The 230,686-nt window shown below is 57.3% G+C and carries 209 protein-coding genes, 2 tRNA genes and 1 other RNA gene (2 of these 212 running past the window's edge); 94 read left to right on the top strand and 118 right to left on the bottom strand.

Annotated elements, in window-relative coordinates:
- The 3 genes in view from CFT65_RS06310 to CFT65_RS06300 are tightly spaced (each overlapping or abutting the next) and all read left to right on the top strand, a layout consistent with a single transcriptional unit that may run on beyond the window.
- Positions 1-444, top strand: the 3' portion of a protein-coding gene (locus tag CFT65_RS06310) for a YeaH/YhbH family protein (protein ID WP_088827122.1). Its footprint begins 852 nt before the window's first position; the window shows 444 of its 1,296 coding nt (coding positions 853-1,296); its start codon lies off the left edge, out of view; it ends in the stop codon at positions 442-444.
- Positions 441-2,000, top strand: coding sequence for a SpoVR family protein (locus CFT65_RS06305; RefSeq protein WP_088827121.1), 1,560 nt, complete (start codon positions 441-443; stop codon positions 1,998-2,000). Before CFT65_RS06310 ends, CFT65_RS06305 begins: the two co-directional genes overlap by 4 nt.
- A complete protein-coding gene (locus tag CFT65_RS06300; protein ID WP_416376650.1) occupies positions 1,997-3,928 on the top strand; it encodes an alkaline phosphatase D family protein in 1,932 nt (643 codons plus the stop codon). The genes CFT65_RS06305 and CFT65_RS06300 overlap by 4 nt, the downstream gene beginning before the upstream one ends.
- Here CFT65_RS06300 and CFT65_RS06295 read toward each other — a convergent pair whose 3' ends face one another.
- The 5 genes from CFT65_RS06295 to CFT65_RS06275 are packed head-to-tail and all read right to left on the bottom strand — an operon-like array spanning position 3,929 to position 9,457.
- On the bottom strand, positions 3,929-5,287 hold the full coding sequence (locus tag CFT65_RS06295; RefSeq protein ID WP_088827119.1) for a TrpB-like pyridoxal phosphate-dependent enzyme: 1,359 nt from the start codon (positions 5,285-5,287) through the stop codon (positions 3,929-3,931).
- A gap of 38 nt (positions 5,288-5,325) precedes the next feature.
- Positions 5,326-7,401 carry a TonB-dependent receptor family protein gene (locus CFT65_RS06290; RefSeq protein ID WP_088827118.1) on the bottom strand — a complete coding sequence of 692 codons (2,076 nt, stop codon included), beginning with the start codon at positions 7,399-7,401 and terminating at the stop codon, positions 5,326-5,328.
- 45 nt (positions 7,402-7,446) lie between these two features.
- Positions 7,447-8,184, bottom strand: a complete 738-nt coding sequence (locus tag CFT65_RS06285) for an LrgB family protein (protein ID WP_088827117.1) — start codon at positions 8,182-8,184, stop codon at positions 7,447-7,449.
- Complete coding sequence (locus CFT65_RS06280; RefSeq protein WP_088827116.1) at positions 8,177-8,557, bottom strand: CidA/LrgA family protein; 381 nt, start codon at positions 8,555-8,557, stop codon at positions 8,177-8,179. Before CFT65_RS06280 ends, CFT65_RS06285 begins: the two co-directional genes overlap by 8 nt.
- 15 nt (positions 8,558-8,572) lie before the next feature.
- Positions 8,573-9,457, bottom strand: coding sequence for a bile acid:sodium symporter family protein (locus tag CFT65_RS06275; protein ID WP_088827115.1), 885 nt, complete (start codon positions 9,455-9,457; stop codon positions 8,573-8,575).
- 216 nt (positions 9,458-9,673) lie between these two features.
- On the opposite strand from CFT65_RS06275, the gene CFT65_RS06270 reads away from it, so the two are divergent.
- On the top strand, positions 9,674-11,125 hold the full coding sequence (locus CFT65_RS06270; protein ID WP_088827114.1) for a WS/DGAT/MGAT family O-acyltransferase: 1,452 nt from the start codon (positions 9,674-9,676) through the stop codon (positions 11,123-11,125).
- A gap of 12 nt (positions 11,126-11,137) precedes the next feature.
- On the opposite strand, the gene CFT65_RS06265 is transcribed toward CFT65_RS06270, so the two are convergent.
- Positions 11,138-11,764 carry a TetR family transcriptional regulator gene (locus CFT65_RS06265; protein WP_088827113.1) on the bottom strand — a complete coding sequence of 209 codons (627 nt, stop codon included), beginning with the start codon at positions 11,762-11,764 and terminating at the stop codon, positions 11,138-11,140.
- A gap of 196 nt (positions 11,765-11,960) precedes the next feature.
- On the opposite strand from CFT65_RS06265, the gene CFT65_RS06260 reads away from it, so the two are divergent.
- Together CFT65_RS06260 and CFT65_RS06255 are read left to right on the top strand one after the other, a co-directional pair.
- Positions 11,961-13,064: a ferredoxin reductase gene (locus CFT65_RS06260; protein WP_088827112.1), complete on the top strand. Its 1,104-nt coding sequence runs from the start codon at positions 11,961-11,963 to the stop codon at positions 13,062-13,064.
- Between the two features lie 54 nt (positions 13,065-13,118).
- Positions 13,119-14,192, top strand: coding sequence for a fatty acid desaturase family protein (locus CFT65_RS06255; protein WP_088827111.1), 1,074 nt, complete (start codon positions 13,119-13,121; stop codon positions 14,190-14,192).
- A 43-nt stretch (positions 14,193-14,235) separates the two neighbouring features.
- On the opposite strand, the gene CFT65_RS06250 is transcribed toward CFT65_RS06255, so the two are convergent.
- Together CFT65_RS06250 and CFT65_RS06245 are read right to left on the bottom strand one after the other, a co-directional pair.
- Entirely contained in the window at positions 14,236-14,673 is a 438-nt protein-coding gene (locus CFT65_RS06250; RefSeq protein WP_014578197.1) for an RrF2 family transcriptional regulator, read from the bottom strand.
- 28 nt (positions 14,674-14,701) lie between these two features.
- Positions 14,702-15,136 carry a YbaN family protein gene (locus CFT65_RS06245; protein ID WP_228705786.1) on the bottom strand — a complete coding sequence of 145 codons (435 nt, stop codon included), beginning with the start codon at positions 15,134-15,136 and terminating at the stop codon, positions 14,702-14,704.
- A gap of 112 nt (positions 15,137-15,248) precedes the next feature.
- On the opposite strand from CFT65_RS06245, the gene moaA reads away from it, so the two are divergent.
- On the top strand, positions 15,249-16,241 hold the full coding sequence (gene moaA, locus CFT65_RS06240; protein ID WP_088827110.1) for a GTP 3',8-cyclase MoaA: 993 nt from the start codon (positions 15,249-15,251) through the stop codon (positions 16,239-16,241).
- A gap of 57 nt (positions 16,242-16,298) precedes the next feature.
- On the opposite strand, the gene CFT65_RS06235 is transcribed toward moaA, so the two are convergent.
- The 14 genes from CFT65_RS06235 to CFT65_RS06170 form a co-directional block, all read right to left on the bottom strand.
- Positions 16,299-16,835, bottom strand: coding sequence for a nitrous oxide reductase accessory protein NosL (locus CFT65_RS06235; RefSeq protein WP_088827109.1), 537 nt, complete (start codon positions 16,833-16,835; stop codon positions 16,299-16,301).
- Positions 16,836-16,849: 14 nt separating this feature from the next.
- Positions 16,850-17,680, bottom strand: a complete 831-nt coding sequence (locus CFT65_RS06230; RefSeq protein ID WP_088827108.1) for an ABC transporter permease — start codon at positions 17,678-17,680, stop codon at positions 16,850-16,852.
- Complete coding sequence (locus CFT65_RS06225; RefSeq protein ID WP_088827107.1) at positions 17,677-18,609, bottom strand: ABC transporter ATP-binding protein; 933 nt, start codon at positions 18,607-18,609, stop codon at positions 17,677-17,679. Before CFT65_RS06225 ends, CFT65_RS06230 begins: the two co-directional genes overlap by 4 nt.
- Positions 18,609-19,874: a nitrous oxide reductase family maturation protein NosD gene (locus tag CFT65_RS06220; protein ID WP_088827106.1), complete on the bottom strand. Its 1,266-nt coding sequence runs from the start codon at positions 19,872-19,874 to the stop codon at positions 18,609-18,611. The genes CFT65_RS06225 and CFT65_RS06220 overlap by 1 nt, the downstream gene beginning before the upstream one ends.
- A 225-nt stretch (positions 19,875-20,099) precedes the next feature.
- A complete protein-coding gene (gene nosZ, locus CFT65_RS06215; RefSeq protein ID WP_088827105.1) occupies positions 20,100-21,995 on the bottom strand; it encodes a TAT-dependent nitrous-oxide reductase in 1,896 nt (631 codons plus the stop codon).
- Positions 21,996-22,059: 64 nt separating this feature from the next.
- Entirely contained in the window at positions 22,060-24,153 is a 2,094-nt protein-coding gene (gene nosR / locus CFT65_RS06210; RefSeq protein WP_088828172.1) for a transcriptional regulator NosR, read from the bottom strand.
- Between the two features lie 162 nt (positions 24,154-24,315).
- Positions 24,316-24,717, bottom strand: coding sequence for a ribonucleotide reductase subunit alpha (locus CFT65_RS06205; RefSeq protein WP_088827104.1), 402 nt, complete (start codon positions 24,715-24,717; stop codon positions 24,316-24,318).
- 136 nt (positions 24,718-24,853) lie between these two features.
- A complete protein-coding gene (locus CFT65_RS06200; protein WP_088827103.1) occupies positions 24,854-25,603 on the bottom strand; it encodes a Crp/Fnr family transcriptional regulator in 750 nt (249 codons plus the stop codon).
- Positions 25,604-25,732: 129 nt separating this feature from the next.
- Positions 25,733-26,539, bottom strand: coding sequence for a peptidylprolyl isomerase (locus tag CFT65_RS06195; protein ID WP_088827102.1), 807 nt, complete (start codon positions 26,537-26,539; stop codon positions 25,733-25,735).
- A gap of 131 nt (positions 26,540-26,670) precedes the next feature.
- Entirely contained in the window at positions 26,671-27,348 is a 678-nt protein-coding gene (narI, locus tag CFT65_RS06190) for a respiratory nitrate reductase subunit gamma (RefSeq protein ID WP_088828171.1), read from the bottom strand.
- A 23-nt stretch (positions 27,349-27,371) separates the two neighbouring features.
- Positions 27,372-28,112, bottom strand: coding sequence for a nitrate reductase molybdenum cofactor assembly chaperone (gene narJ / locus CFT65_RS06185; RefSeq protein ID WP_088827101.1), 741 nt, complete (start codon positions 28,110-28,112; stop codon positions 27,372-27,374).
- 10 nt (positions 28,113-28,122) lie between these two features.
- The gene (gene narH, locus CFT65_RS06180; RefSeq protein WP_088827100.1) at positions 28,123-29,697 is read right to left on the bottom strand and encodes a nitrate reductase subunit beta; all 1,575 of its coding nucleotides are present in this window, start codon (positions 29,695-29,697) and stop codon (positions 28,123-28,125) included.
- A complete protein-coding gene (locus tag CFT65_RS06175) occupies positions 29,694-33,437 on the bottom strand; it encodes a nitrate reductase subunit alpha (protein ID WP_088827099.1) in 3,744 nt (1,247 codons plus the stop codon). The genes narH and CFT65_RS06175 overlap by 4 nt, the downstream gene beginning before the upstream one ends.
- A gap of 120 nt (positions 33,438-33,557) precedes the next feature.
- Positions 33,558-34,826 carry an MFS transporter gene (locus CFT65_RS06170; protein ID WP_088827098.1) on the bottom strand — a complete coding sequence of 423 codons (1,269 nt, stop codon included), beginning with the start codon at positions 34,824-34,826 and terminating at the stop codon, positions 33,558-33,560.
- A gap of 181 nt (positions 34,827-35,007) precedes the next feature.
- On the opposite strand from CFT65_RS06170, the gene CFT65_RS06165 reads away from it, so the two are divergent.
- The 5 genes from CFT65_RS06165 to CFT65_RS06145 all read left to right on the top strand — a co-directional run bounded on the left by CFT65_RS06165 (position 35,008) and on the right by CFT65_RS06145 (position 40,539).
- Positions 35,008-36,867 (top strand): ATP-binding protein, encoded by a 1,860-nt coding sequence (locus tag CFT65_RS06165; RefSeq protein ID WP_088827097.1) that lies wholly within the window; start codon positions 35,008-35,010, stop codon positions 36,865-36,867.
- Positions 36,868-36,884: 17 nt separating this feature from the next.
- Positions 36,885-37,544 (top strand): two-component system response regulator NarL, encoded by a 660-nt coding sequence (narL, locus tag CFT65_RS06160; RefSeq protein WP_088827096.1) that lies wholly within the window; start codon positions 36,885-36,887, stop codon positions 37,542-37,544.
- Between the two features lie 191 nt (positions 37,545-37,735).
- Entirely contained in the window at positions 37,736-38,059 is a 324-nt protein-coding gene (gene ubiT / locus CFT65_RS06155) for a ubiquinone anaerobic biosynthesis accessory factor UbiT (protein WP_228705785.1), read from the top strand.
- A gap of 468 nt (positions 38,060-38,527) precedes the next feature.
- Positions 38,528-40,021: a diguanylate cyclase gene (locus CFT65_RS06150; protein ID WP_172408427.1), complete on the top strand. Its 1,494-nt coding sequence runs from the start codon at positions 38,528-38,530 to the stop codon at positions 40,019-40,021.
- 191 nt (positions 40,022-40,212) lie between these two features.
- Positions 40,213-40,539, top strand: coding sequence for a carboxymuconolactone decarboxylase family protein (locus CFT65_RS06145; RefSeq protein ID WP_088827094.1), 327 nt, complete (start codon positions 40,213-40,215; stop codon positions 40,537-40,539).
- Between the two features lie 62 nt (positions 40,540-40,601).
- On the opposite strand, the gene CFT65_RS06140 is transcribed toward CFT65_RS06145, so the two are convergent.
- Positions 40,602-40,805: a DUF2892 domain-containing protein gene (locus CFT65_RS06140; RefSeq protein WP_088827093.1), complete on the bottom strand. Its 204-nt coding sequence runs from the start codon at positions 40,803-40,805 to the stop codon at positions 40,602-40,604.
- Between the two features lie 735 nt (positions 40,806-41,540).
- Here CFT65_RS06140 and CFT65_RS19105 point away from each other — a divergent pair.
- A complete protein-coding gene (locus CFT65_RS19105) occupies positions 41,541-41,894 on the top strand; it encodes a hypothetical protein (RefSeq protein WP_216360411.1) in 354 nt (117 codons plus the stop codon).
- A gap of 50 nt (positions 41,895-41,944) precedes the next feature.
- Here the strand turns inward: CFT65_RS19105 and hemN are convergent, their stop codons facing one another.
- Positions 41,945-43,363: an oxygen-independent coproporphyrinogen III oxidase gene (gene hemN, locus CFT65_RS06125; RefSeq protein ID WP_088827092.1), complete on the bottom strand. Its 1,419-nt coding sequence runs from the start codon at positions 43,361-43,363 to the stop codon at positions 41,945-41,947.
- A gap of 250 nt (positions 43,364-43,613) precedes the next feature.
- On the opposite strand from hemN, the gene CFT65_RS06120 reads away from it, so the two are divergent.
- Positions 43,614-45,146, top strand: coding sequence for a cryptochrome/photolyase family protein (locus CFT65_RS06120; RefSeq protein ID WP_088827091.1), 1,533 nt, complete (start codon positions 43,614-43,616; stop codon positions 45,144-45,146).
- Between the two features lie 128 nt (positions 45,147-45,274).
- Positions 45,275-46,519 (top strand): substrate-binding periplasmic protein, encoded by a 1,245-nt coding sequence (locus tag CFT65_RS06115; RefSeq protein ID WP_088827090.1) that lies wholly within the window; start codon positions 45,275-45,277, stop codon positions 46,517-46,519.
- A 2-nt stretch (positions 46,520-46,521) separates the two neighbouring features.
- On the opposite strand, the gene CFT65_RS06110 is transcribed toward CFT65_RS06115, so the two are convergent.
- Positions 46,522-48,210 (bottom strand): HAD family hydrolase, encoded by a 1,689-nt coding sequence (locus CFT65_RS06110; protein ID WP_088827089.1) that lies wholly within the window; start codon positions 48,208-48,210, stop codon positions 46,522-46,524.
- A gap of 126 nt (positions 48,211-48,336) precedes the next feature.
- Here CFT65_RS06110 and CFT65_RS06105 point away from each other — a divergent pair, with 126 nt between their 5' ends.
- The 4 genes from CFT65_RS06105 (at position 48,337) to CFT65_RS06090 (ending at position 51,515) form a co-directional block, all read left to right on the top strand.
- Positions 48,337-49,176 (top strand): cytochrome c oxidase assembly protein, encoded by an 840-nt coding sequence (locus CFT65_RS06105; protein WP_088827088.1) that lies wholly within the window; start codon positions 48,337-48,339, stop codon positions 49,174-49,176.
- A complete protein-coding gene (locus CFT65_RS06100; protein ID WP_088827087.1) occupies positions 49,173-49,769 on the top strand; it encodes an SCO family protein in 597 nt (198 codons plus the stop codon). Before CFT65_RS06105 ends, CFT65_RS06100 begins: the two co-directional genes overlap by 4 nt.
- A gap of 85 nt (positions 49,770-49,854) precedes the next feature.
- Positions 49,855-50,001 carry a DUF2256 domain-containing protein gene (locus tag CFT65_RS19435; protein WP_088827086.1) on the top strand — a complete coding sequence of 49 codons (147 nt, stop codon included), beginning with the start codon at positions 49,855-49,857 and terminating at the stop codon, positions 49,999-50,001.
- Positions 49,998-51,515, top strand: coding sequence for an FAD-binding domain-containing protein (locus tag CFT65_RS06090; protein ID WP_088827085.1), 1,518 nt, complete (start codon positions 49,998-50,000; stop codon positions 51,513-51,515). Before CFT65_RS19435 ends, CFT65_RS06090 begins: the two co-directional genes overlap by 4 nt.
- On the opposite strand, the gene CFT65_RS06085 is transcribed toward CFT65_RS06090, so the two are convergent.
- The 7 genes from CFT65_RS06085 to CFT65_RS06055 form a co-directional block, all read right to left on the bottom strand.
- The gene (locus CFT65_RS06085; RefSeq protein WP_088828170.1) at positions 51,516-51,980 is read right to left on the bottom strand and encodes a universal stress protein; all 465 of its coding nucleotides are present in this window, start codon (positions 51,978-51,980) and stop codon (positions 51,516-51,518) included.
- Complete coding sequence (locus CFT65_RS06080; protein WP_088827084.1) at positions 51,952-53,571, bottom strand: BCCT family transporter; 1,620 nt, start codon at positions 53,569-53,571, stop codon at positions 51,952-51,954. Before CFT65_RS06080 ends, CFT65_RS06085 begins: the two co-directional genes overlap by 29 nt.
- A 78-nt stretch (positions 53,572-53,649) precedes the next feature.
- Positions 53,650-54,141, bottom strand: coding sequence for a hypothetical protein (locus tag CFT65_RS06075; protein ID WP_228705784.1), 492 nt, complete (start codon positions 54,139-54,141; stop codon positions 53,650-53,652).
- Positions 54,142-54,302: 161 nt separating this feature from the next.
- Entirely contained in the window at positions 54,303-54,530 is a 228-nt protein-coding gene (locus CFT65_RS06070; protein WP_088827082.1) for a hypothetical protein, read from the bottom strand.
- 75 nt (positions 54,531-54,605) lie between these two features.
- On the bottom strand, positions 54,606-55,352 hold the full coding sequence (locus CFT65_RS06065; protein ID WP_088827081.1) for a copper resistance protein B: 747 nt from the start codon (positions 55,350-55,352) through the stop codon (positions 54,606-54,608).
- The gene (locus CFT65_RS06060; protein ID WP_088827080.1) at positions 55,349-57,058 is read right to left on the bottom strand and encodes a copper resistance system multicopper oxidase; all 1,710 of its coding nucleotides are present in this window, start codon (positions 57,056-57,058) and stop codon (positions 55,349-55,351) included. Before CFT65_RS06060 ends, CFT65_RS06065 begins: the two co-directional genes overlap by 4 nt.
- A 95-nt stretch (positions 57,059-57,153) precedes the next feature.
- Entirely contained in the window at positions 57,154-57,681 is a 528-nt protein-coding gene (locus CFT65_RS06055; protein WP_088827079.1) for a cupredoxin domain-containing protein, read from the bottom strand.
- 201 nt (positions 57,682-57,882) lie between these two features.
- On the opposite strand from CFT65_RS06055, the gene CFT65_RS06050 reads away from it, so the two are divergent.
- The 4 genes from CFT65_RS06050 (at position 57,883) to CFT65_RS06035 (ending at position 61,084) form a co-directional block, all read left to right on the top strand.
- Positions 57,883-58,548 (top strand): response regulator transcription factor, encoded by a 666-nt coding sequence (locus CFT65_RS06050; RefSeq protein ID WP_088827078.1) that lies wholly within the window; start codon positions 57,883-57,885, stop codon positions 58,546-58,548.
- Positions 58,535-59,929 (top strand): sensor histidine kinase, encoded by a 1,395-nt coding sequence (locus CFT65_RS06045; protein WP_088827077.1) that lies wholly within the window; start codon positions 58,535-58,537, stop codon positions 59,927-59,929. The genes CFT65_RS06050 and CFT65_RS06045 overlap by 14 nt, the downstream gene beginning before the upstream one ends.
- On the top strand, positions 59,886-60,344 hold the full coding sequence (cadR, locus tag CFT65_RS06040) for a Cd(II)/Pb(II)-responsive transcriptional regulator (protein WP_088827076.1): 459 nt from the start codon (positions 59,886-59,888) through the stop codon (positions 60,342-60,344). Before CFT65_RS06045 ends, cadR begins: the two co-directional genes overlap by 44 nt.
- 86 nt (positions 60,345-60,430) lie before the next feature.
- Positions 60,431-61,084 (top strand): cation transporter, encoded by a 654-nt coding sequence (locus CFT65_RS06035; RefSeq protein ID WP_088827075.1) that lies wholly within the window; start codon positions 60,431-60,433, stop codon positions 61,082-61,084.
- Here CFT65_RS06035 and CFT65_RS06030 read toward each other — a convergent pair.
- The gene (locus CFT65_RS06030; RefSeq protein ID WP_088827074.1) at positions 61,081-61,998 is read right to left on the bottom strand and encodes an AEC family transporter; all 918 of its coding nucleotides are present in this window, start codon (positions 61,996-61,998) and stop codon (positions 61,081-61,083) included. The genes CFT65_RS06035 and CFT65_RS06030 overlap by 4 nt on opposite strands.
- Positions 61,999-62,171: 173 nt before the next feature.
- Between CFT65_RS06030 and CFT65_RS06025 the strand changes: the two genes are divergently transcribed.
- Positions 62,172-62,879, top strand: a complete 708-nt coding sequence (locus tag CFT65_RS06025; RefSeq protein ID WP_088827073.1) for a Crp/Fnr family transcriptional regulator — start codon at positions 62,172-62,174, stop codon at positions 62,877-62,879.
- 93 nt (positions 62,880-62,972) lie between these two features.
- On the opposite strand, the gene wrbA is transcribed toward CFT65_RS06025, so the two are convergent.
- Positions 62,973-63,572, bottom strand: coding sequence for an NAD(P)H:quinone oxidoreductase (gene wrbA, locus CFT65_RS06020; protein WP_088827072.1), 600 nt, complete (start codon positions 63,570-63,572; stop codon positions 62,973-62,975).
- A 166-nt stretch (positions 63,573-63,738) separates the two neighbouring features.
- On the opposite strand from wrbA, the gene trhA reads away from it, so the two are divergent.
- The 3 genes from trhA to CFT65_RS06005 all read left to right on the top strand — a co-directional run bounded on the left by trhA (position 63,739) and on the right by CFT65_RS06005 (position 66,918).
- Positions 63,739-64,428, top strand: a complete 690-nt coding sequence (gene trhA, locus CFT65_RS06015) for a PAQR family membrane homeostasis protein TrhA (protein WP_088827071.1) — start codon at positions 63,739-63,741, stop codon at positions 64,426-64,428.
- Positions 64,429-64,747: 319 nt separating this feature from the next.
- The gene (locus CFT65_RS06010; protein ID WP_088827070.1) at positions 64,748-66,340 is read left to right on the top strand and encodes an antiporter; all 1,593 of its coding nucleotides are present in this window, start codon (positions 64,748-64,750) and stop codon (positions 66,338-66,340) included.
- A gap of 161 nt (positions 66,341-66,501) precedes the next feature.
- A complete protein-coding gene (locus CFT65_RS06005; RefSeq protein ID WP_088827069.1) occupies positions 66,502-66,918 on the top strand; it encodes a globin in 417 nt (138 codons plus the stop codon).
- A gap of 161 nt (positions 66,919-67,079) precedes the next feature.
- Here CFT65_RS06005 and CFT65_RS06000 read toward each other — a convergent pair whose 3' ends face one another.
- On the bottom strand, positions 67,080-68,582 hold the full coding sequence (locus CFT65_RS06000; RefSeq protein WP_088827068.1) for an MFS transporter: 1,503 nt from the start codon (positions 68,580-68,582) through the stop codon (positions 67,080-67,082).
- A gap of 47 nt (positions 68,583-68,629) precedes the next feature.
- On the bottom strand, positions 68,630-69,091 hold the full coding sequence (locus tag CFT65_RS05995; RefSeq protein ID WP_088828169.1) for a universal stress protein: 462 nt from the start codon (positions 69,089-69,091) through the stop codon (positions 68,630-68,632).
- A gap of 310 nt (positions 69,092-69,401) precedes the next feature.
- Between CFT65_RS05995 and CFT65_RS05990 the strand changes: the two genes are divergently transcribed.
- Together CFT65_RS05990 and CFT65_RS05985 are read left to right on the top strand one after the other, a co-directional pair.
- Positions 69,402-70,763 carry an MFS transporter gene (locus tag CFT65_RS05990; RefSeq protein WP_088827067.1) on the top strand — a complete coding sequence of 454 codons (1,362 nt, stop codon included), beginning with the start codon at positions 69,402-69,404 and terminating at the stop codon, positions 70,761-70,763.
- 99 nt (positions 70,764-70,862) lie between these two features.
- A complete protein-coding gene (locus CFT65_RS05985) occupies positions 70,863-71,321 on the top strand; it encodes an EVE domain-containing protein (protein WP_088827066.1) in 459 nt (152 codons plus the stop codon).
- Positions 71,322-71,345: 24 nt separating this feature from the next.
- Here CFT65_RS05985 and CFT65_RS05980 read toward each other — a convergent pair whose 3' ends face one another.
- The gene (locus CFT65_RS05980) at positions 71,346-72,698 is read right to left on the bottom strand and encodes a hypothetical protein (RefSeq protein WP_088827065.1); all 1,353 of its coding nucleotides are present in this window, start codon (positions 72,696-72,698) and stop codon (positions 71,346-71,348) included.
- 220 nt (positions 72,699-72,918) lie between these two features.
- On the opposite strand from CFT65_RS05980, the gene CFT65_RS05975 reads away from it, so the two are divergent.
- A complete protein-coding gene (locus tag CFT65_RS05975) occupies positions 72,919-73,740 on the top strand; it encodes an ion transporter (RefSeq protein WP_088827064.1) in 822 nt (273 codons plus the stop codon).
- Between the two features lies 1 nt (position 73,741).
- Here the strand turns inward: CFT65_RS05975 and CFT65_RS05970 are convergent, their stop codons facing one another.
- Positions 73,742-74,113 carry a SirB2 family protein gene (locus CFT65_RS05970; RefSeq protein WP_088827063.1) on the bottom strand — a complete coding sequence of 124 codons (372 nt, stop codon included), beginning with the start codon at positions 74,111-74,113 and terminating at the stop codon, positions 73,742-73,744.
- Positions 74,114-74,235: 122 nt separating this feature from the next.
- On the opposite strand from CFT65_RS05970, the gene CFT65_RS05965 reads away from it, so the two are divergent.
- From CFT65_RS05965 to fabB, 3 genes are all read left to right on the top strand, one after another.
- Positions 74,236-75,420 carry an NnrS family protein gene (locus CFT65_RS05965; RefSeq protein WP_088827062.1) on the top strand — a complete coding sequence of 395 codons (1,185 nt, stop codon included), beginning with the start codon at positions 74,236-74,238 and terminating at the stop codon, positions 75,418-75,420.
- Between the two features lie 155 nt (positions 75,421-75,575).
- Positions 75,576-76,085, top strand: coding sequence for a bifunctional 3-hydroxydecanoyl-ACP dehydratase/trans-2-decenoyl-ACP isomerase (fabA, locus tag CFT65_RS05960; protein ID WP_008169354.1), 510 nt, complete (start codon positions 75,576-75,578; stop codon positions 76,083-76,085).
- 11 nt (positions 76,086-76,096) lie between these two features.
- A complete protein-coding gene (gene fabB, locus CFT65_RS05955; RefSeq protein ID WP_088827061.1) occupies positions 76,097-77,308 on the top strand; it encodes a beta-ketoacyl-ACP synthase I in 1,212 nt (403 codons plus the stop codon).
- Positions 77,309-77,314: 6 nt separating this feature from the next.
- Here the strand turns inward: fabB and CFT65_RS05950 are convergent, their stop codons facing one another.
- Positions 77,315-77,671, bottom strand: a complete 357-nt coding sequence (locus CFT65_RS05950) for a helix-turn-helix transcriptional regulator (protein WP_088827060.1) — start codon at positions 77,669-77,671, stop codon at positions 77,315-77,317.
- 158 nt (positions 77,672-77,829) lie between these two features.
- Between CFT65_RS05950 and yegQ the strand changes: the two genes are divergently transcribed.
- The 8 genes from yegQ (at position 77,830) to CFT65_RS05910 (ending at position 85,948) form a co-directional block, all read left to right on the top strand.
- Positions 77,830-79,143, top strand: a complete 1,314-nt coding sequence (gene yegQ / locus CFT65_RS05945) for a tRNA 5-hydroxyuridine modification protein YegQ (protein WP_088827059.1) — start codon at positions 77,830-77,832, stop codon at positions 79,141-79,143.
- Positions 79,144-79,657: 514 nt separating this feature from the next.
- On the top strand, positions 79,658-81,106 hold the full coding sequence (gene sufB, locus CFT65_RS05940; RefSeq protein WP_008169346.1) for a Fe-S cluster assembly protein SufB: 1,449 nt from the start codon (positions 79,658-79,660) through the stop codon (positions 81,104-81,106).
- A 73-nt stretch (positions 81,107-81,179) separates the two neighbouring features.
- Entirely contained in the window at positions 81,180-81,965 is a 786-nt protein-coding gene (gene sufC, locus CFT65_RS05935) for a Fe-S cluster assembly ATPase SufC (RefSeq protein ID WP_088827058.1), read from the top strand.
- Between the two features lie 15 nt (positions 81,966-81,980).
- Positions 81,981-83,267 carry a Fe-S cluster assembly protein SufD gene (gene sufD, locus CFT65_RS05930; RefSeq protein ID WP_088827057.1) on the top strand — a complete coding sequence of 429 codons (1,287 nt, stop codon included), beginning with the start codon at positions 81,981-81,983 and terminating at the stop codon, positions 83,265-83,267.
- A gap of 6 nt (positions 83,268-83,273) precedes the next feature.
- Positions 83,274-84,527 (top strand): aminotransferase class V-fold PLP-dependent enzyme, encoded by a 1,254-nt coding sequence (locus CFT65_RS05925; protein WP_088827056.1) that lies wholly within the window; start codon positions 83,274-83,276, stop codon positions 84,525-84,527.
- 13 nt (positions 84,528-84,540) lie between these two features.
- Positions 84,541-84,894: a HesB/IscA family protein gene (locus CFT65_RS05920; protein WP_088827055.1), complete on the top strand. Its 354-nt coding sequence runs from the start codon at positions 84,541-84,543 to the stop codon at positions 84,892-84,894.
- 40 nt (positions 84,895-84,934) lie between these two features.
- Positions 84,935-85,477: a putative Fe-S cluster assembly protein SufT gene (gene sufT / locus CFT65_RS05915; RefSeq protein ID WP_088827054.1), complete on the top strand. Its 543-nt coding sequence runs from the start codon at positions 84,935-84,937 to the stop codon at positions 85,475-85,477.
- A complete protein-coding gene (locus CFT65_RS05910) occupies positions 85,478-85,948 on the top strand; it encodes a SufE family protein (protein WP_088827053.1) in 471 nt (156 codons plus the stop codon).
- Between the two features lie 15 nt (positions 85,949-85,963).
- On the opposite strand, the gene CFT65_RS05905 is transcribed toward CFT65_RS05910, so the two are convergent.
- Together CFT65_RS05905 and CFT65_RS05900 are read right to left on the bottom strand one after the other, a co-directional pair.
- Complete coding sequence (locus tag CFT65_RS05905; protein ID WP_088827052.1) at positions 85,964-87,169, bottom strand: flagellar assembly protein T N-terminal domain-containing protein; 1,206 nt, start codon at positions 87,167-87,169, stop codon at positions 85,964-85,966.
- A gap of 18 nt (positions 87,170-87,187) precedes the next feature.
- Entirely contained in the window at positions 87,188-87,736 is a 549-nt protein-coding gene (locus tag CFT65_RS05900) for an LPP20 family lipoprotein (RefSeq protein WP_088827051.1), read from the bottom strand.
- 248 nt (positions 87,737-87,984) lie between these two features.
- Here CFT65_RS05900 and traF point away from each other — a divergent pair, with 248 nt between their 5' ends.
- From traF to trmL, 5 genes are all read left to right on the top strand, one after another.
- On the top strand, positions 87,985-89,307 hold the full coding sequence (traF, locus tag CFT65_RS05895; protein ID WP_088827050.1) for a conjugal transfer protein TraF: 1,323 nt from the start codon (positions 87,985-87,987) through the stop codon (positions 89,305-89,307).
- Positions 89,308-89,442: 135 nt separating this feature from the next.
- On the top strand, positions 89,443-90,564 hold the full coding sequence (locus CFT65_RS05890; RefSeq protein ID WP_088827049.1) for a multifunctional CCA tRNA nucleotidyl transferase/2'3'-cyclic phosphodiesterase/2'nucleotidase/phosphatase: 1,122 nt from the start codon (positions 89,443-89,445) through the stop codon (positions 90,562-90,564).
- Between the two features lie 9 nt (positions 90,565-90,573).
- Positions 90,574-91,320, top strand: coding sequence for a pteridine reductase (locus CFT65_RS05885; protein ID WP_088827048.1), 747 nt, complete (start codon positions 90,574-90,576; stop codon positions 91,318-91,320).
- Between the two features lie 126 nt (positions 91,321-91,446).
- Complete coding sequence (locus CFT65_RS05880; RefSeq protein WP_088827047.1) at positions 91,447-92,625, top strand: acetyl-CoA C-acetyltransferase; 1,179 nt, start codon at positions 91,447-91,449, stop codon at positions 92,623-92,625.
- A 5-nt stretch (positions 92,626-92,630) separates the two neighbouring features.
- Positions 92,631-93,095 (top strand): tRNA (uridine(34)/cytosine(34)/5-carboxymethylaminomethyluridine(34)-2'-O)-methyltransferase TrmL, encoded by a 465-nt coding sequence (gene trmL, locus CFT65_RS05875; RefSeq protein WP_088827046.1) that lies wholly within the window; start codon positions 92,631-92,633, stop codon positions 93,093-93,095.
- Between the two features lie 49 nt (positions 93,096-93,144).
- On the opposite strand, the gene secB is transcribed toward trmL, so the two are convergent.
- Together secB and CFT65_RS05865 are read right to left on the bottom strand one after the other, a co-directional pair.
- Positions 93,145-93,648 (bottom strand): protein-export chaperone SecB, encoded by a 504-nt coding sequence (secB, locus tag CFT65_RS05870; protein ID WP_064227537.1) that lies wholly within the window; start codon positions 93,646-93,648, stop codon positions 93,145-93,147.
- A gap of 145 nt (positions 93,649-93,793) precedes the next feature.
- On the bottom strand, positions 93,794-94,210 hold the full coding sequence (locus tag CFT65_RS05865; RefSeq protein WP_088827045.1) for a rhodanese-like domain-containing protein: 417 nt from the start codon (positions 94,208-94,210) through the stop codon (positions 93,794-93,796).
- A 147-nt stretch (positions 94,211-94,357) separates the two neighbouring features.
- Here CFT65_RS05865 and gpmM point away from each other — a divergent pair, with 147 nt between their 5' ends.
- From gpmM to CFT65_RS05845, 4 genes are all read left to right on the top strand, one after another.
- The gene (gene gpmM / locus CFT65_RS05860; protein WP_088827044.1) at positions 94,358-95,905 is read left to right on the top strand and encodes a 2,3-bisphosphoglycerate-independent phosphoglycerate mutase; all 1,548 of its coding nucleotides are present in this window, start codon (positions 94,358-94,360) and stop codon (positions 95,903-95,905) included.
- Positions 95,906-95,925: 20 nt separating this feature from the next.
- Positions 95,926-97,059, top strand: a complete 1,134-nt coding sequence (locus CFT65_RS05855; protein ID WP_088827043.1) for a murein hydrolase activator EnvC family protein — start codon at positions 95,926-95,928, stop codon at positions 97,057-97,059.
- Positions 97,060-97,156: 97 nt separating this feature from the next.
- On the top strand, positions 97,157-98,563 hold the full coding sequence (locus CFT65_RS05850) for a S41 family peptidase (RefSeq protein ID WP_088827042.1): 1,407 nt from the start codon (positions 97,157-97,159) through the stop codon (positions 98,561-98,563).
- A complete protein-coding gene (locus CFT65_RS05845) occupies positions 98,560-99,375 on the top strand; it encodes a divergent polysaccharide deacetylase family protein (RefSeq protein ID WP_088827041.1) in 816 nt (271 codons plus the stop codon). Before CFT65_RS05850 ends, CFT65_RS05845 begins: the two co-directional genes overlap by 4 nt.
- A gap of 107 nt (positions 99,376-99,482) precedes the next feature.
- Here CFT65_RS05845 and hisF read toward each other — a convergent pair whose 3' ends face one another.
- The 5 genes from hisF to CFT65_RS05820 all read right to left on the bottom strand — a co-directional run bounded on the left by hisF (position 99,483) and on the right by CFT65_RS05820 (position 102,903).
- Positions 99,483-100,256: an imidazole glycerol phosphate synthase subunit HisF gene (gene hisF, locus CFT65_RS05840; RefSeq protein ID WP_088827040.1), complete on the bottom strand. Its 774-nt coding sequence runs from the start codon at positions 100,254-100,256 to the stop codon at positions 99,483-99,485.
- 9 nt (positions 100,257-100,265) lie between these two features.
- Entirely contained in the window at positions 100,266-101,003 is a 738-nt protein-coding gene (hisA, locus tag CFT65_RS05835) for a 1-(5-phosphoribosyl)-5-[(5-phosphoribosylamino)methylideneamino]imidazole-4-carboxamide isomerase (protein WP_088827039.1), read from the bottom strand.
- Complete coding sequence (hisH, locus tag CFT65_RS05830) at positions 100,997-101,638, bottom strand: imidazole glycerol phosphate synthase subunit HisH (RefSeq protein WP_088827038.1); 642 nt, start codon at positions 101,636-101,638, stop codon at positions 100,997-100,999. Before hisH ends, hisA begins: the two co-directional genes overlap by 7 nt.
- A gap of 71 nt (positions 101,639-101,709) precedes the next feature.
- Positions 101,710-102,303 (bottom strand): imidazoleglycerol-phosphate dehydratase HisB, encoded by a 594-nt coding sequence (hisB, locus tag CFT65_RS05825; protein WP_088827037.1) that lies wholly within the window; start codon positions 102,301-102,303, stop codon positions 101,710-101,712.
- A gap of 138 nt (positions 102,304-102,441) precedes the next feature.
- On the bottom strand, positions 102,442-102,903 hold the full coding sequence (locus CFT65_RS05820) for an SRPBCC family protein (protein WP_008169307.1): 462 nt from the start codon (positions 102,901-102,903) through the stop codon (positions 102,442-102,444).
- A 193-nt stretch (positions 102,904-103,096) separates the two neighbouring features.
- On the opposite strand from CFT65_RS05820, the gene CFT65_RS05815 reads away from it, so the two are divergent.
- The 4 genes from CFT65_RS05815 (at position 103,097) to CFT65_RS05800 (ending at position 106,874) form a co-directional block, all read left to right on the top strand.
- On the top strand, positions 103,097-105,262 hold the full coding sequence (locus tag CFT65_RS05815) for an AsmA family protein (RefSeq protein WP_088827036.1): 2,166 nt from the start codon (positions 103,097-103,099) through the stop codon (positions 105,260-105,262).
- A complete protein-coding gene (mutY, locus tag CFT65_RS05810; RefSeq protein WP_088827035.1) occupies positions 105,262-106,329 on the top strand; it encodes an A/G-specific adenine glycosylase in 1,068 nt (355 codons plus the stop codon). The genes CFT65_RS05815 and mutY overlap by 1 nt, the downstream gene beginning before the upstream one ends.
- A gap of 75 nt (positions 106,330-106,404) precedes the next feature.
- Positions 106,405-106,677 (top strand): oxidative damage protection protein, encoded by a 273-nt coding sequence (locus tag CFT65_RS05805; RefSeq protein WP_088827034.1) that lies wholly within the window; start codon positions 106,405-106,407, stop codon positions 106,675-106,677.
- Positions 106,678-106,798: 121 nt separating this feature from the next.
- Positions 106,799-106,874: transfer RNA gene (locus tag CFT65_RS05800), tRNA-Phe, on the top strand.
- A gap of 65 nt (positions 106,875-106,939) precedes the next feature.
- Here the strand turns inward: CFT65_RS05800 and CFT65_RS18925 are convergent.
- Positions 106,940-107,128 (bottom strand): hypothetical protein, encoded by a 189-nt coding sequence (locus tag CFT65_RS18925; RefSeq protein ID WP_141103802.1) that lies wholly within the window; start codon positions 107,126-107,128, stop codon positions 106,940-106,942.
- Between the two features lie 318 nt (positions 107,129-107,446).
- Here CFT65_RS18925 and CFT65_RS05795 point away from each other — a divergent pair, with 318 nt between their 5' ends.
- On the top strand, positions 107,447-109,255 hold the full coding sequence (locus CFT65_RS05795) for a Na/Pi cotransporter family protein (protein WP_088827033.1): 1,809 nt from the start codon (positions 107,447-107,449) through the stop codon (positions 109,253-109,255).
- A 62-nt stretch (positions 109,256-109,317) separates the two neighbouring features.
- Complete coding sequence (locus CFT65_RS05790; protein ID WP_088827032.1) at positions 109,318-109,563, top strand: hypothetical protein; 246 nt, start codon at positions 109,318-109,320, stop codon at positions 109,561-109,563.
- Here the strand turns inward: CFT65_RS05790 and CFT65_RS05785 are convergent.
- On the bottom strand, positions 109,541-111,112 hold the full coding sequence (locus CFT65_RS05785) for an inorganic phosphate transporter (RefSeq protein ID WP_088827031.1): 1,572 nt from the start codon (positions 111,110-111,112) through the stop codon (positions 109,541-109,543). The genes CFT65_RS05790 and CFT65_RS05785 overlap by 23 nt on opposite strands.
- A gap of 92 nt (positions 111,113-111,204) precedes the next feature.
- Positions 111,205-111,645, bottom strand: a complete 441-nt coding sequence (locus CFT65_RS05780; RefSeq protein ID WP_088827030.1) for a universal stress protein — start codon at positions 111,643-111,645, stop codon at positions 111,205-111,207.
- A 314-nt stretch (positions 111,646-111,959) separates the two neighbouring features.
- Here CFT65_RS05780 and rhtB point away from each other — a divergent pair, with 314 nt between their 5' ends.
- Positions 111,960-112,580 (top strand): homoserine/homoserine lactone efflux protein, encoded by a 621-nt coding sequence (gene rhtB / locus CFT65_RS05775; protein WP_088827029.1) that lies wholly within the window; start codon positions 111,960-111,962, stop codon positions 112,578-112,580.
- Positions 112,581-112,592: 12 nt separating this feature from the next.
- Here the strand turns inward: rhtB and CFT65_RS05770 are convergent, their stop codons facing one another.
- The 8 genes from CFT65_RS05770 to dctP (CFT65_RS05735) form a co-directional block, all read right to left on the bottom strand.
- Positions 112,593-113,033 carry a DUF4124 domain-containing protein gene (locus CFT65_RS05770; protein WP_088827028.1) on the bottom strand — a complete coding sequence of 147 codons (441 nt, stop codon included), beginning with the start codon at positions 113,031-113,033 and terminating at the stop codon, positions 112,593-112,595.
- Between the two features lie 129 nt (positions 113,034-113,162).
- Positions 113,163-114,371, bottom strand: a complete 1,209-nt coding sequence (gene glcF / locus CFT65_RS05765; protein WP_088827027.1) for a glycolate oxidase subunit GlcF — start codon at positions 114,369-114,371, stop codon at positions 113,163-113,165.
- Between the two features lie 2 nt (positions 114,372-114,373).
- Positions 114,374-115,441, bottom strand: coding sequence for a glycolate oxidase subunit GlcE (gene glcE / locus CFT65_RS05760; RefSeq protein ID WP_088827026.1), 1,068 nt, complete (start codon positions 115,439-115,441; stop codon positions 114,374-114,376).
- A complete protein-coding gene (locus CFT65_RS05755) occupies positions 115,434-116,906 on the bottom strand; it encodes an FAD-linked oxidase C-terminal domain-containing protein (protein WP_088827025.1) in 1,473 nt (490 codons plus the stop codon). Before CFT65_RS05755 ends, glcE begins: the two co-directional genes overlap by 8 nt.
- A gap of 39 nt (positions 116,907-116,945) precedes the next feature.
- Complete coding sequence (locus CFT65_RS05750) at positions 116,946-117,371, bottom strand: GlcG/HbpS family heme-binding protein (protein WP_088827024.1); 426 nt, start codon at positions 117,369-117,371, stop codon at positions 116,946-116,948.
- Between the two features lie 22 nt (positions 117,372-117,393).
- On the bottom strand, positions 117,394-118,929 hold the full coding sequence (locus tag CFT65_RS05745; protein WP_088827023.1) for a TRAP transporter large permease: 1,536 nt from the start codon (positions 118,927-118,929) through the stop codon (positions 117,394-117,396).
- On the bottom strand, positions 118,926-119,630 hold the full coding sequence (locus tag CFT65_RS05740) for a TRAP transporter small permease subunit (RefSeq protein ID WP_088827022.1): 705 nt from the start codon (positions 119,628-119,630) through the stop codon (positions 118,926-118,928). Before CFT65_RS05740 ends, CFT65_RS05745 begins: the two co-directional genes overlap by 4 nt.
- A gap of 99 nt (positions 119,631-119,729) precedes the next feature.
- Complete coding sequence (gene dctP / locus CFT65_RS05735) at positions 119,730-120,866, bottom strand: TRAP transporter substrate-binding protein DctP (protein ID WP_088828168.1); 1,137 nt, start codon at positions 120,864-120,866, stop codon at positions 119,730-119,732.
- 263 nt (positions 120,867-121,129) lie between these two features.
- On the opposite strand from dctP (CFT65_RS05735), the gene CFT65_RS05730 reads away from it, so the two are divergent.
- The 5 genes from CFT65_RS05730 (at position 121,130) to astE (ending at position 125,961) form a co-directional block, all read left to right on the top strand.
- Positions 121,130-121,888, top strand: a complete 759-nt coding sequence (locus tag CFT65_RS05730) for an FCD domain-containing protein (RefSeq protein ID WP_088827021.1) — start codon at positions 121,130-121,132, stop codon at positions 121,886-121,888.
- A gap of 155 nt (positions 121,889-122,043) precedes the next feature.
- Complete coding sequence (locus CFT65_RS05725) at positions 122,044-122,814, top strand: ABC transporter ATP-binding protein (RefSeq protein ID WP_088827020.1); 771 nt, start codon at positions 122,044-122,046, stop codon at positions 122,812-122,814.
- Between the two features lie 100 nt (positions 122,815-122,914).
- Entirely contained in the window at positions 122,915-123,667 is a 753-nt protein-coding gene (locus CFT65_RS05720; RefSeq protein ID WP_088827019.1) for a transporter substrate-binding domain-containing protein, read from the top strand.
- A 51-nt stretch (positions 123,668-123,718) separates the two neighbouring features.
- Complete coding sequence (locus CFT65_RS19190) at positions 123,719-124,747, top strand: ABC transporter permease subunit (RefSeq protein ID WP_088827018.1); 1,029 nt, start codon at positions 123,719-123,721, stop codon at positions 124,745-124,747.
- A 158-nt stretch (positions 124,748-124,905) separates the two neighbouring features.
- Complete coding sequence (astE, locus tag CFT65_RS05710) at positions 124,906-125,961, top strand: succinylglutamate desuccinylase (RefSeq protein WP_088827017.1); 1,056 nt, start codon at positions 124,906-124,908, stop codon at positions 125,959-125,961.
- Between the two features lie 16 nt (positions 125,962-125,977).
- Here the strand turns inward: astE and CFT65_RS05705 are convergent, their stop codons facing one another.
- Both CFT65_RS05705 and CFT65_RS05700 read right to left on the bottom strand, forming a co-directional pair.
- Positions 125,978-129,004, bottom strand: coding sequence for an efflux RND transporter permease subunit (locus CFT65_RS05705; protein WP_088827016.1), 3,027 nt, complete (start codon positions 129,002-129,004; stop codon positions 125,978-125,980).
- The gene (locus CFT65_RS05700; RefSeq protein ID WP_088827015.1) at positions 129,004-130,083 is read right to left on the bottom strand and encodes an efflux RND transporter periplasmic adaptor subunit; all 1,080 of its coding nucleotides are present in this window, start codon (positions 130,081-130,083) and stop codon (positions 129,004-129,006) included. The genes CFT65_RS05705 and CFT65_RS05700 overlap by 1 nt, the downstream gene beginning before the upstream one ends.
- A 166-nt stretch (positions 130,084-130,249) precedes the next feature.
- Here CFT65_RS05700 and CFT65_RS05695 point away from each other — a divergent pair, with 166 nt between their 5' ends.
- Positions 130,250-130,885 (top strand): TetR/AcrR family transcriptional regulator, encoded by a 636-nt coding sequence (locus CFT65_RS05695; RefSeq protein WP_088827014.1) that lies wholly within the window; start codon positions 130,250-130,252, stop codon positions 130,883-130,885.
- Positions 130,886-130,904: 19 nt separating this feature from the next.
- Here CFT65_RS05695 and astB read toward each other — a convergent pair whose 3' ends face one another.
- From astB to CFT65_RS05665, 6 genes are all read right to left on the bottom strand, one after another.
- On the bottom strand, positions 130,905-132,245 hold the full coding sequence (astB, locus tag CFT65_RS05690; protein ID WP_088827013.1) for an N-succinylarginine dihydrolase: 1,341 nt from the start codon (positions 132,243-132,245) through the stop codon (positions 130,905-130,907).
- A 14-nt stretch (positions 132,246-132,259) separates the two neighbouring features.
- Positions 132,260-133,735, bottom strand: a complete 1,476-nt coding sequence (astD, locus tag CFT65_RS05685; protein WP_088827012.1) for a succinylglutamate-semialdehyde dehydrogenase — start codon at positions 133,733-133,735, stop codon at positions 132,260-132,262.
- The gene (astA, locus tag CFT65_RS05680; protein ID WP_088827011.1) at positions 133,723-134,823 is read right to left on the bottom strand and encodes an arginine N-succinyltransferase; all 1,101 of its coding nucleotides are present in this window, start codon (positions 134,821-134,823) and stop codon (positions 133,723-133,725) included. Before astA ends, astD begins: the two co-directional genes overlap by 13 nt.
- Positions 134,824-134,875: 52 nt before the next feature.
- Positions 134,876-135,895: an arginine N-succinyltransferase gene (locus CFT65_RS05675; RefSeq protein WP_088827010.1), complete on the bottom strand. Its 1,020-nt coding sequence runs from the start codon at positions 135,893-135,895 to the stop codon at positions 134,876-134,878.
- Between the two features lie 9 nt (positions 135,896-135,904).
- Entirely contained in the window at positions 135,905-137,119 is a 1,215-nt protein-coding gene (locus tag CFT65_RS05670) for an aspartate aminotransferase family protein (protein ID WP_088827009.1), read from the bottom strand.
- Between the two features lie 99 nt (positions 137,120-137,218).
- On the bottom strand, positions 137,219-138,679 hold the full coding sequence (locus CFT65_RS05665; RefSeq protein WP_088827008.1) for an exonuclease domain-containing protein: 1,461 nt from the start codon (positions 138,677-138,679) through the stop codon (positions 137,219-137,221).
- 162 nt (positions 138,680-138,841) lie between these two features.
- Between CFT65_RS05665 and CFT65_RS05660 the strand changes: the two genes are divergently transcribed.
- Complete coding sequence (locus CFT65_RS05660) at positions 138,842-139,978, top strand: DcaP family trimeric outer membrane transporter (protein WP_088827007.1); 1,137 nt, start codon at positions 138,842-138,844, stop codon at positions 139,976-139,978.
- A 339-nt stretch (positions 139,979-140,317) separates the two neighbouring features.
- Here the strand turns inward: CFT65_RS05660 and CFT65_RS05655 are convergent, their stop codons facing one another.
- Together CFT65_RS05655 and CFT65_RS05650 are read right to left on the bottom strand one after the other, a co-directional pair.
- The gene (locus CFT65_RS05655) at positions 140,318-141,529 is read right to left on the bottom strand and encodes a CaiB/BaiF CoA transferase family protein (protein WP_088827006.1); all 1,212 of its coding nucleotides are present in this window, start codon (positions 141,527-141,529) and stop codon (positions 140,318-140,320) included.
- Between the two features lie 51 nt (positions 141,530-141,580).
- Positions 141,581-142,768 (bottom strand): acyl-CoA dehydrogenase, encoded by a 1,188-nt coding sequence (locus tag CFT65_RS05650; RefSeq protein ID WP_088827005.1) that lies wholly within the window; start codon positions 142,766-142,768, stop codon positions 141,581-141,583.
- 164 nt (positions 142,769-142,932) lie between these two features.
- Here CFT65_RS05650 and CFT65_RS05645 point away from each other — a divergent pair, with 164 nt between their 5' ends.
- Positions 142,933-143,709 (top strand): FadR/GntR family transcriptional regulator, encoded by a 777-nt coding sequence (locus CFT65_RS05645; RefSeq protein ID WP_088827004.1) that lies wholly within the window; start codon positions 142,933-142,935, stop codon positions 143,707-143,709.
- A 48-nt stretch (positions 143,710-143,757) separates the two neighbouring features.
- On the opposite strand, the gene CFT65_RS05640 is transcribed toward CFT65_RS05645, so the two are convergent.
- From CFT65_RS05640 to CFT65_RS05615, 6 genes are all read right to left on the bottom strand, one after another.
- The gene (locus tag CFT65_RS05640) at positions 143,758-145,074 is read right to left on the bottom strand and encodes a TRAP transporter large permease (protein ID WP_088827003.1); all 1,317 of its coding nucleotides are present in this window, start codon (positions 145,072-145,074) and stop codon (positions 143,758-143,760) included.
- A gap of 1 nt (position 145,075) precedes the next feature.
- The gene (locus tag CFT65_RS05635; RefSeq protein ID WP_088827002.1) at positions 145,076-145,579 is read right to left on the bottom strand and encodes a TRAP transporter small permease; all 504 of its coding nucleotides are present in this window, start codon (positions 145,577-145,579) and stop codon (positions 145,076-145,078) included.
- 56 nt (positions 145,580-145,635) lie between these two features.
- Positions 145,636-146,649, bottom strand: a complete 1,014-nt coding sequence (dctP, locus tag CFT65_RS05630; RefSeq protein ID WP_172408425.1) for a TRAP transporter substrate-binding protein DctP — start codon at positions 146,647-146,649, stop codon at positions 145,636-145,638.
- Positions 146,650-146,708: 59 nt separating this feature from the next.
- Positions 146,709-147,308: a 3-isopropylmalate dehydratase small subunit gene (leuD, locus tag CFT65_RS05625; RefSeq protein ID WP_088828166.1), complete on the bottom strand. Its 600-nt coding sequence runs from the start codon at positions 147,306-147,308 to the stop codon at positions 146,709-146,711.
- Positions 147,309-147,314: 6 nt separating this feature from the next.
- Positions 147,315-148,712, bottom strand: a complete 1,398-nt coding sequence (leuC, locus tag CFT65_RS05620; protein ID WP_088827001.1) for a 3-isopropylmalate dehydratase large subunit — start codon at positions 148,710-148,712, stop codon at positions 147,315-147,317.
- Between the two features lie 199 nt (positions 148,713-148,911).
- Positions 148,912-149,697 carry a GntR family transcriptional regulator gene (locus CFT65_RS05615; RefSeq protein WP_088827000.1) on the bottom strand — a complete coding sequence of 262 codons (786 nt, stop codon included), beginning with the start codon at positions 149,695-149,697 and terminating at the stop codon, positions 148,912-148,914.
- Positions 149,698-149,834: 137 nt separating this feature from the next.
- On the opposite strand from CFT65_RS05615, the gene CFT65_RS05610 reads away from it, so the two are divergent.
- The 6 genes from CFT65_RS05610 (at position 149,835) to CFT65_RS05585 (ending at position 155,433) form a co-directional block, all read left to right on the top strand.
- Positions 149,835-150,392 carry a nuclear transport factor 2 family protein gene (locus CFT65_RS05610; RefSeq protein ID WP_088826999.1) on the top strand — a complete coding sequence of 186 codons (558 nt, stop codon included), beginning with the start codon at positions 149,835-149,837 and terminating at the stop codon, positions 150,390-150,392.
- Between the two features lie 75 nt (positions 150,393-150,467).
- A complete protein-coding gene (locus CFT65_RS05605; RefSeq protein WP_088826998.1) occupies positions 150,468-151,364 on the top strand; it encodes an isocitrate lyase/PEP mutase family protein in 897 nt (298 codons plus the stop codon).
- A 32-nt stretch (positions 151,365-151,396) separates the two neighbouring features.
- A complete protein-coding gene (locus CFT65_RS05600) occupies positions 151,397-152,074 on the top strand; it encodes an isochorismatase family protein (protein ID WP_088826997.1) in 678 nt (225 codons plus the stop codon).
- A 78-nt stretch (positions 152,075-152,152) separates the two neighbouring features.
- The gene (locus CFT65_RS05595; protein WP_088826996.1) at positions 152,153-153,097 is read left to right on the top strand and encodes a polysaccharide deacetylase family protein; all 945 of its coding nucleotides are present in this window, start codon (positions 152,153-152,155) and stop codon (positions 153,095-153,097) included.
- The gene (locus CFT65_RS05590) at positions 153,094-154,029 is read left to right on the top strand and encodes a polysaccharide deacetylase family protein (RefSeq protein WP_088826995.1); all 936 of its coding nucleotides are present in this window, start codon (positions 153,094-153,096) and stop codon (positions 154,027-154,029) included. The genes CFT65_RS05595 and CFT65_RS05590 overlap by 4 nt, the downstream gene beginning before the upstream one ends.
- 3 nt (positions 154,030-154,032) lie before the next feature.
- Positions 154,033-155,433 carry an FAD-dependent oxidoreductase gene (locus CFT65_RS05585; protein ID WP_088826994.1) on the top strand — a complete coding sequence of 467 codons (1,401 nt, stop codon included), beginning with the start codon at positions 154,033-154,035 and terminating at the stop codon, positions 155,431-155,433.
- Between the two features lie 116 nt (positions 155,434-155,549).
- Here CFT65_RS05585 and aceF read toward each other — a convergent pair whose 3' ends face one another.
- Both aceF and aceE read right to left on the bottom strand, forming a co-directional pair.
- Positions 155,550-157,229 carry a dihydrolipoyllysine-residue acetyltransferase gene (aceF, locus tag CFT65_RS05580; RefSeq protein ID WP_088826993.1) on the bottom strand — a complete coding sequence of 560 codons (1,680 nt, stop codon included), beginning with the start codon at positions 157,227-157,229 and terminating at the stop codon, positions 155,550-155,552.
- Positions 157,230-157,239: 10 nt separating this feature from the next.
- Entirely contained in the window at positions 157,240-159,903 is a 2,664-nt protein-coding gene (aceE, locus tag CFT65_RS05575) for a pyruvate dehydrogenase (acetyl-transferring), homodimeric type (RefSeq protein WP_088826992.1), read from the bottom strand.
- A gap of 662 nt (positions 159,904-160,565) precedes the next feature.
- On the opposite strand from aceE, the gene CFT65_RS05570 reads away from it, so the two are divergent.
- The gene (locus tag CFT65_RS05570; RefSeq protein WP_088826991.1) at positions 160,566-161,930 is read left to right on the top strand and encodes a KamA family radical SAM protein; all 1,365 of its coding nucleotides are present in this window, start codon (positions 160,566-160,568) and stop codon (positions 161,928-161,930) included.
- A 48-nt stretch (positions 161,931-161,978) separates the two neighbouring features.
- Here the strand turns inward: CFT65_RS05570 and CFT65_RS18920 are convergent, their stop codons facing one another.
- The 3 genes from CFT65_RS18920 to trxA form a co-directional block, all read right to left on the bottom strand.
- On the bottom strand, positions 161,979-162,212 hold the full coding sequence (locus tag CFT65_RS18920; RefSeq protein ID WP_141103801.1) for a hypothetical protein: 234 nt from the start codon (positions 162,210-162,212) through the stop codon (positions 161,979-161,981).
- Between the two features lie 64 nt (positions 162,213-162,276).
- Positions 162,277-162,603, bottom strand: a complete 327-nt coding sequence (locus tag CFT65_RS05565) for a hypothetical protein (protein ID WP_088826990.1) — start codon at positions 162,601-162,603, stop codon at positions 162,277-162,279.
- A 71-nt stretch (positions 162,604-162,674) separates the two neighbouring features.
- Positions 162,675-163,538: a thioredoxin gene (gene trxA, locus CFT65_RS05560; protein WP_088826989.1), complete on the bottom strand. Its 864-nt coding sequence runs from the start codon at positions 163,536-163,538 to the stop codon at positions 162,675-162,677.
- 207 nt (positions 163,539-163,745) lie between these two features.
- Here trxA and lon point away from each other — a divergent pair, with 207 nt between their 5' ends.
- Entirely contained in the window at positions 163,746-166,199 is a 2,454-nt protein-coding gene (lon, locus tag CFT65_RS05555; protein ID WP_088828165.1) for an endopeptidase La, read from the top strand.
- A 105-nt stretch (positions 166,200-166,304) separates the two neighbouring features.
- Here lon and CFT65_RS05550 read toward each other — a convergent pair whose 3' ends face one another.
- Positions 166,305-166,799, bottom strand: a complete 495-nt coding sequence (locus CFT65_RS05550; protein ID WP_088826988.1) for a MarR family winged helix-turn-helix transcriptional regulator — start codon at positions 166,797-166,799, stop codon at positions 166,305-166,307.
- Between the two features lie 165 nt (positions 166,800-166,964).
- On the opposite strand from CFT65_RS05550, the gene CFT65_RS05545 reads away from it, so the two are divergent.
- The 9 genes from CFT65_RS05545 to CFT65_RS05505 all read left to right on the top strand — a co-directional run bounded on the left by CFT65_RS05545 (position 166,965) and on the right by CFT65_RS05505 (position 176,482).
- The gene (locus CFT65_RS05545) at positions 166,965-167,873 is read left to right on the top strand and encodes a tetratricopeptide repeat protein (RefSeq protein WP_088826987.1); all 909 of its coding nucleotides are present in this window, start codon (positions 166,965-166,967) and stop codon (positions 167,871-167,873) included.
- Between the two features lie 154 nt (positions 167,874-168,027).
- Entirely contained in the window at positions 168,028-169,140 is a 1,113-nt protein-coding gene (locus CFT65_RS05540; protein ID WP_088826986.1) for a branched-chain amino acid ABC transporter substrate-binding protein, read from the top strand.
- A 162-nt stretch (positions 169,141-169,302) separates the two neighbouring features.
- On the top strand, positions 169,303-170,226 hold the full coding sequence (gene livH / locus CFT65_RS05535; RefSeq protein WP_088826985.1) for a high-affinity branched-chain amino acid ABC transporter permease LivH: 924 nt from the start codon (positions 169,303-169,305) through the stop codon (positions 170,224-170,226).
- Positions 170,226-171,497 carry a high-affinity branched-chain amino acid ABC transporter permease LivM gene (locus tag CFT65_RS05530; RefSeq protein ID WP_088826984.1) on the top strand — a complete coding sequence of 424 codons (1,272 nt, stop codon included), beginning with the start codon at positions 170,226-170,228 and terminating at the stop codon, positions 171,495-171,497. Before livH ends, CFT65_RS05530 begins: the two co-directional genes overlap by 1 nt.
- A 6-nt stretch (positions 171,498-171,503) precedes the next feature.
- Positions 171,504-172,259, top strand: coding sequence for a high-affinity branched-chain amino acid ABC transporter ATP-binding protein LivG (gene livG, locus CFT65_RS05525; protein WP_088826983.1), 756 nt, complete (start codon positions 171,504-171,506; stop codon positions 172,257-172,259).
- 9 nt (positions 172,260-172,268) lie between these two features.
- Positions 172,269-172,970, top strand: a complete 702-nt coding sequence (locus CFT65_RS05520) for an ABC transporter ATP-binding protein (protein ID WP_088826982.1) — start codon at positions 172,269-172,271, stop codon at positions 172,968-172,970.
- Between the two features lie 241 nt (positions 172,971-173,211).
- Positions 173,212-173,676: a DUF3015 domain-containing protein gene (locus CFT65_RS05515; protein ID WP_088826981.1), complete on the top strand. Its 465-nt coding sequence runs from the start codon at positions 173,212-173,214 to the stop codon at positions 173,674-173,676.
- 89 nt (positions 173,677-173,765) lie between these two features.
- Positions 173,766-175,631: a DUF4105 domain-containing protein gene (locus CFT65_RS05510; protein WP_088826980.1), complete on the top strand. Its 1,866-nt coding sequence runs from the start codon at positions 173,766-173,768 to the stop codon at positions 175,629-175,631.
- Positions 175,601-176,482 carry an alpha/beta hydrolase gene (locus CFT65_RS05505; protein WP_088826979.1) on the top strand — a complete coding sequence of 294 codons (882 nt, stop codon included), beginning with the start codon at positions 175,601-175,603 and terminating at the stop codon, positions 176,480-176,482. Before CFT65_RS05510 ends, CFT65_RS05505 begins: the two co-directional genes overlap by 31 nt.
- A gap of 329 nt (positions 176,483-176,811) precedes the next feature.
- On the opposite strand, the gene pnp is transcribed toward CFT65_RS05505, so the two are convergent.
- The 13 genes from pnp to ftsH all read right to left on the bottom strand — a co-directional run bounded on the left by pnp (position 176,812) and on the right by ftsH (position 191,448).
- On the bottom strand, positions 176,812-178,926 hold the full coding sequence (gene pnp, locus CFT65_RS05500; RefSeq protein WP_416376649.1) for a polyribonucleotide nucleotidyltransferase: 2,115 nt from the start codon (positions 178,924-178,926) through the stop codon (positions 176,812-176,814).
- 358 nt (positions 178,927-179,284) lie between these two features.
- Positions 179,285-179,554 (bottom strand): 30S ribosomal protein S15, encoded by a 270-nt coding sequence (rpsO, locus tag CFT65_RS05495; RefSeq protein ID WP_088826977.1) that lies wholly within the window; start codon positions 179,552-179,554, stop codon positions 179,285-179,287.
- Positions 179,555-179,632: 78 nt separating this feature from the next.
- A complete protein-coding gene (truB, locus tag CFT65_RS05490) occupies positions 179,633-180,574 on the bottom strand; it encodes a tRNA pseudouridine(55) synthase TruB (RefSeq protein ID WP_088826976.1) in 942 nt (313 codons plus the stop codon).
- Positions 180,571-180,993, bottom strand: a complete 423-nt coding sequence (gene rbfA / locus CFT65_RS05485; RefSeq protein ID WP_088826975.1) for a 30S ribosome-binding factor RbfA — start codon at positions 180,991-180,993, stop codon at positions 180,571-180,573. The genes truB and rbfA overlap by 4 nt, the downstream gene beginning before the upstream one ends.
- A 25-nt stretch (positions 180,994-181,018) precedes the next feature.
- Positions 181,019-183,556, bottom strand: a complete 2,538-nt coding sequence (infB, locus tag CFT65_RS05480) for a translation initiation factor IF-2 (protein WP_088826974.1) — start codon at positions 183,554-183,556, stop codon at positions 181,019-181,021.
- A gap of 18 nt (positions 183,557-183,574) precedes the next feature.
- Positions 183,575-185,068, bottom strand: a complete 1,494-nt coding sequence (nusA, locus tag CFT65_RS05475; protein WP_088826973.1) for a transcription termination factor NusA — start codon at positions 185,066-185,068, stop codon at positions 183,575-183,577.
- A 55-nt stretch (positions 185,069-185,123) separates the two neighbouring features.
- Positions 185,124-185,585: a ribosome maturation factor RimP gene (rimP, locus tag CFT65_RS05470; RefSeq protein WP_088559066.1), complete on the bottom strand. Its 462-nt coding sequence runs from the start codon at positions 185,583-185,585 to the stop codon at positions 185,124-185,126.
- 320 nt (positions 185,586-185,905) lie between these two features.
- Positions 185,906-185,990 (bottom strand) — tRNA-Leu (locus CFT65_RS05465).
- A 7-nt stretch (positions 185,991-185,997) separates the two neighbouring features.
- Positions 185,998-186,378, bottom strand: coding sequence for a preprotein translocase subunit SecG (secG, locus tag CFT65_RS05460; protein ID WP_008171532.1), 381 nt, complete (start codon positions 186,376-186,378; stop codon positions 185,998-186,000).
- 24 nt (positions 186,379-186,402) lie between these two features.
- Positions 186,403-187,161, bottom strand: coding sequence for a triose-phosphate isomerase (gene tpiA / locus CFT65_RS05455; RefSeq protein ID WP_088826972.1), 759 nt, complete (start codon positions 187,159-187,161; stop codon positions 186,403-186,405).
- A gap of 75 nt (positions 187,162-187,236) precedes the next feature.
- Entirely contained in the window at positions 187,237-188,580 is a 1,344-nt protein-coding gene (gene glmM, locus CFT65_RS05450; protein ID WP_088826971.1) for a phosphoglucosamine mutase, read from the bottom strand.
- Positions 188,580-189,410, bottom strand: coding sequence for a dihydropteroate synthase (gene folP / locus CFT65_RS05445; protein ID WP_088826970.1), 831 nt, complete (start codon positions 189,408-189,410; stop codon positions 188,580-188,582). Before folP ends, glmM begins: the two co-directional genes overlap by 1 nt.
- A gap of 94 nt (positions 189,411-189,504) precedes the next feature.
- Positions 189,505-191,448, bottom strand: coding sequence for an ATP-dependent zinc metalloprotease FtsH (gene ftsH, locus CFT65_RS05440; RefSeq protein WP_216360409.1), 1,944 nt, complete (start codon positions 191,446-191,448; stop codon positions 189,505-189,507).
- Positions 191,449-191,833: 385 nt separating this feature from the next.
- Here ftsH and yhbY point away from each other — a divergent pair, with 385 nt between their 5' ends.
- Positions 191,834-192,145, top strand: coding sequence for a ribosome assembly RNA-binding protein YhbY (yhbY, locus tag CFT65_RS05435; RefSeq protein WP_008171523.1), 312 nt, complete (start codon positions 191,834-191,836; stop codon positions 192,143-192,145).
- A gap of 77 nt (positions 192,146-192,222) precedes the next feature.
- On the opposite strand, the gene greA is transcribed toward yhbY, so the two are convergent.
- The 7 genes from greA to grpE all read right to left on the bottom strand — a co-directional run bounded on the left by greA (position 192,223) and on the right by grpE (position 201,984).
- Positions 192,223-192,702, bottom strand: coding sequence for a transcription elongation factor GreA (gene greA / locus CFT65_RS05430; RefSeq protein WP_088826969.1), 480 nt, complete (start codon positions 192,700-192,702; stop codon positions 192,223-192,225).
- A gap of 4 nt (positions 192,703-192,706) precedes the next feature.
- Positions 192,707-195,925 carry a carbamoyl-phosphate synthase large subunit gene (gene carB, locus CFT65_RS05425; protein WP_088826968.1) on the bottom strand — a complete coding sequence of 1,073 codons (3,219 nt, stop codon included), beginning with the start codon at positions 195,923-195,925 and terminating at the stop codon, positions 192,707-192,709.
- A gap of 80 nt (positions 195,926-196,005) precedes the next feature.
- Complete coding sequence (gene carA / locus CFT65_RS05420) at positions 196,006-197,136, bottom strand: glutamine-hydrolyzing carbamoyl-phosphate synthase small subunit (protein WP_172408424.1); 1,131 nt, start codon at positions 197,134-197,136, stop codon at positions 196,006-196,008.
- A 194-nt stretch (positions 197,137-197,330) separates the two neighbouring features.
- Positions 197,331-198,131, bottom strand: coding sequence for a 4-hydroxy-tetrahydrodipicolinate reductase (gene dapB / locus CFT65_RS05415; protein WP_088826966.1), 801 nt, complete (start codon positions 198,129-198,131; stop codon positions 197,331-197,333).
- Positions 198,132-198,157: 26 nt separating this feature from the next.
- Positions 198,158-199,288, bottom strand: a complete 1,131-nt coding sequence (dnaJ, locus tag CFT65_RS05410) for a molecular chaperone DnaJ (protein WP_088826965.1) — start codon at positions 199,286-199,288, stop codon at positions 198,158-198,160.
- Positions 199,289-199,366: 78 nt separating this feature from the next.
- Positions 199,367-201,292, bottom strand: coding sequence for a molecular chaperone DnaK (gene dnaK / locus CFT65_RS05405; RefSeq protein ID WP_088826964.1), 1,926 nt, complete (start codon positions 201,290-201,292; stop codon positions 199,367-199,369).
- Positions 201,293-201,384: 92 nt separating this feature from the next.
- Positions 201,385-201,984 carry a nucleotide exchange factor GrpE gene (grpE, locus tag CFT65_RS05400; protein ID WP_088826963.1) on the bottom strand — a complete coding sequence of 200 codons (600 nt, stop codon included), beginning with the start codon at positions 201,982-201,984 and terminating at the stop codon, positions 201,385-201,387.
- Between the two features lie 255 nt (positions 201,985-202,239).
- Between grpE and recN the strand changes: the two genes are divergently transcribed.
- The gene (gene recN, locus CFT65_RS05395) at positions 202,240-203,919 is read left to right on the top strand and encodes a DNA repair protein RecN (protein ID WP_088828163.1); all 1,680 of its coding nucleotides are present in this window, start codon (positions 202,240-202,242) and stop codon (positions 203,917-203,919) included.
- A gap of 95 nt (positions 203,920-204,014) precedes the next feature.
- On the opposite strand, the gene fur is transcribed toward recN, so the two are convergent.
- Positions 204,015-204,425, bottom strand: a complete 411-nt coding sequence (gene fur, locus CFT65_RS05390) for a ferric iron uptake transcriptional regulator (protein ID WP_088826962.1) — start codon at positions 204,423-204,425, stop codon at positions 204,015-204,017.
- A 122-nt stretch (positions 204,426-204,547) separates the two neighbouring features.
- Here fur and CFT65_RS05385 point away from each other — a divergent pair, with 122 nt between their 5' ends.
- Positions 204,548-204,874, top strand: coding sequence for an outer membrane protein assembly factor BamE (locus tag CFT65_RS05385; RefSeq protein WP_088826961.1), 327 nt, complete (start codon positions 204,548-204,550; stop codon positions 204,872-204,874).
- On the opposite strand, the gene CFT65_RS05380 is transcribed toward CFT65_RS05385, so the two are convergent.
- The 3 genes from CFT65_RS05380 to CFT65_RS05370 all read right to left on the bottom strand — a co-directional run bounded on the left by CFT65_RS05380 (position 204,868) and on the right by CFT65_RS05370 (position 207,299).
- Positions 204,868-205,155: an RnfH family protein gene (locus CFT65_RS05380; RefSeq protein ID WP_064229987.1), complete on the bottom strand. Its 288-nt coding sequence runs from the start codon at positions 205,153-205,155 to the stop codon at positions 204,868-204,870. The genes CFT65_RS05385 and CFT65_RS05380 overlap by 7 nt on opposite strands.
- A complete protein-coding gene (locus CFT65_RS05375; protein WP_088826960.1) occupies positions 205,155-205,601 on the bottom strand; it encodes a type II toxin-antitoxin system RatA family toxin in 447 nt (148 codons plus the stop codon). Before CFT65_RS05375 ends, CFT65_RS05380 begins: the two co-directional genes overlap by 1 nt.
- Before the next feature lie 72 nt (positions 205,602-205,673).
- Positions 205,674-207,299 carry a sodium-dependent transporter gene (locus CFT65_RS05370; protein ID WP_088826959.1) on the bottom strand — a complete coding sequence of 542 codons (1,626 nt, stop codon included), beginning with the start codon at positions 207,297-207,299 and terminating at the stop codon, positions 205,674-205,676.
- Between the two features lie 199 nt (positions 207,300-207,498).
- Here CFT65_RS05370 and smpB point away from each other — a divergent pair, with 199 nt between their 5' ends.
- The 6 genes from smpB (at position 207,499) to CFT65_RS05340 (ending at position 212,561) form a co-directional block, all read left to right on the top strand.
- On the top strand, positions 207,499-207,978 hold the full coding sequence (gene smpB / locus CFT65_RS05365) for an SsrA-binding protein SmpB (protein WP_088826958.1): 480 nt from the start codon (positions 207,499-207,501) through the stop codon (positions 207,976-207,978).
- A gap of 140 nt (positions 207,979-208,118) precedes the next feature.
- On the top strand, positions 208,119-209,537 hold the full coding sequence (locus CFT65_RS05360) for a wax ester/triacylglycerol synthase family O-acyltransferase (protein WP_088826957.1): 1,419 nt from the start codon (positions 208,119-208,121) through the stop codon (positions 209,535-209,537).
- Between the two features lie 90 nt (positions 209,538-209,627).
- Positions 209,628-209,992, top strand: a transfer-messenger RNA (tmRNA) gene (ssrA, locus tag CFT65_RS05355).
- A 145-nt stretch (positions 209,993-210,137) separates the two neighbouring features.
- Positions 210,138-210,734, top strand: a complete 597-nt coding sequence (locus CFT65_RS05350) for an exopolysaccharide biosynthesis protein (RefSeq protein ID WP_088826956.1) — start codon at positions 210,138-210,140, stop codon at positions 210,732-210,734.
- 69 nt (positions 210,735-210,803) lie between these two features.
- Positions 210,804-211,460, top strand: a complete 657-nt coding sequence (locus CFT65_RS05345) for an SDR family NAD(P)-dependent oxidoreductase (RefSeq protein WP_088826955.1) — start codon at positions 210,804-210,806, stop codon at positions 211,458-211,460.
- Between the two features lie 213 nt (positions 211,461-211,673).
- Positions 211,674-212,561 carry a chemotaxis protein gene (locus CFT65_RS05340; RefSeq protein ID WP_088826954.1) on the top strand — a complete coding sequence of 296 codons (888 nt, stop codon included), beginning with the start codon at positions 211,674-211,676 and terminating at the stop codon, positions 212,559-212,561.
- On the opposite strand, the gene CFT65_RS05335 is transcribed toward CFT65_RS05340, so the two are convergent.
- From CFT65_RS05335 to mqo, 5 genes are all read right to left on the bottom strand, one after another.
- The gene (locus CFT65_RS05335) at positions 212,558-213,421 is read right to left on the bottom strand and encodes a hypothetical protein (protein ID WP_088826953.1); all 864 of its coding nucleotides are present in this window, start codon (positions 213,419-213,421) and stop codon (positions 212,558-212,560) included. The genes CFT65_RS05340 and CFT65_RS05335 overlap by 4 nt on opposite strands.
- 46 nt (positions 213,422-213,467) lie before the next feature.
- Entirely contained in the window at positions 213,468-215,138 is a 1,671-nt protein-coding gene (locus CFT65_RS05330; protein WP_088826952.1) for an acetolactate synthase large subunit, read from the bottom strand.
- A gap of 48 nt (positions 215,139-215,186) precedes the next feature.
- On the bottom strand, positions 215,187-217,211 hold the full coding sequence (locus CFT65_RS05325; RefSeq protein WP_088828162.1) for a hypothetical protein: 2,025 nt from the start codon (positions 217,209-217,211) through the stop codon (positions 215,187-215,189).
- A 55-nt stretch (positions 217,212-217,266) separates the two neighbouring features.
- Positions 217,267-218,499 (bottom strand): ATP-grasp domain-containing protein, encoded by a 1,233-nt coding sequence (locus CFT65_RS05320; protein WP_088826951.1) that lies wholly within the window; start codon positions 218,497-218,499, stop codon positions 217,267-217,269.
- Positions 218,500-218,655: 156 nt separating this feature from the next.
- Positions 218,656-220,137 (bottom strand): malate dehydrogenase (quinone), encoded by a 1,482-nt coding sequence (gene mqo / locus CFT65_RS05315; protein ID WP_088826950.1) that lies wholly within the window; start codon positions 220,135-220,137, stop codon positions 218,656-218,658.
- Between the two features lie 324 nt (positions 220,138-220,461).
- On the opposite strand from mqo, the gene nhaD reads away from it, so the two are divergent.
- Together nhaD and CFT65_RS05305 are read left to right on the top strand one after the other, a co-directional pair.
- Positions 220,462-221,712 carry a sodium:proton antiporter NhaD gene (nhaD, locus tag CFT65_RS05310; protein ID WP_088826949.1) on the top strand — a complete coding sequence of 417 codons (1,251 nt, stop codon included), beginning with the start codon at positions 220,462-220,464 and terminating at the stop codon, positions 221,710-221,712.
- Between the two features lie 9 nt (positions 221,713-221,721).
- Entirely contained in the window at positions 221,722-222,705 is a 984-nt protein-coding gene (locus CFT65_RS05305; protein ID WP_172408423.1) for a calcium/sodium antiporter, read from the top strand.
- Between the two features lie 26 nt (positions 222,706-222,731).
- Here the strand turns inward: CFT65_RS05305 and CFT65_RS05300 are convergent, their stop codons facing one another.
- From CFT65_RS05300 to chrA, 4 genes are all read right to left on the bottom strand, one after another.
- Entirely contained in the window at positions 222,732-223,481 is a 750-nt protein-coding gene (locus tag CFT65_RS05300; RefSeq protein WP_416376648.1) for a lysophospholipid acyltransferase family protein, read from the bottom strand.
- 113 nt (positions 223,482-223,594) lie between these two features.
- Positions 223,595-224,020 (bottom strand): peptide-methionine (R)-S-oxide reductase MsrB, encoded by a 426-nt coding sequence (gene msrB, locus CFT65_RS05295; protein ID WP_088826947.1) that lies wholly within the window; start codon positions 224,018-224,020, stop codon positions 223,595-223,597.
- A gap of 11 nt (positions 224,021-224,031) precedes the next feature.
- A complete protein-coding gene (gene msrA / locus CFT65_RS05290; RefSeq protein WP_088826946.1) occupies positions 224,032-224,685 on the bottom strand; it encodes a peptide-methionine (S)-S-oxide reductase MsrA in 654 nt (217 codons plus the stop codon).
- Positions 224,686-224,797: 112 nt separating this feature from the next.
- On the bottom strand, positions 224,798-225,979 hold the full coding sequence (gene chrA / locus CFT65_RS05285) for a chromate efflux transporter (protein WP_088826945.1): 1,182 nt from the start codon (positions 225,977-225,979) through the stop codon (positions 224,798-224,800).
- Positions 225,980-226,144: 165 nt separating this feature from the next.
- Here chrA and CFT65_RS05280 point away from each other — a divergent pair, with 165 nt between their 5' ends.
- A complete protein-coding gene (locus CFT65_RS05280) occupies positions 226,145-227,119 on the top strand; it encodes a metallophosphoesterase (RefSeq protein WP_088826944.1) in 975 nt (324 codons plus the stop codon).
- Here the strand turns inward: CFT65_RS05280 and CFT65_RS05275 are convergent.
- From CFT65_RS05275 to CFT65_RS05260, 4 genes are all read right to left on the bottom strand, one after another.
- Positions 227,116-227,598 carry a CDP-archaeol synthase gene (locus CFT65_RS05275; RefSeq protein ID WP_088826943.1) on the bottom strand — a complete coding sequence of 161 codons (483 nt, stop codon included), beginning with the start codon at positions 227,596-227,598 and terminating at the stop codon, positions 227,116-227,118. The two genes, CFT65_RS05280 and CFT65_RS05275, sit on opposite strands and share 4 nt — an antisense overlap.
- Before the next feature lie 27 nt (positions 227,599-227,625).
- Positions 227,626-229,002: a class II fumarate hydratase gene (locus CFT65_RS05270; protein ID WP_088826942.1), complete on the bottom strand. Its 1,377-nt coding sequence runs from the start codon at positions 229,000-229,002 to the stop codon at positions 227,626-227,628.
- Between the two features lie 67 nt (positions 229,003-229,069).
- A complete protein-coding gene (locus tag CFT65_RS05265) occupies positions 229,070-229,354 on the bottom strand; it encodes a hypothetical protein (protein ID WP_088826941.1) in 285 nt (94 codons plus the stop codon).
- Positions 229,355-229,445: 91 nt separating this feature from the next.
- Positions 229,446-230,686 carry the 3' portion of a NahK/ErcS family hybrid sensor histidine kinase/response regulator gene (locus CFT65_RS05260; RefSeq protein WP_088826940.1) on the bottom strand. The gene runs 526 nt beyond the window's last position, so 1,241 of the gene's 1,767 nt are visible here — the last part of the coding sequence; its start codon lies beyond the right edge, outside the window — the gene reads right to left on this strand; the stop codon is at positions 229,446-229,448.

Raw genomic sequence — 230,686 nt, 5'->3', positions numbered from 1 at the left:
CTGTTCCTGAAGAAGAACTACAAGAAGATCGAAGTGGTCTTCATCCGGCACCACACCAGCGCCAAGGAAGTGGACGAGGAAGAGTTCTTCTATTCCCGTGAAACCGGGGGCACCATCGTCTCCAGTGCCCTGAAGCTGATGCACAAGATTATTGAATCCCGCTATTCCCCGGCCGAATGGAACATCTACGCGGCCCAGGCATCAGACGGTGATAACTGGAACGATGACTCCCCGGTGTGCGGCAAGATCCTGGCCGACAACATCCTGCCCCTGGTGCAGTATTTTGCCTATGTGGAAATCACACCGCAGGACCATCAGATGCTCTGGTACGAATACGAGAAGATCCAGGAGCAGTTCCCTCACGCCTTCGCCTTGCAACAGATCGCCGACCCCGGCGAAATCTATCCGGTGTTCCGCCAGTTGTTTGAGAGGAAAGCCGCATGACTAACCTCATGGACCGCCCCAATCTGCCGAAAAGTGACCAGCCCAGAGCCCGGGAGCCTATCTCGACCGGTTCTGAATGGACGTTCGAGCTGATCCAGACATACGACGACGAGATTGCCAAGTGCGCCGCCGAGTTCGGTCTGGACACCTACCCGAATCAGGTCGAGGTGATCAGCGCGGAGCAGATGATGGACGCCTACAGCTCCGTAGGCATGCCGGTTGGCTACCATCACTGGTCCTTCGGCAAGCAGTTTCTCAGTACGTCCAAGGGCTATCAGCGCGGGCAGATGGGCCTGGCCTACGAGATCGTGATCAACTCCAATCCCTGCATCGCCTACCTGATGGAGGAGAACACCCTGCCGATGCAGGCGCTGGTTATTGCCCACGCGTCCTATGGCCACAACTCCTTCTTCAAGGGCAACTACCTGTTCCGCACCTGGACCGACGCCAGCGCGATCATTGATTACCTGGTGTTCGCACGCCATTACGTTGCTGAATGCGAGGAGCGATACGGCGTGGATGCGGTGGAGGAAATCCTGGATTCCTGCCATGCCCTGATGAACTATGGTGTGGACCGTTACAAGCGACCGGCACCGATATCGGCATCGGAAGAACTACGTCGTCAGAAGGAGCGTGAAGAGTACCAGCAACGGCGTATCAACGATCTCTGGCGCACCATTCCAAAACCGGACGACGACGATGACCCGGTAAGGCGCGGCAAGCGCTATCCGGAAGAGCCCCAGGAAAACATTCTCTATTTCATCGAGAAGAACGCGCCCTTGCTGGAAACCTGGCAACGGGAAATCATTCGTATCGTGCGCAAGCTGGGCCAGTACTTCTACCCCCAGCGCCAGACCCAGGTGATGAACGAAGGCTGGGCCACTTTCTGGCACTATACCCTGCTGCATCGCATGTACGACAAGGGTCTGGTGAACGATGGCTTCATGCTCGAGTTTCTCCAGAGCCACTCGGCAGTCGTTTACCAGCCGCCGTTCAACAGCCCATGGTATTCAGGCATTAACCCATACACCCTGGGATTCTCGATCTTTACGGATCTCCGCCGAATCTGCGAGAACCCCACCGAGGAAGACCGTGAATGGTTCCCCGACATCGCCGGAAGCGACTGGCTGGAAACCCTGCATTTTGCGATGAAGAACTTCAAGGACGAGAGCTTTATCCAGCAATTCCTCTCTCCCAAGGTAATGCGGGATCTGAAACTCTTCGCGATCCAGAATGATGATCAGGAAGACGTGTACCGGGTAACCGCCATTCACGATGACCCCGGGTACCGGGACCTGCGCGAGAAACTGGCGCGGCAGTACAACCTGAGTTATCGGGAACCCAACATTCAGGTATGGAATGTGGATGTCCGTGGCGACCGCTCACTGACACTGCGCCACATTCCCGTGGACCGCGTCCCCCTGGGCAAGGAAACCGACGAGGTCCTGCGGCACGTGCATCGGCTATGGGGCTTTGATGTGCACCTGGAGAGTGTGGACGATGGCACCGTTGTGGAGGATCACCACTGCCCGCCAAGGGAGCTTGAGGAGGACTGATTCTGGAGCCTGATGACAAATTCGGGCCGGCACTGGCCGGCCCGATTCTACGTCATGCCGCGCCGGACTCGATCGTCCTTTGGCTGGTAACCTGCGAGCCGGTTACCTTTGCCGTGCGGATCTTCGATGGTGAGAATCAGCTGCTGGATCGTCCGGTAGCCGATTCAGAGCTTTTCCAGCTCAGAGTTGGCGCCCGTGCCTGGCTGAACCTGCTGACAATTACGCCCGAGTCCGCCTTGCCCCGTAACACACGACTGGAATACGACCTGGGGCTTACCGGCGACGGATCCGACGCCCCCCGGTGGATCCGGGCATGGGCCCCTCACCTCTGCCCCGAAGGCCGGGAACGCCCGGGCTTTACCCTGAAGTCGAAACTGGATCGCATACTCCATGGCTCCTGCCGAAGACCCCACCATCCTTCCCGGGACGGGCTGGTTCGGGTGGACGAGGAACTGCAGACGGCAGAAAAACTTGAGGACGTTCCGTCCCTGCTCCTGATGACCGGCGACCAGGTCTACGCCGACGATGTGGCCGGCCCCATGCTCCATGCCATCCAGTGCGTCATTCACCAGCTGGGTCTTTACCAGGAAACGCTGGAAGGCGCCTCGCTCAAACACAGCAAGGAACTGACCTCGGTGGCGAATGCCTATTACCACCGGGATGAACTGCTGCCGGAATCCGAATTCAATGAGGACCTGACCGAGCGCTTTTTCGGTGGCGTTCGAAAGCCCGTTTTCACCACCGCCAACGCCGGCAATCACCTGATCTCGTTTGCCGAGGTGATGGCCATGTACCTGCTGGTGTGGTCGCCGGAACCCTGGGCTTTTGTTACCAGCACCGAGCCGGTCGATGACCCGGACGAACTGGCGCGCTACCGGAAAGAACAGGCCGCCATCGACGAGTTCCGCAGGAGCCTGCCTCGGGCAGCTCGCGCCATGGCCAACGTGCCCGTCTACATGATCTTTGATGATCATGACGTCACAGACGACTGGAACCTCTCGGCCCTCTGGGAAACCACCGCTTACGAACACCCCTTTTCCCGGCGCATCATTGGCAATGCCCTGCTGGGCTATCTTTTGTGCCAGGGCTGGGGCAACCAGCCTGGCAATTTCGGGCAGTTAATCGAACAGTGTCAGAGGCTGTTCGAGTCCAGCAACGGGCAACACGAGCTGGACACGGCTATTCAGGATGATCTGATCGACCAGCTGTTCCACTTTCAACACTGGCACTACAGCCTGCCAACATCACCCAGACTGGTGGTGCTGGACACCCGCACCCATCGCTGGCGGAGTGAAATCCGGCGCAGTCACCCCTCTGGACTGATGGACTGGGAATCACTGACCGATTTCCAACACGAAATCATGGGCGAGGATGCTGTCGTGGTGGTTTCGCCGGCGCCGATGTTCGGGGTAAAGCTCATCGAGATGATCCAGCGGGTGTTTACCTTCTTTGGCAAGCCGCTGTTGGTGGATGCTGAAAACTGGATGGCGCATCGGGGCGCGGCCAGTGTGCTACTGAATATTTTCGGCCACCCCCGAACGCCCAGGCACTTCGTGATTCTCTCAGGCGATGTTCACTATTCGTTTGCTTACGATGTGCGGCTGCGCCACAAACAGAACGGCCCCCGTGTCTGGCAGATCACCAGTAGCGGTATCAAGAACGAATTCCCCAACACCCTGCTGGAATGGCTGGACCGGCTCAATCGCTGGCTGTTCGCACCCTGGTCGCCCCTCAACTGGTTCACCAAGAGACGGCGCATGTGGATTTCACCCAGGCTGCCCGAGGGCCGGGAGGCCGGTGAGCGGTTGTGGAATGGGTCTGGCATCGGGGACGTACGGCTGAATAACGAAGGCGCTCCCACCGCCATCCGGCAATTGAATGCCGGAGGCGGCGGTACGGTGTTTCAGCAGCGGGCTAAAGACGACTGATCAGGCGTTGACCGAGGGCAGTCCGGAAAGAGCCATAGCCAGTTCCTGTTCGTCGTATTCGTGGTCGCTCAGTTCACCGGCGAAGTAGGAGGTGTAGGCCGCCATATCGAAATGGCCGTGGCCGCAGAGGTTGAACAGGATTACCTCTTCCTTGCCTTCCCGCTTGCAGCGCAGGGCTTCGTCGATGGCGCCCTTGACCGCATGATTGGCCTCTGGAGCCGGCACAATCCCCTCGTTCCTGGCGAACAGAACACCGGCCTCGAAGCACTCCCGCTGGGTGTAGGACACCGCATCAAACAGGCCCAGTTCCTTGGCATGGGACACCAGCGGCGCCATGCCATGATAGCGAAGACCGCCGGCGTGGAATCCTGGCGGCGTGAACCCCGAACCCAGGGTATGCATCTTGGTGAGCGGCGTCATATGGGCAGTATCGCCATAATCGTAGGCGTATTTGCCGCGGGTCAGGGTTGGGCAGGCCGAGGGCTCTACCGCAACAATCCGGGATTTCTCACCACCTCTCAGGGCGTGTCCCATAAACGGGAAGGCGATACCTGCAAAGTTGGAACCACCGCCGGTACAACCAACAATCACATCTGGCCAGCAGTCTGCCATTTCCATCTGTTGCATGGCTTCCAGGCCGATGATGCTCTGGTGCAGCAACACATGGTTGAGAACCGAGCCCAGGGCATACTTCGTGTTCGGGTCCTGCACCGCCAGCTCCACCGCTTCGGAGATGGCTATGCCCAGACTGCCGGTGTGATCCGGTGTCTCAGCCAGCACCTTGCGGCCAAACTCGGTCAGTTCCGAGGGCGAAGCCACACATTTGGCGCCGTAGGTTTCCATGACCGCCCGACGGTAGGGCTTCTGGTTGTAGGAAACCCGCACCTGAAACACGGTAACATCTATATCAAACAGGGAACCGGCGAAGGAAAGCGATGTGCCCCACTGCCCTGCACCGGTTTCGGTGGTGAGGGTGCGAATGCCCGCTTCCCGGTTGTAGAAGGCTTGCGGAATCGCGGTGTTGGGCTTGTGGCTGCCCGCCGGGCTAACGCCTTCGTATTTGTAAAAGATTTTTGCCGGCGTACCGAGCGCCTTCTCGAGGCGATGGGCGCGGTAAAGAGGCGCCGGGCGCCACAGGTTGTAGACATCACGCACCGGCTCCGGAATGTCGATTTCCCGCTCGGTGGTTACTTCCTGTTCGATCAGCGCCATCGGAAACAGCGGCTCAAGATCCGACGGGCCCACCGGCTGCTGGGTGCCCGGGTGCAGCACGGCCGGCAACGGCTCAGGCAGGTCCGCCTGAAGGTTGTACCAGTATTTCGGCATCTGGCTTTCTTCGAGAAGAAACTTGGTTTGCATGAATTAAAAATCCCTACGGTTTATGTTGTTATCACTGCTCAGAATACCCATTCCAGGCCCGCATAAAAAGTTCTTCCCGCGGCGGGCTCAAAATAGCCGCGCTCCTCTACGGGCCGATCCGCGTTGGCATTGATACGGATATTGCTGAAGTAGTCTTCATCCAACAGGTTGCGGACGCCACCATAGAAATTCAGGCTCTGACGTCCAATACGCACGCTATCGCCGGCCCGGATACCAAGCAACCAATAGTCACTGACGTTTGTCTGGTTACTGTTCTCAGCGTACAGATCGCCAACGTACTGCCATTCCAGCGCTGCGAACCGCTGGCCGCCACTACGCCATTCCACTTCCGTAACCCACTGCTCACGGGGCAGACCGGGCAGTCGGTTGCCATAGGCGTCGTTGCCCTGTTCGTCAGTGAAATTCCTGAGCTTGTAATCGGCAAGAGTCAGGGCGCTGGTGATTCGCCACGCGTATGAAATATCCCAGCTGAGGCCGAGTTCGATACCATTGCGTTCAGTGCGCCCGGCATTCTCATAAAACGTGCGGTTGTCGATTTCATAAGGCAGGATTTCATCATCCACCCGGATTGAGAACAGCGCCAGGTCATAACTCAAGCCCTGCCCAAAACCGCCTCGCACCCCGACTTCCCGGTTGAGGGCCTGTTGAGGGCCGATATCGGGGTTGAACCCACCGCTGCCATCGGGGTTGGCAAATTCGGTAAAGGTGGGCGACTCGAACGCCGTGCCTATCGTTGCGTACAACTGCTGGCGAGGTGCCAGCCGGTAACTGACACCGGCAAAGCCACTAAACTCATCGTAGGTGCGGCTTCCGGAATCGTCCCCGTCATCCAGTTTTTGGTCATCCACAGACAGCCTCAGGCGGTCAAAGCGGGTACCGATAGAGACGTTGAAACGGTCGGTCAGGGCAAGATCACCCTGTGCGAATACCGCCGCTGTTGTGGCATTCTGGGTTTCCATTTGCGTCTGTGCGGTCACCTCACCATTGAACGACACCGAGTAGCGGCGACGCTTGTCCGACTGGCGGTGCAAGTCGACACCCACTACCCAGGTCAGCGGCCGACCGGCAAGCTCACTGCCCTGCTGATAATCCGAGCTGATGCCGTAAAATTGCCGATCGTAAGCAATAAGGCTGGGGCCGGGAAACGGTAATTGCTGTCTGAAATCGCGACGGGTAAAGAAGGTGCTTACGGTCAGGTTCCCGGCATCGCCGGCAGGGGCTTCATACAACAGCCCGAGCGTCTGCTGATCAACGTCCTGACCCGAGTCCAGCCTCTTGGCATTGTCAGTAGCCTGGCGCCGGTCCTCCGCGACCTGCTCAGCGGTCAGGCCTGCGGGATCTTCCGCCCTTGGCGTGTGCAGGGCATTGAGAGTGGCGGTCACCCTTTGCCCTTCGCCCCATTCATGGGACAAGCGGCCATTGAACAGCCCCTTCTCAACCTCACTCTGTTCGCGGTAGCCGTTGTAGTTCAGCCATGACATGGTGGCAATACCACTTGTATTGCCCTGGGTACCGTTGGCCTGTGCTGTGGTCTTGTAATAATCATCACTTCCCACATCCTGTCGGAGCCGCGCACCCGGTGGCTGATCGTCTCCCCGGGCTGTAGTGATATCTATGACGCCACCGGAGGCATTGCCATACTGAACAGACGAGGGCCCGCGAATCACTTCGATACGCTGAGCCGAATCCAGGTCAACCGCATCAATCTGGGATTGGCCATCCGGCAGAGTGTAGGGAATTCCGTCTACCTGGATGCGAATACCCCGTATACCGAAAGGCGACCGGGCCCCAAAGCCACGGGTGGAAAGACGAAGGTTCTGAGCAAAGTTATAGCGGTTCTGGAAAAACAGGCCGGGGACCGTATCCAGCGATTCATCCAATTGCAGGCGTTGCTGACCTTCGCGGATGTCTGGAGCGTTCACCACAGAGACCGCCGCGGGCGTTTCATAGAGATCCCGAACCAGCCGTGGCGCCGTGACTTTCAACACCAGCTCATCGTCATTGTCTGATGGCGACTGGCCAATCGCGGGAAGCGAGACTGAAAAACAGACCGGCACCAATACAACCGCTGCAAGGTAATGGTTTTTGTGCAAAGGGCCTCCTCAGAGTTCGCTATTCAAGGTATCACGGTAGCGAAATCAGGCGGGGATCCAGGCCTCAAGCAGATCAACCAGCCAGGGCACAAGCAAGGCGGTGGCAAAGGCGGAAAGCGCCATCGCCAGGCCAGAAAAAGCGCCCATCTGCGAGCTTACCTGAAATGCCCTGGCAGTCCCGATACCGTGTGCCGCGACACCCATGGCAATGCCCTTGGCGGTGTCATCGCGAACCCGGATCCATTCAAACAGTTTGGTGCCCAGAACGGCGCCCGTGATGCCAGTGATGACCACCAATACGGCAGTCAGTGACGGAAGCCCGCCTATTTTTTCAGAAATACCCATGGCCACCGGCGCCGTTGCCGATTTCGGTGCCAGGGACATCTGGATCTCCGTGGAGCCGCCCAGAAGACGGGCCAGGCCAATGGAGCTGCCAGCGGCGATCACCACGCCGCAAAAGAGCGAAATGGTCACCGGCAACCACAGCTGTCTAAGCCTGGAAAACTGCTGATACAGGGGAACGGCCAATGCCACCGTCGCAGGCCCCAGCAGGAAGTGAACAAACTGCCCCCCTTCAAAATAATCACTGTAGGAGGTACCTGTTGCCAGCAACAGGATGATCAGCATGGCAACAGAGGTGACCACCGGGTTGGCCAGAGGGTTGGAGTTGGTTTTCAGATAAAGCCGGTAGGCCAGGCCATAGGCCACCAGGGTGATCGTCAACCCCAATAGCGGTGATGCGGAGAGATATACCCAGATGTCTTTCAGGCCCGGCTCATTCATCGCTGCCCTCCTTTTCAGCAAGCGGCTTGGCGAACCAGCGGGTGGTCACCTGCATAATCAGGGCGGTTGCGACCATGGTAATTACCGTGCTCAACAGCAGCGCCAGGGTTATCGGAAGCCACTCGTCGGCGATGCGGCCAAAATGCGCCATCATGCCCACGCCAGCCGGAACGAACAGAAGTGAGAGATGACTGAGCAAGGCCGTGGAGGCCTGATCAACGGACTCCGGGGCCTTGCCCCGGATCATCAGGGTGATGAACAGCATCACCATACCAAGCACTGGCCCGGGAATGGGTAGGCCCAACAATCGAACCGTAATTTCACCCACCAGCTGATACACCAGTAGCAGGGTAATGCCGTTCAGGAACTGCATGACGCAGGACTCCAGTCAGTTTTTCTTCTGTACCGTCGAAATAGGAATGATGCTTCGGCCGTACATGGCCAGAACAAAGCCGATCGGGAACATCAGCACGCCGTATACAGCGGCCGGAATGGACATGGCGCTGGACTCCAGCAGCGTCAGGGTAACCATGAGGGCAATGGTACCGTTCTTTACGCCCAGTTCCACCGCCACCGCCAGCGATTCCCGCTGGGTCAGACCCGCCACACGGCCCGCAGCAAGGCCCAGACCGATACCGGCCACGTTCAACAGAATGGTCGCCGGCCCCGCCTGTTTCAGAAGCTCCCAGATCTGGTCACGAACCCCATAAACCAGGGCCACAATCAGCAACGCCAGCACAATACCGCCGAAGATACTCACAATGCTTTCTGCCTTACGGGCAACTTCCGGCTTGCGGGTACGAACCACCATTCCGATCGCTACCGGGAAGAGCACGATGCCGATCAGCATCCCCACGGTTTTCCAGACCGGCAGCACAATGTCTTCTTCGGTTCCCATGTAGTACTGAAGGGCAATGTTGGTAAACAACGGCAGGGTAAGGATGGTGATCAGGCTGGCGCTGACGGTCAGCACGATGGATAGCGCAATGTTACCCCGCGAGAGCAGCACAAACAGGTTCGAGGTTGTGCCCCCGGGACAGGCGGCGATGATTACAAGTCCGACGGCTATGGCCGGCGGCACTGCCAGCAACGTGGCCAGCATGAAGGCGATGAGAGGCATGACAAGGATCTGGGCAATGGTGCCCACAATCATCCCTTTGGGATACACCGCAACCTGGCGGAAGTCTCGTATCGTCAGGGTCATGCCGATACCAATCATAATAATGAACAGAGCAATCGGCAGTCCTGCCGAGATAAGCGGGCTGGATTCCACAACGCCTCCGGATGTTTTTGTTTTTACTACAACCAACCGATGAAAAGTAGCACACACTCGCCTCTTTCGGGAGACTAAAACGGCAAACGTTTGAGGCAATAAAGCACTGCAAAACCGGGGAACTTTATGACCTGAAACATCGTGTCACGAAGCAGTTGCAAGTATACTTGCAACAGATAACTAAAATACGTGAACACTGGTGGAGACACACAAGGAATGAAACGCCTGGGAACCCTGGATGCCTCTTGGCTGGCCGTAGAATCTGAAGATACTCCCATGCACGTGGGCAACCTGCAGATCTTTTCGCTACCGGAGGGCGCCCCTGAAACCTTCCTTCGGGACATGGTGACCCGCATGAAGGAAACCGGTGACGTAGCGCCCCCCTGGGGTTTAAAGCTTGCCTGGTCCGGACTGTTGGGTCGGGTACTGGCGCCGGGCTGGAAAGTCGACAAGAAAATCGATCTGGATTACCACGTGCGTCACTCGGCGCTGCCGCGTCCCGGCGGTGAACGGGAACTGGGCATACTGGTGTCCCGCCTGCATTCCAACCCTCTGGATTTTGCCCGCCCGCTCTGGGAATGCCACGTTATTGAAGGACTGGAAAACAACCGGTTTGCGCTTTACACCAAGATGCATCATTCCATGATTGATGGCATCAGCGGTGTGCGCCTGATGCAACGGGTGCTGACAACCGACCCCGACAAACGGGACATGCCACCACCCTGGTCGGTTCGGCCGGAGCGCCGTCGCGGCAGCAAATCCGATTCCGAGGCCAGCGTGCCCGGCGCGGTCTCACAGGCCATGGAGGCCCTGAAACTGCAGGCGGATATGGCGCCACGTTTGTTGCAAGCAGGCAACAGGCTGGTGCATTCAGTCCGTCACCCCGAGGATGGCCTCACGGCACCGTTCACCGGGCCCATATCCAAGATCAATCACCGGGTTACCGGCCAGCGCCGATTTGCCACCCAGCATTACCAGCTGGACCGGATCAAGGAGCTTGCCCACGTTTCCGGCGGCTCCCTAAACGATATCGTTCTGTACCTGTGCGGAACTGCCCTCAGACGCTTCCTGCTGGAACAGAATGAACTGCCGGACGTTCCCCTCACCGCGGGCATCCCGGTCAACATCCGGCCGTCCGATGACGAGGGGACAGGCACCCAGATCAGTTTCATGATCTCTTCGCTTGCGACCGACGAAGCGGATCCACTGACCCGCCTGCAAAACATCAAGGCATCCACCCGCAGAGCCAAAGAGCATTTGCAGAAGCTGCCCAAAAGCGCGCTCACCCAGTACACCATGCTCCTGATGTCGCCCTACATACTGCAACTGATGTCCGGCCTTGGCGGTCGGATGCGTCCGGTATTTAACGTCACGATTTCCAATGTCCCGGGGCCCCAGAGAACGCTTTACTACGAGGGCGCGAAACTGGAAGCCATGTACCCTGTCTCGCTGATTACTCACGGTGGCGCCTTGAACATCACCTGCCTGAGCTATGACGGATCGCTGAACTTCGGCTACACGGGCTGCAGGGACACCCTGCCAAGCATGCAGAGACTTGCGGTTTACACGGGTGAAGCACTGGACGAACTGGAAAGCCTTATTCTGCCGCCTAAAGCCAAGCCCAGGGCGCCACGAAAGCAGTCGACGAGAAAGAGTAAAGCGGACTGATAGAGCGGACGATCAGCCCGCACTTTGCCAGTGGGCGGCGCCCACGAAGATCAATTGCAGGAAGCGGGTCGTCCGCTTCCGGATCTGTTCGATCTGGTAGTCGTCGTCGGCGGATACGCCGAGCAGATCAGTCAGGCTGAAGGCAACACTGCGCACCACCAGATCACAGGTCATATCCAGATCCTGGTCGGTCAGATGATCCACCAGCCTCAGCCTCCGCAGATCGTTGGCGAGCTCACTGGCAAAGAAACGCATCTCGCTCCGGATACCCTCCTGCACGGCCCTGCTCTCACCCGCCAGCCCCTGGGCCATGAACAGAAAAAAACTCCGGTTGGCCTGCGCGTGACTGATAAAGATGGCAACCGACTCTTCAATCAGTTTGTCCGCCTGCAACACATTCGCCCGGGCCTCCCGCATCATTCTGCGTAGCACCAGCCCCAACTCATCCACAAGCTGCAACCCCAGATCGTCCATATTGCGGAAATGCCGGTAAAACGAGGTCGGAACCACGCCCGCCTGACGTGTCACTTCCCGAATCCCAAGACTGGCGAAATGCCGCCCCTTGCCAACCAGTGTTAACGCCGCGCTCATCAGCTTCTCTCGCGTTTCACCGGGCTTTCGTCGTTGTTTTTCCGCCATCTTGGGTCCGCACCGCCTGCCGCTAGCCAATGGCTCACAAGTGTACACACTCGAAAAAATAAAAGTACAGAATGCTTGTCATTTTGAGCCATTACCCATCGGACCGTTGTATCCCTCCATAGCCGTGTGTACAGTCGTACACATTGGTGAACACTTGTACACACGGATAACCGAAAGCCTCAGGGAGGCACCCAGCATGTTAGCAAAACACACCCAGCATAAAGCCCTTCAATGGCTTGGCAGGCAGCTTTTCAACCGGAACGATCCAGAGGCATTCTTCGACCCTCTGCTCGAGCGCATCAACCCCATGTGGGTACAAGAGTACACACCCGCCAGGGTGGAGCAGGTCCTGTCCGAAACCCGGGACACCAAAACCCTGGTATTGAAACCAGCCCGGCGTTGGTCCGGTTTCGGTGCGGGCCAACATGTGAACATCTGTGTTGAAGTTGATGGAATTCGCCGGAACCGCACATTCAGTCTCTCGAGCTCGCCGCTGCTCTGGCAGGAACAGGGGCTGGTCACGCTGACCATCAAACGTCTTCCGGGCGGGCTGGTGACCAACTGGATCCACGATAACCTGCAAGCCGGTGCAATTATCGGTATAGGTGAGGCCTTTGGCGACTTTCAGATACCTGAACCAGCCCGGCCGGTCCTGTTCATTGCCGGCGGCAGCGGGATCACGCCAGTACTGAGCCAGCTTGAAACCATGGCGGCCAGGGATTACCGGGCGCCTGTGACATTGCTGTATTTCGTTCGAACCACTGATGATGTGATCGCCCGGGAAAAACTGCTGGCGCTGGAGGCACGTTACAGCTCCCTGACGCTTGATATCATTGCCACCAACGAGTCACAGGAACCTCGCTATCTGAGTGACCAGGATCTGGACGCAGTTCCGGGCATCAAAGCCCGCCAGGTCTATCTCTGCGGCCCAAAGGGCCTGATGGATCTGGCCCAGAAGCTCCTCTACGAGCGAGGCTTTGCTGATGCAGATATCCACAGCACTTTTTTCTCCGTGCCAAGTGCAGATCTGGGAAACGAAACCCTCGGTGGCGAGATTCAGTTTGAAGGCAGCCAGCTGGAGGTCGGTTCCAAGGGCGATGCCACCTTGCTGGAAATCGCCGAGGCGGCCGGGCTGACCCCGCGCCACGGTTGCCGTATGGGCATTTGCCACCAATGCAGCTGCCGGAAAACCACGGGGACCGTTGTCAACCGTCTGACCGGGCAGGCCTCTGGTCCCGGCGAGGAGAGCATTCAGCTTTGTATCTCCGTACCCCGTGGCCCGGTCTCACTCGACCTTTAAGAATCCTCACCCTATTTCATCGCGGAGCCTCAGTGCACCGCAGGGAGTACCACCATGAAAAAGATGACCGAAGCACAGCTCGGAGAACTTGAAACAGATCTGAACGCGATCCGGGATGAGGTCCTTGCGGACCTCGGCGAACGGGACGCCCGATACATCCGGCGGATGGTTCGCCTGCACCGAAGCCTCGAGGCAGGGGGCCGGATCATGATGCCCCTCGGTTTCATACCGCCGGTATTCGTTGCCGCCACCGCAACCCTGGGCATTGCCAAGATCCTGGAAAATATGGAGATCGGCCATAATGTCATGCACGGCCAGTACGACTGGATGAACGACCCGAGCCTGCATTCCCAGACCTACGAGTGGGATACGGTCTGCACAGGTGATTCCTGGCGCCGCACCCATAACTATGAACATCACACCTACACCAACATTATCGGCAAGGACCGTGACTACGGCTACGCCGTGTTACGACTGACCGATGACGAACCCTGGAAACCCTGGCACACACTGCAGTTCATCAATTACATCCTGCTGAGCGTGTTCTTCCAGTGGGGCGTGGGCCTGCACGAACTTGAAACCGAGAAGCTGCGGAGCCGGGAAATAAGTTGGCGGGAAAAACTGCCGTTTCTGGAGGAATTCGCCCGCAAGGGTGGCCGCCAGGCCTTCAAGGATTACGTGTTCTTTCCACTGCTCACCTTGCCGGTGGCGCCCATTGTTCTGGCAGGAAATGTTGGCGCCAACCTGATCCGCAACCTCTGGTCATCCACCGTGATTTTCTGCGGCCATTTCACACAGGATGCGGAAACCTTTACCAAGGAGGAGTGCGAGGGCGAGAGCAAAGGCCACTGGTACCTGCGCCAACTCACCGGGTCTTCAAACTTCACCGGTGGTCGTTGGCTGCACATCCTGAGCGGGCACCTCAGTTACCAGGTAGAGCATCACGTGTTTCCCGACCTGCCTGCCCACCGATATCCGGAAATTGCCGGGAAGGTGCAGGCGGTATGTCAAAAGCACGGCATACATTACAACACCGGCAGTTTTGCCAGTCAGTACGGAACAGTCATCAAGAGGATACTCAATCATTCCCTGCCCGGAAAGATGGCGGGGGTTGCCAGAGCGGCCTGACCGGGTTGAACCGGCCAGGCAAGCTAAAGGCAACCTGGCCGGTTCAGGCTATCTGAAGCAACCTCAAAAGCTGGGGTCTGTGCTGTTCCTGGATAACGTCGGCAAGCGTGTACTTGTCGAGCACCTCCAGAAACGCTTTCAGCGCTTCCCCAAACATTGATTTAAGACCGCACACCGGTGTTATCTTGCAAGCATTCTTGGAGGAGAAGCACTCCACGATGCTCAGATCCTGTTCGGTTTCCCGCACCAGGATGCCGATGCTGATATCCGAAGGCGAACGGTGCAGACGCATGCCACCCTTTTTGCCACGGATAGTCTCGATATAGCCTTTTTTGTTCAACTGGTGCACCACCTTCATAAGGTGGTTTTTGGAGATATCATAACTGTCGGCGATTTCCTGTATGGTCGCCAGACGATCACCCTGTACTGCCAGATAAATCAGTACGCGAAGTGAATAATCCGTGTAACGGGTGATGTGCATTCAAAACTCCAGTTGTTAATACAAGCCGTTAATAAGAAGGTCGAGTCACCAGATAACAAGCGGTGCCGCACAAAAATACGCCAGATATCCCCAATACCAGTCCAGATGCTCCAAGCACGAACAGCATCCCCCAACTGAGCGCCATCATGCTGCAGGCGAGCACCTTGGCCCTCATCGGCACCGCCCGACGTGTACGCCACTGATCGATTGCCGGGCCAAACCTGGGGTGCTCTTCAAGCCATTGAGCAAAGGCCGGAGATCCCTTACTGGCAAAAAACGCTGCCAACAACACAAAGACTGTTGTCGGCAAAAGCGGCAGAACAACTCCGGCCAGTGCCAACGTAATTGAAATATACGCAAGAATTCGAAATCCGGTTTTCCCAAAACGATCGCCCATAATGGCGCTCTCACCACGATTGATAATTGCATCTAGTTTACAAGGATAGACCTCAGCGGTCTCCACCCAGACAGTTCCCGACGGCCTACCTCCCGAGGGGTATCGGAATTGTTGATCCGATCTGCAATACTTGGTCTATACTCAGGTTAAAAAAACAATCGGCAACAGGACCAACCCGATGCCCCAGAACAAACTGACAGACCGTTTTGGTCGCACCGTCAACTACGTGCGTCTGTCCGTCACTGACCGGTGCGACTTCCGCTGCGTGTACTGTATGGCCGAGGACATGACCTTCCTGCCCCGCCAGCAGGTTCTGACTCTCGAGGAAATTGCCCGCGTTGCCCGCAACTTTGTTGACCTTGGCACCGAAAAGATTCGCCTGACCGGTGGCGAGCCTCTGGTACGCAAGGACATTCTGGAACTGGTAAAAGAGATTGGCACCTACGGGCTGCGGGACTTCGCCATGACCACCAACGGCAGCCAGCTCACGACCATGGCAGAGCCCCTGCGCAAGGCGGGCATGCATCGTCTGAACATCAGCCTGGATTCCCTGGACCCGGAGAAATTCCGCAACATTACCCGCACGGGCAAGCTGAGCCATGTGCTGGACGGTATTGATGCTGCCCGTGAGGCCGGCTTCCGGGGTATCAAGATCAATACGGTGGTGATGAAGGGGCGGAATGATGAGGAAATTCCCGAGCTGATCGAGTTCGCCCGGAAGAAGCAGGTGGATATCAGCTTTATCGAAGAGATGCCCCTGGGTGAAATATCCGAACACGATCGGGGCCTGGCGCTCTGCACCAGCGAGGAGGTGCGGGACATCATCCGGAAACACCACGAGCTGGTTCCGGCAACCGAGGATTCCGGCGGCCCCGCCCGCTATTACCGTATGGAGGATAGCGAGACCCGGGTCGGTTTCATTTCCCCCCATTCCCACAACTTCTGTTCTACCTGCAATCGGGTGAGAGTGACTGTTGAAGGTCGGCTGCTTCTTTGCCTGGGCAACGAGCACTCAGTGGATCTGCGCCGGGTGCTGCGCGGCAACCCGGTGACCGACGACAAACTGCGGGAGACCATTATCAACGCCATGGATCTGAAGCCGGAGCGACATCACTTTTCAACAAATGGCGATGTGCAGATTCTGCGATTCATGAATATGACCGGCGGCTAAGCGGCCAATTTAACGAAGGGGTCAGATGAAGGCTTTCATCTGACCCCTTTTTCATTTCTAGTGGTCCATTCCATCCATACTATGCATCGCCATGCCGCTATTAAGGTGGTCCATGGTGATTCCTGCAAAAGCCACCACCTTCCCACCATGTTCGCTGGCAAAATCGTCTGCATCGGCCTGACTAGAAAAGGATGCCAGGGTTGGGCCCATCGCGCCCTTACGGCTGGAACCGATCACATAGAAAGCTTCACGGGCATCAATAAGAGCGGTGTCGTTGGGGCTTTGCCATTCGGTCTGCGCCATATCGTGGACGTAAAGGGTGTGATCCCGATTTACATTCTCTGGCTGCAAGGCCCACGCGAACATGTCTCTAGTGGAGCAGAATTTGCGCACGTGCTGTTCTTTTTCGGTGATGGCTTCGCCTTTCGGCCCCGGGAAGCTGGTGATGACCATGCCGCAGACGTGGCACTCATCGCCAGTTACAAAATTGACCGGAGCGGCTTTGGCAGTGGTTTGTTCTTCGCTACCTGAGCAGGCTGTCAATGTGAGAACTGCCAGGGCGGCCAGGAGCCAGTTGAGTTTGCTTGTGTTCATCGGGACAACTCCGTTCAGATACGGCGGTTTCGGAAAAGTAACAAGGCGCCTGCCAGCGGGATGGCAAACCACAGCACCAGGCCAAACCACAGGCCGGTGGCACCAATGGGGAGGTCGGCACCGAGACTGAGGACGCCACTGAGCTGGGCGCTGTCGCCGAAGGCAACGATATTGAGCAGACGGTAGATGTCCGTTGGATTGAGCATCAACAGCCAGGGCAACAGTTCAGCGCTGAACTGGCCTTCGCTGGCCACGAGAGTGCCCAGCAGCATCAGGTCGAATATCAGCACGAAGAAGAACCAGATCGCCAGGGCCAGTCCGGCGGCAATGGGCTTTTCGCTGACCCGAACACTGATCACGTAGGCAAGGGCAATAAAGCCCCACCCCAAAAGCACGGTGGAAACAATGAACCGCAGCATGGCTGCCGCGAGACTGGCAATGGCAACTTCTTCCACCAGCACTGCAATGGCCACACCGGCGACGCCGAAACCAATCACGGTAGCGAGAGCCAGGGTCAGGCCATGGCCCAGGAACTTGCCGAGCAGCAACTGGCTGCGGCTGAGCGGGTAGGTCAGCAGTAACAGCAGGGTTCCACCCTCTTCCTCACCAACGATGGCATCGTAGGCAAGCAGCAATGCAATCAATGGGATCAGGAAGATTCCAAGGCTCGCAAGGCTGGCAATGGTGGCAGGCGTGGAGGCATACCCCACCTGCCCGGAGGCTGCGGCGCCAAACCAGGCGATGCCCAAAGCCAGGGTGGCGAAAACCAGAGAAATGGCCATCAGCCAACGATTGCGCAGACTATCACTGAATTCCTTACGGGCAATGGTCCAGATACTGTTCATTTACTGCCTCCCCGGTGGGCCAGGCCACCAGAACCAATAAAGTGCACGTAGATGTCTTCCAGGCTGGGCTGATGAATGCTGATATCTGCCACTTCACCCGATGCCATCACTGCATTCAGCAAGGCCATTTTCTCCCTCGGCTGCACATCCACCCGCAAGCGCCCGCTATCGGTCTTGATGATCAAACCACTGTTGCTCGATGCCCTGTCGATCACATGTTCCAGCGCCGAGATACTGTTGGCTGGATCCAGAGACAGGGTCACCGGCATGTTGGCCTGCCGCCTTAATGCGGCCAGATCCCCGGCAGCCCTCAGGGCCCCACCGGTGAGAATGGCTGCACGATCAATGTAGGGCTCGACACCGGGCAGCACATGCGAACACAGCACAATGCCCGTCCCTCCATCACGCAGCTCCCGGAGCAACCGGTACAGATCTGCCGTGGCGACCGGATCCAGACCCACGGTAGGCTCGTCCAGCATCAGCAGCTTCGGCTTGCCCAACAGCGCCTGGGCCAGACCAAGACGCTGGCGCATGCCTTTTGAGTAGGTCTTGGTGCGGGCATCCATGGCATCGCCAAGGCCAACCTGTTCGAGCAGTTGAGGCACCTGTTGCAGGGACGCGCCTTTCAGCCGGGCGAAATGGTTCAGAATCTCCCGCCCGGTCAGCTGCGGGTAGAACATCACATTTTCCGGCAGGTAACCGATGTGCTGGGTCACCTGCGGATCACCAGCCTGGCCGCCAAGCACGGAAACCGATCCCTGATTGGGAGTCATAAGCCCCAGGATCAGCTTGATACAAGTTGTCTTACCGGCACCGTTATGGCCAAACAAACCCAGGATCTCACCCGGCTCCAGAGTCAGATCGATCCCCGTAAGGACCGGGCTCTTGTCGTACCGGTAACTCACATTCTCAAGACGAAAACAGCTCATCAGTTCTCCGGTTGAAGCTCTGCGGGCATCCGCATCAGGGGATGGGAATCGGTCACACCGGCGGACTTGACCACCGGAAACGCATCCTGCACCCAGCGCAGGGTATCCACCGCCGGGCTGAACATCAGGACCTTGGCTTCCGGATACTTCCACAGCAGCCGGTCCACGTTGTCGTTGGGTTCATAGGGCACATCGCCAACGCCATCCTGGTTCCGATCCCAGCCCAGGTAATCACTCCAGAAATTGCCGCTGTTTCCCTTCGACCACTCCTGGGTGCGGGTGGCCACATACTTTACCTGGCGTTGATTGTTCACGAACGCGTTGCCGAACACCTCGTTGTCTTCAGAACCGGCGGTCAGGTGAATGCCGATGTTGCTATCCGCAAACAGATTGCCTTCGAACGTGTTGTAAAGGGAGTTATAGATAAAAACCGCCTTGCCTTCGGCTCCCTCAATCGTCACCCCTCCGGTCCGCCCCTGGGACACCCCGGTCACCACATTACCCCGCAACTCCGACTGGGTAATGAAATTCATCAGAATCCCGTAGTTCTCATCGTTGACCGACTGGTTGTTAATCACCTTCAACCGCTTGCTCTGCATCAGTGCATAACCGGTTCGCGTGTTTCGGGTGACATTGCTCTCCAGCAGATTATTCATCGAGTACATGTAATGGATGCCATAACGCAGATCCGCCATCTCATTGCCACGGATCGTGTTGTTATCCGCCGTCTCGATATAGATCGCATCCCGGGTCTGACGAATGTCATTGCCCTCAATCAGCGCGCCGGTGGTATTGAACAGATGAATCCCATTGCCCCGGTCATTCGGACGCAGACTGTCATCACCGCGAATCGTATTATTTCGGACCGTCACATCCGGCGTCGCATCCAGCCAGACCCCGAACGCAGGGCCCTGCAATCGGTTGTTCTCAACCACCGCACCTCTGGCTTCGCGAGCCACGAAAATCCCCGCATCCAGCTCGTTCAGATCTCGGCCCCAGTTGCGCACGTCACACCCGGAAAACGTCACTGCTTCGGCAACAATATCCACCGCATTCCCCTGCCCGCCCGGGTCAATCACCGTCTCTTCATGGCATGACACAGACACCCCGGGCACCCGGATAGTCAGAGACGAAATCTGCTCAGGGGGAAGCTCAAAGCTCGCGCCCGGCTTCAGGGCATCAAGCTGTTCTTGCAGGTCCGCTTGCGCGGTCAGCGATAACAGAGCGACGGTCAGGGCCACTCCATAACGCAAGGTTCGATACATCAATTTATCTCGAGAGTTCATATGTTGGAGGACTGCACCTTGCTCTGTGCAAATCGATGGTAAAGGGCTTTCCGAAACCGTTGAGGGCCACGGATGGCCCGATTCGAGCCCTACAGGGAAGTACTCGCGGGCGTGTTTCGGAAAGCCCTTTACCATCGGTTTGCCATACCCGACCAGCAGGCCTGCCAGGACCCACACAGGAGCCCTGACAGGAACCTCAATGGATCAGGCCTTCTCTACAATCATGCGACCCCGCATCTCCATATGCAGCGCATGACAGAACCAGTTGCAGTAGTACCAGTGCACCCCTGGACGATCCGCCTTGAAGGTCACCGAAGCTGTCTGCTGCGGACTGACCTCCATGCTCACACCATGGTTCACCATACAGAAACCGTGGGTCACATCTTCAATAGTGTCCAGGTTGGTCACATACACCGTCACTTCATCACCCTGTTTCACCTTGAACTCGGTCATCCCGTACTGCGGCGCAATCGAGGTCATGTATACACGAACCTTGTTGCCATCGCGGATAACTTTGTTGTCGGCTTCCAGAGTCACGCCATCCTTCCTGGCCTGCTCAACGGCAGAGGCAAAGAACGGATCGTCGCGATCGTAGATCTTCTTGGTCTTGATCTGATCACGACGCACCAGAATACAGTCGTGAGGCTCGGCGAAAGTCGGGCCATCGTGAACCAGCTTCATCTCCTCACCGGAGATATCGATCAACTGGTCGTTCTCTGCATGCAGAGGTCCAACCGGCAGGAACCGGTCCTTGGAGAACTTCGACAGCACAACCAGCCACTTGCCATCGGCATCTCGGGATTCGGTCAGGGACGCATGGTTGTGGCCCGGCTGATAATGCACGTCCAGCTTCTGACGGATGTAGTTCACATCCTCGCCGTTGTAGTGCTTGATGGCATCCGCGATGTTCCACTTCGCCACCTGGCTGTCGATAAACAGTGTGGTATAGGCATTGCCACGGCCATCGAAGGTTGTATGCAGAGGCCCAAGACCCAGCTCGGGCTCGCCCACCACGGTATCGCGCGGCGCGATCTTGCCGTCGAACAGATCGTCCAGCTTGTCGATGGCAATGATGGACACGGTCGGTGACAGCTTGCCGTTGGCAATAAAGTATTTGCCGTCCGGCGAGGTATTCAGGCCATGGGGGTTCTTGGGAACAGGGATGTAACGGGTCAGTTCCGAGCCTGCACGACCGTCTACCACCGGAACCTTGGAGTCACCCAGAGTCTTGTAGTTGCCGTTCTTCACCGCCTGCTCGATGCGTTCGATATTGAACACCACCGCCCAGTCGCGATCATTGCGCATGGTACCGGCCAGATCCAGCGCCTTCTCCGAGTTGTAGCAGGTGGAGCAGGCGTACTTGCCGGTGTAGTCGGCGTCGGTGTTGTCCAGGTTGCCGTCAACAATTACCTGGAAGGCTACCTCCATGGTCTCCGCATCAACCGCATTGAACATGGTGAAGCTGCTTTCAAGGCTGGTATCGCTGCCATCATTGGGATGCGGAATCACGTATTCCGCGTTGCAGAAGACGTACTTGGTTTTTGGCACCTTCTGCAGTCGCAGACCATGAATGGCCTGCACATTGGGGATGGTGGTGATCTTGTCACACTTCATGATGTCCAGGCGGATCCGGGCCACACGGGTATTGGCCTTGTCATTGATGAACAGGTACTTGCCATCGTAACGGCCATCCGTCATGGAAATATGGGGGTGGTGGGAATCGCCATTCAGGTGGGTATTGTCATGGCCCAGCACGTCCTTACTCTCGTTGCTGATGCCCCATCCGGTCGCAGAGTCCACATTGAACACCGGAATGCGCATAAGCTCGCGCATGGAGGGCACACCCAAAACCCTTACTTCACCAGAGTGACCACCACTCCAGAAACCGTAGTACTCGTCCAGCTCCCCCGGATGTATCACGTATTTGTTGCGGGCCTCCTCGGCGGCGGCCGCGAATGCCTCGCGCGACATTACTGCGGTGCCAAGCCCGGTTGCACCGGCAACGCCCGCAAGGGCAGCAGCGCCCATAAACCGGCGGCGGCTCTGGCCGCTTTCCGGAAGCTCCGGCATGTCCTTGGTCAGATCATCTCTTTTTTTCATAACATCCAACTCCGTTATTGGTAATGGCGGTTTTGCTTCTCATGCTTTCTTTTTATGGGACTACTCAAGTCACCTGAACCACGGGTATTTCCTCCGGGTGGCCCGGTGCGTTATGACCACGGCGCTTGCCGCGTCGCTTGACGATCAGCGGCGGGCACTTGTGATCATCGAAATAGGTCATCTGGCAGTCCAGGCAGTAATGGCATTCCATATAGTTGATGTGGCCGTCCGGATGGATTGCCTGAACTTCACACTCGTGGTCACACAACCGGCAGGGATTGCCACACTCCTTCCGGCGTTTGAGCCAGTCGAACACCCGAAGTTTGGTCGGCAGTGCCAAGGCTGCGCCCAGGGGACACATGTAGCGGCAGAACACTTTGCGGGTGAATAGATTCACCACCAGCAACACACCGGCGTAGGTGACAAAAGGCCAGCTGCGGTCAAATTTCAGCGTGATGGCGGTTTTGAACGGCTCCACCTCGGCAAGCCGTTCGGCGGTTGCCATGGAATCCAGCGACACTCCGAAAAGCACCAGCAGAATGATGTACTTGATGGCCCAAAGCCGCTCGTGCACGGCGAACGGCACGGTGTATTGGGGCACCTTGAGTTTGCGGGCTATCTCGTTCAGCAATTCCTGGAGGGCGCCAAATGGGCATAACCAGCCGCAGTACACCGCCCTGCCCCAGAGCAGGATGATGGCGGCCACCACGGCCCAGAGGATGAACAGCATCGGATCGATCAGGAACGTGCTCCAACTGAAGCCACTGATCAGGCTGTTGGCAAACGTGAGCACGTTGACGATGGAAAGCTGACCCATGGCATACCAGCCGATGAAGAACAGCGTGTAGGTCAGGAAGGCGTGGCGGATCCAGCGCATCATCTTCGGCTTTTTCACCAGCCAGTCCTGGAAAAACAGGATGAACATCAGCACACCGATTCCGATACCGAGCACCACAATCTGGAATTCACGCTGGTACCATACCTGCACCCACATGGGCTGGCTTTCCAGCCATTCTTCCTCGGAGACGACCGGCTCCGGACGGGTATAAAACTGCTCCGGCAGTTGATACTCGAGGGGGAAGACCTGGAATTCGCTGTCCAGCGGTCCAGTCTGGCGCTTCACCGTGAGTTCAAGTGTCCATGGAGTGCCAGGATCGAAGTTGTATTGCTGGCGAATGATGAAAATCGCCATCTCGGTGAATTTCGGCATGCCCTCGGCATAAACGTCGCTTAGCCGGTAGAAATCCAGGTCACGGAAATTGAAGGTGTCACCGAACTGACGAATCTGGATGCGATCAAAGATGCCGCCACGCACATAGCCCGACCCCTTGAAGGAATACTCACCGTCGGCCATCACGGCAATTGCATGCTCGCCTTCCTGCAGCTCGGATGTCAGCCACTGATACTGGCTTTCTCCCAGCATGTTCCGGCCAATGGTGGGCACATCCAGGTAGGCAGTATAGAGTTCAATCAGCGGCTCGTTTCTTTCTTCCGGGCCTGCGGTATCAACACCCTCGGCTTCCGTGCCTTTGAACGAATCATCCACCTGGCCCTTGGTGAGCAGCAACCGGCGCACAGAGCCGTCACCAGTCAGTTCCTGCCAGGTTTTCTGTTCGTAAGCCTGTTTGTCCACGGTGGCCATCGGCGGACGGGTTCCATCCTCGCCTTCAACCATGCCCAGCTCCACGGCCACCCGGTGGGCGGTGCGCATAATCACTTCATTGATCACCATCACGGTGACCGTGGCACCGGACAAACCATCAACGGCAACCTTGCGTTCGGAGGAAGTTCCACCCACGGTTACCCGCTGGTCGGCTTTCAGGCCCGTGTACTGATCGGTAAAGGCGTGCATTTTGCTTTCGGGAATACCCACCAGAAGAATGGGCTCATCGTGGTGGATTACCTTGGCGGCCTTGATGGTGCCTTCGGTATCCAGCAATACCATGGCATTGACCGGTTTGCCCGAGTAGGCGGGAGTCTGTACAAAATCCAGGGACTGATAGGCGTAGCCCACCAATTCCTTGCGAACATAGAGCTCCTGGATGGCTCGATTGCCTTCCCTGGGAATAACCCTGGTGACATCCGGAAACGTCTGCTTGATGACCTGACGACCGGCAACAGGCTCATACTTACCTAGAGGCGCGGCATTCAGGGCCATAGCCAGGACCAACGTGGAAAACAGGAAAGCGAAGCGGAAAAAAACGGACACTGAAGACTCCCTGGAAAAAGCGTCTTATTGCTTCAGCCTAGGCAAATTAGAGGAAACTCAAATACCTCTTATTGAATACGCCTGGCCGATGAAGTGAACGGATTCTCGCTGTCAGCCCAGGCTGACAGCGTTGCCCTGGGAATCGAGGGGTAGATAATTGTTGATATGGCCGAGGCGAATTGACTCCACCATCATGGTCAACGGCTGCTGCGCTTCATCAGTGGATGGAGGCGTACCGCCGCGGCCGGACATGGCGGCAACAAACACCACATCCCATGGTTGGCCCGTGGCCTGTGATTCTTTATGCAGGACCCCGAAATCCGGTGCTTCATCGGGAGTCTTGTCGACACAAACCACCGGCGTCAGGGCGCCACCCTCGCCGCGTTCAAAGGCAACCCTTTCTTCAGGGGAAGCCTCGTCCGGCAACTCGGCCCGGCAGAAAACGAATAGCAGGCGCTGTGGTTCCTGCTGGTTGTAGGAGGCCTGAATCAGGTCACTGTAACTGCTGATCATCTTGATAAATCCTTACTGGTGCCGGGCCGCTGCGATTTACGCCTGGCGGGCAATGAGCCGGGCGGACGAGGTTAGCCTTCGAACTCCGTCGCACAATCCTGCCACTTCGAGAACCGAGAGGCTTGAGTGTGGGATGTTACTGGCTGATTTCGATCAGGCGCTGTGGATCCGAGATAAACAGCCGGCTGCGGTTGACACGCACCAGACCGTTGGCCTTCAGATCCGCCAGAATCCGGGAAAAGGTTTCCGGCTGCATGGCCAGCCTGGAGGCCACCAGGCACTTGGGTAGCGGCAACTCCACTTCCCCACCCTCTTCTGCGCCGTTGGGCAACAGATCAATCAGGTAGCGGATCAGACGGTCACGGGCGTTCTGGACGGTCATGATTTCCAAGTCATGAAATCGCGAAACCGCACGTTTGGCGTAATGCCGCAGTGCGGCCTGGGCGTATCTTGGCTTGCTTTCCAGCATGTCCTGGTAGGCTTTGACCGGGATCATCAGAACTTCGCTGGATTTCAGAGCCTCGGCGTAACAGGCGTACCTGGGCGGATCGGCGTAGATCATGACCTCGGCGAAGCAGTCGCCGGGGGCAATGCTATCGAGGGTTCGGTCGATGCCGGAGGAGTCCAGGCGGTAAAGACGCAGGCGGCCGGAGATCACGAAGAAGAAATGGTGCGCCGGCATATCCTGGCGGTAAAGCAACTGGTGATGGCCAAGCCGAATTCTCCGGGATTGCTGGATCAGGTGCTCAAGATCTTTGCTACTGAGTTCCAAGAACAATGGATGGCTGCGCAGTGCCTGGAGACCGTCCTCGTCATCAAATGGTTTGTTGATGGCGACGAGAACTGGTTTGGTGTAGCAAGTTTCGGCCGTTTGGGTCAGTGCCATGGGAGTATCCTCTTTGCACATTCATGCATTCGAAATCATATTTTAAATAGTAGAAGGATACTGGGTGAAAATCGCTCCCCCCATGGGGGTAGTTGGGGGGCTATTCGGGAGTAATTGGCGTCACGCCCCTCATTGCATCAGAGGCGAATCCGGGAGTTCGAGATCTACCCCCTCCACTCCGGTTTCCGCCGCCATAACCTGCAGATACTGACGAAATGCCCGGCGGGTTACGCTCTCACTCAGGTATTGTCGGATTTGCGGTTTTACATGCTCATACGGGAGCTGATGGCCGTCGATGCGCTGGTCGACCCGAACGATGTGCCAGCCGTAGCGGGTTTCGATCAGTTCCGGATTCAGGCCTTCCTGGAGGGCAAGAACCGGACGCTCAAATTCATCTACTGTCTGGCCTTTGCTGATCTGGCCAAGACTGCCGCCCTGGTGGCGGGATTCGCAGGCGGAGTATTGTTTGGCAAGTTCGGCGAATTGGGAGCGGCCGTCAATAAGGGACGACAGCAATTGATCGCCAGCTTCTTCCTGGCGGATGCGTTCCTGGACGTCGTCCGGGGCGGCGGCAAGCAGGATGTGGCTGACGGCCATCAGTGTCGGGCTGCGGAAGCGGGCCGGGTTAGCGTTATAGAAGCGTTCGCAGTCCTGTTCGGTGGGGTCCGGAACATTGAGTTCGAGTTCCAGTACCCGGGCAATGCGGTCTTCTTCGTCGGCGATGTCATCGAGTTTCAGGCGACTGGCCTGCTGCAGGAGCAATTCCCGGATGACAAGACTTGTGGCGGCTTCATGCCAGGCTTCGGCGACTTCTTCGGCCGGGTGGTGCTGCATTTCCCGGGCGATATCATCTTCGGCGATGAGTGTTTCACCCACGTAGACCGGCGGGAACTGGTTTCTGGGTTTTTCGGCTTCGCCGACGGGGATGAGTTGCATTGTGATCACCTTTTGATTCTGTTGTCGGATTACGGCTTCGCCTAATCCGACCTACGTTTTCTGCTCTCGGGCTCGAGTAGGTCGGATTAGCGTGGCTCCGCCAAGCGTAATCCGACACTCTTGAAACCCAATTACGCCCGCTTGCGCACCACCTGGTACTTCCGTCCGAAATACTCCACCGGCACGCTGAGCATGTGCACCAGGCGGGTGAACGGGAAGAGTACGAAGATGGTCAGGCCCAGGAAGATGTGGGTCTTGTAGATCCAGTGCACGTCGGCAACGTAGCCGGCCACGCCGCCCTGTAGGGTGACGACACCCTGCGCCCAGGCGGAGAACTTGAGCATGGTGCTGCCATCCAGATGGCCCATGGTGGGCAGGATGGTGAGCATACCCAGGACCAGCTGGACCACCAGGATGATAATGATCATATTGTCAGCAAAGGTGCTGCTGGCCTTCACGCGCGGGTCAGTGAGCCGGCGCCAGGCAAGCATGGCACCGCCAATGATCGCCATCACGCCGGCAATTCCACCAACCACGATCGCCATCACCTGCTTGGTGCCGGGAGTCATGAACGGTTCATAGAACGCATGAGGCGTCAGCAGGCCCACCAGGTGGCCGAAGAAGATCACCAGTACGCCCACATGGAACAGTACACTGGCCATCACCATGTTTTTCTTGCGCAGAATCTGGCTGGAATGGGCTTTCCATGTGAACTGCCCCTGGTCATACCGGGCCCAGGTACCAAGCACCAGGATCGCGATAGCAATGTAGGGATAAACCCCGAACAATAGTGTATTCAGATAGGACATCATTTCTGTTTCCTCCTGCGCCCTCAGGCGCGCCCTGCCTGACGGGGTGTGGCATCCGTCATCAGCTGATCACTCAGGTGAATGGTCTGGGTCTGCTCCAGTTCGCGACGGCGCTGGCCTACAACGCTGCCGGTACTGCAGGAACTGCCCTGATCATCAACAAACTTCACCATTTCCTCTTCCCAGACTTTGTCCAGTGCCTCCGGGGTGTCGTCGCGCTCTTCCGAAGCGACGATCTGGGCCAGCTCCTGGCGGTTTGCCGCGCGCCCGGAGAGGGTCAGCAGCGAATCCATCACCACGTGATAGAAACTTTCCCTCTGGTACAGGCGCTCACCCAGCAAGCCCAGGATATGGTGGATATCCTCCAGCCAGTTCTGGATCTCGTCCCGGGGGCGGGTGGAGAGGTATTCCAGGAACAGCGGCAGATAATCCGGCAATTCCCTGGCGTCGATTTCCAGACCGTTAGTGCGGTATTCCTCCATCAGGTCCACCATGGCCTGACCACGGTCGCGGGATTCCCCGTGCACGTGTTCGAACAGCAGCAGGGACGTGGCCCGGCCCTTGTCGAACAGGCCGACGTAGTTCTCCTGCATGTCCAGCAGATCGCCATCGCACAGCATTTCCAGACAGCGCAGCAGTTGCTCCTTGTTCTGCCGGGGCAGCCGGCTGTCCTCGAGGACAGCGGCAATGAGGGCGTCTTTGGAGGCCTGAAGTTCTTCGGTCGGGTACTCAAGCACCCGTGCCAGTACTTTTAAGAGTTGCATGTCGGCCTCCTTATTCCTGCAGCTGTTTCGGGTCAACCTGCTTCACGGTCGACAACTTCTGGACCATGCTGGTGGTCTGTTTGCGGCCACCGAACATGTTGAATTTGCTGTCGCCGTTGCAGCCTTCACCGAAGCTGAAGCCGCAGCCGTTGCGCTCACCATGGGCGGTAGCATCGGGGAAGGCTTCCTTCGCCAGCTCGCGGTGGCTGGTGGGAATCACGAAGCGGTCCTCATAGTTGGCAATGGCCAGGTAACGATACATTTCATCCGCCTGGGCCTTCGTCAGACCGGCTTCCTCAAGGGCGCGCAGGTCTTCTTTGCCTTCCACGGTTTCGGCACGCTTGTAAAGGCGCATGGCCATGATCCGCTTTAGGGCCCGGACAATCGGCTTCTCGTCACCGGCGGTGAGCAGGTTGGCCAGGTATTTCACAGGGATCCTCAGGCTCTCGATCTTGGGCAGTATGCCGTCAAACTCGACCTTGCCGGCTTCCGCCGCAGACTGGATTGGGCTCAGCGGTGGCACGTACCAGACCATGGGCAGGGTGCGGTATTCCGGATGCAGCGGCAGGGCCAGCTTCCAGTCCACTGCCATTTTGTAGACCGGGCTCTGCTGGGCGGCTTCGATCACGTTCATCGGAATGCCGTCTTTCTTGGCCTGTTCGATCACTTTCGGATCGAACGGGTCCAGGAAGATTTCCAGCTGCTTTTCGTACAGCTCATGCTCTCCCGGTGCGCTGGCCACTTCTTCGATGCGGTCTGCGTCATACAGCAGCACGCCGAGGTAGCGAATCCGGCCGACACAGGTCTCGGAGCAAACAGTGGGCATACCGGCTTCGATCCGCGGGTAGCAGAAAATGCACTTCTCGGATTTGCCGGTCTTCCAGTTGAAGTAGATCTTCTTGTATGGGCAGCCGGAGACACACATCCGCCAGCCACGACACTTGTCCTGGTCGATCAGGACGATGCCGTCTTCCTCACGCTTGTAGATGGCGCCGCTCGGGCAGCTGGCCACACAGGTGGGATTCAGACAGTGCTCGCACAGGCGCGGCAGATACATCATGAAGGTGTTTTCGAACTGCCCATAGATATCCGCCTGCACCTGGTCAAAGTTCTTGTCCTTGCGGCGCTTGGCGAACTCGGTACCGAGAATCTCTTCCCAGTTCGGGCCCCATTCGATTTTCTGCATGCGCTGGCCGGAGATCAGCGAGCGCGGCCGTGCAACCGGCTGGTGCTTGGTATCGCCGGCGGTGTGGAGGTGCTGGTAATCGAAATCAAACGGCTCATAGTAGTCGTCGATCTGGGGCAGATCGGGGTTGGCGAAGATGTTCGCCAGTACCCGGAAACGGCCACCGATCTTCGGACGGATCTTGCCAGAGCTGTCACGCATCCAGCCGCCCTTCCACTTGTCCTGGTTCTCCCACTCTTTCGGGTAGCCGATACCAGGCTTGGTCTCGACGTTGTTGAACCAGGCGTATTCCATGCCTTCACGGCTGGTCCATACGTTTTTGCAGGTTACTGAACAGGTGTGGCAACCGATGCACTTGTCCAGGTTCAGCACCATGCCGACTTGGGAACGGATTTTCATTTTACAGCCTCCTGAACAGTGTCATTGCCTTCGCCGTCGAGCCAGTCGACGTTGTGCATCTTGCGAACCACCACGAATTCGTCGCGGTTGGAACCTACGGTGCCGTAGTAATTGAAACCGTAGGAATACTGGGCGTAGCCGCCGATCATGTGGGTCGGCTTCGGGCACACCCGGGTGACCGAGTTGTGGATACCGCCACGGGTACCGGTGATTTCCGAGCCCGGAATGTTCACGATCCGCTCCTGGGCGTGGTACATCATCACCATGCCCGGCATCACGCGTTGGCTTACCACCGCGCGGGCGGCGATGGCGCCGTTGGCGTTGAACAGTTCGATCCAGTCGTTGTCCTCGATATTCAGTTCTTTCGCATCGTCTTCGCTCAGCCAAACAATCGGACCACCGCGGGACAGGGTCAGCATCAACAGGTTGTCGCTGTAGGTGCTGTGGATACCCCACTTCTGGTGCGGCGTTATCCAGTTCAGCGCTTTCTCGGCATTGCCGTTGCTGCGCTGGTTCAGCATGCTGCTGACCGTCTTGGTGTTGATCGGCGGGCGGTAGACCAGCAGGCTTTCACCAAAGGCGCGCATCCACTCGTGGTCCTGGTAGAACTGCTGACGACCGGTCAGTGTGCGCCAGGGGATCAGTTCGTGGACGTTGGTATAGCCGGCGTTGTAGGACACATGCTCGTCTTCCAGGCCGGACCAGGTCGGGCTGGAGATGATCTTGCGCGGCTGAGCCACAACGTCCCGGAAGCGGATTTTTTCCTCTTCCTTGTTCTTCGCCAGGTGGGTGTGATCCAGTCCGGTAAACTCGGACAGGGCCGCCCAGGCCTTTACAGCAACCTGGCCATTGGTTTCCGGCGCCAGGGTCAGGATCACTTCCGCTGCGTCAATGGCACTTTCAATTTTCGGACGGCCCGCGTTAGCGCCGTCGATGTGCTTGTAGTTCAGCTCACCCAGGAACTTCACTTCTTTCTCGGTATTCCAGTTGATGCCCTTGCCACCGTTACCCAGCTTGTCGAGCAGCGGCCCGAGCGAGGTGAAACGTGCGTAGGTGTTCGGGTAGTCCCGCTCAACGGTGATGAAGTTGGGCGCGGTCTTGCCCGGGATCAGGTCGCACTCACCGCGCTTCCAGTCCTTCACATCGAACGGCTGACCAAGCTCCGCCGGTGCGTCGTGCAGCAACGGCAGGGTAACCACGTCTTTCTCGACACCCAGGTGGCCTTCGGTCGCCTTTGAGAATGCTTTGGCAATGCCCTTATAGATTTCCCAGTCACTACGCGCTTCCCAGGCCGGATCGGTGGCTGCGGTCAGCGGGTGGATGAACGGGTGCATGTCCGATGTGTTCAGGTCGTTCTTCTCATACCAGGTGGCCGTCGGCAGAACGATGTCTGAATACAGACAGGTGGTGGACATACGGAAGTCCAGAGTCACCAACAGGTCGAGCTTGCCTTCCGGCGCCTCGTCATGCCATTTGACCTCTTTCGGCTTGGCGCCACCTTCGTGCCCCAGGTCCTTGCCCTGCAGGCCACTCTTGGTGCCCAGCAGATACTTGAGCATGTACTCGTGGCCCTTGCCTGAGGAACCCAGCAGGTTGGAGCGCCAGATAAACAGGTTGCGCGGATGGTTCTGGGGCGCTTCCGGATCCTCACTGGCAAACGCCAGGGAACCGTCCTTCATGGACTGGGCTACGTAATCCGCCACATCCATGCCTGCCTTCTCGGCTTCGGCGGCAATACCCAACGGATTGCGATTCAACTGTGGAGCAGACGGCAACCAACCCATGCGCTCGGCACGTACGTTGTAGTCGATCAGGCTGCCACCGAATTTGGACTTGTCCGCCAGCGGTGACAGGATCTCGTCGACGCCCAGCTTCTCATAGCGCCACTGACCGGAGTGGGCGTAGAAGAAGGAGGTAGAGTTCATATGGCGGGGTGGACGCTGCCAGTCCAGACCGAACGCCAGGGGCTGCCAGCCGGTCTGCGGACGCAGTTTTTCCTGGCCAACGTAGTGGGCCCAGCCGCCACCGCTCTGGCCGATACAGCCACACATGATCAGCATGTTGATCAGGCCGCGGTAGTTCATATCCATGTGGTACCAGTGGTTCATACCAGCACCCACGATGACCATGGAGCGACCCTTGGTCTTGTCGGCGTTGTCGGCAAACTCACGGGCAATGCGGATCACCTTCTCGGCGGGCACGCCGGTGATCTTTTCCTGCCAGGCCGGGGTATAGGGCTTCACTTCGTCGTAGGAGGTGGCGCCATCATCCTCGCCCAGACCACGGCTGATGCCGTAGTTGGCGACCATCAGGTCATAGACGGTGACCACGCGACCTTCGGAGCCATCCACCAGCTGCACCTTTCGGCTACCCAGCTTGTGCTTGAGGATGTCCTTGATTTCGACGTGCTTGAAGTGGTCGTGCTCGATACCACCGAAGTACGGGAAGGCAACGTCCACAACGTCATCGTGCTTTTCGACCATGGACAACTGCAGGTTGACGTCGGAGCCCTTGGCAGTCTGCTTCAGGTTCCACTTGCCCTTCTCACCCCAGCGGTAGCCGATGGAGCCATTGGGAGCCGTCAGTTCACCGGAGGCTTCATCAATGGCGATGGTTTTCCACTCGGGGTTGTTCTCTTCACCCAATCCGTCGACCAGATCACTGGCGCGGAGGAAACGGCCCGGCACGAAGCTGCCATCGTCCTTTTCTTCCAGCATGACCAGGTAGGGCATGTCTGTGTAGCGACGTACATAGTCGGTGAAGTACTCACTGGGCTTGTCGACGTGGAACTCTTTCAGGATCACATGCCCCATGGCCATACCCAGAGCGGCATCGGTACCCTGCTTGGGGTTCATCCACTCGTCGGACAGCTTGGAGACTTCGGCGTAGTCCGGCGTAATGGCGACGGTCTTGGTGCCCTTGTAGCGCACTTCGGTGAAGAAGTGGGCATCCGGGGTACGGGTCTGGGGCACGTTGGAGCCCCAGGCAATGATGTAGCCGGAGTTGTACCAGTCGGCGGATTCCGGCACGTCGGTCTGCTCACCCCAGGTTTGCGGCGAGGCCGGTGGCAGGTCGCAGTACCAGTCGTAGAAGCTCATGCACACGCCACCGATCATGGACAGATAGCGGCTGCCCGCGGCGTAGGACACCATGGACATGGCGGGAATCGGCGAAAAGCCGATGATGCGGTCCGGACCGTGCTTCTTGGCGGTGTAGACGTTGGAGGCGCCAATCAGCTCGTTGACTTCGTTCCAGCTGGAGCGCACAAATCCACCCATACCACGGCGGGGCTTGTACTCAGCGGTTTTCTTGGGGTCTTCGACGATAGAAGCCCAGGCTTCCACCGGGTCATTGAACTGCATGCGCGCGGCACGCCAGAGCTTCATCAGATGCTTGCGCATCAGCGGGTACTTCAGGCGGTTGGCACTGTACATGTACCAGGAATAGCTGGCACCACGTGGGCAGCCGCGAGGCTCGTGGTTGGGCAGATCCGGGCGGGTACGGGGATAGTCGGTTTGCTGGGTTTCCCAGGTAACCAGGCCGTTCTTGACGTAAATTTTCCAGCTGCAGGAGCCGGTGCAGTTTACGCCGTGGGTGGAGCGCACGATCTTGTCATGCTGCCAGCGCTGGCGGTAGCTGTCTTCCCACTCGCGGCTGACTTCGTGGGTTTCGCCATGGCCGTTGGAGAACGGCTCGCGCTTCTTCCTGAAGTAATTCAGTTTATCTATCAAATGACTCATGGTCTCTCTCCGTCTGCCGGATCGTTTCTCCGATTTGAGACCATTGTGTGTGAGAAAAACCGCGAAATCTGCGTGGTTACTACCTCATAACCCGTTTCTACCACCCTGGGGGTAGGTGGCTTATATCCCCGGATGGAGAAGGTGTTCACGCTCGTGCCGTCGACTTTCCCGGGCGAACAGGAACAGACAGCCTACAAGCAGCAGGAAGAGAATCATGAAGACTGCACTACGGACGCCCAGCCAGTGATTAACGCTGCTGAAAATCACCGGCAGCACAAAGGCAACCGAACAAGCGCTAACCAGAAGCAGCCCGGCGACAAAAGCCGCCACCGGACGGTTTTCAATAATCACCAGCCGCTGGAGACTGCCCATGGTGCAGCCCATGGCAAGCCCAAGGGTAACGACAAACACACCCTCCACCCGCATGGGCAAAGCGAATTCAACGCGTATCGTGGCGTCAACGCCCTGAATAAACAGCGTCATGGGTGGGTAGGACAAGACAAACAGTGCAATCAGACAGACCATCAGTGCGCGACTGACAACCCTTGCGCTGCCGAAGCGATCGGAAAACCCTCCCCCCACGATTTGCGCCAGGGCACCCGGAATAACAAACCATTGCGCCAGCCGCGCGCCAGAGTCCACTGGCAGGTCAAATTGTGAAGACAGATAATCCGGCAGCCACAAAGCCAGCGCAAAGAAGCTGCCGGCGACGACGCCAAAATAGCCACAAAGCTGAACGGCCCGCCTGGTCTGCATACGACGCAGCAATACCCGGACCGATGTTTCAGCGGTCGGGTCCGCCGCCGCGTCTTCCGGATCGGTCAGCATGATCAACAAGGCAATTACCAGCACCAGCACGATGAGATAGGCCAGTGGTACCCCGTGCCAGGAAAAGGCCTCATGAAACAGGGGCACCAGATAGTAATTGAATCCCGCGCCGGTCACGCCAGCGCCAAACACCCCCAGCACAAGGCCCAGGTGTGGGGATTCACAGTGTCCCGTCACAAATTGCAGCCCGGCACTGTAGAATCCGCCAGCGAGCCCGAGGCCGCCGGCGGCAATGAGGTAGCCGGGGAAGGTATCAGTGGTCAGAAGTATCACCATGCAGCCGGCCAGCCCGGCCAGACAGCCCAGCATGATTCGGCGGGCACCGAATTTCTGCGCCGCCAGACCAGCCGGGACCGCCAGCGCCGCTCCCACCGCCATCGGCATTGCCAGCAGGAATCCAAACTGAAAATTGCTGAGATCGAGTTCCGAGCGTAGATGCACCCCGGCCACCGCAAACAGAGTCCAGCACCCGGCCGCGACAACAAAGCCCGCCACCGCCAACGGCAGCACCACTGCCAATGACGCCAGCCGGTCATCTGCACGATCCGTTTCGGACTTCATTACTGTCGCTCTTCTGGAAACCTGCTTTTCAGTTTCATCTTTTGATCATAAAAGGGTCAAAGATTATGATGGGTTACCAACCATTGGGGTAATTGACTATCCTCAAGGAGGTATCAGGGAATGTTCTGGCCGGGCATAATTCATTCTGACCAGCCAAACACATCGATGCGCAAAAGATTAAATGACACCAAGAAGCCCGCTTGTAACCCGAATCGCCATCGTCGTTGGCGCCGTGGTACTGACAGCCCTTGTCAGCATGGCGACCACGCTTGCGGTGTCCAAAAGCATCGAAGGCAACGCCACCGCGATCAATCTGGCGGGTGCCCTCCGCATGGGGGCTTTCCAGCTGCTTGCCCGGAGCGCAGGTCCTGTCGTCTCAGGGTCCGATCAGGACTCAATCGGACACATGCTGGACCGTTACGAAACCAAGCTGGGTGACGCCAGCATCTCCAACGCCATCCCGGAGAGCCGTGGCCATCCGCTCGCCACCCAGTACCAAACCATTCTGGAATCCTGGGCGACTATGCTCCGGCCTGCCCTGCAGGAACACGACCAGGGCACACCTGTTTCCGCAGCCATGCTGGCCTCAACCCAGAATTACGTGAATGACGTGGACCAGCTAGTGAAGATGCTGGAACAGCGAACCGAAGCCCGCATTGACCTCCTGCACCTGATTCAGATCATCAGCCTGGCCTTCTCTATCCTGATCATTGTGGCGCTGTTCATTGACCTGAAGAACCGTATCTTGCAGCCACTACGCAAGCTGGTCGGTATCGCCATTGCTGTTGGCGATCAGGACTTTTCCCGTAAGGCCAACCTGGGTGGCTCCGACGAGCTGGCACAGCTGGGGCAGGCCTTTGATCAGATGACCAGCGAGCTCGCGCTTACCTACTATGAGCTGGAAGAAAGGGCTCGCCTGAAAACAGAAGAGTTGGAAAAGAGCCACACCGCGCTTCAACTACTGCACTCTGCAAGTCGCGACCTGTTTGCGAATCACGACTTGTGCCATGGGGCTATCCCCATGCTTCAGGAGCTTGAAGAGTTACTGGGCATAGGGCCTATCCGCCTTTACCTCCATGATAAGGAGTTCACCGAGCCAGTGGAGGCGATTGCAACGGCCAACCGGGAACGCCCCTTCTATTGCCGAGACCACCACTGCAATGCTTGTCTGGTAACGCCGGAGGTTTACGATGAGCTTCCAGTAGAAAACAACGACGGCCGTCGCCTGCTTTTGCCGATCCGGACACCCGGGCAGCTGCTGGGCACGCTGGAGGTCTGGTACCCAGCCGAAGAAGGCCTGTCAAAAACCTCTCGACGGCTGCTGGAAACTCTCAGCGACCAGCTGGCCACTGCCATTTTCCTCGAGCGGCAAATTACCGAGGAGCAGCAGCGGACACTTGCCGAAGAGCGTACCGTGATCGCCCGCGAACTTCATGATTCGCTGGCCCAGTCGTTGTCCTACCTGAAAATGCAGGTGGCCCGGTTGCGCCGCCTTAACATCCAAGGCGAGCAGAGAGGCATTCACGAGGGCATTCTGGATGAGCTGAGTACAGGCCTGAACAGCGCCTACCGCCAGCTTCGGGAATTGCTGGCCACCTTCCGATTGAAACTGGACACACCCGATCTTGCGACCGCCTTGGAAAAGACCATTGAAGAGTTTTCCGAGCGACTGGGTAAGCCCGTCGGATTGCAGTACAATCTGCCGCTTCAGACCTTGTCGCCGAATGAAGAGATCCATACCCTGCAGATCGTGAGGGAAGGTCTGGCCAACGCGGTTAAACATGCGGATGCCACAGACATAAGCGTGGATGTTCTGTTCGAATCGCCGCAGGTGAGGGTTCGGATTCGAGACAATGGCAAGGGGCTGCCTGGCACTGACCAGCCGATTAACCATTACGGCCTGATCATCATGCAGGACCGTGCCCGAACTCTGGGCGGTAAGGTGGAAGTACAGAACCACGAACAAGGGGGCGTGGAAGTCACTCTGTCTTTTGTTCCAAAAAGCCGCAATCTGATTCCCACAACAGCGTCAAACGCCTGATAACAAGAGAGAAACCGATGTCTGAGTCACCCGCAAACATCCTGCTGATTGATGATCATCCGCTTCTTCGCCAGGGCATCAAACAGCTGATCGAGATGGAAGACGATATGGTCGTGGCCGGTGAGGCCAGTAACGCTGCCGACGGCATACGGCTGGCAACCGAGCTGGAGCCCGATCTGATCCTGATGGACCTGAACATGCCGGAGATGGACGGCATCGAAGCCCTCAAGAAGTTGCGGGAACAAAACATCAGCTCCCGCATCGTAATGTTCACGGTCTCTGACCAGGAAGACGACGTGGTGGCGGCGCTTCGGGCCGGCGCAGACGGCTACCTGCTGAAGGACATGGAGCCGGAAGACATGATCACCCAGCTTCATCAGGCGGCGGTCGGCAAAATGGTGATCAGCGAGCGACTCACCACGCTGCTTGCACAGGCGCTGCGCTCCAACAAACCTCAGCAGGCTTCACGCCCGGATTTCGACAGCCTGACGCCGCGGGAAAAGGATATTCTGCGCCTGATCGCCGAGGGCCTGTCCAACAAGATGATTGGTCGCAAACTCGATATCAGCGACGGCACCGTAAAGGTCCACGTAAAGCACCTGCTGAAGAAATTGAACCTGCGCTCACGAGTGGAGGTTGCCGTCTGGGCTGTAGAGGAAGGCCTTCACAAAGGCTGAGCTATCTCGAATCATTCCGAACGGCTTGCTTCACTCTGTTCAGGTTTCTGACCGCCAGGAGTAAAGCATGCCCTTTTCGCTACCCACCGTTGCATCTATATGCTCCCCCCTGCTTGGGCAAACACTCTCGGTTCTTCGGTAATACCTGCCCCCCCGTGCCGATGCTTGGCTCCATTGATCGCAGAATCCCGATGCCTCTAAAGCAACTGGCTGCCGAGGCACCCCTGAATCGCCTGTTTGCTCAAGCCATCAGTGACGGAGAATTCGATGACTTCGAGGGCCGCCGCATTCGGCAAGAAGTAAATGGCGGGCAACCCGGTATCACCATTGGCTTCTGGGCCGGTCGTCTTCGCGTGATCGACGGCACCTGGGAGGCAACGATCCGTGGCTCACTGGCTGCATTCAAAACCCTGGCAGAGCGAAGACAGGATCCCGATCAGCTGTTTTTTCAACGTCACCTGATAATCGAAAGCGATACTGAACTGGGACTGGCTCCAAAAAAATCTGTTGGATAGCCTGGAATGGAATGTCAGTCTGCAATATCTGTTGCACTCGTAGTTTTCCAATATTAGCGGTGATTATTCACCATTTCCGAATTTCCGAGGGCTGGTTTCGAAATCTTTGTCTAAGGGGAGGATCTCGAAAGTCGTTGGTTCGTCGAAGTGTGCTTTTACCAAATGGAATATCCTCTGTCGAAACGACGATACTGGCAAAATAGACCATTGCACAGCCAATAACCTGCCAAATTGCTCAACGCGATTATTTGCGTTAGGTTTGCGTTTACTCATGATTAGGTAGCCCTGATATAGGTATCGCAACGACTTTAATAGTGGGCGACAATTAACCGGTTAACTCTGAAAACTGATCCCGTTGAGCCGATGAGCCGTCTATCCAAAACGCCCCATGATTCAGCACAACACCCGACTATGGTGGCTGATCTTTTACAAACTCCTCTCTGGGTTTTTGATATAGAGCATCTCACGATGATCTGGGCCAATGCCGCGGGCGTTAACCTCTGGGGCGCCAAGGATCTGGATGAGCTGTGCGCCAGGGATTTCAGTGCCGAAGTATCGGTGTCGGTACGAACGCGTCTTCATGACTATTTGGCGAGGTTTCGACGAGGCGAAACCGTGGTCGAAACCTGGACCCTGTACCCTAATGGCGAGCCCTTGACCTTGCGTTGTTTATGCTCCGGCTATGAACTGCAAGATGGTGTTGGAATGCTGGTTGAAGCTCAGCCTGTCACAGAGCCGGATCTTCAGGCGCTTCGCGCCCAGGAGGCACTCCGCCATGTGCCCACTCTTTTGTCCGTCTTCGACACACAAGGCAACCTTCTTACCAGGAATCCATCAGCGCTGGCGAAACTCCCTGACGGTAATCGTTTGACGGACTGCTTTAGTCGTGAAGTGGATCAGAACCAAGTACGCTGTTGGTCAGAAAGTGGAAAAGAAAGCCTCTCACTGGAGGCGCCTGTACACACAACCTTCGGAGAGTGTTGGCACCGCCTGGATCTGCGTCGCACGATAGATCCGGCGACTGGGAAACAGGTGATACTGGTCAGTGAAACTGACATAACGTCCCGAGTAGAGAGCGAAACCGCTCTGAAAAATGCCCATGAGCGGTTCGCTGCGCTATTAAAAAACCTCCGGGGAGGCATAGTGGTTGAAGACGAAAACCGCAAAATGCTTCTTGCAAACCAGAGCTTCTGTGATCTGTTCAAGATCCCCGCGCCGCCGGAAGCCCTGAAGGGGATGGATTGCGCCTCAGCTGCAGAGCAAAGCAAAGCTCTGTTTCGCGACCCCGACGCTTTTCTCGCAGGCATTAATGGCGCCCTCACTACACGCAGAACCGCTACAGACGAGCTGTATCTCTCGGATGGCCGAATCCTCGAGCGGACTTATGTGCCCGTCTTTAACGAACAGACTTACCTCGGACACCTCTGGCAATATTGGGATATAACCAACCAGAAAAACACCATGGCCAAGCTTGAGCACGAAGCCTTCCATGACCCGCTAACCGGATTATGGAACCGGCGCCGCTTCGAGCAGTCGCTCCTCGAAACCCATGAAGAAGCGATCCGGTACAGCCAACCCTATTCCGTCGCCATGATTGATATCGACTACTTCAAAAAGGTCAATGATGAGTTTGGCCACGACGCGGGAGATGTGACATTACGGCTCCTGACTGAAGAAGTACGCCAGCGCCTGAGACAGGCGGACCGAATGGCAAGGTGGGGCGGGGAAGAGTTTGTGGTGCTACTCCCCCAAACCTCACTGGAGGGCGCACTGCTGTTGGCAGATGCCTTGCGAAAAAAGATTAAGGAAGTGTCGTTTCCTCTGATCGGCCACCAGACGATTAGCCTGGGGGTTGCAGAAGTTTCCCCCGATGAGCTTCCTCACCAGGCGTTAATGCGAGCGGATGTAGCTTTGTTCAAAGCCAAAGCCAATGGGCGGGACCGAGTAGAAGCCGCCGCCTGAAGTTCCCTGAATCGCGGTAATTTCTCTGAATCGTCGCATCAGATCTATGGCAGGGGCTGCATTATTTGCATGCACTCACCGGTTCTATAATACCGCAATGTCAGATAAGGTTTTGGCTCCATGTCAAAATCTGTCCACCGGTTTGAAACCGACCACGAACACGTGGCGGAACCCACAAACGAGGCAATCTAATGGATAAAAATGACAGCGAACTCCCCAAAACCTTCGTTGCCTTCAGCGAACGATTCCCAGAGCTGCAACGAGCGCACAAACAGCTCGGTAAAGCCCTTGCCGATGCCGGTCCTCTGGATGAGAAAAAGCGCGCTCTGGTAAAGCTTGGCGTTTGCGTTGGTGCGGGTCGCGAATCCGCGTTGAAATCCCACATTCGTCGCAGTCTGGAACTGGGCCTCACACGCGAGGATATAGAGCACGCGCTGGTGCTGGGCATGAATTCAATAGGCTTTCCAGCGACTGTCGCCGCCTGGCAGTGGGCTCAAGAAGCGCTCAGCCAGGAATAAGGTTTCGCTGAGAGATCAAAAGACGCAGAACCTGAAAGCCCAGGCTTTTACCGCGAAACACCTCAGCTGACCGGCCTTTCCTCTTTCAGGCCCATCTTTTTGAGGATCATCATGGCCGGGCACCATTTGGTGAACGAAGACTGGATTAGGTTAAGGGCAATAAACCCGGTAAAGAAAAGCCAGTAAGAGCTTACATAGTGAGCGAGAAGAATGGATATCAGGGTGAATACACCTGCCATCAGGCGAAGGCCTTCATTGATAGTCATAACGCGGCTCCTTAAGGGGACAATGTTATACCGTTTACTAATTGCGACTGTTTGGCAATGACACAAATCAGTTTCGGGAAAACCAACATTGAGGATCTTGGCTGAGCCAACACTGTGGAGTCATGAACGGCAAAGCCAGACCTTCACTTTTCAGCCCCTGTTTTGCCAGTACTTTGAGCGTAGCCACGTTGTAGACATTCACTGAAGGGCCGGTAATAAAGGGGATGCTGCTACGGATCGCAACCTGAAGGGCACTTTGATCATTCGCTTCCACCGCTAACTCGTTCTGATCACAGATTCGCCGCAAGCGTCTTCCGCCATTGGGGTTCAACAGTGAACCCTTGGGCACGAGCTTCGAGATTGTCCAGAGCATGGCGCCAGGTTTGGGCGACTGGCTGGCGGCGCGCTTATCGTTGAAGTTCAGGCCGGCAGGCTACCGACCGGGCAGACAAGTTCCATAGCACTCTCCACTGCAAGACTGCCCCTATCTTACCGTCACTTAGGCAGTAACTGCCTTGACCTTTGTCAGCGCCTCAGAATGCTCCTTTCTGTTCGCCGGCACATCGAAGGTGAGACTACCCCAGAGGAGGTACTCTGCGCACTACTACTTACCTGCGTTATTTCTTGATGTTTATCAGTCTATTAACAAACGATCACAGCAACTTACACGCCTGAAACTACCTCGCCGGCTACCCCGTCACGATTATGGCACCCGCCCGGGAGACCCCGGGATGTTTGCCGCAGCATACAATCAAACAAGGCAAGGTTACGAAACTCATAAACAACCTCTCCATGCGGGGCAAACCGATCACTCTGGTGGTACCGGCCCTGTTGGTTATTGTCTTTTTCGCGGTTGAAAGCCTAGCGCTGAACTACGGTGAGCCAAGCAACATGCGACAACTGCTCTCAAAGGTCGAACTGGCTGAAGCCGGCGATCCCCTGACTGATGCCCTGCATGGGGAACATGGCCGATCCGCTGTGTTTCTCGCCAGCAGTCCGGGAACTGATGCCGGCCTACAGCTGATGCCAGCAAGACGCAAAAGGGGCTATCCGGAAACGGACAGCCCCCTTTTTTCGCTCTGGAAATGAACATTGGGTCAGAAGAACGCGTTCTTCTGGCCCCGACTTCGCCGCTGCTGTCAGATAATCCGGGAAAACCGCTGGCTGGCGCCCTCTTTGCGGTACAGGTCGAAGATCTGGCAGATGGCCCGGATCAGCAACCGGCCCGCGGGCTGAACCTGCAGTGCACTGCCATCATCGGCAATCAATTCATCCTGAACCATGGGCTTCAGACGGCTGAGCTCATCGGCAAAATAACGGTTCAGATCTTCGTTCCAGACGTCTGCGAACAGCTGGCGATCCAGACGGAACTGGCAGATCAGCTGGCCGATTACCCAGCGGCGGATCCGGTCGTCCCGGGTCAGGTTCACGCCTTTGGTGATCGCCAGCTGGCCAGCATCGATGGCCGCTTCCCAGGAAGGCAGGTCGTGATTGTTCTGGAAATAGGCGTCGTCGGTCTGGCCGATGGCGGAAACACCCAGGGAAACAAGATCGCATTCGGAGTGGGTGGTGTAGCCCTGGAAGTTCCGGTGCAGACGGCCTTCCCGTTGCGCCACGGCCAGGCTGTCGTCCGGCTTGGCGAAGTGGTCCATGCCAATGTATTCGTACCCGGCGTCCAGCAGGCGGTTTATGGTGTTGTGCAGGATGGTCAGCTTCTGCTGCGGACTGGGCAAGGTATCACCCTGAATCCGGGTCTGCGGATAGAACCGGTCGGGCAGGTGCGCGTAGCTGAACACAGAGAGCCGGTCCGGGGACATTTCAATCACCGCTTCCAGGGTTTCGGCAAAGCTTTCCGGGGTCTGATGCGGCAGGCCGTAGATCAGGTCTAGGTTAATGGACCGGAAGCCGATTCGACGCGTTTCATTCAGCACGGCTTCGGTCATCTCTCTCGGCTGAATGCGATTCACCGCTTTCTGGACCTGGGGATTCACATCCTGAACGCCCAGACTGATCCGGTTGAAACCCAGTTTCCAGAGGGTTGGCAGGGTGTCCTGGTCCACTTCCCGTGGGTCGATCTCCACACTGTAATCCCGCTCATCACCGGTTTGCAGGTTAAACAGCTCCCCGTATCCCGCCATCAGGTGTTCCATCACATCTTTTGGCAAAAATGTCGGCGTACCACCGCCCCAATGCAGCTGGGTCACCGGTCGGTCAGCCCCGAACAGTTTTGACTGAATGGCCGCCTCTTTCAGCACCCGCTCCACGTAGGGCATGGCCTTGTCGCGCTTTTTGGTGATGACCTTATTGCAGGCACAGTAGTAGCAAAGGTGCGCGCAAAACGGCAGGTGGGTGTAGAGCGACAGCGGCCGACCACTGACCTTGCTGCGAGCTGCGGCTTTGACCATATCTTCAACAGGGTAGTTCTGGTTGAACTCAACAGCCGTGGGGTAGGAAGTGTACCTTGGACCACTGAGATCATAGCGGCGGATCAAGGCGTCATCCCAGATGAATTCTGGCAGTGTTGAGTCTTGCGTTCTGAGTGCGGGGATGGAGGTCATGGCAAACTCGGGGTCAGATGAAATCGGGGTCAGATGAACGTTTCATCTGACCCCATGTTCAGGGAAGCTGACGCATTTTAGGACAATCCCTGACGTCTCTTTTTGATGCGTGTCAGCTGAACGTTGGTTTCAGTTTACCAGCGCTGTTTATGAACCACCCTTGGGCTCTTGGCGTACTTGGATTACCCCTTTGTAGGCATTGGCTGATGTCATTGCACCCGCAACTTTTAAGACTGGAGAAATCTTCACTATGGCAAACCTGATCCTGATCCTCGGCGACCAATTAACGAGAGACATCAGCGCCCTCGATGACGCCGACCGAGACCGGGATCTGGTGGTGATGGCGGAGGTTCATGACGAGGCGAGCTACACCAACCACCACAAGAAGAAAATCGTGCTGCTGTTCAGCGCCATGCGCCACTTCGCACAGCAACTGGAGAGCGATGGCTGGCACGTTCATTACCAGGCCTATCACCCGGACAACGAACACCAGAGCCTTGAAGCAGTGGTTGGCGAACAGGTAAAGCGGATCGGTGCAGAGAAAGTGATCACCACTGAGTGTGGCGAATGGCGGTTGCATGAACAGATCAGTGGATGGCATGAACGCCTTGGGGTGCCGGTGGAGATCCGGCCGGATGCACGGTTTATTGCCACCAAACGGGAATTTGCCGACTGGGCGGAAGGCCGCAAGCAATTGCGTATGGAGTTTTTCTACCGGGAGATGCGTCGCAAGACCGGTTTGCTGATGACCGCCGAGGGCGAACCGGAGGGCGGGCAGTGGAACTTTGACGCAGATAACCGGAAGAAATGGACCGGGAAGCCGCCGGCACCCGCGCCATTCCGGATAGAGCCAGATGGCATGACTCAGGATGTGATCAGCCTGGTGGACGAGCATTTCAGAGATCACTTCGGCACTACAGACGACTTCCACTTTGCCGTGACGGCCGAGGACGCGCAGGCGGCGCTCGAGCACTTCATCGACTTTGCCCTGCCCTGCTTCGGCGACTATCAGGACGCGATTTCAGACACCGAAGACTGGCTGTTCCATTCCATTCTGTCGCCCTACATTAATTCCGGGCTGCAGGATCCGGTGACGGTTTGCGAGGCTGCGGCCCAGGCGTGGTATTCGGGCCGGGCTCCGATCAATGCCGTGGAAGGGTTTATCCGGCAGATTCTGGGCTGGCGCGAATTCGTGCGGGGTATCTACTGGATGAACATGCCGGGGTATGCGAAAGAGAACCGCCTGGGCAACACCCGTGCCCTGCCCTGGTTCTACTGGACCGGTGACACAAAAATGCGCTGCATGCACAAGGCCATCGATGCCACCCGCCGCAACGCCTACGCCCACCACATCCAACGATTAATGGTTACCGGCAACTTCGCGTTGCTGGCGGGCATCAAGCCGGAGGAAATCTGCGACTGGTACCTGGCGGTGTACGCCGATGCCTACGACTGGGTGGAACTGCCCAACGTTCTGGGCATGGTGATGCATGCCGATGGCGGCTATCTGGGCTCAAAGCCCTACGCCGCCAGCGGCAAGTATATCCAGCGCATGTCCGACCACTGCGCCAACTGCCACTACAAAGTGAACAAGGCCACCGAAGATGACGCCTGCCCGTTCAACGCCCTGTACTGGCATTTCATCGATCGCCATCGGGACGACTTCGCCAAAAACCCGCGGATGGGCATGATGTACCGGAACTGGGAAAAGCAGAAACCGGAAAAGCGGGAGGCGCTGCTCCGGCGCGCCGGGGATTTACTGGCGAATCTGGAGCAGCTCTAGACGAATCTCCACAGAAGAGTTCTGGAAAGATTCGTTAACGACATGTGAACTAACGTTGTGCAGCAAAAGCCCCGCATTGGTGCTAGCCTGACATAAGGATTGTAAACACCACGGACGCGGCCCTTACCATGAACCTTCGACTCGCTCTGAGTCTGACACTGATACTGGCTTCACCCGTGTGTCAGGCCCAGCCTCCGACACTGAACCTATACACCTTCGAAAGCCCACCCTATCAGGTGGCAAGCCAGGGGAAGGATGGAGCCAATCGAATTTCCGGTGAAACCGCAGACACGGTGGTTTGTGCCGCTAATCGCGCTGGCTGGGCGACACGCATCCGGATTACGCCCCAGAATCGCGCCATGCACTCGCTGGAACGCAACATGATCGATGGCTATTTTGCCATTGATCCCTCTGCAGAGCTGGACAACATAGCAAAACGCAGCGATCCGGTGGCTCTGGAGAAGTGGTACTTCTTTACCAGAGGCGACCAACTCGTCAGCGATAATCTGAGGATCGGGGTTGTTGATGGCAGCAATGAAGAAGCCTGGCTGGAAGCCAATGACTATTCGGTTTTTCTCAGCGTTACCTCGGCTTCGCAACTTCTCGCCCTTCTGAAGCGTGAGCGTATTGATGCGGCTCTGATGGATGAACGTGTCATGAACGGCCTGCTCCTGGAAAACGGAGGGCCTGGCATGGTTCTGGAGCGACATTTCGTTCGCTACGCGCCGCTTTACCTTTATCTCAGCGAATCCTTTGCTTCCAGCTATCCGGAGTTTCTTGGCACCTTCAATCGCACGCTGAACAGTTGCATGGCCGGTCACCTCGCCCTGTCGGACGAGGAAGAACGTCGTATCCGGACCCTCTCGGAAAACCTGATCAGCGAGGTCAGCAGCGCTCTGGATATCCCACAGATTATCGCTTCGGGCCCGAGACAGGAAAGCTTCACAGACGTGATGACTCAGGACAGCATGTGGCAGGCTATGGCACCGTTTGCCTCCACGCAACTGGCCGACCGGATTCTTGCTCTGGCGGGCTCGCGAACCTTGCATGGCTGGAAAGTGGCGCAAGGCGGCCTCGTTACGGAGGCCATGATCATGAATAGCATGGGAACTCTGGCGGCGATGAGCCAACTTACCACCGATTACTGGCAAGGAGATGAAGCCAAGTTTCAGAAAGTGCTGGACGCCACCCGCCAAGGTCTCAAGGGAATGGAGGCGCTGTATATTTCACCAATCCGCTACGACGCCTCCACGTCCCGATTTCAGGTCACCGTAAGCGCTCCGGTCAGCCCGATTTCCGATGGCGTTCCTCTCGGCGTCCTCATGTTGGGGCTGGATGCCGAAGACGCATTACGTGCCCTCGAACGCCCCTGACCTTATGGCGGCCCCACTTCGCAGGCCAACACGAGAGCCCAGAACTCCGAGAAATCATTAACCACCACATCCGGCTTGTCCGGGTGTTTGTGGGTGCCGGGGAAAATCTTGTTCAGCCAGGGTAAATCCCACTGGGCCCCGTTGAAAAACACCGAGGTCAGGCCCGCTCGTTTTGCAGCGATCACATCGGTGGTGCTGTCGCCCACGTACCAGACGCTCGGGTCCGGAGGATAATCCAGTTTCTGAACCGCCAGCAGAAGCTGATCCGGATGGGGTTTGCGCAGGGGCGTGTCGTCGCCGCAGACGTCGACATCAAAAAGATGGGTCCAGCCGGTGTCTTCCACGGCCGCCAGTTCATGCTCGAAAAACTCGCGATCCCGGTTGGTAATGACACCCACCTGGATGCCCATGCGCCTCAATCCGTCCAGAACTTCGCGCACCTTCGGTTCATAGGCTTTTACGGTTCCGTAGTGTTTTCGATAGTGGTGATTAAACGCCTGGTGGGCGATCTGTTTGGCTTCCTGATCGTCTCCGAACAGCACCTCGAAGATATCGGTTCGGGAAATTTTCCGGTCCGCTTTCACTTTTGGATGCAACTTCGCAAACTCCCGGACATACGCAACCAGCTTCACATCTTCCGGGGTTTTGCTGTCTTCCGGCGCCACCATACGGTCCATCAAGTTCAGCTTGTGAAAATCCGGCAGCATGTCATCCACCGCGTGGTACATGGCGTCCAGAGTATCCACCAGTGTGGCGTGCCAGTCGAACAGGATGACCGCAGGGCGAATGAGCTTGACGACTGCCGGGTGCCAGTCCGGCTCGATCCTTGGCTCCGGGCGCGGGGGTGGCGGGAAAGGCCGCGGCCGAACTTCTGCCGGCGCCTGCTCAAAGGCTTCCGGCTGGTTCCGCTCGAGCAGGGCCAGCAGATCCAGCAGGTCCTCAAAACTGTCCAGAATGGCCGCAGGCGCGTCTCTATGAGAAAACCAACTGTCGATTCGGCCGGATTCCCAACAGGCACCATTGTAGAACACGCCGGACACGCCGGCCTTGTTGGCGGTGAGCATGTCGACATAACTGTCACCGACATACCAGGCTCTTTCATCCGCTGGCAAGTCGAGCTTCTCGAGCGCTTTGAGAATCACCTCGGGGTCAGGTTTGTACTCGGTTACGTCATCGGCACACACTGTGGCATCAAACAGTTTCCGCCACCGGCCCTCATCCACCGTTTGAAGCTCCCGGTCCAGAAACTCCCGGTTCCGATTGGTGGATACCGCCAGCCGGATACCCATGGCTTTCAGGGATGAAAGGTATTCGTAGGCACCAGGCTGGAACGGCTTTACCTGACCGAAGTATCGCCGATAGGCCTCGTTATAGGCCTTGTGGGCGATCAGTTTGGCTTCTTTGTCATCGCCGAAGATGGCATTAAAAATGTCTGTCCGCGATACTCGGCGTTCCGCCAGAATACGCGGATGCAGGCGCCGGAAAATACGGATGTAACGCACCAGGCGCGCGTCGTCTGCCGTGCGGCATTTATCCTCCGGCAGCAGCCGTTCCACCAGACCCAGGTCCTCGAGCTGCGGCAACATGTCCTCCATGGCACTGAACATGGCATCGTGGGTGTCTACCAGCGTGCCGTGCCAGTCAAAGATCAGCACCGACGGCGCTGAAATGGAATCGCAGAATCGGGCCATGCCCCGCCTCCATCAGAAGTTTCCTGAAGCCGGCCTTGAAATCCGCCGCCGGGCCGGCAAAACTCGACGGTACTGACAAGAAAGATAAACCCGGTTTCCACTGCGTGCACGCATCGAGTCTGATCCATGCCAGTATCGAGCTACCTGCTGCCCTACGATTTTTCGCCTCTGACCCTGCTCAGTTACATGCTGGTGCTCGGGTTCTATGGTGTTGCGCTGCTGAGAATGCCAGAGCAAGACCGGCCGGGATCGGGCCGGATCGTCACTTTTACGCTCGGGGTCATGCTCTGCTATGCAGTGATGCAGACCCGCTTTGACTACTACTCCCAGTACATGTTTTTCGTCCATCGGGGGCAGCATCTGATTCTTCACCACCTGGGGCCCATTCTGATTGCGCTGTCCAATCCGCTGCCCGTGATGCGATTCTGGTATCAGAAGATGTCACCGCCGGTGCGTTACTGGCTGCAGCCGCTGGGCTGGATTTACCGGATCCTGCAGCAACCCCTCATCGCCTCGGTTCTGTTCGTGGGGCTGATCTATTTCTGGCTCTGGCCGCCCATCCATTTTGACGCCATGCTCAGCCGGCAGCTCTACTGGATCATGAACTGGAGCATGCTACTGGATGGCCTGCTGTTCTGGTGGCTGATCTTCGATCCCCGCAGTCCTGCAGTCACAAATGCGCTTGGCTACGGAAAACGTATCCTGCTGCTGGCGTTGGTGGCGATACCCCAGATGATTCTTGGCGCCTGGATCGTGTTTTCCAGGGGCATGGTGTATGACGTCTACGAAGTCTGCGGCCGGGCATGGCCCATGCCTCCGGAAACGGACCAGTTGCTGGGCGGCCTGCTGACCTGGATTCCCCCGGCCATGATGAGCATCGTAGGCATCCTGATTGTGCTTCGCCGGGCCATGCATGAAGATGGCAAATTCCCGAAAAGACGCTCTCTGGCGGGAGGTAACGCATGAGCAGAATACGGCTACTCTGGCTGATTTTCGTGGCACTGATGTTCACCGGCTGCGCCGGAAATGAAAAAGGCTGGCATGGCAAGGACATCTCAGGCCTGATGCCCGAGCTTGAGTTCAAGCTCGAGGGCACCGATGGGAATACCGTGACCCCGGCTGACTCACGAGGCACCATTCGGCTGCTCTACTTCGGCTTCACCTCCTGCCCGGATGTTTGTCCGACCACGCTGACCGATCTTCGCCGGTCCGTTCGGCAACTGCCCGAAGAGTACCGGGACGATGTAACAACCCTGTTCGTCAGCGTTGACCCGCGCAGGGATACCCCGGAACGCCTCGGCAGCTACGTGGATTTTTTCGGTGATCGGGTTGTTGGCATGACAGCGGAAGAGCCCGCGCTTCGAGAGCTCACCAAACGCTATCGAACAACCTTCGGTTACGACAAGCCCGACGCCAGTGGCAACTACAACGTCTCCCACAGCAGCGCCGTTTATGTGTTCGATCGCAGTGGCAACGCCCGGCTGCTGCTACGCCCCGGCCTGTCGCCCGAGCAGATCAGTGAAGATCTGGCCCAACTTGCCCGGGAATCAAACTCCTGAGTCCCGTACCTCGCGCCGCCCTGGGCGTTGATCCCGCCCTGCGGGGCAGACGTAGAAAGCCATACATCCCGAACGGAAGAGCCTGGTGCCCCACAAAAAACTCAATCTCCCGGAGAAAATCTGCCCGGTTTGCCAGCGCCCCTTTGCCTGGCGCAAAAAATGGGCGAAAGACTGGGACAACGTCCGCTATTGCAGTGAACGCTGCCGACGAGACAGGAATCCACAGCCATGACGACCTTGGTCTGGTTCAAACGCGATCTGCGTACCCGGGATCATGCACCCCTTGTGGCAGCAGCCAGTCTGGACGAATCGGTGATACCGCTGTATGTCATCGAGGACGAGTACTGGCAACTGCCGGACACCAGCGGTCGACAGTGGGCGTTTATCAGGGACTCTCTGGACGATCTGGATCGACAGCTGCGAAAGGCCGGTAGCCAGCTGCTGGTGATGCGAGGGTCAGTAATCGATGCGCTGAAGCAGCTTCGGACCCATCACGGCATCAACCGGATATTCTGCCATCAGGAAACCGGCGGACAATGGACCTTCGAGCGTGACAAGGCGGTCATTGGCTGGTGCTCGGAGAACCAGGTGGAATTCCGGGAGTGGAACCAGTTCGGTGTGGTTCGACGCCTGAGTGACCGGGATGTCTGGGACAGGGCCTGGACCGAGCTGATGCGGCAACCAGTGCTCGAGGCTCCGGCTGCAATCCCGAAATCGGCCACCCTTCAGGCCGTTTCCACTGGCAACACTGGCCAGGGCTTCGCAGTGCCTGATGAGTGTCCGGACCGCCAGATTGGCGGCAGTGCGAGAGGCGAAAAGCTTCTCGCCTCTTTCCTGGATCGCCGCTGCGTCGGCTACCAGTTCAACATTTCCAGCCCGAATACTGCGGTCTGGGCCTGCTCGCGCCTGAGCCCCCATATCGCCTATGGCACCGTCAGCCTGAGGGAAATCTACCAGCAGGCAAAGGCTACCGGCAATCACCGCAATACCCTGCCCCGGAAAAAGAAAAGCCTGACCAGTTTCCGGTCCCGGCTGCACTGGCACTGCCACTTCATCCAGAAACTGGAGGACGAACCGGACCTGGAATTCCGGGCGATGCACCGTGAAATGGAGGCACTGAAAGCGGGGCCCAATGATACCGAACGGCTGCAGCGCTGGCGGGAAGGCCAGACCGGCTGGCCTCTGGTGGACGCCAGCATGCGCGCTCTCAGCCATAGCGGCTGGATCAACTTCCGGATGAGGGCCATGCTGATGGCAATCGCCAGCTATCAGCTGTGGCTACACTGGCGCGATCCGGCCCTTCATCTTGCCCAGCTGTTTACCGATTTCGAGCCGGGCATTCACTACTCCCAGACCCAGATGCAGTCCGGCCTGACCGGCATCAACGCCTTGAGAATCTACAACCCGGTGTTGCAGAGCCAGAAACTGGACCCGGACGGTGAGTTTATCCGGCAGTGGCTACCGGAACTGGCCGGCGTGCCCAGAGAAATGATCCACACACCCTGGTTGATGACACCGGTCCAGAAAGAGCGTTACGGCGGCAACACCTACATCTCGCCGGTGTGTGATCACGAGCAGGCCGCCCGGGTCGCTCGCAAGGCGGTTGGCGACTTTCGCAAGCAGCAGGTCAGCCAGGAAGAAACCCGGCGGGTTCTGAATCGCCATGGCAGCCGCAAAGGTCTCGTTCAGAAGCGACCCAAAGTGCAATCTGAAACCCATTCTGATCAGTTGTCGCTCTTCGACTAGTCAGTCGCTGTGCTCTTCCCGTGCCTCCGGCTCGGCCTTTTCCAGCGACGGCAGTACCAGTACCGAACAAGGGGCATTCACCGAGACGTACTCAACAGTGGCCCGGCGCAGTGGCCAGTGCCCGCTGCTGCCACGGGATATAAGCAACAGCAAGTCGGCACATAGTTGACCGGCCAGACCCACCAGTTTTTCGCCCGTGTTTCCTGCAACAACATGAAGGCTCGCATTGCGGTTCAGGGGTAGATATTTTCGAACGAGAAGATCCAGCACTTCCCGGACCTCGGCCTCTTTCTGCTCCGGAGACTCCTCCGTTACATGTGGGAAGAACCCCGCGCCGCCGGGGCTGTAGACACTGGCCAAGTGGAGTTCACCATCTTCGGCCAGCAAATCCATGGCGGCCTCCAGGGCCCGCTTGCCCTCGCCGTCGTCCTCAGGATCAATTGCGATCAACAGTTTCCGATACATAGTCTTTCTCCTGTGTGGTTTCGGGGATGGCTTCCACCTCCGGGAAGGCCCGTCCCCGAACCAGTTCGCTCATGCTGTAGCCTCGATAATCTGCCCGAAGCGCCTTGAAAAGGGCCACCGCCATGAAAATCAGCAAAATGCAGAAAGGCAAACCCAGCGAGGTAATCACGTTCTGCAAGGCGTCCAGCCCGCCAGCCAGCAAAAGGGTAGCAGCAATAACCCCCTGCGCTGCCGCCCAAAATATGCGTTGGCGCACCAGCGACGGTTGGTCATCCCGGCGAGTCAGCATATCGATTACCAGGGAGGCAGAATCGGACGACGTCGTAAAGAAAATGACGATGATGACAACACTTAGCGCAGATGCCACGTCGGCAAACGGAAAAGCCTCAAGGAAGGCAAAAATTGCCACGGAAGGATCCTGCTGCACCTGCTCTGCCAGCGCAATCTGACCCGTCATTTCCACCTGGATGGCCGATAAACCGAAGATCCCGAACCACACCAGCGTAAAGGCCGTGGGGGCAAACAGCACACCCGCAACAAACTCGCGGATGGTCCGACCCCGGGAAATCCGGGCAATGAAAATGCCTACATAGGGCGCCCAGGAGATAGTCCAGGCCCAGTAGAACAGCGTCCACTGCCGTTGCCAGTCAGTCTCCCGAAAGGTCTCGGTCCAGAATGCCAGCCACGGCAGCGCGTCAAAATAGTTCCCGACGCCCTGAACCATACCCTCGGCAATAAATACCGTGGGCCCGACAGCAAGCACAAACGCAAGCAGGGCCATGGCCAGTAAAATGTTGAGCTGGGATAGCCGGCGAACGCCCTTATCCAGACCCAAGGCCACCGAGGTGGCCGCGATGCTGGTGATGACCGCGATAAGCAGGACCTGAATCACGCCGGTGGAGGGCGTCCCAAACAGATAGTTCAGTCCACTGTTCAATTGCAGAGTCCCGAGCCCCAGAGAGGTTGCCACACCAAATAGAGTGCCTAGGACAGCTATGACATCGACGGCCCAACCCCAGGGACCAAACGCGCGCTTTCCGAGGATAGGATAAAACAGACTGCTGATCCGCATGGGCAAGTTGTGACGGTAGGCGAAGTAACCTATCGCCAGCCCCGGCATGGCAAAGATGGTCCAGGTATGCAGGCCAAAGTGGTAGAGCGCGATGGTCATGGCATCACTGGCCGCCCGCTCCGACCCCGACTTCACGCCCTCAAAAGGCGGGTTGGCAAAATGGGACACCGGCTCTGCCACACCCCAGAACATGAGTATAGTGCCGATACCCGCGGCGAACAGCATGGTGAACCAGGTCAGGTTGGAATAATCAGGACGGCTGTCATCCGCGCCGAGACGGATATTGCCATAACGACTGACCGCTAGCCCAAGCAGAAATATCAGCAGGGCGCTGACGGCGAGAATATAAAACCAGCCAAGGTTTCGGGCTACCCAGCCAGTGAGCAGTTCGAAACTGTTTGCGACGACCTGATCAAACGGGACGGCCAAAGCGACAAAAAAGGTCGCTATCCCGGCCGAAGTGAAAAACACCCCCGGTATGGTCTGCAGTCCCAATCGGCGTTGCAGCCGCTCCAGCACGTAAGCCTCCGCTTATTCATAAAGAATCCACAAGCGGCCTTACGCTACCACACCAAAGCTACCGTTGCGGGACGGAGATCAATTCTGGTTCAGTTGCCGCTGATGCTGGAGCATCTGTTCCATCATGAGCTGCATCTGGTTCATGCGGTTCTCCATCATTTCCAGGCGCTGCTCGCTATCCATCCCGGGACCACCGGACCGATTCCCCTGAGCATTGCCAGGCTGCCTCTTGCCCTGCCCCTGGTTATTCATCATTCCCTGATTATTCATCATGCTCTGATTGTTGCCCATCATTCCTGGCCCCATCATGCCGCCACGCATCATCTGCATATGCTCCTGCATGTACTCCATGTGCTGTTGGCGCAGCCGCTGACGTTCAGCATTGGAATCAGCGTTCCGCATTTCCTGCATCATTGCCTGCATGCGGGCCATATTTTCATTCATCTGCTGCATTTGTTCCTGGTTCATCATGCCACCGCCGGGCATTTTCCCGGCATTGCCCTGAGCGAGGGCAATAGCAGGCAAAGCGACAAAAACGGAACAGGCAACGAAACGACTTAATCTGTTCATGAGATCCTCCTTATTGGCTGCAACAATGTGCATCACCATGAGTAAAGACCATGAAACTGAATCGAAGCTGAAAAATAGCCAATCACTTGCCCTTAAGCAGTCTCATGTTGATCTGTGTCATCTACAGGCCCAAGACGTTTTCCTTTCGCCTGCCTTACAACCTACTCCCTGTGTTCATTCGATTTGTCCGCAGGCCAAGCCGCGAACGCCAGAAAATAGAGTAGAAACAGATTTGCCAGCGGCACAAGTATGAGAATCCCCATCCAGCCCGGATAACCCGCGCGCTGGCATATGCGCCATGCCGGGATCACCACTACGATGGCTATGACCAACATCCACAGCCAGTGCCCTGCCCACATGGTATTGCCAAACATGTCGTTCCCCATCATGGTCCTCGTCTCCATCCATTTTTCAAAAGTCTGAAAGCGAGTCCAGAGCCATAGCCGGACCCACAGTAGGAAAGATCAAAAGGCCATTCGCGCGCCAATCACGGCAAACCAGTCTTCTGTGCTTCCACCCTCGGCTTCCGCCAGATCTGCGGTATCGCCGTATTTTCGTTCATGCACCACACCCACGTATGGCGAGAAGGCCCGGTCAATCAGGTCGTAACTCAACCTGAGGCCGGTTTCGGTGGAGCTCAGTCCCTTGCCCAGGCCAATTTCCCGATCCTCACTGAATGCCACGGTGGCATCGAGGGCCGCCGAGAGAATCAGGTGATTGGTCAACAGCAGCTCGTACTCGGCATCGAACTCGGCAGAGGTGTCGCCCTCGTCACTGACGTACAGGCTTGCATCCACTTCAAACCACTGCGGTGCCAGACCGGTAAGACCAAGAACAGCATAGGTACGATCCGGGCCCTCGGGGGTATCGAATCGGATGCCTGCCTTGGCATCGAAGAACTTGGAGATGGGAGTCTGTGCCACCAGCTGGTTTTCCAGACTCTCATATGCCTGCTCCTCGATTTCGTACTCACCCTTAGTCAGCCACCGAAATCTCAATTTGTCGGTGCCGTAGAAAATATCGGCGTTCCAGACACCAAGCTCTTCATTGGCGTCGCTGTAACGATACTCGAACTCCTCGAACTGGACGCCCCAGGTTGTCAGGGCCTGCTTCCGGGCGGTGGTGTCCTCCATCATTTCCTGAGCTGCTGCCGTGGTCGGCAACAGCAGTGAACTCAAGAGCCCCAGAGTCATGACTCGGACACAGCTCATGCCTCACCTCCCTTGCCAGCATCAGAGTCGGTTTTGGCCTGCGTCGTGTCGGGTCCGCCCTCGACAATCACTTTCCGGAACATGCCTGCAGCTGCGTGATAGGAAAGGTGGCAATGGAAGGCCCACTGTCCAGGCTCGTCCACTTCGGTTTCCATATACACCGTGGTACCGGGCTGGACGCTGATGGTGTGCTTGATGGGGTTCCACTGATCGGCGCCCACATCCAGGATGGACCACATGCCGTGCAGATGCATGGGGTGGGTCATCATGGTTTCGTTCACGAATTTGAAGCGTACGCGCTCTCCATATTGGAGGCGGATGGGATCCGCATCTTCGTATTTAACGCCGTTAATGCTCCAGGTGTAACGCTCCATGTTGCCGGTAAGCTTGAGTTCGATCTCGCGGGTCGGCTCGCGGTCTTCATACAGTGGATTCTGCGCCCTGAGGTCTGCGTAAGAGAGGAACTTACCACCGTTGGCGGCCACAGGCACAATACCACTACCCTTGGCGTAGAACGGATCACTGGCCCCACCTTCAGTCATCATCATGGCGCTGTGATCCATACCTGCCATGTTTGAATGATCCATACTTCCCATGGCAGAGTGATCCATATCCGCCATATCACCGGATCCGCCCATGTCCATGCTTCCGTGATCCATTCCGTGCATGCCAGCCATATCGGCCATGGTCAGGCGCGCCGGCTCTCGCAATTCGGGCACTACGCCTTCCATACCCTCTTCCGGAGCCAGAGTTGCCCTGGCAAATCCGGAACGGCCCATAGACTCTGCAAAGATGGTGTACGCCTGCTCATCCCGGGGACGGACGATGACATCATAGGTTTCCGCAACGCCGATGCGGAATTCGTCCACATTGACGGGCTGAACATTGTTGCCGTCGGCCTGAACCACGGTCATATTCAAGCCGGGAATACGGATATCAAAGTAGGTCATCGCCGAGGAGTTGATGAAACGCAGCCGAATTCTTTCTCCGGGCTCGAAAATCCCGGTCCAGTTCTGCTCCGGGCCTTTGCCGTTGATCAGTGCCGTAAATCCCTGCAAATCCTCAACATCCGCCTTCATCATGCGCATGCTGCCCCAGTCCATACGATCCTTCAGGGTATTCATGAAACCGTGCTCGGAAGCATCCGAGAAGAACTCGCCCACGGTCTGCTGTTGACGGTTGTAGTAATCGGGCATCATTTTCAGGTTGCGCATGATGCGGTCACCGGAGTGAGGATGTTTATCTGTCAGCTGAACCACGTACTCACGGTCATAGCGGAACGGCTCACGCCCCTCGGGTTCGATAACAATCGCACCATAGGCGCCGTCCGGCTCCTGGAAGCCGGAATGGCTATGAAACCAGTAAGTGCCGGCCTGTTGAATGGGAAAACGATAGGTAAAGGTTTCACCAGGCTGGATTCCCGGGAAACTGATTCCGGGCACGCCATCCTGCTGATAGGGCAGGATAAGTCCGTGCCAATGGATAGAGGTCATTTCGTCGAGGTTGTTGGTGACATTGATGGTCACATCTTCGCCCTGTTTGAAACGCAGAACGGGCCCCGGGGATTCCCCGTTATAGCCAATGCCCTCTTTGATAAATTCGCCGGTATCAATCTGAACCCGATCCACTGTCAGGTTGTATTCACCAGCCAAGCCGAGGGCCGGCATCAGCAGGGCCGCAAGGCCTGCCAGAAAGGTTTTCTTCATGGTTGACTACTCTTAAACAACGTCGTTGTCTGGGCAGACGGCGACGGCGCGGAACTCGATCCCGCACCCTGACCGCCTGATCAATCTGGAAGGTATCAGTTGAAATCCACGTCCCCGTACATACCGGCCTGGTAATGCCCCGGCACATTGCAGGCAAATTCGATATTGCCCTGCTCCGAGAGCTTCCAGACGATCTCTGACTTCTTGCCTGGTTCCAGAAGAACACTGTTGGGATCATCGTGTTTCATGGAGTGGCCGTCGCCCATATCCATATTCATCATGTCGTGATTAAGCGTGCCGCCCTGAATCACGCCATGCTCAACCATCATCTTCATCTCTTCCTGATGAGCCTCATGCATGTCGGGGGTTCCGATGTTGAACTCGTGAACAAGGTTGCCTTTGTTTTCAACAACAAAACGAACCGTTTCGCCCGGGTTCACCTCAATGGACTCTGGTTCGTAGTAGTTGTCATGCATTTCGACGTTAATGGTTCGGCTAACTTCAGAGGCTTTGCCGGGTTCGCCACTGCCACCACCATGACCACCGCTGTGTGCTCCGGCCGCAAAAGCCGTTGCTGACATGGACATGGCTGCGGCGGCGACCAGAAATGCGGATGCGTTCATCTTGTATACTCCTGTGGAATAATGTGAATCAGTGTACAAATGGCTTGCTTTTAAAGTTGAGCAATATCCAGAAACAGGGAATACCATCGCCCACCAACCTGAATCCTTTCTGAAAATGACCAATTATTTAGTGTTCAGGCAGAATTCAGTAAAAACAGGGATACTGGCGCGTCGCAAATTACACTCTGGAAGGACAGGCCCATGCGTTTACTGCTCGTCGAAGATGACCGATTATTGGCAGACGGTTTAACCGGTCAGCTGGAAAAAGCGGGCTTCAGCGTGGATTCAACGTTTACCGTCAAAGAGGCGTTAATTCTGGCCGAGCAGGAGGATTACCGCGCAGTGGTCCTGGATTTGGGGCTACCTGATGGCAATGGCCTGGATGTTCTCCGCAACTGGCGTATGAACCGGGCCAGCTTTCCGGTGTTGATCCTGACCGCCAGGGGAGACTGGCAGGACAAGGTAAATGGCCTGAAAGCCGGGGCGGACGATTACCTGGCCAAACCATTCCAGACCGAAGAGCTGATCGCACGCCTCAACGCCATCATTCGCCGAAGCGAGGGCCGGGTTCATTCTCTGGTAAAGGCTGGAAATTTCGAACTGGACGAGAATCGCCAGAGCCTGAAACTTGCCGATGGCACAGAGCACAGCCTCACCGGGACTGAGTTCCGGCTATTGCGCTGCCTGATGAGTCGGCCAGGGCATGTTTTCTCCAAAGAGCAGCTCATGGAGCAGCTGTATAATCTGAATGACAACCCCAGCGAAAACGTTATTGAGGCCTACATCCGGAGACTCCGAAAACTGGTAGGCGCAGACACCATTGCGACGCGACGTGGCCAGGGATATTTGTTCAATGACCTGGTTTAAAAAGCCGGTATCCGTCAGAGGAACACTTCTGGCATTGCTACTACCGGCGGGCATCGTCCTGATGGGACTCGCATGGCTGGTGCATGGCCTGCTGCTGGACCGGATGTCATGGGAATTTGTCGAAACCCGGCTGAAGGACGAAGTCGCCTTTCTGGAACACCAGATCCGCGATTCCAATGGCCAGCTCGACACACTGCAGACCGGTGATTATTTCCAGGAAGTCTTTCACCACGCGTTCGCCATCCATTCCTCAGCCCGGACCCTGATCTCCCCGGAAAGCTGGGCCCCCCTGCTCGTGCCCCTTCTGGAATCCGATGAAGATGGCGCCCTGCGCGTCAGCGGCGCGGATATCGCCGAAGCACCGTCTGATATTCTTGCCTACCGCAAGTCCTTTCGTGTGGGCGACAGCTCCATCGTGGTGATCGTTTCTGAAGACCTTGGCGCATTGAAGCGCAGTCAGGCAGAGCTGCATGCATGGACGGCGATTGTTTCCCTGTTACTTATCCTGCTTCTGGTTGCAGTGCTTTGGCTGGGCATTACGCTTTCGATGCGCCCCGTCGTCAACCTCAAGGCGGCCTTAAAACGGCTTCAGGATGGCGAGATTGCGCGCATTGAAGTCAAAGCCCCTGAAGAGTTTCACCCTCTCGTTCTGCAACTCAACCAGTTGCTTGACTCCCTGGACCAACGGCTGGAACGTTCCCGGGATGCCCTGGCCAACCTCTCCCACAGCGTCAAGACGCCTATCGCTGCCGTCCGGCAAATCCTTGAGGATGAGGACCGTCCGCTGACAAGCGACCTGCGACAACAGATGGCCTCGAGGCTTGATGATATCGACAGGCAACTTGAGGCAGAAATGCGTCGGAGCCGTTTCGCCGGGCCGCAGATTGGCAAAAGCGCCTATCCCCTGAAGCAGGCCAGGGACCTTCTGTGGATGCTCGGCCGGCTATATCCGGCGAAGTCCTTTGAAATGTCCACCGAGCTGACCGAGGAAAGGCGCTGGCCCATTGAGGAACACGACCTGAATGAGGTTTTGGGCAATCTTCTGGACAATGCCGGCAAATGGTCCGCCCGATTCGTTGAGCTCAGTCTGAAAGAGGACGTGAACGGACTCACCATTTCCGTTGAGGACGATGGTCCGGGTGCTCCTCCCGACGCACTGCCGACCCTCGGCACCCGCGGCCTGCGTCTGGACGAACAAACCCCGGGGCATGGACTGGGGCTGGCCATCGCGCGGGAGATCACCGAACGCTATGGTGGTACCCTGAACTTCAGCACGGGCTCGATCGGAGGGCTTAAAGCAACGGTTTGTTTTCCGGGAACCAGCGGGGGTAAAAACAGTGAAAATCGGCGAACTCGCAAAAAAAACGGCCATTCCCGTTGAAACCATCCGCTACTACGAGAAAATCGGCTTGCTGCCGGAACCAGACAGGGACAGCAGTGGCTACCGCTCGTACCGCAATGCCCATCTGGACCGCCTTCTTTTTATCAAACGTTGCCGCAACCTGGACATGGCCCAGGACGAGATCCGTGAGCTGATCCGGCTGGCCGAGCAACCGGAAGCGGATTGCAGCGAAGTGGACGCACTGCTGGCCCAGCATCTCTTGCATGTTCGCGAGAGACTGCGGGAACTGGCCAGCCTGGAACAAACTCTGGTCAGCCTCCAGAAAGCCTGTGCTGACGGTGGCACTGTCCGTGAATGCGGTATTTTAGGCGGGCTCAGTGCAGAGCTCGGGGCACTGGAAGACGAGCCCTCTCACAACCATGTACCCGGCACCCATGGCCCCGGGCAGAACTGACCGGCCTGAAAAATTTCGGCAATGACCGTTGACCCTGTAGTTACTACAGGGTTTTTAATAAGACTATCCGAACCAAGGAGGTCTCTATGGCGTGCAGTTGTTCCGCCCCCGAACCCAAATCCCCTGCCCCGGGCTTTCGCAAGGCTTTATGGATCGCCCTATGGGTGAACCTGGCCATGTTTGTGGTAGAAGGGCTGGCCAGTCTCTCATCCGGCTCCGTCTCGCTGATGGCAGATGCCATCGATTTCTTTGGCGACAGCGCCAACTACATTCTGTCTCTCACAGTCCTCTCCATGGGCATGCTCTGGCGCGGACGCGCGGCCATGGTGAAAGGTATCACCATGACAGTGTTCGGCCTGGTGGTCTGGGCCAGGGCAGTCTGGGTGGTGCAAGCGGGCATTACGCCGGAGCCGCTGACCATGGGGGCCGTCGGTCTGCTGGCTCTTGTCGCCAACGTGAGCGTCGCTGCAATACTGTTCAAATTCCGTGAAGGGGATTCCGACATGCGCTCGGTCTGGCTATGCAGCCGGAACGATGCCATCAGCAACATCGCTGTTATGGTAGCCGCACTCGGTGTGTTCGGTACCGGAACTGCCTGGCCCGACCTGATCGTTGCCGCGATCATGGGCACGCTGGCGATAACAGCCGGTATCAGCGTGGTGCGCCACGCCCGCAGTGACATTGCAGAAGCCAGAGCCTGCGACGTCGAACCGGCGCCGGCAACCTCACAGAATCGTTAAAACGCCAGGGAAATCATCACCGGGATAAACGCCAGAGCAAACAGGGTGGTGAGCAGCACCGTACCCGCCGCCTGCCTTGGCGAGGTATCCAGCAAGGTGGCGATGACCACGGTATTGGCGGCAATCGGCGTGATTGAAATCAGGAACATGGCTTTGTGCACTACCGGCTCATAAATACCGAGAAGCGTTGAATCGACCCACCAGAACACAATAGCCACCAGAGGCCAGATCACGAACTTCCCGAAAAACGCCAACGCCGTAAAACGAACGTTGCCTGCCAACCCGCGAAAGCTGGTGATGCTCATACCGATGATCATCATTCCCAGAATGCTGTAAGCCCCCCGCAGGTTATCAAACAGCGGCACGAATATATCCGGAATTCCGACCCCCACCAGATTCAGGCCCACTGCCGCCAGAAAGGCGTACACGGAGGGAAGCTTAAGTACCCGCCAGAGTGCATTCTTGATACTGTAACGCCCCCTCGCGGCAAGATAAAAACCCACGGAATTTTCAAACAGCGTGGTGCCCAGCATGCACACGATGTAAAGGCCCAGCCCCTCTTCCCCGAACAGCAAGAGTGCCACCGGAACGCCGAAGTAACCGGTATTCCCGGAGCCTACACAGAGGGGAATGATGTTGGCGCTACCATCGGTGAGAATTTTCTTTGCCAGTTTTAGCTGCACGATCCCCAGAACAGATGAGATTCCAAAAACAATAAACGGCAACAGGATGACTTCCGGCGACAACGGCGCTGCCATAACCCCCGAAAACACCACCGACGGTGTAACGATATAGAGCATGATGCCGGCGATATGACGCCCACTGGCCTCAAGATAGCGACCAGCGACCCAGCCCAGGGCGACCGTCACATAGAGCGGAATAAGCTTGGAGAAAAGGGCAAGGGCTGCAGCCATCCGGACTCCGTGAGGCAAGGGTAAACTTCCAGCAACAGGTGCCGGAGTCTACCACTGAACTTTTGTCAGTTCTCGATATCGGCTCAGTGAAGAAGCCTTAATGATTTAAGTCATTTCAAAAGATACTTCTCTGATACCATAATTGACCTGACACTCATTACAGGGTCAACGTCATGAACAGCATCTTCAGGCCAGACGTTTCCTCCGCCCCGTGCATGTTGGGAGAAAACAACCCGGAGATTATCCAGCAGGATGCGGCGCCGGAGTCGGCGGCCCTGCTGAATGGTCTCAGCCGGGTTTTCGGTATTCGTCTGGCAGGGCATGAAAATGATCCGGACGCACGGTTTCTGGCAGACCTCGCCCGCCTTTTTCATCTTTGTCGGGTTGACTCCGAAACCGCGCTGGAAAAACACGACAGACCCTGGGCAAACGTTTATCTGGTTCAGTACGGCATACTTCGACTGTTCCGGGAAGCACCCAGCGGCAAGGTGGCCGTGCACCACTTCTTTTCCGAGGGCGATATGGTCTGGCCAGTTTTTGGCCGTAGCCGGACCGTACGAAACACCCTTTGCCTGACCTCAGTAACGCCGGTAACCGCCTGGGTTGCTGACTTCGCTGCGTTCCGGTCCGCGATCCAGTCTCACGGTGAAGGGCTCTGGCCGCAGTTTGCACTTGCCCTGACGGAAGAAATTGCTGAGCTGACCAGCATGAGAGAATTCCGCAAGCACACTATGCCGGCACGAGAACGTTACATCTTATTGCTTGAAGAATACCCGGAGCTGGTAAAACGGGTGCCGGATAACCAACTGGCATCATGGCTCGGTGTTGTGCCAGCGACCTTCTCCCGTCTGAAAACCGCGACTGCGAAGAGCCGGCCCTGAGACAGGGAGCAACCGGGACAAAGCATAAAAAAGGGCAGCAAACTCTCGCCTGCTGCCCAAAAAACGCTCAACGCTTTGCTAAAAACCTCAGTTTCATCCGTGCAGTTTGACTGCCAGTTCAGCAACGTGCTTGCCCTGGAAGCGGGCAATGGCCATTTCCTTCTCGCTGGGCTGGCGTGAACCATCACCACCGGCGATTGTCGAGGCACCGTATGGTGTCCCACCGTTCATTTCAGAAATATCGAAAAACTCAGGAATGCCATAGCCCAAGGGCACAATCACCATGCCGTGGTGGGCCAGGGTGGTCCAGAATGAACTGATGGTATGTTCCTGACCGCCACCAGTGCCGGTGGAGGTGAACACGCTCGCAACCTTGCCGTGAAGTTTGCCTTCAAACCAAAGTTTCCCTGTTTGATCAAGAAAGTTACGCATCTGGCCAGCCATGTTCCCGAACCGGGTCGGTGTGCCGAAGATAATTGCATCGTAATCGGCCAGCTCTGACGGGTCAGCAACAGGAGCCTCCTGCTCCGCTTTGCCACCAGCACTCAGGAATGCCTGATCTGCCATGGTTTCCGGCACCCGCTTGATCGTGACCTCAGCCCCGTCGATATCCTTGGCGCCTTCTGCAATCGTATTCGCCATCGTTTCAATATGGCCGTACATCGAATAATAAAGAACGAGTACTTTTGCCATCGGGAGAACCTCCTCTGTCTTTGATCGGATATACGCATGCTAGCCAGCAGCAGACTCGAGAGAAATCGGAAGTTTTCCGACAGGTTATTCAGTTTTTCTGAACAGGCGCACAGGATGGTCACTATCGGCCATTGCGTACACATGTACGCTCAAGTATTTTATTACCATGACATATCAGGAAGACCATTCAGTGACAGCAACTCCATACCCCGCACCAAATATCCATCACCGCATTGAGGAGTGGCTGAACAGCGCCACCCACGGGCTCGGCGCAATATTGAGCGTTATCGGCACGGCAGCGTTGATCGTGGGCGCCAGCCAATCCGGGGATGCCTGGAAGATTGTCAGTTTCAGTATTTTCGGCGCGTCACTGATTCTGCTCTACCTGGCTTCGGCCCTGTATCACGGTGCCCGGCGTCCAGAACTGAAAAGGGCCTTCAAAACCCTTGATCATTGCGCCATTTTTCTACTGATTGCCGGTACCTATACGCCGTTTCTGCTTGTGAACATGCGCGGCACCGTGGGCTGGACACTGTTCGCGGTGATCTGGTCACTGGCGATCACCGGCGTGGTGCTCAAGGTTATTTTCAAGAACCGGTTCAAGCTTGCGAGGGTTGGCATCTATGTGGCAATGGGCTGGCTAATCACGTTCGCCTCATCCGATCTGGTGGCCAACCTGAGTGAGACAGCCCTGAATCTGACCATTGCCGGCGGCATTGTGTACACCGCCGGTGTTGCCTTCTATCTGGCCGACCGCATACCGTATATGCATGCAATCTGGCACTTGTTCGTGATCGGCGGCAGCGCCTGCCATTTCAGTGCCATCTACTATGGTGTTCTGCCTCACGTCGCCTGAAGAAGGCCCGGCAAGCGGACTCAAATCAAGCTCGGAACGGATCTAAACCACCGGAAATGAGTGGCTACCTCCACTGCGCCAACCTCCTGAACACCTACCCACTTCGAGATATCACCATCGCATCTTGTTGAATATATTGGCTTTTACGGCGGGAAAACGGGCCAGAATATTCGCCGGAAAACGGACCAGCTGACACCTCATTCTGTCCTTGAGAAATATCAAGAATTCCTCCCCGCCTCACTAAGCACAATGGCGTCGAGAAGCCTGAATGCCATCAGAAATGGGGGCCCAGGGCATGTTAAACGAGGGAGTCAAAATCATGGCCAAAACCAATGCCGACATCGAACACTGGGATGTCGAAAACGAAGAATTCTGGGAGCGGGAAGGTAAGCGCATCGCCTCCCGCAACCTGTGGATATCCATCCCCAGCCTGCTGATAGGCTTCGCCGTCTGGCTGATGTGGGGAATGATTACCACCCAGATGAAAAACCTGGGGTTCCCATTCACCATTGACCAGCTGTTTACTCTGTCTGCGATTGCCGGCCTGTCCGGGGCCACTCTCAGGATCCCGGCCTCCTTCATGATCAAGATTGCCGGCGGGCGAAACACGGTGTTCCTGACCACCGCACTGCTGATGATTCCGGCTGCCGGCACCGGCATCGCACTGATGAATCCGGACACACCGTTTATCGTGTTCCAGGCCTTGGCACTGCTCTCCGGTATCGGTGGCGGTAACTTTGCCTGCTCCATGAGCAACATCAGCACCTTCTACCCGAAAAGCAAACAGGGCTACGGTCTCGGCATGAACGCCGGCCTTGGCAACTTCGGCGTCACTACCATGCAGGTGGTCATTCCACTGGTAATGACCGTGGGCATCTTCGGCGCCCTCGCCGGTGACCCGATGCAGCTGCAGAGCCCGAGCGGCACGCTGATTGGTCGTATTGATGCAGGCACCGATACCTGGATCCAGAACGCCGGCTTTATCTGGCTGGTATTCCTGATTCCGCTGGCGTTTACCGGCTGGTTTGGTATGAACAACCTGAAAGTGGTTACCCCGAATCCCGGCAACCCACTCTCAGCCTTTGGCAAGATCCTCGGACTCTATGGTGTAGGCCTCCTTGCCTCTATCGCAGGCGTCTGGGCTCTCAGCGTCCTGAACATGTGGCTGGCCCTACCCCTGACCATTGTGCTTACGCTGATTCTCCTGCGATTGATCCCTGGCGACATCAAGCCGAACATTCAGAACCAGTTTGCCATTTTCAGCAACAAGCACACCTGGTCCATGACGGTACTTTACATCCTGACCTTTGGCTCATTCATCGGTTTCTCCGCCGCCCTACCGCTGTCCATCAGCGTCATCTTCGGCAACATGATGGAGGTGGCTGCCGACGGCACCGTAACCCGTGTGGTAAACCCTGATGCACCAAGCGCGCTGACCTGGGCCTGGATGGGACCGTTTGTGGGCGCACTGATTCGCCCCGTGGGCGGCTGGATTTCCGACAAGGTTGGTGGCTCTATCGTTACCCAGATCATCTCGGTGGTGATGGTTGCCGCCTCCGTGGCCACCGGCTATGTGATGATGCTGGCGTACAATTCCACCGATCCGAACACTTACTTTGCGCCCTTCCTGATCCTGTTCATCATCATGTTTGCGGCCAGTGGTATCGGTAACGGCTCCACCTTCCGCAGCATCGGCTTCATCTTCAACCAGCAGCAGAAAGGCCCGGTTCTGGGCTGGACCTCTGCGGTTGCCGCCTACGGTGCTTTCATTGCGCCACGGGTGATGGGCCAGGAGATCCAGGCCGGTACTCCGGAAGTGGCCATGTACGGGTTTGCGGTGTTCTACGCACTCTGCCTGGTGGTTAACTGGTGGTTCTACCTGCGCAAGAATGCGTACATAAAAAATCCCTGAGACCGGGTTCATGCAACAGCCGGCGTCCCTTAAGGGCGCCGGTTTTTTATGCCTGCGTTCTACCGAAGGCCACCTCCTTGTCCGCACCAAATGACGCGCCCGCCGACAAATGCTAGATTCAGGATATTGGATTTATTCCCGCCAGAAACAGGGAGCCTGCCATGTCCTTCGAAGAGCTCTTCGACGCAAGCTACGAGCGCGTCCTCCAGACCCCACCCGAACTCCCCGACTTCTTTGAAGCCTTCTATCGCCGGTTCCTTATGTCTTCACCTGAGGTCCGGGTACTTTTTCGCAACACGAATATGGCGGTTCAGCGAAGCATGCTGAAGAAATCCTTTTTCAGCCTCGTGGCGTTTTACGCCAGCGGCAACGTTGACGATGTCCTCCATCGAATTGCCTGCCTGCACAGCGCCCGCAACCTCAACATTAAACCCCACCTCTACGATCTCTGGCTCGACTGCCTGACGGACACCGTAAGGACCTATGACTGGGAGTGCAGCGACGATATCGAACTGGCATGGCGGTTGGTTCTGAGCCCTGGGATCACATATATGAAGTTCGGATACGATCACTTCTGATCCTCGGCAAGCATTGGTCCTGGCTGCTTGTCAGGGCTCAGATTCAGCAAGACCGACACCCGGGCCATGTGAAGCCCAACGGTGATCCCGGAAATGAGTTTCCTTGAGACGAAAAAAGGCCGCCGGGCAATGCCTCGGCGGCCTGTTGCAGAGCGGGGAGATTAGCTGGTCGCAGCAGCCTGCCGGCGACGCTCTTCCTCTTCGATCTGGAGATCGACAGAGGATACCTGGTATTCGTCAGCAAACCCTGATTCCGGCTCTTTCAGCCACATGATGCACAGCAACCAACTGACGAACGCACCACCGGCAATGATGTAGAAAAACTGGGTCGGGGTTACAAAAGTGAAGATGGTCAGGTACACCACCGCGCCCACGTTGCCATAAGCTCCGGCCATTCCGGAGATCTGACCGGTGAGGCGCCGCTTGATGGAAGGAATGATGCCAAAGGTTGCACCCTCTGCACCCTGCACGAAGAAGGAGGTGAATACAGTAATGCCCACGGCAATAATCAGCGGCCAGTTGGAGTTCATCAGTCCCATGAGCGCGAAGCCAACCGAGATACCGAACATGTAGCTGAGCATCACGAACCGGCGGTTGCCCATACGGTCGGATACCAGGCCGCCCATCGGGCGCGCTACCAGGTTCACAAAGGCAAAAGAAGCAGCGATAAGGCCGGCTGCGGTGGCACTCAGGCTCCAGGTTTCCTCAAAGAACATCGGCAGCATGGACACCACTGCCAGCTCGGCTCCAAAGTTGGCGAAGTAGGTGCTGTTCAGCGCGGCAACACTGTTGAACGGGTATTTGTCGTCTTCGGGTACGCCCTTTTTCAGTAAGGGAACGTTAACCCGGAGAATCTGGATAACCTGGTAGCACACAATGGCCACAATCACGGCGTAACAGATAGCCGCTCCGGTAACACTCAGGTACCCCATGTTCTCAATACGCCATACCAGAATGCCCAGAACTCCGACCAGGGGAATGGTCCAGAGGATCAGTTTGATCATGTCGCCCCAGCTGCTGACTTCCAGTGCCACCGCTTTGCGCGGTTTGCGATGGACCGTCCCGACAGGGCCGTCGGTAATCGCAAACCAGTAGTAAACCCCGTAAGCCGCCATCACGATAGCGCTTTGGGCAATGGCCCAGCGCCAGCCATCTTCACCACCGTACATTTGCAAGGCAATGGTCGGGAGAGTAATCGCCGCAGCAGCGGAACCGAAGTTGCCCCAACCGGCATAGAAACCCTCAGCAAAGCCGATGTCTCTGGGCTTGAACCACATGGCAGTCATATGGATGCCGACCACAAAGCTGGCACCAATGGAGCTGAGCACCAGACGGCTGACCAGCAGTTGCGTCATGGTATTACCGAAGGCAAACACCAGGGCCGGAATGGACATCAGCACCATCAGTACCGAGAACACACGCCGCGGACCGAAACGGTCCAGAGCCATGCCCACGATAATCCGGGCAGGTATGGTCAGCGCCACGTTGCAGATCGCAAACAGACGGAGATCATCGGTGGTCAGCCAATTGACGCTCTTGAGCATGCTGGATGCCAGCGGCGCCATGTTGAACCACACGTAGAACGTGATAAAGAATGCAATCCAGGTCAGGTGCAGGGCCCTGATCTCCGGACTCTTGACGTGGAAAACGTCTGCGACTTTCATGTCAGCCTCCCAGGGCTATCAGATACAGAAGCGGTTAATCGCCAGACTCAACGGCTGGGCAGAATCAGAAGTGGGCACTGGATGCGGCGGGCGAGAAAGGAGCTCACGCTGCCGAAGGTCATGTAATCCAGTTCGTCCACGAAATAGGTCAGTGAGCGGGCAATAAAGCCGCCGTCTGGCTCATGACTGTGGCGTGCGATAACCAGCATGTCCGGATGAACCTTCTTCTCCGCTGCAAACAGCAACATCTTTCGGGCATCGCCCTCCAGAAGCATGTTTTCGGCGGAAACCTGTTCCTGCTCGCAGACCTCCATGGCCTCGGCGATGTGCTTTTTCAGATCGGCCACCTCTTCCTGAAACATGTCCTCGTTTCCGGAGGTGATGTCGCGGGGGTTTTCGGCAACGGCCACGAGGGTGATCACGGGCTTGAGGTCGCGGAACATGGTGATGGTCTGGGCCAGTGCCAACCTGGCATTTCGCGAGCCGTCATAGGCAATCATGATTTTCATTTTTAGGGTCTCCAGAGGGCGTTTTCGGCGCCCCTTTTTCAGGGCATTCAAAGGGCATCCATTGATATCGGTCAGCATTAGCCCACACTCCTGCGCCTCCCATAATTGACGTAAATCAACCCTGCCAACGCGTACCCCACGAGAGAAATCCAGACTCTATCCCCTGCACCCTAAAAGCCCCGGATTACCTACCACCACTGCACCCAGCAGGAGGTACCTCCAATGCCCTGCATGGAAAAACCCTGTTTTTGGTATGGTTTAAGAGGTGCTTTCAGACAGCACTCGATGGACATCTGAAAGGAGGGGAAACATGGCCATTAGCCCGTCAAAACCCGAGCAATATCGCGCCCTGGGTCTGTCCACTTTCGCCTTCACCCTGTGCTTTGCGGTGTGGACCATTTTTTCGATCATCGGGATCCGCATCAGCGAAGATCTCGGGCTTTCAGATACCCAGCTTGGCCTGCTGATGGCCACGCCCATTCTTACCGGCTCCATCAGCCGACTGTTCCTGGGTATCTGGACAGACCGGTACGGCGGCCGCTGGGTGTTCGGCATCCTGATGCTCACTACCGCTGCTTGCGTTTACCTGCTTACCTTCGCAACCACTTACATCATGCTGCTGGTGGGCGCCCTCGGCGTGGGCCTGGCGGGCGGTGCCTTTATTGTCGGGGTGGCCTACACGGCGGCCTGGTTCGAGCCGGAACGTCAGGGCACGGCGCTGGGGATTTTTGGCGCGGGTAACGTGGGCGCTGCTGTCACTAACTTCGGAGCCCCATTCCTGCTGGTTGCATTCGGCTGGGAGAGCACTGCGCAGGTCTATGCCACAGTGTTGGCAATCATGGGTGTGGTCTTCATCCTCCTTGCCAAGGAAGACCCAATGGCGGCCGAACGGGCCGGCGACAAAGCCAAATCGTTCATGGAGCAGATGGAGCCCCTGCGGGAGCTGAGGGTCTGGCGGTTTGCCCTGTACTACTTTTTCGTGTTCGGCGCCTTTGTCGCCCTGGCACTCTGGCTGCCGCACTTCCTGATCGGCGTTTACGGCCTGGACATCAAGACCGCCGGAATCATTGCTGCACTCTACACCATTCCCGCGTCCCTATTCCGGATACTCGGAGGCTGGATGTCCGACCGTTTCGGTGCCCGCCGGGTGATGTATTGGACTTTCGGCGCTTCCGTTGTCTGCACTTTCCTGCTGAGCTATCCACCGACCGATTACGTAATCCAGGGCATTGATGGCGATATCCGCTTTACCCTGGGGATGAGCCTGCCCATGTTCGTGGCGCTGATCTTCATCCTTGGTTTCTTCATGTCCCTGGGCAAGGCAGCCGTGTACAAACACATTCCGGTTTACTATCCCATGCACGTCGGCGCAGTGGGCGGTGTGGTAGGCATGATTGGCGGTCTCGGCGGATTCATCCTGCCTCTGACATTCGGCGTGCTCAACGATCTCACCGGGATCTGGCAAAGCTGTTTCATGCTGATGTTCGTGATCGTCGCCGCTGCCCTGGTATGGATGCACTACGCGATCCGGTCTGCCGAGCGGGTGGAATGGGCCGCCAACGAAGAAAGAACTGACTTGCCGGAATTGGCCTCGCCACAGCTGTTTTACCCACTGAACCGCAAAAAGCCCAAAGGACCGCTGGCGCCGCCGCCAAAAGCCGGCCACTCCTGAAGCCACCTGATTGATTTGGCCTCGCTGCCCCGCATTGCGGGGCTTTTTCGTATAATCGTGGATCGAAACAAAGCTGATTGGGTAAAAGGGAGAAACATCATGGCCAAGTGGCTGGTTAAGTCAGAACCTGCAGAATGCGGCATCGAGGACTTTGCCAAAGCCCCGAACGGTGTGATCCCTTGGGATGGCGTGCGCAACTACCAGGCCCGGAATTTTCTGGCCAGCATGGCAGAGGGCGACGAGGTTTTTCTTTATCACTCCAGCTGCAAACACATCGGGATTGCCGGCATAGTGACGGTCGTTCGCAGCGCCTATCCCGATCCAACCCAGTTTGATCCTGAATCGCACTATTTTGATGCCAAGAGCACGGCTGAGAAGCCTCGCTGGCAAGCCGTAGACATGAAGTATGTTCGCACCCTGCCAAGACTGATCCCGCTGGATGAGTTGAAATCCATGGCCGGGCTCGAAGACCTGCCTTTGGTTCGGAAGGGTAACCGGCTCTCGGTGATGCCCGTGAGCGAGGAGGAATGGCAGATCATCCTGAGCCAGGCTGACTGACACCAGGGATCTGCCATCAGCCCGTCACTCGTCGTGGGGAATCGGGTCCGGGCTGCGATCCCAGCCCACGAGAGCCAGGGTTGCCACCACGCCGATCAACAGCCCCATCCATGGCTCAAAGAACGCCAGAGCAGCGCCGATCAGAACCACCGTGCCCCTCGAGGCATTGTCCCTTGGAATCGACATGGCAATGTAAGCACAGGCAAAACCGGTCAGCACAAGGGTCAGCGACAGCGCCACGCCCAGCAGCGGTTTCAGCCCGGTCAGCAGTGGCAGGAGAAAGAAGATGAACGGCAACCCCATCAGGTAGTAGGAGGCCAGGCCGCTATGCAGGCTGTTCATCGCCTTCGGCCCCTGCTTCCAACGCTGCACCACAATCACGTGAACGCCGGTCCAGACCGCACCCTGGGTCGGGAAGAAGGGCGCAACAATACCCATGATGGCGTTACGGATCGACAGGGAGAAATGGGTGCGGTTCAGGTTGATATCCACGTGCTCGTCCTTGCGCACCTTCAAGCCGTCCCGCAGCACTTCATTCCCGGTGACCAGATCGCCAAACAGAATGATGTAGGCAATCAGTGCCAGCGGAATACTCTGGAGAATCATCTCCTGGGACGGCCAGCCTATGGCCAGCGGAGAAACCTTCGCCAATGCCTCGCCCAGTGGTGGCACCAGGATTCCCCATTGAATATCGAAACTCACTTCACCAACCAACGGCCCGACGATGGCCGCGGCCAGGAAGCCCGGCAGCAGGCCCAGGGCTCCCAGGATAAAGAAGAACCGGCTGCGCTCCTTGAGCTTCTGCATCGGTATGGAGAAGGTGAATATGAGACAGATGGCGCAGGCAAGCCCCGTAGCAATGGGCTGCTCAAGCAGAAAACGCTCGGCATCGTCCACGAACACCCTCTTGAGCGCAGCTATCGAGGCCCCGAGAATAATGCCGGCCTTGAGCGTGTCGGGCAGCCAGATCACAAAGCGACGACCCAGGCCGGTTATCCCGAGAAACAGGACTAGCGAGGCAAATACCAGGCTCAGCGCGGTCATCGCCTGAAACCGGCTTACCGGGTCCTCGTAGCCTCCTATCACAAACGCCAGTATCAGGGGCAACGCCGGGGTAATCCAGCCTCCCGCGTAGGGTTCGCCGAAAACAATCACGGCCGAGGCAATCAACGAGGCGTGGATCATCGACAATGCGACCGCTTCTTCAAAACTGAGGCCGAAAAAGGCCGTCATCACGGGGATCAGGGCCAGGCCTGTGGCGGCCGAAACAAACAGCCCCTGCAGGAATTCGGACCAGCACAGGCGCGTATGGTAAAACGGCACGCGGAAAGTGAACGGCCCCCAGCGCCAGCCGGCTAACTCCGGTCTATCTTCCATGGAATGTCACTCGCTTTTCGGTTTTATTGTTTGCGAGTTGATTATGGAAAGGGTTTACGGATGGCACGAATGAATATTTCTGATCAAGCTGAATAAATCCTGCTAATTACGCTCAGCCACGCGCCTTGCAACAACGATCGTGTGTTGTCGAGGCTATCCAATCCTGTCCCGGCCCTTTAGAATTCGGCCTTCCCCGAATCTTCTGGAGCCGTCGTCTGCCATGCCTTCCCAACTGAACACCGCCTCCGGTTTCGAGAAACTCCGCCGCATTGAGTCCAGCAAGGTTTTCCAGGGCGCAGTCATCACCATCATCATTCTGTCTGCACTGACCATTGGCGCCAAAACCTATGATCTGCCTCCCTTGGTGGAGAAGTCGCTTATCGTGATGGACAACGGCATTACGCTGTTTTTCCTGTTGGAAATCCTTTTCCGCTTCGGTGTATGCGCCAACAAGAAACGTTTTCTGTTCGACGGCTGGAACCTGTTCGATACCCTGGTGGTAATCGGCAGTCTGATTCCTCTGGATAACTCCGAAGCGGTTCTGCTGGGGCGTCTGTTGCGGGTTTTCCGGGTGTTGCGTCTGGTGTCGGTGGTGCCGGAACTCCGGTTCCTGATCAACTCGCTGCTAAAAGCGATTCCGCGCATGGGCTACATCGCCCTGCTGATGTTCATCATTTTCTATATCTACGCGGCCATGGGCTCAATGTTCTTTGCCAGCGTCGACGAAGAACTCTGGGGCGATGTTGCCATTGCCATGCTGACACTCTTCCGGGTTGCCACCTTCGAGGACTGGACCGATGTGATGTACGCCACCATGGAGCAATACCCTCTGAGCTGGGTTTTCTACATCACGTTCATCTTCCTGACCGCGTTTGTGTTCCTGAACATGATGATCGGGGCGATCCTGGAAGTCATGAGCGAGGAGCAGAACGCCAAGCAGGCCCAGAAGGCCCACGATGAGCGGGATGAGATTGCCCGCCAGCTCCAGGCCGTTCAGGTACAACTGGGGGAGCTGACAAAGCAGATCAGCGAAAAACGCTGACTCAGAATGGCTTGGTCATTGCCAGATGCAGGATAGCGGTCACCTGCACCAGAGCGAGCACCGCGGCGGAAATTCGAACGGGCTTTCCGAGGGTGGTTTTCAGGGCGAATACGCCGGCAATAATGTAGCCGACCAGCAAGACAATTTTGGCAATCAGCCAACCCGGCATGGCCGAAGCGTACCCGGCCACAAAAACCAGAGAGATCGCCGCCACCAGCAGAATGGTGTCGTTGATGTGGGGGATAAACCTCAGCGGGGTCTGACGCCAACCCGGTCTTCCGACGGCGTCCAGGAGCAGACGCAGTGCAAAGAGGGTGATGGTGAGGTACGCGGTGGTCACGTGCAGGTGCTTCAGAATCATGTACGCGGTCATGAAAGTTCCTTTGTTAACAGGCGTTTTGCCGCATTGTACGCAATCTACCTACAAGCAGGTATGGTTAACGAGGATGTCAGGGTTTAACATATACACAGAATACATGTATATGAGAGACATCTATGCGGGCCATTCCAACTTCCCCTGAAAGGGCGTCTGCCAGCGTCAGTCAGTTATTTTCCTACCCCTTCCGGATTTTCTTTCTGTCCATGACCGTCCTGGCCCTTGCCGCCATTCCCCTCTGGGTGATGCAGGTCAATGGTGTTATCAGTCTCCCGCTGGCCATCCCCGGACTATTCTGGCACCAGCATGAGATGTTGTTCGGCTTCCTGTCGGCGGCAATCGCGGGCTTCCTGCTGACCGCTGTCTGCGTGTGGACCCAGACAGAGCGCACCCACGGGATCAGGTTAGTGCTGCTTTGGGGCGTATGGCTGGCCGGTCGGCTGCTGCTGGCGACCGGCGCAGACCTGCCTTACTGGCTGGTACAGGGAGTGAATCTGGCGTTCCTGCCCCTGGTGATGGTGGATGCCGGCTGGCGCATCTGGCACGCCCGGCAAAAACGGCAACTGATGATCATGGTGGTACTCGGCCTGCTCTGGCTGATGCAGATCGGCTTTGTCACCCGCCTCGACATGACCTTCAGCTATGGTGCCCTGATCATGGCGATGGCACTGATCAGTATTGTCGGTGGCCGCATCACTCCCGCGTTTTCCACCGACTGGTTGCGCCAGAGGGGACTCGACAGCAACGCTGTAAAGACCATTCCCGCGCTGGACATGGCAACTGTATTCAGCCTGATTCTGCTGATGGCATTCCTGGTGACTGGCTGGCAAACCGTTACCGGTTTGCTGGCGCTGCTGTCCGGTGCGCTTATGCTGGTGCGTCTGGCGGGATGGAAGGGCTGGCTCGTTCGCGAGGAACCCCTGCTCTGGATTCTGCACCTGTCCATCCTGTGGGTGCCGGTGGCCCTGTTCCTGCTGGCAGGCACACTGTTCGCAGGCTGGCCTTCCAACGCCTGGAGCCATGCCGCCGGCACCGGGGCGTTGGCGTGCCTGATTCTGGGGGTTATTGCCCGGGTCGCCCTCGGCCATAGCGGCAGACCGCTGGTGTTACCGAAGGGGATGGTGTTTGCATTCATTGCAATTCATCTGGCCGCGCTGGTACGGGTGCTCACAGCCTTCGAGATCATTCCATGGCACCCCGGCATTGGCGGCAGCGCCCTGCTCTGGCTGGTCGCCTTTGGAATATTCCTGTACCGCTACACCGCCATCCTGGCCAGCCCACGACCGGATGGCAGTGAAGGCTGAGCCGCTTCTGGCAACCAGATAGATAAGCATCAAACGGAATAAGCATACGAATCCGGGAACTCTGGAATGGCAATCATCCACTAAAGGTCAATAGCTCCTCGCGAAATTCGAGCTAAAGTATACAGATATCATTTTGTAACAGAGATACTGGCACTATGAACCCGGATCATTTTGATAAAGAAGACCTGATCAAATGCGGCCACGGAGAGCTCTTCCCCGGCTCCATGCGCCTGCCCATCAACGAGATGCTGATGTTTGACCGCGTAACGCACATCGCGGACGACGACGGCCTCTATGGTAAAGGCAGCCTTGTCGCCGAGCTCGACATCAACCCGGACCTCTGGTTCTTCAAGGTGCACTTTGTTGACGATCCCGTGATGCCGGGTTGTCTTGGCCTGGACGCCATGTGGCAGCTGGTGGGTTTCTTCCTGGCCTGGGGTGGCGGCGAAGGCAAGGGGCGCGCCCTTGGCGCCGGTGAAGTAAAGTTTACCGGCCAGGTGTTGCCTACGGCCAAAAAGGTCACCTACCGCCTGGACCTCAAGCGCGTGATCAGACGCAAGCTGACCATGGCAATCGCTGATGGCCGGATGGAAGTGGACGGCCGGGAAATCTACACTGCCAAAGACCTGCGGGTTGGCATGTTCACCTCGACCGATGATTTTTAGGAGTTAACAGGATGCGTCGTGTTGTAATCACCGGTATGGGCATTGTTTCCAGCCTTGGTACCAACCAGAAGGAAGTTGCCCAGTCACTCAGGGACTCACGTCCCGGCATCGGCTTCAGCGAAGAGGCCCGGGATAATGGTCTGCGCAGCCACATCTGCGGCCAGATCAACCTGAACCTGCCCGAACTGATTGATCGGAAACTGTGGCGCTTCATGTGCCCGGCGTCCGGCTATACCTATCTGGCGATGCTCGAAGCCATCGAACAGGCTGGACTGACCGACGAGCACATCAAGGCTGATACCACCGGTATTATCTTTGGCCAGGGTGGCGCCTCGACGGTTGAGCTGCTCGATTCGATCGATACTCATCGCGACCGAGGCATCCGCCGGGTCGGCCCTTACCGCGTGCCCCGCACCATGGGCAGTGCCATTAACGCCTCTCTCGCGACTGGATTTGGTATCCGCGGCATCAACTACGGCATTACCTCAGCCTGCGCAACCAGCGCGCACTCCATCGGCCACGCCGCCGATCTGATTGCTCTCGGGCGTCAGGATGTGATGTTTGCCGGCGGCGGCGAAGATATCCACTGGACCCTGAGCCTGCTGTTCGATGCCATGGGCGCCCTGTCGACCAAATACAACGAGACGCCGGAACTGGCTTCGCGCACCTATGACTCAAACCGGGATGGCTTTGTTATCTCTGGCGGCGGCGGTGTGCTGGCACTTGAGGCGCTGGAACACGCCGAGGCGCGGGGGGCAAACATTCTGGCCGAGATTGTCGGCTTTGGCGCCACCTCAGACGGCGCGGACATGGTCGCCCCGAGTGGCGAAGGCGCGGTGCGGTGCATGCAACAGGCCATGAAGAACCTGGATGGCGAGATCAGCTACATCAATACCCACGGCACCAGCACGCCGGCAGGGGATATTACCGAGCTCAAGGCGCTCAAAGAGACCTTTGGCGACAAGATCCCGCCGTTAAGCTCCACCAAACCCCTATGCGGCCATGCCCTGGGTGCAGCAGGCGTGCATGAGGCTATCTACAGCCTGATCATGCTGCGTGACGGCTTCATTGCTCCGTCGGCAAACATTCAGAGTCTCGACGAGGGAGCTGAAGGCTACCCGATCGTGCGGGAACGCATGGATAACCAAAAGCTCGACCTGGTGATGAGCAACAGCTTCGGCTTTGGCGGCACCAACGCTTCACTGGTGTTCAAAAAGGCCTGAACCGGATCAGGATAGCCTGACAGAGCGATATTCAGCCGGGGAAGTACCCATCCAGCGCTTGAAAGCCCGGCTGAATGCGCTCAATTCCGAAAACCCGAGCTGCTCGGCAATTTCCACCAGCGGCTTGGTCTTATCCTGCATGTAGGTAAGCGCCTGCCTGCGACGAACATCCTCAAGCAGACGGGCAAACGTCAGCCCTTCGCGCTTCAGTTTCTTGTGCAGCGTATAGCGGCTCATATGCAGCTGCGACGCCACGACTTCCACACCAACCTTGCCACGAGCAAGCTGCACACTGATCAGGGAACTGACCCTGACACTCAGCGAAGCCCGCGCCACCTCTGGCGTCAGAGGCTTTGATGCCATCTGGAACTCCTCCTTTGCAACGCTTCGGCCCGAAAAGCCGGAACCGTGAGCGTACACATGTTAGCCGAAAACAATCAATACGACCTTTGAGCAGGATCAAGGGAATGCCCATCGGTTTACGGCAAAATGCCCCGCTTTCAGAATCCCCCGGAGCCACAATGAATACCCCGGAACTGCTAGCCCCCGCGGGCACCCCCGAACACCTGGAAACCGCCTTTGCCTATGGCGCCGATGCTGTCTATGCTGGCCAGCCCCGATACTCCCTGAGAGTAAGAAACAACAGTTTCAAAGACGTTGCAGCGCTCGGCGCCGGCATCGATCGGGCCCATGATCTGGGCAAACAGTTCTACCTTGTCTCCAACATAGCACCTCACAACGACAAGGTGCGGTCCTATCTCAGGGATCTTGCCCCGGTACTGGAACAAAAACCCGACGCCCTGATCATGTCAGACCCAGGCCTGATCATGCTTGTGCGGGAAAAATGGCCAGACCAGCCCATCCACCTTTCCGTTCAGGCCAACGCGGTAAACTGGGCCACGGTGGAGTTCTGGCGCCGGCAAGGCATCAACCGGGTGATCCTGTCCCGGGAACTGGCACTAAATGAAATCCGAGAGATCCGCGACCGGGTCCCGAAAATGGAACTCGAAGTCTTCGTTCACGGTGCCCTGTGCATGGCTTATTCCGGTCGGTGCCTGCTCTCGGGTTACATGAACCACCGGGACGCCAACCAGGGCGCCTGCACCAACGCCTGCCGCTGGAGCTACAAGCAGGTCCGGCACGGCCACGACCAGACCGGCGACCTGATCGCCACCTGCGGGAGCGGTGAATTGCAGGAAGTGGCGCCAAAAGAAATCCTGCTGGAAGAGCCCAACCGTCCAGGAGGGTTCATACCCGCCTATGAAGACGAGCATGGTACCTACATCATGAACTCAAAGGATTTGAGAGCCGTTCAACACGTCGCTGAACTGGCAAAGATGGGCGTTCACTCCATGAAAATCGAAGGGCGAACAAAGAGTACCTACTACGTGGCCCGCACCACCCAGGTCTACCGCCGAGCCATCGACGAGGCGGTGCAGGGCAAGCCCTTCGACATGGGCCTGATGGACGAACTGGAAGCCCTCTCCAATCGGGGCTACACCGAAGGCTTCCTCCGCCGCCACCTGCCCCGCGAATACCAGACCTACGAACAGGGCTCCTCATTCCTTGGCACCCAGCAGGTGGTTGGTACCATTACCGACACGGATGACCAGTGGCTGACCATCGACGTGAAAAACAAATTCGCACCCGGCGACCAACTGGAACTGATCAGCCCGGCCGGCAACATCCGGTTTTCGGCCAATATCATGGAAAATCGAAACGGCCAGGCCATGGACTATGCGCCTGGCAGCGGACATATCGTTCGTATTCCGAAGCCAGAGCGCTTACCAGAATCTCTCGATTTCAGCTATCTGACGAGAATCCTCTCCAACTAGTCTTAAAGCCGGACTTAGACCTTGGTAGCGAATGGCAAAAGGTAGGGCGTGTAGGGCGGGGATCTTCTCCCAAAACCCTGTCTTGCCAAGGAGGGCAAGACGGAGCCCCCATGGATGGGTTCACGGCGTGTTTTGGGGGAAGATCGCCGCCCTGCATGCTTCACCCAAGCCAGAAGTCTCCTAGGTAAAAGCTATCAGCCCGATCACCCTCCCCTTAGTGCCCCAAAGGCCGATTAAGGTATAATCAGCTCACGCAAAAATTAATACCTGACTATTTTACTCTGGTATTGTATAATCGCTCGCCAGAAGCGATGGATCGAAGCGGCCTAATTTGCTTATTTTTCAATACCACCTTTGAAAATCCGTCATCCAAAAAGCGATTGCAGGGCGTACTCACAGGATGAGCGACCACTGCAACACACAAACTGATGACATCCGATCGACAGTCCCTTTTTGAGACCGTCGGCGACACCAAGGGCGCAAGCCCGCGATGAGAGAATACGGAGCGACGATCATGGCGACCACCGACACCGAGGTGAACGAGCTGATCAAACGGGAATACGAGTACGGATTTGTAACAGACATTGAATCCGATACGTTTGAACCCGGCCTTAATGAAGACGTTATCGCCCGCCTTTCCGGCCTCAAGAAAGAACCGGAATGGATGCTGGAGTGGCGTCTGAAAGCCTACCGTCGCTGGCTCGAGATGGACGAGCCGGACTGGGCCCATGTGGGTTACCCGAAAATCGACTATAACTCGATTTCCTACTACTCCGCGCCAAAGCGTCCGGAAGACATGCCCCAGAGCCTGGACGAAGTGGATCCGGAACTGCTGAAAACCTACGAAAAGCTGGGCATCCCCCTGCACGAGCGCGAAAAGCTGGCGGGCGTGGCTGTTGATGCAGTATTTGATTCGGTTTCCGTAGCAACCACGTTCAAGGAACCGCTGGCCAAGGCCGGCGTGATCTTCTGCTCCATCTCCGAAGCGATCCAGGATTACCCGGAGCTGGTCAAAAAATACCTGGGCTCGGTAGTGCCGGCTGGTGACAACTTCTTCGCCGGGCTGAACTCCGCAGTCTTCTCCGACGGTACCTTTGTTTACGTTCCCAAGGGTGTTCGCTGCCCGATGGAACTGTCCACCTACTTCCGCATCAACGCGGCCAACACCGGCCAGTTCGAGCGTACCCTCATTATCGCCGAAGACAGCAGCTACGTGAGCTACCTTGAAGGTTGCACCGCGCCCATGCGGGACGAGAACCAGTTGCACGCTGCAGTTGTTGAGCTGGTGGCCTTGGACGACGCCCAAATCAAGTATTCCACCGTACAGAACTGGTATCCGGGCGACGAGGAAGGCAAAGGCGGCATCTTCAACTTCGTTACCAAACGTGGCGCCGCCATCGGCAAGAACTCCAAGATCTCCTGGACCCAGGTCGAAACCGGCTCCGCGGTCACCTGGAAGTATCCGAGCTGCGTCCTGCGGGGCGAAAACAGTGTTGGTGAGTTCTATTCCGTAGCACTGACCAACAATTACCAGCAGGCAGACACCGGCACAAAGATGATCCACCTGGGCAAGAACACTTCCAGCACGATCATCTCCAAGGGTATTTCCGCCGGCAAGAGTTCCAACGCTTACCGCGGCCTGGTGAAATTCGGCCCGGGGGCGGAAGGTGCACGTAACTTTACCCAGTGCGATTCGCTGCTGATCGGCGACCGCTGCGGCGCGCACACCTTCCCGTACATCGAGAGCAAGAATAAGTCGGCCATCGTCGAGCACGAGGCAACCACCTCGAAGGTCAGCGACGAGCAGATGTTCCTTTGCCGTCAGCGCGGCATCGACCCGGAACAGGCAGTCTCCATGATCGTGAACGGCTTCTGTAAGGAAGTGTTCAAAGAGCTGCCCATGGAGTTCGCTGTCGAAGCCGGCAAGCTGCTCGAGGTAAGCCTCGAAGGGTCCGTTGGTTAACAGGACGGCGGGTCACCCCCAAGATCGGGGCGGGAAACAGAATTCAGACGGTTAAATGAGAGAGACGCTATAAATGCTGAGCATCAAGAACCTGCACGCATCCGTTGAGGGCAAAGAAATCCTCAAGGGCATCAACCTGGAAATCAAGGCCGGGGAAGTTCACGCCATCATGGGCCCCAACGGCTCTGGTAAGAGCACCCTGTCGCAGGTGCTGGCAGGCAACGAAGCATTTGAAGTTACCGAGGGTGAAATCACCCTGAACGGCGACAACCTACTGGAGCTCGAAACCGAAGAGCGTGCCCGCGAAGGCATCTTCCTGGCGTTCCAGTATCCGGTGGAGATCCCCGGGGTAAGCAACCTGCAGTTCCTGCGCACCGCCGTGAACGCCATGCGTCAGCACAAGGGCCAGGACGAGATGAACGCGGCCGAGTTCATGAAGCTCGCCAAAGAAATTTCCAAGCAGGTGGATCTGGATCCGGCGTTCCTGAAGCGCGGTGTTAACGAAGGCTTCTCCGGTGGTGAGAAAAAGCGTAACGAGATCATGCAGGCACTGCTGCTGCAGCCGAAGCTGGCGATTCTCGACGAGACCGATTCCGGCCTCGATATCGACGCCCTGAAGGTTGTTTCTGACGGCGTGAACGCTCTGCGTGCGGAAGACCGCGCCATCCTGATGGTGACCCACTACCAGCGTCTGCTGAACCACATTGTGCCGGATTACGTGCACGTGCTGGCCGGCGGCAAAATCATTAAATCTGGCGGCCGCGAACTGGCCCTGGAGCTGGAAGAACGCGGCTACGGCTGGCTGGGCATCAAGGATGAAGAAACTGCCGACAGTTCAGCCAACAGTTCTGTCAACTAATCGGGAGGTCGCGGAATGAAACCAGCACCCACGCTTTCCACCGCCTTCCTGCATCCGGCCGGTCAGTCACTGCCGGAACCCCTGCTCGCTCTGCGCAAGCAACGGGGAACCGCACTGGTCGACATGCCATTGCCGACCCGCAAGACCGAAAACTGGAAATATTCCAGCAAGTACCTGAAGCTGTCCGACGACATGGCGATTTCCCTGCCGGCGGAAGGCAAGACCGGGAGCAGCCTGGCGGTACCCGGCTACAAGGTTGCGTTTCTCAATGGCGTGATGATGCCGGAAGCCTGCGAATACCCGGATCTGGACGGTATCAGCATCAAGAGCTTCGGCGATCTGAGCGATGAGGAAGCCAGCGATCTGGCGGATCGCCTGGACAGCACCCTGGACAACAAGGCAGTACAGATGGCCAGACTGAACTCTGCGCGTTTTGAAGACGGCCTGCTGATTCGCCTGAAGCCAGACGCCGTACTCGACCAGCCGCTGTTCATTGTTCACGAAGTAACGGCCGAGGCCAGCGGTTCAGCCTTCCCACGCATTTTTGTGGATGCCGGCCGTCACAGCCAGATTACCCTCGTGGAGGAGTACATCTCCAGTGGCTCGGCCCAGGTCATGGCCAATACCGTTACTGAATTCAGTGTGGCCGACGGCGCCAACATCACCAGCATCCGCCTAAATATGGAAGGCGAGAATGTCCAGCACATTGGCTCTACCGGTGTGGTGCAGCAGCGCAGCTCCCGTTTTGAAAGCCATACGGTCGGCTTTGGTGGCCCGCTGCGCCGGCACGATCTGCAGGTTCGACTGGAGGGCGAAGGCGCGGAGTGCAAGCTCAACGGGGTGGTTGTTACCCAGGGCAAACAGCATTACGACAACCACACCACCATTGAACACGTGGCTGCCCACTGCAACAGCGAAGAAACCTATCGCAACATCGCAGCGGACCAGTCCCATGCGGTTTTCAATGGCCGGATTCATATCCATCAGGACGCCCAGAAATCCAATGCGGATATGAACAACAAGAACCTGCTGCTGTCCAATGGGGCAGAGATTGATACCAAGCCGGAGCTTGAAATCTACGCCGATGATGTAAAATGTGCTCATGGCGCAACCATCGGCCAACTTGATGAAATCTCGTTGTTTTACCTGGTTTCACGGGGCATCGGCCGGCGTCAGGCGAACGTTCTGCTCACCATGGCCTTTATCAACGAACTGGTAGAGCAGATTCCTGTTGAAGCAGTGCGGGAGACGGTCCAGGGCCGGCTGAACCACTTCTTCGAACAGACATTTCAGGAGGCGTAACCGGTTATGACCGATCTGTCCGTGGCAAGCACCGCCAAGCGCACCAGCTTCGATGTGGACTCCATTCGCCGGGACTTCCCGATCCTGTCTCAGCGGGTGAACGGCAAGCCACTGGTGTATCTGGATAACGGTGCGTCGGCCCAGAAGCCGGAAGCCGTGCTGAACGCCATGGATCGGTATTACCGCGAGATGCACTCCAATGTTCATCGTGGCGCCCATACGCTCGGAGACAGGGCCACCGCGGCCTTCGAGGGCGCCCGAGAGACCGTCCGCAACTTCCTGAATGCCGAAAGCATCCGGGAAATTATCTGGACCCGCGGCACTACCGAAGCCATCAATCTGGTTGCCAATGGCCTGGCCCCGCGCCTGAAAGCCGGCGACGAGATCCTGGTGAGCTATATGGAGCACCACGCCAACATTGTGCCCTGGCAGATGATTGCCGAGCGCACGGGTGCGAAAGTGGTTCCTGTCCAGGTGACACCGGATGGCGAGCTGGATCTGGAGTCTTTCACCAGCCTGCTCAATGAGAAAACCCGGGTTCTGGCGATTACCCACGTCTCCAACGTGCTTGGTACCGTGAACCCGGTGACAGCCCTGATTGAACAGGCCAAAGCCCACGGCATCATTACCCTGGTGGACGGTGCCCAGGCGGTACCGCATTACCAGCCGGATGTTCAGGCACTGGGCTGCGACTTCTACGTGTTTTCATCTCACAAGCTGTTCGGCCCCACCGGTATTGGAGTGCTTTACGGCAAGGCCCAGTTGCTGGAGGATATGCCGCCTTACCAGGGCGGCGGCGAGATGATTGAACGGGTCTCGTTCGAGCGGACCACCTGGAACACCCTGCCCTACAAATTCGAAGCCGGCACGCCGGCCATTGCCGAGGCAGTCGGACTGGGAGCGGCCATCGACTACCTGAACGGCCTGGACCGCCCCGCCATGGAAGCGGCCGAAGCCGCTCTGCTTGAGCGGGCCAACCAGTTGGTGGAAACGGTACCGGGCATGGAAATCATCGGCACCGCAAAACAGAAAGTGCCGGTTATGTCCTTTAAAATTGCCGGCCTGCACCCCAGTGATATAGGCACGCTGCTGGATCAGCAGGGCATTGCGATCCGCACCGGCCACCATTGCGCCATGCCGCTGATGGATTTCTATGGAGTTCCCGGTACAGCCCGGGCGTCATTCGCGTTCTACAATACACTGGACGAGGTGGATACATTGTTTACCGCCCTGCAGAAAGTCCAGCGTCTGTTTGCCTGATGGAGGTGGAATCATGACAGCCGAAGTCTTCACCCCGACCGTTGCCGTCACCATGACGCCCAGCGCGGTTAAGCACGTGCGCAAACAGCTGGAGAAAAAGCCGGACGCCAAGGGCATCCGGCTGGCCATCAAGAAGAGTGGCTGCTCCGGCTTCAAATACGAAACCCAATGGGTGGAAGACGTTGCGACCGACGACAAGGTTTTCCACATTGATGGTGTCGACGTCTTTGTTAAAGAGGAGCACCTGCCTCTGGTGAATGGCATTGAGATCGACTTTATTACCGAGGGCGTAAACTCCATGTTCCACTTCCGCAATCCGAACGCCACTGCAGAATGCGGATGCGGCGAGAGCTTTACGGTAGCGTAATTCGACACCAGAGATTGACAAAAGCGAGGCCCGAACAGGCATGCAAGAACGGGAAGTGGTCCTGACCAAACGCGAGGTGGAAGCCCGCCTCGTTCCTTCCGGAACCGAAATCATGATTCCGTCGGACACTTTTGTGACCATCACACAGTCACTGGGTGGCACGTTTACGGTCGCCGTTAACGGAAATCTCGCCCGGATTGAAGGCCACAATGCCGATGCGCTCGGCAAGAAACCCCTGGAAAGCAGCTTCGAAACGCCGGAAGACGGCACCGTCAACGAAAACCAGGTCTGGGAAGCCATGCAGAACTGCTACGACCCGGAAATTCCGGTGAACGTGGTCGATCTGGGCCTGATTTACGAGTGCAAGATTGAAAATGGCACCGAAGACGGCAACCATGTCTACGTCCTGATGACCCTGACTGCCGCCGGCTGTGGCATGGGCCCGGTGATTACCGAGGATGTGAAAACCAAGCTCGAGCACGTTCCCAACGTGGACAAGGTCACCGTTGAACTGACCTTCGATCCGCCCTGGAGCAACGACATGCTCACCGATGAAGCCAAACTCGAACTGGGAATGCTGTAAATGACTGCCAGTGAACAGGACTTTCTGAACAACCCCCTGGGTAAAGACACCACCCTCGAAGACGTTCTGGATGGCTTCGAACTGCTGGACGACTGGGAAGAGCGCTACGCCTTTATCATTGATCTGGGCAAGCAGCTTCCTGCCTTCCCGGAAGAAGCCCGGGTTGAAGATAACTATGTTCACGGCTGCCAGAGCCAGGTCTGGCTGATTCACCACTTTGATGAGGCCAGTGGACGGCTGTATCTTCTGATTGATTCAGACGCCATGATTGTCCGTGGACTGGCCGCTATCATTCTGGTCGCCCTGAACGGCAAGACCCCGAGGGATCTGCTGGCCACAGACATCGATGAGTTGTTTGAGCAGCTGGACCTGTTCCGCCACATTTCCCCGACCCGCGGCAACGGGCTCAGAGCCATGGTCGGCAAAATCCGGGACATTGCGGCCGCCGAGGTGGCCAGCGCCGGCAGTTGATGATGGCCGCCAGCCCTACCAGATAATCGCTATATCATCTCTCCGTATATTCACGATGCCGCCAAGCCTTGGCATCGTGCCCCTGCTGGAATGTGGCTGAACCTTATCCAGCGTCACAGACAGGTCACTGTCCTGCAGCTCCGGTGAGTCGTCCGGCGATTCCAGATAGCGTTTGCTGCGATAGAGTTTTAGCTCGTCGCCCGGCCGAAGACCCGCTGTAGCACCGGATTCCAGTGTTACCGAAAAGCCATCCACCCGCGCAATTCTGGTAATGAACGGCTGGCACGCCAGCGCCTCGGTTACCGCCGCCGCCATCTCCCCGATAACACCATCGACAGACTGGCCGTAGGCGGTCTTCTGGAAACCGGCTGAGCCGAACCCTGCTGAACTTCCAGGCCCGGCATCCCAGTCTGCCGCCGTTTCAAATCTCTGACGGTATACCGGCGCGCCGCTGAAGCCATCAAAGATCACGAGGTCAGCGGCAAACCGACGCCGTTGATCCACCACTCCGATGCCCCGTTGCATCCTGTCCAGTACGGAGGTGCCCCAGGCCGACGGATCAGCAACGCCAAGATCCCGAATCACACCTGTCACAACGAACTGAACGCCCATTTCACGGGCCAGTTCAAGCACGTTGCTCAATCGATTGTCGCCCCGTTGCACCGTAGGCGCGTTCAGCAGATCGGTGAACATCCTGGACGTGGTTGCACCGAAAACCTGCAATCCGCCCTGGCCCAACAAACGCTGCTGGAGTTGTTGCGGCAAGATTTCGCCGGCGTCATCGATGCGCCCTACTCTGGCCTGGTCCGGGTACAGCATCGGAAATCCGGTCACCGCAACACGCTTTTTCAGACGCCCGGCATCTCCAACCCCACATTGGCTGCGACTGTCGCTGATATCGCCCCGTACTATCACCCGCAACAGGTTGCCGCTCTGATATTCATCGACTATCCGCACATTCCGGGCTCGGGCGCTCGAGGCGAGGTCCATCCGGGACTCGGTGATAACGCCGTTTTCCATGGTGTCGTGCGTGCTTACCCTGGCCTCATACTGCAGGGAAAGGTCCCGGATCGCAGCCTTGCGGGCCTCGGCCCGGGCGGCTTCCAGGTTTCCATTGTGGATATTGGCGTGGCCCACGCCCTCCAGAACGACCGCATGGGCGCCAGAAACCACTAAAAGGGCCAGAGCCCCGAGCATAGCCAGTGACAGCAAGCGTTTCATAACTCTCGACACTCTCGATCAATCAAGGTAATACAGGGAATCCACGCCTTTGCTCTGCACATCGCCCACGCTGTCATTTTCTTGCGGCATGGGAATCGGGCAGAGATCCTGCACCTGATCATCAGCAACCTTGGCCACACAGGCCCGGAAACGTGGCTCGAGTTTCAATTCCATAACAGTTTCGAACACACCGTCGCTATGTTCGTTCACTGCAACCAGCTTGGCGCCGCGAATGTAGCTGTCGACGTAGGTTCTGAACATGTCATTACGCAAAACAAAGTCATTAACCGTGGAACTGCCATAGACCACTGTGCCGTAAACCCGTTCAACAAGGTTCCGGTAGGCATCCAGCTGGGAGGCACGCCGGGCCATCAGGCGCTTGCGGGTATCCGAACGGTCGGCTGCAACATCCTCATAGGTACCCAGACCACTCACCCGCACAGTGATTGGCTCCAGCATCGTATCCTGACGGGACTGGCTGCCGTTATTCCCCTGGTAACTGCCAACCGGCGCACAGGCCGCAACCGTTGTTGCCAGCAGAGGCATGAGTATCCAGCGAAGGTTCATTGGGTGTCTCCAAAAAGCATCATTTCCGGTTTCCCATGAAAAAATTACGCCAGTTTTCCTAACCCCCTGATATTCCATTCAACAACTGCCAACCGCGCAGTTTTGCAATCCCTATGCGGCAAAAAACTGCCTCCGTTTACACATCAAAAACAAACCGTAACCCCATGCGTCATGTGCCGGACAAGGTTCTGCATTAACCTCTCAGCTACGTCATATCTATTTTGCTTTTTTACCTGACAGGATTCCTCATGACCGGATATCGTCTGACCAAACTTTCTGTAGCCATTGGCCTATCCATTGCCACCTCCTCTGCACTGGCCAGCCCACAGTCTTTTATGTCTGCCCGCTCTTTTGCCATGGGCGGCACCGGGGTTGCTGTAGCAACGCCTTCAACTGCGCCAACAGACAACCCGGCGATGATGGCTGCGGATCACCATAGCTGGAACGATGATTTCGGGCTGATGCTCCCTTCGGTGAATGCGCGGGCTGCGGATGAGGAAGAAACGGTTGATCAGGTGGATGATATCCAGGATGTGATCGACGAATTTGATCAACTGGTTTCACAACTCGAAGTTGATCCTAGCCAGAACAATGCGGACTCCCTGGCATTAACCGCGGGCGACCTTCGAGATCGCCTGGTGGATTTCGACGGGGATACCATGCGCGCTAACGCGAGCTTGGGTCTGGCCCTGGTAGTTCCCAGCAAGTCCATTTCTGTTGGTGTATTTACCAACGCAAACCTCACAGCGACGGTTCGCGGCGAGCTCTCCAACGATGACCGATTGCTGCTCGACAATATTGTGACAGCCGCAGAAATCGGCAATGTGGGCGACGTGGAAAACGTGATCGACAACGCCGCGGTCGATCAGGACGGAAATATTCTGTTTAACTCCAGAGGCAAGATTCTCGCCTCGGCCGTTGGTGAGGTAGGCGTTTCCTTCGCCCGCCAATTCGAACTTTCCAACGGAAACAGCTTCCAGCTCGGGCTTTCCCCAAAATACGTCGAGCTCCGCACCTTCCAGTACACGGAATCTGTGTCGGGATTCGAGGACGACGAATTCGACGACGACCAGTACCAGACGAATAAGAGCGGTTTTAACCTGGATATTGGCGCGGCTTACGCGTTCGGCGATGAGAAGCAGTGGAATGCAGGTATCGTGGTCAAGAATCTCATCCCGATGGAGCTGGACTCTGCAGCCAGCCGCCCGGAGCTGGGTGAAGAGGTCCGCACACTGGAGCTCAACCCGATGGCAACGGCAGGTATTGCCCACAGGAGCGAATACCACGTGGTCACCGCAGAAATCGACCTGACCAAAAAAGAAGCCTTTGGCTATGAAGATGACACCCAGTGGCTCGCCCTGGGCGCCGAATTCGATGCCTTCCGCTACGCCCAACTGCGAGTCGGCGTTCGCCACAACCTGGCCAGCAACGATGACAACGACGGCATTGAAGAGAAAACCCAGTTCACCGCCGGTCTTGGCCTGAATATTGTTGGTGTCCGCCTTGATCTCGGCGCGCTATACAGCGATGCCGATGTCGGCGCAGCTCTGGAGCTTGGCACCGCGTTCTGACGCAAACCTCTGTCAAAGCCCGCCGGGACGATTCCGGGCGGGCTTTTTTTATGGCGAGCTGCGTCAGAGGTTTGCCTGCCCTGCCCGGGAACCGGATAATCCACCGACACACTCCCGAAAGGAATCAAAGATTTCATGCAGGCCTATCTGGTTGGCGGTGCCGTTCGTGATGAATTACTCGGCCTTGAGGTCAAGGACCGGGACTGGGTTGTGGTCGGCGCAACACCCAAGGAAATGCTTGCCAACGGCTTCAAGCAGGTAGGCGCGGACTTTCCTGTATTCCTGCACCCGCGCACCCGGGAGGAGTACGCGCTGGCCCGTACCGAGCGCAAACAGGGGCGCGGCTACCATGGGTTCACCGTCTACAGCGCACCGGATGTCACGCTTGAGCAGGATCTGAGGCGACGGGACCTGACCATCAACGCCATCGCCAAAACCGAAGACGGCGATCTGGTGGACCCTTTCCATGGCCGCGATGACATCAAAGTTCGCAAGCTTCGACATGTTTCGGAAGCGTTCTCCGAGGACCCCCTCAGAATACTGCGCACCGCCCGTTTTGCAGCGCGGTTCCGTCCGCTGGGATTTACGGTTTGCGAGCAGACAATGGCCCTGATGCAAGACATGGTGGCTACCGGTGAGGTAGACCACCTGGTGCCGGAAAGGGTCTGGCAGGAATTCCAGCGGGCGCTGCACGAGAAGGCGCCGGAGGCTTTCTTTGACGTTCTCCGCGACTGCGGAGCCCTCTCGGTGCTGGTCCCCGAAATCACGCCTCCCGCGGTATTCCCCCTGGCAATGAAGGCGCTTCGCTGCGTCGACAAGCAGACCAATACCGCAACGGAGGAACGCCTGGCAGCCCTGCTCTCGCCCCTGGATGAATCGGTAGCCCTGGAACGGGCCAAAGCTCTGAAGGTGCCCAACGACTGCCAGAATCTGGCAAGACTGGTAACAGCCTTTACACCGGAGATCCGGAGCATCGACCCGCAACAACCGGACGCCGGAACCTTGCTTGAGCTGCTCGACCAGGCGGATTTGTGGCGTCGGCCGGAGCGTTTTCTGCAACTTCTGAGCGTTCTTGAGTGCGCCCTAACTGATGAGTCCCAGACCATTGACCTGCTTCGAACAGCATCAAAGGTGGCTACCGGCGTTGATCCAAAAGCACTCCTGGCGAAGGGCTTTAAAGGCAAGGAACTGGGCAGCGCGATCCGCACCGAGCGCCTGAAACGCATCGGCGACGCCATCGCCCCGATCAACCACTGAGGAGCCATCATGCCGTCCAAAACGCCCGTCGCCCTGGTTACCGGAGCAGCCCACCGTCTTGGCGCACAGACTGCCCGGACACTCCATGCAAGAGGCTGGAACCTGGTGATTCACTTCCGGAGCCGGGACGAGCAGGCGAACTCACTCATTGAACAGATGAACAGGCAACGGCCGGACTCCGCCTGCGCCCTTCAGGCGGATCTGAGCCAGACACCCGCTGTAAATCGACTGGCCAGTGACGCCGTCGCACACTGGGGCCGACTGGACGCACTGGTGAACAATGCGTCGGTGTTCTATCCCACACCGGTGGCGGAAGCCACCGAAGACGACTGGAACACAATCCTGAACACCAACCTCAGGGCCCCATTCTTCCTGCTTCAGGCTTGTCTGACTGAACTGCGGCGAAACCGCGGCAGCGTGGTAAACCTGATCGATATTTACAGCGAAAGACCCATCGACGACCACCCGCTGTACTGCGCCAGCAAGGCCGGCCTGGCCGCCCTGACACGCTCCTGGGCCAAGGACCTGGCGCCGGATGTGCGGGTGAACGGCGTATCGCCAGGCGCAATCCTCTGGCCTGAAGGCGAAGCCGAGATGGATCAGTCCGCCCAGCAGGCGATTCTCCAAAAGACCCCACTGGCCCGCACCGGCAATCCGCATGATATTGCCGAAACCATCGCGTTCCTGATCTGCGATGCGCCGTTCATCACGGGTCAGATCATCTCGGTTGATGGGGGTCGTAGCCTGAACATGTAGGCCTTTCAGCCGTCCTCTACGCTCACTTGCTTTGGCGGAGCGCTGCTTTCCGGATACAATTAAAGAGGTTGTCAACCCTGCGCGCGCCGGCCCAAACCCCTCGCGCCACTTATCCGGAGAATTCCCATGCGTGATGTCGTTATTGTTGCCGCCCGCCGCACAGCTATCGGAACCTTTGGCGGAGGTCTCGCAAGCCTGAGCGCAGACCAGCTTGGAACCGCCGTCATCAAGGCACTACTGGAAGAAACCGGCGTCGCCGGTGACCAGATCAACGAGGTGGTTCTGGGTCAGGTTCTCACCGCCGGTGTTGGCCAGAACCCCGCTCGCCAGTCCGCCATCAACGCGGGCCTTCCGGCGTCGGTGCCAGCCATGACCATCAACAAGGTTTGCGGCTCCGGCCTTAAAGCGGTTCATATGGCAGTACAGGCCATCCGCTGTGGTGATGCTGAGATGATGATTGCCGGCGGTCAGGAGAGCATGAGCCAGGCGCCTCATGTGCTGCCCAACAGCCGCAACGGGCAGCGCATGGGTAACTGGTCCATGGTGGACACCATGATCAAGGACGGCCTGTGGGATGCCTTCAACGATTACCACATGGGCATTACGGCCGAGAACATCGTCGAGAAATACGGCATCAGCCGTAACGAGCAGGACGAATTTGCCGCGGCGTCCCAGCAGAAAGCCGCCGCCGCTCGCGAGGCCGGTTATTTCGATGGCCAGATTGTTCCGGTCTCCATTCCCCAGCGTAAGAGTGACCCGATTGTCGTTGACCGAGACGAAGGCCCCCGCGACGGCGTCACTGCCGAGGGGCTTGGCAAACTGCGTGCGGCCTTCAAAAAGGACGGCACCGTTACCGCCGGCAATGCCTCATCCCTGAACGATGGCGCCGCTGCCGTGATGGTCTGCAGTGCCGAGAAAGCCAAAGAACTGGGGCTGACTCCGATCGCCACCATCAAGGCTTACGCTAACGCCGGCGTGGACCCGAGGATTATGGGCACCGGCCCGATTCCCGCCAGTCAACGCTGCCTGAAGCTTGCCGGCTGGAGCACGGATGATCTGGACCTGGTGGAAGCCAACGAAGCCTTCGCAGCCCAGGCTATTTCTGTAAATCGCGACATGGGCTGGGACACCGGCACGGTTAACGTGAACGGCGGTGCCATTGCCCTGGGCCATCCCATCGGCGCATCCGGCTGCCGCATTCTGGTCTCCCTGCTGCATGAAATGGTTCGCCGCGATGTTCACAAGGGCCTGGCCACACTGTGCATCGGTGGCGGCATGGGTGTTGCCCTGGCCGTTGAGCGCTAAGCTTCATGCTCCACGTTGTGCTGTACGAGCCGGAAATACCGCCGAATACCGGCAATATCATCCGGCTGTGCGCCAACACCGGCTGCCAGCTGCATCTGATTGAACCGCTGGGTTTTAACCTGGAGGACAAACAGATGCGGAGGGCCGGGCTGGATTACAGCGAGTACGCCACAGTCAAGATCCACAGGAATTACCAGGACTTCCTGGCCAGCGAGCAGCCCGGACGCCTGTTCGGGCTGACCACCAAAGGCAGCACCCACTACCATCAAGTGAGCTATCAGGATGGCGACTACTTGATGTTCGGCCCGGAAACCCGAGGCCTCCCTGCCGTTGTTCGAGAGGGTCTACTGCCCGAGCACCGTTTGCGGGTTCCAATGCAACCGGAAAGCCGAAGCCTGAACCTATCCAACACCGCGGCCCTGGTGGTTTACGAAGCCTGGAGGCAACTCGGGTTTTACGGAGCGACATAAAAAAACCGGCCGAAGCCGGTTTTTTTATTTCTGAACGACGTATCGCCAATCAGTGAGTCTGCTGCTCTTCGTTTGCCTCGCCCGCCGCTTCTTCCTGCTTGCGCTTGAGCGCCTGGGCGTAGATGGCATCGAAGTTCACCGGCGCCAGCATCAGCGCCGGGAAGCTGCCCTTGTTCACGATACCGTCGATCGCTTCACGAGCATACGGGAACAGGATAGTCGGGCAGTAGGCGCCCAGCATCTGGCCCAGCTGCTGACCTTCAATGCCCTGCACCAGAAACACGCCGCCCTGCTGGATCTCGACGATGTAAGCCACCTTCTCGCCCACTTTTGCGGTGACGGTCAGGGAGAGTACAACCTCATACTGGTTGTCGCTGACCTTATTGTGGGAGGTATTCAGATCCAGGTTAACCTGCGGCTTCCACTGCTCCTGAAACACGGTGGGAGAGTTGGGCGACTCAAAAGACAGGTCCTTCACATAGATGCGCTGAAGGGCAAACTGGGGTTGGTTCTGGTTGTCACTGCCTGCTGCGGCTTGCTGATTCTCAGCCATTTTCAGTCCTTTCGTTCTCGATCATGGGCTCGGAGGCCCGTTATTATGGAATGCTATGGAGCGTGATGCCGGAACATTTTTCGTCTAGGCTGGGCCGGCTTATGTGAAACAGTGCGGCAGAATGATCTTCAGATCAAGGGCCGCCCTATTTCTTCACCAGCGGAAGATTGCTGGCTTTCCAGTCCGCAACGCCGCCGTTCAGGCGAACCACATTGCTGAAGCCTTCCCCGTTCAGCTGCTTGACCGCCATGGCGGAATGCTGACCCATCTTGTCGGCAACGATGATCTGCTTGTCCTTGAACTTGCTCAGCTCGCCAGCCCGACTCTTCAGGCTGTTCAACGGAATATTGACAGAGCCCGTGATGCGCCCCTCACCAAACTCCTTGCGATCCCGGATGTCGACTACAACGGCTTCATCCTTGTTGATCAGATTGACCGCGCCCTGGGCTGAGATCTTGGCTCCGCCACGACGGGACTCCAGAATAAGGATGGCGACCAGAAATGCCACGAAGAGCGACACGAGAATGTAGTGGTTAACGACAAATTCAAACAACCGGTCCATGAACTTACCCTGATAATGAGTTTGGCGGGATTATACACAGCCTGACTCCCTGACAGAAGGTGACGAAACTGGCCACTAAATGCGAAAATAGCTAGACTTCATCTTTGTTTTAGTAAATTTACTAATATTTCACATCCGGAACTAATGATGACTGCAAAGCGCAAGCCGACTGCACTGATTATCCTGGACGGCTGGGGCCACCGCGACCCGGCTGAAGACAACGCCATCAGCAACGCCAGCACCCCGTTCTGGGACCAGCTCTGGCAGAACCAGCCCAAGACCCTGATCAATACTTCAGGCATGTTTGTCGGGCTGCCGCAAGGGCAAATGGGTAACTCGGAAGTTGGCCATATGAACCTGGGCGCAGGGCGTGTGGTGTATCAAAGCCTGACTCGCATCGACAAGGATCTCGAAGAAGGCAGTTTCCAGAAAAACGAAGCACTCTGCTCCGCAATCGACAAAGCTGTTCAGAGCGGTCGAGCCGTTCATCTGATGGGCCTGATGTCTCCCGGTGGTGTACACAGCCACGAAGACCACATCATTGCCGCTGCCGAACTCGCCGCTGCACGCGGGGCCAAGGAAGTATACATTCATGCTTTCCTCGACGGCCGTGACATGCCCCCCCGAAGCGCCAAACCGTCGCTGGAGAAAGCCGCAGCCAAACTCCGGAGCCTCGGGGTCGGCCGCGTTGCCTCGATTGTGGGCCGTTACTATGCCATGGATCGCGATAACCGCTGGGATCGCGTTGAAGCCGCCTACAATTTGATGACCCAGGGTACTGCAGAATTCACCGCGGCCGATCCGGTTTCCGGCCTGGAGCAGGCCTACGAACGCGGGGAGAACGACGAGTTTGTAACACCAACCCGCATCCATGCCGCGGGCGAGCCAGAAGGCACCATCAACGATGGCGACACGGTGCTGTTCATGAATTTCCGTGCCGACCGCGCGCGTGAAATGACCCGCACCTTTGTAGAGAAGGACTTTGACGGTTTCGCACGCAAGAAGCATCCGGAACTGGCTGATTTTGTTATGCTGACCGAGTACGCGGCCGACATCAAAACCTCCTGCGCCTACCCGCCCGAGCAGCTTTCCAATGGCCTTGGCGAGTACATGGCGAAGCAGGGCAAAACCCAGTTGCGTATTGCCGAAACCGAGAAATACGCCCACGTTACCTTCTTCTTCAACGGCGGCCTGGAAACGCCGTTTGACGGTGAAGAGCGCATTCTTGTGCCCTCTCCCAAGGTGGCTACCTACGATCTGCAGCCGGAAATGAGCGCGCCAGAGGTTACCGACAAGCTTGTGGAGGCCATCAAGAGCGGCAAATACGACCTGGTGGTCTGCAACTACGCCAACGGCGACATGGTTGGCCACACCGGCAAGCTGGATGCGGCGATCAAGGCGGCTGAATGTCTGGACGAATGCGTGAAGCGCGTTGTCGAGGCCCTGGATGAAGCGGGCGGCGAAGCACTGATCACGGCTGACCACGGAAACTGCGAGCAGATGACCGATCCGAACTCCGGCCAGGTTCACACCGCCCACACCATTGGTCCGGTGCCGCTGGTATACACCGGCCACCGCAATGTAGTGCTGAAGAACGACGGCAGCCTGAGCGACGTTGCACCCTCTCTGCTCGCCCTGATGGGGCTAGAGCAACCGAAAGAAATGACTGGGCACAGCCTGGTTGAGATCAACTGATCCGGGAACGGAACCAACCCTTGCGACTTTCCGCAATTCTGGCGCTCACCCTCCTACTGGGTGCGGCGCCGGCACTCGCCCAACAGGATGTCACCCCGGCCCAGATCGAGGAACTCAAGGAACGCATTGAGGACATCGACGACTGGCTGGCGGACGCCGAGGAAGACCGCTCCTCCCTGGAGCGGCAGCTTGCTGCGACCGAGAAGAACATCAGCCGCCTGACCCGTGAACGCCGCTCCCTGCGACAGCAGGCAGAACAACAGCAGCAACGGCTCCGGCAACTGGAGAACGAGGCGCAGGAGCTTACCCGAACCCTTGATCGCCAGCGGGACAGCCTCAAGAAGCAGATCCGCGCCGCCTGGATGGAAGGGGACGCGCCGGCGGTAAAAGTTCTGCTCAATGAAATAGATCCGGACAAGATTGCCCGGACCATGACCTATTACGAATACCTCAGCAAGGACACCGTCGACCGCCTCGAAGCGTTCAGGCAAAGCCTGCAAGAGCTCAGAAACACACAGGCTGCCGTGCAATCGACCCGGGTCGAACTGGCGAGAACCGAGGAAAACGTCGCCAAACGCCAGCAGGAACTGACCGAATCCAGACAGAAACGCCAACAGACCCTCGCAGCACTCAAAGCCGATATCCAGAATCGCCTGAGCGAACGGGAGGAGCTGGAATCAGATCGCAAACGGCTTGAAAGCCTGCTGGCGGAAGTGCAGCAGGCGATCAACAACATCCCCTCCCCCAATGAATCCCAGCCTTTTGCCTCACTACGCAACCAACTGCCCTGGCCAGCAAAGGGCCAGGTATTAAGCCGCTACGGTGATCGCTACGCCGACGGCAAACTGCGGCGTAACGGCCTGCTTATCGAAACCCGGGACGAAGCGGAGGTTCGCGCCATACATTATGGCCGGGTCGTATTCGCCAACTGGCTTCGGGGCTTTGGCCTGATTACCATCATTGATCACGGCGATGGCTACATGACTCTGTATGGCCACAGCAGCAGCCTTTTCACCAGCCCGGGAGACTGGGTGGCCGCTGGCGAGCCCATCGCAGAGGCTGGCCGCACTGGTGGCACCGATGCCCCGGCGCTCTACTTTGAAGTCCGGCACAATGGTAAACCCGACAATCCTGGCCGATGGCTGGCAAACTGAGAGGCTCCTGGAGGGCTGACAAACGTCAAAGGTAACGCCATACTGTCCGGAGTCAGGGAAACCAGTCCAACTATCGGAATAAAAACGGGATATGTGAATGAAACGGGTCAGAAGTACACTCCACGGCTTTCCATTACGCAGCATTGCGCTCGCTACCTGTTTCGCAACCGCTTCCGGACTAGCCTGGGCCCAGGATGAAGACGCCGCCACCGAACAGCTCCTGGAAGGTATCCAGAATGGCGAACGGGTGGAAATCAGCCTGCCCGATCCCGAGAAACAGCTTCCCCTGGACGACCTCCGCAAGTTCACCGAGGTATTCAGCCGCATAAAAGATGCCTATGTCGAGGAAGTAAGCGACCGCAAACTCCTCGAAAGTGCTATCAAAGGTATGCTGTCAGACCTCGACCCTCACTCCACCTACCTGGCACCGAAGGACTACGAAGAGCTGGAAGAAAGCACCTCTGGCGAGTTTGGCGGGCTTGGCATTGAAGTGGGCATGGAAAACGGTTTTGTTAAAGTGATCGCGCCCATCGACGACACGCCGGCACAGAAGGCGGGCGTCCAGGCCGGAGACCTGATCATCAAGCTTGATGAAAAACCGGTGAAAGGCATGAGCCTGGAAGAAGCCGTCCAGTTGATGAGGGGCAAACCCGGTTCTGTGCTGACGCTGACTATCATGAGAGAGGGCGAGACCGGGCCCATTGAAATCGATGTAGAGCGCGACATCATCAAGGTCACCAGCGTGAAGTCCCGGATGCTGGAAAATGGCTACGGCTATGTCCGCATTACCCAGTTCCAGGCCGATACCGGCTCACAGTTCAAGGATGCCCTGAACGGTTTGGAAGACGAACTGGGCCGGGACCTTGACGGGCTCATCATCGATCTGCGCAACAACCCGGGAGGCGTGCTGCAGGCGGCTGTAAAGTCTGCGGATGCCCTGCTTGATGAAGGACTGATCGTCTATACTGAGGGCCGCATCCAGAGTTCGCGTCTGCGCTTCAGCGCACGGGCCGGGGATATCATGGAAGGCACGCCCATTGTGGTTCTGATCAATGGCGGCTCCGCCTCCGCCTCGGAAATCCTGGCCGGTGCCCTTCAGGACCATGAACGGGCCGTGGTTATGGGCACAAAATCCTTCGGCAAAGGCAGCGTTCAGACAGTGATTCCGCTGGATGAGACCCACGCCATCAAGATGACCACTGCGCGCTATTACACACCTGATGGCCGCTCCATCCAGGCGACCGGAATCAAGCCGGACATCGAAGTACGTCCGGCGGAGCTGAAGGAACTCGACAGCAAACCCTTCTTCACCGAAGCAGATCTGAGCGGACACCTTGAAGGCCAGAACGAGGATCAGCAACAGGACGGTGAAAACAACCCAGAGGCTGAAACCAGCTCCCTTGCAGACAGGGATTATCAGCTGCGCTCGGCACTGAACCTGCTCAAGGGCATCCAGATTCTGAACCCGAACAAAAAGGACAAGGCAGAAGGAAGCGATCAGTGAGAGTGGCTCGCTCTCTGCTGGCCCTGGCATTCTTCATTGCCGCTGGCGCGGTATCGGCAGAACCGACAAGAACGGCTCTGCCACCAACCATTGCCATCATTATTGATGATATGGGCCACAGCCTTGTTGAAGGCGAGCGACTGGCAAATCTCGACCAGCCGCTGACACTGGCATTCCTGCCCTATCGCCGGCATACGGACAGCCTTGCCCGGCTCGCCTACAAGCAGCACAAGGAAATCATGCTGCACGCCCCCATGGCCAACACCCGCAACTATGGGCTCGGGGCAGGAGGCCTGACGCCGGATATGGACGAACAGAACATGGTGACCACCCTGCGCAGGGCACTCCAGTCCATCCCCCATGTCCAGGGCGTCAACAACCACATGGGCAGTCTGCTGACCCAACAGCTGCAGCCCATGGACTGGGTGATGAAAGAGCTGTTCCGCTACCCGGTGTACTTTATCGACAGCCGCACAATCGCTTCATCCGTAGCCGGTGATGTCGCAGCCGCCTACCAGATTCCAACCATGACCCGTGACGTGTTTCTCGACCATGAGCAAACCGAGGAGTTTGTAGACCGCCAGTTCAAACTGCTGATCAAGCGTGCCCGGGAAAACGGCAGTGCCATCGGCATTGGCCATCCTCACAAGGTGACCGTGGATTACCTGGAGAAGCATCTGCCCAAACTGGATGAGCAAGGTATAGCCATTGCCACCGTCAGTGGCCTATGGGCCATGCGCAACGGCAATCGGGAGATGTTTGCAGAGGGAGAAAAGCAGACCATTCGACCTGCTTTTGCAAAGAAAAAGTAACCTGGGCTGTCGGATTACGGCTTCGCCTAATCCGACCTACGAGAGGAATGCACGCGGATAACAGTAGGTCGGATTAGACGAAGTCGTAATCCGACAAACCATTCACTCTATTCGCGAACTTCTATGCCCTGAGCCTTCATAAAGGCTTTCGCTTCTGGAATGGTGTGCTGCCCGAAGTGAAAAATCGATGCCGCCAGAACCGCATCAGCTCCGCCCCGGGTGACGCCATCGGCCAGGTGCTGCAGCTCTCCGACACCACCGGAGGCAATCACCGGCACAATCACAGCATCGCTGATGGCTTTGGTCAGCCCCAGATCAAAGCCGATCTTGGTGCCGTCGCGGTCCATGCTGGTCAGCAGTAACTCGCCTGCGCCCATTTCCACCATCTTGCGGGCCCATTCAATGGCGTCCAGCCCGGTGGGCTTGCGGCCACCGTGGGTAAAGATTTCCCAGCATGGCTCCTCGCCCTCCCGACTGACCCGCTTGGCATCAATGGCAACCACAATGCACTGGCTGCCAAAGCGCTCCGCCGCTTCCCGCACAAACTCCGGGTTGAACACGGCCGCAGTGTTGATCGAGACTTTGTCGGCGCCGGCATTCAGCAGCTTGCGAATGTCGTCTACGGTGCGCACACCGCCGCCGACGGTCAGCGGGATGAAGACTTCCGCCGCCATCCGCTCGACTGTTTCATAGGTGGTGTCACGGCTCTCGTGACTGGCCGTGATGTCCAGGAAGGTGATCTCGTCGGCACCCTGCTCGTTGTAACGACGGGCTACCTCCACCGGATCGCCGGCATCGCGGATATCAACGAAATTGACGCCCTTCACCACGCGGCCTTTGTCGACATCGAGGCAGGGAATGATGCGTTTCGCCAGAGCCATAAGTCGTCCTTAACCCTTCAGGCTGTCGCAGAAGGCCTGGGCCTCGGCCACATCCAGAGTGCCCTCGTAGATTGCACGGCCGGTGATAGCGCCAAGGATGCCCTTGTCCGCCACGGTGGCGAGGCGCTTGAGGTCATCCATATTGGTCACGCCGCCAGAGGCGATGACGGGGATCCCACCTTCTTCGGCCAATGCCGCAGTGGCTTCCACGTTCACACCCTGCATCATGCCGTCGCGGCTGATGTCGGTGTACACAATCGCGTCCACGCCGTCGTTGGCAAAGCGCTTGGCGAGGTCGGTAGCCATCACTTCCGAGACCTCTGCCCAGCCATCGGTAGCCACGCGGCCGTCTCTGGCGTCCAGGCCAACGATGATGTGGCCGGGGAATTTCTTGCACATCCCGGTCACGAATTCCGGCTCTTTCACGGCCTTGGTGCCGATAATGACCCACTGCACGCCGGCCTTCAGATAGGCCTCGATGGTTTCTGCAGACCGGATGCCACCGCCGATCTGGATCGGCAGATCCGGGTACTTGCGGGCAATAGCCTGGACAATCTCGCCGTTGACCGGCTCTCCGGCAAAGGCGCCGTTCAGGTCAACCAGGTGCAGACGGCGGGCGCCAGCCTCCACCCAGCGTGTGGCCATCTCAACAGGATCGTCACCAAACACCGTGGAGTCGTCCATCCGGCCCTGACGCAGGCGTACACATTTGCCATCTTTCAGATCGATCGCGGGAATTATCAGCATTTTCCAGTCCAGTTCGTAAAATTCTCAAGCAACTGCAAACCCGCCCGGGCACTTTTCTCCGGGTGGAATTGCACCGCAAAAATATTGTCTCGTGCCACTGCTGCTGCAAGGTCTACACCATAGTGGGTTCGGCCCGCCATATCAGCATTACCCTCGGCTTCTGCGTAAAAGCTGTGCACGAAGTAGAAACGGTCACCCTCGGGAATATTGTGCCAAAGGGGATGATCGATGGTCTGCTGTACCTGATTCCAGCCCATGTGAGGCACTTTCAGGCGCTCGCCATTTTCCGTGAGGTGGTCCCCGAAATAGCGCACTTCCGAAGGGAACAGACCGATACAGTCAACGCCGCCGTTTTCTTCACTGCGGGACATCAGGGCCTGCATGCCCACGCAGATACCAAGAAACGGGCGGTCCTGAGAGACCTCACGGACCAGATCCACTACTCCGAGACGATACATTTCTGCCATGCAGTCGCGGATGGCGCCAACGCCCGGCAGGATGACACGATCGGCTTCACGGATTTTCTCGGCGTTATCGGTGACCAGTACGGTAGTGTCCGGGGCAACGTGCTCTACCGCTTTTTTGGCAGAGTGAAGATTGCCCATGCCGTAGTCGATTATGGCAACGGTTTTCATGGTTGTTGCAGTGTCCTTGATTGACCGGTGAAAAGTGACCGGTTAAAGCGAGCCTTCTGGCGAAGAGGTGTTTACAGAGAACCCTTGGTGGACGGTGTAATGCCGGCCATCCGCTCGTCCATTTCAATCGCCATACGCAGGGCACGGCCGAAGGCCTTGAACACGGTTTCAATCTGGTGGTGGGTATTCTTGCCCTTCAGATTGTCGATGTGCAGGGTCACCATGGAGTGGTTCACAAAGCCGTGGAAGAACTCCTCGAACAGGTCAACGTCAAAGCCACCCACGGCACCGCGAGTGTATGGCACATCCATCATCAGGCCCGGGCGGCCGGACAGATCAATAACCACTCGGGAGAGAGCCTCATCCAGCGGCACATAGGCGTGGCCGTAGCGGCGGATGCCCTTTTTGTCGCCAACAGCCTGTTTGAATGCCTGGCCAAGGGTGATGCCGATGTCTTCCACGGTGTGGTGATCGTCGATGTGCAGATCGCCCCTGGAAACGATGTTCAGATCTACCAGACCATGACGGACGATCTGGTCCATCATGTGCTCCAGAAAGGGCACGCCGGTGTCGAAGCTGGATTTGCCGGTGCCGTCGAGATCAATCTCAACGGTGATCTGGGTTTCAAGGGTATTTCTTTCTACCCGAGCCTTACGTTCGGCCATGGGGACTCCGTGACAATTGAGCGGCATAACGCCGGAAAAATTCTATCCAGGGATTATACCTTTTATGTCCGCTGGAGTCCCACAACCGGTTTAATCGCTACGATAGCGAAGTGCGGGTATACGGCAGAAATGGCTTTGTCAGAAAGCCTTCTTGAGGTTGTTCATGTAGGTGTCCACGAGGCTGTTGAACTCGTGTTTGATGACAGGGCTGATGGCCAATTTGAGCAGGCTGGGCAGGGGCACAGTCAACTCTGCGCTGGTCTGGAACTTCACGGCGGTGGCATTATCGCCCTTGGACTTGATGGTCCATGAACCGCTTACAACGCCATTGCCCTCACCTTTCACCGGCTCCCAGGTAATCTTGCCGGCGTCTTTGTCCGAGTGGTATTTGCAGGCATACACCGACTGGATGGCGTGTTTGTCGACGCCCACTTTTTCCATTTCCCAGCGGTAGGCGTTGTCGCCCAGGTCGGTCAGTTTGTGGACTTTCGGGAAGTGACTGGCTGAACGTGGCACATCCGCCAGCAGATCGAACACTTCATCATAGCTGCCCGGAATCTCAAGTTCGCGGTTCAGCTCAATAGAAACGGTAATAGCCACGGCCAACTCCTTCTTGTGTTTATAGGTATCAATGTAGTCGGAAAATCAGGGTCGTGTATTCTGGCCCAACACTACCGCATTGTCATACTCCCCCGCTGTTAATTTGTTAACCCTGCGTTATCCTTTGGGTCATTAGCGTCGGTATTCAAAGCGAATACTGCAAGCTCCTAACAATAGGAAGGAAGCCTGAATCATGAAAGCCGTCCGTTATGTGCTGATTGCCATCGTTGCACTGATCGTTCTTGCCGTGGCTGCCGTTGCCATCGCCATGGCCGTGATCAACCCCAACGACTACAAGCCCCAGATTGAGCAGGCCGTTGAGGATGCAACGAACATGGATCTGGTCCTGGAAGGCGACATTGGCTGGTCTTTTATCCCGCTTGGCCTTGAGCTCAATTCCGTAGAGGCCACACTGGAAGGTGACCGCTTTGTTGCCCTTGAGCAACTGGTGGCCCAGATTGATTTCTGGTCGCTGATTGCCATGTCTCCAAGGGTAAACACCTTCGTTCTGGACGGACTGGACGCCCGCCTCGAAGTGGACGAACAGGGCAGCGGCAACTGGACCCGGATCATGCCCGAAAAGTCGGCGGAAGCCGCAGGTGAAGAGACTGCAGGCACCCAGGATGAACAGGCACAGGAAAGCGAGGGTGCCGGCGGTGAGCCTCTGAACTTCAATGTTGAAAATGTTCAGATCAGCAACGCCCAGGTGCACTATACCGACAAGAGCACCGGCCAGTCGGCCACGCTTGAGAACTTCACCGTCAACGCCAGCAACATCACTCTGGGCTCCGAATTCCCGCTGGAGATCGGGTTCCGGGTTGCCACCACCCAGCCCACGTTTGAAGTGGATGGCAGCATCAGCGCCCGCCTTGCCGCCAACGAGGCGCTCAACGAGTTCGCCGTATCCGGCCTGAATGCCGTGTTCGACATGACTGGCGAACCGTTCGGCGGTAAAGAGGTCACGGCTGAGCTTGAGGGCTCGGCCACGGCAAACCTGGAAAACGAAACCGCCAATCTGAGCGGCTTTACCGCCAGCCTGGCCAACCTGGACCTCTCCACCGATCTGAATGTTTCCGGATTCGGCGACAAGCCTACCCTGAGCGGCAAGGTATCCATCGCCGAGTTTTCGCTAAAGGATCTGCTGAACAACCTTGGCCAACCCGCGGTGGAAACCAGCGATCCAGACGTGCTAGAAGCCATCGCGTTCTCCACCGATATTGGCGGCCCCGCCGGAAAGGTGGAGCTCACCGACCTGACAATCAAACTGGATGACACCACCTTCAACGGCTCCGGCAGTTACAATCTGGCCGACACTGGCATTGTTTTTCAGCTTCAGGGCGACCAGTTGAATGCCGACCGTTACCTGCCACCTCAGGCAGAGGGAGAAGCCGAGGAAGCAGCCGCATCACAGGAAACCGTTGCAACCGGGCCGGAGGGCGACCTGCTGCCTCTGGAGACCATTCGCAGCCTGTTGCTGGATATTGATCTGGGTCTCGGCCAGCTGATCGTCAGTAACCTGACCATCAACGAAATCAAGGCCAGTACCACCGCGAAAAATGGCCTGCTCAAGGTTGATGAATTCAGCGGCAAACTCTACGAAGGCAGCTTTGGCGCCAACGTGACCATCGACGCCCGCAGCGACAATCCGAAATGGACCGTGGGTTCAGACGTCACCAACGTGCAAACCCTGCCCCTGCTCACCGATCTGGCGGAGGTAGATATGCTCGCCGGCGGCGCAAACCTGAAGGTTAATGCCACCACCACCGGTAACCGCATCTCGGCCCTGCGCAGCAATGCTGACGGCCAGATCAACTTTAACCTCGCAGAGGGCGAGTTCCGCCGCATGAACCTGACCCGTATGGCCTGCCAGGGTATCGCCCTGGTCAACCAGGATGAGCTGACAACCACAGACTGGGGTACCAGCACACCGTTCAACGACATGCGCGGCACTCTCGACATCAAAGGCAACACCCTCAACAACACAGACCTGGTGGCGGCGCTGGCCGGGATGCGCCTTGAGGGCAATGGCACAGTCGATATGGCCCAGAGCCAGCTGGACTACGAAGTGGGCCTGAGAATCGTCGGTGAAATCCACAGGGACAACGCCTGCCGTGTTACCGAATACGTGGAAAATGCAGTTATTCCGGTGGAGTGCCGCGGCAACTTCGCTGAGGACCCGGCCGGCCTTTGCTCCTTCGACGGCTCCCGCTTCCGGGACACCCTGAAAACCATCGCTGAAAATGCCGCCAAGGCAAAAGCTCGAGAGGAAGTGGACAAGGCAAAAACCAAGGCAGAGGAAAAAGTAAAAGAAAAGGTCCAGGAACAAATCGGTGACAAGCTGAAGGGCCTGTTCAACTGATGCCCGACCGTTTCGCCGACAAGCTGCTGCACTGGTACGACAGCCACGGCCGGCATGACCTGCCGTGGCACCACAACCGAAGCGCCTACCGTGTGTGGGTTTCGGAAATCATGTTGCAGCAAACCCAGGTAACTACCGTAATCCCCTACTTCGAGGCGTTCATGGAGCGCTTCCCGGACGTCCACACCCTGGCCGAGGCCCCCGTGGATGATGTACTCAGCCACTGGTCTGGCCTTGGTTACTACGCACGGGCCCGGAACCTGCAGAAAGCCGCGCAGACCATTGTTCGGGATCTTGATGGTGAGTTTCCACAAACCCAGGAAGAGCTTGAATCCCTGACCGGCATCGGCCGTTCCACGGCGGCCGCCATAATGGCCCAGGCCTTCGGCATTCGCGCAGCCATTCTGGACGGCAACGTGAAACGCGTGCTGGCCCGCTACCATGCCATTCCGGGCTGGCCCGGACAGACCGCCGTTCTCAACCAGCTCTGGCAACGGGCCGAGCAACATACGCCAGAACGAAGGGTACGTGACTACACCCAGGGCATTATGGATCTCGGCGCCACGGTGTGTACCCGTAGCCGCCCGGCCTGTGACAGTTGCCCACTGCAACACGGTTGCAAGGCCTACGCCCGGGGTGAAACCGGGCTTTACCCGGGTTCAAAGCCGAAGAAAGCCAAACCGGAGAAAACCACCTGGATGGTAATCCTTGAAGACTGCGAAGGCCGCATTCTGCTGGAACGTCGCCCGCCCAGCGGCATCTGGGGCGGCCTCTGGAGCCTGCCGGAACTGGACCCGGCCTATGGCGCCGATGAGCTTCAGGAGGCCTGCGAACAGAGCCTTGGGCTGGATTGCGGAGAGCCGGAGCTGATTAGCGGCTTCCGCCATACCTTCTCCCATTACCACCTGCACATACAGCCCGCCCGGCTGAACGTCACCGGCAGTGCCAACACCGTTGCAGACAAGGATCATCTGAAATGGCTGCACCGCCATGAAGCCCTGAATCTCGGGCTGCCGGCACCGATCCGGTCGCTGCTGACCGAACCGGAGCAAGCGGCTCTGCTTTGATCCGGTCCGCGAGAGCCTTCAACCGCAACGATCTGTTATCATCACCGCCAGCAACATTTGCCAACAGGAGCCACCATGAGCCGTACCGTTTTCTGCCGCAAATACCAGAAAGAACTGGAAGGCCTGGACTTCCCGCCCATGCCCGGCGCCAAGGGCCAGGATATTTTCGAGAATATTTCGAAACAGGCCTGGGAAGAATGGCAGGCCCAGCAGACCATGCTGATCAACGAGAAACACCTGAGCCTGATGGACCCGAACACACGCAAGTATCTGCAGGCGCAGATGGAACATTTCTTCCACAACGAACCGTTCGACAAGGCCGAAGGCTACGTTCCACCGGAACAATGACCCCGGATTGATCAAAGCCTGAGCATGCCTGAAAAGATTCAGAAATTTTTCCAGCTCAGCCTTGACTCAAAACATCGAAACCGGTTTAATAGCGCCCCGTTGCACAGCAGTAGCGCAACATGCCCGGATAGCTCAGTTGGTAGAGCAGGGGATTGAAAATCCCCGTGTCGGTGGTTCGATTCCGCCTCCGGGCACCATTAAGAATTCAGACAGAACCCGCCTTGTGCGGGTTTTGTTGTTTCCGAGGCCTGCGAAAATCGACTCACATTGAAACTCTGTGGGCATGACTCGCCCTGGGATCAATGCGCTCTTCCATCAGCAGTCGTTCACACATGGCTCGTTTCAGTTCGGTGTAGTTCGTCGGGCTGGGATCCTCTTCATAACGTCGCTGAGCCAGTCTCGCCAGGTCACATTTATCGAGCCATCTCTCAATTAATTCTGTCGTCTGCATAGCCACCTCGTTTACTTGAATTCACTGACTCAGCATAACGATCTGGGGCCGGATCCATCTCGGTTGTTTTTCGCATGAATTGTGGCAAATGATGGCATTCGTTGCGGGCCAACACTGAGGAATGCATCAGTTCGCGCAGCAAGAACGACTGCGAGAGATGCCTGCAGCTTGACTGTACAGGCCCGGAAGCACTGAGCTTACTTCCATTACATAAATGTGACAAAGTAATGTGGCAGGAGCCAAACCCTGCCAGATTCATGATCTCGCGCCCAGGCTGCGCGAAGCCAAACCCGAGCCAATTACGGGAAGGGTGAACTAATGAACTACCGCCAACTCGTTCTCATCGGAATACTCGGACTTCTGGCTTTTGCGCTTTGGGCGAGCCCAGAGTTCAAACAGATTGCCGCTGGCGTTGCCATCTTCCTGTTTGGCATGTTCTCGCTCGAGAATGGGTTTCGTCGCTTTACGGGTGGATTCCTGGAGAGGGTGTTGCGCCGGACCACGGACACGATTCCCAAGAGTCTGGGCTTTGGCATCGTCAGCACCGCCATTATGCAATCCAGTTCTCTGGTATCGATCATTACCATATCCTTCCTGAGCGCCGGCCTGCTTCCGCTGATCACAGGCATTGGCATTATTTTCGGAGCCAACCTTGGCACCACAACAGGTGCCTGGCTGTTCGCGACTATCGGCATGAAGATGAGCCTCTCCGCCTTCGCGTTGCCGATGCTGGTTTTTGGCGTGGTGCTGAATTTCCAGCAATCTCGCGTACTGAAAGCCTTCGGCGCGATTCTGGCCGGCCTGGGCTTCCTGTTTCTCGGAATAGATTTCATGAAGGAAGGATTCGAGAGCTACCAGTCGGCAGTCGATCTGCGCGACTATGCAATGACGGGCGTAACCGGACTGCTCGTTTATACCGGGCTCGGAATTCTGGCGACCGTTGTCATGCAGTCGAGCCACGCGACGCTGGCCCTGACCCTGGCTGGCCTGGCCACAGGTCAGGTAACCTACGAAAACGCTCTGGCCCTGGCGATCGGTGCCAATATTGGCACCACAGTGACCGCGCTGATCGGCGGTCTCGGTGCGAATATCGCCGGCAAGCGGCTGGCAGGCGCCCACCTCTTGTTCAATATCGCAACGGCAGCAATCGCCCTGATGCTGATCGAACCGCTACGCTGGTCAGTCGACAGCCTGTCGGCACTCATGTCGATTGCCGAGGACGATTACACAGTCAAGCTCGCCGTGTTCCACACCCTGTTCAACTGCCTGGGTGTAGCTGTAATGTTGCCTTTAATTTCCCGGATGGCGAACGCGCTGGAACACTGGCTGCCGGAAAGCGAAGAAGAGACTGAAGCGCAGCCCAAGTACCTGAATCCGGCAGCAATGGACTTCCCCGATAGCGCAAACGCCGCTGTTCGCCGTGAAGTCTGGCACCTCTTTGATCAGGCCTTCGTTATCCTTGCCCACGGTCTCCATCTTCACCGTGAGAAGATCCGCAACTGCGATGACCTGGCATGGATGATCAATCATAGCCGGGAACGCATCGACATTGACATTGATCTGGTCTATCGGCAGCGCGTCAAGCGCCTCTACAACGCCATCCTCGACTTCATTTCCGGGCGAATGGCCCGCATGTCTCCGGCCAGCTCCACTGAATCACTCTATCGTCTGCAGCATGCAGCCGCCGAGATGGTGGAAGCCATCAAGCACGTTAAACATCTGCGCAAGAATCTCACGACCTACATGGTGTCAGAGAACGCTGCTATCAGACAGGAGTACAACGATCTCCGACTGCGTGTCGCGATGGTGTTACGTGAAACCCATCGGTTTTACGAAGGCAAATTTGACGATGCCAGCACGGCAATACTGGAGCTGGACGAGATCGCGGTGCGTGCCCGAGTGGACCGTGAATCCATGGTTGCGCGCGTTACGCGACTCCTGGGAACAAAGCGGATCGATTCCGCAATGGCAACCTCCCTGCTCAACGATTCCGCCTATGCCAGCGAGACAGTGGATGCTATTCTAACGGGGACGCGGGCGCTCCTTACAGCGACAGACGTGGACGTTGCCAGAACCACAGAGGCGCTGTCTGTGGACGATGAGGGGCAGGCAGAAATCACCGTTTGAGGCGCCCATGGCTCGAGATTACATGCGGGCCGACCAACCTTCGAATGTGACGGAGTCGGACAATGGGTTTCAAAGACTTGGTGGCCAGGCTCGACGATGTACTCCGCGAGCACGACAAGGGCAAATCCCTCAAGCGTAAGGAACTGAAGCGCCTGCAGCAGGAGCTTGAAAAAAAACAGGCAAAATACCGCGATCAGCTCAAGTCCGGCTCTTCCCGGGAAACCCCCGCTCAGACCGAAGTTCGTCTGAGAGTGGTCGAGGCCCAACTCGCGAAACTGCGAGACCTCATGGAAGAAGCATCCCTCTAATGGTGAAAAACAGCACAGCGGCTAATAACCCTGATAAAGGTACCGTAATCAACCATGCCGCCACGATTCTGAGCACCGCCGATCGCTTGACGAGCTCCTGACGGTACACTTGTTTCAGACTTTTACGATCGCTTTTCGAGATCGGTGCGGAGAGGCCCTTTTGCTTTTTCAGGTTCTCGAGGATTTCACCCTTCTCTTCGAACGAGGCCTCATCAAACTCCTTGAGTAAACGCTCCACTATTGCCCGATCTTCTCCGGCATGGTGGGCCTCGATTTCGTCTATCTTCCTGCGGTAGGTGGTTTTAAGATGCTCTCGCAAAAAGCCGACTCCGAACACGCCACCTATAGCAATATGGGTCGAACTCACGGGCAGGCCCAACTGGCTTGCAATGATGACCGTAATAGCCGCGGCCATGGCCACGCAGAACGCACGCATGCGGTCGAGTTCTGTGATCTCCGAACCAACGGTCCGGATTAGCTTCGGGCCATAAAGAGCCAGACCCAGCGCAATCCCGAGCGCCCCGACCAACAACACCCAGCTGGGAATCGCCGCCTGGGCTGCGACGCCGCCCTGAAGCACAGCTTCATTGATCGCGGCCAACGGGCCCACCGCATTCGCAACATCATTCGCCCCGTGCGCAAAACTCAGAAGTGCAGCCGAAAAAATAAGCGGATAAGTGAACAGGCTATCCACCCCCGCCTTACTGTTTTCCACTTCGGCAGAGGACCGGGCAATAAGCCATTTCGTAAGCCACCATACTATGACCGCAACTACCCCACCGAACACGATGGCGGGTAGAAATCCGACTTCGATGATCTTGCCCAGCCCCTTGACCACAAGATACGTGGCAAAGGCCCAGGCCATTATTGCCACGAACAGCGGTACGTTGTACCTGGCGGCCTGAGCAATGTCTCGCTTGTAAGTAATCCGGCGCTTGATCAGATACAGCGACAGCGCTGCAATCGCCCCGCCAAGTACTGGCGATATGACCCAGCTGGCAGCTATCTGGCCAAACTGGGTCCAATCCACGATATCGACGCCACCCGCCGCTATACCCGCGCCCATGACACCGCCGACGATTGAGTGGGTCGTGGAGACCGGTGCCCCGATGTAGGTGGCGGTATTCAACCAGAGCGACGCGGCAAGTAGCGCCGCCATCATGAGCCAGATGAAAGTGTCAGAATCTCCGATCAGCGCAGGGTCGATAATCCCCTTCTTGATGGTGCCCACGACATCACCGCCGGCTATCAGCGCGCCACTGGCCTCAAAGATCGCTGCTATCGCGATTGCACCGGCCAGGGTCAGTGCTTTGGAACCAACCGCAGGGCCCACGTTATTGGCGACATCGTTCGCGCCGATGTTCATCGCCATGTACCCGCCGATCATGGCCGCTATAACCAGCATGACCATGTTCGGCGCGTCAGCCCCGATCGAGCGCACGTACAACATGATCCCGGCCAGGAATATCACCGCCAGGCCGATACGAAAAACCTCAGCTCGACCGTAACGGGTCGCCCTTTCTATGGCATTGATTTGGTCCAGTTCCATAATTGCGCCGCTATCGTGTCGATACCTAGTGCAAGCCTCTGAGCCAAAAAAACCGCGACCAAGGTCGCGGTTTTTCGGCAGTGAGACCGTTATTATTCACTTACAACCGTCACCGGACGGTGGGCGTGTCTGACCACCTTTTCGCTGACACTGCCAAGAGTGAGGCTTCTCAACATCGAGTCACCACGCCGCCCCAGAAACATATGGGCGCCGGGATTTTCGTCGAGATATTCTACGATCTCCTTGGCTGGGTCACCCTTGAGCAGGACTTCTTCAGAAGGTTCAACAATCCCGCTTACGGCTTGCTTTGCGGCATCAAATGCCTTGCGTCCGTATTCGTTTGCCTCCTCATCGATATCACTTTGCCACACGCCGCTGACAATCAGTTTTTCCACCCTTGTGCCCGGAAAAACCGCCAGCAGTTTGAGTGACTGGCCAGTCGCCTTGGCAAGCTCGGCCGCCATTTTGGCGGCCTGCAATGAATGCTCTGAACCGTCACACGCGACTACAAAGCTTTGAGTACCGTTTGCCATGGTCGTCTCTCCCTTCCTATTGGATGTATTTTCAACATAACACTGATGCGCAAGCCGGATGATTGACCCAAGTCATACACCCGGGTGACTCCTTGAGGGCTTAAATTTCCGCTGAACACCATTCATTCCTTGAACCGCTATGACTCAGTGTAGAAGACAAGGCATCAAAATCTATTCAGAAAACCCAGACACTGTTTGCAAATGGCTGTGATTCCCGTTGAACGGGAAGCATTAACCGGTTTGAGGGCTGCGTCCTGCTGCTTGCCATTGCTGCCTATTCGGTGTATTTCTTGGCCTTTTAAGGAGCGTAAATCATGTCACTTGCAGCCTGGCTGACCTTCCTTGTTGCAGCCGTTCTGATCAGTGTCTCCCCGGGTGCTGGGGCGATCAATACCATGAGCAATGGTATGCGTTACGGCGTTCGCCGATCGCTGCCGGCCATCATGGGGCTGCAGCTTGGTTTTGGGATTCAGATTCTGTTGGTGGGTGCCGGGCTAGGCGCCATCATTGCCTCCTCGAACCTTGCCCTGTCAGTCATCAAATGGCTGGGTGTGGCTTACCTGATCTGGCTGGGCATTTCCAAATGGCGAGAGCCGGTGATGGAATCCATGGACGATGACCGTCAGCCCGTTAGCGGGTACAAGCGGTTCTGGAATGCCGTGTTCGTGAACCTCACCAACCCCAAGGCCACAGTCTTTCTGGTGGCTTTATTTCCACAGTTTCTGGTAGCAGGCGCACCCCATGGCCCGCAGTTGCTCACCATGGGCGTCACACTGATTCTGGTGGATTGCCTGGTAATGCTGGGCTACGCCCTGCTCGCCAGCCAGCTGTTCCGGTTCATGACCACGGCCCGACGTCAGCGGCAAATGAACCGTGTGTTTGGGGGGCTGTTCGTGACCGCCGCCGTCGCCCTGGCCAGCTTCAAGCGCGCCTGATACCAGGCTGAATCAACGCAGGATACATTCCCGGCTCAGCTTCTGGCTGAGCGTCCTGCGCTGCCGCCTGAGCGTATTCCCCCTATCGTTGCTATAGCCCGCCCGCAGTTTGGACTGGATCCGCTCCAGCTTGCTTCTGTAGGTTGCACAGGTCTTCTCAAGCTGGGCATCGGCCTTTTCTTTCGCGGTTATTCCCGAACCTCCCGGGCGGCCCGAGGCAAGCAGGCCTTCAACGTCTTTACGAATTCCGGACACACGCTTCCCTTGCCTGAGGTTCTCCGACATCGGTACTGTCACAGGCGCCTGCACCTGAAGCTGTTTATGGGGAATCTCTCCCGGCGGGTAATCGGAGAAATGTGCCACGCCTCGGCTGTCTATCCAGGTATAGACCTCAGCGTTGGCTACTGAAGCGATAAAAAAAGACAAAACAAGACCCGCCATCATCCTTGGCATACGGTTCCACTCCCTGTGGTTCGGTATTTTGGTCGGGCAGTATAGCGAAAAAAGCGCCGGCCTTGGGGCATATGAAAAAGGGCCAGATGAGTTTGCCATCTGACCCTTTTCCAGACCCGATTTCAGGCCTTACTGATCCAGTAGCTCAACCCAGTGCTGAACCGGCACCGGCGACTTGGTCTCCAGATGCATCTGGCAGCCAATGTTGGCGGTTACGATGCGGTCCGGATTATCGACGGTCAAAGCCTTGAGTTTGTTGCCCAGCAACTTCTGGCTCATCTCGGGCTGGGTCACCGAATAGGTACCAGCAGAGCCACAGCAAAGGTGCTTGTCCTTTGTTGCCGCAAGATTGACACCGGCACGGGTCAGGACCTGTTCCACCACACCGTTCTGCTTCATGGCGTGCTGCAAGGTGCAGGGACAATGGAATGCCACCTTGCCCGGGTCCTGGCGAACCTTGAGTTTCTCCAGATCCTGTTTCAGCAGGAAGGCGCCAAGATCGGTGCACAGCTCGCTTACCTTCTGGGCCTTGGCGGCATAGACCGGATCATCTTTCAGCAGATGGCCGTAATCCTGAACCATGGCGCCACAGCCGGAAGCCGTCATGATGATCGATTCCGCACCCGCTTCGATGGCGGGCCACCAGGCATCAATGTTCTGGCGCATTCTTTCCAGGCCTCTCTCATGCTCGGAAAGGTGGTAGTTCACGGCACCACAGCAGCCAGCCTCAGGCGCTTCCACCATAGTAATACCAAGCCGGTCCAAAACCCGGGCGGCGGCGGCATTGGTGTTCGGCGTGGCGGAAGGCTGCACGCAGCCTGCCAGTGCCAGCACAATGCGGCTGTGGCTGGCTGCAGGCCAAGGGCTGGCCTGCTTTCTGGGCGGCACCTTGGTGCGCAGTTTTTCCGGCAATACCGGGCGGAACACTTGCCCCAGGCGAAGCAGAACACCGAACAACTGACGATTGGGAATGACCCGCGCCAGGGCCCAGCGCAGCCACTTGTCTTTCGGCTCCCTGGGCATCTCCTTTTCCATCAGGCCGCGACTGATGTCCACCAGGCGGCCGTACTGGACACCGGACGGACAGGTGGTCTCACAGCTGCGGCAAGTCAGGCAGCGGTCCAGGTGCTCGCGGGTTTTCTCGGTAACTTCCGCCCCTTCCAGGAACATTTTCATCAGGTAGATCCGGCCACGAGGACCGTCACGCTCGTCGTTCAGTTCCTGGTATGTGGGACAGGTCGCGGTACAGAATCCACAATGCACACAGGCCCGCAGGATGGACTCGGCTTCCTGGCCTTCCTTAGTGTTGGCAAATTGTTGAACCAGATTCGTTTGCATAATTACAACCAGCTGTATAAACGTCCGGGATTGAAGATGTTGTCCGGATCAAACGCGTTCTTGATTCGGCGCTGAATGCCTTTAAGGGCCTCCGGCTGATGGTGCATCACCTCACCGCTGCGATCGCCACCCCGGAACAGGCTGACCTGGCCACCGGCAGCACGGGCGGAAGATTCCAGATCTTTCAACTCACCTCCGCCACGGAACCAGCGCTGGGAACCGGCCCAGTCGATAAACCAGTTGCCTTCCAGTTTCGGCGTGGCAGCGGTAGAACCTACCGAGAAGCGCCAAAGCGGTACGTCGTTACCGGCAAAAAACTCGTGCTGCATGTCCTGCACCTGTTGCCAAAACTCGTCGCCCTGCTCCATCACTTCGCCTGTCCACTTTTCAGCTGTGGCTTCCACACCGGATTTCGCACCGGCCAGGCGCAGATAAACCTTACCGTCCACCCAGCAGGCGGCCGTGATTGGCTTGGGCTCTGCCGCGCGGCTGTTCATGTAATGAATCACCTCATCCATGCCCATTTCCTGAACCAGAGTCAGGGAGGCCGCCGGCTTCGGCATCACTTTCATGCTGATTTCGGTGATCACGCCCAGGGTTCCCAGGGCTCCTGCCTGCAGCCGGGATACGTCGTAACCGGCCACGTTTTTCATAACCTGACCGCCAAACCGGAGGTGCTCTCCTTTACCGTTCAGCAGCCGGATACCCAGCACCTGGTCACGCACCGAACCGGCCCAGGGGCGCCCCGGACCAGAGAGGTTACATGCCAAAGTGCCGCCGATGGTGGAGGCCGCGCCAAAATGCGGTGGCTCGAAGTGCAGGCACTGACCTTCCTCAGCCAGAGTCGCCTCGATTTCGCTCAGCGGCGTGCCGGCACGGACAGTCAGCACCAGCTCGACCGGGTGATAGTCAACGATACCGGTGTGCTCGCCCACGTTGAGGGTTCCGGCATCGGGATCGGCGGCCCGGCCCATGAAGGCCTTGGTGCCACCACCGACAATATTGAGTTTGTGCCCGCTGTCCCGGGCCTGGAGCACCTGCTCCTTCAACTGTTGGGAAATATCAGCCATGGGCGGCTTCCGTATGCTCGTGCGTGTGTTGTTTGTGCTCAAGGGAGCGGTATTCCTGGCAAAACCGCAGGGCCGGCACACCCTTGCCCGGGTTCAGGATACCGGCGGGATCAAACGCGGCCTTCACGTCGTGGAACTGCTGCAGTTCCTCGTCGTTGAACTGCACCGCCATCTGACGAATCTTCTCAACGCCAACGCCATGCTCGCCGGTAATACAGCCACCTACTTCCACACACATTTCCAGAATGCGTGAGCCAAAAGCCTCGGTGCGCTCGAATTCGCCGGGCACATTGGCATCAAACAGAATCAGCGGGTGCAGGTTGCCATCGCCGGCATGAAATACGTTGGCTACGCGCAGTCCAAATTCCTCGGACATCTTTTCCATTTCGGTGAGAACGTAAGCAATCTCGCGGCGGGGAATGGTGCCATCCATGCAGTAGTAATCCGGGGAAATCCGGCCCACGGCCGGGAAAGCGGATTTACGGCCTTTCCATAACAGCGCGCGCTCTTCCTCACTCTGGGAGGTCCGGACGGACGTCGCACCGAGTTTGCGGAAGACTTCCTCGGCCTCAGCGATATGCTCGTGAACCTCCTCCTCGGTGCCGTCCACTTCACACAGCAGCAGGGCCTTGGCATCCCTCGGATAACCGGCCTGTGCGAAATCATCCGCAGCAACAATGGCATGGCCGTCCATCATTTCCAGGCCACCGGGGATAATGCCATGGGCAATGATTCCGCCCACGGCATCACCACCCTTCTGAACGTCATCAAACCCGGCCATGACAACCTGGGCCACTTCCGGCTTGGGCAGCAGTTTTACTTTGACTTCCGTCACCACACCAAGCAGCCCCTCCGAGCCGGTCATCAGCGCCAACAAATCCATACCGCAGCCGTCCAGACCATCACTGCCCACGGTCACAACATCGCCCTCGGCGGTGACCATTTCCACGCTGAGGATGTTGTGAACCGTCAGACCGTACTTGAGGCAATGCACGCCGCCGGAATTCTCGGCGACATTACCGCCAATGGTGCAGGCGATCTGGGAGGAGGGATCCGGCCCGTAATACAGACCATCCTGGGCCGCCTCTTCGCTGATGGCGAGGTTGCGCACCCCGGGCTGCAGTCTGGCCGTTCGGGCCAGTGGATCGATTTCCACGATGCGGTTGAACTTGGCCAGCGACAGCACTACGCCCTCTTTGTTGGGCATTGCACCGGCACTGAGCCCGGTTCCCGCACCACGGGCCACGACCGGTACTGCGTTTTCGTTACAGATGCGCATCACCCGCTGCACCTGTTCAACGGTCTCCGGCAGCACCACCAGCAACGGCATCTCGCAATACATCGACATGCCGTCGCATTCGTAGGGCTTCATGGTCTCGTCATCAGTGATAACGAAGTCCGGGTCGATAAACGCCCGGAACTGCTCCGCCAGCTCGGCTTTGCTGACTTTCGGCTTGGTAGTCATAGCACTCTCTGAGTGTGAATTACGTCAGTGTGACAGTCATCAACCGCGCTTTGTTTCAAAGTGGTCAAGACCGGCCTGGGCGCAGTCCATATCCTGCTGGGGGGTACCGGAACTGATCCCGATACCACCCACCACGTCGCCGTCGACGATCACCGGCAGACCACCGCCAACAGAGCTGATGCGTCCGCCAACTTCGGTATGAATCCCGAAGGCCAGACTGCCGGGCACGTTCACCTTGTTGTAGTCATGGGTGGCTTTTTTGGCTGCAGCCGCAGTGAAGGCTTTGTCCTGGGCAATGGTCACACTGGTAACCTTGCCGCCGTCCATGCGCTCGAAGGCCACAAGGTTGCCGGATTCGTCCACCACCGCGATACACATGGGTACGCCGATTTCACGGGCCTTTTCAGCGGCGCCCTCAATGAGGATGCGCGCCTCGGCAAGGTCCAGTCGTTTGATCGTCAACATAAAGCATTACTCCTTGATTTGATTAACCGTAAACCAGCCCTGGCAGCCAGGTTACGATGCCGGGGATCAGGATACACATGAACAGCCCGAACGCCTGAATCGCCAGAAACACCAGGGATGACTTGAAAATCGTACCCATGGATATCTCCGGCGGGCACACCCCACGGAGGTAAAACAAGGCGTAACCGAATGGCGGACTGAGGAATGACATCTGCATGTTGACCAGATAGAGCACACCAAACCAGAGCACAACGTCATCACCTGCCACAGGCGGAAAACCCAGAAGACCCGGGAACTCCAGCGCTTTGACAATGGGAATGAAGATAGGAACTGCGAGCAGAAGAATACCCACCCAGTCCAGAAACATACCCAGAACCACCAGCAGGAACATCAGCAGGAACAGGATGCCGTAAGGCGACATGCCAGTACCGAGGATGGCATCCGTGACAAATTGCTGCCCCCCCTGAAGGATATAGAAGCCCACAAAGACCGAGGCACCGAACATGATCCACAACACCATGGCGGATGCCTTGGTAGTGGTTACAGATGCTTCCCGCAGTCCGGCAATGGAGAACTTACCGTGCATCATGGCCACCACAATGGCGCCAAAGGAGCCGATACCGGCCGCCTCTACCGGCGTCGCAATGCCACCAAACAGCAGGCCCAGCACCAAAAACACCAAAACCAGTGGAGCAATCAGGTTTTTCGTGAGAATGAGCTTTTCTTTCAGGGAAATCCGCTCCTCCACCGGTACAGGTGGCCCAAGCTTCGGATTTATCCAACTACGGATCAGCACATAGGCAATATACAGGGAGGAAAGCATGAGGCCCGGAATTACAGAGCCGAGGTACAACTCACCGACCGATTGCTGCGCAACAACCGCGTAGAGAATCGCCAGGATTGAGGGAGGAATCAGTATGCCCAAAGTACCGCCAGCCATGATCGAGCCCAGCGCGATCTTCTGATCGTAACCGCGCTTGAGCATCGCAGGTAAAGCGATGATACCCATCGTGACAACTGCGGCCCCAATTACACCCACCATGGCTGCCAGGAGGGTAGACGCCAGAATAGTTGCAGTCGCCAGACCACCGCTCAGGCCGCCCATCCATTTATAGACGACACTGAACATCTCCTCAATCAGCCCCGCTCGTTCCAGCATGGAGGCCATGAAGATAAACAGCGGTATCGCCGCCAGATCAGAGTTGGTCATCATCGGGAAGATGCGCCCCGGCACGATGTTCAGCATCAGTGCATCGCCCACCAGGTAGATAAACATCACCCCGAGACCACCGGTCACAAAAGCCAGCGGCAGCCCCATCATCAGAGCCACGGCGAGGGAACCGAACATCAGATAAGTCAAAGGCCCGATCTTGACGTCAGAAAGGCTACCGGAGAGCTTGAACAGGAATTTCTCGTCGCTCCACGGGTCATAGAAAAGAATGTTGATCATTTCGACACAGATGACGAATGCCAGACCAACCGTGGCAATGATCAGCAGCCAGGTGCTCAGTTTCCCGACAAGGTTACTACCCGGCGCAGTTGTTGTATTTGTAGTCATGCCATGCGCTCCCGGCCAAGACGAACAAACAGGACGATATCTTTGATCAGCTTGGATATGCCTGCGAGTAACAGAAGAAATGAACCCAGCACCATCATGCCTTTAGCCGGCCAGTGCTGGATGCCCCAGGTCTCGACCGTGCGTTCATTCATTGCGTAGGAATCCTGGAAGAAGGTCCAGGAGGTAACCAGCAGAATCAGGGCAAACATGAAGAAGAACAGGGAAGTAAAGATATCCAGACCGATTCTCCCCCGCGGCGGCAGCATGTTGTACATGACATCGACACGAACATGAGCACCATGAAGCATGGCAAACGCGCCGGCCAGCATATACTGCATACCCAGTAACAGGAAGCTGGCTTCATGAACCCAGATGGTGGGCATGTTAAAGATGTAGCGCATGACCACACCAAAGAAATAGAAAACAACGGCATTGATTGTCCAGAACGACACGAACAGGCCGGATTTGTCACAGATCCAGTCCACTACCCTGGTAAACCAGTTCCCTTCGAACTGGAGATAAATCAGGGGATCATCCTCTTCCGCCTGCAATTCTCCCGGCGTCAATTCCGGTTCTGCAGCCTCGCCTCCGTGACCACTGCTCCACTTGTCCCAGGCCATCATGATCAGCGGCATAACCGCCAGCCAGCCCCAATAGAACCAGTGCGGCATTACGAATCCGAAACCTTCAAGATCAGACATGTTGATACTTCCTCAGCCACAAAACGGGGAAGGCGGGACGCCTCTTTCGGAGTCGTCCCTGACCTTCCCCCTGTTTCTTTGTTATTGGTTCGGAGAGTGTTACCGGCCCGGCACACCTTCCAGATCAGACTCCTCGATGTAGCCTACGGTCTCGTTCATCATGTACTCAACCTGAATGTCAAAGATGGCACGGGCATCTTCGTCCTTGTTCGCCCACTTGTACCAGATCGGAATGGCCCTACGGCGCCATTCATCCACGTCATCCTGGCTGAGACGGCTTACCGTATCGCCCGCGTCCTTGAACTTCTTCATGGCCTCAACGTTACGCTTCTGGATGGTCAGGTAGTGCTTCTGGGAATAAATCCGGACTTCATCCTCAACCAGTTGCTGGAGCTTCGGATCCAGGGCGTTCCAGGCACGCAGGTTCACGGTCAGATCCATCAGATCCACCGGCTGGTAGATCGACATCACGCCGGGAGGCCCAAACAGGATGTAATCCGTCACCTGAGAAAAGCCCAGTTCCCAGTTCACCGCAGGGCCCACATAGTCGGCCGCGTCGATGGTGCCTTTTTCCAGAGCCGGAAAGATGTCAGAACCCGGCATGCTCACAGTAGATGCACCGAATGCCTGGAAAACTTCAGCGACCATGCCACCCGGAACCCGGAGCTTCAGGCCTTTAAGGTCTTCGAGGCTGTTAACCGGTTGCTTCGAGTGGATAATATTTGCATCGTGCTGGATCGGGCCAACGTAGAACAGCCCGAACTTTTCGTAGATCTCCCGGGTCTTTTCCAGCATCCCCATGGAATAGAACATAATATCCCACTGGTGAGGCTGGTCAGGGCCGGCCGGGTAGGACGATAGAAACACGGATGCGGGAATCTTGCCGGACCAGTACAGCGTGAACGGGTTCATGCCCTGAAGAACACCACTGCGAACCGAATCGAACAGTGAATTGCTATCAGCAGCGACAGCTTTGGCAGGGAAACACTTGAAAATCAGTTCACCACCTGACTTCTCCTCCATGCCATTACACCAGTCTTCGAACAGGTCATAGCCGACCGTGCCGGCGTCCCATACGGACTGAATTTTCCAGGTTGTTGCAGCATGGGCCTGTCCGGCACCCATCAGCATCGCGCCGGCAAATGCCGCGCCTACCGCGACTGTTTTAAAAAAGCTTCTGCGAGGTGGGAGCTCGCCAGTGTCACAACTATTCCGGATGTTATTCTTCGAATTCATCGAAACGTCTCCGTTGGCTTTGTTTTTATCAGCGTCTATGGCAACGCCGGCACAGGCCGACATTACACTGATCTTCGTAGCCAATCCCGGTTTAGTCCAGTTCGGTGAGCACTGGTCTGACCAGTTTTTGAAGTATTAAAAATGGACGAAATACGCTGAATCGGCCATATTTAATGGGCTCGGACGCACATCAGGTGAGAACGGAAACACCAACAATCAGAAGCACTCACTGGTCAGACCAGAGAGCACAGACAGGCCCCAAAATGGCAATCTCCCAGGAAATCTCATACCGGCTGGAACGCCTTATTCTCGATGGCGGGCTGGCTCCGGAGCAAAAGATACCGTCCGAACGTCAGTTGGCAACGCGGCTGGGCGTGTCCCGTGCGGTCATTCGGGAAGCCCTGCATGAACTCCAGGGCCGTGGCGTGATCGAAACCCGCCACGGCAAGGGCTCGTTTGTCGCCAGCATGGTGCCCGGCGCAAACGAGCTCGGGGAGCAAAGCCCACTGATGCATCTTTTCGAAGGGCATCCGCGAACCCTTTTCGACCTTCTGGAAGTACGCGAACAACTGGAAGGTCAGGCCGCCTATCTCGCTGCCCTGCGGGCAACCCGGCTGGACCGGCATCGCATCACGAAGGCGTTCCGAGCACTTGAGGATACCGATCCGCTTCGCAACGCCCGGCTCGACCACGGCTTCCACCTGGCGATTGTGGAAGCATCCCACAACCCGGTTCTGGTGCATGTCCTGAATAGCCTCAAGAACATGATGCTGTTGACCGTTCAGGCCTCCGTTGCCAACCTGAACCCGAGAGAAGAAATGCGGAAGAAAATCGTCCGCCAGCATCGGCAGCTCTATGAAGCCGTCATTGCCGGCAAACCGGCCAATGCCCAGAAGGTGGCGATGGCCCACGTGCGGTTTGTGAGTGAGGCCATGAGAGACATGGAGAAAGACGGCGGCAAACTGATCAGGATGCCCATTGAACAGGACAAAGCAAGCGATCATCTGCGGGCAGAGGCCTGAGCATGGCAAAAAGCTTGCACTGGACAATCATTCGACCACAATGACATGCAGCGAACGGCGGTGAAATTCGGCAAAACGCTCCCTTTAAGGGATTGATTTCCGCATCCACAGTCCGTAAAACATGCGCCTTTGAATTACAGCCCCAGGAGTCACCCATGGCGGACCAAGCGCCTTTGATCTGCAGGGACATTTATAAGACCTTTGACCAACTCGAGGTGCTCAAAGGTATTTCACTGGAGACCCGCAAAGGCGACGTGGTTTCCCTGATCGGCAGCTCCGGCTCGGGCAAGAGCACCTTTCTGCGCTGCATCAACCTGCTGGAAACACCCACCTCCGGCGATATTATCGTGCACGGTGACCCAATAAGGTTCACAACCAACCGCAAGGGCGAACGTATTCCGGCCGATAACAAACAGGTTGAACTGATCCGGGCAAAACTTTCCATGGTCTTCCAGAGCTTCAATCTGTGGTCTCATATGACTGTTCTGGAAAACATCATTGAAGCCCCGATCCACGTCCTGAAAGTACCCAAGAAGGAGGCCATCGAGCGCGCCGAAGCCTACCTGAACAAAGTGGGCATCTACGAGCGCAAGGATTACTACCCGGCCCAGATGTCCGGCGGACAGCAGCAGCGGGCGGCAATTGCCCGGGCCTTGGCCATGGAACCGGAAGTCATGCTGTTTGACGAACCCACCTCAGCTCTGGACCCTGAGCTGGTGGGCGAAGTTCTCAAGGTTATGCAAAGCCTGGCGGAGGAAGGCCGAACCATGATCGTGGTCACCCACGAGATGTCATTCGCAAGGGATGTTTCGAGTCAGGTCCTGTTTTTGCATCAGGGCGTGATCGAGGAACAGGGTACCCCCGAGAAAGTGTTTGATCATCCGGATTCAGAGCGCATGAAGCAGTTCCTGACTCCCAACTTCTGACACTCGGTGCTATCTTGAACCGGTCAAGAAATAAAATGTTGGAACCAAAAACTTCCATCAAAAATAAAGCCCAAAAGGCAAACCACTGGAGAAGTTAGACATGAAGAAAATGATTGTTGCAGCAAGCTGCGCCCTCGCCATGATTGCCGGTGGCGCACAGGCCCAGGAACGGGATCTCCGAATCGCGTTCGACGTGCCCTATGCCCCGTTTGAGTACAAAGACGAAAATGGCGAACTGACCGGTTTCGAAGTGGAACTGGCCGAAGCCATGTGCGAAGAAATGAGCGCCAACTGCGAGTTCGTGATCCAGGCATGGGACGGCATGATTCCGGGCCTGCTGGCACGTAAATTCGACCTGATCATGTCCTCTATGTCCATCACCCCCGAACGCGCGGAGCGGGTTCTGTTCTCCGAACCGTACTACAACACCCCGGGTGGCTGGTTTGGCCCTGAGAGCTTCAACACCGACGTCACCGACATGGATGCGATGGAAGGCAAGACCGTTGGCGTTCAGCGCGGCACTACCATGGACACCTACGTAACGGAAAACATGGGCGGCATTGTCACCATCAAACGTTACACCACTGCGGACGACATGGTTCTGGACCTGGAAGGCCAGCGTCTGGATGTAGTCTTCGTAGATTACCCGGTGGGTGAAGAAACCGTTCTTTCCAAAGAGGGCTTCAAGGAAGTTGGTGAGCCGGTCAAGCTTGGACAAGGCGTGGGTGTTGCGATGCGCCAGCGTGATACCGAGCTTGCGGAGGAAGTGAATGCTGCCCTTCGTACCCTGAAGGAAGATGGTACCTACGACACCATCATGCAGAAGTACTTCGCTTACGACATCAAGATGTAAATCTGCCGAGGGGTGGCCCTTTGGGGCCGCCCCTGCTTACCGGACGCTCCCATGCTTGATCTGAAAGGCTATGGCCCGGCCCTGATGGAAGGGGCAATAGTCACCATTGAACTGGCCTTCCTGTCTCTTGCCCTCTCGGTTGCCCTGGGGCTGATTGGCGCGTCTGCCAAGCTCTCACAAAGCCGGGTTGCCAAAGGTATCGCCACTACCTACACCACACTGATTCGTGGCGTTCCAGACCTGGTCATGATGCTGCTGTTCTACTATGGCGGCCAGGTTGCAGTGAATATGCTCTCGGATTACGTCTGGGAAGCCTACGAAATCGACTTTTTCTTCCAGTTCGACCCGTTCATCTCCGGCGTAGTAACGATCGGGCTGATTTTCGGCGCCTATATGACCGAAACCTTCCGCGGGGCTTTCCTGGCCGTTGAAACCGGCCAGATCGAGGCTGCCCGAGCCTATGGTTTTACCCGTTTTCATACCTTCCGCAGAATCATGCTGCCACAAATGATGCGCCATGCCCTGCCCGGTCTGGGCAACAACTGGCAGGTTCTGCTGAAGACCACCGCCCTGGTTTCCATTATCGGCCTGACGGACATGGTTCGTGTGGCTGAAGAAGCTGCCAAGGCGGAGCGCATGCCGTTCCACTTTTTCATTCCGGTGGCGTTTGTCTATCTGGCCCTGTTGGCTTTCACACTGAACACAGCGGCCTATACCACGGAGATTATCCGTGGTGCGATTGTGTCTACGCCCAACGGTGAGATTGAGGCGGCCAAGGCCTATGGCATGAACTGGTTTATGCGCATGCGGCGGATTGTGTTGCCAAGTGCAGCGCGGCGGGCGGTGCAGGCCTACTCCAACGAGGTGATCTTCATGCTGCACGCCAGTGCCATTGCCAGTGTGGTGACCATCGTGGATCTGACCGGGGCGGCACGAAACATTTACTCCCGGTTTTATGCGCCGTTTGATGCGTTTATCTTTGTAGCACTTTGCTATATGGCACTCACGTTTATACTGGTTTTTGCCTTCCGCAAACTCGAAAACCATCTGTTGAAGCACCAGCGACCCGTCAACGGCTGACCCTGCTGATTCTGACTTGGGTGCCCGGGCAGGCAGGGTATTGCCTCCCGGGAACCGCTACGAGCACATCCATGTGCGCTTGACTGAAGCCAGCCATGGCTTCAGACATTCCCGGGAGGCAATACCCTGCCCGCCCCCAGACCTGGTTCGGGGATTCTATGTCGGCAAAACGTGACCTGTTCGGAACTAGTTCAGACTGGCTTTCCCACACCCTCGACAACTCGGATGCGTCACTTCCCGAAACCAAGACCTTCCTCCCCGACGGCACCCGCATAAGCCGCAAGGCCGTGGGCGTTCTGGACATTATTCCTCCGGCTGGCCGGAGCAATCCGAACGCTGAAGCCATCATCGTTTCCGCGGGTGTTCATGGGAACGAAACAGCGCCTATCGAGGTTCTGAACAAACTGGTTGCCGAACTGATTGATGGCGAATGGGAGCTGGCTTGCCCGGTCTTGCTGATTCTGGGTAACCCACCTGCGATGGTGGCTGGAAAACGCTTTCTGGAAGTGAACCTTAACCGGCTGTTCGATGGTGCTCATGGGCGGAGCGAATATGAGGGGCTGGATGAGGCTGCGCGGGCGCAGGAGCTTGAGGAGGCCTGTCGGCAGTTTGCAATGGCCAACCCTCAGGCGCTTTACCACTACGATCTGCACACGGCCATTCGCCCTTCTCACCGCGAGCGGTTTGCCCTGTATCCGTTTGTTGAGAATCGTTCGGTTCCAGTAGACCAGTGTGATTTTCTGCTGGAGGCGGAGGTGGAGACGCTTCTGCTACAGCATAAGGCGGGCACAACGTTTTCGTCGTTTTCCTCGTCGCTGCTGAAAGCCGAGAGTTTTACCGTGGAGCTGGGTAAGGTGCGGCCGTTCGGGCAGAATGATCTGGGGCACTTTTCCGGTATACAGGATGCCTTGCGACGGCGGTTCCGGGGGCAGCCCTCACCTTCCCCGCAGCCGCCGTTTGATCACCTGACGGTGTTCGAGGTGGTGCATGAGATTCTGAACACCGGAAAGAACTTCCGGTTCCATATTCCGGACGATGTCGCCAATTTCACCAAGTATCAGCCCGGCACAGTCATCTGGGAGGACGACGAGACCAGTTACCGGGTCGGGCATTCGCCGGAGGCGATTGTGTTTCCCAATCCGGAGGTGCCGGTCGGCCATCGAGTCGGGCTGATGATCCGGCCAAAAACGGGGTCAGATGAAAGCTTCATCTGACCCCACTTTCAACTACTCAGGCCGGGGCGTTTTCAGGTTCCGGCACGCTGACTTTGATCAACTGGGTGCAGACAGCGGGGATGACCAGCAGCGTGAGCACCGTTGAGGCCAGCAGGCCGGAGATGATGGCCCAGGCCATGGGTGGCCAGAGCGTGGAGCTTGAGAACGCCAGGGGCAGCAGGCCAGCCACGGTGGTTGCGGTGGTCAGCAGGATCGGGCGGGTGCGCTGCTCTACCGCGTTGCGCATGGCGTCGCGGATATCTCTTCCTTTCTCCAGTTCCCGATCCATCACGTCCAGCAGAACGATGGCGTTGTTCACCACGATTCCCACCAGGGCGATCACGCCCAGCAGAGACTGGAAACCGAAGGGTGAGCCGGACAGCACCAATCCGGGGAAAATACCGACGGTAGCCAGCGGCACCGTCAGAAGGATAATGCCGACCCGGCGGAAGGAGTTGAACTGCAGCAGCAGGAAGAACAGCAGCAACAGCATCCCGATGGGAGCTGCGGTGAGCAATGCGGTATTGGCTTCACCGGAGCCTTCGGCGTCACCGCCCATGGCCATGCGGGTACCCGGTGGTAACGGTTTTTTCTCAAGCCCTGCGTAAAGCCCGTCCAAAGCCTGGCTGAAACTGTAGCCGGTTTCCAGGTTTGCCGTGACGGTGTTCATCCGCACACCGTCACGCAGGTATCGAGCCGCCGGTTCCCAGGTGGTATCCACTGTCGCCACTGCTGAGAGCGGTACGGCGTCGCCTCGGTCGTTGTAAATATTCACTGACAGCAACCGTGAAAGCGACAGGGCCGTGCCTTCGCGGGAACGCAGCACCAGGGGAATGGGATCCTCTTCCTGGCGATAGCGCTCAGCCACCACACCAAAGCTCTGGCCATAGAGGCTCTGGGCCACATCGGCTCGGGTCAGGCCATATCGGGCCGCCGTGGCATCGTCGACGTTGATGGCAATACTCGGAACGCCAATATCCAGGTCATGGCGGACATCAACAGTGCCCTCAACACCTCTCAGGATGCTGAAAATCTGTTCCACCGCTTCGATCCGGGTGCCGTCGTCGGCGTGGTAAACCCGAATTTCCACCGGCGCAGCCCTTGGTGGCCCCTGCCCCAGGATACCCACGGTCACATCCAGTTCCGGCATCTGTTCTTTCACGTGTGCGCGAATCCAGCGGATCATGCCGGTAGTGTCTTCCAGTGTGGGCGTGGTAACCACCAGCCGTGCCCGGTTTGGTGCCTGGGGGGCGCGTTGCAGGTTGTAATAGAAGGACGGCCCGGTGAAGCCCACAAACCGGTGAACCTCCAGGGCATCCGGCTGTGAACGTATAATTCGTTCCAGGCTTTCCGTGGCCTCTGCCGTGCGGGCCTGGTCGGTGCCCTCGGGCATGAAGACTTCGACAATCACCCTCGGGCGATCGGCATTGGGGAAGAACTGCTTAGCCATAAAGGGGGTCATCGCAAGGCTAATGCCCACCAGAATGGCGCCGGCGGTAATCAGCCGTCCGGGATAGCGGGACACCAGGCTTCCCAGGAAGCGCGCCAATCCAATCAATCGGTCCTGACCGGCCTTGCGGCGGGGTTTCAGGAACCTGGCCGCCAGAAGGGGAACGGCCGAGATAGCGAGCAGGTAGCTGACGGACAGTGTCAGCATGATCATGACCGGCACGCCACGGGTAAAATCCGCGGCACCGCCCTTGGCAAGGAGCAGGGGTGCGAAGGCAGCCAACGTGGTTCCCGTTGAGGCCCCCAGCGGACCGGCCAGTTCACTGACGGCCTTGCGCAGGGCGTCCAGTCGGCGCATGCCCTCATCCAGATGCCCCTGGATGTTTTCAACAATCACGATGGCGTTGTCGATCAGGATACCCAATGAGATCACCATGCCGATCACCGCAATCTGGTGCAGCACACCGCCCCCCAGGTCGTAGAGCCCGACACTGATCAGGGCAACCAGCGGTAGAATCGAGGCCACCAGCAGGCCCATCCGGATGCCCATGCCGGTGAAAACCACTGCAACGATGATCAGTACCGAGAGCACCAGGCTCCAGGCCAGGTTATCGAGACGTTCCTGTACCTTGTCCGGCTGAAAAAACATCTCGCGGATCTCGTAGGGTTCAAAATCTCCGCGAATCTGGTCCATGCGTTCGCGCACATGCTCACCAAAGCGGATCGCATCGGTGGTGCCCTCTTCCATGATGATGGAGACCAGCACCACCCGTTCGCCGTCGTACCAGGTTTCCGGCTGCCGAGGTTCAGCCGGTCCGCGCCAGACATCCGCCGCTGCGGCCAGCGGTACCTGGGAGCCGTCGGGCAATTCAATGGGCGTGGCCCGAATCGCGTCAATATCGGCAAATTCGCTGTTGGGAAGCACTGAGAGGCGGCGGCCATTGACCACCACGAAGCCGCCGGGAATGGTCTGGTTTCGCCGCGCCAGCGTGTCCAGCACCCGCGCAGGTGAGATACCAAGCCGGAAGAGCGCGGTATCGTCCAGGGCCAGCGTGATCTGCTCGTCGGCATCACCTTCCAGCTCAATCCGGGAAACCCCCGGCAAATCCGAGAGGTTCTGCTTCAGCCGTTCAGCGACGTCGGACAATTCCGTTACTGACGGCGAGCCACCCACGGCCATGACAATGGCGGGGATATCAATCAGGCGATCATCGAGCACCATCCGACCCACATCGTCCGGGAAGTCCTGCTTCGCTCGTTCCATGGCCTGACGTACCCGGTCCCACGCGGGATCGGTGTCGTAAATGTCATCGTTCAGACGCAGGCGGACCAGAGCCACGCCAGTGCGAGCAGTTGACTGGGTAAAATCCACCTCCTCCACCTGCCGAAGCTCATCCACCAAAGGCCGAAGCACAAGCCGTTCGACAGCCTCGGCGCTGGCGCCCGGATAATTGATGCTGATCAGACCTGCCCGATATGGAAAGGATGGATCTTCCTGGCGCGGCATGGTGCTGTAGGCAGCGATACCAAGCAGGCAGAGCATGGTGACCACCATGCCCAGCAGGCGCTGGCAGTTCAGAAGCCGGCGGGTCATCAGCGTACCTCCACGGCATCACCGTCCGCCAGCCGCGTCATGCCGGCATAAACCACCTGATCACCGGGGGACAGATCGCCGGAGGTAACCACCACCCGCTCGCCAACGACTCGGTCGACTTCTACCGCAACACGGGAGGCCACATTATCCCGTACCCGGAACACACTGACGCCCTCGGCGTTGCGGATCACCGATAGCAAGGGCACCGTGAGCGCCGACTCCCGAACCGGCGTAATACCGACCTCGACTGGCTCGCCAGGCTCCAGCGTGTTAACCGGCAGACTCACCAGAACCGGATGCAGCTCGCCGCGAATGGCACTGGCCTGGGCAATCTCGACCACCGAACCGGACTGTGGCGGGCGACTTCGGTCCTGAACCGACCACACAGGCAAGGTTTGCTCCAGCTCCACGTGGTCCAGAAGATACGCCGGCACCCGCACTTCCACTTCGCGACCCTCCGGCGAGGAAAGCCGCATCACCGGCTGCCCGGCGGCAACAAATTCATCCCGCTCGACCAGCAGGGCTTCTACGCGGCCGGAAAAGGGCGCCCGAAGACTACTCTCTTCCAGCAACTGGGTTGCCTCTGCCAGGGACGCCCGCGCCGTTGCCACGCTGGCTTCCAGGGAATCCCGCCGTGCGGCAAGCTGCTCGAGGGTCTGCTCGGATACAACGCCACGCTCATGCAATCGGCTGGAACGTTCCCACTCCCGCTGTGCCTGCTGATACTGCGTTCTCAATTCTGCCAGCCGGGCCCTGGCAGAATCCCGGGCTGGCTCCAGGCCAGGATTGTAGACCCGGGCGAGCAGATCACCGGCCTGCACCTTCTGCCCGAGCTCCACCGCCTGCTCTTTGAGGGTGCCACTGACCTGGAAGGTCAGCGTCGCGCGCTGAGTGGCGCGAACAATACCTGAGAACCGCAGCGGCATATCCTGGCTTTCTCCGCCGGTAACCTCTGACACACGCACTGAAACCTTATGCTGCCCGGATTCCGGGGCTACGTCACCGGCTTTACAGCCCGACAGAAACAGTGAAAAAACCGCAAGAGAAACGATGACGACGGGGATTCGAAGTGGTGTCATGACTCGTCCTTTCATCCATGCTTGTGTAGTTGGCGGGATCCTGTCCATGGAGAAACCCGACGGTAATTTTAGACATAATGTCATTCTTTGACATTTTGTCAATAATCGTGTTTGATTCGTTTTCAGGTATCCTGTGCCCGCTGTTACCAACTAACCGGATCATTGAATGAGCGAACCGCTGAAGACCCGCCGCGAACGGGAGAAACAGGCCCGTTACGACACCATTCTGGACGCCGCCGAACTGGTGTTTTCAGAAAAGGGCTACGAGCGAACGTCCATGGACGACATTGCCCGCACCGCCAGTCTCAGCCGGGCCTTGCTGTACGTGTACTTCAAGGACAAGGCCGCCATACAGCGGGGCATCATGCTCAGAGCGGGGCACAGCCTTTTCCGGCGATTCGAGGAGGCAAGACAGACCGCCGATAACGGCCTGGCCCAGATACGGGCAATGGGGGAATCCTACTACCGATTTTATCTGGAAGAACCGGATTACTTCTCGGCGCTGACCAAGGCGTCCACCGCCATGGCGGAGGCAGATGAAAGTCAGACGGAAGAAATGTTGTGCTCCAAATCAGACCTGATGGAGCTGATGGTAGGGGCCATCGAACTGGGGCTCCGGGACGGCACCATGAACCGGGAACGGATTAACGACCCCGTTCAGACCTCACTATACCTGCGCGGCGCCCTGCACGGGGTGATCCTGCTCTGCCAGTCGGAAATGGGCGAAGGCAATCCGGAGTTTCCTGCCGAGCAGCTGATCCGGCATACCATGGATATGCTGACGTCCTCGATTTCCGCCTGACAGGCCGGCAGGCCGCTCGCTAAAGCTGAAAATCGTAGATCGAGCCGAGGCCCATGATCCCGGTAAGTTCATCCAGGGCCTTGCGGACCTCTTCCAGCAACATCGGATCGCCAAGCTCGTTCTGGCTAAGCTTATCCCGGTAATGGGCTTCCACCCAGGTGGTCAAACGCTCATAGAGTTCATCGGTTAGCAGCACACTCCGGTTGATGGCCTTCAGCTCATCGTCGTTGAGCACCACCCTCAACCTCAGACAGGCCGGGCCACCACCGTTGCGCATAGACTGCTTGACGTCGAACACTTCCACCGCCGTAATCGGCCCGCCGGAATTCACCAGACTATCCAGGTAACGGCTGACTGAAGCCACTTCCCGGCACTCGCCGGGCACCGCCAGTAGCATACCGTCGGGCGTGTTCAGCAACTGACTGTTGAACACGTACGAGGCCACCGCATCCTCCAGCGGCACATCGGCGCTGCTGACACGAACCGCTTCCAGCTCCGCGCCGGTAAGGCGCTCCCGGATGTCCGCCAGCACCTGCTCTTCCTTCAGAAAAGCCATCTCGTGATAGAACAGGGTATTGCCATTGCCCACGGCGATTACATCGTTGTGAAAAACGCCGCCATCAATGGCGTCCGGATTCTGTTGGGCAAACACCGCATGCTGCTCCTTGAGGCCATGCAGCCGCGCCACCGCCCGGGACGCCTCGAGGGTCTGTCTGGCCGGGTATTTCTTCGGGGCTGGTGCCTGCTCATTGAACGCAATCTGACCATATACAAACAGCTCCACACCGGGCTCGCCGTAACCGGCACACAACCGGGTGTGGTTGGCCGCGCCCTCGTCACCAAAGTGGCTGACAGACGGCAGCGCAGGATGATGGGCAAAGTAGCTTTCGTCAGCAAAGATGGCTTTCAGGGAGCGGCCGGTCACCGTGTGTTCGATGGACCTGTGAAACTTGGCACTCAGGTTGGCCGGGGTGAAATGCACGCGGTGGTCTGAGGTATCCGCACTGGGCGATACCGTGGCGGCATTGGCCGTCCACATCGGCGAGGCAGAAGAGACCGCCGCCAGGATCGACGGGCTGGATCTGGCCGCCTGCTCCAGCACACGGGCGTCCGTCCCTTCAAATCCCAGGGCCCGAAGCGTTGGAACATGCGGGCGTTCATGGGGTGGCAGAACGCCCTGCACATACCCCCGGTCCGCCAGACGCTTCATTTTGGCCAGGCCCTGCAGTGCCGCCTCTTTCGGATTCGAGACGGAACTGACATTGGACTTGGAGGCCACATTACCCCAAGACAGTCCGGCGTAATTGTGGGTGGGGCCAACCAGACCATCGAAGTTTGCTTCTACCGCGTGTTTCACCATGGCACTGGGTTCCGTTAATCGAAATTGAGGCCGGGTGCCAGGGAGTCTGGCATCTCACTCTTGCCGGCCTCCAGAGAAGCCATGGGCCAAGCGCAGTAGTCGGCAGCGTAGTAGGCACTCGGGCGATGATTGCCGCTGGCACCAACACCACCAAAGGGGGCCGCGCTGCTGGCGCCGGTCAGCGGCCGGTTCCAGTTCACGATACCGGCACGGACCTCTTCCACCAGCCGCTCGTACAGCTTCCGGTCGTCCGTCAGGATGCCCGCTGAGAGCCCGTAACGGGTGTCGTTGGCCAGCTCCAGAGCGTCGTCAAAGCTCTTGTAGCGATAGACCGTCAGCAGTGGCCCAAAGAATTCCTCATCGGTCACGTCCAGACCTGTGGCATCTATGATACCGGGCGACAGCAGACCGGTTCCCGATTTCAGGGACTTCATTTCCAGCAGTGATTTGCCGCCCTTCTCGAGCAGGCTGGCCTGGGCCGCCAGGAGTTTGTCGGCGGCTTCCGCGGAAATCACAGAGCCCATAAACGGCTGCGGATCGGCGTCAAACTCACCGACCTTGATACGGGCGGAAACTTCAACCAGCCGGTCGAGGAACGCGTCGCCTTTCTTGCCCTTGGGTACCAGCAGTCGACGTGCACAGGTACAACGCTGGCCGGCCGACAGGAAGGCCGACTGCAATGCATGATGTACCGCGCCGTCCACGTCGGCCACGTCCTGAACGATCAGCGGGTTGTTGCCACCCATCTCCAGGGCCAGGATTTTCTCAGGCTGGCCGCCGAACTGTTTGTGCAGCAGGTGTCCAACGGTCGAGCTGCCGGTAAAGAACAGGCCATCGATCGTGAGGTGAGTGGCCAGGGATTTGCCAGTATCCGAACCACCTTGCACCAGGTTGATCACACCGTCCGGAATACCAGCCTTCTCCCAGAGTTTTACCATCAGCTCGGCAACCCCGGGGGTCAGCTCGCTCGGTTTGAAGACCACTGTGTTGCCGGCCAGCAAAGCGGGCACTATGTGGCCGTTCGGCAGGTGCCCCGGGAAGTTGTAGGGGCCAAATACCGCCACCACGCCATGGGGCCGGTGCCTGAGCACGGCGTGCCTACCGGCAACATCGGATTCGGATGTGCCGGTGCGGTCGTTGTAGGCTTTCACCGAAATGCCGATCTTGCCGATCATCGCCGCCACTTCGGTGCGGGATTCCCAGAGCGGCTTACCCGTTTCCAGACCAATCTGATGGGCCAATTCTTCCTTGTGAGCCTCAAGCAACTCGCCAAAGGCTTCGACAATGGCCTGACGTTCGGCAAAGCTCTTGCGCTGCCACTTCACAAAGGCATTTCGGGCCTCACGAACGGCCGCATCAACATCCTCCAGGTTGGCGCTTTCGCCATCCCAGATTGTTTCACCGTTCACCGGCTGGACAGATTCGAATACCGGCCCATGACCCGGTAGCCAGAGCCCGTCGATAAACAGTTCACCTGTCAGCTTTGCCATTTCGATGCACCTCCCGGTACTGAGCTTCTATAACTATGTTTGGTCAGTAGCCCCGAGTCTTTCAAGGGGGCCAAACGAACCGGATCACCCGATTCAATCTGCAACGCCTCGGCCACTTCCGGCGGCAGGCTGACGGTATCCGGCCCGATGCAGTCTATCGGCAGGGTGGTCACCCGGAAGTCCCGGAATGAGCGGTTGGATACCATTACCCGCTCATCGGCAGGCACGTCCAAGCTGATCGGCTTGCGCGTCACCATGGCGTGCCGGTTCATGCCTTCCCGTACCGTGCGGATATTGTGAACGAAGGCTTCAACCACGGGCCCGCCATCAAAAATGTCCACCAGTCCGTTGAAGTTGAACCCCTCGGACTGAAGCATCCGAAGCGCCGGCGCGGTATTGTCGTGAACCCGGCCGATCACGGCACGGGCTGATTCCGGCAGCATGGACAAGTATATCGGATACTTGGGCATCAACTCGGCAATAAATGACTTGTTGCCCAACCCCGACAGCATGTCCGCCTCGCTGAACTCCATGTCGAAGAACTTGGTTCCCAGCGCATCCCACAGGGGGCTCCGCCCCTGGGTATCAGACACACCGCGCATTTCCGCGAATATTTTTTCAGAAAAGTGTTTCCGGAATTCATCCAGGTACATGAACCGGCACCGGGAGAGCAGCAGCCCGTTGCCCCCGCCCTTGTATTCATCAGACAACAGCAGCGAGCAGATTTCGCTGGTATCGGTCATATCGTTGGACAGGTGCAGCGTTGGGGTCCGTACGTGAACACCCAGCTCTTTGGAGGCATTGACGGCCACGCTCAGGCGGTAGTTGTAGAACACCTCATCCAGACCAACCCGGGCCTGGATACCGCTGATCCCGACCGTTTTCTTCCGCTCGATATCCACCAGTGCAAACAGGTAAAGCCCTGCTTCCGGCGCAATGCGCTGGTTAAAGGTCTCCCGGGCGTGATTGATCTTCTTCTGCAGAAGCTCGCGGTCCGCCGGGAGAGTGGTCAGCCCCTTCCCGGCGCTCTGGGACATGGCATACAGGTCATCAAGATCGTTTTCCTGCAACGGGCGAATTACCAGCATGGTGTCGCCTCCCTGATCCAGGCGAGTTGATACTTTACTATTCCCATACCTTTCATAGCGGCCCGATCCTTACCCGGTCACCCGCGGTCCTGTTCAGGGTCTTCCAGGTCGAGACCGGAACCTTGAGTTTGTCGTCCAGCGTTTCAGCGACCGGTGTCAGGGTGCAGCGGAACTGTTCACGCTCGCCGGCAGCGATCAGACAGGTTTCGCCAGTATCTTCATTGGTGCCATGAAGTTCCTTCGGGTGACTGGTCACCAGGGTTTTCAGGCTGTCGGTACGCGCTTCAAGGACCGGGCCGGCATCAAAAATGTCCAGATAACTGCCCGGCTGGAACCCTTCCCGCTGCAGCAGCTCGAAGTTAGGCACGGTTATCAGATGCGGCTGCCCCATTGCCTTCTGGGCCGCCTCGCTCAGCAGCGTGACATAGATGGGATTGGGCGGCATGAGCTCGGCAATAAAGGTCTTGCTCAGTTGACCGGAGTACTGGTCCGCCGTCTCGAAATCCATATCAAAAAAGTGCCGGCCAAGGCTGTCCCAGAAGGGCACGCTGCCATCCTCCAACTGCACGCCCTGGATCTCCACAGCCATCCGCGCGGTAAACCATTCACGATGATCGGCGATAAACAGAATCCGGGCCCGGGACAATAATTCGAACGCATCGGTCCCCTGCAGTTCGGGGCGGATCGAGAACGAGCACAGCAGGGAGACATCGGTGAGCGAATGGGAGGGATACAGCACTTCCACCCGACGCGAAACCCCCAGCTCATGGGATGCGTGGATCAGGGCATCCCGCCGATAACTGTAGAAGGGCTGACCATTGCCGGCGCGAGCATCAATACCGGCCGTGCCGGCAATGTCCCCGGTCTCGGTGTCTTCGAGCACGAACAGGAACCTGGGTGAATCATCCTCGGGGCTGATCCTGCCAGCAAAGGAAGCCAGTGATTGCTCGATCTTGTAGGCCAGGGCATCGCCGTGCTTGGGCAGGGTGGAGGAAAGACGGGCACACTGAGTGCCCGCAATGGCAAGAATCTGGTCCAGATCATCCGGCTGAGCCGGACGTACCAGCCACATAAAAACTCCTTAGGACGTCAGTTTTTTCACCGCCGCTTCGAAACGCTCGAGGGCTTCGTCGATATCCGGTTCCGGGATGATAAGAGACGGCGCCAGACGAATAACGTTCGCGCCAGCCACCAGAACCATCACGCGCTCTTCCAGACCGGCGTTGAGAAAATCTTTGGCCTTGCCCTGCCATTTTTTGGTCAGAACACAGCCGAGCAGCAGGCCGGCGCCGCGAACCTCACTGAACACGTCATAGCGCTCGCCGATGTCCATCATGCCCTTGCGAAGCTTCTCAGAGCGGGCTTTCACGCCCTTGAGAATCTCCGGCTGACTGACGGTATCCACCACTCTTTGCGCCACGGCGCAGGCCAGGGCGTTACCGCCGTAGGTGCTGCCGTGAGTACCTACACCCAGACTGGCGGCAACTTTGGCCGTGGTCAACATGGCCGCCATCGGGAAGCCACCGCCAAGTCCCTTGGCACTGGAGAGAATATCCGGCACCACGTCGTACATCTGATAAGCGTAAAAGTGACCGCTCCGGCCAACGCCAGACTGAACCTCATCAAACACCAGCAACGCGTCATTTTCGTCGCACAGATCTCGCAGCCCCTGAAGGAATGCCTGGTCGCCCGGCATAACGCCACCCTCACCCTGAATGGGCTCGACCACGACCGCACAGGTTTTCTCCTTCGAGATCAGCTTTTTCACGGATTCCAGGTCGTTGAACTCGGCATGGTGAATGCCGCCGGGTGCCGGCTCGAAACCGTCCAGGTATTTCGGTTGGCCACCGACGCTGACGGTAAACAGGGTGCGCCCGTGAAACGAATTCTTGAACGAAATAATCTCGTTCTTCTCTTTACCGTGATGCTCCCACGCGTAACGACGGGCCAGCTTGAACGCCGCTTCGTTGGCCTCGGCTCCGGAGTTGGCGAAGAACACGCGTTCGGCAAAGGTGAGGTCACACAGGGTTTTCGCCAGACGCAGGGCGGGTTCGTTGGTCATCACGTTGGACAGGTGCCAGATTTTCTCAGCCTGATCGTGCAACGCACCTACCAGCCCCGGATGGGAATGGCCCAGACAGGTCACTGCGATGCCACCCTGGAGATCAATAAACTCGCGGCCTTCCTGATCCCAGATCCGGGAGCCCTCCCCTCGCACCGGAATGATGGAACCGGGAGCGTAGTTGGGCACCATGACTTCATCGAACAGTTCGCGGCTGACGGGTTCTTTATTCATAAATCTCTCTCGGGAAAGCGGCTAAGCAATTAAAAATAGTAGAGTGGCCGCGCCAAACAAGTAAGTAGGTGTGCGGACTCTTGCACCATAATACGCCACTCACGGCATAAGAACATCCGGTTCCCCCATGGCCGGCAACTCAATCACCCGCTGCTGTTCTTGCCCGCCCTTTTTTCTGTCCATGAGGGCGCCGATCAAAAGCTTGTAGGAATCCAGATCAAAGGTGACCGCCTGGCCGCGGAGGGAGAGATCCTCCAGTTCCTCCTCTTCGTGCAGAGTGGCCACATGCATCCAGTTATAAACCACCAGGATGTCCTTGCGGCCGGACCGGGCATCCTGCTCCACTATCCCGACCGGGCCTTTCCAGGGCCAGGTCTTGAGTCGCAGACTGTGAAAGGCGATCTGTACCCTGAGGTTGTAACGTTCCACATTCTCAAGCTCTTCGCAGGCACCCTTGCAGCGCCCGAGGGTGCGCTGGAAACAGGGGCCATCGTGCTCTGGCTCCAGCCCCAACAGCCGATTGCACAGTTCATTTTTCGAAGCAATGCCGCTCAATGCCCGCTCCGCATCCCGCTTGCTTCGGAACAACCCGAAATAATCCCCCAAACGGTGGGGCTCGATTTCACGAACCAGCCGCGCCTGGAGGTAACCCGCTTCGTTTTTCGAGAGTTCGATACTCACCAGATTCTTGGCCGCCCGGGAGCGGCGGTTGAACAGAGGCTTCAGGCCCTTGATCTGCTTGAGCTCCATTAGCAGTGCCCCGAGCTCGCCGGCTGTTTCTGTCCACTCGACACGGCGCAGGCTCTCGGACATCCGCACGCCCCGGGCAGAATTGTGATCACCGGAAAAATGTGAAGCCACGCGCTGGGCAATGTTGGTGCTCTTGCCAACATATAAAAGCACATCGTTTTCGCCGTAAAACCGATACACCCCGGGGCCCCGAGGCACGTCATGAAGAATATCCGACGGGAGGTGAGATGGAATACTGGGCCGTTGCAACAGTTCCCGCAGGGCACTGTCGAACTTCCCGTGTCCTTTTTCTGAGCGTGCATGCTCGAAGAAGGCCAACATGGCGGACACATCTCCCATGGCACGATGCCGTTGAACCCGGGCAAGGCCATGGCGGGCAATCAGCGCATCCATGTTATGCCGGCGAAATTCCGGATACAGCCGACGGGACAGCTTGACAGTACACAGCACCTTCGCCGAGAACAGGCGCCCCAGCTTGCGGAACTCGGACTTGATAAAACCGTAATCAAAGCGGGCATTGTGAGCGACGAACACCTTGCCCTTCAGCTGCGCTTCCAGCTCATCCGCCACATCTTCAAACAACGGCGCATCAGCCACCATCTCATTGGAAATACCGGTAAAGTTCTCGATGAACGGGGATATCCGGGTTTCCGGATTCAGCAGCGTCTGCCACTCGCCCACCACCTCACCGGCCCGCCAGAACCGGATACCAATCTCGGTAATCCTGTCCCGGGCTGGATTGCCGCCGGTGGTTTCAATATCAAGAAACGCGAACGTGGCTGACTCAATAACTGTACTTTCGGACGTCATGGAACAACTTTACGCCTCGTTGGCAACTGCAGATGTCTGTATATGAACGAAAAGCTGTTATAGACATTCGTCTAATTTCTGCATGAATTTATTTGAATTGTCACGAATTCGTAACTACCTTGTTTCTGGGTCCAACAACAAAAATGTGTGGAGACAACAACGATGCAAAGCAATAAATTAAGATTGGCGATTCGTGCAACCGCGGCAGCAGCAGTTATGGGTGTTGCCTCCCAAGCGGGTGCGATGACCCTGAGCGTGGGAGATGATGTCGACGCAAGCCTCTACGGCTACGCGCGCCTGAACATGAGCTATGACATCGACGGCAACCGTGCAGTGTCGACTCGTGCCGGCTCACTAGCCCCATCCGCAAATGAAGACGTTACCGGTCATTTTGGTGCTGACGTTAAGCAAAGCCGTCTGGGTGTAAAAGTAACCCACGCTAACGGCGTTGGCATTACCGTCGAAGGTGATTTCCGTGGTTCCGGCAACAGCGCGGGCAGCCTGCGCATGCGTCATGCCTACGGTACCTACAACGGCTGGCTGGTTGGCCGCACATGGTCCAACACAATCAGCTTCGTAGCCGCTACACCACTTCTCGACTTCGACGGCGTGGCAGGTAGCTTTGGCAGCTGGGATCGCACAGAGCAGATCCGCTACACCACTGGCGGCATGTCTTTCTCCATTGAAGATCCGGGTCCCCAGGCAGTACTGGGCGCAGGTGGCAATACTCGCACCTCAGCTCCCGCTTTCACTGCGCGTTTCGAAGGCTCGTCTGACATGCTCTCCTATGGAGCCTCTGCTTCGGCCAGTCAAGTCACAGCCGATGATGGCACGAACGACGACAGTGCTATCGGCTACTCCGTAGCGGCCGGTGCGAAACTGAAACTGACTGACATGTTCTCTGTTCAGGGCACATTCAACTACACTGATGGTGCTACCGGTTATCTGTGGCGCTCCGGCTCCAACTACTACGGTCCGGCCGCCTACGTCGATGGCAACAGTGTGGAAACCATCGAAGCCTATGGCGGTAACGTAGGTGTGAGCATGGCGCTGGGTGGCGGCAGCAGCATCAACGTGGCCTATGGCATGACCACTATGGACCTGGACGATGCGATCGCTGCAGGTGCAACGACCAATGCGGATCCGGAGACCAACCAGAACGCTTTCGTCAACTATATGTGGACACCGGTCAAAAACGTCATGCTGGGCGTTGAATACGGTTACTTCGATCAGGAAACCGTTGCCGGCGACTCTGCTGACGCTAACCGTCTGCTGTTCGCAGCTCAGTACAGCTTCTAATCCTTCCTTTTTAGAAGTTAACTCGAAAAAGCCCCGGCATCTGCCGGGGCTTTTTCGTTTCTGGGCCACTGCCTGATTCACTTTGGCAGCAGCCATTACGGGTTCGGCCAAACAAGACTTGCACGAAACTGCTGACGTCATCCAAACTGTCAACGGATCCAGGGAATAGTCAGTCTGTGTCCACAAGGGCGCCTATCACACCCTCCCTCAGGAGCCGTGATCGAATTCGAACTGTATAGAAAGGGAGAAAATCCCGATCAGTTAATTTGCTGTTTATGCGGGGAAGAAAATGCTTGAAGTACTGCGACCAGGTGATCGCAGTACCAAAGGTAACCTGACTTACCGAATAACACCTTTATCGCGAAGGTTATCCAGGTAGTCTTCCCGATCAGGGAACAGTTGCGAGAGCACACTCCGGGTGTGTTCGCCAAGCTTGGGCGGGGGCTGGTCTGCATTCAGAGATGCGTCATTGAAACGAACCGGATTGCTCACCAGGCTCATCTCGCCAGCCTCCACGTGTGTCATTTTCATTTGCATTCCCCGATGCTGTACCTGAGGGTCCGCAAATACCTGCTCAACGCTGTTAATCGGGCCGCAGGGCACGCCCTGCCGTTCCAGGGCGTTTAACCAGAACTGAGAGGGGTGACCACGAATCAAGCGCTCGATTTGCGGAATTAAAACAGCACGATTCAGTACTCTGCTACGGTTGGTCGCAAAGCGTTCATCCGAGGCCAGCACCGGAACCCCGGCAACTTTACAGAACCGCTGGAACTGGCTATCGTTACCCACCGCCAGGATGATATGACCATCCGCTGTCGCGAAAGCCTGATAAGGCACGATATTGGGATGGGAGTTGCCCAGCCTCTGCGGGGACTTACCGGAGGTGAGAAAATTGAGTGCCTGATTCGCCAGCATACTGACCTGCACATCCATCAGGGCGAGATCAATCCAAGTCCCCTCCCCGGTCCGGTTCCGACCCATAAGGGCTGAAAGAATAGAGGTTGCAGCGTACATTCCGGTGAACAAATCGACCACCGCCACGCCGACCTTCATCGGGCCGCCACCGGGCTCGTCGTCCGGATTTCCGGTTATGTCCATCAGCCCCCCCATACCCTGGAGGAGGAAATCGTAGCCTGCTCGCTTCGAGTAAGGACCATTCTGACCAAACCCGGTGATCGAGCAATATACGAGGTCCGGCTTGATCTGCTTAAGACTCTCGTAATCCAGACCGTAACGTTTCAGGCCACCAACTTTGAAATTTTCCAATACCACGTCACTGGTGGCAACGAGCTCCCGGATCAGAGCCTGCCCCTCAGGTTGAGCTATGTCGACCGCGATAGAGCGCTTGCCCCGATTGGCCGATAGGTAATAAGCGGCCTCGTGGGTCCCGTTAAGGTACGGAGGCCCCCATCCTCGGGTGTCATCTCCCCTTTCCGGATGCTCGACTTTGATCACTTCCGCACCAAGATCGGCCAGATGCTGGCTGCACCATGGGCCGGCCAAGATACGAGAGAGATCAATAATGCGTATTCCCTCTAAGGGTTTTTCCATCACGATTCTCCCGAGCGGGGCACAAGCCCCGCTATGTCACTTGGCCTATGTTCAGAAAAATGCCTGGATGCCGGTCTGAGCTCGGCCCAGAATAAGAGCATGCACGTCATGAGTACCTTCATAGGTATTCACTGTCTCCAGGTTGACCATGTGCCGCATAACCCCGTACTCATCGGCGATGCCGTTACCACCGTGCATGTCGCGAGCCATTCGGGCGACATCAAGGGCTTTGCCGCAGTTGTTACGCTTGATCAGGGAGACCATCTCGGGCGCCCAGTTGCCGCTATCCATCAGGCGCCCCACCTGCAGGGCAGCCTGCAGACCCAGAGCGATATCTGTCTGCATGTTGGCAAGCTTCAACTGGATTAACTGGTTGGCTGCCAGTGGGCGACCAAACTGTTTCCGGTCAAGTGTATACTGACGTGCCGCATGCCAGCAGAATTCCGCCGCTCCCATAGAGCCCCATGCAATGCCGAAGCGGGCCTTGTTCAAACAACCAAACGGACCCTTCAGGCCGCTAACGTTCGGTAGCAAGTTTTCCTCAGGCACAAATGCTTCATCAAGCACGATCTCACCGGTGATGGACGCCCGCAGGCTCAACTTACCTTCGATTTTTGGAGTAGAGAAACCGTCTGTGTCCCGCTCAACGATAAAGCCGCGAATTTTCCCCTCATGCGCTTCCGACTTGGCCCAGACCACTGCAATATCAGCGATCGGGCTATTGGTGATCCACATCTTCTGTCCGGTGAGACGATACCCACCGTCCACTTTTTTGGCACGGGTATTCATTGAGCCGGGATCAGAACCATAGTCCGGCTCGGTCAGACCGAAACAGCCTACCATTTCGCCACTGGCCAGCTTCGGCAGGAATTTTTTCTTCTGCTCTTCCGAGCCATAGGCTTCGATCGGATACATCACCAGAGAGGACTGCACGCTCATGGCTGAACGGTAGCCCGAATCTACCCGCTCAACTTCCCGCGCAATCAGACCATAGGCCACGTGACTAAGACCCGCTCCGCCGTATTCTTCAGCCACGGTAGCCCCCAGCAACCCCATTTCACCCATCTCATTGAGTATTTCTCGATCAAAGCGTTCTTCACGATACGCCGTAAGCACGCGAGGTTGCAGCTCCTGCTGGCAATAGGCACGGGCGGCCTCACTGATCTGACGCTCTTCGGTACTCAGTTGCTGGGTCAACAGCAGCGGATCTTCCCAGTTAAAGCCGGATGAATGGGACATATCTAACCTCCAACGTGTGGGTGTCGTTTCAATTACCAACCACAGTTCGCGATTGGCCATAATGTGACTATTATATTTATACTAATAAATAGATTAATTCAACCAAGTCGTAAAAAAATATGCCGTGTGGCAGAATGCCCCTTTGATCGGAGACGTGAAACCTGATGAACGACAAGAACCTACAGATACCCAAGCGAGTAAAACGATCAGATCAGATTGTCGAGTCAGTGAAGCGCTGGGTTGCGCTCAACAGGATGCAACCGGGCGAACGGCTTCCCAATGAGCGGGAGCTGATGGAGCAGTTTCAATGCTCCAAGGGCACGGTTCGGGAGGCGCTGAAATCGCTGGAAGTTCAGGGCCTTGTGTCAATCCGCACCGGCCCGAACGGAGGCGCGATTCTCGAGCGAGTGCCCTATGAGAAAGCCAGTGCGTTGCTGAGAAACTTTCTTCATTTTGAGCAACCTTCCGGTCCGGAAATTTATGCTTTGAGGACGCTGGTTGAACCGGAGATCGCTGCCCTGGCCACGCCCCGCTTGACTACCGAGGACCTGGCGGAGCTCGACGCCCTGGTCAAACGCTGCGAAGTGACACCCGAAACTTTTGACGAGCGGATGGATCAGCGTATCGCCGAGCTCGAATTCCATGTGCTGCTGGCGCAGCGCTGTGGCAATGCGATGCTGGCGTTCATCGGCCGTTTCGTAAACGACATGATTCGCGATATGGTAATTTTCAAGAAATCCGCTCTACCGGAGCAACGTGAGTTCTCATGCGCCAATCTCAAATATCACCAGAAATTACTGGCGGCTCTCCATGCCCGCGATGCAGACAGAGCCCGCCAGCTGATGCACGAGCACATGGAATCAGCGGAGCACTTCAATCGCGAGCTTGAGGGCCAGCTCAACCAGCACTTCCTGGGCATGAGTCGGGGGATTCCGGGATAGGCCCCGCAGATCGGCGTAGACCATTCCCACAGAGCAATACCTGGCTCCTCAGTCAGCCGAAAGACCTGGCAACCAGGTGACGATATCCGGGAATATTATCATCAGCGCAACCAGCAACAGCGAGCAGGCGATGTAGGGAATCGACGCCATATAGATTTCCCGCATGGTGGTGCCCGGGGGCGCAACGCCCTTCATCACAAACAGATTCAGACCCAAAGGTGGAGTGGAAAAGCCTACCTCCAGTGCCACCAGTGTGATGATGGCGAACCACACCAGATCGAAACCCAACGATTCCGCCAGTGGGAAGAAGAACGGCACCGTGATCATCATGATGGAGATAGCTTCCATGAAGGTGCCGAGGGCAAGGAGCACCAGGAACATTGCAAGCAGCATGAGCAGCGGCGAGAGATCAAAGCTTACAGCCCACTGGATCAGACCGCTGGAGGCACCCGAAAATGCCAGCAGCTGACTGAATGTGGCGGAACCGAATACAATAAGATATGCCATCAACGTCACTTTCAGTGCGCCAATTACAGATAGCTTGAAAGATTTCAGCGACAGGCCTTTGAACAGTGCGGCCAGAACAATGACACCCAGAGCGCCAAAGGCAGCTGACTCAGACGGTGTTGCGAAGCCACTGAGCATCATCACTACGATCATCACAATGATACTGAGCATGGGCAGGATATCGCGGCCGAAAATCTTGAGCTTTTGAGCCAGCGGGACGGTCTCGACGTCATAGGCTGGCGCAGCCTGCGGATTGAGTTTGGTCTTGAGCCAGATGGTAAGCATGTAAAGTGCGGCCAACAGCAGACCCGGTATGATGCCGCCAATCAATACATCCCCGATATCAATCTTGGCCAATGTAGCCAGAAGCACCGCAATGGCCGAAGGCGGAATGATAATAGCAAGACCGCCCGTACCCAGGATCGGGCCGATGGACATGTATCTTTTGTAGCCGCGACGCTCCATTTCCGGAACCAGAAGAGAGCCCAGCAACGCCGTGGATCCCATAGAAGACCCGCTCAACGTGGAGAACGCGGTACCTCCGACCACCGTCACGTAAGACAAACGTCCTGGAACCCTGCCCATCAACTGATCGATGGCGTTGAACATTCTCATTCCCAGGCCGGTCCGGAAAAACAGCTCCCCCATCAACAAAAACAGCGGTATCGGCACGAGGCCAAAGTTGGACAACGCACCGAATCCATTGTTGAGCACCTGGGTCAGGCCGGCGCTGCCACCCATGAAATACCAGGCGCCGACGAGGTTAGCACCAATAAATGCAAAGGCGACCGGCGCGCCAATCAACATCAAAATCAAGACAACCGACAGCAGAAAGAGTAAAGCTTCGTGCCAAGCCATATCAGACTTCCCCGTATATGGAGCGATGGAACGTATTCTTTGCGAAAATAAAACGGGTAAACTCAATTCCCATCAGGGCAAAGCTGATCGGATAAGTGACCGTAAAGATCCACATCGGGATGAAGTAAATCCGGACGTCATAGTCACCGCCCTGAACATTGGATATCACCAATTCCAGGCCCGTCCATGCCAGCACAAAGCTGATACCCGCACACAGAAACATGACGATTCGCGAAAGCACATCGATCGCACCAGACGGAAGTCGCGCGATGGCGACCTCAACAAAAACATGCCCCCTTTCCCGAACCAGCCAGGGCGCGCCCAGCAGCGTCAGGTAGAACATGGAGTATTCAGTTGATGTGAAAAGCCAGGCCGGCGGCTGCCCCCCTATGTTGCGGATGAGTACGGAGGCTACTACCGCGATCATCAGCCATAGCAGCATCAGGCCGGAGACGAGCGCCAGCGCATCAACCAGCTTGTCATAGAGGCGAACGAAGGGAGACATAAGACTACCCGTTGTCAAGAAAGGGGAAGGCCCGACGGACGCCGGGCCCGGGTTTGCTACTTGGTATCAGGCTTATTGAACTTCTCAACCAGTTCGTCGTAGTTAGTCAAGCCATCCGGGTGCTGCTCCATACGCGCACGCATACGGTTCAGTGAAGCTTCCTTGGCGGCATCAAGATAACGGGTTGCAGCCTCTCCCTCCAGCTCGAACGGACTCATGCCGTTTTCCTCAAGAGCGGCCTGCTGCTCGGCCGCCACTTCCGCAAAGCTTTCGGCGCTGTATCGCTCATGCTCGATAGCGACTCGCTGCAGGATTTCTTGCGCTTCATCACTGAGCTCGTTCCAGCTATCCAGATTGACAATCACCCCCATATCAGTCGAGTAGAAGGCAGGATCAATACGGTAGTTCAGGAACTTGTCCCAATTCAGGTCGCTCATGCCGATTTGGGTCCAGCCTGTGGCATCTACAACGTTACGCTCCAGCGCGGAGTAGACATCGGTCGTCGGCAAGCTGATTGGCTGAACTTTCAAATAGTCGGTGAAGAAAGCGTCATATACTGGATTACTGCGAAGACGCACCCCAGACATATCCAGATCGCCTTCATCATTCAGCTTCGGCTCATTGATGGTATACAGGTTATAATTTACCCCGCTGTCGAACCAGCCCAGGTAGTAAACGCCCATCTTTTGCTGATGGATCTCATTGAAAAGATCAATCCCGCCGGACTCACGGGCATAGACCGCATTGGTATTTGAAGAGATCAAAGCGTCCCGCTCAGGGATCTTGCCAGAGTAGAAGCTGGCAGCAGTGTATGCCATGTCGACGACGCCGTTGCGAACGGAGTCCGGCTGTTGGGGCAGGCCGATTACTTCTGGCCCACCGAGTACCCGGATCTGAATGACACCTTCGCCCTGCTCGTTAACCTTATCAACAAAGTCAAGGAAGCTCTGCGAATAAATCAGGGAAGACGGGAAGGCGTGAACCGCTTTGAGCTCTTGCTCTTCTGCCATCGCACCCATTGCACATAGCAGTGACGCACCAGCGGCAATAAAACGAATTTGCTTTTTCATGACAACCTCTTTTGTGCTTCTTGTTAAAGTTAATTTCTTTTGGCTTTCCAGCGCTCGTATTACCCTAGCCAAGGGTAATGTTTCCGATAGTTCTCTCGGAATTTTTCGATTTTTGATTTCTCTGCGAGTGTCAGATCAATATCGTCCCAACCATTCAAAAGCTTTAGCTTCCAGGTTGGATTGATCTCAAAGTAAACAATAGCACTTGCAACAGTGATCGTCTGAGCCGATAGATCCACCTCCATCTGCTTGGGCTCCGCATCCATGATCTCGAGCAATCGTTCACAGTCCTGCTCCGACACTAAAGCCGGCAGCAAGCCATTGTTCACGGAGTTCGAAGCGAAAATATCCCCAAAGCTTGGCGCTATAACGCAGCGGAATCCGAAATCCATCAACGCATAGACTGCGGCCTCTCGGGAAGACCCGGCGCCAAAGTTACGACGAGCCACCAGTATCTCGGAAGCCGCCGCATCGGGATTATTCAAAATGAATTTCTTCTCCGTACCGTTGCTGTCAAAGCGCATGTCATACAGAAGGAACCCGCCATAACCATTGGCTCGGGACTCTTTCATGAACCGGGCCGGGATAATCTGGTCTGTGTCAACATTCTCAAGCGGTAGCGGACAGGCCAGTGAAGACAATCGCGTGAACGGTTTCATATCCATTTACCCCAGAAGATCACGAATATCGGTAAGATGGCCAGTCAGTGCCGCTGCAGCAGCCATGGCCGGTGACATCAGGTGAGTGCGAGCGCCGGGGCCCTGCCTTCCCTTGAAATTACGATTTGTCGTCGACGCGCAACGCTCTCCACTGGCAACCAGATCACCATTCATTGCGACGCACATAGAACAGCCAGACTCGCGCCATTCAAGACCTGCATCCATAAATACCTGGCCCAACCCTTCAGCCTCTGCCTCGGCCTTAACCGCGGTAGAGCCAGGAGAAACGATGCCAGGAACCTTGCAGGTCTTGCCTTTGAGCAAATCTGCGGCGGCACGAAGGTCTTCGATACGGGCATTCGTGCAAGACCCGATAAAGATACGGTCAATGGTGACGTCGGTCAGTTTCTGTCCGGGTACAAGCCCCATGTAATCGAGGCTGTCCTGAATCTGACGAGACTTTGACGCTGAACTGGCGGAGGAGGGGTCCGGCACAGAAGCGTCTATGGGCAGAGCCTCCTCCGGGGACACGCCCCAGGTCACAATTGGGGCAATCTCTTCGCCATCGAGGATCACTTCCCGATCGAATTCCCCATCATCGTCACTGTAAAGCGTCTTCCAGTAGGCGATAGCTCGCGTGAGCGCTTCACCACGGGGACTATATGGACGCCCCGTAACGTATTCGATGGTTTTCTCGTCAGGGGCGATCATCCCACACCGGCCCCCGCCCTCAATGGATAAGTTACAGAGGGTCAGCCGCGCTTCCACACTCAAGTCGCGGATAACACTGCCCGCATACTCAATGGCGTAGCCGCGGGCACCGTCCGCACCCAGCCTGGAAATCCAGGCCAGCGCAATATCCTTTGCCGTGACGCCCGGCGCCAACTGCCCGTTTATGGTAATCCGCATTCGCTTGGGCTTGGTTTGCCAAAGGGTCTGTGTCGCCAGCACATGCGCCACTTCCGACGCACCGATGCCGAAAGCCAGGGCACCCAGAGCACCGTGGGTGGAAGTGTGGCTGTCGCCACACACCATCAACAGACCCGGTTGAGTAATGCCTTGCTCAGGGCCAACGACGTGGACAATCCCCTGGCGCGGATCATCAAGCCCAATCAATTTAATGCCGTGCTTACGGGTGTTTTCGACTAACTGCTCGATGACGTGGCGTATCTTCGGCTGCACCGCAATGAGGCTGCGGCTGGTGGTGGGCACGTAATGATCTGCGATGCCGATCGTGCATTCGGGATGGCGAACTGACAGCCCACGCTCAGCGATCTTGTTAAAGGCGTGAAACGACCCTTCATGTGCCAGATGCCGGTCTACCCATAACAAACTCTGGCCTTCGTCATTCTGGTAAATTTCGTGGGCCTGCCAAACCTTGTCAAAGAGTGTTTTACCTGCCATCGCCCTGCTCTCATTTTAGGACCATGGTTTTCCGAAACTTGTTTCCCCGAGACGGGGCGACGAAAACCTGGTCGCATGTCTTTTATTGTGATCATTATTTGTATTATTTACGATACAAATGAAGGTATACCAAGTTTTTGGACGATGTCAACTTATGATCAATCCGCCGTGCGTTCCGGAGGATTTACGCCCGCGGTCGCTACTCCGACGCCAGTGGCTGCCAATACCGGCCGCCTTCACCATCGGCGCGACAAAGGTCAATCTCGATGCGGTAGCGGTCGGGCCGATAAAGAGCATGGAGGTGCTCAACGCCTTTACCCTTTTTGTCATACACCACGCGATTAAGGGATATGAGAGGCGCACCTACCGCCACACCCAGAGCGTCTGATACGTCCTTGGTTGCCAGAGTTGCCGAGATCGTTTGCGTGGCATGATCGAGATGCACACCACTTCGCTCCAGCAGGACAAACAACGGCGTGGTCGCCAGCTCATCTTCGTTGTAGCTGAGAGCAATGCGCTCGGGCACGTAGGTGGTGAGATAAGAGAAAGGCTTGTCCCCGGCGAGCCGCACCCGAATAGAACGCTGGGCGCGTTCGGTTGATCCAAGACGAAGACGTTCCCGGACACCGTCCGGGGGATAACCATAACTGAACTCGAGAAGCCGAACGCGAGAACTTTCGCCCATCTTCACAATATTGGGCAGCAAGTTGGAAACGCTGGCGGTCATCACAGTGGCACCGACTGGCTGCTCGCATACCAGAGTACCGACACCGGGCTTGCGCATAATCAACCCTTCGGCAGTAAGCGCTTCGAGAGCCCGGCGCACCGTCACCCGTGACACCCGGTGCTCCTCTGCCAGTTTGAGTTCTCCTGGAATTTTGGTTCCGGGCGCCATGCGTCCACTGACTATGGCATCTTTCAGCAATAGAAACAGCTGGTGGGACTTGGTGCCGCCAGGCCCCTTAGTGTACAGGGGTGTATCCATGTGGCTTACCTCTCAGTTACGCGGCCATCAGCACTTGACAGCTCACAGGAATCGCACATATAAATGTATTATTAATAGAACAAAGAAATAATCAAGCAAAGACCCCAAAGCTGTCTTTGCGCGAAGGAGGATTTGCCATGCCGATGTTACAGGTCAACCTGTTGAGGGGCTATAACAGCGAGTTGAAGAGCCGTTTATCAAGAGTTCTTACGGCTGTCATTTCCGGTATTACCCGGGCCAAACCAGAGACCATTTCTGTCTGGATCGACGAGTTCGACTCGGATAATTACAGCCGAGGCGGCCAGGTGCGACAGCCCGGGCCTGGCGCTGCCGACCCCGAGACATTGGTCCGCGACTACCTTACGGCGATGGAGCAGCGTGAATTGGACACGGCGCGCCGCTATCTCAGCGAGGATTTCGTGATGACCTTTCCCGGCAGCGGCGACCTCACATCTCTCAACCAGCTGGTTGAGTGGTCCAAAGGGCGTTATCGGTTTGTCAAGAAAACAGTAGCCGCCGTCAATGTCGCGTACGAGATGGGCGAGGTTGTTGTGTTCGTAAATGGCACCCTTTCCGGTGAATGGCCGGATGGCGCCGCCTTTGACAGCGTTCGTTTCATTGACCGTTTTGAGATTAGAGATGACCACTTAGTCCGCCAGGATGTCTGGAACGACCTTGCTAACGCTCAAGCATAATCGCCAACAATGCCCAGTCCGCAGCAACAACCATTCGGGTTGCTGTTTCACGAAAATCATGATGAGCACTGACTTATGACAATAACTAACACTCTTGGCACCCCAACGACTCTGAAAGACCGGTTACAAAGCCCCAACATCGTGTTGGCCCCCGGCGTTTACGATGCCTTGAGCGCATCATTGGCAGAACAAGCGGGCTTCGATACTGTTTATTTATCCGGAGCCAGCCTGGCATATACCAAGCTCGGCCGTCCGGACATTGGTCTGATGAGTCTTACTGAGGTGAACGATACCCTGGCCCATATCCGTGAACGCAGCGACATCTCCATCGTTGTCGACTGCGACACCGGGTTTGGTAACGCCCTGAACGTCATACGCAGCGTTCGACTGCTGGAACGCTCTGGAGCCAACGCCATCCAGCTGGAAGACCAAACCTACCCGAAGCGCTGTGGTCACTTGCGCGGGAAAACCCTGGTCAGTGCCGGTGAGATGGTTGGCAAGATCAAGGCTGCCCTGGATGCCCGACTCAGCGATCAGACACTGATCATCGGCCGGACCGATGCTATTGCCAGCGAGGGCATAGACAAGGCGTTGGAACGCGCCGAGGCTTATTATGAAGCGGGAGCGGACATGATTTTTGTGGAAGGCATACGCTCGTCCGAACAGATTGACCAGGTAATGGGACGTTTCAAAGGCCGCGTTCCGGTGATGGCCAACATGGTAGAAGGTGGTGACACACCGCTTCAGGATGCGCCCACCCTGCAGTCGATGGGCTTTTCCCTGGTCATTTTCCCGGGTGCACTGGTACGCGCCTTCACTTACATGGCAACTGAGTTCTTTTCCACTCTGAAGCAAGATGGCACTACCGATAATTTCCGTGATCGGATGCTGGATTTCAAACAACTCAATGATTACCTGGGGACTCAGCGCATGCTGGAACTTGGTCAGCAGTATGAAGACCGCTCACACTAAGCCCTACGATAATCAAATTCAGGAGGAGCACGATGATTTCCACCGATAAAACTGCCAAAGAAATTTTCCACGAGGTCATGCAGAACCCTCAGCGGGTTCCTTTCGGGTTTGGCAAGAAAGCAGTCCTGGTCAATGTGGATCCGCAGAAGTCCTATACCCGCACCGATCTGTACAAGACCGCTTACGAAACCGACCCGCGCCAACTGGAATATGTCAATGAGCTGGCCAAACGTTTCCGGGCGCTGGACTGGCCGGTGGTGTGGACCCATGTGGCTTTTCTGGATTCGGCGGAGGATGCCGGTGTATGGGGCACACGTACAGACACACCGGACTCACTGCAAAACATCAAATATGGCTCGGACCGCACCGCGTTCGATGAGCGTGTGGACATCGATGAATCCCGAGACGTGATCTACACCAAACGCATGCCTTCAGCATTCTTCGAGACCCCCTTGCAATCGCTGCTTGTCTGGCATCAAGTGGATACTGTGATCGTGACAGGCGGCTCAACCTCCGGTTGTGTGCGTGCGACGGCGGTTGAGAGCCTGTCTCGGGGTTATAGGACCATTGTTCCCGAGGAATGCGTGGCCGACAAGCATGAAAGCTACCACTTCGCCAACCTGACCGATCTGCACCTGAAGTATGCGGATGTGATGAAAGTGCAGAGTGTGCTGGACTGGCTGGACGAAAAGATCGCCCAAAAGGGCTGATCATTCCCGCTAGGTCCCCCGGCGGCGGGAAGCAACAGTCCCGCCGCCTCTCACTCCTGAAAACAAGAGGCGGAGGTTATGAAAGAGAGTCTTGGCGTCTACGATTACTGGCCGTACCACAATCGCCCGAAGATACGATGGCCTAACGGGGCACGGGTAGCCTTCTGGGTGGCACCCAATATCGAATTCTACGAACTGGACCCACCCTCTAACCCCTATCGCAAGGCTTGGCCCCAGCCCAGCCCGGCACTACCGGGATACACCATCCGGGATTACGGCAACCGTGTGGGGCACCGCCGCCAGATGGACCTCCTGGACAAGTATGGCATCCGAGGCTCAGTGTCCTTATCCGTGGCCCTTTGCGAGCACCATCCGGAAATCATCGATATGGTATGCGAGAGAGACTGGGAGCTTTTCAGCCACGGCATTTACAACACCCGTTATACCTACGGCCTGAGCGAAGAACAGGAGCGCGACATGATCCGCGACTCCATCGAGACGATTCATCGTCATAGCGGCCAGAAATGCGCCGGCTATCTGGCGCCAGCCCTGTCCCACTCCGAGCAAACCCTGGATCTGTTCGCGGAGGTGGGGTCGGAAATGTTTGGTGATGACGCCGGCTTCTATACCTGTGACCTTTTCCATGATGACCAGCCCACGCCGGTACGGGTGCGCAATGGCAAGCGTTTCATATCCATGCCGTACTCCCTGGAGATGAATGACACCATTGTTTACGCGGTCAACAAGGTGGAACCTCGCCATTATGCCACAATGTTGAAGCGCCACTTCGATCGTCTCTATGAAGAGGGGAAGGACTCCGGCACCGTGATGTGCATTCCTACTCACAACTATCAGGTGAGTTGCCCGCACCGCATGAAAGCCTTTGAGGAGGCGCTGGAATACATCACTGGCCACAGCGATGTCTGGGTAGCAACCGGCCGAGAGATAGCCGAATACTATCTATCCAACTATTACGACGCAGCCCTGGATGACATTGCGAAAAAGAAGGGGAGTGTGAAATGAGCTTGGACAAAGACTACCTGGAATATCCCAAACGGGCCTATGGGAATGACCACGACCGCTTCGATTGGTCCATGCTGGCAGACCGGGCGCCGATTAAGTGGCCAAACGGCAAACGACTGGCGGTGTGGATCAACACGTCTTTGCAATTGTACCCAATGAACCAGCGCGGCAAACCGTTCAAGGTACCCAATGGCATGACCATGCCCTACCCTGACCTGCGCCACTTTACCTTGCGGGATTACGGCAACCGCGTCGGAATCTATCGCTGCCTAAGGGCCTTCGACCGGTATGGCATTCTGCCCACTTTTGCGATTAACAGTCAGCTGGCTCAGGACACGCCATACCTCTTGGAGGCATTGAAGGACATCGGTGGTGAGTTCATCTGCCATGGCTGGAATATGGACCATCTCCACTATGGCGGGCAGGACAAAGAGGAAGAAGCCGAGCTGGTGAAGCGCTCTGTGGACACGCTCCGTGCGTTGGTGGAGTCTCCGGTCCGGGGCTGGTTGAGCCCGGCCAAGAATCAGAGCTGGCATACCCCGGACCTACTGACGGCCAACAGCATCGAATACTGTTGTGACTGGGTCAACGATGACATGCCCTATCACTTCCGCACCGCTAACGGCCCGCTGACCATGATGCCGCTGACCACGGAAATCGAGGACCAGTTCATCATCGGCCAGAACCTGCATTCCGAAGATTCCTGGGTGGAGCAAGTAAAGGACGCATTCGACTTTCTGCTGACCGAGTCCGCCAATCAGGGCGGTCGGATGCTGGCACTGAACATCCACCCCTGGATGATTGGCCAGCCGCACCGTATCAGCAGCCTTGAAGCAGTTCTGGAGTACATTACCGGGCACGAGGAGATTTGGCAGGCTCCTGCCGGAGACATCCTCGATGCCTTCAATGCACAAATGGGCCAAGAGGGCTGAACCATGGCGGACGTCCTTACCGATGGCGCGACCCTGGACTTTGAAATCGAAATGCCTCTGGTGATTGTGGGGGGTGGCGCCTGTGGTCTGGTGGCGGGGCTTGCAGCCATATCTCAGGGAATTGATGCGGTTGTTCTGGAGCGTGACGAGACACCACGGGGCAGTACCTTCATGTCGTCCGGTTTTATCCCCGCTGCTGCCACCAGGTTTCAGAAAGCAGCTGGCGTTGACGACACACCCGAGCAAATGGCCGACGACATCCAGAATAAAAATGGGCATCAGTCGGATCCTGCTATCGTTGAAGCTCTTACCCAGGCTTCCGGTGAAGTAATCGAGTGGCTGGCCGACGAACACAAAATTCCGTTTGAGCTAGTGGAAGGTTTCCTCTACCCGGGCCACAGCCGCTTGCGCATGCATTGTACGCCCCGACGTACAGGGGAGGAGCTCATGGCTTGCCTGCTGAATGCGGCAGAGCATGCAGGACTGCCAATTCTGACCGAAGCTCGAGTCACCACTCTCCACGTTGACGAGGAGCGGCGGGTGCGTGGCCTGTCGTATCAACGACGCGATGGCACCACCGAACAGATTGGCTGCACGAACCTGCTGTTGGCCTGTAACGGTTACGGAGGCAACCAGGACCTAATCGGACAGCATATCCCGCAGATGGAAGGTGCGCTGTACTATGGCCATGAGGGAAATCAGGGTGACGCCGTGATATGGGGCCAAGCCCTTCAGGCCAGCCTGAAAGACATGGGGTCATACCAAGGCCACGGCTCGCTCGCATGGCCCCATCAGACCCTGATTTCCTGGGCGGTCATGATGCAGGGTGGAATCCAGCTGAATTTGCAAGGCCAGCGATTCTCGAACGAACATGGTGGCTACTCAGAGCAGGCAGCCAAGGTAAAGGCCCAACCCGAAGGCATAGCTTTTAACGTGTTTGACACCCGTATCCATGAACAATGCCTGCAGTTTGAGGACTATCGTAATGCCCACGCGGCAGGGGCCGTGAAGATTTTCGACACGCTGGAAGACTTGGCCGATGGACTGGAAATGCCAAGGAGCGAGGTCCTTAAAACTTTTTCAGAGATTCACAGCCTAAGCGAGCAGGATCGAACCGATCGCTTTGGCCGACAGTTTTCTGCGGAGCAACAACTGGTACCTCCCTACCATGTAATCAGGGTTACCGGTGCCCTGTTCCACACCCAAGGCGGGCTTGAGATCAGGACTGACGGGAGAGTTCTGGATGCCGAAGGGGACCCACTACCTAACCTTTTCGCCGCAGGCGGGGCTGCCAGAGGCGTATCTGGAGCAGGTGACAATGGCTACCTCTCAGGCAATGGCTTACTCAGTGCGGTTGTTATGGGGGCATTGGCCGGGAGGGCGGCTGCAGCGAGGCTCGACTGAAGGCACATCCTTGTGCGCTTGTTTCGTGCCATCCCTGGCCCTCAACAGCTCTGAGTCGCAGCACCCGCCTCTCGACACCCCGAGCCATCAAGACTGGGGGCGAATTCAGCGGAGAGTTACAGCAGCAGGGACCGAATATCCCCCAAAACCTGCGTCAGCAGATTGGTGAACCGGGCGGCATCCGCACCATTCACCGCACGGTGATCGTAGGACAACGACAGCGGCAGCATCAGCCGAGGCTGGAACTCCTGGCCATCCCAGACCGGCTTCATTGCCGCCTTGGAGACACCCAGAATAGCCACCTCCGGCGTATTCACGATCGGCGTGAACGCGGTGCCACCGATACCACCGAGACTGGTGATGGTAAAGCACGCGCCCTGCATCTCCGCCGGCTTCAACTGCTTGTCCCGCGCCTTCTGGGCCAGCTCGGCACTCTCGGCTGCCAGCTCCCACAGCCCCTTTTGGTCCACGTCACGGATGACAGGGACCATCAAGCCATGCGGCGTATCCACCGCGATACCGATGTGGATGTACTTCTTGCGAACCACCTCTTTGCGCTCCATGTCCAGCGACACGTTAAACTGGGGTAGTTCCGCCAAAGCGGCCGCACAGGCCTTGAGCAGGAACGGAAGCGGGGTCATTTTGACGCCCCTCTTCTCGCCCGCCGCCTTTTGGGCCTTGCGGAAGCTCTCCATCTCGGTGATGTCGGCTTCGTCGAACTGGGTTACGTGAGGCACATTCAACCAGCTGCGCTGCATGTTGTTGGCCGTGGCGAACATCATCCGCGACATGGCCTCACGCTTCACTTCACCAAACTGGCTGAAGTCCGGCAGCTTGACCCCGGGGATACCGGAACCGGTGGCAACGCCCCCGCCCTGCTGAGCCTGCTTGAGCTGGCCCTTCACATAGGCTTGGACGTCGTCTTTCAGAATCCGACCTTTGGGACCAGAGCCCTTGATGCGGGCCAGATCAGCACCCAGCTCACGAGCCAGCTTACGCACGGCCGGGCCAGCATGGACCTTGGCACCTGGCGTAGGTGCCTCATAGGTTGCTCCCTGAGGTTCGGGCTTAGACTCTGCTTCCTGCTTTGGCTTCTCTTCGGACTTCGGCTCGGATTTTTCTTCCTTCGCCGGTTCTTCAAACGCCGACTCAGAGGCTTCTCCTTCGTCGCCGCCTTCTTCCTGAACCGTCATCTCCAGCAGCTCATCGCCTTCAGAGAGCTTGTCACCCTCGGAAACCAGGATCTTGCCCACCTTGCCCGAGTAGGGAGAGGGAATCTCCATGGTCGCCTTGTCGGATTCCACCGTTACCAGCGGATCGTCGGCTTCAATGCTATCGCCTTCAGCGACGTTGATTTCGATTACCGGAACATTGTCGAAGCCATCCAGCGCAGGAACCTTCACGGTCTCCTTGCGGGAGCCACCGGAAGCCTTTTTCGGCGCCGGCTTGCTCTCTTCAGATTTCTGCTCCTCTTTGGCCTCGGTCTTTTCCTCGGATTTTGCTTCAGCCTTTTCCTCGGATTCATCGCTGCCGGTATCGTCAGAGCCACCACCATCGGCGCTGGCCTCCATCATCCCTACGACGTCGCCTTCCTTGACCTTGTCACCCACCTTGACGGTGATCTTGGTGATCTTGCCGGCACCGGGCGACGGCAGCTCAACCGAGGCTTTGTCTGACTCAACGGTCAGGATCGGATCTTCTGCCTCAACCGAATCCCCAGCACTGACGGTGATTTCGATAACCTCGACCTCATCCGCACCGCCGAGATCCGGAACCTTGATTTCCTGCTCACTCATGGCGGTCTCCTTAGCTCAGCACCGGGTTCGTTTTGTTGCGATCGATTCCGTATTTGCGCATGGCTTCGAGAACCACATCGTTCTTCACCTCACCGTCCTGGGCTAGGGCTGACAGCGCCGTGACTGTTACGTAGTAACGGTCCACTTCAAAGAAGCTGCGCAGCTTTTCCCGGGTGTCACTGCGGCCAAAGCCGTCGGTACCGAGAGTCAGGTAGGTTTTGGGGATGAACGCCCGGAGCTGCTCGGAGTGCAGCTTGATGTAATCGGTGGAAGACACCACCGGCCCTGTCTGCTTTTCCAGACACTGGGTGACGTAGGCCTTCTTGGGCTTGTCATCCGGGTGCAGGCGGTTCCAGCGGTCTACGTGCTGGCCCTCACGGGCAAGTTCATTGAAGCTGGTAACACTCCACACGTCGGAGGCAACTCCCCAGTCGTCCTTCAGCATCTGGGCCGCAGCACGCACCTCGTTGAGAATGGCGCCAGCACCGAGCAGCTGAACCCGCGGGGTTTTCTTGCGGCCCTTGGTTTCAACAGATTCGAACAGGTACATACCTTTGATAATGCCGTCTTCACAATCCTTGGGCATGGCCGGCTGTTCGTAGTTCTCATTTTCAATGGTCAGGTAGTAGAAGACGTTCTGATTGTCCTCGAACATCTCTTTCATACCCTTGCGGAGTACGACTGCCATTTCGTAGCCGTAAGCCGGATCGTAGGCCTTACAGTTCGGAATGGTGTTGGCCAGCACGTGGCTGTGGCCGTCCTGGTGCTGCAGACCTTCGCCGTTCAGGGTGGTCCGGCCGGCTGTACCGCCGATCAGGAAACCACGGGCCTGGATGTCGCCAGAGGCCCACGCCAGATCGCCAACCCGCTGGAAGCCGAACATGGAGTAGAAAATGTAGAACGGAATCAGCGGGAAGTTGTTGGTGCTGTATGACGTTGCTGCTGCCATCCAGGCCGCCATGGAGCCATCCTCGTTGATACCTTCCTCAAGGATCTGACCCTTCTTGTCTTCCCGGTAGTACATGATCTGGTCACGGTCTTCCGGCACATATTTCTGTCCCTCAGCCGTGTAGATACCCAACTGACGGAACATGCCCTCCATACCAAAGGTACGGGCCTCGTCGGGTACGATCGGTACCACGCGCTTGCCAATACGCTTGTCTTTTGTCAGCGCGGTCAAAATACGGACAAATGCCATGGTGGTGGAGATCTTCCGGTCGCCGGAGCCGTCCAGTACCGCTTTGAAGATGTCCAGATCGGGAATTTGCAGCGGCTGGCAATCCTTGCGGCGCTTGGGATAGAAACCACCCAATTCCTGCCGGCGCTTCTTCATGTAGACGATTTCCGGGCTATCCGGCGCTGGCCGGTAGTAGGGAACATCATCAAGCTCGTCATCTTTCAGGGGCACAGCGAAGCGGTCCCGGAAGGCCTTGAGCTGCTCAACATCCAACTTCTTCAAGGAGTGAGCCGTGTTCTGTGCTTCACCAGCTTCGCCGAAGCCGTAACCCTTGATGGTGTGGGCCAGGATAACAGTCGGACGCCCACCGTTCTTGTTAATAGCATGATGGAAGGCTGCATAGATCTTGTAAGGATCATGGCCACCCCGGTTCAGCTTGTTGATCTCTTCATCCGACAGATCCTCAACCAGCTTGGCGGTTTCGGGGTACTTGCCGAAGAAATTCTTACGGGTATAGGCCGGGCCATTACTCTTGAAGTTCTGCAGGTCGCCGTCGCAAACCTCGTCCATGACGTGCTGCATCTTTCCTTCCTTGTCCCTCTCGAACAGGGGGTCCCAGTGGCGACCCCAGACAACTTTAAGCACGTTCCAACCGGCACCGCGGAAGACTCCCTCAAGCTCCTGAATAATCTTGCCATTACCACGGACTGGACCATCCAGACGCTGAAGGTTGCAGTTAACCACAAAGATAAGGTTGCTGAGGTTTTCACGGCCGGCCATGGAAATGGAACCCAGGGTTTCCGGCTCGTCGCACTCGCCGTCACCGACAAAACACCACACCTTGCGATCACCCATCTCGATGAGTTCCCGGCTATCCAGGTATTTCATCACGTGGGCCTGATAAATGGCCTGGATCGGGCCCAGGCCCATGGAAACCGTGGGGAACTGCCAGTAATCGGGCATCAGCCATGGGTGCGGATAGGAAGAAAGGCCAGTGCCGTCGACTTCCTCGCGGTACTTGTCGAGATCTTTCTCGTCAAAACGGCCTTCAAGGAAGGAGCGTGCATAGATGCCCGGAGATGAGTGCCCCTGGAAATAAACCAGATCGGATTCGCGCTTTTCGTCGCCGCCGTGGAAGAAGTAGTTGAAGCCAACATCGTAGAGCGTCGCAGCCGACGAGAACGAAGAAACATGGCCACCAAGATCGCCGGGACGCTGGTTGGCACGCATAACCATGGCCATGGCATTCCAGCGGATCAGGGAGCGAATACGGCGCTCCATGAAGAGGTCGCCGGGCATCGGCGCCTGCTGGGACACAGGAATACTGTTCCGGAATGGCGTGGTAATGGAATAAGGCAGCTCGGTTCCATCGCGGCTCGCCCTCTCGGAGAGCCTCTCAAGAATGTATTTGGCCCGGTCTACGCCTTCGTTCTCGATCAGAGATTCCAGCGCGTCCAGCCATTCACTGGTTTCAATGGGATCATCGTCCTGGTACATCAAACCCTCCCCTTGGCATCAAAAAGTGCAGCGCCGCCACGATCAGCAGCCGGGCGCGTTGCGGTGTCGATAAGCTGCGATGGAATGCAGTGTTTTGTTGTGGGTATTTCAGCCTGACAGGTGTACCGGCCACCAGTACACAGAACCTGTACAAAGCATAGAACAGCTTTCACACTTTTCCTGCCTGATCGCCCCGGTTTACGGGCTTTTGGCCCAAAAGATGACCGGCGTGCCGGCGAAGTGCGCGGATCAGCCCACCTGATTGCGTAGTATTTTTACTACATTTTAGTCGTTAAATTCAATCAGAGCCCTACGAACATCCTTTTCAGACGGACTTCTTGCGATTACTTACGGAAGAATGACCGTTTTTGGACCAACAGACAACCAGACTGCGACCAATGTCGTAGCATTCTTATCAACAAAAAAATTGATTACCACGCTAAACAATCTGGTCGCCGCCATTCGCCACTCATTCACAGAATTTAGCGATTTTTATTGAAATTACGGCCCTTAACTCCATTGCGCTCGCCTGATTTTCCGGAACTTTTTAATTAGACCTGAAAATAACATCCGATTTATGTATACTCGCCTGCCTGATTTTTAACCACCGAGAAAGTGGTCGGACCACTTTTTCTGTTATTGGCACCAACAGAGGGCGACCTATGAACTCCATCGTCACCTTTCCGAACCGGATTCCCACTGCGGAGTTCGAGGAACGGCGTTTCAAGGTCTACACGGACCGCCAGCTCGACAAGATTGAAGTCATTCAGAATCTCCCTGAAGAGACCCTGTTTGAAATGAAAGTGGTCGCCAGCGTGCTGCCGTTCCGGGTTAACGAATACGTGATCAATGAACTGATCAATTGGGACAAGGTTCCCAACGACCCGATCTACCAGCTTGTTTTTCCTCAAAAAGGCATGTTGAAAGACGGGCACTACGAGCGCATGGCAAGAATGCACCGGGAAGGTGCCGACAAGAAAGAAATCCAGGCGGTTGCCAAGGAAATCCGGGATGAGCTGAACCCGCACCCGGCCGGCCAGATGGAAATGAATATGCCGGAGCTGGACGGTGAAGTTCTGGATGGCGTTCAGCACAAGTACCGCGAAACCGTGCTGTTTTTCCCGGCTCAGGGTCAGACCTGCCACTCTTACTGCACCTTCTGTTTCCGCTGGGCGCAGTTTGTCGGTGACAAGGACCTGAAAATGGCCAGCACCGAAGCCGAGAAGCTCCATGGCTACCTGCAGGAGCACACCGAGGTGACTGACCTGCTGGTGACCGGTGGTGACCCGATGGTCATGAAAACCAAGAACCTTGTTCAGTACCTCGAGCCGCTCCTTGAGCCCGAGTTCGACCACATCCAGACCATCCGTATCGGCACCAAGGCTCTCACCTTCTGGCCCTACCGGTTCGTGACCGACAAGGATGCCGATGAGTTGATTGACCTGTTCGCCCGTCTCGTGGACGCCGGCAAGCACGTGGCCATCATGGCCCACTACAACCACTGGCAGGAAATCACCACCGAGATTGCCGAAGAGGCTATCCGCCGTATTCGTGCTACAGGTGCCGAGATCCGCGCCCAGGGCCCGCTGATCAAACACGTCAACGACGATGCCGACGCCTGGGCCAAATTGTGGAAGAAGGAAGTGCAGCTGGGCATCATTCCCTACTACATGTTTGTAGAGCGGGACACCGGGGCAAAAAACTACTTTGAAGTGCCTCTCGCCGAGGCCTTCCACATCTATCGGGAAGCCATGAAGAAGGTCAGCGGCCTGGCCCGTACCGCCCGCGGCCCCTCAATGAGCGCCGGCCCCGGCAAGGTGGAGATTCAGGGTATTACCGAAATCCACGGCGAGAAGGTGTTCGTCCTGCGCTTCCTGCAGGGCCGCAACCCGGACTGGGTACAACGCCCGTTCTTTGCCAAGTACAGCGAGACAGCCACCTGGCTGCACGAGCTGGAACCGGCCTTCGGAGAAGAGAAGTTCTTCTTTGAGGATGAGTATGAAGACATGAAGAAGGGTAACGGCTAAACAGGCCTTCTTAGCTGAGCGGCCCCTTTGACGGGGCCGCTTTACGTTTCATCGGTTGGACCGTCGCGCCTTCCAGGTAGGAATCACCCAGAATACCAAAGCTCCGAAAATCAGGCCGATGACGGCAATCAGCCCCACTTGCAGGCTTCCGTTGTCGAGCACACCATCGTTAACCGCTTCCATCGCCTTAAGCACGGCTATCAGAAACCATGGCGTAAGCAGAATGATAGCACTCCATGCCATAAATCGCTGAATTCGACGGTCGTCTTTTCTACTTCGCATAACGCAACCTCAAAAAAGAATGAGGCTGTAACTACTGAACCAACAGGCCATTGGATCAGGTTCGTTATTTCTGCCTGACAAACTTCGGCACAAACCCTTCCGGCTTGTCGCTTAACCACTCAACAAACGTCCGCAACTCCTCCAGCTCCAGCAACTTTTCCCGGGTATTGAAGTACAAACCCAGCTCATATTCCGAGCGAGTTTTATGAATTGCGTTATGACAGGGACGGCACACCCAGAGCGTACGGGTGATCAGGTCCTCTTTAGAGAACAGTTTCTGGAAGCGTTTTTTGCGATGGAGGTGCTTGGGAATCAGGTGGTGACGGGTAAGTCTGGCAACAGGGCGTTCGCAGAGTTCACAATTATCGGGCTGGGGTGGAAGTTTGAGCATTTCAGAGATACCAGTCGGGTTTCGCCTTTGGCTCCACCCGACCTACGATGTATTTGGATAACGCCAAACGATCAGTGCATCAGGGTATAGAGCTTCCGGCGATAGGTCCGAACATCCGGGTTGTTGTTACCCAGCTTGTCGAACAGCTCGATCAGCGTTGTCTTGGCCACTTCGTCCTTGTATTTGCTATCCAACTGCATCAGGCGAATCAGCAGGTCCATGGCCTCGGCGTTGTTTTCCTGTAATACGTGATGAAGTGCCAACTGGTGCAATGCGTTCGGGTCCTTCGGGTCCTGCTCCAGGGCCATTTCCAGATCCTTGATCGGTGGCAGCTCGGCCGACTGCCTGAGAAACTTGATACGGGCCGCCAGCTGCTTGGCCTGGTGCTGCATCTTCTCTTCAGGAGGCAGGCTTTTCAGCACCTGTTCAGCCGTTTCAAGATCGCCCATCTCCGCCTTCAACTGGGCAAGATCGATCAGGACCTTCAGGTTCTCGGGGTCTTCCTGGTTCATCTGCGACAGGATGGCCAGCGCTCCTTCTACATCACCCTCTTCCCAGATCCGGTGAGCCTTTTCGTAGGGGTCTTCCTTGGGCGCTTCCACGTGTTTGTCGAGAACCTTGCGGATCTCGCTCTCCGGCAGAGCGCCGTTGAAGCCATCTACCGCCTGGCCGTTCTTGACCAGGATTACCGTAGGCAGACTGCGCACGCCAAGGCTCGACGTAAGCTGCTCCTGCTCGTCGGCGTTCACCTTGGCCAGCATGAACGCGCCCTGGTAATCCTCGGCCAACTTTTCCAACAAAGGCATCAACTGTTTGCACGGAGCGCACCATTCGGCCCACACATCCACCAGAATGGGTGTGCCGGCAGAGGCTTCCATGACCTTCTGCTGAAAGTTTTCCATGGTGGCATCAAAGATGTACGAAGAGTTGCTCATGCAAGGCACCTGAAAAGTCGAATGAATCGTTACGAGTTGTCAGAGACATGGGGCCAACTCCCGGAAATTCAAGCGCCGACAGCCCAAAGCCAACTCCTTGAAATCACCGTATCTGCCGTCACATAGCCAGTAAACAACACTCCGGGACAATTGCCCAGCAGCCGGTCCCGGACTGATTCACAACCTTTCCGGATGGATACCCGCGGCATGAATAACGATGACACGCATAACGATTCACTTGAGGAATTCGAAGAGGACGTGACCGAATACATCGGCAAGGACGAGCATAGCAAGAGCCTCGCCCTGCCCCAACAGATGATGCCCCGGCGCATGTATGTGCTGCCAGTTTCAAACCGTCCTTTCTTTCCGGCCCAGGTGCAGCCGGTCGTGGTAAACCAGAATCCGTGGCAGGAAACCCTGAAGCGGGTCGGCGAGACCGACCACAAGGTTATGGGTATCTGCTTTGTAGAAGAACAGGAAGCGGAAGACGACACCCCTGCCAGTGAGCAATTGGAGACCGTGGGCTGCGCCGTTCGGGTGCATCACGCCCAGAATGAGAGTGGCAAGGTCCAGTTTATCGCCCAGGGTCTCCAGCGCTTCCGGATTGTCCAGTGGCTGCGCCGCAAGCCGCCCTACCTGGTGGAAGTTGAGTACCCGGCGGAACCGGAAGAAGACGCAGACGAGCTCAAGGCCTACACCCTGGCCATCATCAGCTCGATCAAGGAGCTGCTGCGCACCAACCCGCTCTATGGTGAAGACGTAAAGCAGTACCTTTCCCGGTTCGGCCCGGATGACAGCTCACCGCTGGCCGATTTCGGCGCCTCGATGACCAGCGCCCCGGGCAATGAGCTGCAGGACGTGCTCGACACCGTACCCCTGCTCCGCCGCATGGAGAAAGTCTTGTTGCTGATGCGCAAGGAACAGGAAGTCGCCCGGCTGCAGTCTGAAATCAGCGAAGAAGTTAACGCCAAGGTGCAGAAGCATCAGCGCGAGTTCTTCCTGAAGGAACAGCTCAAGGTCATTCAGCGCGAGCTGGGCATGGCCAAGGACGACAAGACCGCAGATGTGGAGCGGTTCCAGCAGCGCATGGCGGAGCTCAACCCGCCCGAGGCGGTTCAGGAGCGATTCAACGATGAAGTTGAAAAACTGCAGGTGCTGGAGCAGGGCTCGCCGGAATATGGCGTCACCCGTAATTATCTGGACTGGCTGACGCAGGTTCCCTGGGGCGTTCGTTCAGAAGATCACTTCGATCTGGCCGAAGCTCGCCGGATTCTGGACCGGGATCACGACGGCCTGGACGATGTAAAAGACCGCATCATCGAGTTTTTAGCTGAAGGCACTTTCAAGGGAGAGGTCAGCGGGTCGATCCTCTTGCTGGTGGGCCCGCCGGGCGTTGGCAAGACATCCATCGGCCATTCCGTGGCGGATGCACTGGGGCGGAAGTTCTACCGCTTCAGCGTGGGCGGCATGCGGGATGAGGCTGAAATCAAGGGCCACCGTCGCACCTACATCGGCGCCATGCCAGGCAAGTTTGTCCAGGCACTGAAAGATTCAAAGGTAGCGAACCCGGTCATCATGCTGGATGAAATCGACAAGATCGGTGCGTCCTTCCAGGGCGATCCCGCTTCAGCCCTGCTGGAGACTCTTGACCCGGAACAAAACCGAGACTTCCTTGACCACTATCTGGACGTCCGCATGGACCTGTCCAAGGTTCTGTTCATCTGCACCGCCAACCAGCTGGACACGATTCCGCGGCCGCTGCTCGATCGGATGGACGTGATTCGTCTTTCCGGCTACATCGCGGAAGAAAAGCTGGCCATTGCCAAGCACTTCCTGCTGCCCAGATTGCTGAAGCAGGCCGGGCTGCTGAAAAAGCAGTTAAACATCACAGACGCCGCAATCAAGCAGGTTATTGAGGGGTACGCCCGCGAAGCCGGCGTGCGAAGCCTGGAAAAGCTGCTGCACAAGATACTCCGCAAGGGCATCGTGAAGCTGCTGGACAATCCGGACCAGCCGGTGAAGGTGGGCGTTTCCGATCTGCAGAGCTTCCTCGGACAGCCCTCGTTCAAGAAAGAGAAATCGCTCAAGGGAATTGGCGTGGTAACCGGCCTGGCCTGGACCGCCATGGGCGGGGCCACTCTGAGCATCGAGGCATCCAGAATCCACAGCTCCCAGCGCGGCTTCAAACTGACCGGCCAGTTGGGGGATGTGATGAAGGAGTCCGCCGAAATCGCCTACAGCTATGTATCCTCAAATCTGAAGCGCTATAAAGGGGACCCGACTTTCTTCGACAAATCCTTCGTGCACCTGCACGTACCCGAGGGCGCCACGCCCAAGGACGGCCCCAGTGCCGGCGTGACCATGGCTACTGCGTTGCTTTCTATCGCACGCAGAGAGGCACCACAGCAGAACATCGCCATGACCGGTGAGCTCACCCTGACCGGACAGGTGCTGCCGGTGGGCGGTATTCGCGAGAAAGTGATTGCGGCGCGGAGGCAAAAAATCAGCAACCTGATTCTGCCGGAAGCAAACCGGGGTGATTATGAGGAACTGCCGGAGTACCTGAAGGAAGGCCTGGTGGTTAACTTCGCCAAGCACTACAGCGATGTTTTCCAAGTGTGCTTTGGCGATAAGCCCAGGAAAGGATCTTCAGTGCATTAATGGAAGGCGAATTGTCGGATTACGCTTCGCTAATCCGACCTACGATCGAGATAGCTGATTTGTAGGTCGGATTAGACCCGAAGGGTCGTAATCCGACACATTCATTCAGGCTTTCTCTTTCCACCCGTCGTCCTTCAACACCGAACCAACGGTCAGCACAGGCGATGCATCAATATCGTCGGCATCCATCATATTGGCCACCCGCTGAAGCGAGGCCAGAATCATGGTCTGCTCCCACTCTGCCAGGCTCTGGAACTTCTGGATAAAATCCTCCTGAAGCGGATTCGGCGCCCGGGCCAGCAGATCCGCCCCTTCGCCGGTCAGATGGGCATGCACCTTCCGCTTGTCCTGAGTGCTGCGTACCCGGTACACCAGATTACGGTGCTCCAGACGGTCCAGAATGGTCGTCACCGTTGCCTGGCTGAGACTGACCTTTTCGGCAATGGTGCCGATAGTCACTTCGCCAAGATCCCGAATCGTTCTCATAATCAGAAGCTGCGGCCCGGTAAGCCCCGCATGCTTGCTCAGGCGCTTTGAGTGAAGGTCTGTTGCCCGGATTACCCGCCTGAGCGCTACCAGTACATCTTCATAACTGTTCACAGCAATACTCCGATCCGGTATTGGGAATTTATTTATACCCCTAACTATTAGAGGTCTTTGTACTCAGAATTGCAAGTCATAACCATTCCCGGCATTTTTTCAGTCCGCCACTATGCTAAGGTTTCGCACTTGTCCCATTTACGACAGACGGACGGACTGCGCCCGATGACCAAGTTTTTTCTGCCTTTTCTTTTCATGATGACATTCGCCGGTACCCTCTCTGCTCAGGACGAGCTAGGGCCAGAGAAAGAGCTCTCTGCGGAGGATCTGGAAGAGAGCATCAAGACGCTGGAAGAACCCATGTATACGCCCTTCGTGGAACTGTACCTGCTGGAGGAAAGCAAGGCCCTCCGCAAGGAGATGCAGAATACCCGGGCAGAGCTGATCGAAAAGGTGGTGGACAAAGAACTGTCCGTTGCCGACAAGACGATGTCCTACGCCACCGACACGGTTACCTACTTCTTTTACCTGATCGCCGGCGCAACCTCCATTCTCGTGGTTATTGGCTGGAACTCCATCCGGGATATGCGCAATCAACTCACCAGCCTGGCAGAAAAACGGGTCAACGAACTGGTGGTTGAATACGAGAAACGCCTCGAATTCATCGAAGAACAGCTGAAGCAGAAATCCGACATCATTCACCAGAACCAGGCCGAGATTGAGCGCACCAACGAAGTGCATTCGTTGTGGCTTAAAGCCAGCCAGGAAACCTCACAGCAGAACAAGATTTCCGCCTACGATCAGATTCTGGATCTTCGCCCGGATGATGTCGAAGCCCTGAGTTACAAAGCCGACGCCGTTCTGGAAATGCAGGAACCACTCTGGGCCATCAGTCTCTGCCAACGGGCACTGAAACTTGCACCGGATAATGGCCACGCGCACTATCAGCTGGCATGTGCCTATGCGGAAATCGGCCGCTGGGACGACGCCGTCAGCACCTTGAAGAAAGCTATTGAAATTTCGGAGGCATACCGCGACGATGCTTCCGTAGACGTGAGTTTTGACCAGCTCCGTGAACATGAGAGCTTCCGGACGCTGGTCTCACAGGATGAAGAAGACGGCAGGGATGCGTAACACCCCTCAGAGCGGCACGGGTTTTGCGTTTGCAGATAAGCCCGTGTTCCGGAGCAAACTCCAGAGCCATCTGCTTGACAAGCAGTGATGTGTAGTGTTTGTTTAACTCTCTGAGAACACAAGAATAACCCTGAAATAAAACAGGACAGACTCAATGAGAACTTCAGTAAAAAAACTCGTAACCGCTGTTAGTACTTCCGTAGCCCTGATGGGCGCCGGCCACGCCGCTGCAGAAATCCAGATCGGTATTGCCGGCCCAATGACTGGCCCTGTTGCCCAGTATGGTGACATGCAATTCTCCGGTGCCCGCATGGCGATCGAGCAGATCAACGCCAACGGTGGTGTCATGGGTGAAGAGCTTGTTGGCGTGGAATACGACGACGTGTGTGACCCGAAGCAGGCCGTTACCGTTGCCAACAGTCTGGTCAACGATGGCGTGGGCTTTGTGATCGGCCACCTGTGCTCCAGCTCCACCCAGCCTGCGTCTGACATTTACGAGGACGAAGGCATCCTGATGGTGACCCCGGCCTCCACCAGCCCGGAAATCACCGAACGCGGCTATGAACTGGTGTTCCGTACCATCGGTCTCGACAGCATGCAGGGCCCTGTTGCCGCCAACTACATCGCCTCCCAGAATCCTGAGCGCGTGGCCATTGTTCACGACAAGCAGCAGTACGGTGAAGGTATTGCCACCGCCGTTCGTGACACCCTGAAGGACGCAGGCGTTGAAATCGCCATGTTTGAAGGTATCACTGCTGGCGACAAGGATTTCTCCTCGTTGGTGACCAAACTCAAGCAGGCCGATGTGGATTACGTCTACTACGGCGGTTACCACCCGGAACTGGGTCTGATCATGCGCCAGGCGCGCTCCGCTGATCTGGATGCCCGTTTCATGGGCCCCGAAGGTGTGGGTAACAAGGACATCAACTCCATCGCCGGCGAAGCCGCCGAGGGCCTGCTGGTAACCCTGCCACCGGCATTCGACCAGAAAGCCGAGAACCAGGCGCTGGTAACGGCGTTTGAAGACAAAGGCGAGGATCCCTCCGGTCCGTTCGTTCTGACCTCTTACACTGCCGTGCAACTGGTTGCCGAAGGCATCGAAGCGGCTGGCTCCACCGACCCGTTTGATGTTGCTGCCGCCCTGCGCGAAGGCACCTTCCAGACTCCGATCGGCACCGTTGAATACGACAAGGCCGGCGACATGAAGTCATTCGAGTTTGTTGTGTACGAATGGCATTCAGATGGAAGCAAAACTCCGGTAAACTGAGCCAAAATCGTTAACAAACGGTAATCATGAGAGCACCTTCTCACCGCGATCCGGGAGAAGGTGTTTTTCTAGGCTCCTGTTGATCCTCCCCCACTTCCTGCCCGGATATCCCGGGCACGGGGTGAGGTAGCGGAGGGAGCAGGCTTTCGGAGTCCCATAACAATGCAAGACCTCCTGTATTTCTCGCAACAGCTCATCAACGGGCTGACGATCGGGAGCACCTATGCCCTGATCGCCATCGGCTACACGATGGTTTACGGCATCATTGGCATGATCAACTTTGCCCATGGTGAAATCTATATGATCGGTGCCTACACGGCGCTGATTGCCATTACCGGCCTCGCCTCCTTGGGCATTGCTTGGCTACCGCTGATACTGCTCGTCGCCCTGCTCTGCGCCATGATCGTTTCCAGCGCCATGGGCTGGGCGGTGGAACGGGTGGCCTATCGGCCTGTGCGGGGGCGTCACCGCCTGATCCCGCTAATCTCCGCCATCGGCATGTCCATTTTCCTCCAGAACTACGTGCATCTGGCCCAGGGTTCACGGAACATCGGTTTTCCCGAGCTGATAGACGGCGGTTTCAACTTCGGTTCGGGTGACGGCTTCCAGATGTCACTGTCCTATATGCAGATCACCATATTCATCACCACCCTGATCTGTATGACAGCATTGTCGGTGTTCATATCCCGCTCCCGGACCGGTCGGGCCTGTCGGGCGGTGTCACAGGATCTGGGCATGGCCAGCCTGCTGGGCATCGACACCAACCGGATCATCTCAGCAACGTTCGTGATTGGCGCCGCCCTAGCCGCCGTGGCAGGCCTCCTGATCGGCATGTACTACGGCTCGGTCGACCCCCTGTTCGGTTTCATTGCCGGCCTGAAGGCCTTCACCGCAGCCGTCCTCGGCGGTATTGGCAGCATCCCGGGCGCCATGCTCGGCGGACTGATACTGGGCGTGGCAGAGAGTATGACCTCCGGCTACGTCGGAGGTGAGTACAAGGATGTGATCTCGTTCAGCCTGCTGATCCTGATTCTGCTGTTCAAACCCACCGGCCTGCTTGGCAAACCGGAGGTTGAGAAGATCTGATGGCTGCTAACAATTTCAGACACGCGCTCTTCTGCGCGATCATTACACTGATCATTTCCTACCCGATCATCGGCTTCAACCTCGAAGCCCAGGGCATCAGCGTAACCCTGACAGGCGCCGATGCCAGCACCATTGTGATGGTGTTGCTTGCTGCCGTGATCGTATTTCTGTTCCAGCTGTTCCGGGACCAGATCATGGGGGCTCTGAAGAGCATCCCTACACCTGCGTCAGACTCTTCCAAAGAGCCGATGGCGGAGAACAAACGGGCAAAAATTGAATCCTGGGTGCTCACCGGCATCGTGGTTCTTGCCCTGTTCTGGCCTTTCCTTGTATCCCGCGGCTCTGTGGATCTGGCGACACTGGTACTGATTTACATCATGCTGGCCCTCGGCCTGAACGTGGTGGTTGGTCTGGCCGGTCTTCTGGATCTTGGCTACGTGGCCTTCTACGCCGTAGGCGCCTATACCTTTGCGTTGCTTTCCCAGTATCTGGGTATCTCGTTCTGGCTGGCCCTGCCCATCGGCGCCCTGCTTGCCGCCCTGTTCGGCCTGGTGCTCGGATTCCCGGTGCTCCGGCTAAGGGGTGACTATCTGGCGATCGTAACCCTCGGGTTCGGGGAAATCATCCGGATCCTGCTGAATAACTGGACAACACTTACCGGTGGCCCGAACGGCATTGGTGGGATTCCCGATCCGACCCTGTTCGGCATGGAATTCGGTCGTCGGGTGAAGGAAGAGGGAAACACCTCGTTCCACGAAACCTTCGGTATCGCCTACAGCGGTGAGCACAAGGTGATCTTCCTGTACCTGATTGCTCTGGTTCTGGCGGTATTTACCGCCTTGGTTATCCGTCGCTTCATGCGGATGCCGGTGGGCCGTGCCTGGGAAGCACTGCGGGAAGATGAAATCGCTGCCCGCTCTCTGGGCCTGAACCGCACCGCGGTAAAGCTATCCGCATTTACCATCGGCGCATTCTTTGCCGGTTTCGCCGGCACCGTGTTCGCCTCCAAGCAGGGCTTTATCAGCCCCGAGTCGTTTGTCTTCCTTGAATCCGCCATCATCCTGGCCATCGTGGTACTCGGCGGCATGGGCTCCCAGATCGGTGTGGTACTCGCGGCGATTGCCGTGACCATCCTGCCAGAACTGGCCCGTGAGTTTTCCGAGTACCGCATGCTGATCTTCGGTGCCGCCATGGTGCTGTTGATGGTCTGGCGTCCGCAGGGCCTGATGCCCATGCGCCGCATTCACATTGAACTGAAAAGGCAGGAGTGACAGACGATGCTTGAAGTACAGAATCTGTCCATGCGCTTCGGCGGCCTGCTGGCGGTGGACGAAGTGTCTCTGGACGTTCAGGAACACGAGATTGTGTCCATCATCGGCCCCAACGGAGCCGGCAAGACCACCGTATTCAACTGCATGAGTGGTTTTTACAGGCCCACAGGCGGCAAGATCCTGTTCGAGGGGAGAGAGGTACAGGGCAAACCTGACTACAAAATCTCTCGTCTCGGGATGGTGCGTACCTTCCAGCATGTCCGGCTGTTCAGCCAGATGACGGTGGTGGAAAACTTGTTGGTGGCACAGCATCGCCATCTCAACACCAACCTGATCTCTGGCTTAATCAAAACGCCCAGTTATCGGACGAAAGAGCAGAAATCCCTGGATCGTGCCGCCTACTGGCTGGACCGGGTAGGCCTGCTGGACCTCGCCAACCGGGAAGCCGGCAATCTGGCCTATGGCCAGCAACGGCGTCTGGAGATTGCCCGCTGCATGGTGACCGAGCCAAAGCTGTTGATGCTCGACGAGCCAGCAGCCGGCCTCAACCCGGCGGAAACCAAGGAACTCAATCAGCTGATCGTCAGCCTGAAGGAGGACTACAACGTCTCCGTGGTGCTGATTGAGCACGACATGGGCCTGGTAATGGATATTTCCGACCGGATCAACGTCATTAACCAGGGACGCCCCCTGGCCAGTGGCACACCGGAAGAAATCCGCCAGAACGACGACGTGATCAAAGCCTATCTGGGCGAGGCCTGAGGTAAAAACATGCTAGTACTAGAAGATGTCCATACCCATTACGGCAAGATCGAGGCTTTGCACGGGGTATCTGTCGAGGTCAACAAGGGCGAGATTGTCTCGCTGATCGGCGCCAATGGCGCGGGCAAGACCACCCTGCTGATGACCGTCTGTGGTCATCCCCAGGCTAGTTCAGGGCGAATTTTCCTGGAAGGTCGTGAGATCACCCGCGAACCAACCGCACAGATCATGCGTTCCGGCATAGCCATCGTTCCCGAGGGACGACGGATTTTCTCGGGTCTGACCGTCGGAGAAAACCTTCACATGGGGGGGTTCTTCAACACCAAATCAGAAATCCGCAAGAGCCAGGACCATGTCTACGAGCTCTTCCCCCGGCTCAAGGAACGCGAGCACCAGCGTGCCGGCACCATGTCTGGCGGCGAGCAGCAAATGCTGGCAATCGGGCGGGCACTGATGAGCAGGCCTAACATGATCATCCTCGATGAACCATCGTTAGGCCTGGCGCCGTTGATCATCAAGCAGATCTTCGAGATCATCGGTCAGCTGCGCGAAGAAGGCATCACGGTATTCCTGGTTGAGCAGAACGCCCACCAGGCGTTGAACCTGGCCGACCGTGGTTACGTTCTGGAAACCGGCAAGATTCGACTGCATGATACTGGCAAGAATCTGCTGGAAAACCCGGACGTTCAGAACGCCTACCTGGGCGGCTGATCTTCGATCATTGCCTGGAAACGAGAAAGCCGGAGCATGGCAACGTGCCCCGGCTTTTTTGGGTCCAAATCAAATACTCACCAATCTTTAAACTTGCGTTAGCGGGATATCAACTATACTCAAAACAACGGTCAACCTGTCTCCACAAGACCAGTCAGGGCCGTTTTCGCAATGCTGCTCCACGTCAGGGGCAGCATTGTGTATTGCGACGACAGCTTTAAACCACAGGAAGGAGTGGATAATGAAAAAACTGATCGCAGGTGCAATTCTTCTTGGCGCCTCTTCTATGGCCTTTGCCCAACCAGGCTGTGGCGTCGGTGCCATGATCTGGAAAGGACAATCCGGCATTGCCCCCCACGTATTGGCCGCAACCACTAACGGAACCTTTGGTAACCAGACCTTTGGTATGACCACGGGCACCCTTGGCTGCCAGACCAACCAGTCTGTTCAGTCCATGGCCATGTACATGGACAGCAACATCGACAAGGTCGCCCGGGACATGTCCCGCGGTTCCGGCGAGAACCTGGATACCCTGGCAGTACTTCTGGGCGTCGACGAAACTGACCGCGACACCTTCCGCAAGGTGCTGCAGGACAACTTTGCCACCATTTTCCCGAGCTCTGACACCACCTCCGGCGAAGCCGTGGACGCCATCGTCGCGCTGCTGGAACAAAACGAGTCACTCAGCAAGTACGTAGCAGCCTGATACTGACCCATTGAACGGACTCGCATGCGCCAGGGACGGCGCATCGTTTCAATCTCCACCCAGTTCAACCCCGGATGCAGCACCAACCCATGGGCAACATGCTTCGCATTGGGCCAGCCCTGATCTGGCTTGCAGTCAGCCTGCCGACCCAGGCCAATACGCCTGAAAACGCAACCGAGCTCCATCTCGATCCTGCCTGGCTCACACTCATTCATTATCAGCCCGACAGGTTTGGCGACGGATATACCAGCCAGGCCGACGATCCGGCCTTTTTTCTCAGTGAAACCGGAAAGCACTCGCCAAAGGCAGAGCTTAAGGCAACCCTCGAAGCTATCCAGAAGCCCGGAGAAGGCGATGATCACGCCCGCTGCCGCTTCCCAGCCCGGGAAACCTGGCTAAGCCAGCAACTCGATCTTTCGTTACCGGAAATCGAGTGCCCCGGTTTCCAGGAATGGTCGGAAACATTGAACACCGAAACGGTGACCCTGGTGTTTGCCGCCTCTTACCTGAACAGTCCTTCGTCCATGTTCGGCCACACGTTTCTACGCCTGGACCCACCCCAGGATGACGACGAAACCAACCTGCTACTGGCTAACACGATTTCCTATGCAGCCGATGCCGCTGCCCACGACAGCGAACTGCTGTTTGCCTACAAGGGCATTTTCGGCGGCTACCCCGGAATCACCTCGGTTCAGCCCTACTATGAAAAAATCCGGTTGTATTCGGACATCGAGCATCGCGACCTGTGGGAGTACAAACTGAACCTCACACAGGATGAAGTAGATCTGATGATTGCCCACGCCTGGGAAATACGGGACCGCAATTTCGATTACTACTTCTTCGATGAAAACTGCGCCTACCGCCTGTTGGCACTGATAGACATCGCCCGCCCCGGCACCGACCTCCTGGGAGAAGTAAGCACTCACGCTATCCCCTCGGACACGGTACGCTGGGTGGTGGACAAGGATCTGGTCAGCGACGTGTATTACCGGCCTTCGGCCGCCACCTCCGTGGCCTACAGTCTCTCGACCCTGCCCGACGATCACCAGACTCTCGCAGCAGCGATCGCCAACGGTTATGTCGACGCCGATGGCGGTGAAATAACCTCGCTGCCACCCGAGCAGAGGGCCCATGTTCTGGACGCCACCTACGATTATGTTCGCTACAAAAGCGAAGCTGACGGCTGGCCCCGGGAAATCGCCGCGCCTCTCTCCCATGACCTGTTGAGAGAACGCAGCCAGATCAATAACGTCGCTCCACCGGAGGATCCGCCTGAACCGGTTGTCAGAGACGACCAGGGCCACGACACCTTCCGCCTGAGTCTCGGGGCAGGCCAGCAGGCGCACAGGGAATTCACCCAGTTGACCCTCCGCCCGGCCTACCATGACGTCCTGGACCCGCCGGCCGGTTACCGCAGGGGTGCCCAGCTTCAGTTCCTCCGACTCGACGCGCGCCTGTACACCGACAGCAACGAGCTTCAACTGGAACAGCTGACTGGTGTGGAGATCCGCTCATTAAGCCCGAGGAACGCTTTTTTCTCGCCCTTGTCCTGGCAGGTGGGATTTGGTGGCCGCCGCACCGACACCGGCAACGACCGGGTGCTTACGCCCTACCTTGAGGGCGGCGCCGGGGGCAGCTGGCACCTGGGCCACCAGACCCAGGCCTTCGCCATCGCCACCGCGGACCTGGAAATCGACGACGACCTGCGCCGTGGCTACGATGCCGCCCCTGGCGCCGATATCGGGCTGCTGCACCAGAACAACCACTTCAGCCTGCTCGCCGGTGCCAAGACCAAGGCCTGGATAGTCAGCAGCCAGCATCGCCAGGATCAGATCTACGCCAAGGCCAACTGGCACATCGGCCGGGAATTCAGCCTCTTCGCCGAATTCACCCGGGAAGATCACTACGACAGGTACCAGAGCACATGGCACGCCGGACTCCACGCCTACTTCTGATCGCCAAAACTTCCGCCCCGGTAACCGGGCTCCTGGTCGCTCTTCTCCTGCTATCCGGTTGCAGCAGCGTGTTCTTCTACCCGGACCGGGTCACCTACATCACCCCGGACCGGCTGAACCTCGAATACGACGACGTCTATATCGACACCGCAGACGGCGAAACCCTCCATGGCTGGTGGCTGCCCGCAGAAGCCCCTGAGAATAACGCCAGAGGCACGGTCTACTTCCTCCACGGCAATGCCCAGAACATCAGCAGTCACGTCCTCAACGTCGCCTGGCTGCCCGAGAGAGGCTACAACGTCTTCACCATCGACTACCGAGGCTATGGCAAATCCACTGGCGACCCGGACATCGAAGGTGCCCTGCACGATGTGGAGACCGGACTGAGATGGCTGGTGGAAAAGCCAGAAGTGAGTGAGCGGCCACTGTACATCCTTGGCCAGAGCCTCGGCGGCGGGCTGGGAATCGCCCTGGCCAGTGAGTGGAGTCAAAGGCAAGAACAGCCCCTTCTTGATGGCGTCATTCTGGACGGCACATTTTCAGGCTTTCGCAAAATCGCTCGCGAGAAACTTGGCGAGTTCTGGCTTACCTGGCCGTTGCAGATTCCGTTGAGCTGGACCATTCCAGAAGACTACGAAGGCGTGGATCATATTTCCCGGATCAGCCCCGTGCCGGTCATGGTCATTCACAGCGTGAGGGACGGGATTATTCCGTTTCATCATGGTGAGGCGCTTTACGAAGCAGCCACAGAGCCCAGGGAGTTTTTGCAGACCGATACGCCTCATGGGGCGACGTTTGTTATTCCAGAGTATCGGAAGAAAATGATTCAGTTTATGGAGGGTGGCGAATAAGATCCTGGCTTTGTCGGATTACGCCTTCGGCTAATCCGACCTACAGCTGGACGATAAAGTATGGGCGGGTGTTGGGTTTCCCTTTTCAAAAGTGTTGAGGGCCAAGGACGGCCCGAAACAAGCGCACATGGGTGAAACAAGCGATTTAGAAGCAAAGCTTCGCGCGCAGGCGAACGACAGCAATCTGTGATTGCTGGCTGGACCCGCTTGCGGGTGCTCGTAGCGTCTTTTGAAAAGGGAAACCCAACAGCCGCTTGCACCCAAGCCAAGCAGATAAAAAAACCCGCCAATCCAGAGGAGAGGCGGGTTTTTATTAAGCCCGAAAACGATCAGGCAGAGAAATCGGTCGGCTGATCGCCTTCCTTGATTTCCTTCATGGACAGCTTCACGCGACCACGGTTATCCACATCCAGCACCTTCACAAGAACTTCCTGACCTTCGCTCAGCTCGTCAGTCACGTTCTCGATGCGGCGATCAGAGATCTGGGAAATGTGCACCAGACCATCCTTGCCAGGCAGGATGTTAACGAAGGCACCGAAGTCCACAATGCGCTCAACGCGGCCCTTGTAGATAGCACCCACTTCGATCTCAGCGGTAATTTCTTTAACCCGGTTCACCGCCGCCTGGGCAGCTTCCTGGTTGTCGGCGTAAATCTTGACGTTACCGTCATCATCCAGATCGATGGAAGCGCCGGTCTCGTCACAGATGGAACGGATCACAGAACCGCCCTTACCGATAACGTCGCGAATCTTCTCCGGATTAATCTTGATAGTGGTGATACTCGGAGCACGGGCAGACAGCTCGGCGCGCGGGGTAGAGATAACCTTGTTCATCTCGCCCAGAATGTGCAGACGCGCAGCGTGGGCCTGCTCGAGAGCAAGTTCCATGATCTCGTCGGTAATGCCGTTGATCTTGATATCCATCTGCAAGGCAGTCACGCCCTCCTGGGTACCGGCAACCTTGAAATCCATGTCGCCCAGGTGATCCTCGTCGCCCAGGATGTCAGTCAGAACCGCGAACTTGTCGCCTTCCTTGACCAGACCCATGGCAATACCGGCTACCGGCGCCTTGATGGGAACACCCGCATCCATCAGAGCCAGACTGGAACCACAGACAGACGCCATGGAGCTGGAACCGTTGGATTCGGTGATCTCGGAAACCGCACGGATCGCGTACGGGAATTCTTCCAGTGTCGGCATAACAGCCAGAACACCGCGCTTGGCCAGACGACCGTGACCAACCTCGCGGCGGCCCGGGGTGCCTACACGACCAGCTTCACCCACGGAGTACGGAGGGAAGTTGTAGTGGAACAGAAACGGATCCTTGCGCTCGCCTTCCAGGGCATCAATGATCTGCACATCGCGGGAGGTACCCAGCGTGGTGGTCACGATGGCCTGAGTCTCGCCACGGGTAAACAGGGCGGAACCGTGAACGCTGGGCAGAACACCCACTTCAATTTCGATCGGACGGACAGTCTTGTTGTCACGACCATCGATCCGGGGCTTGCCATCAATAACCTGCTGGCGAACCACACTCTTCTCGATCTTGCCGAAGTACTTCTTGACTTCGTCTTGGGAAGGCTGGCCTTCCTCTTCACCGGCCAGTTTTTCGACGGCAGCGGCTTTCACTTCGCCCAGACGCTCGTAACGGGCCATCTTGTCGCGGATGCCGTAGGCTTCCTCGATAGCACCGGCAAAGTCGGCCTTGATGGCATTGAGCAGCTCGGTGTTCTCGACCGCCGGCTGCCAATCCCAACGGGGCTTGCCAATTTCAGCGGCAAATTCCTTGATAGCGGCAACCGCCGTCTGCATTTCCTGGTGGCCGTATAGCACGCCGCCGAGCATCTGGTCTTCAGTCAGGCCCTTGGCTTCGGATTCAACCATCAGAACCGCGTCTTCGGTGCCAGCAACAACCATGTCCAGCAGGGAGGTCTGCAGCTCTTCGAAAGTCGGGTTCAGAAAGTAGCCGCGCTCGTTGGTGTAAGCCACACGGGACGCACCAATGGGGCCATCGAACGGAATACCGGAGATGGACAGGGCCGCAGACGCCGCCAGCATCGCAGCAATATCCGGATCCTGGTTCTTGCTGGAGGACATAACCGTGGTGATGACCTGAACTTCGTTCATGAAACCGTTCGGGAACAGCGGACGAATCGGACGGTCGATCAGGCGGGAAGTCAGGGTTTCCTTTTCGGAAGGACGACCTTCGCGCTTGAAGAAGCCACCGGGGATTTTGCCCACGGCGTAGGTCTTCTCGAAGTAGTTCACGGTCAGCGGGAAGAACGGCTGGCCGGGCTTGGCTTCCTTGGCACCAACAACGGTACCGAGAACGGAAATATCATCTACGGTTACCAGTACGGAACCGGTTGCCTGACGGGCAATACGGCCGGTCTCCAGAGTGACGGTTTTGCCGCCAAGCTCAAATGTTTTCTTGAAAGGTTTCAGATCCACAAAAAACTCCTGGTCTATCTGTTCCAGATTGATACGTTCCGGGCACCCTTGCGCTCGAAACCATAGTTCTGCAGATGATGTACTGTGGTCTGAAGAGCAACCCGTCTGAAAGCTAACAGGCTGTTGCAAAACCCCGGTCTGGGAGGCGGCCGTTCCAGAGGCCGCCAGGCCCGGGCTTTTCAACAACCTGCTATCAATTTCGGCTTTCCATTACGACAGGGAATCCTTCGAACACACAGACAATCCAACTGCAGTGGGAGAAAAACACAACCAGCAGACCCGGTGAAGGGCCTGCTGGTTGACGACTGCCACCGGAAACACCGGCGCAGCCCTCAGGTCGTAGAGACCCGGATTAGCGACGCAGACCCAGACGCTGGATGAGTTCCAGGTAACGGTCGGCGTTCTTGCGCTTGAGGTAGTCCAGCAGCTTACGACGCTGGTTAACCATCCGGATCAGGCCGCGGCGGGAATGGTGATCCTGCTTGTTGGCCTTGAAGTGATCCTGCAGCTTGTTGATGTTCGCGCTCAGCAGTGCCACCTGAACTTCAGGGGAACCGGTATCGCCATCAGCTTGCTGAAAATCCTGAACGATCTGTGCTTTCTCGTTGGCAGAAAGTGCCATAACTCACCTCATTGTTTGCGATGCTTTCGAATACGGCCGAACCGCGCATCTCTACAGCCCGGCTAGACAGCGACGCGCCTAACGCTTTCCGCTGCTCTTCACCAGTCGGCGTGGGACCAGATTGGTCTGCTCGCCTTCCGGGAATGCTTCTGCCAGCCCCACGAAGCTTTCGTTTGCGCTCTCGTTCGCATAGAGACGCACAAAGCCTTCATAGGACTGACCCGGTATTCTAACCGGTTGTCCGTTCAAGATCGATACCAGCGCGTGCCCCGCCAGACGATGCTCGGGGAACATGGACAGCGCCGCATCCGGCGCGACAAGGAGGCCATCAAGGCTCTCATCCCGTTCCCGCATCGCCTCGAGATCACTCACTGCGTGGGCATCGGCCAGGGTGAAACCCGAGGCCATGGTACGGCGCAATGCAGTAACGTGGGCACCGCAACCCAGGGCTTCGCCAATATCCTCAACCAGTGAGCGAATGTACGTACCCTTGGTGCAGCTGACCGCAATATCCAGTTCATGCTCGCGAATATCCAGAAGCGTCAGTTCGTAGATGGTCACCGGCCTTGCCGGACGCTCTACCTCGATCCCTTCTCGGGCGTATTCGTAGAGCGGACGCCCCTTGTGCTTGAGCGCCGAGTACATGGAAGGAACCTGCTGGATATCACCCCGAAAACCGTCCAGAACCGGCTCAAGTACATCCGAAGTCAAACCCGTGGGCACCGGTTTCTCGGCAACGACTGCGCCTTCGCTGTCGCCGGTTTCGGTCTGAATTCCGAGCCGGGCGGTAGCAATATAGGCTTTGTCGCTGTCGAGCATCATCTGGGAGAACTTGGTGGCCTCTCCGAAGCACAGCGGCAACACGCCCGTGGCCAGGGGATCAAGAGCACCGGTATGGCCCGCCTTGGCAGCCCCGAACAGGCGCTTGACCTGCTGCAGGATACCGTTGGAGGTGACACCTATCGGCTTGTCGATAACAAGAATACCGTTAACGTCACGGCCTTTGCGTCTGCGGCTCAAGCGTTACGCTCCGGATCGTCCTGATCGTCTTCGGTCCGGTCCACGGCCGGCTTGTCGCCGACCGCTTCCCGAATGAGGCTATCCATCTTGCGGCTGTATCCCTGCAGCGTATCGAAGTGGAAACGCAGTTGGGGCACAACCCTGAGCTTCATCGCACGACCTACCTGGCCGCGCAGAAAGCCCGAGGCCTTGTTGAGCACCGCAATCGATTCCTTGACTTCGGGAGACTGCTCCGTCAGTTCTTCGGTGGAAAGCAGGGATACATAGATATCGGCGTAGCCAAGGTCTCGACTGACCTTGACTGCGTTTACAGTGACCATGCCCACCCGCGGATCTTTGACTTCCCGCTGGATGAGCTGGGCCAGTTCTCGTTGCATCTGATCGCCGATGCGATCAATACGACTGAACTCTCTTGGCATTAGGCTTCCTTCAAACTCTGGCGCGTCACGCGCCGGTGGACTCAAGCTTGCGCTCGACCCGGACGCGATCGAAAACCTCGATCTGATCGCCGACTTTCACGTCGTAACCCTTAACGCCAATACCGCATTCCATGCCGTTACGGACTTCAGGCACGTCGTCCTTGAAGCGACGCAGGGATTCGAGCTCGCCTTCAAAGATAACCACGTTGTCCCGCAGAACCCGGATTGGCTTGTTACGGTAAACCGTGCCTTCGGTGACCATACACCCGGCCACCTGGCCAAACTTCGGCGAACGGAACACGTCCCGCACGTCGGCAATGCCAACGATATCTTCGCGGAATTCCGGTGCCAGCATGCCGGTCAGGGCTGCTTTCACATCATCAATCAGGTTGTAGATGATGCTGTAGTAGCGCAGATCCAGACCTTCCTGCTCGACCAGGCGCTTGGACGCTGTGTCCGCACGAACGTTGAAGCCAAAGATAACCGCATTGGTTGCCATGGCCAGGCTAACGTCGGTCTCGGCAATACCACCGACGCCGGACGATACAATCTTGACCTGGACTTCCTCGTTACCGAGATCCTGCAAGGCCTTGGTGATAGCTTCCAGCGAACCACGAACGTCGGTCTTGAGCACGACATTGAGGGTTTTGACCTCGTCCTTGCCCATGTTCTCGAACAGGTTCTCGAGTTTCGCCGCCTGCTGGCGCTGGAGACGCTGCTCCCGCTCACGGCTCTGACGGAATTCGGCCAGTTCTTTGGCCTTCTTCTCGTCGGCAACGGCGAAGAATTCGTCACCGGCGTCCGGCGTTCCATTCAGACCGAGAATCTCGACCGGAATCGACGGGCCGGCTTCCTTGGCCTGCTTGCCGGCTTCGTCAGTCATCGCCCGGACCTTACCGAAATAGGCACCGGCAACAACCATATCACCCTGACGCAAGGTACCGTTCTGAACCAGAACGGTCGCCACGGAACCACGTCCGCGCTCGAGGCTGGATTCCACGACCACACCCTTGGCCGGTGCATCCGCAGAGGCCTCAAGTTCGAGGATTTCGGACTGCAGCAAGACGGCCTCAAGCAGCGCGTCGATGCCGTCACCGGTGTGAGCGGAAACGGGTACGAACTGAACGTCCCCGCCCCAGTCTTCCGGGACAACTTCCAGAGCAGCCAGCTCACTCTTGATTCGATCAGGGTCCGCCCCTTCCTTGTCCATCTTGTTGATGGCTACAACGATCGGCACGCCGGCGGAACGGGCGTGCTGCACCGCTTCCTTGGTCTGCGGCATCACGCCATCATCGGCGGCGACGACCAGGATAACAATATCGGTACACTGGGCACCGCGGGCACGCATAGCGGTAAAGGCCGCGTGGCCCGGGGTATCGAGGAAGGAGACCATGCCGTGATCGGTCTCTACGTGGTAGGCACCGATATGCTGGGTAATACCACCGGATTCCCCGGAGGCCACCTTCGTACGGCGGATGTAGTCCAGCAATGAGGTCTTACCATGGTCAACGTGACCCATCACGCTCACAACCGGAGCCCGCTTGGTTTTCTCGCCGCCCTCGAAGGAGAATTCGCTCAGAACCTCCTCCTCGAACGCATCCTCGCTGACAGTCTTGGCTTTATGACCCAGCTCCTCAGTCACCAGAACCGCCGTTTCCTGGTCCAGTGCCTGGTTGATGGTGGCCATGACGCCCATGCCCATCAGGGTCTTGATGACATCAGCCGACTTGACCGCCATACGCTGGGCAAGGTCGCCGACAGAAATCGTTTCCGGAATCTCTACTTCTCTGACCATTGGTTTGGTCGGCCTCTCGAAAGCATGACGCTTCTCTTTGGGTTTCTTTTTCGCACGCAGCGGCTTGCGCAGCGTGGTCTCTTCCTCATCCTCGGAGATAACCAGCGGCTCTTCCACCGGACGACTGCGAGGACCACGATGGCCAGCCTGCTTTTTCTTCGGCTTGCCCTCTTCGATCTCGTCGCCGCGCTCGCGCACTTTCTCTTTCTTTTTCTTCGGCTTGCGATCCTTGCCATCGCCCTCAGGCGGCGGCATCGGCATATCTTCCGGAGCGGGAACCGGCTCGGGCTCTTTCTTCGGCTCGACCTTCTCTGCCTGTTCCGGCTGCTCTGATGTCGCTGCCTCGGCCGGCTTCTCTGTTTCCGGCTGCGGCGCCTGCTCAGCTGCTACCTTTGGCGCTTCCTCTACCGGCGCTTGCTCCGGCTGCTGCTGTGCTACCGGCTCTTCCGGTTTCGGTGCTTCAGCCTCAGGCTGCAATTCAGCCCGTTTGATGTAGGTACGGCGCTTGCGAACCTCAACATTGACGGTCTTTGCCTTTCCGGCCTTGAGCGTGGTGGTGGTCTTACGCTTCAGGGTAATCTTCCGCGGTTCGGCGTCAGCCTCACCGTGAGTCTTTCTCAAATAGGCCAGCAACTGCTGCTTCTCATCGCTGGAGACAGAATCATTCTCGGAGCGGGCTTTCAGGCCAGCCTCCACAATCTGCTTCAGCAAACGATCCACGGGAGCGCCTACATCTTCGGCCAGTTGTTTTACCGTTACTTCAGCCATACTGGTCCTCCTCCCGAATTAAGCCTGGTCTTCAAACCAGGGGGCACGTGCAGTCATGATAAGCTGACCGGCACGCTCTTCATCCATACCTTCAATCTCGAGCAGGTCGCCAACCGACTGCTCTGCCAGATCTTCCATGGTGCGCACACCAATGCCGGCCAGTTTGAAGGCCAGGCTACGGTCCATGCCGTCCATTCCCAGAAGATCCTCCGCCGGCTCAGCACCCTCGAGCGCTTCCTCGCTTGCCAGGGCCTGGTTTAACAGGACGTCCTTGGCACGACGGCGCAGCTCGGTGACGGTCTCTTCGTCGAAGCCCTCGATCGCCAACATCTCTTCCATCGGCACATAGGCCACCTCTTCGATAGAGGTAAAGCCTTCCTCGATCAGCACACCGGCAAATTCTTCATCAACATCCAGATTGCCGATGAAATGCTCGACAAGCCGGCTGTATTCCTGCTCCTGACGCTCACCGGCTTCTTCCTCGGTCATCACGTTCAGAGTCCAACCTGTCAGGTCGGTGGCCAGGCGAACATTCTGGCCGTTACGGCCGATTGCCTGCGCCAGGTTGTCTTCCGCCACAGCCACTTCCATGGTGTGCCCGTCTTCATCCATCACGATAGACGCCACTTCCGCAGGCGCCATCGCATTGATGACCAACTGGGCCGGGTTGTCGTCCCACAGCACGATATCGACACGTTCACCGCCCAGTTCATTGGACACGGCCTGAACCCTGGAACCACGCATACCAACGCAGGCTCCAACAGGATCAATACGGCGATCGTTGGTCTTCACGGCAATCTTGGCCCGGGAACCCGGGTCGCGGGCAGCACCGCGGATCTCGATCAGATCTTCAGCAATCTCCGGCACCTCGATGCGGAACAGTTCGATCAGCATCTGCGGAGAGGTGCGGCTAAGAATCAACTGGGGGCCGCGATGATCCGTGCGGATCTCCAGCAGAAGGGAGCGTACCCGGTCACCCATACGGAACGTCTCGCGCGGGATCAGGTATTCCCTTGGCAGCAACGCTTCGGCATTGGCACCCAGATCAACAATCACGTTGTCACGAGTAACTTTCTTGACGGTACCCGATACCAGCTCACCAACGCGGTCGCGGTAGCTGTCCACGATCTTGGTGCGCTCTGCCTCACGAACCTTCTGGAAGATAATCTGCTTGGCGGCCTGGGCGCCGATACGACCAAAGGCTTCGGATTCGATTTTCTCCTCGTGCATATCGCCAGGCTTCAGGGCCGGGTCAATCTCCTCGGCTTCCTGCAGAGTGAGCTCGGTGCCCAGTGCAGGAACGGCATCATTATCCACCACCAGCCAGCGGCGGAAAGTTTCGTATTCGCCGGTTTTCCGGTCGATTGATACGCGGATATCCGCCTCTTCATCTTCAAAGCGCTTTTTGGCAGCGGTGGCCAGTGCCAGCTCGATCGCCTCAAAGATCACATCCTTCTCGACACCTTTCTCGTTCGAGACGGATTCAACCACCAGCAAGATCTCTTTACTCATTGGATTGCCCTGCCCTTAAAATCAACTGTGCGTCCACGGACTTTATTCAAATCGTTCACTCAAATACCGGCACGATGTGGGCTTTTTCAATGCTGTCGAATGGCAGCAGATACTCGTGGTCATCAACGACCACAACCACATCATCACCTTCTACGCCTTTGATCAGCCCCTGAAACTTCCGGCGACCCTCGAATGCCATCCGGAGACGAATCTGAACCTGGTGACCAACAAAGGCCTCGTATTGCTCAAGACGAAACAGCGGGCGATCCATCCCCGGGGATGAGACCTCGAGTGTGTATTCGGTCTGGATGGGATCTTCCACATCCATCACACCGCTGATCTGACGACTGACTTTTTCACAGTCTTCGATGCCGATGCCGTTTTCGGCATCGTCAATAAACACCCGTAACAGGGAGTGATGGCCCTGCGAGCGGAATTCAATGCCCCAGAACTCATACCCCAGACCTTCCACTACGGGCTGAAGAATGTCTTCCAGTTGCTTAAGCTTGGCTGACAAGTTGTGCCTTCTCCGTTATCAATTTACCGGCCCCAAAAACAAAAAAAGGGCTGTTTTATCAGCCCTTTTTATGCACCAGGGCCCTTTGCGCCAGGCCCCTTAATCAAAAAGCCCCTGACAATGGGGCCTTTTGTTGCAAGAACTCGCAGGAAGCAAACCGGTGTACCGCTTCCTGCTGACAGACACCTGGCCTGCCAGAAACCCGCCAGTAACACGCGGCAGGTCCCAATATCCGCCGGAGTATAGAGACGCCGGACAGACTGGTCAAGGACTGACCAAAAAAAACGGCCTGGAAACTCCAAGCCGTTTTTCTACTAATATGGTGCCCGGGGCCGGACTCGAACCGGCACAGCTTTCGCTACTACCCCCTCAAGATAGCGTGTCTACCAGTTTCACCACCCGGGCAACATTCTTACTCGAGCTCAGGGAGATCAGACTCCCCACCCTCGGCTTCGCTGGCTGCGGCTTCGCCGTTGTCAGCAGCGGTATCAGCCGGAGCGGCACTGCTGGATTCCTGAACAACAGGAATACCGGCTTCGCCTGCCACTTCGGCACGCTGCTTGGCAAAAATCGCCAGCGAGAAACTTGTTACAAAAAATACCACTGCGAGCAGGGTCGTGAAACGGGTCAGAAAGCTACCGCTGCCCTGGCTACCGAACACAGTCTGCGAGGCACCACCACCAAAGGCAGCGCCGGCATCTGCGCCCTTGCCCTGCTGGATCAGCACCAGACCCACCAGCGCCACCGCGATTACCACGTGCACAACGACTACCAGTGTCTCTACCCAATCCATAACGACTCTCGCGAACCTTTAAATTCAGGTACCCGCCGGAACACTCCGGCAAATACTTACAAAATCATCTGCTTTGAGCGACGCTCCGCCGATCAAACCGCCGTCAATATCCGGCTCGGCAAAAAGAGCGGCTGCATTATCCGCTTTTACGCTGCCCCCGTAAAGCAGGGATATCTCATTGGCCGGCGCGCCCATTTCTGAAAGCACCTGCCGGATCGACGCGTGCATCGCCTGCGCATCCTGCGCCGTAGCGGTTTTTCCAGTTCCGATCGCCCAGACCGGCTCATAGGCAACCACCACCCGCGACCACTGATCGCTTGCGACCGTTGCCAGCCCCGCCTTTACCTGAGAGGCAACTACGGTCTCGGCTTGGCCCGCCTCGCGTTCTTCCAGGGCTTCACCGACACAGACCATTGCCCGCAGACCGGAAGCAAGAATGCGACTCACTTTTTCGGCCACTACTGCATCTGTCTCACCGAAAAGCTGGCGACGCTCGGAGTGACCTACCAAGGCGTATTGACAGCCCTGATCCAAAGCCATATCCGCGGAAATCTCACCGGTGTAGGCTCCGGACCCATACCGCCCCACGTTCTGAACGCCAACAGACAGAGTATCGCCTGCGCCGGCAACCACGTCAGGGACATAAATGGCGGGAGGGATGATAACAACCTCAACGCCATTATCAAGAGAAGCCACCTGGGATCGCACATCGCTTACCAGCGTTTGTGCAAGGTCTTTCGACCCGTTCATTTTCCAGTTTCCGGCTACGATCTTCCGACGCATAACAGTTCCCGAACGTGAGGGAGGGCGAACTATACAGTACTCCCTCCCAGCAGACAACCGCCTGAAAACACAAAATTAAGCAGTGGATTTCTCCACAACTTTTGCCAGCTCCTCGACTACCCGAAGAATCTCGCTGGCGTCCTGCCCCTCCGCCATCACACGGATCAGCGGTTCTGTGCCAGAGGCTCTCAACAGAATCCTGCCGGAACTGCCCAGCTCGGTTTCGGCCTTGCGCACCGCAGCCACGATATCATCACGACTGAACGGATCGAAACGTTGCGCCACCCGAACGTTGATCATTTTCTGGGGGAGCTTGCTCATTCCCTGCCGCAGATCCGAAAGCGTTTTCCCGGACTTCCACACTGAAAGCAGAACCTGCAGCGCCGAAACAATACCATCGCCGGTGCTGGTGCAGTCGCGGATAACCATGTGGCCAGACCCTTCGCCACCCAGTACCCAGTTGTTCGCAATGAGGCGTTCCATCACATAGCGGTCGCCGACTTTTGCGCGCTCGAACTCAATGCCGATTTCATTCAGGGCGAGCTCAACGCCAAGGTTGGTCATCAGCGTCCCGACCACCCCGCCTTTAAGGCGATCCTCTGCAAAGCGCTGGGAGGCAATCACATAGAGCAGCTCATCGCCGTCCACTTCAGATCCGCCCCGGTCCACCATCAGAACCCGATCGCCATCACCATCGAAAGCGATACCCAGATCGGCGCCTTTTTCGACCACTGCAGCCTTGAGGGCCTCGAGATGCGTGGAGCCGACGTTCAGGTTGATATTAAGACCATCGGGGTCGGCACCGATTACCGACACTTTGGCGCCAAGCTCACGAAACACCTTCGGCGCCACGTGGTAGGTAGCCCCGTGGGCACAATCCAGCACGATCTTCATGCCGTCGAGGGTGAACTCGTTGGGAACGGTGCTCTTGCAGAATTCCACGTACCGGCCCGGCGCATCGTCCACACGGGAGGCCTTGCCCAGCTCAGTCGGACCACATACCTCAATTGGTTTGTCCAGCCAGCGTTCAATCTCGGCTTCCAGAGCGTCGTCCAGCTTGGTGCCGGCAGCAGAGAAGAACTTGATGCCATTGTCATGGTGGGGATTGTGGGAGGCGCTGATAACAATGCCGGCCGAAGCGCGGAAGGTGCGGGTCAGGTAGGCGATCGCCGGTGTCGGCATCGGGCCGAGCAGTTTTACATCAACGCCCGACGCCGCAAGGCCCGCCTCCAGGGCCGACTCGAACATGTAACCGGAAAGCCGGGTATCCTTGCCAATCAGGACGCTGTTGCGCTGACCATCACGCTTGAAGGCCTGGCCCGCAGCCCAACCCAGTTTGAGCATGAATTCCGGCGTTATCGGAAATTCACCAACGCGCCCGCGAATACCGTCCGTACCGAAGTACTTTCTCTCGGACATTAACCTGCCTCCTTCACTGCCGCCACCACACGGATGGCGTCCACTGTTTCCCTGACATCGTGCACACGAATAATACTGGCACCCTTCATGGCGGCTATTGTCGCGGCCGCAAGGCTCGCAGGCAACCTTTCATTCACCTCCCGGCCCGTGATGTGGCCCAGCATGGACTTCCTCGAAACGCCAACCAGCATTGGATGCCCCAGGATATGCATCTGCTCGAGCGAGGCCAACAACTGCAGGTTGTGCTCCAGGCTTTTACCAAAACCGAAGCCGGGGTCGAGAAGAATGTTTTCAGGCCGAATACCGGCGCGCTCTGCAACACGGATACGCTCGGTCAGGAAAGCACTGACCTCCCGGCGCACGGACCGGTACTCCGGCCTATCCTGCATGGTGTCCGGCTCGCCCTGGATATGCATGATGCACACCGGGATGCCCGCTTTTGCCGCCACTTCCGGTGCACCTTCACGCTGCAGGGCCCGCACATCATTGATCAGGCCTGCCCCGAGTTTTGCCGTCTCTGCCATCACTTCCGGCGCACTGGTATCTACCGAGATGACCGCGTCGAGCTCCCGGGCTGCTGCCTCAACCACCGGGCACACCCGGTCCAGCTCTTCCTGCACCGACACGGGTGTCGCACCGGGCCTCGTGGATTCACCACCGATGTCGATAAACGTGGCTCCGTCGTCAACCATCTGCCTTGCCCGGACGAGAGCCGCATCCGGCCGGTTAAATTGGCCGCCATCGGAAAAGGAATCCGGCGTTACATTCAAAACCCCCATCACGTGGCAACGGGACATATCCAGTTCCCGACCGGCAAAATTCATTTTCATGGCAAACCTTTTTTACAATGACAAAAACAAACGCCGCCCGGAATCCGGGCGGCGCAGGGGACTATCCAATTTTTTCTGTCCGGAGGACTCGCCGTCAGTGCTCTCCTGCCGGCCGGCCTACACCGGGATGGCGACCGTCGTCAGACGCCTTCGGCTCCGGAGCTGCCTCAGGCTCGTCGGCCTTTACACCCCCAGCGGGACCGCTGTCGCCCCAACCTTTAGGCGGGCGAGGTGCCCGGCCTTCCATGATGTCATCAATCTGATGACGATCAATGGTTTCGTACTTCATGAGAGCATCGGCCATCAAGTCCAGCTTGTCCCGGTTATCAACCAGAATCTGCTTGGCTTTCTCGTAGCAGCTGTCGATGATGTTACGGACTTCCTCATCAATACGCTGGGCCGTTTCCGGTGAATACACAGTCTGGGACTGGCCAGCAGACCGGCCCAGAAACGGCTCTTCACTGTCAGTATCGTACTGCAGAGGTCCAAGCTTCTCGGACAGCCCCCAGCGGGTCACCATGTTCCGCGCCAGACTGGTCGCCCGCTCGATATCGTTCGAAGCACCGGTTGTGACACCGTCAAAGCCTAGCGTCAGCTCTTCGGCAATGCGGCCACCAAACAGGCTGCAAATCGAGCTGATCAGGAAACGCTTGCTGTGGCTGTACTTGTCCTCTTCGGGGAGGAACATCGTGACACCCAGAGCGCGACCGCGCGGAATAATGCTCACCTTGTAGACCGGATCATGTTCCGGCATCAGCCGACCAACAATCGCGTGGCCAGACTCGTGGTAAGCGGTGTTCCGCTTTTCCTTCTCGCTCATCACCATGGACTTGCGCTCGGCGCCCATCATGATCTTGTCTTTCGCGAGCTCGAACTCTTCCATCGACACCAGACGCTGGTTGCGACGGGCCGCAAAAAGTGCTGCCTCGTTCACCAGGTTGGCAAGGTCCGCACCGGAGAATCCGGGCGTGCCGCGAGCAATCAGAACCGGCTCAACACCGTCAGCCAGGGGCACTTTCTTCATGTGCACCTTGAGGATCTGCTCACGACCAATGATGTCTGGAAGACCGACTACAACCTGGCGGTCGAAACGCCCCGGACGCAACAGTGCCGGGTCGAGAACGTCGGGACGGTTGGTCGCGGCAATAACGATAACGCCTTCGTTACCTTCAAAACCGTCCATCTCAACCAGCAGCTGGTTCAGGGTCTGTTCACGCTCGTCATGGCCACCGCCCATACCGGCACCACGGTGACGACCGACCGCATCGATCTCGTCGATAAAGATGATGCACGGGCTCTGCTTTTTGGCCTGCTCGAACATGTCACGAACACGGGATGCACCCACGCCCACAAACATTTCGACAAAGTCGGAACCGGAGATGGAGAAGAACGGTACCTTGGCTTCGCCGGCAATGGCCTTGGCGAGCAGGGTCTTACCGGTACCCGGCTGACCGACCATCAGAACGCCCTTGGGAATGCTGCCACCCAGACGCTGGAATTTGCTGGGGTCGCGCAGGAAATCCACCAGCTCCTTGACGTCTTCCTTGGCCTCATCAACACCGGCCACATCGGCGAAGGTAGTCTTTATCTGGTCTTCACTCATCAGGCGAGCTTTACTCTTGCCGAACGACATGGGGCCTTTGCCGCCACCTCCGCCCTGCATCTGGCGCATGAAGAACACAAACAATGCGATGATGATCAGTATCGGGAACGCCGCTACCAGCAACTGTGTCCACAGACTCTGGCGTTCAGGCTCTTTACCGATAACCTCAACGTTGTTCGCGAGCAGATCGTCCATCAGCTTGTTGTCAGACACCTGAGGACGGATTGTCTGGAACTGGGAGCCGTCACCACGGGTGCCCTGAACCTGCAACCCATCGATTGTGACCTGACGGACCTGGCCTTCCTGGACCATCTCCACAAACTGGGAATAGTTGACTTGTTGGCCGGTGGTGGTGGGAGAAAAGTTCTGAAACACCATCAGCAGCACGGCGGCTATAATTAGCCAGAGAACCAGATTTTTTGCCATATCGTTCAAGGATCATCACCTGTGAATTGTAGGGTTAACCTTTCGCAAAGCACCCTTTTCCGACACCTTACACCAATTGTACGCCCGTCCACCAGAAACGGCCCATCCGTATCGGCCACGCGCGGCACACAGTTTTTCAATGAAGAGTCGCCTTATCCTTCATATTGGGCGCCATATCTGAAATTACAACAGCAACCCTGAATACTGCTCCATTTCCACGAACATTTTGACCCCTGTCCGGTGGGTTGGTTCCTTCCGCTCGCTGCCCCGCATTGATACGTGTTAACGGCCATTTTTACAGAAGGACGATCTGTTACAATCTCCGGATTATACGTTCAAGTCAGCATTTCCGCCGCTGACCTTTTGTTAATTGCACCGATAAAGAGATTACATCATGAGTCTTTCACCGGAACAGCGCCGGGAATACCGGGCCATTGCCCACAACCTCAAGCCCGTCATCATTGTTGGCGACAAAGGACTTTCCGAGGGGCTGCAGGAAGAACTTGAGCGCGCACTGAATGATCATGAACTGATCAAGATCAAGGTGGCGAGCCAGGACCGGGAAACCAGACACGAAGCGATTACGGCTCTGTGCGAATCGTCTGGCGCTGAACTGGTCCAGACCATCGGTAAGATCGCCGTCATACTGCGTCGGGCCAAGAAGCCCAACCCCAAGCTCTCCAACCTTTTGCGCCACAAGCACTGATCAGGTCTTCAGGATTCCAGAAATAAAAAGCCGGCTGGGGAAAACCCGAGCCGGCTTTTTGTTTGCCAGAGACTAAATCAGACGTATTCGACCTGCTCAATCTCGTATTCCACAGTACCGGAAGGTACGCGAATTGCGACCACATCGCCCTCGCTCTTGCCGACCAGCGCCCTGGCAATGGGTGAGGAGATCGACAGTTTCCCTGCCTTGATATCCGCCTCATCCTCGCCAACGATCTTGTAGGTGACCTGTTCGTCGGTATCCATGTTAAGCAGGTGCACCGTGGTACCGAAGATCACCCTGCCGGTGTTCTCCATGGTGGTCACATCGATAACCTGAGCGGCAGAAAGCTTGCCCTCGATTTCCTGGATCCGGCCTTCAATAAAGCTCTGCTGCTCGCGGGCAGCATGGTATTCAGCGTTCTCTTTCAGGTCGCCGTGCTCACGGGCGTCGGCAATCGCCGCAATAACACGGGGGCGATCTTCGGACTTCAGCTTTTGAAGCTCCTCGCGGAGGCGGCTCTCGCCCGCCTTTGTCATCGGTACTCTGTCAGCCATAGTCTTACTTTCCTGCGTGAAGATCCTGGAGGCGGCGTACAGTGCGCTCCGGGCCGAACTTGATGGCCCGGCAAAAGGCTTCGCCGCCTGCCAGTGTTGTTGTGTAGGTTACCTTGGTCTGCAATGCCGACTGGCGAATCTGGGCCGAATCGGAAATCGCCTTGCGACCTTCAGTGGTATTGATGATCAGCTGAACCTGACCGTTTTTGATGGCATCCACGATATGCGGACGACCCTCACGGACCTTGTTCACCCGATCAACCTCGATTCCGGCCTCTCTCAGGGCCTTGGCGGTACCTGTTGTGGCCACGAGCTTGAAACCGGCCTCAACCAGATCGCGGGCAACTTTCGCGGCGCCCGGTTTGTCGACATCCCGTACTGACATGAACGCAGTGCCCTTGGCCGGCAGGCGCTCACCAATAGCAAGTGCGGCTTTGGCAAAGGCCTCATCAAAGCTGTCACCCAGGCCCATGACCTCACCGGTAGACTTCATTTCCGGCCCCAGGATCGGATCCACAGCCGGGAACTTGTTGAACGGGAACACCGACTCTTTCACCGCGTAGTAGCGCGGGATGATTTCCTGGGTGAACTCCAGCTCTTTGAGGGTCTTGCCAGCCATCACCCGGGCCGCCACCTTGGCCAGGGAGACGCCAATGGCCTTGGACACGAACGGCACGGTCCGGGACGCCCGCGGGTTCACTTCGATCACGTAGATTTCGCCGTCCTGCCAGGCCAGCTGCACGTTCATCAGGCCGATTACATCCAGCTCAATGGCCATCTTCTTGACGGCATCGCGCATCTCGTCCTGAACCTGCTGGGACAGCGTGTACGGCGGCAATGAACAGGCGGAGTCGCCGGAATGCACGCCGGCCTGCTCGATGTGCTGCATGATGCCGCCAATCACCACGTCTTTGCCGTCGGAGATGGCGTCGATGTCCACCTCGATGGCAGCGTTCAGGAAGTGGTCCAGCAGCACCGGGCTGTCGTTGGAGACCAGCACGGCGTTGCGCATGTAGCGCACCAGCTCTTCCTCGTCGTACACGATTTCCATGGCCCGGCCACCCAGCACGTAGGACGGGCGCACCACCAGCGGATAGCCGATTTCCCGGGCCGCCAGGATGCCTTCCTCGTGACTGCGCACGGTGGCGTTTTCCGGCTGCTTCAGGCCCAGGCGGGTGATCATCTGCTGGAACCGCTCACGGTCCTCGGCACGGTCGATGGCGTCCGGGCTGGTGCCAATGATGGGCACGCCGGCCGCTTCCAGGCCGCGGGCCAGTTTCAGCGGGGTCTGGCCGCCGTACTGCACGATCACGCCCTTGGGCTTTTCGACGTGAATGATTTCCAGCACGTCTTCCAGAGTGATCGGCTCAAAGTACAACCGGTCCGAGGTGTCGTAATCGGTCGACACGGTCTCCGGGTTGCAGTTGATCATGATGGTTTCATAGCCGTCTTCACGCATGGCCAGGGCCGCATGCACACAGCAGTAATCGAATTCGATGCCCTGGCCGATCCGGTTGGGGCCGCCCCCGATCACCACGATTTTCTCGCGATCACTGGCATCCGCTTCGCACTCTTCCTCATAGGTGGAGTACATGTAGGCGGTGTCGGAGGCAAACTCGGCGGCGCAGGTATCCACGCGCTTGTATACAGGGCGGATATCCAGATCGTGTCGCAGCTTGCGCAGGCTCACCTCGGAGATGCCCAGCAGTTTCGCCAGGCGGGCGTCGGAGAAACCCTTGCGCTTGAGGCGGAACAGGGTGGCCTGGTCGATGTCGGCCTTGCCGGCACTCTTCAGCGCCTGCTCTTCCCTGATCAGGTCCTCGATCTGTACCAGGTACCAGGGGTCCACGTGGGTGTGCTGATGCAAGTCATCCACGCTCAGGCCGGCCCGGAAGGCGTCGCCGATGTACCAGATGCGGTCAGCGCCGGGCACGTTCAGTTCGCGGGTCAGGGTTTCCTGGGAGTCCTGGGAACTGAGGTCTTCCAGTTTCTCATCAAATCCTTCGGAACCCACTTCCAGGCCCCGCAGGGCTTTCTGCAGGGATTCCTGGAAGGTCCGGCCGATGGCCATGACCTCACCCACAGATTTCATCTGGGTGGTCAGGCGGGCGTCGGCCTGGGGGAATTTCTCGAAGGTGAAGCGGGGAATCTTGGTGACCACGTAGTCGATGGACGGCTCGAACGAGGCCGGGGTGACGCCACCGGTGATTTCATTGCGCAGCTCGTCCAGGGTGTAACCTACCGCCAGTTTGGCCGCGACTTTGGCGATCGGGAAGCCGGTGGCCTTGGAGGCCAGCGCCGAGGAGCGGGACACCCGGGGGTTCATCTCGATCACCACCATGCGGCCGGTGTCCGGATTGATACCGAACTGGACGTTGGAGCCGCCGGTTTCCACACCGATTTCACGCAGGACCGCCAGGGAGGCGTTCCGCATGATCTGGTATTCCTTGTCGGTGAGGGTCTGGGCCGGCGCCACGGTGATGGAATCACCGGTGTGTACGCCCATGGCGTCGAAGTTCTCGATGGCGCAGACAATGATGCAGTTGTCGTTCTTGTCACGGACAACTTCCATCTCGTACTCTTTCCAGCCGATCAGGGACTCGTCGATCAGCAGCTCGTTGGTCGGAGACAGGTCCAGCCCCCGGGTACAGATTTCCTCGAATTCGTCGCGGTTGTAGGCAATACCGCCACCGGAGCCGCCCATGGTGAAGGACGGGCGGATGATGCACGGAAAGCCGATGTCGTCGGCCACTTTCCAGGCTTCTTCCATCGAGTGGGCGATGGTGGCCCGCGGGCACTCCAGGCCAATCTTCTTCATGGCCTTGTCGAAGCGGTCCCGGTCTTCGGCTTTATCAATGGTGTCGGCGTTGGCGCCGATCATTTCCACGCTGTGCTTTTCCAGGATGCCGTGGCGTTCCAGGTCCAGGGCGCAGTTCAGCGCGGTCTGGCCGCCCATGGTGGGCAGCAGCGCGTCCGGCTGCTCTTTCTCGATGATTTTCTCTACGGTCTTCCAGGTGATCGGCTCGATGTAGGTAGCATCGGCCATGACCGGGTCGGTCATGATGGTTGCCGGGTTGGAGTTGACCAGAATAACCCGGTAACCCTCTTCGCGCAGCGCCTTGCAGGCCTGGGCTCCGGAGTAATCAAACTCGCACGCCTGCCCGATCACGATGGGGCCGGCGCCCAGGATCAGGATGCTTTGGATGTCGGTACGTTTTGGCATGTCTTGGTAAACCTGTCAGCAACTTTTGAATTCTGGCAGCGCAACACGCGGCGCCCGTGAGTTTTCCGTGGCGATCGGTCTCAGGCCGATCGCGCCTCCATCAGGCGGATAAACTCGTCAAACAGCGGGGTCACATCATGGGGGCCGGGGCTGGCTTCCGGATGGCCCTGGAAGCTGTAGGCCGGCTTGTCGGTCCGGCGAATGCCCTGCAGGGTGCCGTCAAACAGGGACTTGTGAGTCGCCTCGACATTGGCCGGCAGAGTTGCCTCATCCACGGCAAACCCGTGGTTCTGGCTGGTGATCATCACGGTGCCCTTGGCGATGTCCTGAACCGGATGGTTGGCACCGTGGTGGCCGTGGCCCATCTTCATGGTCCTGGCACCGCTGGCCAGGGCCAGCAACTGGTGACCCAGGCAGATACCAAACACCGGGATCTCGGTTTCCAGCACTTCCTTAATAGCAGTGATGGCATAATCACAGGGCTCAGGATCCCCGGGGCCGTTGGACAGGAACACACCGTCCGGATTCATCGCCAGCACTTCGGAGGCCGGAGTCTGCGCCGGCACCACGGTGATGTCGCAGCCGCGAGAGGCGAGCATGCGCAGGATGTTCAGCTTGACACCGTAATCCCAGGCAACCACCTTCAACCGTGATTCCTCCCGCTCACCATAACCCTCGCCCAGGGTCCACTCGGTCTCCTTCCAGGACCAGATCTTGTCGGAGGTAACTTCTTTCGCCAGATCCATGCCCTTGAGGCCGGGGAACGCTTTGGCGAGTTCCAGCGCCCGCTCGGCGGTGGCATTTTCGCCGGCAACGATGGCGCCGTTCTGGGAGCCTTTGTCCCGGAGGATGCGAGTCAGGCGGCGGGTATCAATGTCGGCGATCCCAACAATGTTGTTGCTTCGCAGGTAGTCGTCCAGGGTTCCCTTACTGCGCCAGCTACTGGCCAGCAGAGGCAGATCGCGGATGATCAGGCCGGCGGCCTGGATTCGGTCTGACTCGATGTCTTCTTCGTTCACACCGGTGTTGCCGATGTGCGGGTAAGTCAGGGTAACGATCTGGCGGGAGTAGGACGGGTCGGTCAGGATTTCCTGGTAGCCGGTCATGGCGGTGTTGAACACCACTTCACCGCTGGTTTCTCCGTCGGCGCCAATGGCGCTGCCGTAGAACAGGCTTCCGTCTGCGAGTGCAAGGATTGCTGGTGTGCTCAAGGCTTGTATCCTCATCGAGTGGCGTATCGGTTCGTCACGAACAGGAACGCAAGCGCAAATTCAGGTTGCAAAAAAGCGAGACGGAGTCTTAACTCGGTCCCGCTTTTTCAGAAACTTTGTGCAAAGGTACGCTTGGTGCAGTCAAACCGCCTTATTGTAAAAAATATGGCGCTTTGTGTCCACGAGAAATGGCCTCACTTGAGGTCCAGCACATCCTGCATATCATAAAGCCCTGCAGGCTTATCCTTCAGCCACAACGCTGCCCGCATTGCGCCTTTGGCAAAGGTCATCCGGCTGCTGGCTTTATGGGTCACCTCAATGCGCTCACCCTCGGTGGCGAACAAAACGGTATGATCACCGACCACGTCACCCGCGCGAATGGTTTCGAAACCGATTTCCTTTCGGGTACGCTCGCCGGTAAAGCCTTCACGACCATAGACGGCACACTCTTTCAGGTCGCGGCCGAGGGCATCAGCGACCACTTCGCCCATGCGCAGTGCCGTGCCAGAAGGAGCATCTTTCTTGTGGCGATGATGGGCTTCGATGATTTCCACGTCGTAGTCGTCACCCAGGGTTGCGGCGGCAGTGCGCAGCAGGTTGAGGACAACGTTAACGCCCACGCTCATGTTGGGCGCGAAAACCACAGGCGTGGATTCCGCGGCCAGGGCCAGCTGCTGCTTTTCGGCGTCAGACATGCCGGTGGTTCCGATCACGAGCATCTTGCCGTTGTCCCTGCAAAACTCGGCGTTCTCCAGGGTAAGATCCGGAAAGGTGAAGTCGATGAGCACATCGAAATCGTCCCTCACATCGGCCAGGCTCCCGGCCATTTTCACGCCGGTCTTGCCGATACCGGTCATTTCGCCGGCATCGGCGCCGATCAGGCTGCTGCCCGGCTCGACGACAGCGGCGCCCAGCTCCAGACCCTCTGTGCCCTCAACAGCTTCGATCAGGACTCTTCCCATGCGCCCGGCGGCGCCGATGATTGCTACCCTCATGCTCGCGTTCCTTTCTTTCGGGCCGATCAGAATTTCATTTCGTCGAAGAAGCTTTTCACACCTTCAAACCAGGAGGTCTTCTTCGGACCATGCTCTGTGCCGTTGCCGGCATCCAGCGTCTTCTGGAATTCTTCCAGCAGTTCTTTCTGGCGCTTGGTGAGATTCACCGGCGTTTCCAAGATCACGCGGCACAGTAGATCACCGGCGGGGCCGCCACGAACCGGGCTGACGCCCTTGTTGCGTAACCGGAAGAGTTTTCCGGTCTGGGTTTCCGGTGGAATCTTCAGTTTCACCCGGCCATCCAGAGTCGGTACCTCAAGCTCTCCACCCAGGGAGGCATCAACGATGCTGATGGGCACTTCACAATAAAGATTGCGGCCGTCACGGGTGAAGATGGAGTGCTCCCGCACGGCGATCTGTACATACAGGTCTCCGGAGGGCCCGCCATCAATGCCCATCTCACCTTCGCCGGAGAGGCGAATGCGGTCGCCGGTGTCCACGCCCGGCGGTACTTTGACCGACAGTGTTTTTTCTTCCTGAACCCGACCCTGGCCATGACAGGCCTTACAGGGGTTCTTGATGATCTGGCCGGAGCCCCGGCAGGTCGGACACGCCTGCTGCACGGTAAAGAAGCCCTGCTGCATGCGCACCTGCCCCATACCTTTACAGGTACCACAGGTTTCCGGGCGAGAGCCTTTTTCAGCGCCGCTGCCATCGCAAACTTCACACTCGCGATGACCCGGGATCTGGATCTGGACAGTCTTGCCCTTTACGGCCTCCTCCAGATCAAGTTCCAGGGTGTAACGTAGGTCGGCACCGCGGGTATTGCGGCCACGACCGCCGCCACCACCAAAAATGTCACCAAATACATCGCCGAAGATATCGGAGAAGCTGGCACCGCCACCTCCGAATCCGCCGCCACCGGCCTGACCGTCTACGCCGGCGTGACCAAACTGGTCGTAGGCAGCCCGTTTGGACGGCTCTGCCAGTATTTCGTAGGCTTCGCTGGCCTCTTTGAACTTGTTCTCGGCTTCGGCGTCGTCCGGGTTACGGTCGGGGTGATACTTCATGGCGAGCTTTCGGTAGGCTCGCTTGATTTCCTTCTCGTCCGCGTCCCGGGAAATCCCGAGAATTTCGTAATAATCGCGCTTGGCCATGCTTTTAAAACCCTGTTTTTAAACGCGGAAAACGCGGGGAACTCCCCGCGTTTTCCAACTGCCTGATGTACGTCAGATTTATCGCTTGTCGTCGTCTTTGACTTCTTCGAACTCAGCATCGACGGCGTCGTCAGACTGCTGGCCCTGGGCTTCTTCCTGCCCACCGGCCTGCTGGGCCTGATCCGCCTGATCTGCATACATCTTCTGGGCCAGCTCGGAAGAAACTTCAGTCAGCTTCTGAGTCTTGGCTTCGATGTCTTCCTTGTCGGAACCTTCCAGAGCTTCTTCCAGCTCCTTGATGGAAGCTTCGATAGACTCTTTCTCGCTGTCGCTGACCTTGTCACCGGCGTCCTTCAGGGTCTTGCGAACCGCGTGGACCATTGCATCACCCTGGTTGCGGACCTGAACAAGCTCTTCGAACTTGCGATCTTCCTCGGCGTTGGCCTCGGCGTCCTGAACCATCTTCTCGATCTCGTCATCGTTCAGACCAGAAGAAGCCTTGATCACGATCGACTGCTCTTTACCGGTCGCCTTGTCTTTGGCGGACACGTTCAGGATACCGTTGGCGTCGATATCGAAGGTAACTTCAATCTGCGGCACACCGCGCGCTGCCGGCGGGATGTCGGCCAGGTCGAATCGGCCCAGAGACTTGTTCTGGTTCGCCTGCTTGCGCTCACCCTGAACCACGTGAATGGTCACGGCCGTCTGGTTATCATCCGCAGTGGAGAAGGTCTGCGACTTCTTGGTCGGAATCGTGGTGTTCTTGTCGATCAGCGGAGTTGCCACACCGCCCATGGTCTCAATACCCAGGGTCAGCGGGGTTACGTCCAGCAGAAGAACGTCTTTCACGTCGCCAGACAGAACGGCTGCCTGGATTGCAGCACCCATGGCCACGGCTTCGTCCGGGTTAACGTCCTTGCGGGCTTCTTTGCCGAAGAACTCTTTAACCTTTTCCTGCACCAGCGGCATGCGGGTCTGGCCACCAACCAGGATAACCTCGTCGACTTCGCTCGCCTTCATGCCGGCGTCTTGCAGAGCGACTTTACAGGGCTCAAGGCTCTGCTGAACCAGCTCTTCTACCAGAGACTCCAGCTTGGCGCGGGTCAGCTTTACGTTCATGTGCTTGGGACCAGACGCGTCTGCAGTAATGTACGGCAGGTTGACGTCGGTTTGCTGGCTGCTGGAAAGCTCAATCTTCGCCTTCTCACCAGCTTCCTTAAGACGCTGCATCGCCAGGGAATCGCCACGCAGGTCGATGCCGCTGTCTTTCTTGAACTGATCTGCGAGGTACTCAATGATTTTCAGGTCGAAGTCTTCACCACCCAGGAAGGTGTCACCGTTGGTGGCCAGAACCTCGAACTGGTGCTCACCGTCTACATCGGCAATCTCGATGATGGACAGGTCAAAGGTACCACCGCCCAGATCGTATACAGCCACGGTGCGGTCGCCGCTCTTCTTGTCCAGGCCGTAAGCCAGGGCAGCCGCGGTCGGCTCGTTGATGATCCGCTTCACTTCCAGGCCGGCAATCTTGCCCGCATCCTTGGTGGCCTGGCGCTGGCTGTCATTGAAGTAGGCCGGCACGGTGATAACCGCTTCGGTCACTTTCTCACCAAGATAATCTTCGGCGGTCTTTTTCATCTTCTTGATGATTTCTGCAGAAACCTGCGGGGGCGCCATTTTTTCACCCTTCACTTCCACCCAGGCGTCGCCGTTGTCCGCCTTGGCAATCTTGTATGGCACCATCTTGATGTCTTTCTGAACCACATCGTCTTCGAAACGACGACCGATCAGACGCTTGATGGCATAAAGGGTGTTATCCGGATTGGTTACTGCCTGACGCTTGGCTGACTGGCCAACCAGCGTCTCACCATCGTCTGTATAGGCGATGATCGACGGGGTGGTGCGATCACCCTCTGCGTTTTCAATTACCTTCACCTTGTCGCCATCCATAATGGCTACACAAGAGTTGGTGGTTCCCAGGTCGATACCGATAATCTTGCTCATTGAATCACTCCAATTCTTCTGAATGCTTTCCCGGAGGGCAATTGCCTCCGCTTTCGCTATTTACTGGCTATATTGGCGCTTTAATCGGCTTTTCAAGCCTGCTCATCAATTTTTGGTGCATCTTCCGCTTTGGCGACCACCACCATGGCCGGCCGCACAACACGACCATTCAACAGATACCCCTTCTGCACCACGGCTACCACGCTGTTCGGCTCAGCATCCGGCGCAGGCACCATGGACATGGCCTCGTGATGCTGGGGATCGAACGGTTCGCCCACCGGGTTGATCTGCTCAACGTTGAATTTCTTCAGGCTGGACATGAAAAGGCTCAGGGTCATTTCCACGCCTTCGCGAATTGAGGCCACCAGTTCGCCGGACTCATCGTGACCTTCGGTGCTCTCGACCGCCTTCTCAAGGCTGTCAGCTACCGGCAGCAGCTCCTTGACGAACTTTTCCAGGGCAAACTTGTGAGCCTTCTCCACGTCGATCTCCGCCCGACGGCGCACATTCTGCATCTCCGCCTGGGAGCGCAACATCTGCTCCTGGAATTCCTGAACCTGAGCCTGGAGCGCTTCCACTTCGGAGGTTTCGCTCTCGCCAGCCTCTCCTTCAGCAGACTGTGCTTCCTCTTTCGCAGCCTCGAGGGCTTCGTTCAGTTCCTCGTGCTCGTTCCGGTTCTCGTCAGTGCTCATGGCTACTCCTGCTTGATCTAAAGCGGCCCGCTGTCAGTGGCCGGTTAAACATGGGCTCCGGCCCCGGCGAGCCGGAAAATGTAGTTGCGAACGGATATGGGGCCCGCTCTTCAGGTTTCAACCGCCAATGCCTGCAATCCTGAAGAAAATCCCTTATGCAGGTTTGCAAACGACAAAAACCCTGTATATATTCACAGTCACTGTATGCATTCACAGTATTTTGCCGGTCTCAGGAACAACGCGGAGGTTATCTGCATGCTGACTCAACTTACGGTTTCCAATTACGCCATCGCCGAACGGGTGGAACTCCAGTTCAGCAAGGGCATGACTGCACTGACCGGCGAGACCGGCGCCGGTAAATCCATTGTGCTGGACGCTCTGGGCCTGGCCATGGGCGGTCGCGCCGATGCCGGCGCCGTCCGCCATGGCGCCAAGCGTGCCGATATCACAGCCACCTTTGACGTATCCGACATTCCGGAGGCCAGCAACTGGCTGGCAGAGCATGAGTTGGATGACGAAAATGACTGCATTCTGCGCCGGGCCATCAGCAAGGATGGCCGCTCCCGCGCCTACATCAATGGCCAGCCCTGCCCGCTGAATCATCTGAAGGAACTCGGCGGCGTGTTGATGGACATTCACAGCCAGCACCAGCATCAGTCCCTGTTGCGCAAGGAAACCCACCGCAAGCTGGTGGACGAGTTCGCCGGCGTTGAGACCCTGACCACTGACACCCGGGAAGCCTGGAAAACCTGGAACCAGATCCGCCAGCGGCTGACCGAGCGCCAGCAGAATGCCGATGAAGCAGAGGCCAAGCTGCAGCTGTTGCGCTATCAAGTGGAAGAACTGGACCGTCTGGCACTGGAAGACGGCGAGCAGGCGCAACTGGAACAGGAGCAGGCCCAGCTGAGCCAGGCCGACACGGTTCTGCACAACAGCCATCAGGCCGCCCTGCTGTGCACGGAAGATGAAACCAGCGCCGCCGACCTGGTGCGCCAGGCGTTGCAACAATTGGAACAGCTCCCGGTGGATGTGCCCACACTGGCAGACACCATACAAATGCTGAATGAAGCCCAGATCCAAATCAGCGAGGCCGGCGACAACCTGCGCCACTTTGTTGAAGACTATGAGGCGGATCCGGCTCGCCTGGCGGAAGTGGAAGAACGGCTGAGCGCCATTTACCAGATGGCCCGCAAACACAGGATCACCCCTGAGGAATTACCGGAGTTGCATCAGCGCCTGAGCGCCGAGCTGGCCGAACTGGACGGCGGCGAAGGCAGCCTGGAACAACTGGAAGCAGAACTTATAAGCCATCGTGGACGCTTCGATGAACTGGCCGGAGAGCTATCAGAGGCCCGCGCCAAGGCAGCTGCCGAGCTGGACCAACGGGTCGCAGCCGAGCTTGCCCAGCTGAGCATGCCCAACATGCAGTTCATCACCCATCTGAATCGCAACAAGGGCGAGGAACCGGCGCCCCACGGGCTGGAAGAGATTGAATTCCTGGTCAGCGCCAATCCGGGCCAGCCTGCACGCCCCTTGGCCAAAGTGGCCTCCGGTGGCGAATTGTCGCGGATCAGCCTCGCCATTCAGGTGGTTGTTGCCCAGACCTCAACCACTCCCACACTGATCTTTGATGAAGTCGATGTTGGCATTGGCGGCGGCACGGCCGAAGTGGTTGGCCGATTACTCAGAACCCTTGGCAGCAATGGCCAGGTGCTTTGCGTGACTCACCTGCCGCAAGTGGCGGCCCAGTGCCATCAGCACCTGTTTGTCAGCAAGTTTACCGAGCAGGACGCCACCTTCTCCAAAATCGAGACGCTGGACGATCAGGGCAGAATCAGTGAAGTGGCGAGAATGCTGGGAGGCGTGGACATGACTGAACATACGATCGCTCATGCCAGGGAAATGTTTTCCAAGGGGCAGGCAACCCATCACTGAGCTGCGAGCAACTATCCACTACCCTTCTCGATCCTGAGAGCTGTTGGGGCGGGCCAAAACCCGCCCCTTTTTTTCGTAAGCCGTCAAGACCAAGCTTATGACTTGACAGGCTTTACGTACAGAATCAGGCTGTGATCGACGATTTCGTAGCCGTGCTCTTCGGCAATTTTCTTCTGGCGTTCCTCAATGACCTCGTCGACGAACTCGACGACCTCACCAGTCTGGGTGCACACCATATGGTCGTGATGGTCGTCGCCGGCCATCTCGAATACGGCATGGCCGCCTTCGAAGTTGTGACGAAGAACCAGCCCCGCCGCTTCAAACTGGGTCAGCACCCGGTAGACGGTTGCCAGCCCCACGTCATCGCCTTGCTCCAGAAGCTTTTTGTACACATCTTCGGCACTGAGGTGATGCTCCTCCGCTGTCTCCAGAATATTGAAGATCTTCACTCGCGGCAGAGTCACTTTGAGACCGACTTTTCGTAATTCGGCGTTTTCGGATGACATGTTACTATTCACTCTTTGGTGTGCCTCACGGCTTCCGGTATGATGAAGCCGCCATTGAACGGTTAACCCGTGTCACACCTGCCTCTGGCAGGCGATTTCAAGATAGAGGATTTCCCCCGGCGATGCAAAAGCTCACAGCTCTCATTCTCACTTTCGTTCTATCCGGTTGCGTTTTCCCGGGCGTCTACAAGATCAACGTCCAGCAGGGAAACATCGTTACCGATGAGGAGCTGACGCAGCTGACCGAAGGCATGCCCCGGAGCCAGGTGCACGCCGTCATGGGGACGCCTCTCATGCTCAACCCGGTTGACCCGTCCCGCGAATACTACCTGTACACGTTCCAGAGAGAGGGCGGGGACATCCAGGAACAAAGAATTATCGTTTACTACGAAGACGACCAGTACGCCTACTACGAGGCCCAACTGCTCGAAGAAACCCCGGCCTACTGAGCCTGATCTTTCTTTTTCGCCCGGTTAAGTCGTGCCTGCTTGGGATCGATCTTGAGCGGGCGATACAGCTCAACCCGGTCGCCTTCGCGAAGTTCGTGAGCGGCCGGGTCTTTGATCACCTTTCCGAACACTCCCATATCAATCGTATCTGGGTCGATTTCCGGAAAAATATCGGTGATTCCAGATAGCTTGGCGGCCTCCAGAGCGGTGGTTCCCTCCGGCACGTTCACCGGCACAATTTCCTGCCGGTCAGGACGGGCATAGGCTACTTCCACCTGCATCATGCGCCCTCCTTCCGGTACAGCTCATCGGCACGACGACAGAACGCATCGACCATGGTATTGGCCGCCTGACTGAATACCGGCCCGAAGGTCATCCTGGAGAGCGATCCGGAGAACTCGAACTCCAGGGTCAGGATCACCTTGCAGGCGTTCTCGTCCAGGGATTTGAAATGCCAGCGGCCCGTCAGGTTGCGAAAAGGGCCGTCCACCAGGTTCATCTCGATCGCCTCTGGCATCAGCAACTGATTGCAGGTTGTCAGCGTGTGCCGCACTCCCCCCTTGGCAATCTCCAGGGACGCCGTGACCTGCTCCGGCTGCCGCTCGTGAATTTCCGCTCCCGCACACCAGGGCAAGAATTCCGGGTAACGGGCAATGTCGTTGACCAGGTGAAACATGCGCTCGGCAGAGTGCATAACCAAAGCTGTTTTATCAATCTGATGGGGCATTGGAACCGGTTGTCCTGCTTGCAAACACGCCGTGAAAAGGTTGCAGACTTCTGGGAAGGAAGACAGCCTTAATCACACGCTATCATAAAGGATATCGTCCTGTTTTGGGGCTTTTTCGCCTGACTTACCATCACCTCCCTCCTCTGCCGGCGGTTTCTGGTCTGCCCCAGGCGCCATCTTGTCAGCCTCTGCCGCTTCTTCATCGGATTCCGCTGGTGTCGCGGTAAATGACCGATCCTTCGAAAAAGGCTCACTATCCTCTGAAAGAATGGCTGCAGGCTGCTCGCACCAGGCCGCAGCATTTCCATTGCTGCACAGGTTGGCCAGTGAAAAGGCCGTGTACTGTAACCCTATCCAGGCGACTACCAGGGGCAGGACCAGGCGCATCACCCAGAACCAGATGCCGGCGAACAGTCTCGGTGCAGCGCCCAGCATGGTACCGGAAAGATGTCTGGTCAGGCACCAGCCTGTAAACAGCGCTATCAGGATGGCCACCAGAGGAATCAGCAGGCCGCCGGTGACCAGCTCCAGCCAGCGGAACAGGGTAGCGCCGCCAACTCGCTGTTCGGCCCACACATTAAACGACAGCAGAGAGGCGAGCCCGGCCAGCCATACCGCCAGGCCAATGAGCAGCACCGACAGACTTCTGGGCGCGCCCGTCCATTCCCGGAACCAGCCAACAATCGGCTCGAGCAGGTTCAGCGATGTGGTCCAGACAATCAGCACCACCAACAGAAATACGGCGGCAATCACGAACTGGCTTGCTGGCAACTGGGCCAGTGTTACCGGCATGGAGACAAACAGCAGGCTGAAGCCCCGCTCTCCGTCAAAACTGTTGCCGTCTGTCGCGATCGCGAAGATCATCAGGCCCGCGAGGATGGCCACCAGGGTATCCATCAGCACCACCGCCAGAATCGAGCGCTTCAGGCGGGTATGGGGCGTGGTGTAGGAGCCAAGTATCGCCCAGACACCCATCCCCAGGCCGAGAGTGAAGAAGGCATGGAACAGGGCCGCTTTCAGACTCTCCCAGGAAAGATCTTCCGGATGCATCGCCAGAATATGGTTGATGGCGCCATCAATCCGGCCATGCCAGGCCGCCAGGGCAAACAACACAAGCATCAATATCAGAGCACCTGGCACCACCACCCGCAGGGCCCGCTCCAGGCCTTTCACAACCCCCTGTGCCGAGACCCACAGTACCAGCACTAAAAAGAAGACATGCCAGCCCATGAACACCCGGTATTCCCTCGGGTCTGACACCAGACCCGCCAGAATGGCGGTCGCCTCTGTTTCTCCGGTTCCGGAAAACCGGCCCAGCGCGCCAAAAAATACATAGGCCAGGGCAATGGCCCCGAATACTGCCGTGAACGAGAGCACCAGAAAGGCCGCCAGGATGCTGAGCCGACCAACCGCCATCCAGGCCCTGGATTGCTTCGCCCTTCGTATCAGCCCGTCCATGGCCAGTACAATTCCGTGACGGGCATAGCGACCGACGGCCGCTTCGGTCACCATCAGAGGCAGGGTCACCAGCAGCAGGCAGGCAAGGTAAAGCAGAATGAACAGGCCGCCACCATGCAGGCTGGCCAGATAGGGGAACTGCCATAGATTGGCAAGGCCCACGGTAGCGCCTACCGCGGCCCAGAAGAAGGTTGATTTTCGGGTAAAGGACCCGATATGTGTCTGATACGGCGTAGGCATTCGCGTCCCTGAGGCCTCTGAGCAGGTCGGGGAAAAGTCTGGGCCAGTATTGTAGCTGAAGGATCACGCCGCGTACGAACCAGAAACCGCCACAACGCTGAATTCGTGACCGATCCGGCACTGTTGGGCTACAATGCGCCTTTTTCCGGCTGCAGCAAGGCCGGTCCGTTCATTCGTCCGACCCCGGATTCATTGATTCATGAGCAAGAAAAAACCCGGAACGCCGAGCAGTACCATTGCGCTGAACAAGAAGGCGAAGCACGAGTATCACATTGAGGAACGCTTTGAAGCGGGTCTCGCCCTGCTGGGCTGGGAAGTGAAGTCCCTGCGTGCGGGCAAGGCCCAGCTGGTGGACGCCTATGTGCTGCTCAAGGACGGCGAAGCCTGGCTACTCGGATCTCACATCACCCCGCTGATTGCGGCATCCAGCCACGTCATCGCGGATCCCACGCGCACCCGCAAGCTTCTGCTCCATGCCAAGGAGATTGCCAAGATCGTAGGCAAAGTGAACCAGGCGGGTTACACCTGTATTCCACTGGCACTTTACTGGAAAAACAACAAGGTAAAGTGCGAAATCGCACTGGTGAAAGGCAAGAAGCTGTTCGACAAGCGCGCGACCGAGAAAGAGCGTGACTGGAACCGCCAGAAGCAGCGTATCCTGCGCGAAGCCAACGTCTGATAGTGCCTTCCACGAATTAGCAAATACCTGACGCCGGTCATGGCCGGCGTCCACGGGTATGTCGCATACTCACTCTCTTTGTTCAGAATTCCAACAGGCCTATACTCGGGAATTCCGGTGCAGGGCAAAGGGAGCCGCTTATGTCACCCAAACAGATACCAATGTCCGCCGTAGACCGCGCGTGGCTGCGCATGGACACACCCCAGAACCCAATGATGATCTGTGGGGTGTGGGCGCTGGAGCGGCCTGTTTCCATGAGCCGCCTCAGGCACACCCTTGAAGAGCGATTTCTCTGCTTCGACCGGTTCCGGCAACGGGTCATAGACACTGGAGACCGGGCCTACTGGCAGTACGATCCCCTATTCGACCTGGACAATCACCTGCACCGCATCGCCCTGCCTGGGAAGGCCGATAAAGCAGAGCTCCAGAAGCTGGTCAGTGACATGAACAGCACCTCACTGGATTTCCGGCAACCGCTCTGGCAAATGCACTATATCGACAACTACGGCGACGGCGGCGCGCTGCTGATCCGCATTCACCATTGCATTGCCGATGGCATCTCACTGGTGCGGGTGATGCTCTCTCTCACCGATAAAACGCCGGAACCCAGGCTGGGTAAAGTGGCCCGCAAGCGTCGGTCCAAACCCCGCCAGAGATCGGCAATCCAGAACTTCCTGCACCGTGCCGTGAACAGCGCCGAAACGGCCGGTAATCAGGCGAAATTGTTTATCCAGTCCGTTCGGGAAGAGCCCAACTACCCACTCAAACTGGCGACTACCGCCAGTGGCGTGGCTTTGGACCTTCTCAAACTCGGCCTTGCCCCGGTAGAGCCCAAAACCGGATTGAAGGAACCGCTATCCGGACGCAAGCAGGTCGCCTGGGCCGATCCTCTTGATCTTGCCGAAGTGAAAGCCTGCGCCAAGGCTCTGGGCGGCACCATCAACGATACCCTGCTCTGCACAGTCACCGGGGCTCTACAGCGGCATTTTGCAGCCAACAAAGAAACCATTCCCGAGTGCGGAATCCGCGTGGCCGTACCGTTCAACTTGCGGCCCCTTGATCAGCCCATTGAAACCCTCGGTAACAAGTTCGGCCTGGTACTGGTCACGCTGCCGGTGGAAGTCATGGCCCCACTCATGTGCTTCCGGCAGGTTCAGGAGAACATGAACCGCCTCAAGCGGTCCTACCAGGCCCAGGTCACCTACAGCCTGCTTGATATCTTCGGTCGGGGCCCCGATGTTATTGAACGACGGGCTCTGGATTTGCTCAGTAACAAAGCCTCCGCAGTACTGACCAACGTGCCCGGCCCGAAAGAGCCACTGTACCTCGCGGGCAGCAAGCTGACTCAGCCCATGTTCTGGGTGCCCCAGAGCGGCACGATTGGCATCGGCATGAGCATTCTAAGTTATGCTGGCACCGTGCAATTCGGCATTACCGTGGACAAGGCGATTCACGCCGACCCGGATGCCGTCATGGGTTACTTCCGGGAAAGCTTCGAGGCCCTGAGCCACGCGGCTCTCGCTGGCCGGCATGGCGCCATCAAACGCAAGGCCAGCTAATGCTGTAGGTACATTTACAGCCCTGGAAACACAAAACTGCAACAAACAAACCTTGAAGTCCGGCAAACCGGACACATATACTGTTCATAAGGGGACGACATGGCTTCGACGCCGGTGGCGAACCCTTGAGTGCATGTCGAGATGGCAGCCAGTCTCGTTAATCCAAAGCTGCAACGCAATAGTCGCAAACGACGAAAACTACGCACTAGCAGCGTAAGCTGCTAGTCGTCCTGACCGGGTCGCCCGTAGCCCGGAAGCAACATCTCAGGACGTCATCGCTTACGGGATGCTCCGTTACCCAGAGTTCACTGGTTAACGGCTAAGATTTAAAGAACTCGGTTCTTGCACCCTGGCTCTCGGGTCGCTTGAACTTAAATTAATAGAGAGACGCTAAACATGTAGACCTCAAGGCTGAGTACTGGCGGACGCGGGTTCAATTCCCGCCGTCTCCACCAAACAACCAAGAGAAAGCCCCTGATTTCAGGGGCTTTTCTCGTTCTGCCCCAAGTAAATCCCTCGTCATCCTGCTTTCATGCACTCGTTGTCTAATCAAGGTACTGTTTTCTTGAGATTATCAATCGAACCAAGAAACGACGACTCATGAACCAACCAGACGACCCAGTCAGCCTTACAGAGCTTTTGGACCGTCTACGGTCGAGAACCGATGGGCAGGCGCAGGTGTCTGTGGGCGACGTATTGAACGCCATTGGTGAGCGGTCTTTCGGGCCAGTGGTTCTGATCGCCGGCGTAATTACCCTGGCACCGCTGATCGGTGATATCCCAGGAGTACCCACGCTGCTTGGCCTTATGGTGTTACTTACCCTTGGGCAACTGGTTTTCCAACGCCACTCGATCTGGATTCCTTCCAAGCTGGCGCGCCGGAATATTGAGAGAGAAAAGCTTGCCAAGGGCCTCGACTGGATGGCGAGGCCGGCCCGTTTTCTGGATCGATGGACGAAACAACGGATGCTCTGGCTGGTTCGCGGGGCGGGGCAATATGTCATCGCCATTATCTGTATGGCCGTGGCTGCAGCCATGCCACTGATGGAGGTCATTCCATTCAGCGCCAACGGTGCCGGGATCGCACTGATGGCGTTTGGCCTGGCGATCGTGGCGCGGGACGGTCTGCTTGCCCTGGTGGCGATCCTGGCAACCGGAGGCACCGTCTGGTTCATTCTGAACAACCTCCCCTGGTAGCCAGGACTTCGAGGCAGGATCGCCAGAGACCTATGCTACTGTTGAGCCTCCGCCACAAGGGATAAAAACATGACCATTCTGATCACGGGAGCCAATCGCGGCATCGGTAAGGGCCTGGCCGATGAGTGGAGAAAGGCCGGCGAGCATGTCATAGGCACGGCCCGCAGCGAGCCGGGCATGGAGCTGCTGGATGTCGCCGAACCAGCCAGCATTACCGCGCTCGGCAAGCGCCTGGAGAACCAACCGATCTCAACGCTTGTCTGTAACGCCGGCATTCTGCTCGATCGCCATGAACAGCTGGAAGACGGCTACCCGCCCGAACTCTGGGCCAAGCACTTCCAGGTCAATGTAACCGGCGTATTCCTCACCATACAGGCACTGCTCCCCAATCTCAGACTGGCATTGGCGAACGGCGGCGCCCCGAAAATTGCCATCATTTCCAGCAAGCTTGGATCCCAGGCCTCCGCCGGTGGCGGGCGCTATATATATCGTGCTTCCAAGGCAGCGGCGCTCAATCTCGGGCGCAATCTGGCCGTAGATCTGCGTGAGCAAGGCATAGCCGTGGGCATCTACCACCCGGGCTGGGTGGCCACGGACATGGGTGGTAGCGACGCCGAGGTATCGGTTGAACAATCCGTTGATGGCCTCAGGCGGCAGATTGATAGCCTCACCCTCGCCGAGACCGGCTGCTTCAAGGCTTGGGACGGCAAGGAAATGGCGTTCTGAGGGCGTACTGGCATTGGAGTGCAAGGCCCCGCACGGAATGTTTCTGTCACCATTTGAAACAATCCTTCTGAATCCCGATTCACGGTAAAACTGCTACTATTGCTACATACCTCAGGCTCTTGGGCTTAACAGCGCCCGCCAGACAGCCTGCGGAATCCAATTCTTGAAAAGCTCCTGCGTCAGGGGCTTTTGCGTTTGAAAGGACCCGGTTGTATGTCCAGCAAAGCGAAGCAGACCCAGAAACTTCTGCTGTTCCGGCTTTCAGGCGAGCGTCTGTTCGGGATAGGAACCCTGAAGATCCGGGAAATCCTGCCTTTCATGCGGCTCACCAAGCTGCCTCACAGCCATCATGCGGTCATCGGCACGGCGACCTTCCGGGGTTCTGCCGTTCCGGTGATTGATATGGCAGCGGCAGTCGGCTATCCGCCGCTCACCCGGGAGGAACAGGAAAAGGCCTCGATTATTGTCACGGATATCCAGCGCCAGGAAATCGGTTTCCTGGTACGCAGTGTTCAGCAAATCATCGAAACCGACTGGAAGTCGGTAATGCCGCCTCCCAAGGCCCTGGGCACCAAGGCCTTTATCACAGGCCTGCTGGACGTGGATGGCGATATCATCCAGCTGCTGGATGTGGAATTATTGTTGGCGAAGGTGTACCCGGAATCACTGGACACCCAGGAGGTGGTTCTCACGGATGTGCAGAGTGAGACGCTCAAGTCCCTGAACATCCTTATGGTGGACGATTCCCAGGTGGCCCGGAAGCAGCTCTCGGACGTGCTGGACAGCAAGGACATCCCCTATCAGGTAACGTCCAACGGTGATGACGCCCTGCAGATTCTGCTTCGGGATCATGAGCTGGGCCGGCCCACGGATATTCTGGTCAGCGATATCGAGATGCCGGGGCTGGATGGTTACGAACTGGCGTTCAATGTGCGGGACAATTCAGCACTGAAGCAGCCTTACATCATCCTGCATACGTCCCTGAACAGTGAGATGAGCCTCAGCTATGCCAATCAGGTCGGTGCCAACGAGGCCCTGACCAAGTTCGATGCCGAGGAGTTGCTCCAGGCCATGCTGAGGGGCGCAGAACAGGCCCGTTAAGGCCTGAGCTGCTCAATGAATTCGTCCGCGGCGGCGCGTATCTCAGCCAGCTTTGTTTGCCACTCGTCCCGGTAACGGTTCAGCGTTTCCTCACTCAGACGGGTGAAGCGTTCGCCGGTTTCCGCCACCGTGCGGCTGGCGTTGGCAAGAGATTCCATGGAAGGTTCATCCAGCTCATCGGCCTGATAATCAAGATCCATGGCAGCTTGCTCCAGAATCGCTCTATCTTCCGGCGGTGTAGGCTCGTTGTCTTCCAGAGCCCCTTCCAATGACCGCTCAAGCTCTCGCATGGCCTCCTGCAATTTCTTGCCGAACTCATCCATGGCGCCCTCTGCCTGCCGGCCCATTTCTTCGGAGTAGGCTTCCAGATCCCGCGCCAGCTGTTCCATTTGCTGCTCAAAATCATCCGAAGATGATGAGAAACGGGCGCTGAGCTCTTCACCGAGCCGGCTGAGCTCGCCCATGATGCTGCTGAACGGGGACGGATTGAGGATGGCCTCGCCGGTGCGGTCGTAATCCACCAGCCATTGGCCCTGAAAACGCACGAGGTAGGTGACCAGCTCCAGTCGCTCACCTTCGGTGCCCGCTTCGGCTGGCAGGCGAGTGACAATGGTGGCCTCACGATCCTCGATGATCACCCGGCCAAACGAGGGCACAGCATCGGTCCAGCTACGCTTGTAACCGTCGAACGCGCCGGTGTCCGCCAGGGTGGAGTACTCCATCACGTCGTCGGCATCGTTCTCGGCCATGGCCTGCCAGAAAGCTGCCGCCACTTCCTGGGGCGTCTCGGGGTTGCTGCAACCGGCGAGCATGGTCAGTGCAAGGGCGGCCATCAGGCCACGTGTAAGGAAACGGATCATTGCTGTGTTACCTCGGGTTCAACATCCGCAGAGCATGATACACCCCTCACAGCCTGCAGGTCAGTTCCGCCAGTTCCTCGTCAAACACCCGACGGTTTTCACTGTAATCCACCGGCACTTCCACCAGATGGACACCGCCCTCCGCCAGGGCGTTTTCCAGGGTTGGTCGCAGGTCTTCCGTGCGGGACACTCGATGCCCCTTGGCACCATAGGATTCAGCGTAGGTGACAAAATCCGGATTTCGATAGTCCAGCCCGAAATCGGTATACCCCTCCTGCCCCTGCTTCCATTTGATCATGCCGTAGGCGCTGTCGTTGATGATCAGCACAACCAGGTTCAGGTTCAGGCGCACCGCGGTCTCAAGTTCCTGGCTGTTCATCATGAATCCGCCGTCACCACAGATTGCCATCACTTTCAGGGCCGGATAAAGCATGGAGGCCATCATGCCGCTCGGCAGGCCGGCGCCCATGGAAGCCAGGGCGTTGTCGAGCAGCACGGTGTTGTTGTCGTAGGCCGGATAATTACGGGCAAACCAGAGTTTGTACATGCCGTTATCCAGCGTGATGATCCCGTCCTCCGGCATTACCTGACGCACGTCATGAATAATACGCTGGGGAATCACCGGGAAGCGGTCATCCTCTGCTCGCTCCTGCAGGTGGGCATCCACGGCTTCTTTCACTTCCATCAGGCGGGTGAAATCGTGGTTGGCACACTGGCCACAATGCTCGGCCATGTATTCCACGCTGTTAGCGATATCCCCCACAACCTCGTGCTGGGGAAAGTACACAGGGTCCACGTCGGCCGCACTGAAGTTCACGTGTATGACCTTCTTGCCGCCGGGGGTCATGAAGAACGGAGGTTTTTCCACCACATCATGACCAACGTTGATCACCAGGTCGGCCCGATCTATTGCGCAGTGCACGAAGTCCCCGGCCGACAGGGCGGCGTTGCCCAGATAACGGGGGTGCCGCTCATCCACCACGCCCTTGCCCATCTGGGTGGTAAAGAACGGGATGCCGGTTACATTTACCAGGTGCAGCAGTGCCTGGGACACTCGCTTCCGGTTCGCGCCGGCACCGATCATGATCAGCGGATGCCGGGCTTCTCGGAGCATCTCGCAGGCCATCTCCAGGCTTTTTGGGCTGGCCGAGGGCCGGCGGGCATCACTGGCCTTGAAGATATGGGTGTCGGATTCGGGTTCCTCGTCGGCAATGTCTTCCGGCAACTCCAGGTGCACCGCACCCGGTCGTTCCTCCGAAGCCAGACGGAAAGCTTCCCGAACCTTGGCAGGGATGGTATTGGCATTGGTGATTTGCCGGGTGTACTTGGTGAGCGGGCGCATCAGGTCCACCACATCCAGAATCTGGAACAACCCCTGCTTGGAGGATTTGATGGGCTTCTGGCCTGAGATCATCATCATCGGCATACCGCCCAGTTGGGCATAGGCGGCTGCGGTCATGAAGTTGGTGGCGCCGGGCCCGAGCGTGGAAAGACAGACACCCACCCGGCCCGTCAAGCGGCCATAAGTGGCGGCCATGAAACCGGCGGCCTGCTCATGGCGGTTTAGGACCAGCTGAATGCTGGAGGTCCTCAGGACCTCAAGGAAGGCAAGGTTCTCCTCGCCGGGCACCGCGAAAATGTATTCAACGCCTTCGTTTTCCAGCGCCCGGATAAACAACTCGGCCCCGTTACGGGCCGGGGTCTGTTCGTTGGCCATAGCCTTCCTCTTGATCTGTGGATTCCGGGTGCTCGGCAGATCCCGGGATCAATCGGTTCTGGGCGGCTCCGCCTGCAAAGCATCCGCCGCCACCCGATCCAGACCCCAACTGCGATGCACTCCCTCTGTTACGCGCCGAAGAGCGTCCTCGTTCACTTTCGCAGGTTCTCCCCGCTCCAGAGGATCATAGTGGAAGATGTACAGCCGCGATGTGAACTGCTCGAAAGGCAGCGAAGACTCGCCAAAACGCTCTCCGTAGCCTGAGGTACTGACTTTGACCCCGTCGCCCCAGTTCTGGCCGCTGTCGTTATTGGGATTGAAGAAATAAATCCGCATCTCACCATCCGGGTCGAGCGCAGCCCGGAGAATGGTGATGGCGTGCCAGCCGATAAACCTGGCGGCACTGTCGGTAACAGCAATACCCGCAGGCTGTGGATGTATCAGCGGCTGATTGCCGTTGTAGTAGGGGTGGTAGCTGGCGTAGAAATGACGGATAAAGCCTTCCAGATCGTGCAGTTTGCCTGTGGCCACATCCACGTTGATGGCAAATCCGCGGCCGGCAGACCAGCCGTGGAATTCCGGATTCACCCATTTGTGCGGATCCCCCTCGCGCCCTACGCACAGCCGGCCCATCTCCACGTATATCCGATCAAGGTGTGGCACCACCACCAGGGAAACCGGGTCCAGATCGAGGGTCACCTCGGAGGCGACACCGCCGATAACCTGGGCAGAGGACACTGGCTGCCCCTCGAAGTGCATCACGATTTCGTTGTCCCGGGCGGCCCAGGCCACCATCTGCAACAGATAGTCCGGGTCGTTATAGGCCCACATGGACAGGGCACGGGCCGACTGGCAGGTAGGATTATTGCCCTGCCCCACACCCAGTGGCTGACCCAGCATGTTCAGCACGCCCTGAATCAGCCAGGCACCAGGTTGAGGCTGATAGCCATAGGCCAGCTCAAGACGTTCACGGGCGTGGGGGCTGAGGGACAGGCGTGCCTGGCGCCAGAGAGCCGGAGCGACGGGCGGCTGATAGAGAATGCCCCGCTCCAGCAGCAGCGCCAGGCCATAAATGCCCTGGGCCGTTTCCGGATAGATGCCTTCCTCGATCAACGTGCGCACCAACTCCCGGTAACACAACAGGCAATCCCGGCCGGTACTGGACAGACCCAGCGCCTCGCTGAGCAGGGTGTCCTGGTCTGTCAGAATGAACCGGATGAACGAGGCGTGGTAGGGCGACACCAATCCGGTGTCGTGCATGGAGCGTGCAAAACCGGTGGCCTCGTTCTGCAGGGCCTGAGCATCCATGGTTTCCAGTCGTTGCTGGTACACCACGGTTCCAGGGTCTTCACTGCAGGCCCGGGTGGGGCCATAAAGGCTTGAGATCAGCCGATCGGCGCCGCGACCTGCGCTGCCAAGATCGGCTTGTGGATCGGCCCTGCACAGAGCGATCTGAGTGATCATCTTGCGCACGTCCGATACCTGGATCGGCCGCTGCTCAAGGATCCGCCAGATTTCCTCGATCAGACTGTCAATCACATGCTCGTAGCCGATGTGATGAGCCACGTACTGGACGACAGCCTGGCTAATCAGCGCTAGCTTGCCCTGCTCCCGTTCGGCCTCGCCGGTCATACCGAACAACAGGCCCAAATTGATGGCCAGAACCTGGGTCAGGTAATGGTGCGCCTGTTCGGCCGATACAGAGGGATGCAGATAGTGGCCTCGGGCCACGGCAAGCAAGCGCAGTTCGCTGAAAGCCTCAATGACCACGGTATCGGAGTTCTGGCTCTGCAGCGAATAGGTTGTCAGCGTGGGGAGAAGAATACCGGGTTCAGCCCAGTCCGTACCGGCGAAAACGCCGGCCAGTTCGAGGCGCTCGGCGCGCTCCTCGATGACCTGGCAGCCACCAGGCTGCAACAGGACCCTGCGGGAAATATCCAGCACGCGTGGAAGCTTGCCGGCCCTGGCAAAGGACCGGCTCTCTTCCATGGCCTGGATAGCGTCATCCAGCCGTTGTACCAGCTTGTCGAAATTCACAGCTGGCGTTGCGCTGCCCGGTTGGTGATCGTTCAAACGATAATCCTCAGGGCCTGGCACCAAACCCGTTTGTTGTTAATGCTTCTCCTGATTATACATAGAAATCGAGGTCTTCCTGATGTTTCAGGAGGTCCCGCATGACGTAAGGGTCTTCACCGAAGAAATACACCAGGCCCCAATGGGTACCGAAAGCGGTCCGTTTGGTAACCGTTTCTTCCAGCGGCGCAGTCAGCTCGTGAGACTCGAAATACTCGTGGTTTTCGGTCTCTTCCGGGATTTCCAGCTTGCTGACAACCCGGCGGCGCGGATAGACGCCGAAGCAACCGGCATAACCCTTCGCATCCACCACTTCCTTCGGGAAGAAGGCCTTCACTTCTTCGTCGGTGGTTTTCGGGTCGAAAGTGAGGATCATGCCCTGATAGGCGTTGAAGCCGTATGCACGCTCAAGCAGCTCGAACACCTTGAAGCCAGGCGGACGATAGGCCACCTCGCCAAAGTACATGGTCCGGTCGCTGGTCACGAAGTACTCCGGGTGAATAAACCCGAATTCGATATCGAAGGTCTTGATCAGCTTCTCGATTTCGCCGCGAATCTGGTCACGATACTTCTCAAGATCCGGTGTCGCGGGCACAAATACCGAATAGCCCAGAGTCACATACTCGGAGATATTCAGGAAGGCGATCTTGCCATTATGGATCCAGGCCTCGACCGCAAACTCCCAGCCATCAAGGTGCGATTCCATCAGGACCGGGAACTCTTCTTCCGGGATAGTATCGACTTCGTCGGGCGTACGGATAACACGGTGACCCAGGCACCCGGCCTTGTCGAATGCCTTGAGGTGAATCGGGTCATTGGGGTCACCATCCAGTTTTAGCAGGGTCTGGTTCACCCGTTTCAGGAACCGGATGACGTCGCCCTTGTCGTGGGCTTCCTCAAAAATGCCCACGCGGATACCACCAAGCTGGGCGCGACGCTTCATCAGAGCCTTGTCGCGCAAGAGCATGGCCTGGCCAAACAGACGCGGCTTATTCATCAACACCGAGTTGATGGCTCCCGCCCACTCCACAGTTTCCTCAAACAACGGGATGGCTACGTCAACGCCCATATCCTTGAGGGTCTGTGCAATCTCTACCGAGCGGTCGTTCAGGCGCTCAAAATTCCACGGCACATAGGGAATGTCGTGTTCTTCGCAGTAGGCTTCCGCCCAATCCGGTGCCACTACAACATACCTACGATCGAACTTGTCGGCCGCTTCAACCGCATTCAGGCTCCAGCCCAGTAACGCGATATACCCTTTCTCAGGATTGTACTTTTGCTCACTCACAGGCTCTCTCCTTTCATAAGGGTTGACTTATAACCCTACGCATTAGCAGTGAAATCGCAAATTTCGCACCCGTTCGAAACGCAAAAAGCACTGCGACAGCCGGGAGTGAATCCAGCAATCGCAGTGCCTTAGACTTTCTTAGATCGATTAGGAATATCAGCCCAATTTCAGGGTCGACAAGGTCCTTTCACGCACTTTGGTCAGAAGCGCTTCGTCTTCAACGAGCGATTGGCCATAGGACGGTATCAGCTCTTTCATGCGCTCCTGCCACTCCGGAGTCTTGATCTTCTCCGGGAAACAACGCTCGATGACGTTGATCATGGCATTGGCTGCAGTGGATGCTCCCGGGGAAGCACCGAGCAGCGCGGCCAGTGTTCCATCCTTGGCGGCCACAATTTCAGTGCCGAACTCGAGCTTGCCACCGCCGCCATCGATCTGCTTGATGATCTGCACACGCTGGCCGGCCATACGCAGCTGCCAGTCCTCTTCCATGGCGTCCGGGAAGAAGTTGCGCAAAGATGCCACCCGGTCACTGTGCGACTGGAACACTTCTCCGATCAGATAACGGGTCAGGTCCATGTTGCTCTTGCTCACCGAGAGCATTGGCTTCAGGTTGGTGGGCTTCACCGAACCAATCAGATCAAAGATAGAGCCCTGCTTGAGGAAGCGGGTGGTGAAACCGGCAAAGGGACCAAACAGCAGTGCCGGCTCGCCATTGATGATCCGGGTATCCAGGTGTGGTACCGACATTGGCGGCGCGCCGATCGGCGCCTTCCCGTAGACCTTGGAATCGTGCTGCTGAACGATGTCCGGCTTGCCACACACCAGCCACTGACCGCTGACCGGGAAACCACCGTAGCCGCGGGCTTCCTCAATCCCGGACTTCTGCAGCAACGGCAGAGCGCCACCACCGGCGCCGAGAAACACGAAGCCGGTCTCCAGCTTGGTCAGCTCGCCCGTCTTCTGGTTCTTGACCCGGATCTTCCAGCGGCCATTATCCCGCTGGTCGATGTAATGCACCGGTGAGCTCAGCATCAGCTCGAAATTCGGCTGGGTTTCCAGCCACTTGACCATGCTGCGGGTCAGGGAACCGAAATCGACATCCGACCCATGCTTGATCCGGGTGGCGGCAACCCGCTGCATCGGATCCCGGTTATTGACGATCAGGGGCATCCATTCTTCGAGATCCTTCGGGGACTCGGTGTATTCCATGTCGCGGAACAGATGGTGGGCGCTCAGGCGCTCGTAGCGGCGTTTGAGGAAGGCCACATCTTTCTCGCCCCAGACAAAACTCTGGTGCGGCGTACAGTTAATAAAGCTGGATGGCTCTGGCAGGATGCCCTGCTCCACCAGGTAGGACCAGAGCTGCAGGGACACCTCAAACTGGGCGTTGATCTGCAGGGCACGATCGATGGTCACATCGCCATCGTCGGTTTCGGGAGTGTAGTTAAGCTCACAGTACCCGGCGTGCCCGGTACCTGCGTTATTCCATCCGTCTGTGCTCTCATGGGCAACGTGGTCGAGTCGCTCCACCATGACGATGTCCAGGGACGGATCAAGCTGCCTGAGCATCACGCCGAGAGTGGCGCTCATGACGCCACCTCCGACCAGCACTACGTCTGCCTGTCTAACGGCCATTGGTTTTCACCCTAGCTAGTGTTGAGCCTTTTCACCCCCTCACGATCAGCAAGGAGGCCTGTCGAAAGCCGGTCGGGCGCGAGGTAAACGGCGCCGCCGTCTGCTTCCGGTCTGAATGTGCGCGCAATTATCCCGATTTTCGCCGGGATAATAAATTGCGATTGTCAATCGTTGCGCCTATATCAGGCTTTCGCTGATTTCAGTTGCCGGTACGTGCACTTACGAACAGTGGTTTGCTACGGGTCAAAGGTCTAAAATCCGCCCGCATGATCTGTCTGGCCGGCTCAGGCCTCCATTTTGACAAACCAGGACGGGATTTCCCCAATGTCTGCCCTTGATGCGTTTCTGATTATTCTCGCGGTTCTGGCGCTGTTGGGCGTCATATTTGAAGAGATCATCCACATTAACAAGGCCAAGGTAACGCTGTTCTTTGGCACCATGAGCTGGATGCTGCTCTTCCTGTTCAGTGATAACGCCGATGAAACGTCTGCCATTTCCGCCGGCCTTTCCGAAAGCATTGCCGAAATCGCGGGACTATGGCTGTTTCTTGTCGCAGCCATGACCTTTGTCGCCTACCTGAACAAGAAAGGTATGATCGAAAACGTGATTTACCTGATCATGCCGAAACAGGTAAGCGAGCGACGGCTACTATTCCTGACCGGTCTTTTTTGTTTCATTTTCTCCTCTTTAGCAGACAATATCACCGCCACTTTAGTCTCATGCTCACTGATTCTGTCGCTGGATCTGGAGCTGAAAAAGCGTATTCAGTTCATCACTCTGGTGGTGTTTGCGGTCAACTCAGGTGGCGTTTCCCTGATCACCGGCGACGTTACTACCTTGATGATTTTCCTGGCAGAAAAGGTGGAAATACTGACCCTGCTGACCCTGGCGATCCCGGCCTCGATTACGGTTTTCATCCTTGCAGTTTTCCTCTCGCGAGGGCTCACAGGAACCGTGACACTGCGCTCCAACAACACCCCGGTGCGACGGGTGGACGCGGTCATCAGCGGACTGTTTTTGTTAACAATCCTGAGCACCATTGCCGGCAATGCCCTGTTCGGAATTCCACCGGTTCTGACCTTTTTGTTCGGCTTGTCCATCATGTTCCTGGTTTCGCGCTTCATGAGCGACGACTCCGATCTGGACCCGATTCTCGAATACATCCGTATCATCGAGTTTGAGACCCTGCTGTTCTTTCTGGGGATCCTGCTGCTGGTGGGCATGCTCAAGGAGATTCACGCGCTGGATTCGCTGGTAGCCGTTTACGATATCCTGCCGCCGCTCTATGCCAATTACCTGATGGGTATCTTCTCGGCCGTGATCGATAACGTGCCGCTGACGGCAGCACTGCTGAAAGCCGGCATCGATATGAGCCCCGGCGAATGGATGGGGCTGACCTACGCGGTGGGCGTGGGCGGATCGCTTCTTGTGATAGGTTCAGCCGCCGGCATCGTTGCGATGAGCAAAATCCCGGGGCTGACCTTTGCGGCCTATATGCGGTATCTTGCACACCTTCTGGTGGCCTACACCCTTGGCTATGCCGGGGTTTTCATGCTCGGACGTTTCATTCACTGAGGTCTTTCTATGCTCATGGCATTTGGCGCAATCATCGCCGGCCTGGTACTACTGGTCTGGAGTGCCGACAAATTTGTGGAGGGCGCTGCGGCGACCGCCAAACATCTGGGCATGCCCACCCTGCTGATCGGCATGGTGATTATCGGTTTCGGCACCTCAGCCCCGGAACTGGCGGTGTCTGCCATGGCCGCTTCGGACGGCAACCCCGGACTGGCCCTTGGTAACGGGTACGGCTCGAACATTACCAACATTGCGCTGATTGTTGGCCTGACAGCCGTTATCGCGCCCATCGCCGTGCACTCTCAGGTCATCCGCAAGGAACTGCCGCTGCTCATTGGACTCACCCTGATTGCCGGGGTTCAACTGTTGGACGGGCAACTCTCGCGCCTGGACGGCTGGGTACTACTCGCTGTCTTCGCTGCGGTTATGGGCTGGTCGATCTATCAGGGTCTCAGGGGCAAGGCAGACCCACTGGCCGGTGATGCCGACGCCGAAATCATCGCCCACCCAATGCCCCTGAAAATCGCCATTATCTGGCTGGTGATTGGTCTGATACTGCTGGTTGTCAGCTCCCGCTTGCTGGTGTGGGGCGCTGTTACCATTGCCCAGAGCCTTGGGGTCAGCGATCTGGTCATCGGCCTGACCATCGTTGCCATTGGCACCTCCCTGCCGGAGCTTGCCTCCGCACTGGCAGCCGTCAAAAAGAACGAGCACGACCTTATTCTCGGTAACATTCTGGGATCGGGCATCTTCAATACCCTGGCCGTGGTGGGCCTTGCGGCCGTTATTGAACCGCTCGCGGTGGATCCAGAAGTACTTTACCGGGACTGGACTCTGATGCTGGCGTTAACGGTGGGCCTGTTTTTGATGGGCTATGGCCTTACCGGGTGGCGCAAACTGGTGAGCCGGGTAGATGGCGGCATACTGGTACTGATATACGTGGCCTACACTGGCTACCTGCTGTCTACAGTGGTAGCCGCCAGCACCGCGTAATCTGCCGTGCCTGCGTGAAGCCGGTATTAACCGGCTTCACCGTCTCCCAATAACTCGGTCAACCTTGAGCGCACCTCGGTCATCACCTCATCAAGGTCGGCTTTGGTCTTGCCGACCGTTTCCAGCGGCTCGCCCACCCGGACGTCCACCGGCTGGCCCAGGTTGATTTGCCAGGTCCGGGCCGGCAACACCTGGTGGATGCCCCGCACGGCCACGGGCACAATCACCGCCTCGGTATCCAGCGCCAGGTGAAAACAGCCTTTCTTGAATGGCAAAAGCTTACCGTCCGGTGAACGGGTCCCTTCGGGCGCGGCCCAGAGCACGATTCCGCTTTCCATCATCGCCCGGGCCTTCTCCAGGTCTCTGACCGCACGTTGCCTATTGGATCGGTCCACTGAGGGGAATTCTGCGGCACGCATGGCCTGTCCCAGCAGAGGAATACTGAACAACTCCTTTTTCGCCAGCATACGAATCGAGCCCGGCAACGACACAAAGGTGACCGGGATGTCATAGTGGCTGGCATGGGTGCACATGATGATGTAGCGCCGACCATCGCCAAAATCCGGCACATGCCCGCGCACAGTCAGGCTGGCACGAACCAACCGTAACAGCGATGCGGACCACTCACGACAGTATTGATCAACGATGGGCCGGTTCAGCCTGCCAAAGAGCGCTCTCAGCAAAACCAGCAGGGAGAAGAGTGCGGTCAACCCTACACTGCCAAGGACAACGCCAGCCCTGCGGAGCAGCGTCGCCGACTCCGTTAGAGGGCTCATGTTCAGTTTAATCAATTGGAGGCTCCAGACCCTGATTATCGGCAAGTTAACGCGTCACCGCGATGGACGCATTATAGCGGCGGGAAAGGAGCCCGAGGAAGACGGTCACCCGATCAGGCGTTTTCCTGAAACACCATGGCTACCGAGTTCAGACAGTAGCGCTGCCCGGTTGGCGGGGGGCCGTCCGGAAAGACATGGCCCAGGTGGCTGTCGCAACGGGGACAGCGTATTTCGGTACGGGTCATGCCCAAGCTAGTATCCTCGATGTACCGGATGTGTTCCGGATCGAAAGGCTGGAAGAAGCTTGGCCAGCCCGTTCCCGAGTCGAACTTCGAATCCGAGCTGAACAGCGGCAGATCGCAAAGCCGACAGTGGTAGACCCCGGCCTTCTTGTTATCCAGCAGGGTTCCGCAGAACGGATGCTCCGTGCCGTGATCAAGCAGAACACGCCGTTCTTCCGATGTCAGGTCGGCAGCTTTCTCCTCAACCTGTGCTTCACTCAGTGGTGTCAGGTCATAACCTGCAGCGGAAACTCCCATAGTCTGCCTCCTCAGGCGGTGCTGCCTGCGTCGTTGTCTGTGAATTCCGGCTTCAAGCGATCAGGATAACTGTCTACGAGTTTTTCCATTTTCGGCGCAGCCACGGCCATGATGTATGGCTGGTAGGGGTTCCGGGCGGCAAAATTCTGGTGATACGCCTCAGCCGGGTAAAACGCCTCGAGCGGCTCCAGCGTGGTCACAATCGGATCCGGATATACCTCGGCCTGATTGAGCTGGTGGATGTACGACTCAGCCACCCGCCGCTGCTCCGCAGTCTCATAAAACACGGCAGAGCGATACTGGGTACCCCGGTCATTGCCCTGGCGATTCAGCTGAGTGGGATCATGAGCAACCGAGAAGAACACCTTTAGCAGCTCGCCAAAGCTCACCTTGGCTGGATCATAGTGGACATCCACAACTTCGGCGTGACCTGTAGTACCTGAGCATACAGCTTCATAATTGGCGGAACTGGCGTGACCGCCGGCGTACCCCGACTCAACGCTGCTTACCCCATTAATGGCCAGGAAAACCGCCTCGACACACCAGAAACAGCCGCCGGCCAGCACAACCCGCTGTTCACCCCCCGCCGCTGGCAGATCCTGCTCGGGATCGGGGAAACGGCTGCGGGGAACGTTGAGACCCGGGATACTGCATGATGTCGTCATGGTGACCTCTGCGTTCTAGTTATCTGAGTGTAACGGCCCGATTGTGGCTGGAAACCTGCGGATTTGCCAACCCGTGTGCCCGCTCGCGTATGCCAGCTTATATGTACGTTGGTCAGGGCAGCAGGATCACCCCGCCCAGCGCGCTCAGGGGCGCCAGCAACCACACCGGAACCCGCCATACGGCCAGACACAGCCAAAGAATCAATACCAGCCCCAGGTCTACTGCGCTATGGACCGCCGACGTCCATACCGGGTCATAGAGGGCCGCGAGCAGCAGCCCCACCACCCCCGCATTGACACCCGCCAAAGCCGACCGGGCCCGGCGATGCTCGCGAAGCCAGCTCCATAGTGGGAGACCAGCGAATACCAGCAGGGTTCCCGGCAGGAATACCGCCATTACAGCGATCACACCGCCGATAGCACCGGCCTGCGAACCACCCAGAAATCCTGAAAAAGAAAACAGCGGCCCCGGCATAGCCTGGGCAACACCATACCCTGCCAGGAAGGTGTCCGCCGGCATGGCACCCGAGGCCACAAAGCCTTCCTGCAACCAGGGAAGCACAACGTGCCCACCGCCAAACACCAGGGCACCGGCCCGGTACAATTCAGCACCGATCCAGCCAATACTGCCCGTCGCCCGAGGCAGAAATGAAAGCAGAAGCAGGGCCACAAAGGTCACGGCAAAAAGCGCAGGTTTACGGGATTGCAGCGGCACACGCAGCGGTTCAGATGCCGCACCGCTCCCCAGCCCCAGAAAGGAACCGACAGCGCCGGCAATGGCCAGGGCCAGTATCTGCATCCAGGTTTCGCCCATCACTAGCAGGCTCACGGCAACCAGCAAAGCCATAGCAATTCGGGGCCGGTCCGGGCACAGGGTTCTTCCCATCTGCCAGACCGCCTGAGCCACCACCGCCACAACAAACAGCTTGAGGCCGTGTATCCAGCCGCCACTGCCGGCCTCGGGCCAGGCACTCAATCCCAACGCAAAAGCAATCATGATCAGCGCCGATGGCAGGGTAAAACCCAACCACGCCGCGAATGCACCCCGGTAATGGCCACGGAGAAACCCGATGGTCAGGCCCACCTGGCTGGAGGCCGGCCCAGGCAGCAACTGGCAAAGGGCCACCACCTCTCCGAAGGCACTGTCTGAGAGCCACCGCCGACGCTTCACGAATTCATCGTGAAAAAATCCAAGGTGGGCTGCCGGCCCGCCGAAAGAGGTCAGCCCTAGCCAGAGGAACAACAGGAAAATCTGCCAAGAAGACAGTTCTTCGTCGCCTGGTGATGCAGCCATAAATCCCCTGAGTCTGATTGTCGAACGGTTCTCATGTCAGTGCGTCATCAAACATGAACATTATGTCGTTTTGGTTGCATACCTTCGAGGGCCATCCATAATGTGAGACAGGGTTTGCCACGTTGCACATCGGCCATGCCCGGCTCGGCATACAAGGGAAGAAAAATGACGGCAAGGGCTCGCACACCGGAAAACCAGGATGAGCTCCTGGAATACCGCCTGAGTCTGAGGCTCGGCCCTGTTCACGCCCGCCAGAGGCTCGGCATTGAACGGGAAGCTGAAGCGAAGGTATTCGGGCAGGATCACAGCTCCTTCCATCTGGAAAATTGGGCCACGGCGCCCGGCTTTATCCGTACCTGCCTGCGCATGGTCGGCCTCTGGGGCCGGGGCCAGAGCAACAGCCGGCGCCTGAGCACCGCCGATAATCGTTTCAACGTTCCCGGCCTGCCGGAAGCCTTTGAGGGCTTTCGCATTCTGCACCTGACCGATCTGCACGTGGACATGGACGAAGCGAACCTGCAGGCGGTGTTGCGCCAGATAGAACCACTGGATTACGACTTGTGCGTGTTAACCGGCGATTACCGGAAACTGACCTGGGGCCCGATCGAAGGCGCCCTGGACGGCATGGCGCGGCTACGGGATGGCATAAAAGGCAAGCCTTACGCGGTGCTCGGTAACCACGACAGCGTTCGCATGGTACCGGCGTTGGAGGACATGGGTTACCAGCTGCTGATGAATGAAATGGCGCCCATTGAACGCGATGGTCAGACACTGTATCTGGCAGGCGTAGACGATGCCCACTTCTTCAGGGTCCACAACCTGCATCAGGCGGGGGACAAGATCCCGGCGGGAGGCACCAGCATCCTGCTCAGCCATACGCCGGAGATCTGGCGCGAGGCTGCCCATGCCGGCTACGACGTCTTTCTCTGCGGCCACACACACGGCGGCCAGATCTGCCTGCCGGGCGGTATACCGGTGACTCTCGACTCTGACTGCCCGCGAACGCTCGGGCGAGGCTACTGGCGGATGAACGGCATGCAGGGCTACACTTCACCCGGCTCGGGCACTTCTGTCGTTAACGTTCGGCTGAACTGTCCGCCGGAAGTAACGCTTCACACGCTGACCCGCAGACCGGATTAATGGGGCTGCCGACGGATCCCGAGACGGTAGAGCAGCGGTGAACCAAAAATGTTAGACAGAGTGAAAACAACCACCACAATCAACACCACCCACAGGCTCACCGGTAGCCACCACATCGCCAGCAGCATAGGCAGGAGTGCTTCGGGGATCTGATCCAGCCCGACAGCCCGGGCACTCGATGCCAATCCCATTCGACGCTTGATGAAGCTGCTCAGAAGATCTCCTCCCAGCCCCAGCAGTCCGAACAGAAGCCCGAAAACGAATCCCAGCCCGGTCACCAGGGCAAAGAGCCCGCAGGCCAGTGCACCGGATACAACACCCCGCCAGGTTTTGCTTTCACCAAATACGGGACGGCCATCGGACCACAATATCCCGCCGTCCACCGGCGCCGACCAGCGGTTTTTCAGCAGCCCGGCAGCAACCATCGGCGTACCGTTGGCCAGCACTAGCATCACAAACAGCTCCAGGATGATCAGCAAGCGTTTGCGCCCCTGTGAAACGACCGATCAGGCGATACCGCCCCGGGTCAGCTTGAGCGGGTCCATCAACTCCTCAAGCCGTTCGCGGCTCAGGCCACTGCGCTCTTCCGCCACATCGATGACTGGCCGCCCCGTTTTATACGCCTCCTTGGCGATGTCTGCCGCCAGGCTGTAACCGATTTCCGGATTCAGCGCGGTTACCAGCACCGGATTCTTGCCCACACCGGCGTTCAGATTGTCGGCATTGGCCGTGAAATCCTTGATCGCTTTATCCGCCAGCATAATGGCCGCATTGGACAGCAAATCGGTCATGTCCAGCAGGTTACCGCCCACCAGCGGGAGCATGACGTTGAGCTGGAAATTGCCGGACTGACCAGCGATAGCTACCGCGCTGTCCAGCCCCATCACCTGGGCGCCGACCATAGCAACGGATTCCGGGATAACCGGATTGACCTTGCCCGGCATGATGCTGCTCCCCGGCTGCAATGCCGGAAGACTGATTTCAGCCAGGCCATGAATCGGACCACTGTTCATCCAGCGCAGGTCATTGGCGATCTTGGTCAGAACAATGGCCGCACCCCGCAATTGCGCGGACAGCGCCACCGGAGCATCCACCGCACTCTGGCCGGTGAATTTGTGATCGAGAGAGGTAAACGGATAGCCCGTGTTGGCGCGCAGGAACTTGACGAACTGGCCGGAAAATTCCGGTAGCGCATTAATTCCGGTACCCACCGCCGTACCGCCTTGGGGTACGGCCAAAAGCTCATCAGCGGCGGCTTCTACCCGTTTTTCCACCGCCAGTAGCTGCTCTCGCCAGGTCTTCAGTTCCTGGCCGAGGGTCACCGGCATGGCATCCATCAGGTGGGTGCGACCGGTTTTTACCTGGCTGGAAAACGCCGCCTCCTGTTCGTAGATCACACCGCAGAGATGCGACAGCGCCGGCAGAAGTTTTTCCTTGGCTGCAATCACGGCACTCACGTGGATGGCCGTCGGAATCACGTCGTTGGAGCTCTGGCTCATGTTCACGTGATCGTTCGGGTGCACCTCGAAGCCGGCGTTACGGGCGATACTGGCAATCACCTCGTTCACATTCATGTTGGTGCTGGTGCCGGAGCCGGTCTGGTAACGGTCCACCGGAAACTGATCCGCGGACTCGCCCTTCACCAGGTCTTCGCAAGCCTGGGAAATCGCATCCCGCAGATCGTTGTCCAGCAGTCCCAGACTGGTATTGGCTTCGGCCGCTGCTCGCTTGATCTGGGCAACGGCGGCAATAAACGCCTGGGGCATCGGCTGGCCACTGACCGGGAAGTTTTCCACCGCACGCTGGGTTTGCGCGCCCCAGAGCGCATCAGCAGGTACCTGGACGTCCCCGAGGCTGTCGGTTTCCGTTCTGAATTCGCTCATATTCCCTCCTGTCCGTCCATTTGCACGTAGGGCTTTGTGGCGTGTACGCCCCGGGCCCGGCCATGGCTCAAGCGCCGCCCTGCGATCTGAGCCGGACATGGTCGCAGATGCCCGTAACCTGTTCAAAATTGAGGATCAGGGTATGAACGGTGTTGGTGTAGGTGTCGTGCAGGTGAAACTTGTAACGTTGCTGTTTTTCACCCTGCAGAAACGCATCGTACTCGCGAACCAGTTCACGCACATCACCCCCGGAATCCTTGCTCCAGGTCGCATTGAACGGGCCCAGTACGGCGCCGCCTACCAGGCAGATGGTTACTTCGTGATTCGTCAGACCATTCTCAGGAACTGTCATGGTTATCTCCCTTTCGATGAGCCTGTGGTAAGTGTAGTACCGACCTGCAATTCATGTATCAGGTTGCAGAGGCTGAATAGGGGAAGAAACGTCAGGCCGACGCAGAAGTCAGCAAGCTGGTCATCAGGGCCCTGAGCCGGTTCGGTTTCACCGGCTTGTTCAGTATTGGCAGGTACTGGGCGCGCAGTATCTTGCGGGTATCGTCGCTGCGATCTGCGGTAATGATGGCGGCGGGAATGTCCCGGCCAAGGTAGCGGCGAACCCCGTGAACTGCATCGTAACCGGTTCGCTCGTTGTTCAGGTGATAGTCCGCAAGGATAATGGCGGGTATCTGGCCGGATTGCTCCAGAGTCTCTACGGCCTCTGCCTTGCTGGCGGCTGTGAGCACTTCACAGCCCCAACGCTCCAGCAGCAACTGCATGCTCTCCAGAACCGCCGGTTCGTTGTCGATCACCAGCACCGGCACACCGTCAAAGTCGTCGGCGAAATTCTGGAGCGAATCTGCGCGAGCCAGATCCGGTCTGGCCTGAGCGGGTTCGAGCGGAAGGGTCAGCACGAAGCGGGAACCACGACCGGGCCGTGAGGCCACATCAATGTCGTATCCCAGCACCCGGACCATCCGTTCCACAATGGCCAGCCCCAGGCCCACGCCCTGCCGCCCGCCGGTGCCCTGTGGCAACAGCTGATGAAACTCGGTGAAAATGTCCCGGAGCTTGTCTTCCTCAATGCCAACACCGGTGTCCCAGACTTCAATCCGCAGACGGTCGCCGCGCGATCTCAAAGCCATGACAACACCGCCCTTGCGGGTGTACCGGAAGGCATTGCTGAGCAAATTTCGGAGGATACGGGTCAGCATGCGCTGATCTGTTCGTACCATCGCAGGAATGGTCCGGACCCGGAACCCAAGGCCAGCATTGCTAGCAACGGCCTCGAACTCCTCCCCGAGGGATCTGGCCAGGGCGGCCACATCGGTATAAACCAGATCAGGCTTCATTGCCTGCTGATCAAGCTTGGAGATATCCAGCAGGTCCGCCAGCAGGTCTTCGGCGCCCTCCAGAGCCCGATGTACCTGGTGCACCATGCGGGTTTCCTGTTCCGGCAGCGTGCTGTCCTGAAGCGCGGAAATCATAAGCCGGGCTGCATTCAGGGGCTGAAGCAGGTCATGGCTGGCCGCCGCGAGATATTTATCCTTGCTGCGGTTGGCCTCTTTGGCAGCCTCCATGGCAACAAAGAGCTCGCCCTCAACCTTCTCGCGCTTCTCAATCTGGTAGCGCAGGCCCACATTGGCATTCTGCAGTGCTTCGGTCCTCTCTTCCACGCGCCGCTCGAGGG

Source organism: Marinobacter sp. es.048, assembly GCF_900188435.1.
Classification (GTDB): Bacteria; Pseudomonadota; Gammaproteobacteria; order Pseudomonadales; family Oleiphilaceae; genus Marinobacter.
The sequence above is the reverse complement of the archived record's forward strand: the minus strand, read 5'-3'. Positions and strand labels throughout refer to the sequence as shown.

Excerpts from the sequence above, each read along its gene's own strand:
- CFT65_RS05610 (WP_088826999.1), top strand. The coding sequence starts at position 149,835 with ATGCCGATGTTACAGGTCAACCTGTTGAGGGGCTATAACAGCGAGTTG.
- CFT65_RS06305 (WP_088827121.1), top strand. The coding sequence starts at position 441 with ATGACTAACCTCATGGACCGCCCCAATCTGCCGAAAAGTGACCAGCCC.
- trhA (WP_088827071.1), top strand. The coding sequence starts at position 63,739 with ATGACATATCAGGAAGACCATTCAGTGACAGCAACTCCATACCCCGCA.
- CFT65_RS06030 (WP_088827074.1), bottom strand. The coding sequence starts at position 61,998 with ATGGCTGCAGCCCTTGCCCTTTTCTCCAAGCTTATTCCGCTCTATGTG.
- CFT65_RS05615 (WP_088827000.1), bottom strand. The coding sequence starts at position 149,697 with ATGGATACACCCCTGTACACTAAGGGGCCTGGCGGCACCAAGTCCCAC.
- mutY (WP_088827035.1), top strand. The coding sequence starts at position 105,262 with ATGCCCGACCGTTTCGCCGACAAGCTGCTGCACTGGTACGACAGCCAC.
- nosZ (WP_088827105.1), bottom strand. The coding sequence starts at position 21,995 with ATGAAAAAAAGAGATGATCTGACCAAGGACATGCCGGAGCTTCCGGAA.
- CFT65_RS05280 (WP_088826944.1), top strand. The coding sequence starts at position 226,145 with ATGACGGCAAGGGCTCGCACACCGGAAAACCAGGATGAGCTCCTGGAA.
- nosR (WP_088828172.1), bottom strand. The coding sequence starts at position 24,153 with ATGGCCCTGAATGCCGCGCCTCTAGGTAAGTATGAGCCTGTTGCCGGT.
- CFT65_RS05505 (WP_088826979.1), top strand. The coding sequence starts at position 175,601 with ATGGCACGCCGGACTCCACGCCTACTTCTGATCGCCAAAACTTCCGCC.
- CFT65_RS05790 (WP_088827032.1), top strand. The coding sequence starts at position 109,318 with ATGGGTTTCAAAGACTTGGTGGCCAGGCTCGACGATGTACTCCGCGAG.
- CFT65_RS06150 (WP_172408427.1), top strand. The coding sequence starts at position 38,528 with ATGATCTGGGCCAATGCCGCGGGCGTTAACCTCTGGGGCGCCAAGGAT.
- CFT65_RS05975 (WP_088827064.1), top strand. The coding sequence starts at position 72,919 with ATGCCTTCCCAACTGAACACCGCCTCCGGTTTCGAGAAACTCCGCCGC.
- CFT65_RS06145 (WP_088827094.1), top strand. The coding sequence starts at position 40,213 with ATGGATAAAAATGACAGCGAACTCCCCAAAACCTTCGTTGCCTTCAGC.
- CFT65_RS06250 (WP_014578197.1), bottom strand. The coding sequence starts at position 14,673 with ATGCACATCACCCGTTACACGGATTATTCACTTCGCGTACTGATTTAT.
- CFT65_RS05380 (WP_064229987.1), bottom strand. The coding sequence starts at position 205,155 with ATGCAGGTGGAAGTAGCCTATGCCCGTCCTGACCGGCAGGAAATTGTG.
- fabB (WP_088827061.1), top strand. The coding sequence starts at position 76,097 with ATGCGTCGTGTTGTAATCACCGGTATGGGCATTGTTTCCAGCCTTGGT.
- greA (WP_088826969.1), bottom strand. The coding sequence starts at position 192,702 with ATGGCTGACAGAGTACCGATGACAAAGGCGGGCGAGAGCCGCCTCCGC.
- CFT65_RS05905 (WP_088827052.1), bottom strand. The coding sequence starts at position 87,169 with ATGAAACGCTTGCTGTCACTGGCTATGCTCGGGGCTCTGGCCCTTTTA.
- hisH (WP_088827038.1), bottom strand. The coding sequence starts at position 101,638 with ATGAAAACCGTTGCCATAATCGACTACGGCATGGGCAATCTTCACTCT.
- CFT65_RS05540 (WP_088826986.1), top strand. The coding sequence starts at position 168,028 with ATGAGAACTTCAGTAAAAAAACTCGTAACCGCTGTTAGTACTTCCGTA.
- CFT65_RS05675 (WP_088827010.1), bottom strand. The coding sequence starts at position 135,895 with ATGTGGCTGGTACGTCCGGCTCAGCCGGATGATCTGGACCAGATTCTT.
- CFT65_RS06005 (WP_088827069.1), top strand. The coding sequence starts at position 66,502 with ATGTCCTTCGAAGAGCTCTTCGACGCAAGCTACGAGCGCGTCCTCCAG.
- CFT65_RS05780 (WP_088827030.1), bottom strand. The coding sequence starts at position 111,645 with ATGGCAAACGGTACTCAAAGCTTTGTAGTCGCGTGTGACGGTTCAGAG.
- wrbA (WP_088827072.1), bottom strand. The coding sequence starts at position 63,572 with ATGGCAAAAGTACTCGTTCTTTATTATTCGATGTACGGCCATATTGAA.
- CFT65_RS06230 (WP_088827108.1), bottom strand. The coding sequence starts at position 17,680 with ATGAACAGTATCTGGACCATTGCCCGTAAGGAATTCAGTGATAGTCTG.
- CFT65_RS05345 (WP_088826955.1), top strand. The coding sequence starts at position 210,804 with ATGACCATTCTGATCACGGGAGCCAATCGCGGCATCGGTAAGGGCCTG.
- CFT65_RS05990 (WP_088827067.1), top strand. The coding sequence starts at position 69,402 with ATGGCCATTAGCCCGTCAAAACCCGAGCAATATCGCGCCCTGGGTCTG.
- CFT65_RS05725 (WP_088827020.1), top strand. The coding sequence starts at position 122,044 with ATGGCGGACCAAGCGCCTTTGATCTGCAGGGACATTTATAAGACCTTT.
- CFT65_RS05595 (WP_088826996.1), top strand. The coding sequence starts at position 152,153 with ATGAAAGAGAGTCTTGGCGTCTACGATTACTGGCCGTACCACAATCGC.
- CFT65_RS18925 (WP_141103802.1), bottom strand. The coding sequence starts at position 107,128 with ATGCAGACGACAGAATTAATTGAGAGATGGCTCGATAAATGTGACCTG.
- CFT65_RS06235 (WP_088827109.1), bottom strand. The coding sequence starts at position 16,835 with ATGAACACAAGCAAACTCAACTGGCTCCTGGCCGCCCTGGCAGTTCTC.
- CFT65_RS05265 (WP_088826941.1), bottom strand. The coding sequence starts at position 229,354 with ATGACAGTTCCTGAGAATGGTCTGACGAATCACGAAGTAACCATCTGC.
- CFT65_RS05815 (WP_088827036.1), top strand. The coding sequence starts at position 103,097 with ATGAAAGCCGTCCGTTATGTGCTGATTGCCATCGTTGCACTGATCGTT.
- sufT (WP_088827054.1), top strand. The coding sequence starts at position 84,935 with ATGCAAGAACGGGAAGTGGTCCTGACCAAACGCGAGGTGGAAGCCCGC.
- CFT65_RS05950 (WP_088827060.1), bottom strand. The coding sequence starts at position 77,671 with ATGGCATCAAAGCCTCTGACGCCAGAGGTGGCGCGGGCTTCGCTGAGT.
- narL (WP_088827096.1), top strand. The coding sequence starts at position 36,885 with ATGTCTGAGTCACCCGCAAACATCCTGCTGATTGATGATCATCCGCTT.
- secB (WP_064227537.1), bottom strand. The coding sequence starts at position 93,648 with ATGGCTGAGAATCAGCAAGCCGCAGCAGGCAGTGACAACCAGAACCAA.
- dapB (WP_088826966.1), bottom strand. The coding sequence starts at position 198,131 with ATGAGGGTAGCAATCATCGGCGCCGCCGGGCGCATGGGAAGAGTCCTG.
- CFT65_RS05655 (WP_088827006.1), bottom strand. The coding sequence starts at position 141,529 with ATGGAAAAACCCTTAGAGGGAATACGCATTATTGATCTCTCTCGTATC.
- CFT65_RS06055 (WP_088827079.1), bottom strand. The coding sequence starts at position 57,681 with ATGAACGCATCCGCATTTCTGGTCGCCGCCGCAGCCATGTCCATGTCA.
- CFT65_RS06075 (WP_228705784.1), bottom strand. The coding sequence starts at position 54,141 with ATGAACAGATTAAGTCGTTTCGTTGCCTGTTCCGTTTTTGTCGCTTTG.
- CFT65_RS05925 (WP_088827056.1), top strand. The coding sequence starts at position 83,274 with ATGACCGATCTGTCCGTGGCAAGCACCGCCAAGCGCACCAGCTTCGAT.
- CFT65_RS06220 (WP_088827106.1), bottom strand. The coding sequence starts at position 19,874 with ATGTATCGAACCTTGCGTTATGGAGTGGCCCTGACCGTCGCTCTGTTA.
- CFT65_RS06060 (WP_088827080.1), bottom strand. The coding sequence starts at position 57,058 with ATGAAGAAAACCTTTCTGGCAGGCCTTGCGGCCCTGCTGATGCCGGCC.
- hisF (WP_088827040.1), bottom strand. The coding sequence starts at position 100,256 with ATGGCTCTGGCGAAACGCATCATTCCCTGCCTCGATGTCGACAAAGGC.
- CFT65_RS06035 (WP_088827075.1), top strand. The coding sequence starts at position 60,431 with ATGGCGTGCAGTTGTTCCGCCCCCGAACCCAAATCCCCTGCCCCGGGC.
- CFT65_RS05360 (WP_088826957.1), top strand. The coding sequence starts at position 208,119 with ATGTCACCCAAACAGATACCAATGTCCGCCGTAGACCGCGCGTGGCTG.
- CFT65_RS06025 (WP_088827073.1), top strand. The coding sequence starts at position 62,172 with ATGAACAGCATCTTCAGGCCAGACGTTTCCTCCGCCCCGTGCATGTTG.
- hisB (WP_088827037.1), bottom strand. The coding sequence starts at position 102,303 with ATGGCCGAACGTAAGGCTCGGGTAGAAAGAAATACCCTTGAAACCCAG.
- CFT65_RS05340 (WP_088826954.1), top strand. The coding sequence starts at position 211,674 with ATGTCCAGCAAAGCGAAGCAGACCCAGAAACTTCTGCTGTTCCGGCTT.
- glmM (WP_088826971.1), bottom strand. The coding sequence starts at position 188,580 with ATGTCCGAGAGAAAGTACTTCGGTACGGACGGTATTCGCGGGCGCGTT.
- CFT65_RS06285 (WP_088827117.1), bottom strand. The coding sequence starts at position 8,184 with ATGAATGAGCCGGGCCTGAAAGACATCTGGGTATATCTCTCCGCATCA.
- CFT65_RS05585 (WP_088826994.1), top strand. The coding sequence starts at position 154,033 with ATGGCGGACGTCCTTACCGATGGCGCGACCCTGGACTTTGAAATCGAA.
- CFT65_RS05545 (WP_088826987.1), top strand. The coding sequence starts at position 166,965 with ATGACCAAGTTTTTTCTGCCTTTTCTTTTCATGATGACATTCGCCGGT.
- CFT65_RS05590 (WP_088826995.1), top strand. The coding sequence starts at position 153,094 with ATGAGCTTGGACAAAGACTACCTGGAATATCCCAAACGGGCCTATGGG.
- CFT65_RS06050 (WP_088827078.1), top strand. The coding sequence starts at position 57,883 with ATGCGTTTACTGCTCGTCGAAGATGACCGATTATTGGCAGACGGTTTA.
- hemN (WP_088827092.1), bottom strand. The coding sequence starts at position 43,363 with ATGACCTCCATCCCCGCACTCAGAACGCAAGACTCAACACTGCCAGAA.
- CFT65_RS05650 (WP_088827005.1), bottom strand. The coding sequence starts at position 142,768 with ATGTCCCATTCATCCGGCTTTAACTGGGAAGATCCGCTGCTGTTGACC.
- trxA (WP_088826989.1), bottom strand. The coding sequence starts at position 163,538 with ATGAGCAACTCTTCGTACATCTTTGATGCCACCATGGAAAACTTTCAG.
- narI (WP_088828171.1), bottom strand. The coding sequence starts at position 27,348 with ATGTCCTATCTGAATACACTATTGTTCGGGGTTTATCCCTACATTGCT.
- glcE (WP_088827026.1), bottom strand. The coding sequence starts at position 115,441 with ATGGCTGATATTTCCCAACAGTTGAAGGAGCAGGTGCTCCAGGCCCGG.
- rbfA (WP_088826975.1), bottom strand. The coding sequence starts at position 180,993 with ATGCCAAGAGAGTTCAGTCGTATTGATCGCATCGGCGATCAGATGCAA.
- narH (WP_088827100.1), bottom strand. The coding sequence starts at position 29,697 with ATGAAAATCCGTTCCCAAGTCGGCATGGTGCTGAACCTGGACAAGTGC.
- CFT65_RS05985 (WP_088827066.1), top strand. The coding sequence starts at position 70,863 with ATGGCCAAGTGGCTGGTTAAGTCAGAACCTGCAGAATGCGGCATCGAG.
- CFT65_RS06010 (WP_088827070.1), top strand. The coding sequence starts at position 64,748 with ATGGCCAAAACCAATGCCGACATCGAACACTGGGATGTCGAAAACGAA.
- CFT65_RS06165 (WP_088827097.1), top strand. The coding sequence starts at position 35,008 with ATGACACCAAGAAGCCCGCTTGTAACCCGAATCGCCATCGTCGTTGGC.
- CFT65_RS05705 (WP_088827016.1), bottom strand. The coding sequence starts at position 129,004 with ATGACCCGCCGGCTTCTGAACTGCCAGCGCCTGCTGGGCATGGTGGTC.
- leuD (WP_088828166.1), bottom strand. The coding sequence starts at position 147,308 with ATGAAACCGTTCACGCGATTGTCTTCACTGGCCTGTCCGCTACCGCTT.
- CFT65_RS05640 (WP_088827003.1), bottom strand. The coding sequence starts at position 145,074 with ATGGCTTGGCACGAAGCTTTACTCTTTCTGCTGTCGGTTGTCTTGATT.
- nusA (WP_088826973.1), bottom strand. The coding sequence starts at position 185,068 with ATGAGTAAAGAGATCTTGCTGGTGGTTGAATCCGTCTCGAACGAGAAA.
- CFT65_RS06085 (WP_088828170.1), bottom strand. The coding sequence starts at position 51,980 with ATGTATCGGAAACTGTTGATCGCAATTGATCCTGAGGACGACGGCGAG.
- CFT65_RS05330 (WP_088826952.1), bottom strand. The coding sequence starts at position 215,138 with ATGGCCAACGAACAGACCCCGGCCCGTAACGGGGCCGAGTTGTTTATC.
- CFT65_RS05645 (WP_088827004.1), top strand. The coding sequence starts at position 142,933 with ATGAACGACAAGAACCTACAGATACCCAAGCGAGTAAAACGATCAGAT.
- smpB (WP_088826958.1), top strand. The coding sequence starts at position 207,499 with ATGAGCAAGAAAAAACCCGGAACGCCGAGCAGTACCATTGCGCTGAAC.
- CFT65_RS05520 (WP_088826982.1), top strand. The coding sequence starts at position 172,269 with ATGCTAGTACTAGAAGATGTCCATACCCATTACGGCAAGATCGAGGCT.
- lon (WP_088828165.1), top strand. The coding sequence starts at position 163,746 with ATGAATAACGATGACACGCATAACGATTCACTTGAGGAATTCGAAGAG.
- glcF (WP_088827027.1), bottom strand. The coding sequence starts at position 114,371 with ATGCAAACGAATCTGGTTCAACAATTTGCCAACACTAAGGAAGGCCAG.
- astE (WP_088827017.1), top strand. The coding sequence starts at position 124,906 with ATGTCGGCAAAACGTGACCTGTTCGGAACTAGTTCAGACTGGCTTTCC.
- CFT65_RS06170 (WP_088827098.1), bottom strand. The coding sequence starts at position 34,826 with ATGAAGTCCGAAACGGATCGTGCAGATGACCGGCTGGCGTCATTGGCA.
- astB (WP_088827013.1), bottom strand. The coding sequence starts at position 132,245 with ATGGTGAAACACGCGGTAGAAGCAAACTTCGATGGTCTGGTTGGCCCC.
- CFT65_RS06105 (WP_088827088.1), top strand. The coding sequence starts at position 48,337 with ATGCCAGTATCGAGCTACCTGCTGCCCTACGATTTTTCGCCTCTGACC.
- CFT65_RS06090 (WP_088827085.1), top strand. The coding sequence starts at position 49,998 with ATGACGACCTTGGTCTGGTTCAAACGCGATCTGCGTACCCGGGATCAT.
- CFT65_RS06295 (WP_088827119.1), bottom strand. The coding sequence starts at position 5,287 with ATGCAAACCAAGTTTCTTCTCGAAGAAAGCCAGATGCCGAAATACTGG.
- CFT65_RS05695 (WP_088827014.1), top strand. The coding sequence starts at position 130,250 with ATGAGCGAACCGCTGAAGACCCGCCGCGAACGGGAGAAACAGGCCCGT.
- CFT65_RS05795 (WP_088827033.1), top strand. The coding sequence starts at position 107,447 with ATGAACTACCGCCAACTCGTTCTCATCGGAATACTCGGACTTCTGGCT.
- CFT65_RS05385 (WP_088826961.1), top strand. The coding sequence starts at position 204,548 with ATGCAAAAGCTCACAGCTCTCATTCTCACTTTCGTTCTATCCGGTTGC.
- CFT65_RS05350 (WP_088826956.1), top strand. The coding sequence starts at position 210,138 with ATGAACCAACCAGACGACCCAGTCAGCCTTACAGAGCTTTTGGACCGT.
- CFT65_RS05530 (WP_088826984.1), top strand. The coding sequence starts at position 170,226 with ATGGCTGCTAACAATTTCAGACACGCGCTCTTCTGCGCGATCATTACA.
- CFT65_RS06120 (WP_088827091.1), top strand. The coding sequence starts at position 43,614 with ATGGCAAACCTGATCCTGATCCTCGGCGACCAATTAACGAGAGACATC.
- CFT65_RS05270 (WP_088826942.1), bottom strand. The coding sequence starts at position 229,002 with ATGAGCGAATTCAGAACGGAAACCGACAGCCTCGGGGACGTCCAGGTA.
- CFT65_RS05565 (WP_088826990.1), bottom strand. The coding sequence starts at position 162,603 with ATGCTCAAACTTCCACCCCAGCCCGATAATTGTGAACTCTGCGAACGC.
- CFT65_RS06065 (WP_088827081.1), bottom strand. The coding sequence starts at position 55,352 with ATGAGCTGTGTCCGAGTCATGACTCTGGGGCTCTTGAGTTCACTGCTG.
- CFT65_RS05740 (WP_088827022.1), bottom strand. The coding sequence starts at position 119,630 with ATGTCTGATCTTGAAGGTTTCGGATTCGTAATGCCGCACTGGTTCTAT.
- trmL (WP_088827046.1), top strand. The coding sequence starts at position 92,631 with ATGCTCCACGTTGTGCTGTACGAGCCGGAAATACCGCCGAATACCGGC.
- CFT65_RS05850 (WP_088827042.1), top strand. The coding sequence starts at position 97,157 with ATGAAACGGGTCAGAAGTACACTCCACGGCTTTCCATTACGCAGCATT.
- secG (WP_008171532.1), bottom strand. The coding sequence starts at position 186,378 with ATGGATTGGGTAGAGACACTGGTAGTCGTTGTGCACGTGGTAATCGCG.
- CFT65_RS05995 (WP_088828169.1), bottom strand. The coding sequence starts at position 69,091 with ATGAAAATCATGATTGCCTATGACGGCTCGCGAAATGCCAGGTTGGCA.
- CFT65_RS19190 (WP_088827018.1), top strand. The coding sequence starts at position 123,719 with ATGCTTGATCTGAAAGGCTATGGCCCGGCCCTGATGGAAGGGGCAATA.
- gpmM (WP_088827044.1), top strand. The coding sequence starts at position 94,358 with ATGACTGCAAAGCGCAAGCCGACTGCACTGATTATCCTGGACGGCTGG.
- CFT65_RS06200 (WP_088827103.1), bottom strand. The coding sequence starts at position 25,603 with ATGGCACTGACCCAAACGGCCGAAACTTGCTACACCAAACCAGTTCTC.
- CFT65_RS05335 (WP_088826953.1), bottom strand. The coding sequence starts at position 213,421 with ATGATCCGTTTCCTTACACGTGGCCTGATGGCCGCCCTTGCACTGACC.
- CFT65_RS06260 (WP_088827112.1), top strand. The coding sequence starts at position 11,961 with ATGTTAGCAAAACACACCCAGCATAAAGCCCTTCAATGGCTTGGCAGG.
- CFT65_RS06270 (WP_088827114.1), top strand. The coding sequence starts at position 9,674 with ATGAAACGCCTGGGAACCCTGGATGCCTCTTGGCTGGCCGTAGAATCT.
- rhtB (WP_088827029.1), top strand. The coding sequence starts at position 111,960 with ATGTCACTTGCAGCCTGGCTGACCTTCCTTGTTGCAGCCGTTCTGATC.
- CFT65_RS05300 (WP_416376648.1), bottom strand. The coding sequence starts at position 223,481 with ATGAGCCCTCTAACGGAGTCGGCGACGCTGCTCCGCAGGGCTGGCGTT.
- astA (WP_088827011.1), bottom strand. The coding sequence starts at position 134,823 with ATGCTGGTAATTCGCCCGTTGCAGGAAAACGATCTTGATGACCTGTAT.
- CFT65_RS05305 (WP_172408423.1), top strand. The coding sequence starts at position 221,722 with ATGCTCATGGCATTTGGCGCAATCATCGCCGGCCTGGTACTACTGGTC.
- folP (WP_088826970.1), bottom strand. The coding sequence starts at position 189,410 with ATGAAAATGAATTTTGCCGGTCGGGAACTGGATATGTCCCGTTGCCAC.
- CFT65_RS06070 (WP_088827082.1), bottom strand. The coding sequence starts at position 54,530 with ATGATGGGGAACGACATGTTTGGCAATACCATGTGGGCAGGGCACTGG.
- CFT65_RS05805 (WP_088827034.1), top strand. The coding sequence starts at position 106,405 with ATGAGCCGTACCGTTTTCTGCCGCAAATACCAGAAAGAACTGGAAGGC.
- CFT65_RS05980 (WP_088827065.1), bottom strand. The coding sequence starts at position 72,698 with ATGGAAGATAGACCGGAGTTAGCCGGCTGGCGCTGGGGGCCGTTCACT.
- dnaJ (WP_088826965.1), bottom strand. The coding sequence starts at position 199,288 with ATGGCCAAGCGCGATTATTACGAAATTCTCGGGATTTCCCGGGACGCG.
- rpsO (WP_088826977.1), bottom strand. The coding sequence starts at position 179,554 with ATGGCACTTTCTGCCAACGAGAAAGCACAGATCGTTCAGGATTTTCAG.
- fur (WP_088826962.1), bottom strand. The coding sequence starts at position 204,425 with ATGTCATCCGAAAACGCCGAATTACGAAAAGTCGGTCTCAAAGTGACT.
- CFT65_RS05890 (WP_088827049.1), top strand. The coding sequence starts at position 89,443 with ATGCAGGCCTATCTGGTTGGCGGTGCCGTTCGTGATGAATTACTCGGC.
- CFT65_RS06175 (WP_088827099.1), bottom strand. The coding sequence starts at position 33,437 with ATGAGTCATTTGATAGATAAACTGAATTACTTCAGGAAGAAGCGCGAG.
- yegQ (WP_088827059.1), top strand. The coding sequence starts at position 77,830 with ATGAATACCCCGGAACTGCTAGCCCCCGCGGGCACCCCCGAACACCTG.
- traF (WP_088827050.1), top strand. The coding sequence starts at position 87,985 with ATGACCGGATATCGTCTGACCAAACTTTCTGTAGCCATTGGCCTATCC.
- sufD (WP_088827057.1), top strand. The coding sequence starts at position 81,981 with ATGAAACCAGCACCCACGCTTTCCACCGCCTTCCTGCATCCGGCCGGT.
- CFT65_RS05900 (WP_088827051.1), bottom strand. The coding sequence starts at position 87,736 with ATGAACCTTCGCTGGATACTCATGCCTCTGCTGGCAACAACGGTTGCG.
- CFT65_RS05515 (WP_088826981.1), top strand. The coding sequence starts at position 173,212 with ATGAAAAAACTGATCGCAGGTGCAATTCTTCTTGGCGCCTCTTCTATG.
- grpE (WP_088826963.1), bottom strand. The coding sequence starts at position 201,984 with ATGAGCACTGACGAGAACCGGAACGAGCACGAGGAACTGAACGAAGCC.
- CFT65_RS05745 (WP_088827023.1), bottom strand. The coding sequence starts at position 118,929 with ATGACTACAAATACAACAACTGCGCCGGGTAGTAACCTTGTCGGGAAA.
- CFT65_RS05965 (WP_088827062.1), top strand. The coding sequence starts at position 74,236 with ATGCGGGCCATTCCAACTTCCCCTGAAAGGGCGTCTGCCAGCGTCAGT.
- CFT65_RS06000 (WP_088827068.1), bottom strand. The coding sequence starts at position 68,582 with ATGAAAGTCGCAGACGTTTTCCACGTCAAGAGTCCGGAGATCAGGGCC.
- CFT65_RS05730 (WP_088827021.1), top strand. The coding sequence starts at position 121,130 with ATGGCAATCTCCCAGGAAATCTCATACCGGCTGGAACGCCTTATTCTC.
- carB (WP_088826968.1), bottom strand. The coding sequence starts at position 195,925 with ATGCCAAAACGTACCGACATCCAAAGCATCCTGATCCTGGGCGCCGGC.
- aceE (WP_088826992.1), bottom strand. The coding sequence starts at position 159,903 with ATGTACCAGGACGATGATCCCATTGAAACCAGTGAATGGCTGGACGCG.
- CFT65_RS05570 (WP_088826991.1), top strand. The coding sequence starts at position 160,566 with ATGAACTCCATCGTCACCTTTCCGAACCGGATTCCCACTGCGGAGTTC.
- CFT65_RS06225 (WP_088827107.1), bottom strand. The coding sequence starts at position 18,609 with ATGAGCTGTTTTCGTCTTGAGAATGTGAGTTACCGGTACGACAAGAGC.
- CFT65_RS05865 (WP_088827045.1), bottom strand. The coding sequence starts at position 94,210 with ATGGACCGGTTGTTTGAATTTGTCGTTAACCACTACATTCTCGTGTCG.
- CFT65_RS05605 (WP_088826998.1), top strand. The coding sequence starts at position 150,468 with ATGACAATAACTAACACTCTTGGCACCCCAACGACTCTGAAAGACCGG.
- astD (WP_088827012.1), bottom strand. The coding sequence starts at position 133,735 with ATGGCAAAGCTGACAGGTGAACTGTTTATCGACGGGCTCTGGCTACCG.
- CFT65_RS05370 (WP_088826959.1), bottom strand. The coding sequence starts at position 207,299 with ATGCCTACGCCGTATCAGACACATATCGGGTCCTTTACCCGAAAATCA.
- chrA (WP_088826945.1), bottom strand. The coding sequence starts at position 225,979 with ATGGCTGCATCACCAGGCGACGAAGAACTGTCTTCTTGGCAGATTTTC.
- CFT65_RS05785 (WP_088827031.1), bottom strand. The coding sequence starts at position 111,112 with ATGGAACTGGACCAAATCAATGCCATAGAAAGGGCGACCCGTTACGGT.
- yhbY (WP_008171523.1), top strand. The coding sequence starts at position 191,834 with ATGAGTCTTTCACCGGAACAGCGCCGGGAATACCGGGCCATTGCCCAC.
- ubiT (WP_228705785.1), top strand. The coding sequence starts at position 37,736 with ATGCCTCTAAAGCAACTGGCTGCCGAGGCACCCCTGAATCGCCTGTTT.
- infB (WP_088826974.1), bottom strand. The coding sequence starts at position 183,556 with ATGGCTGAAGTAACGGTAAAACAACTGGCCGAAGATGTAGGCGCTCCC.
- nhaD (WP_088826949.1), top strand. The coding sequence starts at position 220,462 with ATGTCTGCCCTTGATGCGTTTCTGATTATTCTCGCGGTTCTGGCGCTG.
- moaA (WP_088827110.1), top strand. The coding sequence starts at position 15,249 with ATGCCCCAGAACAAACTGACAGACCGTTTTGGTCGCACCGTCAACTAC.
- CFT65_RS05720 (WP_088827019.1), top strand. The coding sequence starts at position 122,915 with ATGAAGAAAATGATTGTTGCAGCAAGCTGCGCCCTCGCCATGATTGCC.
- livH (WP_088826985.1), top strand. The coding sequence starts at position 169,303 with ATGCAAGACCTCCTGTATTTCTCGCAACAGCTCATCAACGGGCTGACG.
- dctP (WP_172408425.1), bottom strand. The coding sequence starts at position 146,649 with ATGAAAAAGCAAATTCGTTTTATTGCCGCTGGTGCGTCACTGCTATGT.
- CFT65_RS05635 (WP_088827002.1), bottom strand. The coding sequence starts at position 145,579 with ATGTCTCCCTTCGTTCGCCTCTATGACAAGCTGGTTGATGCGCTGGCG.
- CFT65_RS06110 (WP_088827089.1), bottom strand. The coding sequence starts at position 48,210 with ATGGCCCGATTCTGCGATTCCATTTCAGCGCCGTCGGTGCTGATCTTT.
- CFT65_RS05880 (WP_088827047.1), top strand. The coding sequence starts at position 91,447 with ATGCGTGATGTCGTTATTGTTGCCGCCCGCCGCACAGCTATCGGAACC.
- CFT65_RS05970 (WP_088827063.1), bottom strand. The coding sequence starts at position 74,113 with ATGACCGCGTACATGATTCTGAAGCACCTGCACGTGACCACCGCGTAC.
- CFT65_RS06205 (WP_088827104.1), bottom strand. The coding sequence starts at position 24,717 with ATGATCAGCAGTTACAGTGACCTGATTCAGGCCTCCTACAACCAGCAG.
- CFT65_RS05885 (WP_088827048.1), top strand. The coding sequence starts at position 90,574 with ATGCCGTCCAAAACGCCCGTCGCCCTGGTTACCGGAGCAGCCCACCGT.
- hisA (WP_088827039.1), bottom strand. The coding sequence starts at position 101,003 with ATGCTGATAATTCCCGCGATCGATCTGAAAGATGGCAAATGTGTACGC.
- recN (WP_088828163.1), top strand. The coding sequence starts at position 202,240 with ATGCTGACTCAACTTACGGTTTCCAATTACGCCATCGCCGAACGGGTG.
- CFT65_RS06100 (WP_088827087.1), top strand. The coding sequence starts at position 49,173 with ATGAGCAGAATACGGCTACTCTGGCTGATTTTCGTGGCACTGATGTTC.
- mqo (WP_088826950.1), bottom strand. The coding sequence starts at position 220,137 with ATGGCCGTTAGACAGGCAGACGTAGTGCTGGTCGGAGGTGGCGTCATG.
- msrA (WP_088826946.1), bottom strand. The coding sequence starts at position 224,685 with ATGACGACATCATGCAGTATCCCGGGTCTCAACGTTCCCCGCAGCCGT.
- CFT65_RS18920 (WP_141103801.1), bottom strand. The coding sequence starts at position 162,212 with ATGCGAAGTAGAAAAGACGACCGTCGAATTCAGCGATTTATGGCATGG.
- CFT65_RS05700 (WP_088827015.1), bottom strand. The coding sequence starts at position 130,083 with ATGACACCACTTCGAATCCCCGTCGTCATCGTTTCTCTTGCGGTTTTT.
- leuC (WP_088827001.1), bottom strand. The coding sequence starts at position 148,712 with ATGGCAGGTAAAACACTCTTTGACAAGGTTTGGCAGGCCCACGAAATT.
- CFT65_RS05755 (WP_088827025.1), bottom strand. The coding sequence starts at position 116,906 with ATGACTACCAAGCCGAAAGTCAGCAAAGCCGAGCTGGCGGAGCAGTTC.
- CFT65_RS06140 (WP_088827093.1), bottom strand. The coding sequence starts at position 40,805 with ATGACTATCAATGAAGGCCTTCGCCTGATGGCAGGTGTATTCACCCTG.
- dctP (WP_088828168.1), bottom strand. The coding sequence starts at position 120,866 with ATGAATTCGAAGAATAACATCCGGAATAGTTGTGACACTGGCGAGCTC.
- CFT65_RS06115 (WP_088827090.1), top strand. The coding sequence starts at position 45,275 with ATGAACCTTCGACTCGCTCTGAGTCTGACACTGATACTGGCTTCACCC.
- CFT65_RS06265 (WP_088827113.1), bottom strand. The coding sequence starts at position 11,764 with ATGGCGGAAAAACAACGACGAAAGCCCGGTGAAACGCGAGAGAAGCTG.
- livG (WP_088826983.1), top strand. The coding sequence starts at position 171,504 with ATGCTTGAAGTACAGAATCTGTCCATGCGCTTCGGCGGCCTGCTGGCG.
- CFT65_RS05510 (WP_088826980.1), top strand. The coding sequence starts at position 173,766 with ATGGGCAACATGCTTCGCATTGGGCCAGCCCTGATCTGGCTTGCAGTC.
- msrB (WP_088826947.1), bottom strand. The coding sequence starts at position 224,020 with ATGGGAGTTTCCGCTGCAGGTTATGACCTGACACCACTGAGTGAAGCA.
- CFT65_RS05665 (WP_088827008.1), bottom strand. The coding sequence starts at position 138,679 with ATGACGTCCGAAAGTACAGTTATTGAGTCAGCCACGTTCGCGTTTCTT.
- narJ (WP_088827101.1), bottom strand. The coding sequence starts at position 28,112 with ATGCAACTCTTAAAAGTACTGGCACGGGTGCTTGAGTACCCGACCGAA.
- CFT65_RS05670 (WP_088827009.1), bottom strand. The coding sequence starts at position 137,119 with ATGAATAAAGAACCCGTCAGCCGCGAACTGTTCGATGAAGTCATGGTG.
- aceF (WP_088826993.1), bottom strand. The coding sequence starts at position 157,229 with ATGAGTGAGCAGGAAATCAAGGTTCCGGATCTCGGCGGTGCGGATGAG.
- sufB (WP_008169346.1), top strand. The coding sequence starts at position 79,658 with ATGGCGACCACCGACACCGAGGTGAACGAGCTGATCAAACGGGAATAC.
- fabA (WP_008169354.1), top strand. The coding sequence starts at position 75,576 with ATGAACCCGGATCATTTTGATAAAGAAGACCTGATCAAATGCGGCCAC.
- CFT65_RS05600 (WP_088826997.1), top strand. The coding sequence starts at position 151,397 with ATGATTTCCACCGATAAAACTGCCAAAGAAATTTTCCACGAGGTCATG.
- CFT65_RS06045 (WP_088827077.1), top strand. The coding sequence starts at position 58,535 with ATGACCTGGTTTAAAAAGCCGGTATCCGTCAGAGGAACACTTCTGGCA.
- CFT65_RS06195 (WP_088827102.1), bottom strand. The coding sequence starts at position 26,539 with ATGCAACTCATCCCCGTCGGCGAAGCCGAAAAACCCAGAAACCAGTTC.
- CFT65_RS06255 (WP_088827111.1), top strand. The coding sequence starts at position 13,119 with ATGAAAAAGATGACCGAAGCACAGCTCGGAGAACTTGAAACAGATCTG.
- CFT65_RS05910 (WP_088827053.1), top strand. The coding sequence starts at position 85,478 with ATGACTGCCAGTGAACAGGACTTTCTGAACAACCCCCTGGGTAAAGAC.
- dnaK (WP_088826964.1), bottom strand. The coding sequence starts at position 201,292 with ATGAGCAAGATTATCGGTATCGACCTGGGAACCACCAACTCTTGTGTA.
- CFT65_RS05750 (WP_088827024.1), bottom strand. The coding sequence starts at position 117,371 with ATGTTGACGATCAAACGACTGGACCTTGCCGAGGCGCGCATCCTCATT.
- CFT65_RS05660 (WP_088827007.1), top strand. The coding sequence starts at position 138,842 with ATGCAAAGCAATAAATTAAGATTGGCGATTCGTGCAACCGCGGCAGCA.
- CFT65_RS05375 (WP_088826960.1), bottom strand. The coding sequence starts at position 205,601 with ATGCCCCATCAGATTGATAAAACAGCTTTGGTTATGCACTCTGCCGAG.
- tpiA (WP_088826972.1), bottom strand. The coding sequence starts at position 187,161 with ATGCGTCGGAAGATCGTAGCCGGAAACTGGAAAATGAACGGGTCGAAA.
- CFT65_RS05770 (WP_088827028.1), bottom strand. The coding sequence starts at position 113,033 with ATGCCAAGGATGATGGCGGGTCTTGTTTTGTCTTTTTTTATCGCTTCA.
- CFT65_RS06280 (WP_088827116.1), bottom strand. The coding sequence starts at position 8,557 with ATGCAGTTCCTGAACGGCATTACCCTGCTACTGGTGTATCAGCTGGTG.
- sufC (WP_088827058.1), top strand. The coding sequence starts at position 81,180 with ATGCTGAGCATCAAGAACCTGCACGCATCCGTTGAGGGCAAAGAAATC.
- CFT65_RS05920 (WP_088827055.1), top strand. The coding sequence starts at position 84,541 with ATGACAGCCGAAGTCTTCACCCCGACCGTTGCCGTCACCATGACGCCC.